Annotated in this window: 165 protein-coding genes and 1 pseudogene; 77 read left to right on the top strand and 89 right to left on the bottom strand. The window is 70.9% G+C overall.

Features of this window, described 5'->3' with window-relative positions:
• From Ahu01nite_RS08310 to mptB, 5 genes are all read right to left on the bottom strand, one after another.
• Positions 1-556, bottom strand: a 556-nt coding sequence (locus Ahu01nite_RS08310) for a hypothetical protein (protein WP_203835847.1), incomplete at its 3' end; no start/stop codon positions are given.
• Positions 557-1,199: 643 nt separating this feature from the next.
• Entirely contained in the window at positions 1,200-3,065 is a 1,866-nt protein-coding gene (gene recQ / locus Ahu01nite_RS08315; protein ID WP_203835848.1) for a DNA helicase RecQ, read from the bottom strand.
• A gap of 50 nt (positions 3,066-3,115) precedes the next feature.
• Positions 3,116-4,708, bottom strand: coding sequence for a CehA/McbA family metallohydrolase domain-containing protein (locus Ahu01nite_RS08320; protein ID WP_203835849.1), 1,593 nt, complete (start codon positions 4,706-4,708; stop codon positions 3,116-3,118).
• Positions 4,683-5,804 (bottom strand): glycosyltransferase 87 family protein, encoded by a 1,122-nt coding sequence (locus tag Ahu01nite_RS08325; RefSeq protein ID WP_203835850.1) that lies wholly within the window; start codon positions 5,802-5,804, stop codon positions 4,683-4,685. The genes Ahu01nite_RS08320 and Ahu01nite_RS08325 overlap by 26 nt, the downstream gene beginning before the upstream one ends.
• On the bottom strand, positions 5,801-7,261 hold the full coding sequence (gene mptB / locus Ahu01nite_RS08330; protein ID WP_203835851.1) for a polyprenol phosphomannose-dependent alpha 1,6 mannosyltransferase MptB: 1,461 nt from the start codon (positions 7,259-7,261) through the stop codon (positions 5,801-5,803). Before mptB ends, Ahu01nite_RS08325 begins: the two co-directional genes overlap by 4 nt.
• 268 nt (positions 7,262-7,529) lie before the next feature.
• Between mptB and Ahu01nite_RS08335 the strand changes: the two genes are divergently transcribed.
• Positions 7,530-7,895: a nuclear transport factor 2 family protein gene (locus Ahu01nite_RS08335; protein ID WP_203835852.1), complete on the top strand. Its 366-nt coding sequence runs from the start codon at positions 7,530-7,532 to the stop codon at positions 7,893-7,895.
• A 94-nt stretch (positions 7,896-7,989) separates the two neighbouring features.
• Here Ahu01nite_RS08335 and Ahu01nite_RS51320 read toward each other — a convergent pair whose 3' ends face one another.
• The 7 genes from Ahu01nite_RS51320 to Ahu01nite_RS08370 all read right to left on the bottom strand — a co-directional run bounded on the left by Ahu01nite_RS51320 (position 7,990) and on the right by Ahu01nite_RS08370 (position 22,438).
• Positions 7,990-10,146 carry an SWIM zinc finger family protein gene (locus Ahu01nite_RS51320; protein WP_203835853.1) on the bottom strand — a complete coding sequence of 719 codons (2,157 nt, stop codon included), beginning with the start codon at positions 10,144-10,146 and terminating at the stop codon, positions 7,990-7,992.
• On the bottom strand, positions 10,143-13,541 hold the full coding sequence (locus tag Ahu01nite_RS08345; RefSeq protein WP_203836013.1) for a DUF5682 family protein: 3,399 nt from the start codon (positions 13,539-13,541) through the stop codon (positions 10,143-10,145). The genes Ahu01nite_RS51320 and Ahu01nite_RS08345 overlap by 4 nt, the downstream gene beginning before the upstream one ends.
• Positions 13,534-14,655, bottom strand: coding sequence for an ATP-binding protein (locus Ahu01nite_RS08350; RefSeq protein WP_203835854.1), 1,122 nt, complete (start codon positions 14,653-14,655; stop codon positions 13,534-13,536). Before Ahu01nite_RS08350 ends, Ahu01nite_RS08345 begins: the two co-directional genes overlap by 8 nt.
• Complete coding sequence (locus Ahu01nite_RS08355; protein ID WP_203835855.1) at positions 14,652-19,358, bottom strand: hypothetical protein; 4,707 nt, start codon at positions 19,356-19,358, stop codon at positions 14,652-14,654. The genes Ahu01nite_RS08350 and Ahu01nite_RS08355 overlap by 4 nt, the downstream gene beginning before the upstream one ends.
• Complete coding sequence (locus Ahu01nite_RS08360; protein WP_239158718.1) at positions 19,355-20,233, bottom strand: DUF4132 domain-containing protein; 879 nt, start codon at positions 20,231-20,233, stop codon at positions 19,355-19,357. The genes Ahu01nite_RS08355 and Ahu01nite_RS08360 overlap by 4 nt, the downstream gene beginning before the upstream one ends.
• 474 nt (positions 20,234-20,707) lie before the next feature.
• Positions 20,708-21,979: a hypothetical protein gene (locus tag Ahu01nite_RS08365; RefSeq protein WP_203835856.1), complete on the bottom strand. Its 1,272-nt coding sequence runs from the start codon at positions 21,977-21,979 to the stop codon at positions 20,708-20,710.
• Positions 21,980-22,024: 45 nt separating this feature from the next.
• Positions 22,025-22,438 (bottom strand): MarR family winged helix-turn-helix transcriptional regulator, encoded by a 414-nt coding sequence (locus tag Ahu01nite_RS08370; protein WP_203835857.1) that lies wholly within the window; start codon positions 22,436-22,438, stop codon positions 22,025-22,027.
• Positions 22,439-22,461: 23 nt separating this feature from the next.
• Between Ahu01nite_RS08370 and Ahu01nite_RS08375 the strand changes: the two genes are divergently transcribed.
• Positions 22,462-23,040, top strand: coding sequence for a TIGR03086 family metal-binding protein (locus Ahu01nite_RS08375; RefSeq protein WP_203835858.1), 579 nt, complete (start codon positions 22,462-22,464; stop codon positions 23,038-23,040).
• Here the strand turns inward: Ahu01nite_RS08375 and Ahu01nite_RS08380 are convergent.
• Together Ahu01nite_RS08380 and Ahu01nite_RS08385 are read right to left on the bottom strand one after the other, a co-directional pair.
• Positions 22,996-24,366, bottom strand: coding sequence for a B12-binding domain-containing radical SAM protein (locus Ahu01nite_RS08380; protein WP_203835859.1), 1,371 nt, complete (start codon positions 24,364-24,366; stop codon positions 22,996-22,998). The genes Ahu01nite_RS08375 and Ahu01nite_RS08380 overlap by 45 nt on opposite strands.
• 89 nt (positions 24,367-24,455) lie before the next feature.
• Positions 24,456-25,058, bottom strand: a complete 603-nt coding sequence (locus Ahu01nite_RS08385; protein WP_203835860.1) for a mycothiol-dependent nitroreductase Rv2466c family protein — start codon at positions 25,056-25,058, stop codon at positions 24,456-24,458.
• Positions 25,059-25,142: 84 nt separating this feature from the next.
• Here Ahu01nite_RS08385 and Ahu01nite_RS08390 point away from each other — a divergent pair, with 84 nt between their 5' ends.
• Positions 25,143-26,453, top strand: coding sequence for an alpha/beta hydrolase (locus Ahu01nite_RS08390; protein WP_203835861.1), 1,311 nt, complete (start codon positions 25,143-25,145; stop codon positions 26,451-26,453).
• Here the strand turns inward: Ahu01nite_RS08390 and Ahu01nite_RS08395 are convergent.
• The 7 genes from Ahu01nite_RS08395 to Ahu01nite_RS08425 form a co-directional block, all read right to left on the bottom strand.
• Positions 26,450-27,091, bottom strand: coding sequence for a GTP cyclohydrolase II (locus Ahu01nite_RS08395; protein ID WP_203835862.1), 642 nt, complete (start codon positions 27,089-27,091; stop codon positions 26,450-26,452). The two genes, Ahu01nite_RS08390 and Ahu01nite_RS08395, sit on opposite strands and share 4 nt — an antisense overlap.
• Positions 27,092-27,144: 53 nt before the next feature.
• Complete coding sequence (locus tag Ahu01nite_RS08400; protein ID WP_203835863.1) at positions 27,145-27,834, bottom strand: RibD family protein; 690 nt, start codon at positions 27,832-27,834, stop codon at positions 27,145-27,147.
• Between the two features lie 37 nt (positions 27,835-27,871).
• Entirely contained in the window at positions 27,872-28,882 is a 1,011-nt protein-coding gene (locus Ahu01nite_RS08405; RefSeq protein WP_203835864.1) for a lysylphosphatidylglycerol synthase transmembrane domain-containing protein, read from the bottom strand.
• A 61-nt stretch (positions 28,883-28,943) separates the two neighbouring features.
• Entirely contained in the window at positions 28,944-29,759 is an 816-nt protein-coding gene (locus Ahu01nite_RS08410) for a class I SAM-dependent methyltransferase (RefSeq protein WP_203835865.1), read from the bottom strand.
• On the bottom strand, positions 29,756-30,787 hold the full coding sequence (locus Ahu01nite_RS08415; RefSeq protein ID WP_203835866.1) for a glycosyltransferase family 4 protein: 1,032 nt from the start codon (positions 30,785-30,787) through the stop codon (positions 29,756-29,758). The genes Ahu01nite_RS08410 and Ahu01nite_RS08415 overlap by 4 nt, the downstream gene beginning before the upstream one ends.
• Positions 30,784-31,182, bottom strand: a complete 399-nt coding sequence (locus Ahu01nite_RS08420; protein WP_203835867.1) for a 6-pyruvoyl trahydropterin synthase family protein — start codon at positions 31,180-31,182, stop codon at positions 30,784-30,786. Before Ahu01nite_RS08420 ends, Ahu01nite_RS08415 begins: the two co-directional genes overlap by 4 nt.
• On the bottom strand, positions 31,183-32,160 hold the full coding sequence (locus Ahu01nite_RS08425; protein WP_203835868.1) for a zinc-dependent alcohol dehydrogenase: 978 nt from the start codon (positions 32,158-32,160) through the stop codon (positions 31,183-31,185).
• Positions 32,161-32,273: 113 nt separating this feature from the next.
• Here Ahu01nite_RS08425 and Ahu01nite_RS08430 point away from each other — a divergent pair, with 113 nt between their 5' ends.
• On the top strand, positions 32,274-33,080 hold the full coding sequence (locus Ahu01nite_RS08430) for a CDP-alcohol phosphatidyltransferase family protein (protein ID WP_203836002.1): 807 nt from the start codon (positions 32,274-32,276) through the stop codon (positions 33,078-33,080).
• A gap of 212 nt (positions 33,081-33,292) precedes the next feature.
• Positions 33,293-33,865: a hypothetical protein gene (locus tag Ahu01nite_RS08435; protein ID WP_203835869.1), complete on the top strand. Its 573-nt coding sequence runs from the start codon at positions 33,293-33,295 to the stop codon at positions 33,863-33,865.
• Positions 33,866-34,127: 262 nt separating this feature from the next.
• Here Ahu01nite_RS08435 and Ahu01nite_RS08440 read toward each other — a convergent pair whose 3' ends face one another.
• Positions 34,128-35,009 (bottom strand): ABC transporter substrate-binding protein, encoded by an 882-nt coding sequence (locus tag Ahu01nite_RS08440; RefSeq protein ID WP_203835870.1) that lies wholly within the window; start codon positions 35,007-35,009, stop codon positions 34,128-34,130.
• An 86-nt stretch (positions 35,010-35,095) separates the two neighbouring features.
• Between Ahu01nite_RS08440 and Ahu01nite_RS08445 the strand changes: the two genes are divergently transcribed.
• On the top strand, positions 35,096-35,971 hold the full coding sequence (locus tag Ahu01nite_RS08445; protein WP_203835871.1) for an MBL fold metallo-hydrolase: 876 nt from the start codon (positions 35,096-35,098) through the stop codon (positions 35,969-35,971).
• 119 nt (positions 35,972-36,090) lie between these two features.
• Entirely contained in the window at positions 36,091-36,393 is a 303-nt protein-coding gene (locus Ahu01nite_RS08450) for a hypothetical protein (RefSeq protein WP_203835872.1), read from the top strand.
• A gap of 110 nt (positions 36,394-36,503) precedes the next feature.
• Here the strand turns inward: Ahu01nite_RS08450 and Ahu01nite_RS08455 are convergent, their stop codons facing one another.
• Both Ahu01nite_RS08455 and Ahu01nite_RS08460 read right to left on the bottom strand, forming a co-directional pair.
• Positions 36,504-37,298, bottom strand: coding sequence for an alpha/beta hydrolase (locus Ahu01nite_RS08455; protein WP_203835873.1), 795 nt, complete (start codon positions 37,296-37,298; stop codon positions 36,504-36,506).
• Between the two features lie 37 nt (positions 37,299-37,335).
• The gene (locus Ahu01nite_RS08460; protein ID WP_203835874.1) at positions 37,336-38,229 is read right to left on the bottom strand and encodes a LysR family transcriptional regulator; all 894 of its coding nucleotides are present in this window, start codon (positions 38,227-38,229) and stop codon (positions 37,336-37,338) included.
• Positions 38,230-38,335: 106 nt separating this feature from the next.
• Between Ahu01nite_RS08460 and Ahu01nite_RS08465 the strand changes: the two genes are divergently transcribed.
• Positions 38,336-39,235 (top strand): FAD-dependent oxidoreductase, encoded by a 900-nt coding sequence (locus Ahu01nite_RS08465; protein WP_203835875.1) that lies wholly within the window; start codon positions 38,336-38,338, stop codon positions 39,233-39,235.
• Here Ahu01nite_RS08465 and hxsC read toward each other — a convergent pair.
• From hxsC to Ahu01nite_RS08480, 3 genes are read right to left on the bottom strand one after another with little or no spacing between them, the layout of a single operon-like run.
• Positions 39,160-40,347, bottom strand: a complete 1,188-nt coding sequence (gene hxsC / locus Ahu01nite_RS08470; RefSeq protein ID WP_203835876.1) for a His-Xaa-Ser system radical SAM maturase HxsC — start codon at positions 40,345-40,347, stop codon at positions 39,160-39,162. The two genes, Ahu01nite_RS08465 and hxsC, sit on opposite strands and share 76 nt — an antisense overlap.
• A complete protein-coding gene (hxsB, locus tag Ahu01nite_RS08475) occupies positions 40,344-41,789 on the bottom strand; it encodes a His-Xaa-Ser system radical SAM maturase HxsB (protein ID WP_203835877.1) in 1,446 nt (481 codons plus the stop codon). Before hxsB ends, hxsC begins: the two co-directional genes overlap by 4 nt.
• Positions 41,786-42,103 carry an HxsD-related protein gene (locus tag Ahu01nite_RS08480; protein WP_203835878.1) on the bottom strand — a complete coding sequence of 106 codons (318 nt, stop codon included), beginning with the start codon at positions 42,101-42,103 and terminating at the stop codon, positions 41,786-41,788. Before Ahu01nite_RS08480 ends, hxsB begins: the two co-directional genes overlap by 4 nt.
• Between Ahu01nite_RS08480 and Ahu01nite_RS08485 the strand changes: the two genes are divergently transcribed.
• Both Ahu01nite_RS08485 and Ahu01nite_RS08490 read left to right on the top strand, forming a co-directional pair.
• Positions 42,090-42,230 carry a hypothetical protein gene (locus tag Ahu01nite_RS08485; protein ID WP_203835879.1) on the top strand — a complete coding sequence of 47 codons (141 nt, stop codon included), beginning with the start codon at positions 42,090-42,092 and terminating at the stop codon, positions 42,228-42,230. The two genes, Ahu01nite_RS08480 and Ahu01nite_RS08485, sit on opposite strands and share 14 nt — an antisense overlap.
• Positions 42,231-42,252: 22 nt before the next feature.
• Positions 42,253-42,534 (top strand): hypothetical protein, encoded by a 282-nt coding sequence (locus tag Ahu01nite_RS08490; RefSeq protein WP_203835880.1) that lies wholly within the window; start codon positions 42,253-42,255, stop codon positions 42,532-42,534.
• Between the two features lie 332 nt (positions 42,535-42,866).
• On the opposite strand, the gene Ahu01nite_RS08495 is transcribed toward Ahu01nite_RS08490, so the two are convergent.
• Positions 42,867-43,520, bottom strand: a complete 654-nt coding sequence (locus Ahu01nite_RS08495) for a GNAT family N-acetyltransferase (RefSeq protein WP_203835881.1) — start codon at positions 43,518-43,520, stop codon at positions 42,867-42,869.
• Complete coding sequence (locus Ahu01nite_RS08500) at positions 43,520-44,524, bottom strand: NADP-dependent oxidoreductase (protein WP_203835882.1); 1,005 nt, start codon at positions 44,522-44,524, stop codon at positions 43,520-43,522. The genes Ahu01nite_RS08495 and Ahu01nite_RS08500 overlap by 1 nt, the downstream gene beginning before the upstream one ends.
• 69 nt (positions 44,525-44,593) lie before the next feature.
• Here Ahu01nite_RS08500 and Ahu01nite_RS08505 point away from each other — a divergent pair, with 69 nt between their 5' ends.
• Positions 44,594-45,121 (top strand): EVE domain-containing protein, encoded by a 528-nt coding sequence (locus Ahu01nite_RS08505; protein WP_203835883.1) that lies wholly within the window; start codon positions 44,594-44,596, stop codon positions 45,119-45,121.
• Positions 45,122-45,154: 33 nt separating this feature from the next.
• On the opposite strand, the gene htpG is transcribed toward Ahu01nite_RS08505, so the two are convergent.
• From htpG to Ahu01nite_RS08520, 3 genes are all read right to left on the bottom strand, one after another.
• Complete coding sequence (htpG, locus tag Ahu01nite_RS08510) at positions 45,155-47,074, bottom strand: molecular chaperone HtpG (RefSeq protein WP_203835884.1); 1,920 nt, start codon at positions 47,072-47,074, stop codon at positions 45,155-45,157.
• A 138-nt stretch (positions 47,075-47,212) separates the two neighbouring features.
• Positions 47,213-48,022, bottom strand: a complete 810-nt coding sequence (locus Ahu01nite_RS08515) for a hypothetical protein (RefSeq protein WP_203835885.1) — start codon at positions 48,020-48,022, stop codon at positions 47,213-47,215.
• A 40-nt stretch (positions 48,023-48,062) separates the two neighbouring features.
• Complete coding sequence (locus Ahu01nite_RS08520; RefSeq protein WP_203835886.1) at positions 48,063-49,250, bottom strand: sugar efflux transporter; 1,188 nt, start codon at positions 49,248-49,250, stop codon at positions 48,063-48,065.
• 245 nt (positions 49,251-49,495) lie between these two features.
• On the opposite strand from Ahu01nite_RS08520, the gene Ahu01nite_RS08525 reads away from it, so the two are divergent.
• Positions 49,496-49,699 (top strand): hypothetical protein, encoded by a 204-nt coding sequence (locus tag Ahu01nite_RS08525; RefSeq protein ID WP_239158719.1) that lies wholly within the window; start codon positions 49,496-49,498, stop codon positions 49,697-49,699.
• Between the two features lie 52 nt (positions 49,700-49,751).
• The gene (locus tag Ahu01nite_RS08530; protein ID WP_203835887.1) at positions 49,752-51,110 is read left to right on the top strand and encodes a nucleobase:cation symporter-2 family protein; all 1,359 of its coding nucleotides are present in this window, start codon (positions 49,752-49,754) and stop codon (positions 51,108-51,110) included.
• Position 51,111: 1 nt separating this feature from the next.
• Here the strand turns inward: Ahu01nite_RS08530 and Ahu01nite_RS08535 are convergent, their stop codons facing one another.
• The 4 genes from Ahu01nite_RS08535 to Ahu01nite_RS08550 form a co-directional block, all read right to left on the bottom strand.
• On the bottom strand, positions 51,112-51,375 hold the full coding sequence (locus Ahu01nite_RS08535; protein ID WP_203835888.1) for a hypothetical protein: 264 nt from the start codon (positions 51,373-51,375) through the stop codon (positions 51,112-51,114).
• 238 nt (positions 51,376-51,613) lie between these two features.
• Positions 51,614-52,045: a hypothetical protein gene (locus Ahu01nite_RS08540; protein WP_203835889.1), complete on the bottom strand. Its 432-nt coding sequence runs from the start codon at positions 52,043-52,045 to the stop codon at positions 51,614-51,616.
• Positions 52,042-52,569 carry an RNA polymerase sigma factor gene (locus Ahu01nite_RS08545; RefSeq protein WP_203835890.1) on the bottom strand — a complete coding sequence of 176 codons (528 nt, stop codon included), beginning with the start codon at positions 52,567-52,569 and terminating at the stop codon, positions 52,042-52,044. Before Ahu01nite_RS08545 ends, Ahu01nite_RS08540 begins: the two co-directional genes overlap by 4 nt.
• A 32-nt stretch (positions 52,570-52,601) precedes the next feature.
• Complete coding sequence (locus Ahu01nite_RS08550) at positions 52,602-53,333, bottom strand: SDR family NAD(P)-dependent oxidoreductase (protein WP_203835891.1); 732 nt, start codon at positions 53,331-53,333, stop codon at positions 52,602-52,604.
• A 72-nt stretch (positions 53,334-53,405) separates the two neighbouring features.
• Here Ahu01nite_RS08550 and Ahu01nite_RS08555 point away from each other — a divergent pair, with 72 nt between their 5' ends.
• Entirely contained in the window at positions 53,406-53,804 is a 399-nt protein-coding gene (locus Ahu01nite_RS08555; RefSeq protein WP_203835892.1) for an HIT family protein, read from the top strand.
• 49 nt (positions 53,805-53,853) lie between these two features.
• On the opposite strand, the gene Ahu01nite_RS08560 is transcribed toward Ahu01nite_RS08555, so the two are convergent.
• The 4 genes from Ahu01nite_RS08560 to Ahu01nite_RS08575 form a co-directional block, all read right to left on the bottom strand.
• Positions 53,854-54,648 (bottom strand): alpha/beta hydrolase, encoded by a 795-nt coding sequence (locus Ahu01nite_RS08560; protein WP_203835893.1) that lies wholly within the window; start codon positions 54,646-54,648, stop codon positions 53,854-53,856.
• A 71-nt stretch (positions 54,649-54,719) separates the two neighbouring features.
• The gene (locus Ahu01nite_RS08565; protein WP_203835894.1) at positions 54,720-57,362 is read right to left on the bottom strand and encodes an ATP-binding protein; all 2,643 of its coding nucleotides are present in this window, start codon (positions 57,360-57,362) and stop codon (positions 54,720-54,722) included.
• A 136-nt stretch (positions 57,363-57,498) separates the two neighbouring features.
• Entirely contained in the window at positions 57,499-57,654 is a 156-nt protein-coding gene (locus Ahu01nite_RS08570) for a cytochrome c family protein (protein WP_203835895.1), read from the bottom strand.
• A 72-nt stretch (positions 57,655-57,726) separates the two neighbouring features.
• Positions 57,727-58,299, bottom strand: a complete 573-nt coding sequence (locus Ahu01nite_RS08575; RefSeq protein ID WP_203835896.1) for a TetR/AcrR family transcriptional regulator — start codon at positions 58,297-58,299, stop codon at positions 57,727-57,729.
• 69 nt (positions 58,300-58,368) lie between these two features.
• On the opposite strand from Ahu01nite_RS08575, the gene Ahu01nite_RS08580 reads away from it, so the two are divergent.
• Entirely contained in the window at positions 58,369-59,052 is a 684-nt protein-coding gene (locus Ahu01nite_RS08580; RefSeq protein WP_203835897.1) for an SDR family oxidoreductase, read from the top strand.
• A 3-nt stretch (positions 59,053-59,055) separates the two neighbouring features.
• Here Ahu01nite_RS08580 and Ahu01nite_RS08585 read toward each other — a convergent pair whose 3' ends face one another.
• On the bottom strand, positions 59,056-59,583 hold the full coding sequence (locus Ahu01nite_RS08585) for an FUSC family protein (protein WP_203835898.1): 528 nt from the start codon (positions 59,581-59,583) through the stop codon (positions 59,056-59,058).
• Entirely contained in the window at positions 59,549-59,881 is a 333-nt protein-coding gene (locus Ahu01nite_RS08590) for a hypothetical protein (RefSeq protein WP_203835899.1), read from the bottom strand. The genes Ahu01nite_RS08585 and Ahu01nite_RS08590 overlap by 35 nt, the downstream gene beginning before the upstream one ends.
• Before the next feature lie 62 nt (positions 59,882-59,943).
• Between Ahu01nite_RS08590 and Ahu01nite_RS08595 the strand changes: the two genes are divergently transcribed.
• The 9 genes from Ahu01nite_RS08595 (at position 59,944) to Ahu01nite_RS08635 (ending at position 72,319) form a co-directional block, all read left to right on the top strand.
• The gene (locus Ahu01nite_RS08595) at positions 59,944-61,350 is read left to right on the top strand and encodes a GntP family permease (RefSeq protein WP_203835900.1); all 1,407 of its coding nucleotides are present in this window, start codon (positions 59,944-59,946) and stop codon (positions 61,348-61,350) included.
• A gap of 79 nt (positions 61,351-61,429) precedes the next feature.
• Positions 61,430-62,422, top strand: a complete 993-nt coding sequence (locus tag Ahu01nite_RS08600; protein ID WP_203835901.1) for an alpha/beta hydrolase family protein — start codon at positions 61,430-61,432, stop codon at positions 62,420-62,422.
• Between the two features lie 232 nt (positions 62,423-62,654).
• Positions 62,655-64,790 (top strand): transglycosylase domain-containing protein, encoded by a 2,136-nt coding sequence (locus tag Ahu01nite_RS08605; protein ID WP_203835902.1) that lies wholly within the window; start codon positions 62,655-62,657, stop codon positions 64,788-64,790.
• 148 nt (positions 64,791-64,938) lie between these two features.
• Positions 64,939-67,287 (top strand): beta-xylosidase/alpha-l-arabinosidase, encoded by a 2,349-nt coding sequence (locus Ahu01nite_RS08610; protein ID WP_203835903.1) that lies wholly within the window; start codon positions 64,939-64,941, stop codon positions 67,285-67,287.
• Between the two features lie 202 nt (positions 67,288-67,489).
• Positions 67,490-68,245 carry a GNAT family N-acetyltransferase gene (locus Ahu01nite_RS08615; protein ID WP_203835904.1) on the top strand — a complete coding sequence of 252 codons (756 nt, stop codon included), beginning with the start codon at positions 67,490-67,492 and terminating at the stop codon, positions 68,243-68,245.
• Positions 68,246-68,503: 258 nt separating this feature from the next.
• The gene (locus Ahu01nite_RS08620; RefSeq protein ID WP_239158720.1) at positions 68,504-69,622 is read left to right on the top strand and encodes an ABC transporter substrate-binding protein; all 1,119 of its coding nucleotides are present in this window, start codon (positions 68,504-68,506) and stop codon (positions 69,620-69,622) included.
• Positions 69,623-69,624: 2 nt separating this feature from the next.
• A complete protein-coding gene (locus Ahu01nite_RS08625; protein WP_203835906.1) occupies positions 69,625-70,512 on the top strand; it encodes an ABC transporter permease in 888 nt (295 codons plus the stop codon).
• Entirely contained in the window at positions 70,500-71,294 is a 795-nt protein-coding gene (locus tag Ahu01nite_RS08630; RefSeq protein WP_203835907.1) for an ABC transporter permease, read from the top strand. Before Ahu01nite_RS08625 ends, Ahu01nite_RS08630 begins: the two co-directional genes overlap by 13 nt.
• Positions 71,291-72,319 (top strand): ABC transporter ATP-binding protein, encoded by a 1,029-nt coding sequence (locus Ahu01nite_RS08635; protein ID WP_203835908.1) that lies wholly within the window; start codon positions 71,291-71,293, stop codon positions 72,317-72,319. The genes Ahu01nite_RS08630 and Ahu01nite_RS08635 overlap by 4 nt, the downstream gene beginning before the upstream one ends.
• A 504-nt stretch (positions 72,320-72,823) precedes the next feature.
• Here Ahu01nite_RS08635 and Ahu01nite_RS08640 read toward each other — a convergent pair.
• Positions 72,824-75,625 carry a helix-turn-helix transcriptional regulator gene (locus tag Ahu01nite_RS08640; protein ID WP_203835909.1) on the bottom strand — a complete coding sequence of 934 codons (2,802 nt, stop codon included), beginning with the start codon at positions 75,623-75,625 and terminating at the stop codon, positions 72,824-72,826.
• A 117-nt stretch (positions 75,626-75,742) separates the two neighbouring features.
• Here Ahu01nite_RS08640 and Ahu01nite_RS08645 point away from each other — a divergent pair, with 117 nt between their 5' ends.
• Both Ahu01nite_RS08645 and Ahu01nite_RS08650 read left to right on the top strand, forming a co-directional pair.
• Positions 75,743-76,186, top strand: coding sequence for a nitroreductase family deazaflavin-dependent oxidoreductase (locus Ahu01nite_RS08645; protein ID WP_203835910.1), 444 nt, complete (start codon positions 75,743-75,745; stop codon positions 76,184-76,186).
• Complete coding sequence (locus Ahu01nite_RS08650) at positions 76,183-76,908, top strand: SDR family NAD(P)-dependent oxidoreductase (protein WP_203835911.1); 726 nt, start codon at positions 76,183-76,185, stop codon at positions 76,906-76,908. Before Ahu01nite_RS08645 ends, Ahu01nite_RS08650 begins: the two co-directional genes overlap by 4 nt.
• Before the next feature lie 99 nt (positions 76,909-77,007).
• Here the strand turns inward: Ahu01nite_RS08650 and Ahu01nite_RS08655 are convergent, their stop codons facing one another.
• Positions 77,008-77,667: a TetR/AcrR family transcriptional regulator C-terminal domain-containing protein gene (locus tag Ahu01nite_RS08655; RefSeq protein ID WP_203835912.1), complete on the bottom strand. Its 660-nt coding sequence runs from the start codon at positions 77,665-77,667 to the stop codon at positions 77,008-77,010.
• Between the two features lie 97 nt (positions 77,668-77,764).
• Here Ahu01nite_RS08655 and Ahu01nite_RS08660 point away from each other — a divergent pair, with 97 nt between their 5' ends.
• The 3 genes from Ahu01nite_RS08660 (at position 77,765) to Ahu01nite_RS08670 (ending at position 80,366) form a co-directional block, all read left to right on the top strand.
• Positions 77,765-78,733 (top strand): NAD(P)-dependent alcohol dehydrogenase, encoded by a 969-nt coding sequence (locus Ahu01nite_RS08660; protein ID WP_203835913.1) that lies wholly within the window; start codon positions 77,765-77,767, stop codon positions 78,731-78,733.
• Positions 78,730-79,500 (top strand): helix-turn-helix domain-containing protein, encoded by a 771-nt coding sequence (locus Ahu01nite_RS08665; protein ID WP_203835914.1) that lies wholly within the window; start codon positions 78,730-78,732, stop codon positions 79,498-79,500. Before Ahu01nite_RS08660 ends, Ahu01nite_RS08665 begins: the two co-directional genes overlap by 4 nt.
• Before the next feature lie 95 nt (positions 79,501-79,595).
• Positions 79,596-80,366, top strand: a complete 771-nt coding sequence (locus tag Ahu01nite_RS08670) for an NPP1 family protein (RefSeq protein WP_203835915.1) — start codon at positions 79,596-79,598, stop codon at positions 80,364-80,366.
• Here Ahu01nite_RS08670 and Ahu01nite_RS08675 read toward each other — a convergent pair.
• Positions 80,363-81,070: a siderophore-interacting protein gene (locus Ahu01nite_RS08675; protein ID WP_203835916.1), complete on the bottom strand. Its 708-nt coding sequence runs from the start codon at positions 81,068-81,070 to the stop codon at positions 80,363-80,365. The genes Ahu01nite_RS08670 and Ahu01nite_RS08675 overlap by 4 nt on opposite strands.
• 84 nt (positions 81,071-81,154) lie before the next feature.
• Positions 81,155-81,727 carry a TetR/AcrR family transcriptional regulator gene (locus Ahu01nite_RS08680; protein ID WP_203835917.1) on the bottom strand — a complete coding sequence of 191 codons (573 nt, stop codon included), beginning with the start codon at positions 81,725-81,727 and terminating at the stop codon, positions 81,155-81,157.
• Between the two features lie 127 nt (positions 81,728-81,854).
• Here Ahu01nite_RS08680 and Ahu01nite_RS08685 point away from each other — a divergent pair, with 127 nt between their 5' ends.
• Positions 81,855-82,214 carry a darcynin family protein gene (locus tag Ahu01nite_RS08685; protein WP_203835918.1) on the top strand — a complete coding sequence of 120 codons (360 nt, stop codon included), beginning with the start codon at positions 81,855-81,857 and terminating at the stop codon, positions 82,212-82,214.
• A gap of 5 nt (positions 82,215-82,219) precedes the next feature.
• On the opposite strand, the gene Ahu01nite_RS08690 is transcribed toward Ahu01nite_RS08685, so the two are convergent.
• A complete protein-coding gene (locus Ahu01nite_RS08690) occupies positions 82,220-82,897 on the bottom strand; it encodes a response regulator (RefSeq protein ID WP_203835919.1) in 678 nt (225 codons plus the stop codon).
• Positions 82,894-84,477 carry a sensor histidine kinase gene (locus tag Ahu01nite_RS08695; RefSeq protein ID WP_203835920.1) on the bottom strand — a complete coding sequence of 528 codons (1,584 nt, stop codon included), beginning with the start codon at positions 84,475-84,477 and terminating at the stop codon, positions 82,894-82,896. The genes Ahu01nite_RS08690 and Ahu01nite_RS08695 overlap by 4 nt, the downstream gene beginning before the upstream one ends.
• A gap of 184 nt (positions 84,478-84,661) precedes the next feature.
• Here Ahu01nite_RS08695 and Ahu01nite_RS08700 point away from each other — a divergent pair, with 184 nt between their 5' ends.
• From Ahu01nite_RS08700 to Ahu01nite_RS08725, 6 genes are all read left to right on the top strand, one after another.
• The gene (locus Ahu01nite_RS08700) at positions 84,662-87,427 is read left to right on the top strand and encodes a M14 family zinc carboxypeptidase (protein ID WP_203835921.1); all 2,766 of its coding nucleotides are present in this window, start codon (positions 84,662-84,664) and stop codon (positions 87,425-87,427) included.
• A gap of 92 nt (positions 87,428-87,519) precedes the next feature.
• Positions 87,520-88,896 (top strand): cation:dicarboxylate symporter family transporter, encoded by a 1,377-nt coding sequence (locus tag Ahu01nite_RS08705; protein ID WP_203835922.1) that lies wholly within the window; start codon positions 87,520-87,522, stop codon positions 88,894-88,896.
• 253 nt (positions 88,897-89,149) lie between these two features.
• The gene (locus Ahu01nite_RS08710; protein WP_203835923.1) at positions 89,150-89,785 is read left to right on the top strand and encodes a TetR/AcrR family transcriptional regulator; all 636 of its coding nucleotides are present in this window, start codon (positions 89,150-89,152) and stop codon (positions 89,783-89,785) included.
• Positions 89,786-89,895: 110 nt separating this feature from the next.
• Positions 89,896-91,086, top strand: a complete 1,191-nt coding sequence (locus tag Ahu01nite_RS08715) for a cytochrome P450 (protein ID WP_203835924.1) — start codon at positions 89,896-89,898, stop codon at positions 91,084-91,086.
• Positions 91,083-91,283, top strand: coding sequence for a ferredoxin (locus tag Ahu01nite_RS08720; protein WP_203835925.1), 201 nt, complete (start codon positions 91,083-91,085; stop codon positions 91,281-91,283). The genes Ahu01nite_RS08715 and Ahu01nite_RS08720 overlap by 4 nt, the downstream gene beginning before the upstream one ends.
• A 123-nt stretch (positions 91,284-91,406) precedes the next feature.
• Positions 91,407-92,150 carry an SDR family NAD(P)-dependent oxidoreductase gene (locus Ahu01nite_RS08725; protein WP_203835926.1) on the top strand — a complete coding sequence of 248 codons (744 nt, stop codon included), beginning with the start codon at positions 91,407-91,409 and terminating at the stop codon, positions 92,148-92,150.
• Between the two features lie 198 nt (positions 92,151-92,348).
• Here Ahu01nite_RS08725 and ligA read toward each other — a convergent pair whose 3' ends face one another.
• Positions 92,349-94,508 carry an NAD-dependent DNA ligase LigA gene (ligA, locus tag Ahu01nite_RS08730; RefSeq protein WP_203835927.1) on the bottom strand — a complete coding sequence of 720 codons (2,160 nt, stop codon included), beginning with the start codon at positions 94,506-94,508 and terminating at the stop codon, positions 92,349-92,351.
• A 64-nt stretch (positions 94,509-94,572) separates the two neighbouring features.
• On the bottom strand, positions 94,573-95,124 hold the full coding sequence (locus tag Ahu01nite_RS08735) for a hypothetical protein (protein WP_203835928.1): 552 nt from the start codon (positions 95,122-95,124) through the stop codon (positions 94,573-94,575).
• Between the two features lie 149 nt (positions 95,125-95,273).
• Here Ahu01nite_RS08735 and Ahu01nite_RS08740 point away from each other — a divergent pair, with 149 nt between their 5' ends.
• The 3 genes from Ahu01nite_RS08740 (at position 95,274) to Ahu01nite_RS08750 (ending at position 97,070) form a co-directional block, all read left to right on the top strand.
• Positions 95,274-95,822, top strand: a complete 549-nt coding sequence (locus tag Ahu01nite_RS08740; RefSeq protein ID WP_203835929.1) for a pyridoxamine 5'-phosphate oxidase family protein — start codon at positions 95,274-95,276, stop codon at positions 95,820-95,822.
• A 100-nt stretch (positions 95,823-95,922) separates the two neighbouring features.
• Complete coding sequence (locus Ahu01nite_RS08745; protein ID WP_203835930.1) at positions 95,923-96,417, top strand: SigE family RNA polymerase sigma factor; 495 nt, start codon at positions 95,923-95,925, stop codon at positions 96,415-96,417.
• Positions 96,414-97,070: a hypothetical protein gene (locus tag Ahu01nite_RS08750; protein WP_203835931.1), complete on the top strand. Its 657-nt coding sequence runs from the start codon at positions 96,414-96,416 to the stop codon at positions 97,068-97,070. Before Ahu01nite_RS08745 ends, Ahu01nite_RS08750 begins: the two co-directional genes overlap by 4 nt.
• Here Ahu01nite_RS08750 and Ahu01nite_RS08755 read toward each other — a convergent pair.
• The 5 genes from Ahu01nite_RS08755 to Ahu01nite_RS08775 form a co-directional block, all read right to left on the bottom strand.
• Positions 97,016-97,819, bottom strand: a complete 804-nt coding sequence (locus Ahu01nite_RS08755) for a M15 family metallopeptidase (RefSeq protein ID WP_203835932.1) — start codon at positions 97,817-97,819, stop codon at positions 97,016-97,018. The two genes, Ahu01nite_RS08750 and Ahu01nite_RS08755, sit on opposite strands and share 55 nt — an antisense overlap.
• Positions 97,820-97,859: 40 nt before the next feature.
• Positions 97,860-98,735, bottom strand: a complete 876-nt coding sequence (locus tag Ahu01nite_RS08760; RefSeq protein ID WP_203835933.1) for a carbohydrate ABC transporter permease — start codon at positions 98,733-98,735, stop codon at positions 97,860-97,862.
• Between the two features lie 11 nt (positions 98,736-98,746).
• A complete protein-coding gene (locus Ahu01nite_RS08765; RefSeq protein ID WP_203835934.1) occupies positions 98,747-99,673 on the bottom strand; it encodes a carbohydrate ABC transporter permease in 927 nt (308 codons plus the stop codon).
• Positions 99,670-101,007: an extracellular solute-binding protein gene (locus Ahu01nite_RS08770; RefSeq protein WP_203835935.1), complete on the bottom strand. Its 1,338-nt coding sequence runs from the start codon at positions 101,005-101,007 to the stop codon at positions 99,670-99,672. The genes Ahu01nite_RS08765 and Ahu01nite_RS08770 overlap by 4 nt, the downstream gene beginning before the upstream one ends.
• Before the next feature lie 247 nt (positions 101,008-101,254).
• Positions 101,255-102,265: a LacI family DNA-binding transcriptional regulator gene (locus Ahu01nite_RS08775; RefSeq protein WP_239158721.1), complete on the bottom strand. Its 1,011-nt coding sequence runs from the start codon at positions 102,263-102,265 to the stop codon at positions 101,255-101,257.
• A gap of 220 nt (positions 102,266-102,485) precedes the next feature.
• Here Ahu01nite_RS08775 and Ahu01nite_RS08780 point away from each other — a divergent pair, with 220 nt between their 5' ends.
• A complete protein-coding gene (locus Ahu01nite_RS08780; RefSeq protein WP_203835936.1) occupies positions 102,486-103,538 on the top strand; it encodes a hypothetical protein in 1,053 nt (350 codons plus the stop codon).
• Here Ahu01nite_RS08780 and Ahu01nite_RS08785 read toward each other — a convergent pair.
• The 4 genes from Ahu01nite_RS08785 to Ahu01nite_RS08800 form a co-directional block, all read right to left on the bottom strand.
• Positions 103,535-104,533 carry a LacI family DNA-binding transcriptional regulator gene (locus tag Ahu01nite_RS08785; RefSeq protein ID WP_203835937.1) on the bottom strand — a complete coding sequence of 333 codons (999 nt, stop codon included), beginning with the start codon at positions 104,531-104,533 and terminating at the stop codon, positions 103,535-103,537. The genes Ahu01nite_RS08780 and Ahu01nite_RS08785 overlap by 4 nt on opposite strands.
• A 107-nt stretch (positions 104,534-104,640) precedes the next feature.
• Positions 104,641-105,306: a hypothetical protein gene (locus tag Ahu01nite_RS08790; protein WP_203835938.1), complete on the bottom strand. Its 666-nt coding sequence runs from the start codon at positions 105,304-105,306 to the stop codon at positions 104,641-104,643.
• A complete protein-coding gene (locus Ahu01nite_RS08795; protein WP_203835939.1) occupies positions 105,296-107,416 on the bottom strand; it encodes a caspase family protein in 2,121 nt (706 codons plus the stop codon). The genes Ahu01nite_RS08790 and Ahu01nite_RS08795 overlap by 11 nt, the downstream gene beginning before the upstream one ends.
• A complete protein-coding gene (locus Ahu01nite_RS08800) occupies positions 107,413-107,748 on the bottom strand; it encodes an effector-associated constant component EACC1 (RefSeq protein ID WP_203835940.1) in 336 nt (111 codons plus the stop codon). Before Ahu01nite_RS08800 ends, Ahu01nite_RS08795 begins: the two co-directional genes overlap by 4 nt.
• A gap of 223 nt (positions 107,749-107,971) precedes the next feature.
• On the opposite strand from Ahu01nite_RS08800, the gene Ahu01nite_RS08805 reads away from it, so the two are divergent.
• Both Ahu01nite_RS08805 and Ahu01nite_RS08810 read left to right on the top strand, forming a co-directional pair.
• Positions 107,972-108,793, top strand: a complete 822-nt coding sequence (locus tag Ahu01nite_RS08805) for an intradiol ring-cleavage dioxygenase (protein ID WP_203835941.1) — start codon at positions 107,972-107,974, stop codon at positions 108,791-108,793.
• A 64-nt stretch (positions 108,794-108,857) separates the two neighbouring features.
• Complete coding sequence (locus tag Ahu01nite_RS08810) at positions 108,858-109,370, top strand: GNAT family N-acetyltransferase (RefSeq protein WP_203835942.1); 513 nt, start codon at positions 108,858-108,860, stop codon at positions 109,368-109,370.
• A 3-nt stretch (positions 109,371-109,373) separates the two neighbouring features.
• Here the strand turns inward: Ahu01nite_RS08810 and Ahu01nite_RS08815 are convergent, their stop codons facing one another.
• Positions 109,374-110,525, bottom strand: coding sequence for a HEAT repeat domain-containing protein (locus Ahu01nite_RS08815; RefSeq protein WP_203835943.1), 1,152 nt, complete (start codon positions 110,523-110,525; stop codon positions 109,374-109,376).
• A 713-nt stretch (positions 110,526-111,238) separates the two neighbouring features.
• Positions 111,239-112,759 (bottom strand): DHA2 family efflux MFS transporter permease subunit, encoded by a 1,521-nt coding sequence (locus tag Ahu01nite_RS08820; RefSeq protein ID WP_203835944.1) that lies wholly within the window; start codon positions 112,757-112,759, stop codon positions 111,239-111,241.
• Positions 112,760-112,855: 96 nt separating this feature from the next.
• On the opposite strand from Ahu01nite_RS08820, the gene Ahu01nite_RS08825 reads away from it, so the two are divergent.
• Positions 112,856-113,404 carry a TetR/AcrR family transcriptional regulator gene (locus tag Ahu01nite_RS08825; RefSeq protein WP_203835945.1) on the top strand — a complete coding sequence of 183 codons (549 nt, stop codon included), beginning with the start codon at positions 112,856-112,858 and terminating at the stop codon, positions 113,402-113,404.
• Positions 113,405-113,745: 341 nt separating this feature from the next.
• Here Ahu01nite_RS08825 and folP read toward each other — a convergent pair whose 3' ends face one another.
• Complete coding sequence (folP, locus tag Ahu01nite_RS08830; RefSeq protein ID WP_239158722.1) at positions 113,746-114,627, bottom strand: dihydropteroate synthase; 882 nt, start codon at positions 114,625-114,627, stop codon at positions 113,746-113,748.
• 120 nt (positions 114,628-114,747) lie between these two features.
• Between folP and Ahu01nite_RS08835 the strand changes: the two genes are divergently transcribed.
• Together Ahu01nite_RS08835 and Ahu01nite_RS08840 are read left to right on the top strand one after the other, a co-directional pair.
• On the top strand, positions 114,748-116,403 hold the full coding sequence (locus Ahu01nite_RS08835) for an ABC transporter transmembrane domain-containing protein (RefSeq protein ID WP_239158728.1): 1,656 nt from the start codon (positions 114,748-114,750) through the stop codon (positions 116,401-116,403).
• The gene (locus tag Ahu01nite_RS08840) at positions 116,400-118,130 is read left to right on the top strand and encodes an ABC transporter ATP-binding protein (protein ID WP_203835946.1); all 1,731 of its coding nucleotides are present in this window, start codon (positions 116,400-116,402) and stop codon (positions 118,128-118,130) included. The genes Ahu01nite_RS08835 and Ahu01nite_RS08840 overlap by 4 nt, the downstream gene beginning before the upstream one ends.
• Positions 118,131-118,132: 2 nt before the next feature.
• Here Ahu01nite_RS08840 and Ahu01nite_RS08845 read toward each other — a convergent pair whose 3' ends face one another.
• The gene (locus Ahu01nite_RS08845; RefSeq protein WP_203835947.1) at positions 118,133-118,588 is read right to left on the bottom strand and encodes a hypothetical protein; all 456 of its coding nucleotides are present in this window, start codon (positions 118,586-118,588) and stop codon (positions 118,133-118,135) included.
• Between the two features lie 199 nt (positions 118,589-118,787).
• On the opposite strand from Ahu01nite_RS08845, the gene Ahu01nite_RS08850 reads away from it, so the two are divergent.
• The 3 genes from Ahu01nite_RS08850 to Ahu01nite_RS08860 all read left to right on the top strand — a co-directional run bounded on the left by Ahu01nite_RS08850 (position 118,788) and on the right by Ahu01nite_RS08860 (position 122,721).
• Positions 118,788-121,451 (top strand): AfsR/SARP family transcriptional regulator, encoded by a 2,664-nt coding sequence (locus tag Ahu01nite_RS08850; RefSeq protein WP_203835948.1) that lies wholly within the window; start codon positions 118,788-118,790, stop codon positions 121,449-121,451.
• 33 nt (positions 121,452-121,484) lie between these two features.
• Positions 121,485-122,060: a hypothetical protein gene (locus tag Ahu01nite_RS08855; protein WP_203835949.1), complete on the top strand. Its 576-nt coding sequence runs from the start codon at positions 121,485-121,487 to the stop codon at positions 122,058-122,060.
• 166 nt (positions 122,061-122,226) lie between these two features.
• Positions 122,227-122,721: a hypothetical protein gene (locus tag Ahu01nite_RS08860; RefSeq protein ID WP_203835950.1), complete on the top strand. Its 495-nt coding sequence runs from the start codon at positions 122,227-122,229 to the stop codon at positions 122,719-122,721.
• A 405-nt stretch (positions 122,722-123,126) separates the two neighbouring features.
• Here Ahu01nite_RS08860 and Ahu01nite_RS08865 read toward each other — a convergent pair whose 3' ends face one another.
• Together Ahu01nite_RS08865 and Ahu01nite_RS08870 are read right to left on the bottom strand one after the other, a co-directional pair.
• Positions 123,127-124,644 carry an MFS transporter gene (locus tag Ahu01nite_RS08865; RefSeq protein WP_203835951.1) on the bottom strand — a complete coding sequence of 506 codons (1,518 nt, stop codon included), beginning with the start codon at positions 124,642-124,644 and terminating at the stop codon, positions 123,127-123,129.
• Between the two features lie 77 nt (positions 124,645-124,721).
• A complete protein-coding gene (locus Ahu01nite_RS08870) occupies positions 124,722-126,392 on the bottom strand; it encodes a flippase-like domain-containing protein (protein ID WP_203835952.1) in 1,671 nt (556 codons plus the stop codon).
• Between the two features lie 147 nt (positions 126,393-126,539).
• On the opposite strand from Ahu01nite_RS08870, the gene Ahu01nite_RS08875 reads away from it, so the two are divergent.
• The gene (locus tag Ahu01nite_RS08875) at positions 126,540-127,148 is read left to right on the top strand and encodes a TetR/AcrR family transcriptional regulator (RefSeq protein WP_203835953.1); all 609 of its coding nucleotides are present in this window, start codon (positions 126,540-126,542) and stop codon (positions 127,146-127,148) included.
• Between the two features lie 46 nt (positions 127,149-127,194).
• Here Ahu01nite_RS08875 and Ahu01nite_RS08880 read toward each other — a convergent pair whose 3' ends face one another.
• A complete protein-coding gene (locus Ahu01nite_RS08880) occupies positions 127,195-128,751 on the bottom strand; it encodes a methyl-accepting chemotaxis protein (protein WP_203835954.1) in 1,557 nt (518 codons plus the stop codon).
• A gap of 153 nt (positions 128,752-128,904) precedes the next feature.
• Between Ahu01nite_RS08880 and Ahu01nite_RS08885 the strand changes: the two genes are divergently transcribed.
• The 3 genes from Ahu01nite_RS08885 to Ahu01nite_RS08895 all read left to right on the top strand — a co-directional run bounded on the left by Ahu01nite_RS08885 (position 128,905) and on the right by Ahu01nite_RS08895 (position 131,971).
• Complete coding sequence (locus Ahu01nite_RS08885) at positions 128,905-129,501, top strand: hypothetical protein (RefSeq protein ID WP_203835955.1); 597 nt, start codon at positions 128,905-128,907, stop codon at positions 129,499-129,501.
• 399 nt (positions 129,502-129,900) lie between these two features.
• A complete protein-coding gene (locus tag Ahu01nite_RS08890; protein ID WP_203835956.1) occupies positions 129,901-131,187 on the top strand; it encodes a VWA domain-containing protein in 1,287 nt (428 codons plus the stop codon).
• Position 131,188: 1 nt separating this feature from the next.
• On the top strand, positions 131,189-131,971 hold the full coding sequence (locus tag Ahu01nite_RS08895) for a peptidase (protein ID WP_203835957.1): 783 nt from the start codon (positions 131,189-131,191) through the stop codon (positions 131,969-131,971).
• On the opposite strand, the gene Ahu01nite_RS08900 is transcribed toward Ahu01nite_RS08895, so the two are convergent.
• From Ahu01nite_RS08900 to Ahu01nite_RS08910, 3 genes are all read right to left on the bottom strand, one after another.
• The gene (locus Ahu01nite_RS08900) at positions 131,958-132,689 is read right to left on the bottom strand and encodes a DUF899 domain-containing protein (protein ID WP_203835958.1); all 732 of its coding nucleotides are present in this window, start codon (positions 132,687-132,689) and stop codon (positions 131,958-131,960) included. The genes Ahu01nite_RS08895 and Ahu01nite_RS08900 overlap by 14 nt on opposite strands.
• Positions 132,690-132,723: 34 nt before the next feature.
• Positions 132,724-133,281, bottom strand: coding sequence for an NADPH-dependent F420 reductase (locus tag Ahu01nite_RS08905; RefSeq protein WP_203835959.1), 558 nt, complete (start codon positions 133,279-133,281; stop codon positions 132,724-132,726).
• A 190-nt stretch (positions 133,282-133,471) separates the two neighbouring features.
• Positions 133,472-135,025, bottom strand: a complete 1,554-nt coding sequence (locus Ahu01nite_RS08910) for a tetratricopeptide repeat-containing diguanylate cyclase (protein ID WP_203835960.1) — start codon at positions 135,023-135,025, stop codon at positions 133,472-133,474.
• 78 nt (positions 135,026-135,103) lie between these two features.
• On the opposite strand from Ahu01nite_RS08910, the gene Ahu01nite_RS08915 reads away from it, so the two are divergent.
• Entirely contained in the window at positions 135,104-135,724 is a 621-nt protein-coding gene (locus Ahu01nite_RS08915; RefSeq protein ID WP_203835961.1) for a TetR/AcrR family transcriptional regulator, read from the top strand.
• Here the strand turns inward: Ahu01nite_RS08915 and Ahu01nite_RS08920 are convergent.
• The 3 genes from Ahu01nite_RS08920 to Ahu01nite_RS08930 form a co-directional block, all read right to left on the bottom strand.
• Positions 135,711-136,739: an LLM class flavin-dependent oxidoreductase gene (locus Ahu01nite_RS08920; protein ID WP_239158723.1), complete on the bottom strand. Its 1,029-nt coding sequence runs from the start codon at positions 136,737-136,739 to the stop codon at positions 135,711-135,713. The two genes, Ahu01nite_RS08915 and Ahu01nite_RS08920, sit on opposite strands and share 14 nt — an antisense overlap.
• A 34-nt stretch (positions 136,740-136,773) precedes the next feature.
• The gene (locus tag Ahu01nite_RS08925; RefSeq protein WP_203835962.1) at positions 136,774-137,802 is read right to left on the bottom strand and encodes an LLM class flavin-dependent oxidoreductase; all 1,029 of its coding nucleotides are present in this window, start codon (positions 137,800-137,802) and stop codon (positions 136,774-136,776) included.
• Between the two features lie 69 nt (positions 137,803-137,871).
• Complete coding sequence (locus Ahu01nite_RS08930) at positions 137,872-138,507, bottom strand: winged helix-turn-helix domain-containing protein (RefSeq protein ID WP_203835963.1); 636 nt, start codon at positions 138,505-138,507, stop codon at positions 137,872-137,874.
• A 163-nt stretch (positions 138,508-138,670) separates the two neighbouring features.
• Between Ahu01nite_RS08930 and Ahu01nite_RS08935 the strand changes: the two genes are divergently transcribed.
• Together Ahu01nite_RS08935 and Ahu01nite_RS08940 are read left to right on the top strand one after the other, a co-directional pair.
• The gene (locus Ahu01nite_RS08935; RefSeq protein WP_203835964.1) at positions 138,671-138,859 is read left to right on the top strand and encodes a hypothetical protein; all 189 of its coding nucleotides are present in this window, start codon (positions 138,671-138,673) and stop codon (positions 138,857-138,859) included.
• Positions 138,846-140,189, top strand: coding sequence for a radical SAM/SPASM domain-containing protein (locus Ahu01nite_RS08940; RefSeq protein ID WP_239158724.1), 1,344 nt, complete (start codon positions 138,846-138,848; stop codon positions 140,187-140,189). The genes Ahu01nite_RS08935 and Ahu01nite_RS08940 overlap by 14 nt, the downstream gene beginning before the upstream one ends.
• Positions 140,190-140,197: 8 nt before the next feature.
• On the opposite strand, the gene Ahu01nite_RS08945 is transcribed toward Ahu01nite_RS08940, so the two are convergent.
• The 7 genes from Ahu01nite_RS08945 to Ahu01nite_RS08975 form a co-directional block, all read right to left on the bottom strand.
• Positions 140,198-141,466 (bottom strand): helix-turn-helix domain-containing protein, encoded by a 1,269-nt coding sequence (locus Ahu01nite_RS08945; RefSeq protein ID WP_203835965.1) that lies wholly within the window; start codon positions 141,464-141,466, stop codon positions 140,198-140,200.
• Between the two features lie 313 nt (positions 141,467-141,779).
• On the bottom strand, positions 141,780-142,424 hold the full coding sequence (locus Ahu01nite_RS08950; RefSeq protein ID WP_239158725.1) for a GAF domain-containing protein: 645 nt from the start codon (positions 142,422-142,424) through the stop codon (positions 141,780-141,782).
• Positions 142,396-143,289 (bottom strand): S8 family serine peptidase, encoded by an 894-nt coding sequence (locus Ahu01nite_RS08955; RefSeq protein ID WP_239158726.1) that lies wholly within the window; start codon positions 143,287-143,289, stop codon positions 142,396-142,398. Before Ahu01nite_RS08955 ends, Ahu01nite_RS08950 begins: the two co-directional genes overlap by 29 nt.
• On the bottom strand, positions 143,280-146,084 hold the full coding sequence (locus Ahu01nite_RS08960; protein ID WP_203835967.1) for an adenylate/guanylate cyclase domain-containing protein: 2,805 nt from the start codon (positions 146,082-146,084) through the stop codon (positions 143,280-143,282). Before Ahu01nite_RS08960 ends, Ahu01nite_RS08955 begins: the two co-directional genes overlap by 10 nt.
• Positions 146,085-146,087: 3 nt before the next feature.
• On the bottom strand, positions 146,088-146,267 hold the full coding sequence (locus tag Ahu01nite_RS08965; protein WP_203835968.1) for an aroma-sacti cluster domain-containing protein: 180 nt from the start codon (positions 146,265-146,267) through the stop codon (positions 146,088-146,090).
• 1 nt (position 146,268) lies between these two features.
• Entirely contained in the window at positions 146,269-146,532 is a 264-nt protein-coding gene (locus Ahu01nite_RS08970; RefSeq protein ID WP_203835969.1) for a response regulator transcription factor, read from the bottom strand.
• Positions 146,519-147,442, bottom strand: coding sequence for an MvdC/MvdD family ATP grasp protein (locus Ahu01nite_RS08975; RefSeq protein ID WP_203835970.1), 924 nt, complete (start codon positions 147,440-147,442; stop codon positions 146,519-146,521). The genes Ahu01nite_RS08970 and Ahu01nite_RS08975 overlap by 14 nt, the downstream gene beginning before the upstream one ends.
• 132 nt (positions 147,443-147,574) lie before the next feature.
• Here Ahu01nite_RS08975 and Ahu01nite_RS08980 point away from each other — a divergent pair, with 132 nt between their 5' ends.
• The 14 genes from Ahu01nite_RS08980 to Ahu01nite_RS09045 all read left to right on the top strand — a co-directional run bounded on the left by Ahu01nite_RS08980 (position 147,575) and on the right by Ahu01nite_RS09045 (position 162,319).
• Complete coding sequence (locus Ahu01nite_RS08980; RefSeq protein ID WP_203835971.1) at positions 147,575-148,519, top strand: ABC transporter ATP-binding protein; 945 nt, start codon at positions 147,575-147,577, stop codon at positions 148,517-148,519.
• A complete protein-coding gene (locus Ahu01nite_RS08985) occupies positions 148,516-149,325 on the top strand; it encodes an ABC transporter permease (protein ID WP_203835972.1) in 810 nt (269 codons plus the stop codon). Before Ahu01nite_RS08980 ends, Ahu01nite_RS08985 begins: the two co-directional genes overlap by 4 nt.
• A 16-nt stretch (positions 149,326-149,341) precedes the next feature.
• The gene (locus Ahu01nite_RS08990; protein WP_203835973.1) at positions 149,342-150,484 is read left to right on the top strand and encodes a YcaO-like family protein; all 1,143 of its coding nucleotides are present in this window, start codon (positions 149,342-149,344) and stop codon (positions 150,482-150,484) included.
• Complete coding sequence (locus tag Ahu01nite_RS08995; RefSeq protein ID WP_203835974.1) at positions 150,484-151,761, top strand: TfuA domain-containing protein; 1,278 nt, start codon at positions 150,484-150,486, stop codon at positions 151,759-151,761. The genes Ahu01nite_RS08990 and Ahu01nite_RS08995 overlap by 1 nt, the downstream gene beginning before the upstream one ends.
• Entirely contained in the window at positions 151,758-152,945 is a 1,188-nt protein-coding gene (locus tag Ahu01nite_RS09000) for a cytochrome P450 family protein (RefSeq protein WP_203835975.1), read from the top strand. The genes Ahu01nite_RS08995 and Ahu01nite_RS09000 overlap by 4 nt, the downstream gene beginning before the upstream one ends.
• A 13-nt stretch (positions 152,946-152,958) precedes the next feature.
• Positions 152,959-153,963, top strand: coding sequence for a methyltransferase (locus tag Ahu01nite_RS09005; protein WP_203835976.1), 1,005 nt, complete (start codon positions 152,959-152,961; stop codon positions 153,961-153,963).
• Positions 153,964-154,058: 95 nt separating this feature from the next.
• The gene (locus tag Ahu01nite_RS09010; protein WP_203835977.1) at positions 154,059-154,322 is read left to right on the top strand and encodes a StsA-related sactipeptide RiPP; all 264 of its coding nucleotides are present in this window, start codon (positions 154,059-154,061) and stop codon (positions 154,320-154,322) included.
• A gap of 64 nt (positions 154,323-154,386) precedes the next feature.
• A complete protein-coding gene (gene stsB / locus Ahu01nite_RS09015) occupies positions 154,387-155,862 on the top strand; it encodes a StsB family radical SAM/SPASM domain sactipeptide maturase (RefSeq protein WP_203835978.1) in 1,476 nt (491 codons plus the stop codon).
• Positions 155,843-156,121 carry a PqqD family protein gene (locus Ahu01nite_RS09020; protein ID WP_203835979.1) on the top strand — a complete coding sequence of 93 codons (279 nt, stop codon included), beginning with the start codon at positions 155,843-155,845 and terminating at the stop codon, positions 156,119-156,121. The genes stsB and Ahu01nite_RS09020 overlap by 20 nt, the downstream gene beginning before the upstream one ends.
• Positions 156,118-157,440, top strand: a complete 1,323-nt coding sequence (locus Ahu01nite_RS09025) for an NAD(P)/FAD-dependent oxidoreductase (protein WP_203835980.1) — start codon at positions 156,118-156,120, stop codon at positions 157,438-157,440. Before Ahu01nite_RS09020 ends, Ahu01nite_RS09025 begins: the two co-directional genes overlap by 4 nt.
• Positions 157,437-159,308 (top strand): S9 family peptidase, encoded by a 1,872-nt coding sequence (locus tag Ahu01nite_RS09030; RefSeq protein WP_203835981.1) that lies wholly within the window; start codon positions 157,437-157,439, stop codon positions 159,306-159,308. The genes Ahu01nite_RS09025 and Ahu01nite_RS09030 overlap by 4 nt, the downstream gene beginning before the upstream one ends.
• A 292-nt stretch (positions 159,309-159,600) precedes the next feature.
• Positions 159,601-159,948, top strand: a complete 348-nt coding sequence (locus Ahu01nite_RS50270) for an HAD family hydrolase (RefSeq protein WP_344571945.1) — start codon at positions 159,601-159,603, stop codon at positions 159,946-159,948.
• Between the two features lie 310 nt (positions 159,949-160,258).
• Positions 160,259-161,074, top strand: a complete 816-nt coding sequence (locus Ahu01nite_RS09040; RefSeq protein WP_203835982.1) for a response regulator transcription factor — start codon at positions 160,259-160,261, stop codon at positions 161,072-161,074.
• Positions 161,075-161,257: 183 nt separating this feature from the next.
• Complete coding sequence (locus tag Ahu01nite_RS09045; protein WP_203835983.1) at positions 161,258-162,319, top strand: hypothetical protein; 1,062 nt, start codon at positions 161,258-161,260, stop codon at positions 162,317-162,319.
• Between the two features lies 1 nt (position 162,320).
• Here Ahu01nite_RS09045 and Ahu01nite_RS09050 read toward each other — a convergent pair whose 3' ends face one another.
• The 3 genes from Ahu01nite_RS09050 to Ahu01nite_RS09060 are packed head-to-tail and all read right to left on the bottom strand — an operon-like array spanning position 162,321 to position 164,509.
• Positions 162,321-163,349 (bottom strand): 5'-3' exonuclease, encoded by a 1,029-nt coding sequence (locus Ahu01nite_RS09050; protein ID WP_203835984.1) that lies wholly within the window; start codon positions 163,347-163,349, stop codon positions 162,321-162,323.
• A gap of 9 nt (positions 163,350-163,358) precedes the next feature.
• Entirely contained in the window at positions 163,359-164,297 is a 939-nt protein-coding gene (locus tag Ahu01nite_RS09055) for an LLM class F420-dependent oxidoreductase (protein ID WP_203835985.1), read from the bottom strand.
• Positions 164,294-164,509, bottom strand: coding sequence for a hypothetical protein (locus Ahu01nite_RS09060; RefSeq protein WP_203835986.1), 216 nt, complete (start codon positions 164,507-164,509; stop codon positions 164,294-164,296). The genes Ahu01nite_RS09055 and Ahu01nite_RS09060 overlap by 4 nt, the downstream gene beginning before the upstream one ends.
• Positions 164,510-164,628: 119 nt before the next feature.
• Between Ahu01nite_RS09060 and Ahu01nite_RS09065 the strand changes: the two genes are divergently transcribed.
• Both Ahu01nite_RS09065 and gabT read left to right on the top strand, forming a co-directional pair.
• Entirely contained in the window at positions 164,629-166,065 is a 1,437-nt protein-coding gene (locus tag Ahu01nite_RS09065) for a gamma-aminobutyraldehyde dehydrogenase (RefSeq protein WP_203835987.1), read from the top strand.
• Positions 166,066-166,067: 2 nt separating this feature from the next.
• Positions 166,068-167,336 (top strand): 4-aminobutyrate--2-oxoglutarate transaminase, encoded by a 1,269-nt coding sequence (gabT, locus tag Ahu01nite_RS09070; protein ID WP_203835988.1) that lies wholly within the window; start codon positions 166,068-166,070, stop codon positions 167,334-167,336.
• Here the strand turns inward: gabT and Ahu01nite_RS09075 are convergent.
• Positions 167,322-168,503: a saccharopine dehydrogenase family protein gene (locus Ahu01nite_RS09075; protein WP_203835989.1), complete on the bottom strand. Its 1,182-nt coding sequence runs from the start codon at positions 168,501-168,503 to the stop codon at positions 167,322-167,324. The genes gabT and Ahu01nite_RS09075 overlap by 15 nt on opposite strands.
• A 154-nt stretch (positions 168,504-168,657) precedes the next feature.
• Here Ahu01nite_RS09075 and Ahu01nite_RS09080 point away from each other — a divergent pair, with 154 nt between their 5' ends.
• The 3 genes from Ahu01nite_RS09080 to Ahu01nite_RS09090 are packed head-to-tail and all read left to right on the top strand — an operon-like array spanning position 168,658 to position 171,733.
• Positions 168,658-169,113: an Lrp/AsnC family transcriptional regulator gene (locus Ahu01nite_RS09080; protein ID WP_203835990.1), complete on the top strand. Its 456-nt coding sequence runs from the start codon at positions 168,658-168,660 to the stop codon at positions 169,111-169,113.
• Entirely contained in the window at positions 169,110-170,480 is a 1,371-nt protein-coding gene (locus tag Ahu01nite_RS09085) for an aspartate aminotransferase family protein (protein ID WP_203835991.1), read from the top strand. Before Ahu01nite_RS09080 ends, Ahu01nite_RS09085 begins: the two co-directional genes overlap by 4 nt.
• The gene (locus Ahu01nite_RS09090) at positions 170,465-171,733 is read left to right on the top strand and encodes an NAD(P)/FAD-dependent oxidoreductase (protein WP_203835992.1); all 1,269 of its coding nucleotides are present in this window, start codon (positions 170,465-170,467) and stop codon (positions 171,731-171,733) included. Before Ahu01nite_RS09085 ends, Ahu01nite_RS09090 begins: the two co-directional genes overlap by 16 nt.
• Positions 171,734-171,910: 177 nt before the next feature.
• Here Ahu01nite_RS09090 and Ahu01nite_RS09095 read toward each other — a convergent pair whose 3' ends face one another.
• From Ahu01nite_RS09095 to Ahu01nite_RS50285, 4 genes and pseudogenes are all read right to left on the bottom strand, one after another.
• Entirely contained in the window at positions 171,911-172,543 is a 633-nt protein-coding gene (locus Ahu01nite_RS09095; RefSeq protein WP_203835993.1) for a nucleotidyl transferase AbiEii/AbiGii toxin family protein, read from the bottom strand.
• 9 nt (positions 172,544-172,552) lie between these two features.
• The gene (locus Ahu01nite_RS09100) at positions 172,553-172,882 is read right to left on the bottom strand and encodes a hypothetical protein (protein WP_203835994.1); all 330 of its coding nucleotides are present in this window, start codon (positions 172,880-172,882) and stop codon (positions 172,553-172,555) included.
• A gap of 177 nt (positions 172,883-173,059) precedes the next feature.
• A complete protein-coding gene (locus tag Ahu01nite_RS51785) occupies positions 173,060-173,269 on the bottom strand; it encodes a hypothetical protein (protein ID WP_239158730.1) in 210 nt (69 codons plus the stop codon).
• Between the two features lie 192 nt (positions 173,270-173,461).
• Positions 173,462-173,763 (bottom strand): annotated as a pseudogene (locus tag Ahu01nite_RS50285) (aldo/keto reductase).
• A 66-nt stretch (positions 173,764-173,829) separates the two neighbouring features.
• Between Ahu01nite_RS50285 and Ahu01nite_RS09120 the strand changes: the two are divergent.
• Both Ahu01nite_RS09120 and Ahu01nite_RS09125 read left to right on the top strand, forming a co-directional pair.
• Positions 173,830-174,570 (top strand): hypothetical protein, encoded by a 741-nt coding sequence (locus Ahu01nite_RS09120; protein ID WP_203835997.1) that lies wholly within the window; start codon positions 173,830-173,832, stop codon positions 174,568-174,570.
• Between the two features lie 58 nt (positions 174,571-174,628).
• Positions 174,629-175,609, top strand: coding sequence for an LLM class flavin-dependent oxidoreductase (locus Ahu01nite_RS09125; protein WP_203835998.1), 981 nt, complete (start codon positions 174,629-174,631; stop codon positions 175,607-175,609).
• A gap of 11 nt (positions 175,610-175,620) precedes the next feature.
• Here Ahu01nite_RS09125 and Ahu01nite_RS09130 read toward each other — a convergent pair whose 3' ends face one another.
• Complete coding sequence (locus tag Ahu01nite_RS09130; RefSeq protein ID WP_203835999.1) at positions 175,621-175,779, bottom strand: GntR family transcriptional regulator; 159 nt, start codon at positions 175,777-175,779, stop codon at positions 175,621-175,623.
• 28 nt (positions 175,780-175,807) lie between these two features.
• A complete protein-coding gene (locus Ahu01nite_RS09135) occupies positions 175,808-176,134 on the bottom strand; it encodes a DUF5994 family protein (protein WP_203836000.1) in 327 nt (108 codons plus the stop codon).
• A 261-nt stretch (positions 176,135-176,395) separates the two neighbouring features.
• On the opposite strand from Ahu01nite_RS09135, the gene Ahu01nite_RS09140 reads away from it, so the two are divergent.
• Positions 176,396-177,241 (top strand): slipin family protein, encoded by an 846-nt coding sequence (locus Ahu01nite_RS09140; protein WP_239158727.1) that lies wholly within the window; start codon positions 176,396-176,398, stop codon positions 177,239-177,241.
• Positions 177,242-177,273: the final 32 nt, after the last annotated feature.

Here is a 177,273-nt window from a genome sequence, read left to right on the forward strand (position 1 = left end):
GGCCGTGGGTGGTTCGGCCGTGGGTGGTTCGGCCGTGGGTGGTTCGGCCGTGGGTGGCTCGGCCGTGGGTGGCTCGGCCGTGGGTGGCTCGGCTGCTGCTGGCCCGGCTGCCGGTGGTCGGGTTGTGGGTGGTCCGGTTATGGGTGGCCCGGCTGTGGTTGGCCCCATCGTGGTTGGCCAGGCGGTGGACGGCCGGGCCGGGGGTGGCCTGGCTGGCAGTGGCCCGGCCGAGGGTGGCCTGGTTGTGGGTGGCCTGGCTGGCAGCGGCCCGGCTGTAGGTGGACCGGCTGTAGGTGGTCCGGCTCTGGATGGTTCGGGCGTCGGTGGTGGGGCCGTGGGTGGTCCGGCTCTGGATGGTTCGGGCGTCGGTGGTGGGGCTGTGGGTGGTCCGGGCGTGGGTGGTGCGGCTGTTGGCGTGCGCGCGGGGGATGGGCGGGGTGTGGGTGGGTTGGGGCTGGGGGCGTTGGTTGCGCTTACTACCAGGGAGAATGTGGCGTCGCGGCGGGTCATGGAGAAGATCGGCATGAGCTATGACCCGGCGGATGACTTCATCCACCCGACTGTGCCGCAGGACTGGCCTCAGCGCGACTGCGTCCTCTACCGCCTGATCAACAAGTAACCCAGCAGCCGTCCAGCAGCGCGCTACCAGCGTGGGGCGGTGACAAGGCCGCCGAGCCCGTGGCCGCCCGCGCTGACGGGTCCGTCCGGCAGCGGTGCGTTGACTGCCCGCGCGGCAGGCAGGAGTCTGCCCTCGCTTCGCGCGGCAGGCAGGAGCCCCGTTCCCGCTTCGCAGGGGAGGCAGGCGTCCGTCCCCGCTTCGCGCGGCAGGTAGGAGCCCGTCGTGGCAGGCGGGAGCCCTGTTCCCGCTTCGCGCGGGAGGCAGGAGCGCGACGCTGCTTCGCGCGGCAGGTAGGAGCCCGTCGTGGCAGGCGGGAGTCCTGTTCCCGCTTCGCGCGGGAGGCAGGTCCATCCCCGCTTCGCGCGGCAGGCGGGACCGCGACGCTGCTTCGCGCGGCAGGCAGGAACCCGTCATGGCAGGCAGGAGCCCTGTTCCCGCTTCGCGCAGGAGGCAGGAGTCCGTCCCCGCTTCGCGCGGCACGGGACCCCGACCGCACCACCTTGTGCGTGGGTGGTGCTTGTGCGTGGGTGGCGACCCTGGCAAGGGCCGTGGGCGGCGGAAATGCCGGTCTGGTGAGGTTCTAGTCGGTGGTGAGGGCCTCCAATACCTGTTGGCCGTATTTGGCGAGTTTGTTTTCGCCGACGCCGCTGATGGTGGAGAGCTCGGCGAGGGAGCCGGGCTTGGTGGAGGCGATCTGGCGGAGGGTGGCGTCGTGGAAGATGACGTAGGCGGGGACGCCGGTTTCCTTGGCGGCGGCGGCTCGCCAGGCTCGGAGGCGTTCGAAGAGGGCGGTGGCGGCGGGGTCGAGGTCGGGGGCCGGGGCTGCGGTGGAGCTGTTTGAGGCGCGGCGGGCTCGGGGGGCCTTGGTGCGTTCGGGTTCGCGGCGCATCATGACCTGGCGTTCTCGGCGCAGGACGGTGGAGCTGGCGTCGGTGAGGGCGAGGGTGCCGTATTCGCCTTCGACGGCGAGGAGGCCCTGGGCGAGGAGTTGGCGGACGACGCCGCGCCAGTCCTGCTCGCGGAGGTCGCTGCCGATGCCGAAGACGGAGAGCTCGTGGTGGCGGAACTGGGTGATCTTCTCGGTGGTTTTGCCGAGGAGGATGTCGATGGACTGGCCGGCGCCGAATTTCTGGCCCCGTTCGCGTTGCAGGCGCAGGACCGTGGAGAGCAGTTTCTGCGCGGCGACCGTGCCGTCCCATGACTCCGGGGGAGTGATGCAGGTGTCGCAATTCCCACAGCCGGTTTCCCCTGGGACGAAGGCGGTGGAGGAATCCTGGCCGAAGTAGGCGAGGAGCTGGGCGCGGCGGCACTGGACCGTTTCGCAGAGGGCCAGCATGGCTTCGAGGTGGGCGGCGAGGTTGCGGCGGTGGGCGAAGTCGCCGTCGGAGGTCTCGATCATTTTGCGTTGCTGGACGACGTCCTGCAGGCCGTAGGCGAGCCAGGCGGTGGAGGGCTGGCCGTCGCGGCCGGCGCGGCCGGTCTCCTGGTAGTAGCCCTCGACGGACTTGGGCAGGTCGAGGTGGGCGACGAAGCGGACGTCGGGTTTGTCGATGCCCATGCCGAACGCGATCGTGGCGACCATGACCAGGCCGTCCTCGCGCAGGAAGCGGCTCTGGTTGCGGGCGCGGGTGCCCGAGTCGAGGCCGGCGTGGTAGGGCAGGGCCGCGATGCCGTTCTGCACCAGGAACTCGGCGGTCTTCTCCACCGAGGCGCGGGACAGGCAGTAGACGATGCCGGCGTCGCCGGGGTGCTCGGTGCGTAGCAGGTCGAGGAGCTGGCGTTTGGGCTCCTGCTTGCCGACGATGCGGTACTGGATGTTGGGGCGGTCGAAGCTGGCCGTGTAGTGCCGGGCGCCGACCAGGTCGAGGCGGGTCGCGATCTCCTCGCGGGTGGCGCTGGTGGCCGTGGCGGTGAGCGCGATGCGGGGCACGTCGGGCCAGCGCTCGTGCAGCATCGAGAGGTTGAGGTAGTCGGGGCGGAAGTCGTGGCCCCACTGGGACACGCAGTGCGCCTCGTCGATGGCGAAGAGCGCGATCTTGCCCTGGTCGAGCAGCCGCTGGGTGGAGGGGACGCCGAGCCCCTCGGGCGCGACGTAGAGCATGTCGAGCTCGCCGGCGACGAACTGCTGCTCGGTGCGGCGGCGCTCGCTGACGTCCTGGGTCGAGTTGAGGAAGCCGGCCTTGACGCCGAGCTGGCGCAGCGCGTCGACCTGGTCCTGCATGAGCGCGATCAGCGGCGAGATCACGATGCCGGTGCCCTCGCGGACCAGGGACGGGATCTGGTAGCAGAGCGATTTGCCGCCACCGGTCGGCATGAGCACGAGCGCGTCGCCGCCGTCGATGAGGTGCTCGATGATCTCCTGCTGCTCCCCGCGGAACGCGGAGTAGCCGAAGACGCGGTTGAGCACCTCGGAAGCGGGGCCGCTGAGCGGGGGAGCGGAAGTCACCCCGCGAGTTTAGTGAACCCGCCGGAACGACTTCCGCACCCTGTGGATAACTACTTCACGTCGATGAATATCGGGTTGGTGTAGAGCCACGTGTCGAGCCAGGGATCGCCGTCGCCCGGCGTGTGCGGGATCGGGCCGTGCGGATCGACGGACCGCCCGAGCAGCCCCGGACCGTGGCGCCGCCCGTCCGAGCCGCGAAGCCGCAGGTAGGAGGACGAAGAAGCCACGAGCGGGAACTTCAGCGTGTACGTCCCGGAGCGCCGCGACGTGTCGAAGCTCTCCACCACGCGGGTGTCCGGCGCCACGAACGAGTCCGGCGAAGAAGGACCGCGGACGGCACCGCGGATGACGTCCAGGTGGGCCAGGCGCGGGAGGACGCCGTGGAAGTTGGGGCGGGAGGCGCTGGTCACAGTCACCGTCAGGGTCAGCCGTTCGCCGCGCCGGGCGGAGATGCGGCCACCCAGCGTCGCCGATCGGCCGTGTGCCGAGGTCAGGCGTACGTCGACGCCGTCCACGAGCTGGCCGTGGTCGACCCAGACGCGGCCGGCGCGCAGGCCCGCCATGACTTCGGCGTACCCGTACCGGGTGACACCTACGTGCGTACGCGAGAATTGTCCTGGCCAGAAGTCGCTGCCGGCCTGCGCCGTGTGGGTTTCGATCGGGTCCGGGATCCTGCCCGTGGAGTCGAACGTGGACCCGGCCGGGAAGTCACCGTTGCGCAGCGTGTCGAAGACGGTCCGATGGTTGTCGGAATTGCTGGTGATCGAGAACAGTTTCCCCTCGGCCAGCAGCGAATCCCACATGCCGCCGACCGTCGCGGTCATCCAGTCGAAACCACCGTGCGTGACGTACGCGTCCGCGGGGTACCCGGCGTACGACTGGGCCGACGGTTTGTTCTCGTATTCGCCGCGGATGCTGGCCGCGCCCCGCAGGCCGGGGATGGCAGCGCCCTGCGCACCCGGCGCGCCCTCCATGCCGATCATGATCCCGGGCGCCGCGTCCCGCCACGCGCGCAGCTCGTGCGGCGAGTCGATGCCCAGCCGCGACGGATGGTTGGCCAGGACCAGGGCGTCCTTGCCGGAGGCGGCGAGCCATTTCAGCGCGGCTACCGCGAGACCCTCGTCGGAGGACGGCAGCAGCTTGCCGTCGTAGAGCTTCTCGAACTGGCGCAGCACCTCGGCCTCGGCCTCACCCGGCGCGGTGAACACCGTGGCGTGCTCGGCGCCGGGGATGTACCACTCGAGACCCTGGAAGATCAGCGTGCGCGGGTTCTCGGCGCGCGCCTTGAGGATGTCGGCGCGTTCGAGGGTGGCGCCGAAGTCCTCGTGCCCGACGTTGCTGTGCTCGGTGCAGACCATCCAGTCCAGACCGAACTGCGCCCCACGCCCGGCGGCCTGCGACACCGTGTACTTCGCGTCGTGGCTGTACTGCGTGTGCACGTGGTGATCGCCGACGAGGTAGACGTACTGATCAAGCTGTTTGTCAGAAGCTGCTGCGGGTGCGGCGGGACCCGCCACCGAGGCGGCTGCGAAGCCCGCTCCGAACAGGCCCGCGCGGCGCAGCAGGGAGCGCCGGTTCAGGCCCTGCGGGTCGAGTTCCCCTTCCGGTACGCCCGGATCAGCCCACTGCGGAATCGATGTCATGGCCCGTGACGCTAGGCCGCGCCGACGACCGCCAGCCGTCCACCGGATGATCATCAGGCGAACGCCGGACCGGCAGGAACAGCAGCAGACCCAGGGCGATCCACACGTACGCGTTGGCGCCGGCGAACGCGACCGGTCCGGACGGGTCCGCCCACCACAACCACACCACGCTGCTGCTGAGGAGGATCCAGAGCGGCCACGGGCGGCGTACCAGGAAAAGTGCCGGCAGCAACCAGACCAGATGGTGCACCCACGTGACGGGGCTGACCAGGCACGCGAGGGCCCCGGTCAGCGCGAACCCGGTCACGGCGTCGGCGCGGCGCACCCGCACGAACCAGCAGATCAGCACGGCCAGGACCAGGACCGCCCACCAGGCCGCGGGCAGCTCCAGCCGGGCGATGACCCCGCGCAGCGACTGATTCGACACGTACGCCAGCCGCCCGACCCGGCTCGTGTCCCACACCGCGTCCGTCCAGAACGCGACGGAGGCATCCGGGGCGAGCACGGCGGCCAGCAGCGTCGCCCCCGCCGCCGTGCCCGAGGCGACGGCCGCCGCCCGCCAGCGTCGCGTGACCAGCAGGTACAGCACGAACACGGCCGGGGTCAGCTTGATCGCGACGGCCAGCCCGATGCCGGCGCCCGCCCATCTGCTCCCGCGGGTCAGCGCTCGCAGGTCGGCGCAGACAAGTAGTAGTAGGACGAGGTTGACCTGACCGAAACTGAACGTGTCGCGGGCAGGTTCGAACATCAGCATCGCGAGGAAGAGCAGGGCGGTGATCCACCACGCGCGGCGGCCGAGCCACCAGCGCAGCAGGGTGAGCGTGGCCGCGGTGTTCACGACCACGGACGTCACGATCGCCACGGGCCAGGACGTCAGGGCGAGCGGGCTCATGACCAGCGCGGCGAACGGTGGGTACGTGAAGCCGTACTCGGAGTCCTGGTATCGGTATTCGTAGAGCGGCTCACCGTCGAGCAGCCAGAACCGCACCGCGCCACGATAAACGCCGAGGTCGAAGAAGTGCCGGAACGTCGGCACGGTCACCAGGAACACTCCGACGGCAATCGCCGCACCGGCTACCAGAGCAGGCCTTTTCATCTCAATACCCGGGTTGCGGGGGTCGCGGTGGTGGCCAGGGCGAACGCGGCCACGCCGAGCAGGGCGCCGAGGACGGCCAGGAGCACCTCACCGCGATCCGCCGCGTACCCGTCCGGCAGCACCACGGGCGTCAGCACCGCGCTGAGCAGGGCCAGCCCGCGATGCGCGGCCGGGACGACGGCGAGCGGCACGAGTGCCCAGATCACATACCAGGGCCGCAGCGCGGGACCGAAAATGACCACTGCGAGCAACACCAGGCCAAGACCGGGCAAGGCCCCAATCCGCTCACGGTACGCCCAGACGAGCCCCGCCGACACCACAGTCGCCAGCACCCCCGCCCACCGCCACACCTCGATCGCGAACGGCGACCCCACCCCCTCCGCGGTCAACCGCCCGAGCACCCCGGTCAACGACCAGTTCCCCGCCGACACCGGCGTCCCGAGCGCGCCGACCCACCCGTACCCGCTCCCCGCCACAGCCGTCACCACCACCGTCGTCACCCCTGCCACCGCAGCCGTGACAGCCCACGCCCGCACCCCCGCCCACCGCCCGGCTGGACTGAGGTCGCCGGGGCTTTCGGCAGCAGCCGGCGCTACGGCTTGACTGAGGTCGCCGGGGCTTCCGGTAGCGGGCGGCGCTCCGGAGCCGCCTGATCGAGCAGTTTCTCCTCGGCCGGGATCCAGACCCGGCTGCCGAGCGCGCAGCGAGTCCGCCCCGATGATTGCTACTGCCACCAGCCCGAGCGCAGCCGGCGCCTTGACCAGGGCGGCCATCGTGACCAGGGCCGCGCCGACAACCGGGTGCCGGTGCAGGGCGGCGGCCAGCCCGGCGGCGAGCAGGCCGACCATCAGGGCATCGTTGTGGGCACCGCCGACGAGGTGGATCAGAACGAGCGGATTGAGGATCACCAACCACCACGCGCGCCCGTCGCGGGTCAGCACGCGCCCGTCCCGGGTCAGCCGCGGCAGCGCGACGGCCAGCAGCGCAAGACCCGCAACCGCGACCAGCCGCATCCCGAGCACCCCGGCACCCACATGCTCGCCGGTCACGGCGGTCACCACCCGCGACGCGAGCAGGGCCACCGGACCGTAGGGCGCCGGCGTGTGCTGCCAGATCTCCGGAACCAGCGCGGCGACCTGTCCACCCAGGACGGCGGGACCGTCACGGTAGACGTCATGACCCGAACCGGCCAGAAGCCCCTGCGCGAGATAGCTGTACACGTCCCGGCTGAACAACGGCGGCGCCACCAGCAGCGGCCCCACCCAGATCCCGAGGGTCACCCACCCGTGCCGCGGAGCCGCCGTCCCCGTGCGCCCGTACCACCACCAGCCGAGCAGCATCAGGGTCAGCCCCGCATAGGCACAGGCCAGCCCGCCGCGGCCCAGGGTCCCCCCGGCGGCGACCAGCAGAGAACCGGCCCCACCGGTCGCGGTGGCCAGAGCGTGATCGCTGCGCACGGCAGCACCGTGACAGCCCAAGATGTCCACCCGCGGTACGCCGGGTGACGCCCCCCGGTCGCGCGATTGTCACTCCGCGCCGCCCCCGCCGCCCGCGCCGCCCCGCCGCCGCCCCGCCGTGGCCCCGCCACCCCGCCGCCCCGCCGTGGCCCCGCTGCCCCGCCGTGGCCCCGCCGCGGCCGGCCGCGCTCCGCTCGGCACGGGATTCGTAGACTTTTCCCGGAACACCGACACTACGGTGTCGCCGCCGCCCTGAATTCTGAGTGACATGAACGCACACGAACTCGCCCAGGCCTGGATCGACTTCTGGAACGGCGCCACCGAGACGGCCCCGGACCTGCTCACCGACGACTTCCGCATCCACTTCGGCGGCGCCCGCCCCGTGGACCTCGCTGGCGACCCGGTCCACGGCCCCCAGGACATGGCCACCTACATCGAAACGTTCCGCACCGACGCCCCCGGAGCCACCTTCTCCCTCCGCCGGCCGATCATCGCCGACACAACAGGCTTCGCGATGCGCTGGGACGCCACCCGCTCCGACCGGGCAATCAGCGGCATCGACGTCCTGCACACCCGCAACGGCCGCCTCGCCGAGGTCTGGACCCTGAGCGGCGCCCGCACCTTCCCAGCCTGACCCACGGCGGCTCCACACTCACGACACACGGTCGCCCTGACTGCGCTACTTCGCGCTCACGACACACGGTCGCCCTGACTGCGCTACTTCGCGCTCACAGCGAACCGCTGTCCCAGGCAGCCCTGATCATCGCCCACCCGGCAGCCCGCTCATAAACGGCCGCGGTCAGCCAGGCCACAGCCAGCCGTTCCGCATCATGCGGATCCAACCTCCCGAACACATCCCGGGTACGCCGCACACCCGCCGCCCCGAGCCCCTCAACAACCGCCACCGCCGTCCCAAGCTGAGCAGCCGCAAGCCGCCGCGAATCACCCGCCACCCCCGACACCAGCGCCGAACGCCCGCCCGCCACCACCCGCTCAAGCCGATACCGCACCAGATGAAGCGGCGGCCCCTCCACCTCCTCCTCCACGCCATCAGTGATCCCGCTTGCAGTGCCGCCCCTCATGAGCGGTCCCGCTTCCACTTCCGGTCCATGAGCCGCTTCCGGAATTCCATGAGCCTGTCCCGGTCCCGATCCGTGAACCTGTCCCGCTTCCGGTCCATGAGCCGGTCCGGCTTGCGGACCCGTTCCCGGACCCGTTCCCGTTCCCGTTCCCGTTCCCGTTCCCGTTCCCGGACCCGTTCCCGGACCCGGACCCGGACCAGAACCCGGTCCCGGACCCGGACCAGGACCCGGAGCCGTTCCCGGACCAGGAGCCCGTCCCGGACCAGGAGCCCGTCCCGGACCAGGAGGCCGTCCCGGACCCGGACCCGCTTCCGTTCCTGGGACTGGTGCCGGTGACGGGCCTGGAGCCGGTGTGGGGATGGGCTGGGCCGGAGGAGTGGTGGTGGGGAGGTCGGTGCGGGTGAGGGATGTGGTGCCCAGATCGAGGTGGCCGCCGTGACGGGTGGGGAGCCAGGCGGCCGTGAAGGCGAGGGCGGCGACCCGGCGTGGGCCGGTGAAGCGGGCGATGAGGCGGATGCGGGATCCGGTGGCGTGGGTGGCGAGTGTTCGCAGGTTGGCGACGTAGGGGAGGGACGGGTCGTCGTAGGGGGCGGTCACCACGACCGTGCGTGGACGTTCGTTGGCGGCATGCCGGTCGGTGGAGGGGAGCGCGTCGCGGTGGTCGGTGGCGAGGAGCAGGCCGCGGTGGTCGGAGCCGAGGATGGTGCCGTCGAGGAAGGCCAGGTCGTGGCTGGCGGGGCGGGCATGGTCGGGCAGGGTAGCGGCGTGGAGCCAGCGGTCGGCTTGCGTTCGATGGTCGTCGGCCCAGAGGGTGGCCAGTGGGGGGTCGAACCAGTTGCTGCCGGGGGCCTTCACCGCTTGACGGTCGTGGCCGTGGCTGAGGCGGCCGGTGGGGGAGGCGTGGGCGTTGACCGCCAGGAGGCCCGCGCGGGACAGGTCGTGGTGGCTGAGCCGCACCTCACCCAGGTCCACCGAAGCCCCCGTCGGGGAGACCTGGGCCGCGGTATCCGGGGTGGCGGGTTTGATGTCGGAGATCACCCACAGGCGGCCGTCGGCGTCGGCGAGGTAGGTGACGGCGCCGGCGTGGCCTGTTGCCGCGCGTACGGGTTCGCAGAACAGGCCGTGGAGGCGGAGGTCGCCGACGGGTTCGTAGTCGCGGCGGGCGACTCCGATTGCCGAGGCGTCGCCTGTGGACACGCGGTGGCAGGCGGTGAGGAGGTCGCGCAGGTCGTCGGTGAGGGTGGAGAGGCGGAATGCGGGGTCGTCGTGGCGGGCTGAGCGTAGGTGTTCGACGACGCGGATTGCGTACGCTGCGGGGGTGTGGAGGCCTGTTGCTCTGGCCTGGTGGACGGCTCGGAGGAGGTCGGCCTGGGCGACCGCGCCTGCTCCGGGGATTCCCGTGGAGAGCACCGCGGCCGCGGCCGACCACAGCCCGCGGGCCGCGTCTCGTTGAGCGTCAGTGACCTGCGCCGGGGGAAGCGGCGCGGCAACCTGGGGGGTGACGGGCGGCTCGGCGACCGCGATGGGGGCTGCGCTGAGGACGGCGGCCCGGTGCAGGCAGCGGGGGGACAGCAGGCAGCTGCAGGTGGCGTCGGCGGCGGTGGTGACCGGGGTGGTGAGGGTGACGGTTGTCCGGTCGTCGGGGTGGACCGTGATCTGGGCGCCGGTCTGCTGGACGGGCCAGGTGGCGGCCTGGGTGACGCTCTGGTCGAGGTGGCCCCGGAGGCGTGCGGGGAGGACGGCCACCGCATCGGCGGTGACCGCGGCCGGGACCGGTGGCAGGGCCATCGACGGTGGGGTCATCGGACCTGGTCTCCGATCCAGCGGGCTAGTTCGGTGGGGCTGAGGGCTGCCACGGGCATGCCGGCTGCGGCCAGCTGGGCGGCTGTGCCGGTGCTGTAGCGGGGGGCGCCGCGGTCGTCGAGGCTGGTGCAGCCGAGCAGGGTGATGCCGTCGTCCGTCAGGGCGCGGGTCGCGGTGAGGAGGCCGCCGAGCGGGAAGCCCTCCTCGAAGTCGCTGATCGTGATGACCAGGGTGCGGCTGGGCACGAGGGCGATCTGCCGGGCGTAGCGCAGTGCGGCCGCGATGTGGGTGCCGCCTCCGACGCGGATCTCCAGCAGGAGGGAGAGCGGGTCGGTGACGCGGTCGGTCAGGTCGATGACCTCGGTCGAGAACGTCACGAAATGGGTACGCAGAGCGGGCACCCCCGCCACGATCGACGCCGTCAGGGCCGCCCAGATCGTCGACTGCTCCATGGAACCGGAGACGTCGACCAGGAGGATCACCTGCCAGTCGACGCTGCGCCGGCCGGGGGTGCGAAAGACCGGCCGCTCCGGGACGAGCTGCGGTCGTCCGGCCGCATCCGCTCGTACGGTGTGCAGGTTGCGCCGCACCGTAGCTGCCAGATCGAGGCGTCCCGTGGGGCGCAGGGTCGGCCGTGACGTCCCCAGGCCCGTGAGCGCCGGACGGATCCTTCGAGCCAGTTGCGCCGTCAGCTCCGCGGTGAGCCGGGCGACGAGTGGCCGCAGCCGCGCCAGCCGTGCCTCGGGCAGACCGCCGGCCAGGGACAGCACGGCGTGCAGCAGGTCGATCGAGGGCCGGACCCGCTCCGGGTCGGCGGCCAGCACCGCGTCGAGCCTGCCGTGCTCGGCCGCCCGGGCCAGCACCTCGTCGCGCACGTCGGCGCCGAAGAGCGCTTCCAGCTCGTCGAGCCAATCACGAACCTGCGGGTACGCGGCATCCTGCCCGCCGCCACCACCCGCCGTCCACGCACCCTCGCCGTGACCGGCGCCGTAGAGCTCGTCGAGCGCTGTCGCGAGCCGTCGCTGCCGGGCCGGGAGCTGGTCACTCTCGCGGCCCAGCAACAGCCGCCAGCGCTGCTCAGCAGTGATCGTCGAGGGAAGGGCCGTGGGAGACGGCCCGGTGAGAGATGGCGCGGAGGGAGATGGCGCGGCGGGGGTCGGGTGGGGATGGTCGGTGGTGGGCGGGAGGGCGAGGGCGGTCAGGGCTGCCAGGCCGGCGCGGTCGGCGGCGAGCCAGGTGGCGAGGGTGGCGGCGTCGGTGGGGAGGTGCTCGTCGAGGGGGCCGTGCCGGTCGGTGACGGTGGCCAGGAGGCGGTCGCGGTCGGCGGGGGTGAGGGCGTCGAAGCCACCGCGAAGGGCGGGCAGACGGCGTACGAAATCGTCGTCCGGGAGGTTGTCGATCGTGGTGAGCAGCGGGGTGAGGATCTCGTCGCCGGATTGCAGGAGGGCACCGGCGACGCTGAGCGCGCCGCGCAGCCGGTCGGTCGCGGCCGTGTCGGGCAGGGTGACCCAGGAGGCGAGGCGTTCGCCGAAGGCACCGGGTTGTTCGTGGCCGGTCAGGACGCCGACCGCGGCCGCCGCTCCACGGATCAAGGGGGAGCCGTCGCGGGTCAGGGCCCGGATCGCGTGGCCCAGCCGCAGCAGCAGGCCGGCCTCGTCGGCGGCGCGGACCAGGTCGTAGAGGGCACGGGCGTCCTCGACGCGGGTCGAGCCCGCCGTCCCGGCAACGGCCGCAACCGCTGCCGCGTGCAGGTCGGCGCGGGCCTCCGCCACGGCTGTGCCGAAAGCGGCCGGGGCGAGGTGGGGGAAGTGGCCTTTGTCGAGACGGGTGAGGAGGTGGAGGGCGGTGACGAGCTGGGTGATGGTGCCGGTCCGGCAGACGGAGCGGCGCAGGTCGGTGAGGCGGGTGTGGGTGAGGGCGGTGGCGGCGCAGGACGCCGCGGCTTCGAGGCCGGTGAGGGACTGGTCCGGGGTGGGCCCGCCGGCCCGGGTCTCGCGGTGGCGGCGGGTGGTCAGCATGCCCTCGGCGGCTCGGGCGAGGGTGACGCCGTGCAGGCCGGCGAGGGCGAGTGCCGCGTCCGTGCCGGGGGTCCATTCCAGTCGCCAGGTGCTGGTCAGTGACTCGCCACCCACGGCGGGACCGGCGGTGCCGGGGGTGGCGTAGGGGATGCCGCAGGCGGTGAGCCGGCGGATCGCCAGGTCGCGGGCGCGGTCGGTCGGGGAGCGCAGCGGGTCGAGGCGTAGTCGCTGGGCGGGCCGGCCGGGGCCGGGGAGTTTCAGCCGGGTGAGTTCCCGCTCGACGGCGGGGCGCAGGCCGGTGACGGGGGCTCCTGCGGGAAGCCGGCCGCGTTGCCGTCCGATCAGGACGGTTTCCATGGCCCGGGCGACGCCGCGGCCTGCACCGGCCGGCGAGCCCTGGGCCAGGACGGTCTGCAGGGCTTCGACGAGTTCGCCGCGTCCCGGTGCCGGGAGCGTGCGCATTCCCGCCAGGTCCGCGGCGAGCCGGGTGACCTCGGCGGCCTCGCCCGGGCCGGCGGGGTGACCCTGGGCGCGTAGTTCGCGGGTGACCTCCACGGCGAACGCCCCCGCCGCCGCACGGATCCGGGCGGGGTCGGCGTCGCAGTCGTGGACGGCCTGCTGCCAGCGTGGGTCGCGGATGCCCGCCGGATAGCCGGATCGGGCGTCGAGCAGGTCGAACGTGTACGGCACCAGCGAGATCACCGGCTCGGGCCGGGTGGCGGCGGCGTCATCCGGCACCGGCCCGCTGAGCAGCGCCGGGGCGTGGAAGGCGCCGACGACGACCGCGACCCGTCCGGGCGTACGCGTGATGTGGCCCCGCATCCACCCCTCCCGCCGCAGATCCAGCGGGTCCACGACGGTGTTGTGCCGCAGCGCCCACCCGGCGGCCAGCGCGGCCCGCCGTACGGCTTCCGGGGTGGAACCGGGCGCACCCGCCTCGATCAGCCGGTCCCACAGGTCGTCGTCGTCCCGCCCGGTCAGCGCCGTCCGCACCACCGCGCCCAGCGACGGCCCAGACGCACCCTCCCGGCCGGACTCCCAGGCGGGGTCGGTCAACGGCAGATCACAGCAGATCACGGGTACGCCGTTGCGCTGAGCCCAGCGCAGAGCGGCCAGCTCCGGGCTGAAGTCGGCGAACGGGTAGAACACGAGCGCGTCCGCCGCGAGCGCCACCGGGGCGGTGGTGCCCGGGTCGGCGAGCCAGCGCACCCACGGCTGCATCTCCGCGGGGAGCTCCACCAGCACCGTCTCCGGGGCGAACGCCTCGAGCAGGGCCGGCACGGCGGCGGCCAGGACCGGAGAATGATGACGTACGCCGACCAGCAGCACCCGGTCGTCCCCGGCCAGCTCCCCGACGAGTGCCCGGGGATCAGTCACGCAGCACGTCCCGGTGCTCCCACAGCTGACGCCACGATCGCGAACCGGCCTCGGCCCGCCGCCGCAGAGCCCCGTCCCAGTAGGCGAGGAGCCGCGCCGCGTCGGCGGGATCATCCTTGCGGGCCACGCCGAGCAGGTGCCCGGGCAGCAGCGACAGCGGGTCGGGGCCGGGCAGATACGCGGCGGCGAGCCCGATCGATGCGGCGACCGCGACCGCTTCGGCGGTGCTCATGACCGACGACGGGCGTTCGACCTCCCAGCCTTCGGCGCTCTGGCCCGTACGCAGATCGCGGAACGCCGTCACCAGGATCGCGAGCACGTCCTCATCGACGGCGAACGTCGCACCACCGCGCTCGACCGCCGCCGTCGCCTGCCGGGTGACCAGGGCGACCTCGGCGTCGAAGTCGGCGATGGGCGGCACGACCTCGAAGTTGAACCGGCGTTTGAGCGCCGCGGACATCTCCGACACCCCGCGGTCGCGCAGGTTCGCGGTCGCGATCAGGCAGAAACCCGGCACGGCGTAGCCGACCGCGCCGTCCTGCCCGGCGAGCTCCGGCACGGTGATGCGGCGCTCGGACATGATCGAGACGAGGGCGTCCTGGACCTCCGGGAGGCACCGGGTGATCTCCTCGACCCGGGCCACCGCCCCGGTCGTCATCGCGGTCAGGATCGGCGACGGCACGAGCGACTCCGCCGACGGTCCCTTCGCGAGCAGCAGCGCGTAGTTCCAGCCGTACCTCAGCTGGTCCTCGCTGGTGCCCGCCGTGCCCTGCACGGCCAGGGCGCTCGTGCCGCAGATCGCCGCGGCGAGCAGCTCCGACAGCATCGATTTCGCGGTGCCGGGCTCGCCGACCAGCAGCAGCCCGCGCTCGCCGGCGAGGGTGACGACGCAGCGCTCGACCAGCGCCCGCTCGCCGACGAACTTCGCGTCGATGACCCGGCTGCCGCCGGGCCCCGGGACCGGGGCGCCGCCCGAACCGCAGACGAAGGTCACCACCGCCCGAGGGGTCAGGCGCCAGCCCGGCGGACGCCGGCCGTCGTCGGCCGCGGCGAGGAACGTCAGCTCCTCGGCGTGCAGGTGCTCGGGCGGATCGATCTGGCGGACGGCGGTCACGGCTGTTCCTTCAGGTCGTGGTAGCGGGGGATGTCGCCGGCGGTGACCCTGCTCCACGCCGCGGCGAACAGCTCGGGCAGGGCCAGGGGCACGAGCCGCCGGTTGCCGGCCTCGACGTACAGCGACTGTTTCCAGGTCTCCACCGGCAGCCGCGGCGCCCTGGCAGGGAGCCAGCCGCCCGGCAGGAACACCGGCCGCCCGGCTCGTTCCCGTTTCGCCGCCACCACCAGACCGGCGGTGGTGAGCGCTTCCTGCGCCTTGCGCAAAGCGGCGGGTTTCCAGCCGTTCCACGCCTGGACCGCCTTGTCGGTCGGGTCGGGCAGGGCGAGCAGCTGCAGATAGTACGCCGCCACCGCGCTGTCGCAGCCGAACTTCTCCGCCACCTCGGCGACCAGATGCGGGACGCTGACCCGCGGATCGTGCGGCTCCCCGATGGCATCCTCGGGAGTGGACACGGCGCCGTCGATCCAGCCGGACAGCAGGATCCGCAGCGCCACCGCGGTGCCGTCGTCGACGAAGCCCAGGGCCGGATCGTCGTCACCGGTCAGCTTCGCCGGGGCGAGATGATGGGTCACGAACGCGTTCGTCGCGTGCCCGTCGACCAGCGCCGGTCCGGCATCCGGGCGCTCGTTCACCGGGTGGAGCCCGCTCCCGACCAGCAGGTGGGGGTTGCGCAGCCGGGCCCGGGCCCGCTCCAGCGCACCGGGCAGTGCGGCCCGCAGCGGGTCGTCCCACGACAGCCTGTACGCCAGCCACGGCAGCGCCGTCGCCACGGCGTTCAGCCAGATCCCGTCGAACGGCTCGCCGTCGTCCGCCCCGGTCCGCACGTCGTAGTACGACTCGACCCGCGACCGGCCGTCGGTGCTGAGCCAGTCACCGTCCTGTGGCCCCGCGATCGCCTGCAGCATCGCCGCGGCCCGCGCGTCGTCGATGACCCGGGCCAGCTCCGCGACCAGGTCCTCCGGCACGGCGATCCGGTGTCCCCGCAGCCGGATCCACTCCCGGGCGATCGCATCCACGTCGGGTCCCCGCTCCCACAGGGCGGCCGGGTCAGCGGGCATCGCCGCGTCCAGCAGCGCGATCCGCTGCCGGAACCGCAGCGGGGCCAGGGCCGCGCGGGCGACCTTCGCCTGCGCCGCGGAGAGGCCGAGCGTCGCGCGCTGCCCGGCGGTGAGGAAGTTGGACTCCCACACCTGCATGCCGGGCAACCCCGCGAGCAGCAGCGTCGCCTCGGCCCGGGTCATGCCGGTCGCCGCGGCCAGTTCCTCGGCCGCCTCCGGGCGCCACGGGGCCGGCCCGCGCTCGGCCAGCAGGGTGCAGAACGCCGTCAGCCCCGCGCCACCCAGCCGGCCGCCGGGCCGCACCTCCTCGCGTACGGTCAGATCGGGGGGAAGGGTGAACACCCCGCCGGGGGAGACCTGGATGGCGTCCCGGCTCCACGAATATCCGCCGGCGGTGTAGTGCTGCTCGGGTGGGAACAGCACGGTGACCTGCGGCCCGTCGCGGTGCACGACAACCTTCGACTCGGTCATCCGTGGCTGGGTCAGCTCCAGCACGCGCAGCGGCGTCCCGTCACCGGCGAGGGGCGTGCCGGCGATCGTGGTGAGCAGGGCCGTCAGAGCCGTACGGTCGGCGTCGCTGGTCACCGCGGCCGCCGCGCGCAGAGCGACCGCGCCGAGACCGGTCAGCAGCGCCGTCCAGCCCGCGGTGGCCACGGGGATGTCCCCGGGCTGGTCCGACCCACCCAGCAGCGCGCCCACAGCGGCCACCTGCTCGAGGATGTCGTGCCGAGATCCGGCCGGACCGGAGTAGTAGGTGTGGCGGGAGCCGGACAGGCCGTCCCACGCCAGCCGCAGGGCCTCGTCGGTGACGGCGGGCACCGGACGCTCGGGTGTCGCCTGCGCCCCCAGGTGCCGGGGGATCTCGGCGATCCGGCGGCGCATCCGTACGGCGAGGGCGACCACCTCGACGACCCGGTCCCGCAGGACGGTGTCGGTGACCGCCGGCAGGTGCGCCGCGACGTTGGCCGCGACCGCTTCCTTGACCCGGATCGTCCCGGTCACCGTGTCGTCGACGGCGAGCAGCGCCGCCGCGGTGGTCTCGTCGAGGACCCGCAGCGCGGCCGAACCCGCCTCGTCGCGGGCCCGCAGCGCGTGCCACCACTCGAACGGCGGCAGCGTCGTGGTCAGTTCGCCGAGCTCGGCGAGCACGTGCCCGCCGTCGGCCGTCCACACCCGCATCCGACCGCCCGGATATCCGGGACGCCGGGTCACCGGCAGCGGCACCGCCGAGCCGGGCAGCGTGACAGCACCCACCAGCGGCTCGTTGCGCCCGTCGACCCCGGAGAGCGTGACCCGGCGGCCGTCGACGCCCTCACCCGTCTGGGTCCCGGAGGAGGTGGAGGTGACCCGCCAGCCGGTCAGGCCGTCGTGCCACCCCAGCGGCGACGCCGCGAACTCCTTCGGCGCCGGATGCAGCCGGCTCGCCTCGGTGACCAGCTCCCCGGCGGCACCGGCGAGGAACGCGGGAACGCTGACCCGGCCGCCGTCGCCGGTCAGCGGGTCGAACTCCCGCCACCGCCAGGCGTGGTCGCCGGAGTCGCCGCGCTCCCACTCGCAGCGCCAGAACGCCTGCCCGTCGCTCACCAGCGGATAGGCGTGGCCGGGACCGCGGGCGTCCCCGGCGTGCACGGGCTGGGCACCGGTGGTGACGCCGCCGCCGGGCAGGGGCAGCGGTGTCGCCGGCACACCCCACCCGGGCCGCTGCAGCTGCCAGTCGGCGCCGGTCAGCTCCGCGGGCCGCGACGCCCAGTAGGCGGCCGGGCCGTGCTCACTCAGCCAGGACACGATCAGGTCACCGTCGGCAGAAAGACAGGACACCTGGGTGTACGCGCTGGGCGCCATCCGCTGCCCCGCCGCCGGGTAACGGAACGTGTGCTCGGTGGTCGCGCCGTCCGGCTCGATCACGTGCGCCGAATGCTGGTCGTGGACGACCAGCTGCGGCCACCCGGCGCCGATCTGGATGCCCTTCTTCTCCTTGGCGACGGCTTCGTAGGCGGGCCAGCAGAGCTCGGTCAGCAACCCGGCGCGCAGCGTCCGCGCCACCACGGCCGCGGCGTCGAGCTCGTGCAGCCGCCGGAACCCGCCGGGCGCGAGCGCCATGCCCGCGGGTGACCAGAGCGGCGCCAGGCCGCTCAGGTCGGCGTCGAGCGCGGTGATCGTGCCGTCGCCGGCCCGCCCGGTGCGTTCCAGGATCAGGCCGATGAGCACGTCGCGGACACCGGCGGCGCTGAACGCGAGCTCCAGGGTCGGCACCGGCAGAGCGGGGCTGTTGAGGCTCGTGCCGGTGCGGAGCCGGGAGAGCGCGTCGCTGACCCCGAGTGCCAGCGCCGGGCGCAGCTCCGGATCGGCGGCGATCGCCGCCAGGTCGCGGCGCCCGGCACCCTCGTCCTGCGACCACGCCGCGACGTCGAAGCCCGTGCCCCGGTGGCCCCGCCCGATGCCTGCCCGGACACCGCCGGCGACACACAGGTCGAGCACGTCCAGCTCGGCGGTCCACGACGAGGAAGCCAGCTGCACGCCGTCCTCGGCGACCAGCCGGGGAATCATCCGTTCCACCAGCGCCAGCAGCCGCTCGTTGCGGACCTTCCGCCCGGAGAGCCGCCGGGCCAGCAGGCGTTCCAGCCAGCGGCTCGCGAGCCCCGGCGTGAACCCGGCCGCCACCGTTGTCAGGGCCACGTCGGCGCCCGAGGCCGACAGCAGCTCCAGCCACTGGTCGGTCATATCGGTGTTGTAGCCGGGCGGCTCGGGGACTATCTCCAGCAGCCGGGCACGGATCACGGCGTCGCACTTGCCGAGGCGCACCAGGCTCTTGCGGTAGGCCTTCCACACCGAGGGGTGGGCGCGCCCCATCGCGGGGAAGCTCAGCAGCCGGGTGACGACCTCGTCGGCCTCCGCCTCGGGATCGCGACCCGCCGCCCTCGCCAGCCGGGCGAGGTCGGCCGCCATCGAGACGTGCGGCGACAACCCGCCCGCGACCCGTTGCAGGGCAAGGCTTTTCACCAGCTCGTACGCCTCGGCAGCAGGCCGCCGGTCGACCACGCCCCGGGTGTACTCCGCGAGCATGGCCGCCGTGAGCGCCCCGGCGAACGCGAACTCCAGGTGCACGTCGCGCACCCGGTCCTCGTCCACAACCAGCCCGTGGACCTGCTCGGCACGGCGCGCCGCCGTGAAACAGGTCCCCGCCATCCGCGCATTGCCGGCGGCGATGAACGCCCGCCCCGCCTGCTCCCAGAACGTCGGCAGGAACTGCGGCGCGGCGGCGTCGAGCCGCCGGGCGAGCGCGTCGTAGCCGTCCTTCGCGTTGCCCGGCTTGCCGCCGGCGACCCGGGCGAGCTTCTCCATCTCCTTGACCAGCGCCAGCGCGTGCCGCCCGTTCGCCGGGTCGTGCACGAGCGCCCACGCCGGGAAACCCAGCGCCTGGCGCCGCGCGTGCCCGACCGCGACCGGCTCCCCGGCGGGGGCGAAACCGAGGAACTCCATGCTCAGATCCTCGGCGGGACCGACGGCCGCCCCGACCAGCCGCACCACTGTGCGTCCCTCCAGGACCGGATGCCGGTAGGAGCGGGCAGCAACGGCATCGAGGGCACCGTCCCCGGGCGGGCCGGGCAGAACGGCGCCGGCCTCCAGCAGCACGTCACTCATCGGGTGCCCTCCTCATCGGTGACGCGACCGGCGTGCAGGGTCGCGGCCATCCGCAGCCCTTCCGACCACGCGACAGGCGGCACGTCCATCAGGGGGATCGCCTTCCCGGCCGCGTCGGTGAACTCCAGCTCCGACGTCTCCGCCTCCCACGACGGGTCACCGTCACCGATCCAGACCGCCGCCACCACCGTCACGCCCTCCTCCCACACCTTGCAGACGGCTGTGCCACCCTGCACGCGGTAGCCCGCCGAGGTGGCCCGGGTCTGGGCGTGCCGCAGCTCCTTGAACCGGGCATCGGCGTATCGGGCGATCTCCCTGCGGTGCCCCGCCTCGTCGGCCGGCTTGTGCCAGACCTCCCGGAACAGCTGCAACAGCCCCTGCTGCACGCCGAGGTCGGCGGCGAACTCCCGCAGATCCCCGAGGTCGGGCAGCCGAACCGGATGCGGGATCGCCACGGTGGCCGTAGCGATCTGAGTGGACTCCCCATCAAGGTCGACGATGCCGAGCACCCCGTCAGCACCGGCCTCCCGCAGCAGCCCCGCCCCGGCGACATCCCACTCACCCCCTGCGGTGACGGGAACGACAACAAGATCCCGCAGCACGGCCCGCCACACCTCGTCGGCCCACACCTGCCCGATCAGCACAGCCGGCACCGGCAGCGAACGGATCATCCACCGCTCCACCTCCGCCCGGCACGACGCCTCATGCCGCCGCAGCCACTCCACAAGCTGCCGCAGCCCCACGACGGCCTCGTGCTCCCTGACCGCCTTCGGCACACTCCTCAAGGTCTTGCCCTGCGCGGTCCGCGCCACGACTTTCCCCTGGTCAAGACTGACCTCATAGCCGGCCCCCGCAGCCACCCACCCCATGGACATCCCCTCATCGAAGCGTGCCGCGGATTGTGCCACCGACCCCCGACATTTTCCCCGCCCCCGAGGCCGCACGTGCGCAGCCTGCGTTGTTCATGACGTCAACCGTCACCGATCCGCGGTTCGCCGGGCAGAGGCGTGCATGCCGAGCTGCCCGGGAACGTCACGGTCCGGCGGGTCTCGGCGACCGGCCTCGCGGCCTACCCGGTGGGTGCCACCTCACGGCCCGATCAGTGTCCTGAGTCTCTGATTCATGTGCGGTGGGTGGCGAGCGCGGCGGGATCCGGCCACGGGCACGAAATTGCGTTGAAACCCGCAACGCCGCAATCTTCTGCGGGGTTAGGTGTCAAGCGCAGGCCCATCACGACTGGCCAGGAAACACATGTTCTGCTGTCAGACACGATTACCCGGACTTGACAAGAGACCCCGCATAATTTGTCGCATCCGGAACCACCGGCTCAGAACACTGGAAATGCCGGATCAGCGCCGGCGGATCGTGTAGTGCAGGGTCATGAACGGCAGGCCGTAGAGGGTGAAGGCGTGTTCGGCGCGGAGTTCGCCGTTGTCGGTGAAGACGTCGAGGCGTTCGGCGAAGCCGGGGGCGGCGAGGGTGGTCAGGTCGCGGGTTTCCGGGTCGATGTAGGTCAGGTAGTGGCCGGGATGGGCGAGGTCGCTGTGGCTGGTCAGGACCAGGCCGCCGCCGGGGCGGGGGAGTGGGAGCAGGGTGGCGGTGAAGCTGCCGTGCGGGACCGGGAAGCCGACGCTGACGTAGCCGTGGTCGTCGTGCCGGTAGGTTGTGTAGATGCCGACGTAGATCGGTTCGTCGGTGTCGGCGAAGGAGCGGATCCAGCCGCGTACGCCGATCGCGCCGCCGCCGTCGGGAGTGATGGTGTCGATCCTGCTGCGGACGCCGCGGAGGGTTTCGCGCTGGTTCATGGGTACGTTGGCCTGGCCGACCGGGCGGGCCACCAAGCTGCGGTAGAGCAGGTAGCCGGGGCGTACCCAGAGCCGCCATTCGGGGACGATGTCGAGTGTGAAGCGGGTGGTCCGCTCGTAGAATTCGCGCACCAGCGGGTCCACCCCGGCCGGGTCGAACTGCGGGCCGGCCAGGTCGTCGAGTGAGCCGACGATCCCGACGTCCGCGGCGTTCGCCTCGTAGGTGCCGCCGATGAACTCGGCGAGCGCGCGCACGTAGTCCACGCCGACGTAGCGGGTGCGCGACTCGAGCGGCACCACGAACGGCAGGTCCGCGGCTCGCACCCGTTCGGCGAGCAGATCCACCTGCGGGTCGCGGAACAGCACCGCCGACAGCACCCGGAATCCGACCACCGCGCTCGCCGCCACAGCAGCGGGTGGCGCCGACGTGCCCACGGCCAGCCTCCAGGCCACGCCGACGGCAGCCCCGGCAACCGGCCCGAGCACCACCTTCTGCGGCCGCAACCCGAGTGCCCCGGCCACCGCCCCGGCGGTGAGTCCCACCGTCACCGGCCCGGCGTTTGCGCCGAGCCGGCCGAGCGGCGCCGCGATCGCCCCGCTCATCACCACCCGCGACCACCAGGGCGGAATCTCCCCGGGCCGCTGCCGGGCCCGCGCCACGGCCTCGGAAGCCACCAGCGCGGCCGCCCCCACCAGCCCACCGGTCACCGCTGCCCGCGAACCGCGCCGCCCGGCCATGGCCGCGCCGGCCAGCGCTCCGAGAACCCCGGCGAGCACCAGCCCACCCGCCCGCTGCCGCGCCGCCTTCTCCGTCATGGCCGCACGCTAACAGCCCAGCAACGTGGGAAGGGGCCGCACCGGTCAGGTGTGCAGGGCGCGGAGGGCGGCGAGGAAGCCGTGGCGGTCCGATTCGGGCAGTGCGGCGAGGAGGTCGTTCTCGGCGATGCGGATGGCGGCCTGGATTTGTTGGTGCAGGGCGGTTCCGGCCGGGGTGAGGGCGAGCAGACGGGCGCGGCGATCGGCCGGGTCGGGTTCGCGGTGGATCAGCCCGCGGTGTTGCAGGTCGTCGAGGATCGGGATGAGGCGGGTCTTGTCGGCGCCGATGGCCGTGGCGAGCGCGGACTGCGTGCGCACCGTCCGGCGGCTCAGGGCGGTCAGCACGACGTAGCCCCACATCGACAGCTCGTGCCCGGCCAGGATCGGCTGTTCCATCGCGATCAGGCGGCGGCCGAGCCCCATGACCATCTCCCCGAGATCGGGCCTGCCGGAATCCATGTGCACCAGCTTATAGTAAGCGAATGCATATCATTGAGGCGGACGCCCTGGCGACCCGTGGAAGTGCCGGCGTGGTCGCCCGGGCCACGACCGCCGATCTCACCCTGGCCACGCCGTGCGCGGGGTGGGACCTGCGGGCCCTGCTCGCTCACATGACCGCCCAGCACCGGGGCTTCGCCGCCGCCGCGCGGGGACACGGCGACGACCTCGCGATCTGGCGATCTGGCGACACCGACGAGCCGCTCACGGCGTACGCACAAGCGGTTGACCTGGTCCTGGAAGCCTTCGCCGTGACGGGCGTCCTGGCGCGACCCTTCGCCCTGCCCGAGCTCGGCCGGGTCCTGCCCGGGCGGATCGCCGTCGGATTCCACCTGGTCGACTACGTGGTGCACGGGTGGGACGTCGCCCGCACGATCGGCGTCGGCTTCACGCTCGCCCCGGAGGTGCTCGACGCGGCGCTGGTGGTTGCGGAGGCCGTGCCGAAGGAGAACAGGGTGTCCTTCGCGCCCGCCCTGCCGCTGCCGGAGGACGCGGGCACCCTCGACCGGATCCTGCTGCTACTGGGCCGCGACCCGCATGCGGTCGAGAGTCGTCTCCAGTAGGGGGAGGGCGCGCAGGACCTGCCGGGAGCGGATCAGGGCGTCCCAGAGCGGTTCGAACTTCTTCCACCCCCCGGCGTACGCGAGATGCCGCATCCGGTCCGGCAGCGGCTTCGCGGCAGCCCCGCGCCAGATGTTGCCCCACCGGTAGAAGTCACGGTATGCCTGCCAGTAGCCGGCTTCGAGCTGCTCAGGGGTCATCCCGCGCGGGCGGTGGACGACGTGCCGGGTGTCGTAGAGGTCCCAGTCGTGGTGGACGATCCGGTCGTCGGCCTGCATCCGCTTGTAGAGGGCGGTGCCCGGGTAGGGCGTCATGATGTGGAACGTGGCCGTCTCCAGGCCCGCGCCGACCGCCCAGTCGACGGTGCGGCCGAAGACGTCGGGGCCGTCGCCGTCCATGCCGAAGACGAAGCTGGCGTTGACCATGACGCCCGCGTCGTGCAGGCGGCGGGCGACCGCGTCGTAGTCACGGCCGACGTTCTGGCGTTTGCGCTGCTCGGTCAGGTTGGCCTCGTTGACCGTCTCGAAGCCGACGAACATGCTGCGCAGGCCGGCGGCGTACGCCTTCTCGACCAGACCGGGGGCGAGCACCGCGTCGACCGTGCTCGCCGCCTGCCAGACCCGGCCCATGCCCTTCATGCCCTCGAACAGGGCCTCGGCGAAGCGGCGGTTGCCGAACAGGTGGTCGTCGAGAAAATACAGGTGTTTGCCCGGCAGCCGGTCGATCTCGGCGAGCGCGTCGTCGACCGCCTGCGTGTAGTACGACTTCCCGCCCTCGAAGAACGCATCCTTGTAGCAGAAGTCGCAATGGTGCGGGCAGCCCCGGGACACGACGATCGAGTTCGGCACGAGGTACCGCTCGCGCTTGATCAGGTCGCGCCGGATCGGGGGCAGGCCCTGCAGTGTCCGCGTGGTGGACTCGTAGCGCGAGGCTGCCTCGCCGCGCCGGTAATCGGCCAGGAACTGCGGCCACGTGTCCTCGCCGGGCCCGAGGAAGATCGCGTCGGCGTGCGCGGCGGCCTCGTCCGGCAGCGACGTGACGTGCAGGCCGCCGAGGGCGACGAAGACGCCGCGGGCCCTGTACCGGTCGGCCAGCTCGTACGAGCGCCGCGCCGACGTGATGTACACCTGGATCACCACGACGTCCGGCCGGTCGTCGGCGAGATCGGCCCGCTCGACGTGCTCGTCGACGATGCGCACCTCGTCGTCCGGGCCGAGGTAGCCGGCGAGCGTGGCCAGGCCCAGCGGCGGGAACAGCGAATACTTGATCGGCCGGAACAGCGGGCTGGTCGCCTCGGTCAGCGCGGGAAGGATCATCGTGACTCGCATGCCGTCACGGTAGAAAGCGTTTGCGGAGAAACTGTGCGCCCGCGGAGGAGGTTGCGTGCGGCCTTGCGGAGAAGACCGCACGCACCACTTCACTCGAAGTTGAGGCCGCCGGTGCGGGTGCGCTTGAGCTCGAAGAAGTCGGGGTAGCTCGCCAGGGCCACCGCGCCGTCGAAGATCTTCACGGCCTGCTCGCCCTTGGGGATGCTGCTCAGCACCGGGCCGAAGAACGCCACGCCGTCGATGTGGATCGTCGGGGTGCCGACGTCCGGGCCGACCGGGTCCATGCCCTCGTGGTGGCTCTTGCGCAGCGCGGCGTCGTACTCGTCGCTCTGCGCGGCCTCCGCGAGGGACGCGGGCAGGCCGGCCTCCTCGAGGGACTCCGCGATGACCGCGGCGATGTCGGTCTTGCGGCCCTGGTTGTGGATGCGGGTGCCCAGCGCGGTGTAGAGCGGGGCGAGCACCTGGTCGCCGTGCTGCTGCCAGGCCGCGGTGACCACGCGGACCGTGCCGAGCGAGGCGTTGACCGAGGTGCGGTAGGACTCGGGGAGATCCCGGCCCTCGTTGAGGACGTAGAGGCTCATCACGTGCCAGCGCACGTCGACCTCGCGCTGCTTCTCGACCTCGAGGATCCAGCGGGAGGTGATCCAGGCGAACGGGCACGCCGGATCGAAGTAGAAGTCGACAGTCGTCATGACCCGACGATATGCCGTCCCTTACGGGGAAGCTCCGGGACGCACCCGATTACCGCGCGGATCACTTTCCTCAAGCATCGAGTCATGACTATCGCATCCGTGCTGGCGCTGGTGATGACGGCGGGCGCCGTTGCCGCGCCGGCACCCGTACCCATCTCCTGGACCTCCTGCGGCAATTCCGCAGAGTGCGCAACACTGCAGTTACCGGTCGATTGGAGCGATCCGGGCGGGGAGAAATTCGGCTTCCGGGTGGCGCGGCACCAGGCGAAACCGGAGCTCCGCGTCGGGACCCTGGTCTTCGGCCCCGGCGGCCCCGGTGACTCCGGCGTCGGCGTCATCACCGACCCGAAGCGGTTCGACCGGTTCAGCCAGGATCTCATCGACCGGTTCGACATCGTCAGCTATGACCCGCGCGGGGTGGGCCAGAGCAGTCCGATGCCGTGCCCCGCCCCGGCGTCACCCGTGATCACGAGCGCCGCGGACTTCGACCTGCGGATCCAGCAGAACCAGGCCGCCTGGGCGACGTGCCGCGAGGACTACGGCCCGCTCTGGGAGCATGCCGACAGCCTGAGCACCGTACGCGACATCGACGCGCTCCGGTCGGCACTGGGCGAACGTCAGCTGACGTTCCACGGCAGCTCCTACGGCACCCTCGTGGGGGAGCTGTACGCCGAGACGTACCCGTCACGGACCCGGGCGGTCGTCCTGGAGAGCTCCGTCGACCACAGTCAGCGGACCGCCGGTTTCCTGCGGACCCAGGCCTGGGCATTGCAGGACTCGTTCGACGCGTTCGCCGCGTGGTGCGACGCGACGGAGAGCTGTGCCCTGCACGGCAAGGATGTGCACGCCGAGTGGGCCGCCCTGCTCGACGCCGCCGGCCCGGACGAGCTGTGGGACCTGACGGCTACCGCACATCGCAGCATGTACGCGCCGGACTATGCGGGCTTCGCGGCCGCCATCGCCACCGGTGACATCGAGAAGCAGTCCGCGCCGCAGCCCACGACGGCGGTGTTCTGCAACGACTGGGCGCTGCCGGTCCGCGACTACGCGTCCTACCAGCGGCTCATCACGAGTAACGCGACCCGTGACTTGCGATACTCCGCCGGCGTCCTCGCGATCGGGACCTGCCTCGGCTGGCCGCAACCGGTGACGAACCCGCAGCACCGCCTCGACGTGCACACCCGCACGCCGCTCCTGCTGATCAACGCGCGGCACGACCCGGCCAGCGGCTACAACTGGGCGCGATCCGTGGCGGCCCAGCTCGGCCGGCACGGCGTGCTGCTCACGTACGACGGCGCGGGGCACGGTTCGTACAACAGATCCACCTGCGTGAAGGCGGCCGTGGACGCGTACCTGCTGAATCTGACCGTGCCACGCCGCGGAACGGTCTGCTAGAGGCCGGGCAGGTCGAGGGTGTGCGAGGTGTGGGTCGCCTTCGTGGCCAGGTAGCGCCGGTTCGCAGGGGACAGGTGCACGCCGGTCGGGATGCGTTCCTTCACCTCCACGCCGTATGCCTGGAGCTGGGTGGCCTTGTCCGGGTTGTTGCTCAGCAGGCGGATCTTCTCCGTGCCGAGCGCCAGCAGCATCTGCGCCGCGGCGGTGTAGTCGCGCTCGTCCTCGCCCCGGCCGAGCGCGACGTTCGCCTCGTAGGTGTCCAGGCCCGAGTCCTGCAGCGCGTACGCGTCGAGTTTCGCGTACAGGCCGATGCCCCGGCCTTCCTGGCGCAGGTAGAGCAGGTAGCCGCCGGTCTGGGTGATGCGTTCGACGGCCTCGCGCAGCTGCGGCCCGCAGTCGCAGCGCTCGGAGCCGAACACGTCGCCGGTCATGCATTCGGAGTGGGGCCGCACCAGGGGGACGCTGTCCGGGTCCGGGGAGCCGAGCTCGAGGGCCAGGTGCTCCTTGCCGTCGGCGAGGCCGTTGAACGTGTGCACCTGGGCGGTGGTGGAGTAACCGTCCGCGAAGCGCAGCGGAACCGTGACGCGGGTGCGGATCGTCGCCCGCTGTAACACCCGGCATTCCAGTGAGTCGGACATCGGCCCCCCAGTGTTGTTGATCTGTCGCATATTCGTACCCCTCAGTGCCCGGGTCAGTCCCGGAACCTGTCGGACAGTGCGTAACGCAACAGCACGACATCGCCTATCTGGCGCACTTCGGTCAGATCCGCCCGGCGCTGCGGTCCCCACGGGAAAGCCCCGTCGCTGACGAAACGGGGCGCCTTGGAATCGCCGACGAAGAACGGCGCGACCACGAGCTGCAGCTCGTCGGCGAGCCCGGCGGTGAGGAACTGGGTGTGCATGCTGCCACCGCCCTCGACCATGAGCCGGCCGACGCCGCGGTCGGCCAGGTCGGCGGTGACCCGGTTGAGGTCCAGGGGATCGCCGCCGTCGATGACGGTGGCGACACCGCCCAGCTTGCGCCGCGCCGACGGGAGCGCAGGTGACGCGCAATAGACGAGCTTGTCGGCCTCCCCGAGAGCGAAGAACCGGGCCGACGGGTCGAGGTCACAGCTGCTCGTGACGGTGACTTTGACCGGATCGGGGCAGACGCCGCGGGTGATCCGGGCGCGGCGCCGGGCCTCGTCGCGGATCAGCAGCCGCGGGTTGTCGGTGCGGACCGTGCCCGCGCCGACCAGGATCGCGTCGCAGGTCGCGCGCACCTCGTCCACCCGGTCGAAGTCCGCGTCGTTGGAGAGCAGGAGCCGTTCGTCGCCCGGGCTGTCCACGTATCCGTCGATGGACATGCCACAGCTCAGCAGCACGTACGGGCGATCTTTCACTGACCCAACATAGACCGAACCAACTGTGTCGGCACCCTCACGCACCGCTACCAACCAGCTGCCGCACCTGGGGCATCGGAAGGGAGACGGCGGGGGAGACGGGCGCCACCGCGCGGACCCGCATCTTGGTGATCGCCCGGTGGGCGATGACGAGCAGCCCGGGCAGTGCGGCCACGAAGGCGAACAGGCCGTAGACGACCGCGATGGTCAGGCCCTGGCCGGCGCTGAGACCGGCCGCGCCGAACGCCCACGCGGTGACCGCCTCGCGGGGCCCCCAGCCGCCGATGTTCACCGGCAGCGTCATGGCGAGCAGGGCCAGCAGCATCAGCGGCGCGAGCCGCAGCACGGAGGTCCCCGAGCCGGCCGCGCGGGCCGCGACCACGAACGTCGCGAGGTGCCCGGCGAGCACGATCGTCGAGGCGAGCACGATGCCCGGCCAGTTGCGGCGCGACAGCAGCCCGGCGCGGATCTCGGTGACCCCGGTGCGGGCCGCGCGGGCCCAGCGGGACGCCCCGGTGCGCAGCCGGCCGACCGCCAGCACCGCCAGCAGGGCGGCGGCGATGACGGCCGCGACGGCGAGGCCGATGACCGGGGCGTGGTCGTGCAGGTGGGACAGGACCGGCGACGGCACCGTGAACAGCACCACCAGGCCGACCGTGACGAGTACGACCTGACCGGCGGTGCGTTCGAGGACCACCGCGCGGACGCTCTTGCCGACGTCGCCGCCCTCACGGCCGTGCTGCACCGCGCGGTCCACGTCGCCGAGGATCCCGCCGGGCAGCGCCGCGTTGATGAACAGCGCCTTGTAGTAGTCGGCGATCGCCGTACGCAGCGAGAGCCGCATGCCCAGGCCGCGCGCGACCAGGCACCAGCGCCAGGCACTGAAGACCGTGGTGGTCACGCCGATCGCGAACGCGGTGCCGAGCGTCGTGGCGTCGATCACCCGCAGCCCGTCGAGGAAGGCACCGGTGCCCAGGCGCCAGAGCAGCACCGCGAGGATCGCCACCCCGCCGAGCACTCGGACCCACGCCCAGATCGATCGGTTCATTGCGACGCCACCTCCGGTTAGCCGTTCCTGCGACTAATACGTCCCGGTGGGGCCGTGCGGTTCAGTCTTTCTGGGCGTAAAGATCTTGATGGCCCACGGACACCCGCAACCCACCCGCCCCGGCAGCCGCCACCCGGTCCGCGAGGTAGTCGTCCAGCGCCAGCTCAGGGCGCTGTTCGGCGGCCGCGGCCACCCAGCCCTTCAGCCATTCCACGGTCAGTTCGCGCTGATCGGGACCGAGCTCCCAGGGGGTGGCCCGGGTGGTCACACTCGCCCCGGCCCGCGCGAAGGACTCCGCGGCCGCGCCGACGGCCTCCGGTCCGAGCAGCCAGCGGTCCCCGGTGTGACGGCGCTGGTGGTCGTTGAACGCGGCCACCACCTCCTCGTCGAGGGGGTGCGGCGGGTCCAGGGTCACCTCGCCGGCCACGGTCAGGGTGAACAGCGCCGGGGTGCCCGACGCCACGCAGATGTCGGCCAGGGCGGCCACCTCGTCGGAGGTGAACAGGTCGAGCAGCGCCGAGCACGTGACGAGCGACACCCCGGCCAGGTGCTCCGCGGTCAGGCCGGCCACGTCCAGCTCCGAGGTCTCCCCGGTCACCGGGCTGCCGTCGGCGGCGGCTTCAGGCAGATGAGACTTGGCGTACGCGAGGAGCGCCGGATCCCTGTCCTGCAGAATCCACCGCTGCGGGCCCGGCAACAGGGGAGCCAGCCACCGCCCCAGCGAACCGGCACCGCAGCCGAGGTCGCGGATCACGATCTCGCCACCGTTGCCGAACTCGGGCCGGGCCTTGATCGCGTCGATCAGGTCGGTCGCGCGGGCCGCCGCGTCGGCGGGCTCCCGCAGCAGCAGCCAGTCGGTGCTGAACTCTCCGGTCATGGTTCGAGTACCTCGCTCAGTTGTCGTGTCGTCTCGTCCCAGCCGCGCAGCGTGCCACGGCGGGCGCGGGCGGCGGCCCGCCAATCGGTGCGCAGACCGGGGTCGGTCAGCCAGCGCCGCAATGCGCCGGCCAGGGCTGGGGCGTCCCCCGGCGGCACGAGGCCACCCGGCACGGTCCCGTCCGGTGCGGTCCCGATCGCCTCGGGCACACCCTGGACCTCGGTGGCCAGCACGGGGATGCCCCGGGCCAGGGCCTCGGTGACCACCATGCCGTACGTCTCGGCGCGCGACGGCAGCACCAGAAGATCCGCCGCCGCATACGTCTCGTCGAGCGCCTTACCGGTCCTGGTCCCTACAAACCGCACCTTTTCGTACGCAAGAAGCGGCTGAACAAACGCAGGATCCCGGTCCAATGCGCCGGCGCAGACGCACTCCCAGTCCAGATCGTCCACTGTGCGCAGTGCCTCGACCAGCACGTCCTGCGCCTTGCGCGGCGTGACGGCGGCGACGCACAGCAACCGGTTGCCCGTCGCGCTCGGGTCGGTTTCCGGTGCCGGGTCGACGCCGGGCAGCGCTACCTGCACGCTGCCGTCCCGCAGACCGTGCAGGCCCTCGACGCGCCGCGCCGCACCGGCACTGGTCGCCACGACCGCTGACGCCGCACGGACCGTACGCCCTTCGAGCTCACTGAGCGTCGCGTCCGCCCCGGTCTCGTCACCGAGCGGCAGATGCACCAGCACCACGAGGCGTAACCGGTCGGCCTGTGCCTCGATGGCGTCCGGCGCCGCACACGCCACCAGGCCGTCGAGCAGCACCGTCGCGCCGTCCGGGATGTCCGCGAGAACCCGCCGCAGCCGTGCCCGGGACGCGTCCGAGGGGTGCGGCCACTCGCCGGTGAGGGCGAGCTCGTGCACGTCCCGGGTCCTCGCGAGGCCGGTCAGCACCCGCCGGTCGTACGTGTTGCCGCCGCTCGGTGCCGCCGGGTCGTCGATCCCGCCCGGCAGCACCGCCCAGAGCGGATCGGTCACAGATCTCTCTCATACGAGGCCCACGCGATGTGGGACTCGTGCAGCGTCACCGCGATCCCGGTGAGCCCGCCCGCGCCGGCCCCGAGCCCGCCGTCGGCCGCCTTGGCCGCGAGCCGGTCGGCGATGACCTTCGCCAGGAACTCCGTCGACGTGTTGATCCCGGTGAAGTCGGTGTCGTCGTCCAGGTTCTTGTAGCTCAGGCCCTTGCAGATGGCGCCGAGCTCCTGCAGCGCGAGGCCGATGTCCACCACGATGTTGTCGTCGTCCAGCTCGGGACGCTTGAACGTGGCGTCCACGACGAACGTGGCGCCGTGCAGCTTCTGGGCCGGGCCGAACACCTCCCCGCGGAAGCTGTGGGCAACCATGATGTGATCACGGACGGTGACGCTGAACATTCACGCTCCAGACGTGTAGGTGATGAGGTGGCAGAGCGCCGGTAGCTCTCCGCTGGTCAGCCTGGGCATGACCCCGGGCAGCTCGGCGAAGTCGGACTCCCCGGTGAGCAGGGCGTCGAAGACCGGGTCGGCGAGCAGGTCGAGGGCCGTGGCCAGGCGGTCAGCGTACGTGCGGCGCCCGCGCCGGGCCGGGGCGATCCCGCCGACCTGGCTGCTCTTGACCACCAGCCGCCGGGAGTGGAAGAACTCCCCGAGCGGCACGCTGACCTGTTTGTCCCCGTACCAGCTGAGCTCGACGACGGTTCCCTCGACGGCGAGCAGCTCGAGCGAGCGGGCCAGCCCGGCCGAGGTGGCGCTGGCATGCACGACCAGGTCGCAGTCGCCGGCCGCGTCCGCGGGCAGGGCGAAGTCCACGCCCATCGCGGCCGCCAGCTCGGCGCGTTGCGGGTTCGCGTCCACCAGCTGCAGTCTCACGCCGGGGAAGCGGGACAGGATCGCGGCCACGCTCGCGCCGACCATGCCGGCGCCGACCACGGCGATCCGGTCACCGATCAGCGGCGCGGCGTCCCAGAGCCCGTTCAGCGCGGTCTCGACCGTGCCCGCGAGGACGGCCCGGGCGGCGGGGACGTTCTCCGGCACCACAGTGACGGATTCCACGGGTACGACGAAGCGCGTCTGGTGCGGGAAGAGGCTGAACACCGTACGCCCAAGAAGCTCCGCCGGGCCTTCTTCCACCACGCCGACGTTGAGGTAGCCGTACTTGACGGGGGCCGGGAAATCGCCCTCCTGGAACGGCGCACGCATCGTGGCGTGCTGATTCTCCGGAACACCACCGCGGAACACGAGCGTCTCGGTGCCCCGGCTGACCCCCGAGTGCAGGGTCCGCACGAGCACCTCACCGGGACCCGGTGCGGGCACCTCCACGGGCCGGATCTCGCCCTCGCCGGGCGCCGTGATCCAGAACGCGAAATCCGTCACCGGCGATCTCCTTCCGCAATCGATGAACCGAAGCCGCCGCACCAACGTGATGCAGGAGGACAGCGGCAACCATACGCGGGACCCGATCTTGCGCCCCCGGAGGCACGGTGACCATGAGTATCGGCACGATGACGGCCAGGCCCGCCCGAGGACCCCTCGCGGGCCTCGTGGCCCACCTCGTCCTCAGCACCGCCCTCGCGGCGACGACGGGGCTGACCGGCAACGGCTGGGTGGCCGGCATCGCGTACGCCATCGCGCTGTATGTGCTGCTCCGGACGGGTCTGGAACGGGCCGGCATGCGCGCCCTCGGCGCTGCCAACGCGGTCACCCTGGGCCGCGCGGTCCTGGTCGGCGGCGTGACCGCCCTGGTCGTCACGTCGTTCTCGCAGTCGATCTCACTGCCCGTGCTGGTGACCCTGGTGGGCGTCGCCCTCGCCCTCGACGGCGTGGACGGCCAGGTCGCCCGTCGCACCGGCACCACGTCCCCGCTCGGCGCCCGCTTCGACATGGAGATCGACGCGTTCCTCATCCTGGTCCTCAGCGTGTACGTCGGCAGCACCTACGGCTGGTGGACGATCGCGATCGGCGCGTTCCGCTACGTCTTCGTCGCCGCGATGTGGGCCGCCCCCTGGCTGAACGGCGCCCTGCCCCCGAAGTTCTCCCGCAAGGTCGTCGCCGCCCTGCAGGGCGTGGTCCTGGTGGTGGTGACGGCCAACCTGCTGCCGCACGGGTTGTCCTTCGCCGCCCTGGCCGTCGCGCTGATCACCCTCACCTGGTCCTTCGGCCGCGACATCGCCTGGCTGCGCCGCACGGAGCTTGCCCGCCGCACGACCGCCGCCCGCACCCCGCTCACCCGCCGCATCCCGGCCGCCCGCATCCCGTCCCAGCGCCGCCGCCGCACCGCCTCGGCCAACGCCTGACCACTCACCCCGGCCCGGTTGATGGACTGGCCCCGGTCAGCCGGCTTTGCCCTGGTCTGTTTGGTTCGGTCCCCGTGCTCTGGCCCGGCCCGGCCCGGTCGGGCGGCCCGGCCCGGCCGGTTGGGCCGGGCCGCCTGCTGGCTCGCTTCTACCCGTGGCTTGCCTTCGTGATGTGTCCCGGTGGCTTGACCCGGGGCGGCAGGATGGGGCGCATGAAATTGATCGCGGTGATCATCTCGGCGGTGGCTGTTGTTGTTCTGGTCACGGGTGGGGCCGTGTGGGCGGCGAAGCGTGGCGGGGACGGGCCGGCGATCCCGGATCGGGTCATGCTGCAGGCCGAGGATCTCAACGGTGTCGAGCCCGCGCCCGCGGCGGACGAGGAAGGTCTCCCGCAGCCCTGCGCCGACTCCCCGGTGCCAGCGCCTGTCGCCAGCCGTGCCATCGCCGCTGACTACCTGCCGCGGGCCCGGGTGCACGAGTTCGTCGCGGAGTTCCCGGAGACCGTGGCCGGTTCGTACATCGCGGCGTTGAAGGAGCAGCTCGGCCGGTGCAAAGTGGGCGGCGGCGAGGACGGGTTCCGGCTGATCGCCGAGGACCCGATCGGACCCGGCACGGTGCTGTTCAGCAAGCAGTATGACGAGGGTGACCGCTGGGTGGCGTACACCGCTGGTGTCACCGGCCGCTACGTCGTCATCATCTCGGTGACCGACCCGGTCGTGGGCGGCGCCGACTTCACGACCGCGAACGACCTGCTCGCTGAAGGACTGCGCCGAGCCGCCCAGTAATGGTCCGGTATGCCGCCCACTGAGAGGTCCAGGCAGCGAGGTCGAGCATCCAACCCGCGTTCGCCCCGCCGACTTCGCCGCCCATTTCTCCCCAGTCGGCAATCCGCAGACCGCGCGGGGTCACGATCAGGTTGGCCGGCCCGAGATCGGTGTGCACAAGCGTGGTGCCGTCCATCGCGGGATGCTCGAACCCGAGCCGCCCCGCCGGACTGAACAGCGACACGTCGGGCGCTGGGCAGCAGGATTTCGCCGCGGGTCCGGGTCACATACGGTGGATGGTTCCCTCCGGGGCGGGCGGGACCACGTCCGGGTGCAGGATGGCGGCGATTGCTTCGATGCCGTTGATCAGGCGGGGGCCGGGGCGGACCACCAGGGCGTCGCCGTCGATGGCCCAGACCTCGGCGTCGGGGAAGTGGGGCGCTACCAGGGCGGCCTGTGAGACCGCGCCGGCCAGGTGGAAGCCGCAGGGGGTGACCAGGACGATGTCGGGGCGGGCGGCGATCAGCGTAGGCCAGGTTGTTTCGATCGAGCGTTGGCCGGGGCGGGCCGATACCGGGTTGCCGCCCGCGGCGGTGATCAGGTTGGGGACCCAGTGGCCACCCGAGAACGGCGGGTCCACCCATTCGACGATGGCCACGCGGGGGCGCCGGCGGCCCTCGACGGCGGTGGCGATCGCGGCCAGTCGTGCCCGTAGGTCCGCGACCAGGCTTGCCGCCCGTGCGGGGACCCCGGCTCGCCGGCCGACCTCGGTGATCGTGGCGAGCACGTCGTCCAGGGTGTGCGGGTCGAGGGACAGCACATCCGAGTGGCAGCCGAGATGGTCGAGGGCGTCCTCGACGTGGTCCGAGGGGAGGGCGCACACGCGGCACAGGTCCTGCGTCAGGATCAGCTCGGGGTTCAGCTCCGCCAGGGCTCCGGCGTGCAGGGTGTAGAGGTCCTCGCCCGCCGCCATGCGGCCCTTCACATACGCGTCGATCTCTCCGGGGGTCATGCCGCGCGTGTCTCTCCCGCCGACGACCACTGCCTTGTCGGTACGCGCTGACGGCGGCTCGTCGCACTCGAACGTGACGCCTACGAGGTCGTTGCCGAGGCCGAGGGCGTACACGATCTCGGTGGCGGAGGGGAGCAGCGAGACCAGGCGCACACCGGCGAGCCTATCCCCGGCAAGGTGTGGCTGGGCTGCGGGGACCGCGCTGTACTCGTACTCATCCGCGATGCCTGGGAGGGCCTGTGAACGACATCAAGCTGGGCGACGTGACCGTGATGCGGGTCGAGGAGAGCGACGGGCCGATCATGCCGGCCGGGGCGTTCTTCCCGGATCTGCCGGCGGCGGCGTGGGAGGAGCAGCGGGCGGTGCTCGTGCCCGAGCATCTGGACGGGGAGATGGTGCGGGCGGCTATGCAGACGTGGGTGCTGCGTAGTGAGGGGCGGACCGTGCTGATCGATACCGCCGTGGGTAATGACAAGGTGCGGCCGGCTGTTGCGGCGTGGGACCACCTGGATGTCGACTTTCTGGGACGGCTCGCCGCTGTGGGCGTACACCCGGATGATGTTGACCTGGTGGTGAACACGCATCTGCATGTCGATCATGTCGGGTGGAACACGCGGCTCGTCGGCGGGGAATGGGTGCCGACGTTTCCGAATGCGACCTACCTGATGCCCGAGGTGGACTTCGCGTACTGGAACCCGGCGAACAACCCGGCGATCGCGGGCGGGGTCAACGAGAACGCGTACGCGGACAGCATCGCCCCCGTGCACGCGGCGGGGCAGGTGCGGTTGTGGCGGGACGCGTACCGGATCGACGGGAATCTGCGGCTGGAGGCCGCGCCCGGGCACACACCGGGGCATGGTGTGATCGTGCTGGAGTCAGGTGGTGACAAGGCGCTGTTCGCGGCGGACATCATGCACACGCCGTTGCAACTGCCGCACCCGGAACACGCCAGCTGCTTCTGCGACGATCCGGCGCAGGCGCTGACCACCCGGCGCAGGCTGCTCGACTGGGCCGCCGACAACCGCGCCCTGGTGCTTCCCGCCCACTTCAGCGGTGCGCACGCCCTGGAGATCGAGCGGGCAGGTGGCGCGTACGCGGTCAAGAACTGGGCGTAACCGCGTCGTTCACCTGAAATTCACACCGGACATGCCAGGGTCGGCGGGTGCCACTTCCCGATCTTGCGTCCTACAGCCCTCATCGGACGGTTCTGAACGCCGCATTCGAGGGGGTCAGCGTGCCCGGTCTGCGCGCGGAGTTCTTCCATCGCAGCGAGGGGGAGCGGACCGCCTCGGTGGGACGGTACTCACTGGGCGGGCAGTACCTGCTGATGGCGTGGGGCTGGACCGATGAGGAGCATTGTTCCTGGTCGTCGGTCCGGGACCCGGCCGGGTTCTGGCATCCCGAGCGCGCGGGCCACCCGGTGGTGCGGATCCTGCGGGCGGGCCCGGGGCCGGACGCGCCCGTGACCGGGATGGCCGTGCGGGCGCCGTCCGGCGAATGGGTCACGGCCGACCGGGGGCCGGTGCCGGTGCGGTGAGCATGAAAGTTGGCGCGCCGGCTTTCCCCCGTGGAAGCCGGCGCGGCCCTTGATCATCGTCGCGGGCGGAGGCAGGCGCTGGGCATCGGCCCGCAGGTCCCTCTAACGGGCTACAGCACCGGCGCCGACCGGGACAGGTTGCGCGCGATGAGGTCGAACGCCGCCGGGAGGCAGGTGCTCCAGTAGCCGTAGTTGTGCCGGCCGTCGGCGTACGTCGCGGTGACCAGCGGCAGGACCTCCTGCAGCGCCTTCACGTGGTCCAGGAAACCGTCGTCCTCGCCGCACCAGAGCCCGACGGGCACTTCTCGCAGCGTGCCTGCCTGCACGAACACGTCGTCACCCGCGCTGACGGCGGGGGAGAGGGCGGCGACGGCGGTGACGAAGCCGGGGAACCGCTCCGCGAGCAGCAGCGACCCGTACCCGCCCATCGACCAGCCCAGCGCCCCGAACGACTCCGTGGCGAACCCGAGATCCTCGCACCAGCGCGGGATCTCCTCGTGCACCATCTTCTGCGGGTCGTCGTCGCCGTTCGGGCGCCACGCGAGCCGGTCACCGGTCGCGCCGGCGAGCACGAACGGCGGATTGCCGCGGCGCACGGAATCGGTCACGAATCTGCCCAGGCCCATGGCGGGGAAGTCCGCCGCGACCTTCGACCCGCCGTGCAGCACAAGGCACACCGGGAGGCCCTTCCCGTCACCGTGCCCCTCGGGAACGGCCGTGTAGAAGTCGACGGTTCGCCCCCGGGCCCGCGACTTGTGCTTGACCAGGCGCTCGTCGCCGACCGGTGCGTCCGGGATCACCGGCTCGGCGGCGGTCATCCTCGACCGCGCGTACCCACCCGCGGCCACCACGGCCCCGGCCGCGGCGACCGCGCCGGCGCCGGTCAGCAAAGTTCGTCTTCTCATCGTCGTGAACAACGCCGCGACCGCACCGGCGTGACGATCACAGCAGAAGCTCGGCCAGCCGGTGCACCGCCGGGTTCGTCGAATCCTTCGGGTACGCGAGGGCGATGTCGACCGTCGGCGTCGGCGCGGCGAACCGGCGCAGGCACAACCCGGGCATCGTCAGCGCCCGCGCCCGTCCCTCCGGCACCGCGGCGATCACGGCGCCCCCGGCGACGGCCCGCAGCAGCTGCTCGTCGTCGGGCTCGTGATGGGCCAGCCGGAAACCGCCGTCCGGCCACACCTGCGCGATGATCCTGTCGTACATCCCGGGCCCGTTCTCCCGGGGCCACATCACCGCGGGCTCCCCGGCGATGTCGGCCCGCTGGATCCGCCGGCACTGCGCCAGCGGGTGCCGCCGCGGCACGGCCAGCAGCAACTCCTCCCGGTCGACATGCCGGCACGCCAGCGCGGGCTCATCGATCGGCGGCCGCACGAACGCCGCGTCGAACCGCCCGGCCAGCAGCCCCGCGACGTTCGGCGCCGTCCACGCGGTCTCCGCGACGACCTCGATCTGCGGATGCAACTCCCGGAACCGCCCGATCAGGGCATCAACCCGCCCACCCCGTGCCGACCTCGTGTACGCCAGCCGCAGCCGCCCCTCCCGCCCGCCAACCGCCGCCCGTATCCGCGCCAGCCCCGCATCCACATCGGCCAGCAATCGCCGCGCCTCGGCGGCGACCAGCCGGCCCACCTCGCTCAGCGAACACCCCCGGGCATCGCGCCGGACCAGCTCGGCACCGAGTTGCCGTTCGAGGGCCCGGATCTGCTGACTCAATGCCGGCTGGGTCAGGTGCAACAGTGCGGCGGCCCGGGTGAAATGCAGCTCCTCGGCGAGCACCACGAACGACCTCAGACGGTCCAGGTCCACTCCGGGCGTACGCGCATCTTCCATGCCGTGAGCCTAGATGCGCAGGTGGATCGTGGTGATAGCCGTTTCTTATGACCACTGCGGCGACAACTATTGGCCAACCCGCCCACCCCGCCCGAACGATATGTCCATGACAGAAGTGACAGTCCTCGGCGCCGGCATCATCGGCCTGACCGCCGCCGTCCGCCTCCAGCAACGCGGCGCCCAGGTCACCGTCGTCCACGACACCGCCACCCTGGACACGGTCTCCGCGGTGGCGGCCGCCGTCTGGTATCCCACCCACACCGACCCGCAGCCCCGCGTCCGCGACTGGACGCACCGCACCTACACCGAGTTCCTGCGCCAGGCCGACGCGGGCGTGCCGGGGGTGCTGCTCCGGCGTACCCGGATGCTGGTGCGCGCCGACCTGCCCTGGTGGGCCCCGCCGGACGCGACCCTCACCGCCCACGAGCTGCGTTTCACCGCACCACTGGCCGAGATGGACATCTACCTGCCCTGGCTGCGCGACCGGATCGTCGACGCGGGCGGCCGCTTCGTCCGCCGCCACGTCGACGACCCGGCCCTTCTCCTGAGCGAAACCCCGGTGGTGGTCAATGCGACGGGCCTGGCCGCGGCCGACAAGGACCTTTATCCGGTACGCGGCCAGATCGTCCTCGTCACCAACCCCGGCCTGCACGAATCCGTCCGCGACGAACACAACCCAGCCGGCATCACGTACGTCCACCCCCGCCGCCACGACGTCGTCCTGGGCGGCACGTTCGAGGAGAACCGCGCGGACACCGACCCGGACCCCCAGGAATCGGCGGCCATCGTCGCCCGCTGCACAGCCCTGGTCCCCGCCCTGCGCGAAACCCGCACCCTCACCACCCGCATCGGCCTGCGCCCCGCCCGCCACGGCGGCCCCCGCGTCGAAGCGGTCACCACGGCCCGCGGCCGCATCATCCACGCGTACGGTCACGGCGGCGCCGGCATGACCATGTCCTGGGGCTGCGCCGACGAGATCGCCTCCCTCGCCCTCGGGGTGGGGTGAGGGATGGCCGCGATGTGGTCACTGTGGCGGTGTTTCGCCGACGAGGCGAACAACCCGCCGCAAGCCTCCTGAACCGAGCACGACATGCACGCCGAGAGGTATTCGTTTTTCCAATCGCTGATCGACCGGACCGCGAGCGGCCATACCCGGCGTGGGAGGACACAGAGCTGATGGTTGTAAATATCGGTGCGGATGCCCGCATGGCGGAGTAGCAGCGCGGCTTCCGCGAGTTCATTGCGGTACTCGTACGGATCGGTCCAGACCTCAGCGAGGTTTGCCCGGGCGAGGCCCGTCATCTCCAGTCCCATGAGCGCGACCTTCTCGACGAAGGGCAGGTTGCGCGCGATGAAGCCGGCTATCTCCACGATCGCGGGTGCGGTGTTCTTCTGGAGAACCACGCGGATCTCGATGCGTTGACGGTGCTGTGCCAGTGCGAGAATTCCCGACACTGTCTCGTCGAACGCTCCACGGGCTTGGACGACGTAGTCATGCAAGGAGGGCTCGGCGCCGAACAGGGGAATGCCCACCATGAGCCGTGGATTCCTGACGCTTGCGTACTCGGCGGTGAAACCCGGATCCGCGAAGCGCCTGCCGTTCGAGAGAAGGTGGAACTCGGTATCGGGCAGGCACTGCGTCGCGGTACGCAGCAGGGAGACGAGCCCACTGCCGTAGAGAGTCGGCTCGCCGCCGGTAAATCCCAGTTCATGGGCGGTCGGCGGGAGCATGCGGACCAGTGCGGAGGCGCGGCGCAACAACCGTGAGTCGTCGCGCTCCTTGGGCGGCTGGGAACACATGAGGCAATAGTTGTCGCAGCGCTCGGTCAGCAGGAGGCTGTTGTGCCGGGACCGGGCCCGCCACAGCACCTCGATCCGCCTGCCGTCCGGCGAGACAGCGATGATGTCGCCGCCGTCCAGATGATCGAGGTGAGGAGGCAGTACGACGGTGTTCGGGCCCGCATCGCCGCCCGACCGCACCACGTTCAGGGTTCCACCACCGGAGCCGATGACGGCCTCGTCCGGGCCGGGTATCTTGTCGCTCACCAGGCGCCAGAGTTCCCGGGTGAGCGGCCGGTCAAGGGTGGCCGAGAGCGCCCGGCCGCGCAGCGAGATCATCTGGCCGCCCAGGCGTGGAACAGCTCCCGCGCGTGCGGGTCCGCTGTGTAGCGGTCGAGCAGGTATCGGAAGACCGCCATGTTGCGGTTGCAGAATGCCGACTCAGGCTTACGCCCGACAGGGTCACCCGTAGTCGCGTGATGGAACACCGGGTCGGCACCACACCAGCGTTCGAACGCGCAGTCCGAGCATTGCGGCGCGCTGCCCGTGTAGGACTCCTCCAACGGGTCCAGCAGTGCTGCGCCGGTCATCAGGGTGTCGTACGAGTCCTCTGCGAGATCGCCGAGGCGGAACGTCATGTCGCCGTTCTCCGCGAGCATGCGTCCTTCGTCGGAGGCGTACACCGCTCCGTCGTAGTTGTAGAGCAACGCGGCGATGCCGATTCCCGCGGGCGAGGTGAGGTCGACATAGCCGGGGTTCGCATTCGTCAGCATCTTCTTGAGCACCAGCGCCGAGTACGTCTCCACGACCGGTGTTCCTCGCGCGTTCAGCTCCAGGATGTAGTCCATGCCCTCCCGGTAGAAGTCGATCCAGGCCGCCATGTCGTAGGCGCGGCGCTGCCGGGGACGCAGGGCGAATCCGTATGGCGACACGGGGCGCAGGAAAATATCGTGGAAGCCCTGCTCCAGGTAGCAGTCGATGATGTCGCGAACTTTGCCGAGGCTCGCCGCCGTGGTCGTCATCAGTGCGCTCACCCGGTGATGCCCGAGCCGCTTCCTGATCCGGGTGACCCCGGCGATCGTCCGCTCCCAGCTGTCTCTCCCGGGGCGTGGCCGGTTTCCGTTGTGCAGATCCTGCGGCCCGTCGAGCGACGTCGAGAAGTACACGTCGTGCTCGTCCGCGAAATCGAGCACCTCGTCGTCCAGGAGCGCCAGATTTGACGCGATGACGAACGCCAGCTGTCGTCCTTCATCACGGTTGCGGCGCTGCGCCTCCTGCGTCACCAGCCGGACGATTTCCATGTTGAGCAGCGGTTCGCCGCCCTGGAACTCGAACTTCAGATGCGGGGACGGCGACCGGAACGCGGTTTCGACCGCGGCCACGGCGGTCTCGGCGGACATGTCGAACTCTGTCCGGGCCACCGTCCTGCGTGACACCTGGCAGTACCCGCAACTGTGCTCGCACCGCAGAGTCACGACGAACATGTGCAGCCCCGTGAAGTCGGCGAGGCGATGGTGCTGGGTCCGGTACTTGAGCGCGAGCAGCTCCACCGGCAACGTCTCGCCCCGCTGCCGGACCACGTGCTTCGCCCGCAGCGTCCGGAGCAGTGCGGGATCAGCGATCCGCAGATCCGCGAGTGCGGAGAACTCCGCTTCGGAGAGGAAGACGTGCTCGCCGACCATGTTGGTCACCAGGACCCGGCCGTCCGTCCAGCGTTCGAACCGGAAAGGAAGATGCTCGAGTGGTCCCGGCGCCGTTTCGAGGGTGAGCCGCTGCCTCATGCCGCGGGGCCCGCCAGACCTGTCCGGGAGAAGGCAACCGACAGCACCAGGTTGCGCAGATCCTGCGTCTCGTCCCGGATCCGTGCGCGTAACACCTGATCGACGATCTCGGCGCGGAGATCGTGGATCGCGGATCCGAGGCGTTGCGGGTCGCGGGCGTAGACCCTGCAGACGAGCGTGTCACCGTTGCGGTCGAGCTCAACAGTGAGAACGTCGCTGAATCGGTAGGCCGCGCGCTGGACTATGTCCGCGGGATGGGCCGCTGCATCGAGGGTGAGCACCGCATCCGGGCGGCCCGGCATGGAATCGGACATCTACTGGCTCCTGACCGGAACGTCATCGGCCGCCGCGTCTGCGGCGACGGTGGGCGAAGCCGACAACCGCCGCCGCAGCGACCACGACGAGGCAGCAGTAGCCGCCGAGAGCGCCGAGTGGCGATGAGTCCGACGCCGGTTCCTCGTGGATGACCGGCTCCGGAGTGGTCGGTTCCTCGGTGGTGATCGCAGGCTCCGGCGATTCCGTCGTCTCCGTCGGCGTCGGCGTCGGCGAGGGCGATGCGGACGAGGGCGACGGTGACGGCGAAGGGGATCTTGTCGTCGCTTTGGGGCTGGGCGAGTGCTTCTTCGTCTTGGTGGGCGCCGGTGTCTCGGTCTCGTACGGGTCTTCGTACGGGTCGTCCAGGTCGTCGTCCTCGCCGGCATCCGGCGGGTTCGCGCCGGAGAAGTGCGAAAGATGCGATGAGTGACCCGAATAGTGCGAAGAGTGCGATGAGTGCGAGCTGTGTGAACTGTGCGACCCATGAAAGGCTTGTTCGGCCTCCCCGCCCAGCTGCGTGGAGGAGACCGGCAGAGCCAGGAGCGGCTGGTTCTCATCGGCGCGGCGTACCTCGACCACGCGTGCCGGAGGCGGAGGTGCCTGAGCTGCCTGGGCCGGTCCCACGGGAACAAGTGCGGTCAAGGCCGTCGATACCGGAATGAGAAAAGCGCGACGCACCCCGGGACGCTAACAACCTCGCCCGTTTAAGCCCCAATTCTCATGTTTTTATCACCCGTACGACGGTGCCATCCTCACCTCCGTTCAGGACGGGTAGGTCGTTCCGGGTACGCCGGTGATGAGGACCTCGGCGACCGTCTTCCAGCCCAGGGACTCGTAGAGATGACGGCCTTCGTCGCTGGCGATGAGCAGGCCCCGCTCTGCGCCTCGGGCGATTGCTGCCTGGGCGAGGGTGCCCATGACCGCGCGGCCGAGGCCCCGGCGGCGGTGGGAGGGCCAGGTGAGGACCTTGTCGGGGACGGCGTCCGGGCCGGAGAGGCCCAGGGTGCCGCGGGCTGCCTGGTCGCCCGCGGCGTGCCACACCTCGGCGCGTACCACGGCGTCGCCTTCCGCGAGCTCTTTGAGCTGGTAGGGCGCGGTGACCGTACCCCGGGGATGGTCTTGTAGATCTGTGGTCATCAGCCATTCGCGGCGGTTGAGCAGGACCTTGCCGGCCGATTCCAGGGTGGCCAGGGCTGCTTCCGGGGCGGTGGTGGGGATGTGCAGCCAGGTGGTCGCGTCCTCGTCGGACACGAGCTTGGCCAGGTTGCGCAGGGAATCGGTGTCGAGGGCGTAGTAGTCGACCTCGCGGCTGGTCTGGCGGGAGTGGACGCGCAGGCCGCCGCCGACGTTCGTGGCGGGTGGGAGTTCGCGGGCGGCGCCCCAGCCGCGCTGCCAGCTGGTGATGAGGTCGCGCATCAGATGCTGACCAGGACCTTGCCGGTGTCCTCGCCGCTGAGCATGGACAGGAACGCCGCGGGGGCGTTCTCGATGCCGGCGTGGATGGTCTCCTGGTATTTGAGGGTGCCGTCGGCGACCAGCGGGGCGACCTCGGCGATGAACTGGTCGCGCAGGTCGCGGTGGTCGCGGACCAGCATGCCGCGCATGGTGATGCGCTTGCCGATGAGGGCCGCGAGGTTGCGGGGAGCGGCGGGTGGCTCGGTGGCGTTGTAGGCGCTGATCATGCCGCAGACGCAGATGCGCCCGTGTACGTTCATGCGCGCGATGGCCGCCTCGAGGTGGTCGCCGCCGACGTTGTCGAAGTACACGTCGATGCCGTTCGGTGCAGCGGCTGCGAGCTGATCGCGTACCGGAGCATCCTTGTAATTGAATGCTTTGTCGAAGCCCAGCTCGTCCTGCAGATGGGTGACCTTGGCCGCCGAGCCCGCGCTGCCGATCACCAGGCTCGCGCCCCGCAGGCGGGCGAGCTGCCCGACGACCTGGCCCACCGCCCCGGCCGCGCTGGAGACGAAGACGGCGTCGCCCGGCTTGAATTCCGCGGTGCGCAGCAGTCCCGCATAGGCGGTGGTCCCGGTCATCCCGAGCACCCCCAGGTACGCGCCGAGCGGCGCCGCGGCCGGGTCGACCCGCGTGGCGGCCTTCGCGTCCACGACGGCGTACGAGCGCCAGCCGAGCCCGTGCAGCACATAATCGCCGACCTTGAAGCCCTCGGCGGCGGAGGCGACGACCTCGCCGACAGCCCCGCCCTCCAGGGGCTTCCCCAGCTCAAAGGGCGGCACGTACGACTTCCGGTCGTCCATCCGGCCCCGCATGTACGGGTCGACGCTCATCAACGCGTTCCGCACGACGAGGTGGCCGGGAGCGGGATCACCTACCTCCACCTGGGCCACCTCGAAGTCGTCGCGGGTGGGGGTGCCGTGCGGGCGGGCAGCGAGCCGGATCTCGGTGGAGGTGAAGGTCATGGCTCCACCCTAGGAGGGCGTTCGCCGAACCGCGCCCGCGCACCCGGGCTGTCGAGAACAATCATGGTCATGGCGCATTGGCTGCTGCAGGCTAACCGGAAGCACTGGCGGATCGCGGACTTCTTCACCGACGGTCACCACGAGACGGCCTGGCCGATCCGCCGTCACCGCACCGCCGTCACCGAGGGCGATCAGGTCGCCCTCTGGATCTCCGGCAAGGACGGCGGCGTGGCCGCACTGGGCGTCATCACGGCCGAGCCCACCCTGGGCCGGGTCCCGGACCCGCAATACTGGACCCCGCAACCCCCGGACAAGGACGGCTGGCTGCTTCCGGTGCGCTTCGATCAGATCTTTGCGGGTACGCCCATAGCGCGCGCGACGCTCGCCGCCGACCCCCGCTTCGCCACGAGCCTCATCATGCGCATGTCCGGCGGCGGCAACCCTTTCCCGGTCAAGCCCCTCGAATGGGAAGCCATCGAGGAACACATCCCACCCCACGGCCCGGTCGCCGCCACCGTCCGCGGCGCCGCTGCCGTGGTCGTGGCGGGAGCAACAGCGGTCCGTGAAGCGTTCCGGAGCGCCTTGACGCGCCCCTGAGCCGGTCCTCCAGCCCAGGGACGCGCCTCTTTCCTAGACCGTGCGGGCGAGGCGGTCGGCGAGGAGCTTGGCGAAGCGGGCCGGGTCGGCGAGGTCGCCGCCCTCGGCCAGCAGGGCCGTGCCGTAGAGCAGCTCCGCGGTCTCGGGCAGGGCCGGGTCCTCGGCGCGGCCGGCGTACGCGTCGCGCAGGCCGGTGACCAGGGGGTGGTCCGGGTTCAGCTCGAGGATGCGCTTGACCGGGGGGACGTCCTGGCCCATCGCCTTGTACATCTTCTCCAGCGTGGGCGTGATGTCGTTCGCGTCGCTGACCAGGCAGGCCGGGGAGGTGGTCAGCCGGGAGGTGAGGCGGACCTCCTTGACCTCGTCGAGGGTCTCGCCGAGCCAGGTGAGCAGCGGGGCGAATTCGCCGGTCTTCTCCTGCGACGGCTTGTCCTCGTCCGCCGAGAGGTCGACGTTGCCGCGGGCGATCGACTGCAGCTTCTTGCCCTCGTACTCCGGGACCGCCTCGACCCAGATCTCGTCGACCGGGTCGGTGAGCAGGAGAACCTCGTACCCCTTGGCCTGGAACGCCTCCATGTGCGGGGAATTCTCGACCTGGGCGCGGCTCTCGCCGGTCATGAAGTAGATCTCGTCCTGACCGTCCTTCATCCGGCTGACGTAGCCGGCGAGGGTGGTCGGGTCGGCGGAGGCGGTCGAGGCGAAGGACGACACGTCCAGGATCGCCTTCTGGTCGTCCTGCTCGCTGAGCAGGCCCTCCTTGACCGCGCGGCCGAACTCGCGCCAGAACGTGGCGTACTTCTCCGCGTCCTTCGTCATGAGGTCCTTGACGGTGCTGAGGACCTTCTTGGCGAGCCGGCGCCGGATCATCTGGATGTGCCGGTCCTGCTGCAGGATCTCGCGGGAGATGTTCAGCGACAGGTCGGCGGCGTCGACGACACCCTTGACGAAGCGCAGGTAGTCAGGCATCAGCTCCCGGCTGTCGTCCATGATGAAGACGCGCTTGACGTAGAGCTGGATGCCGCGGGCGCCGTCACGCTGGAACAGGTCGTGCGGGGCGCGGGACGGGATGAACAGCAGCGCCTCGTACTCGAAGGTGCCCTCGGCCCGCATCTGGATGATCTCCAGCGGGTCGGTCCAGTCGTGGCTGATGTGCCGGTAGAACTCGGCGTACTCCTCGTCCTTGACGTCGGAGCGCGGGCGCGCCCAGAGCGCCTTCATGGAGTTCAGGGTCTCCGGCGCGGCCGACGCCTCGTCGTCCGACGCCTCGTCGTCCGACCCCTCGGCGTCCGGCTCGGCCTTCGGCGCGGGCGCGGCCTTGACCAGCAGGATCGGGAAGGAGATGAAGTCGGAGTACCGCTTGACGATCTCCTTGATCTTCCACTCGTCGGTGTAGTCGTAGAGCGCGTCCTCCTCGTCCTTCGGCCGCAGGTGCACGGTCACCGAGGTGCCGGTCGCGACGTCCGCGGCCTCCTCGATGGTGTACGTGCCCTCGCCGGCGGACTCCCAGCGCGTACCCGTCTCCTCGCCTGCCTTGCGCGTGACCAGGGTGACCCGGTCGGCGACCATGAAGGTGGAGTAGAACCCGACGCCGAACTGGCCGATCAGCTCGGCCGAGTCCTTGTCCTTGTTCTCCTTCATGCGGCGCAGCAGGTCCGCCGTGCCCGACTTCGCGATCGTCCCGATCAGCGTCACGACCTCGTCCCGCGCCATGCCGATGCCGTTGTCCCGCACGGTCAGGGTGCGGGCCTCCGCGTCCGCGACGACCTCGATGTGCAGGTCCTCCGCGGTGAGCTCGTCGTCGGTCAGGGCCGCAAGGCGCAACTTGTCCAGGGCGTCGGAGGCGTTGGAGATCAGCTCCCGCAGGAAGATGTCCTTGTTGGAGTAGATCGAGTGGACCATCAGCTGCAGCAGCTGGCGCGCTTCGGCCTGGAACTCCAGCGTCTCGGTGCTCATGCCTTCCCTCCGTGCATACGGTCTCTGGTGCATACGGTGCTTTCGCACGTGATCGTATGACCCCACGGTGATCTCCCCGACACGCGCACCCGGTCAGCGCAGCCGCGCAGCTCACCAGGCCCATCATCCCGCGGAGTCTCATTCTCCCCGGGCGGCCACCTGCGCTGCCGCGGCCACCGGGGCCGGGCTCGGCGACGCGGTGCTTCCCGCCGCGGCCACATCCGGCTCCAGATCGTCGTCGGTGACGGGCGCGCCCGGCGTGGTGACGGGCGCGTCTGGCGTGGTGACGGGCGCGTCTGGCGTGGTGACGGGCGGGGCCGGCGCGGTGACGGGCGGGGCCGGGCTCGGCGGCGGCGGTGTTCCTCCGGCTGGTTCGAGGTCCGCTGTCGTGGTGGGCGAGACCGTGATCTCCGGGGTGGTGACGGTCGGTTGCGCGGTGGGCGGCGGCGTGATGGTCGGTTCCGGGGTGACGAAAGGCGGCGTCGCGGGCGGTGCCGTGGTCGGCGGCTGTGTGGCGGCCGGGGTGGTCGGCGCGGGCGTCGGCGGCGGCGGCGCCGGCGTCGTCGTCGTCGTGGCGGGCAACTGGTCGCCGGGCAACTGGCCGCCGGGCAACTGACCGCCGGGCAGATGAGTTGTGGGCAATTTAATTGTGGGCAACTTAGTTGTGTCCAACTCAGTTGTGGGCAACGGAGTTTGCACGGGTGCGCCGAGCGGAGTGCCCGGGAACGGGATCACCGTTACGGGCAGCGGCTCCTGGCCGGCGGGTGGTGGGGTGGCGGGGCCGAGGCCCGCGTTCGCGGCGGCGTCGGCGATCGCGGGTGGCTGTGCCAGAACCGGGTTCGGGCCGATTTTCTCCTCGCGCAGGGCGAGGGCGCCCGAACCCGCGACCAGCAGCACGGCGACGCTGCTTCCGATGATCTGTTTGTCCCGTTTGGTCAAGTCACCCATGAAGACGTCATACCGGCATGAACAGGACTTCCGGGGATCTTTACCGAACATTCCCCCCGGTGGTGAGGCGGGTTCCGGCCGCGAGGAGGGCCAGGGCCGCGGCGAACATGACGGCACCGGCGGCGTACGGCATGCGGTAGCCGACCGCCGTGGCCGCGCCGACGATCGGACCGGCGACCACCGAGCCGGCCGGGAACGTGTTGCTGAACAGCGTCGATGCCCGTCCGGGGTGCCCCGGCAGCATGTCCTGCACATAGGTGACGCCGAGCCCGGTCAGCGCGGCGATCGAGGCCGCGTTGAAAATCTGACCCGCGATCAGCTGCCAGGTGCTGGTCGCGACGGCCACGATCAGCATGTACGCGAGCCCGCACCCCGCCCCCGCGATCAGTAACCGCCGCACGGGCACCCGCGCGGACAGCAGCCCGAAGCCCAGCATCAACGGGATCTCCAGCCCCGCGCAGAGTCCCAGCAGCAACCCGGCGAGGCTCACGTCACCGCCGACATCCCGGGTGATCAGCAGCGGGAGCGCCTGCACCGACATCGCCCCGGCGCACCGGGTGAGCACGAAGACGGTGATCGTCAGCCAGATCAGCGCGCGGGGAGCGTCGGCACCGGCCGGTTTCCGCGCCTGCGGGCCGGCCGGGACGGGGTGCTCCGAGCCGAGGGCGACGAGGGCGACGGTCGCCGCGACGGCGTACATGAGTGAGGCGAAGCCGTAGACGAACACGAAGCCGCCGGCCTGTAGCAGCGCTGCGGCGAGTGGGGGCCCGGCGACCCAGGCGATCGAGAACAGGGTGCGCAGCGCGCTCATCGTCATCGCGACGCGGTCGGAGCCTTCGAGTGCTTCCCGCGCGTACGCGAAAGCCTGCGGCATCATCGCCCCCGCGAAAGCGGTCAACGTCACGGTGACCAGCAGCAGTGCCCAGTAATCCCGCACGAAAGCGGTGACCAGCGTCCCCGCGCACCCCGCCAGCGCCGTCCCGAGCAGCACGACACGCCGGGACGGGACGCGGTCGGAGAGCTTGCCGACCAGCGTCGACACGACCACGGCCGAGATGGGGGCGACGCCGAGGAAGAGCGCCACATGGACGGGGTCGGCGTGGATCTCATCGGTGAGGAAGAGCGCGAGGAACGGCGAGGCCATCGCGGTCGAGAGCCCGACCGCGAGGAAGACCAGGGAGATCGGCAGCCATCGTTTCGCGGCCGCGCGCAGGGGCTGGACGCTCATGGATCTTGACGCTAGGCCGTCGCGGGCCGCACCGACGGACCAGAGGTGCGGCCCGTCTAGGGTGAGAAAAACTACTCCTGGTTAGTCTCCCTGGCTGCATCGAGTTATAGCTACTTAAAGTGATGTCGCGTAGGGTGGCCGGGTTGGCGCGTGCTGACTGATCTGGGCTGGAGTTTTCCGTGAACTTGACCGAAGCTGCGATGGCCGCAGCAGTCACCTTGAGTATTGGCGGCGTTTCTTACGCTGTGTTGAACAGCGATGCGCTGACCGCCCGTACGCAGCAGGTGGCGAACGCTGTCAGCTGCCGGACCGTCGATGAGGCGATCGTCGCGTACGTGGCGCAGAACGACCGCACCCCGACCCGGGTGTCGCAGCTGCGGGCGTACGTGAAGGGCGACATCTCGGCGTACCGGATCGTGAACGGAGTCGCCGCCGGACCGGGTTGCTGAAGTCCCCAGGGTTGTAACCGGCGCACAACAATCACGGCGAACAATGCCTCGCATGTCGTCACCGATTGTTGCCGAAGGGAAACACCCCGTAGACCAGATGCTGCCGTTCGGGCGGCTCGCGGTGCTCGGACTGCAACACGTGCTCGTCATGTACGCGGGTTGCGTCGCCGTGCCGCTCATCGTCGGCGGGGCCCTCGGCCTCAGCTCCGACGTCATCGCGATCCTTGTCAACGCCGACCTCTTCGTGGCCGGTGTGATCACTGTCGTGCAGAGTCTCGGCGTCGGGAAGATTCTCGGCGTACGCCTCCCGATCGTCGCGGGTGCCACATTCACCGCGCTGAGCCCGATGATTCTGATCGGTGGCAAATACGGCATGCCCGCCGTCTACGGCTCGATGCTCGCCGCGGGCGCGTTCGGCCTGCTCATCGCGAAGCCGTTCTCGAAGATCATCCACCTCTTTCCGCCGCTGGTCACGGGCACGGTGATCACCGTGATCGGGCTGTCGCTGATCGACGCGGGCGCCGGCCTCATCGCCGGCAACGACGAATCCGACCCCGGGTACGGCACCCTGAGCCACCTCGCCCTGGCCGCCGCGATCATCCTGCTGATCGTGCTGATCAACCGGTTCGCCCGCGGCTTCCTGGTGTCCCTGGCGGTGCTGATCGGCCTCGTCTTCGGCGTGATCGTCGCGTCCTTCATGGGCCTGGTCGACTTCTCCGCGGTCGGCGACGCCGGCTGGTTCGGCCTCGCCCGCCCGTTCTACTTCGGCGCCCCGCAGTTCCCGGTCGCCGCGGTCATCTCCATGTGCGTGGTCATGCTCGTCATCTACGTCGAGTCGACGGCCGACATGCTCGCGGTCGCCGCCCTGACGGACAAGCAACTGACCGAGAACGACATCGCCCGCGGCCTCGCGGCGGACGGCGTCAGCGGCCTCCTCGCCGGCACCTTCAACTCGTTCCTCGACACGGCGTTCGCCCAGAACGTCGGCCTGGTCCAGGTCACCCGCGTCCGCAGCCGCTTCGTGGTCACCGCCGCCGGCGTGATCCTCATCCTGCTCGGCCTCATCCCCAAACTCGGCGAGATCATCGCCGCAATCCCCGGCCCGGTCATCGGCGGCGCCGCCCTCGTCATGTTCGCCACGGTCACCGCCGTAGGCATCAAAAGCCTCCGCCGCGTCGACTTCGACGGCACCCACAACCTGCTCATCGTCGCGGTAGCCATCGGCGCGGGCATGATCCCGGTCGTCGCCCCTGCCTTCTACGGCAAATTCCCCGACGAACTCCAGATCATCTTCGGCAGCTCCATCACCACGACGGTCGTGGTGGTCTTCCTTCTCAACCTCCTCTTCAACCACCTCACGTGGCGACGCGAGGAACCGGCCCCCGAGGAGGAGGCAAGCACGGTCAGGTGATCTACAGCCGCTCACCGCAGTCCGCCGAGGCGATGGACCGCTTCTCGTTGCCGAGCCACCACACGGCGACAACGAGCCGATACCGCCCGGCGGGCATGTCGGAAGGCAACCTCAGCGATCGCCGATAGACCGTCGTCCCGGTCCGCAGCCACAACTTGCGGTCACTCCTGGGGTCGAAGTATTCGTGCCCGGTCCTGCCGAACAGGCTCGCCCCGAGCTGGACCGGGACAGGAGCACCGTCGTTGCGGACGACGTAGTCCAGCACCACGGAGTCCCCGGCGGCCGCGGCCTCCGGGACCAGGTCGAGACCCAGGATGCCGGCGTCTCCGGGCTCGGCGCCCGCCGTCAGGTCGCGAAGGGACTTCGAACCCGGCGCGAAGGCGAGGGCGGACGGCTTCGACGCCCGCTTCGGTCACTGGGGCATCACCATCGCCGACCTTGTCGCCGGCCGTCCCTCAGCACCCAACCCGCCACCGGCCGTCCGGTCACCGGCCGTCGAGTCGTCAGTCTCGCAAGTGGCGCAGGAGCGTTCGGCGGTAGGTGTAGGCCCGGCGCAGGATGATCAGGGCGGCCCCGGTGAGGACGACGCCGACGGCCGCGGCGGTCAGCGTCCCGGTGACGGCGGTGGAGGCCACCGCGGTGAGGGTGCTGAAGGCCGTTGCCAGCCAGCCTGCGATGACCCGGTCCAGGGCGAACAGCGGCCGCCTCAGCAGCGCCCAGGCAGCGAACCCTGCCCAGGCCAGACCGATCAGGACCATCACGGCAAAGGCGATCCGGGTACGCCATGGCAGCGCGACCGGCTCCGTGGCCCACAGCAGACCGAGGAAGACAGCCGCGCACAGACCCGCCAGCCCCACCGCCACCAGGGCGACGCGGCGGCGCAGGGAGACCGTACCGAGGAGCTGTCGGGGGGTGAATCCTGGTGTTTCCGTCATGCCGCGTATCCCTTCTCGATCAGGTGGGCGCGTAGCAGGAGCCGGGCCCGGTGCAGGCGGGACTTGACCGTGCCGGGTGGGATGCCGAGGATCTGGGCGCAGTCGTCGAGGGACAGGTCGTGCAGGTAGAACAGGATCAGCGCCTCGCGTTCGCGCAGGGGGACGCCGGTCAGCCCGGCCATGACTTCCGCGCGGTCGAGGACGCCGGTGCTGAAGTCGTCCTCGACGAGGTTGCCGGGCACGGGTGCCGGGGCGGCGTACTTGTCCCGCAGGTGGTTCATCAGGGTTCGCCGCGTGATGGTGAGGAGCCAGGGCGCGAACCGGTCGGGCTGTTTCAGCCGTGGCAGGGCGCGCAGGGCGGCTGACCAGGCTTCCTGGCTGACGTCGTCGGCGAGCGCGGGCGTGGCGAGCATCCGCCGGACGTACTGCCAGATCGGCAGGTGCCAGCGTTCCACCAGGGCGGTCAGGGCGCGGCGGTCGCCGAGCTGGGCGCGGATCACCAGTTCCGCGTCGTCTGTGTGCATGCCTGTTCAGTCGCGGGGGAGGCCGCGCGGGTTCACAGCAGGGACGCGCAATAGTCGAGGAGCTCGTCCTGGAGCTTCACGTCGTGGGCCGCCTCGAAGGGCGGATACTGCCGCTGGTGGTGGAAGTAACGGCCGGTGACCTTGGCGCGGGGGTCGTCGCTGACCGCGAGCCAGGCCTGGGTGACCGCGCCCTGGGTGAGGTCGTCGGGGGCGCCGGGGCCGCCCATCCGGGTCGCGACCCAGCCGGGGTCGACGGCGTTGGACAGCACCTGCGGGTGGCGGCGGGCGAAACCGAGGGCCAGGAGCACATCCAGGAACTTGCTGTCGCTGTACGCCTGGGAGCCGTTCCACCGCCGCCCGGTCCACTGCGGATCGGTGAGCCCGGGCGTGCCGCCGTGGTGCATGCCGGAGCTGAGATAGACCAGGCGCTGCGGCAAGGGCATCAGGACCGTCAGCGCGTACGGCGCGAGCACGTTCACGGCGAACACGTGCTCGAGCCCGTCCGGGGTCTCGCTGCGAGGCTCGCGATAACCGACCGCCACGTTGTGGATCACCGCGTCGAACGGCCCGAGTGCCGTCGCCTGCTCCGCCACCTCACGCATGCCGGCGACGGTGGTGACGTCACCGATCACCGCCGGGGCGAAATCGGGCGCGCGGCCTGCGGCGCGGGCGTGCAGGACAACCTCGTGCCCGTCGGCGTGCAGGGACTCGGCGGCCATCCGGCCGAGGCCGTCGGCGGATCCGGTGATGAAGACGCGTGCCATTGTTCAGACCCTAGCCCCGGTCGTGATGTCATGTCGGGTGACGGCGACCACCGACGAGAGCGAGCCCTTCCCGTGCCGACGATCTTCTCCCGCATCATCTCCGGCGAGCTCCCCGGCCGCATCGTCTGGTCCGACGACCGGGTGGCGGCCTTTCTCACGATCGCCCCGCTGACCCCGGGCCACACCCTCGTGGTCCCGCGCGCCGAGGTCGACGAGTGGACCGACCTGGACCCGGAACTGGCCGCACACGTCTTCGCCGTCGCCCACACCATCGGCCGGGCGTTGAAAACAGCGTTCGACGCACCCCGGGTCGGCCTGATCGTGGCGGGCTTCGAGGTGCCCCACGCCCACGTGCACGTCTTCCCGGCCCAGGAGATGGCCGACTTCGACTTCACCCGCGCCGACCCGGACGCGAGCGCCGAGGACCTGGACACCCACCACCAGCGCATCCTCGACGCCCTGAAGGGTTAGACCACGACCTGCGCGGGCTCCCGGGTTGTCGCGGTGATCGTCGAGGTGCTCACTTCGCGTGCTGCACCGCCCAGTCGAGGGCCTTGTCGGCTACCTGTTCCCAGCCGGGTTCCGCGCACGTCCAGTGGGAGCGGCCGGGGAATTCGTAGAACTCGGTCACCGTACCCTCGGCCTTGTAGTGCTCGAAGTTGGACTTGTTCACCGACGGCGGCATGATGTGGTCCGCGCCGCCCGCGATGAGCAGCAGCGGCGCGCGGTCCTCGTTGCGGAAGTCGACCCAGGTCTCCTGCTTGCCCGGGGTGAAGTTCGCCAGCAGGCCGTACGCCCAGACCCAGCTGCCCGGCGCCGGGATCGCGTACCTGTCATAGGCGGCCTGGGATTCCTCGGCCGGGAGCGTGTTGGTGAACGCGTAGTGGAACTGCTCCGGGGTGAAGCCGGCCGCCTGGTGCCGCTTGGCCGGGTTGTTGAGGATCGGGAAGAGCGACTTGATCTGCGACGGCGGGTTGACCCGGATGCCCTCCGGCGGGGCCGAGTCGATCACCACGCCCGCGGCGCCGTGCCCGCGGTCGAGCAGGAGCTGGGTGAGGGTGCCGCCGAACGAGTGGCCGATGATGATCGGCTTCTCGTCGAGCCCGGCGATGATCTTCTCGAGGTGCGCGACGGTCTCCGGCACGGTCACCGTCGCGATCGGGGTGGGGTCGGCCCGCAGCGCCTCGACCTCCACCTCGAACCCGGGGTACGCCGGCGCGACGACCTTGTGACCCTTGCTCTCGTAGTAGCTGATCCAGTGTTCCCAGCTGCGCGGGGTCATCCAGAGTCCGTGGACCAGAACGATCGTGCTCACGCGAGTGCTCCTTCCGGGCGTTGGCTTTCGCCCACCGTAGGAGCGCGCGGCACCGGGTCGCGTACGTAGGGCTACGTAATCGTGGTCAGGACTCTGGCGAGCTCGCCGCGGGATTTGACGCCGAGCTTGGGGAAGATGCGGTACAGGTGTGTGGTGACCGTACGCGGGGAGAGGTAGAGCCGTTCCGCGATCTCCCGGTTGCTCAGGCCGTCGGCGGCGAGCCGGGCGATCTGCTGCTCCTGCGGGGTCAGCAGGTCGGCGGGATCGGCGTTGCGGCGTACCGTCTCGCCGGAAGCTCGCAGCTCCTCGCGGGCACGCTCCGCCCACGGCGTCGCACCGAGAGCGTCGAAAGTGGACGCCGCGGCCCGCAGGGGCTCCCGGGAGTCTGCCGCGCGTCGCTGCCTGCGCAGATGCGCACCGTACGCGTGGAGCAGCCGCGCCCGTTCGAACGGTGACCCGCCGAGCTCGGCGGCGAGGGCGTCCTCGAACGCGCCGGCGTCATCGGCGAGTACGGCGTTCGCGTAGCCCAGTCCGACCACGAGCGCGGGGGAGCGGCTCAACTCGGCGAGCGGTGTCATCGTCGCCACGATCTCCCGCAGCCCGTCTACCGCACCGCTCCGCGTCGCGGCCTCGGCGAGATGCCCGAGCACGAGGAACTGGATCGACGAGTGGTGCGCGTCGTCGGCGGGGTCGAAGATCCGGTGCAGATGCTGGTACGCGTCGGCGGCGCGGCCACCGGCGAGTGCGGCCACCCCGCGGATCTGCTGGACCAGGGACAGCATCGGGAGCCGCCCGGCCGGCAGCAGCACCGACTCGCCGAGATCCGCCGCCAGCCGGGCGGCCTCCTCGTTGCCCCGCAGCGCCTCGGCGTGCCCCGCGACCAGGCGCGCGGTGAGCTGCCATCCACCCTGGCCGGTCTCGCCGGCGAGTGCCCCGCCCTCCGCGGCCAGTGGCACGGCGTTACGCGTGTCGCCCAGCGCGGCAGCACTGTAACCCTGGTTGCACAGGGCCTGGGCGAGGAGCCCGAGCCGGCCCTGTGCCCGCAGGCCGCCGACGCTGCCGCTGTAGAGCCGGTGGGCCAGGGCGGTCGCGCCGAGCGCCCCCGCGCCGAGGCCGAGCTGGAGCTGGACGTGCGGGGTCAGGTCACCCCTCCCGGCCTGCACCGTGATCCGGTCCAGGGTTGCCGCCCCGCGGTCGATCGGCGCGATCAGCGCGGTCGTGGTGAGCATCCGCGGGTCGTCGGCGGGCATCGCGAGGCGGTCGGACGTGGCCAGGAAGAGCTCGCGGGTGGCGGCGTCCGGATGCGACCAGAACAGCCGCACGGCGATGCTGGTCAGCGATTCGAGGGCGAGGACGCTGTCGCCCTCGGCACGCATGAGGTCCACCAGCCCGGCGAAACCCGCCATCCGGGTTGCGGCCGACCAGCTGGACTCCAGGAACGTCTCCCGCCCCCAGCTCAGCCGCGCCCGGTCGACCGGGCGCAGCTGGGTCTCGTCGACGCGTGCCAGCAGCCGCCGGGCCGCCTCCGCGTCGCCCAGCTCCCCGGCGGTCTCGACCGCGTAGAGCAACCGGCTGCCGCGCTCGGCAGGGCTCTCGCTGAGCTGCGCGGCGCGTTCGAGGGCGAGCAGCGCGACACCGGCGGCCTGCTGCCGGTCCGCCCGGGTCGCGGTCTCGGTGAGCTCGCGGGCCAGGATTTCGTCCGGCCCGGTCGCGGCGCCGGCGCGGTGCCACACCCGGCGGTCCTCGCCGGCGACGACCTCGGCGAGCGCGGCGTGCACCCGGCGGCGTACGTCGACGGTCGCGCTCTGATGCAGCGCCGAGCGCAGCAGCGGGTGCCGGAACCGCACCCGGTAGGCGTCGTCCACCTGCATCAGCCGGGTCGTCACCGCGGGTTCGATGTCGATCGCGCCGATCGGCCCGTGGACCAGCCCGGCCGCCGCGACGACCTCGCCGAGGTCGTCGCCGTCGTTGAGCGCGGCCACGACCAGCAGGGTGCGGGTGGCCTGCGGGAGCTCGGCGACCAGGCCGGCGAACGTACGCTCCACCCGGGTGCTCAACGGCAGCCACGGCGGGAGCAGCGCGGAGACCCCGGAGCGCGCGGCGACGGCCCCCAGCTCGGTGATGCCCAGCGGATTACCGGCGGCCTCGGTCAGCACCCGTTCCCGCAGCGCCCCCGTCAGCCCCGGCGCCGCCGCGTCGAGCAGGTCCCCGGCCGCCGCCGGAGCGAGCGCGTCGAGCCGCAGCTCGGGCAGGTTCGCGCCGCCGAGCCGCCGGTCCACATCGGTGCCGTCCCGGGCCGTCATGACCACCGCCACGGCGTCGTCACCGAGCCGGCGGGCCAGGAACGACAACGTCTCCCAGGACGCCGGGTCGAGCCACTGCAGATCCTCGACCGCGATCAGTACGGGGGTGTCGTCGAACGATTCGAGCAGCGTGACCGCCACCCGGTAGGGCTGGGCATCCGGGTCACCGAGCACGTCCGCCCCGGCGACGCGGTGCAGCCCGGCGTACGGCACATGCACCTCGGCCTGCACCCCCGACGCGCTGACCACCCGCATCCCGCGCGCCCGCGCCACCACGGCGGCCGCGTCGAGCAGCGCCGTCTTCCCGATCCCGGCCTCGCCCCGCACGACCAGCGCCGCGCCGTGCCCCTGCGACGCCCGCTCCAGCAGACCGGTGAGGTGCGCGAGCTCGCTGTCGCGTCCGAAGAGCATCCGGTCATCCTAGGGACCCGTGGGAGCGCGCCCAAACGTCCTGTTTCCCGTCGGCCGGGCCGGAGAACTCGAGGCGGCCGACCGGAGTAGTTCAGCCGGCCGACCGGAGAACTTCAGCCGGCCGGGCAGGAGAACTTCAGTTGGCGAGGTCGGAGAAGAAGACGCCGATGTTGCGGAAGATGTCGCCGATGCCGTCACCGATGCCCTGGGCCGTGTCCGCGGCCGGGACCGGGTTCGTGCCGATGTAGAAGATGACGAGGCCGAGCAGGACCCACCCGAGAACTTTCTTCACGATCCACCTCCGCCTGACGCCGTGACCGAAGTGATCGTGACACATGCGAGCACGCCTCACCTGCTAACACGCTCAGTCCCCGCCCCCATGTGGGGCGAGCGCCGCGCGGGCGGCTGTCAGGATCCGGTCGGAGAGGCCGGTGCCGCTGGTGGCGCGGGCCAGCAGGAGGGCGCCGACCATGGTGGAGAGCTCGACGAGGTTCTCGTCGTCGGTGCCGCCCAGCCAGTCGGCGAACCCCTGGACCCCGGCGGCGAACGGTTCGCGGGCAGGGCTGCCGGGTGCCTCGCGGGCCACGTCCGGGCCGAACCCCGTGGTCGGGCAGCCGTGGCCCGGGTCGTCGCGGTGCCCGGGGGAGAGGTAGTAGTCGAGCAGGTCGCCGACGGCCTGCCCGTGGTCGCCGGGGTGCTCGGTGTCGTAGTCGGTCAGACGTCCGGCCAGGCCTTCGTACGCCGTGCCGACGGTCTCCGCGACGAGGGCCTCCTTCGACGCGAACTGCTTGTAGAAGCCGCCGTGGGTCAGCCCGGCCTCCGCCATGAGGTCGGCGACGCTGACCCCCTGGACGCCGCGCTCACGAAAGAGCCGGGAGGCCGTCTCGACCACCCGCTGCCGGTTCTCCTGTGCCTGTGCCTGCGATACCCGCGCCATGCCCACCATTATATGACACACATCATCTAAGCCTTGCGCGTCTTAGATGTTGCTCGTAATCTAATTTCCATGGACATCACGAACGCAGTAGCAGTCGTCACCGGCGCCAACCGCGGCCTCGGCCGTCGTTTCGCCGAGCAGCTCGTCGCCCGCGGCGCGAAGGTCTACGCCGGGGCCCGCGACCCCCAGAGCGTCGACCTGCCCGGCGTCATCCCGCTGCGCCTCGACATCACCGACCCCGAGTCGGTCGCCCAGGCCGCGAAGATCGCGTCGGACGCCACCCTGGTGGTCAACAACGCCGGTTCCGCGACCGGGGCGGACCTCCTCACCGGCGACCTCGACAAGATCCGCCTGGAGATGGAGACCCACTACTACGGCACCCTGTCGGTCAGCCGCGCCTTCGCCCCCGTCATCGAGGCCAACGGTGGCGGCGCCTTCCTGAACGTGCTGTCCGTGCTCTCGTGGTACCACCCGGGCGCCCTGGGCGGTTACGTCGCGGCCAAGGCGGCCGAGTGGGCCCTGAGCGACGCACTGCGCGACCAGCTCGCCCCCAAGGGCATCACGGTCTCCGCACTGCACGTCGGCTACATGGACACCGACATGGCCGCCGGCATCCCGGCCGACCAGAAGCTCGACCCCGCCATCGTCGCCGCCCTCGGCCTCGACGGCGTCGCGGAAGGCAGGCCCGAGATCCTCGCGGACGACCTGAGCCGCCAGGTCAAGGCGGGGCTGGCCACGGCTCTGCAGGGCTGAGCTTCAGGTCGCGGTGGCCAGGGCTGAGCGCGCCCGGCGTTCTGTGGCCAGGACGAGTTCTGTGGTTCCGGGCGGGAGGGCGGGCTCGCCGGATGCGATCTCGTAGGCCTCGCGGAGGACCATGAGGTTCACGGCCAGGCGGCGCGCGAGCTCTCGCGTGGGAGCGGCGGTCAGTTCGTCTGTGGTCCGGGTGCAGGCGGTCAGGGCCACCAGGGGCCACGTGCCGCCGGGTACGGCCAGGACGGCGACCGCGACCAGGAGACCGGCCACGGTTCCCGCGGCTCGCTGGACGCCGCGGTGAACCGTCACCAGGAGGTTGGTGCTCTGCAGGACCGCGACTGCGGAGACCGCCGCCCAGTAGGCGTGGCCGAGGCCGGTGATGTGGGCCAGCGCGCCCGCGACCGATCCGGCAGCGAGGGCGCCGACGGCGACCCGGAGCGCGGCCAGGAGAAGAGGTCCGCCGAGCGGCGTCGATCGGACGGAGTGGCGCAGCAGGTCACGTCCCGGCCTCGGCGGCTGCCGCTGCGGCACGCAGGGCGCGGGCAACGGCCAGGCGGCGCGGGGCGTCGCGGTCTACGGCAGCCCCGGCCATCGCGATCAGCCAGCCGATCAGAGCGGCCGCGCCGACCAGGGACACCGCGACCACCGCCGGGATCGCGGGTGCCGGGGTCAGCGCGGCCAGGGTGCCGATCGTGCCCGCGGCGACCAGGCCGAGGCCCGCGGCGGCCACGACCCGGCCCCGGGAGCGGTAGTGGGTGTCGCGTGCGTAGAGGGCGGCGAACGAGCCGAACGTGGCGATTCCCGCCCAGGCGGTGTGCCCGGCGAGCATGAGGACGACCGGGATGATCCACGGGAGGTTGACGTTCGCCCGAACGGGGTACGGCTCGCAGCATGACCGCTTCCGTGCTGGCCGCCGAGACCATCACCCACGCATCGTCCTGGCATCTGGTGCTCGCGGCGGTGCTCGGCATCGCCGTCGTCGTCGTGCTCATCGCGTGGGCGAAGTGGCATCCGTTCCTCGCGCTCATCGTCGGGGCCGCGGTGCTGGGCCTGGTCGCGGGGGCCGCCCCGGTGGACACCGTCGACTCGTTCACCGCCGGGGTCGGCAGCACGGTCGGCAGCGTCGGGTTGCTGATCGCGCTCGGGTCGATGATCGGGGCGCTGCTCGCCGAGAGCGGGGGCGCGGACGGGATCGTCAACACCATCGTCCGCAAGTTCACCGGGAGCGCGCTGCCGTGGGCGATGGCCGGGGTGGCCGCGCTGATCGGGTTGCCGCTGTTCTTCGAGGTCGGCGTGGTGCTGCTGGTGCCGATCGTGCTGCTGGTGGCGCAGCGTACGGGCGTGTCGCTGTTGAAGGTCGGTATTCCTGCCCTCGCCGGGCTGTCGGTGCTGCACGGGCTGGTCCCGCCGCACCCGGGCCCGCTGGTGGCGGTGTCGAGCCTCAACGCCGACCTGGGCCTGACCCTGGCGTTCGGCCTGATCTGCGCGATCCCGACGGTGATCATCGCGGGCCCGGTCTTTGGCAACTTCATCGCCAAGCGGGTGCCCGTCGCCATCCCCGAACGGGCGACCGTCAGCAATGTCGACGACACGGCGGCCGACAGCGAGACCGGTGACGTGCCCGCGAAGCGCAACCCGGGCTTCTGGGCGGCGGTGCTCACCGTGCTGCTGCCGATCGTGCTGATGCTGCTGCGGGCGATCGCCGAGCTGACCCTGGACGAGGGCAACGGCGTGCGCGGCGTCTTCGAGGTGTTCGGCACGCCGGTCGTGGCGCTGCTGTTCGGTGTGCTGCTGGCCATGTGGACGCTGGGCAAGCGGGCCGGGTTCGACCGGGCGCGGACCTCGTCGGTGCTGGGCGGGGCGCTGCCCCCGATCGCGGGCATCCTGCTCATCGTCGCCGCGGGTGGTGGCTTCAAGCAGGTGCTCGTCGATGCGGGCGTCGGCGGCGTGGTCGCGAAGGCGGCCGAGGACGCGAACATGTCGGCGCTGCTGCTGGGCTTCCTGGTCGCCGTCGGCATCCGGGTCGCCACCGGCTCGGCGACGGTCGCCACGATCACCGCCGCCGGGATCGTCGCACCGCTCGCCGCGACGCTGGACAAGCCCGAGGTGTCCCTGCTCGCGCTCGCGATCGGCTGCGGGTCGCTGTTCTTCTCGCACGTCAATGACGCCGGTTTCTGGCTCGTCAAGGAGTACTTCGGGATGACCGTCGGGCAGACGATCAAGACCTGGTCGGTCATGGAGACGATCATCTCGGTGGTCGGTTTCGGCTGCGTCATGCTCCTTGACGTATTTGTCTGACCAGGGGCTACTACCAACTGTGATGTTGCGCTCGCTCAATTCTCACGGTCATCACAGGTACGCGGAAAAGAATGTGATCATGCGTAGACGGACTCTGTTGCTCGCACTCGCGGGCGTCGCGGGGGGCGGGAGCCTCGCCGCGTGCACGGCGGAGACCGACATCGGCATGTCGGGGAACACCACGGCGTCCGCCTCGGCCGCGCCCATCCTCGCCTCGACCGCTTCGTCCTCACTGGCACCCCAGAACATCACCTCGGTCTACACACCGGCGTCAGGGAGCGCGCCCACGAAGGCGTACGCCCTGGGTAAGCAGATTCTGCCCTTCAGCCGCGGCGACCGGTCCCTGCCCACGACGATCTGGTACCCGATCGCCGGCACCGCGCCCGCGAGCCCTGCCCCCACGGACAACGCGCCGCCGGAGCAGGGCCGCTTCCCGCTGGTGCTGTTCAGCCACGGCCTCACCTCGCAGCCCGGTGACTACTCGGCGATGCTGATGCGCTGGGCCCAGGCCGGGTTCGTCGTGGCCGGGCCGACCTACCCCAACACGTGGTACGGCGCCACGGACCTCGACGCGAACGACATCGTCAACCAGCCGCTGGACGCCTCGCACGTCATCGACCTGCTGCTGTCGTCGGCGGGGACGCTCACCACGACGATCGACCCCGACCGGATCGCCGCGGCGGGGCACTCGGCGGGCGGCATCACGACCACCGGCCTGTTCAGCGCGCACCGCGACGAGCGGCTCAAGGCCGGGATCGTCTTCGCCGGCACCGACTTCCAGGGCGCGTCGTTCACCGGCCCGGCCGCGGCGATGATGTTCGTCCACGGCCGCAAGGACACCACCGTCACCTACCGCGCGGGGCACGCGGTCTACGCGGCGGTGCCCTGGTCCCGGGCGATGCTGTCGATCACCGATGGCGGTCACGTCACCGAGAGCGACGACTTCGAGACGACGACGCGGACCACCACGGAATTTCTCAGGTACGCCCTATACGGTGACTCCACTGCGAAATCCCGTATCCCCGCGGCCGCCGCGGTCGGTGATGTGGCTACGCTCGAAAATCAGCTTTGAGCTACGGGCTGTGATGTACCCCGCTGTGATGTACCCCGCTGTGATGTACGCCGCATCCTGTCGCCGCCCCGGTCGTCCACGGGGGAGTAGGGAGCGGCCCGGATGGGCATAACGGACCGGCTCGCGCCGGAAAAGCCGTGCCAGGGCGGCGGTTACGGCCACGCCCGCAATGTGAGCAATTGGGGTGACCCTCGAAAGGTGGTGCTGGATCTCCGTGGCTAACGTTGACCGGGTGACCTTCTGGACCCGAAAACGCGAACGCTCCCTCTTTGCCAACTCAGGATCGTTGGTGATCTGCGGTCTGCTGGCCGGCGTGGTGGTCGCGGCCGCCTCGTTCCCGGCCGTCGCGATGTCGGGGCTCGCGGCGAAGGCGGGTTCGGAGTCGTTCGCGGATCTGCCGAGCGAGCTGGCCAAGCCGGCCGCCCCGCAGGTGACCCGGATCTTCGCCTCGGACGGCAAGACCCAGATCGCTGTCATGTACGACGAGTTCCGCAGCGACGTGCCGCTCGACGAGATCAACGTCAACATGCAGAACGCGATCGTCGCCGCAGAGGACCACCAGTTCTACGAGCACAACGGTGTCGACCTCAAGGGTGTCGCCCGGGCGTTCGTGAACAACAAGCAGGGCGGCTCCCAGCAGGGCGCCTCGACGCTGACGATGCAGTACGTCCGGATGACGCTCGCCTACACGGCGAAGACCCCGACCGAGGCGATCGAGGCCACGAAGGACACCCCGGAGCGCAAGCTCACGGAGATGAAGTACGCCATGCAGGTCGAGAAGGAGCTGAGCAAGCAGCAGATCCTCGAGCGCTACCTGAACATGGCCCCGTTCGGCAACAGCGCCTACGGCGTCTACGCCGGCAGCCAGGTCTACTTCAAGAAGAAGCCGAAGGACCTGACCATCGCCCAGGCCGCGCTGCTGGCCGGCATGGTGAAGGCGCCGACCGCGTTCGACCCGACCACGGCCAGCGGTTACCCGCAGGCGCTCGACCGGCGCAACTACATCATCGACAACATGCTCAGCCTGAAGATGATCACGGCGGAGCAGGCGGCGACGGCGAAGAAGGAAAAGCTCGGCAAGACCACGAACCACCCGGGCAACGGCTGCACCCAGGTCGCCAAGAACAACTGGGGCTTCTTCTGCGACTACTTCTACCGCTGGTGGATGACCCAGAGCGAGTTCGGCGCCAACACCTACGACCGGGAGCGTCAGCTCAAGTCCGGTGGCTACCGCATCGTCACCTCGCTGGACCTCAAGGCGCAGGCGTCGGCGCGTAAAGAGATCAGCGACGTGACCACCGACGGCAACCGCAACGCGCTGCTGATCGCGGCGGTCCAGCCGGGCACGGGCCGGGTCCAGGCGCTCGCCGCCAACCGCAAGTACAAGCTGGACGACGGGGAGAACAAGCCGAGCTCGAACCCCGAGCTGGCGGCGAACGGCGTGAAGGGCACCTACCCGAACACCACCAACCCGATCATCACCGGCGGCGGCGACATCACCGGTTACCAGGCCGGCTCGGTGTTCAAGATGTTCACCATGGTCGCGGCGCTGGAGAACGGCTACGGGCTCGACCACTCGATCACGTCCGGGGCGACCTACAAGTCCGGCTACGTGATCGACCCGAGCTCCGACGCGGCCTGCCCGGGCACGCACTTCTACTGCCCGCGCAACGCCTCGGCCAGCGAGCAGGGCACGTTCAACATGTGGACCGGGTTCGGCAAGTCCGTGAACACCTACTTCGTGCCGCTCGAGGAGCAGGTCGGCGCGGACAAGGTCGTCGACGTGGCGAAGCGGTTCGGCATCCAGTTCCGGGCCGGCTCCGACGCCGCCCTGGTCAAGGATGACGCCACCGCCCGGACGTTCGGCGCGTTCACGCTCGGCGTCACCTCGTCCACGCCGCTGGACATCGCCAACGCGTACGCCACGCTCGCCGGTGACGGTATGTACTGCAAGCCGACCCCGATCCAGAAGATCACCTCGGCCGACGGCACGAAGGTCAACGCCGGCCAGCCGCAGTGCACCCGGGTGACCTCGAAGGACGTCGCCCGCGAGGCCCTCGACGCGGCCCGCTGCCCGGTCGGTGACCAGGCGCAGCTCGGCAGCTGTGCCGGCTCGACCGCGCCGCAGGTGCACTCGGCGGTGGGTCACCCGGTCTTCGGCAAGACCGGAACCACCGACGCCGACAAGACGGCCGCGCTGGTGGTCGGCACCCGGGACACCGTGGTCGCCGGATACCTGGTCAACCCGGACTGGTCCAACCACTCCGACCACATGGATCACAACATCGTGAACCCGGCGGTCTGGAAGACGGTCGCGGACTTCATGAAGGGCAAGCCCGTGGAGGAGTTCAAGAAACCCGGGGAGTGATCCTCCGGAACTTCCGGACAAGTCACCAGCGGCCCCGACGGCTTACCTGCCGTCGGGGCCGTTTTTTGTGGCTTGCGGTCCCCTCATGACCCGGGAGAGACTGCGACAGTCATCCGGAAGTCGACCGAAAGTTTCAGGAGGCTATGTCATGACCGTGGTGCACCCGGTCGGCCGGTCCCCGTGGACCGACCGCGCCCTCGATCCCGGCGCCCGGGCCGATGCGCTGCTCGCGGCCATGACGCTCGAGGAGAAGATCGCCCAGCTCGGCAGCGTCTGGCACGGCTTCGGTGTGGAGAGCACCGGCGACGTCGCCCCCATGCAGGAGGTCTTCGCCGCCGGGCAACGCTCGCTCGAGACCGCCGTCGCCCACGGGATCGGCCACCTGACCCGCGTCTTCGGCACCCGCCCGGTCACCGCCGAGCAGGGCCGCGACCGCGTCGTGGAGATGCAGCGCGCGGTCGTCGAGGCGTCCCGGCTCGCCATCCCGGCGATCGTGCACGAGGAGTGCCTCACCGGCTTCACCACGCTCGGCGCGACCGTCTACCCGTCGGCGCTCGCGTGGGCCGCCACCTTCGACCCGGAGCTGGTCGAGCGGATGAGCACGGCGATCGCTGCCGACATGCGCGCGGTCGGGGTGCACCAGGGCCTGTCACCCGTGCTCGACGTGGTCCGCGACTACCGCTGGGGACGGGTCGAGGAGACGCTGGGCGAGGACCCCTACGTCGTGGCGACGCTCGGGGCGGCGTACGTGAAGGGCCTGGAGAAGCAGGGGATCGTCGCCACGCTCAAGCATTTCGCCGGGTATTCCGCGTCGCGGGCCGCGCGCAACCACGGCCCGGTCGCGATGGGCCCCCGGGAGCTGCGCGAGGTCATCCTGCCGTCGTTCGAGACCGCCCTGCGTCTCGGTGGCGCGCGATCGGTGATGAATTCCTACTCGGAGATCGACGGTGTCCCGGTCGCCGCCGACCCGGCCCTGCTCACCGGCATCCTGCGCGACGAGTGGGGCTTCGAGGGCGTGGTGGTCTCCGACTACTGGTCCATCCCGTTCCTGCAGACTATGCACCGCGTCGCCGCGGACAACGCCGAGGCGGGGGCGCTGGCCCTCGAGGCGGGTATCGACGTGGAACTGCCCGATGCCATCGCGTACGGCGAGGGGCTGACGGAACTCGTGCGCGCTGGTCGCGTACCCGAAGAACTGGTGGACCGGGCAGCCCGCCGCGTGCTGCGGCAGAAGGCCGAGCTCGGGCTGCTCGACCCCGATTGGACCCCCGAAGCGTCAGTGGCCGCGGGGCAGGGCATCGACTTCGACGCCCCCGCCAACCGGGAGATCGCTCGTGACCTGGCGGAACGCTCGATCATCCTGCTCGCCAACGACACCGGCACGCTGCCGCTGACCCTCGGCGCGCCGCCGCGGCGCATCGCCGTGATCGGCCCCTGCGCCGACGACCCGCAGGCGTTCATGGGCTGCTACTCCTACCCCAACCACGTCCTGCCCGACTACCCGCAGTTCGGGATCGGGCTGCCCGCGGACTCGCTCTGGACCGCGCTGCGCGCCGAGCTGCCGGACGACTCCCTCACGCTCGAGACGGGCTGCCCGATCCGCGACGAGGACCGCTCGGGCTTCGCGGCGGCGATCGACGCGGCCGCTGCCGCGGACATCTGCATCGCGGTGGTCGGCGACCGGGCCGGCCTGTTCGGCCGGGGCACGTCGGGCGAGGGCTGCGACGTCCCCGACCTGAGCCTGCCCGGCGTGCAGGGCGAACTGCTCGATCAACTGCTGGACACGGGTACGCCCGTAGTGGTCGTCGTCGTCTCCGGCCGCCCCTACGCCCTCGGCGCCTACTCGTCGGCGGCCGCCCTGGTGCAGGCGTTCATGCCGGGCGAAGAGGGCGGCGCGGCGATCGCGGGCGTGCTCACCGGCCGGATCAACCCGAGCGGCAAGCTCCCCGTCCAGGTCCCCCGCGAGCCGGGCGGCCAGCCGGGAACCTACCTGCAGCCGCCGCTCGGGGCGTTCAGCGAGGGCGTCAGCAATCTTGACCCCACGCCGATGTTCGGGTTCGGGCACGGGCTCTCCTACACGTCGTACGTGTACGACGAGTTCGAGGTGAGCTCGCCGGCGCTGCCCACCGACGGCGCCGTGGAGGTGTCCGTGCGGGTCCGGAACACGGGGACCCGGGACGGCGCGGAGATCGTCCAGCTGTACGCGCACGACGTCCAGGCCGAGGTGACGCGGCCGGTGCACCAGCTGGCCGGGTTCGCCCGGGTGCCGCTCGCGGCGGGTGCCGCGGCCCGGGTGACGTTCACCCTGCACGCGGACCGCACCTCCTACGTGGGTCGTGACCTGCGCCGGGTGGTCGACCCGGGTGCGCTGGAGCTCTTCGCCGGCCCGTCCGTGACCGAGCTGCCCTGCACCGCGACCGTGGACCTCACCGGCCCGCGGCGCTACGTCGGCCCGGAGCGCGTCCTGCACACGCCGGTGGTCGTCTCGCCGGCCTGACCGTTATTCGTTTGACTTCGACGGGACCGCCCTGGAAAGCTTCCGGGCGGTCCCACTGTTCGACGCATCTCGACGCTCCTGAAGGAATGAAGCCTGTGATCTCGACGCGCCTGAGGGCCGCCTGAGATTTTCCGCGGCGGCCCACCGAATTTCTGCCGCCCGCACACGCTCTTTCTTCATGTCTTGAGGTCCTACGTTGAACATGGATGCCCGCATCCAGCAGTCCGTCGTCGCCAACCTGCTCACCCGGCCCGCCGCGGTGCAGGCGGGGCCGTTCGTCCTGGGTATCGACCCGGCGACGACCAGCCCCGGCATCAACTACGCGACACCACGCCCCGGCTCGGAGATCACCCCGGCCGCCGTCACCGAGATGGTCGCCGCCTTCCGGGCGGCCGACCGGCTCCCGCGCCTGGAGTACGTCACCTCCAGCGCCCTGGAGCTGGAGAAACACCTGCTCGCCGCGGGATTCACCGTGGAAGCCCGGCACGACTACCTCGTCTGCACGCCGGAGACACTCGTCGTGCCGCCGGCGCCGGCCGGCTTCGACCTGCGTGAACCGGCCACCGACGAGCAGCGCATCGCCTTGGTCAACGCGCAGATCATCGGGTTCGGCGGTGACCCCGGTGCGACCGCCGAGGACGCCGAGCGGATGGGCCGCCTGCAGTCCCGGGGCGGCGTCTCCGTGATGGCCGTCGCCGCCGACGGCACCTGCGCCGGGGGCGGTCAGGCGGTCCCGCCGAACGACGGGGTGAGCGAGGTGGCCGGCATCGCCGTCCCGCCCGCCCACCGCCGCCGCGGTCTCGCCGCCGCGATCACCGCCCGGGTCGCCGCCGCCCTCTTCGCCGGGGACGGCACCGTCGCCTGGCTCGAGGCATCGGGACCGGACGCGGGGCGGATCTACGAACGGGTCGGCTTCCGCCCCACGGGTAAGCGCCTCTACATGGTGCTGGAAAACTGACGGAACGGTCCTGACAGGACACGAAAGTCCTGTCAGGACCGTTTGTTACCGCGCATCCATTGACGTGGCTGGGTGCCACCTGATGATCTACAGCCCTACCCCTGGAAGCCAACCCTCACCGAGCAGCTGTGGCGGCTTTCGTTCAGCGTGCGGACGTCTGATCGTCTTCTGCCGCCCACCCTGCGGTTATCCGGCACTCCCATGATCCACGCAGCGGCGGGGCCCCTCAGGCGGCCGCCGATGAGATGGAGGAACCAAGTGCGGACCCTGGCACGTACCGCGGCCACCCTGCTGGCGGTCACGACTTTCGCCGGCCTGACGGCCTGCTCCCCGCCCGAGAAGGAGAGCGCCTCGGCCGGCACCGGCGCGGCGACGGCCACCAGCGCCGCCGACCTCGGGGGCATCGACGCCCTCGCCGCCGCCGCCAAGAAGGAGGGGGCGCTGAACGTCATCGCGCTGCCGCCGGACTGGGCCAACTACGGCGAGATCATCAAGGCGTTCGGCACCAAGTACGGCATCACGGTCAACTCGGCGCAGCCCGACGCGTCGAGCCAGGACGAGATCAACGCCGCCGACCAGCTCAAGGGTCAGGACAAGGCGCCGGACGTGTTCGACCTCGGCTCGGCCGTGGCCACCGCCAACGTCGCGAAGTTCGCCCCGTACAAGCCCGCCACCTGGGCGGACATCCCGGACGCGCTCAAGGAGGCGAGCGGCACCTGGACCAACGACTACGGCGGCTACATGTCGATCGGCTACGACAGCAGCAAGGTGCCCGCTCCCACGAGCATCGCCGACCTGCTCAAGCCCGAGTACAAGGGCAAGATCGCGCTGAACGGTGACCCGACCCAGGCCGGTGCCGCGTTCAACGGCGTCGTCGCGGCCGCGCTGGGCAGCGGTGGCTCCGCCGACGACATCACCGCCGGTGTCGACTTCTTCGGCAAGCTGAAGAAGGCCGGCAACTTCCTGCCCGTCGACCCGACCCCCGCGACGATCGAGTCCGGTCAGACCCCGGTCGTGTTCGACTGGGACTACCTGAACGTCGCGCAGGCCGCCAAGACCCCCACCTGGAAGACCGTCGTGCCCGCCGGTGCGGTTGTCGGCTCGTACTACGTCCAGGCCATCAGCAAGGACGCCCCGCACCCCGCCGCCGCGCGGCTCTGGCAGGAATTCCTCTACTCCGACGAGGGCCAGAACCTGTGGCTCAAGGGCGGCGCCCGCCCGGTCCGCGCCGACGCGATGGTGAAGGCCGCCACGATCGACGCCACGGCGTTCGCCGCGCTGCCGAAGGTCGAGGGCACTCCGGTGTTCCAGACCGAGGCGCAGACCACGAAGGCGAAGGAATACCTGACCGCCAACTGGGCCAAGGCCATCGGTTAAGAATGACCAGCATCCCGACGAGGGTGCCACGTGGCAGGCTGCGGATCACTCACTTCCGCAGCCTGCTCGGCACGGTCCCCTTCTTCGCGTACGTCGCGATCTTCCTGGTCATCCCCACCCTCGTGGTGGCGATCGGTGCCTTCACCGGCGACGGCGGTTTCACGTTCTCGAACGTCACCGCCCTCGGCGACGCCTACGTCCTCGACGCGTTCGGGCGCAGCATCCTGCTCTCCGCGGTCAGCGCCCTCATCGGCGCGGTCCTCGGGGCGGTGCTCGCCTACGTGCTGGTCACCGCGAAGCCCGACGGCCTGCTCCGGCGGGTCGTCACCGCCGCGTCCGGGGTCCTGGCCCAGTTCGGCGGCGTCACCCTCGCGTTCGCGTTCCTCGCCACCATCGGCCTGTCCGGCTTCGTCACGGTGTTCCTGCGTGACCACCTCGGCACGGACATCTACGCGAACGGCGTGTGGCTGTTCGAACTGCCCGGCCTGATGCTCGTCTACACGTACTTCCAGATCCCGCTGATGGTCATCGTGTTCCTGCCCGCGCTCGACGGCATCAAGCCGCAGTGGCGGGAGGCGACCGAGAGCCTCGGCGGCTCCACCTGGCACTACTGGACCCGGGTCGCCGGGCCGCTGCTCGCCCCCGCGTTCCTCGGATCCGCGCTGCTGCTGTTCGCCAACGCCTTCTCCGCGTATGCCACCGCGGCCGCCCTCGTCAGCCAGGGCAGCCCGATCGTGCCGTTGCAGATCCGCGGCGCCCTGACCAGCGAGGTCGTCCTCGGCCAGCAAAATCTCGGCAAGGCGATGGCGCTCGGCATGGTCGTCGTGGTCGCCGTCGTCATGACCCTCTACGCCCTGCTGCAGAGACGGACCGCGAAATGGCTGGGGTGAGGCAGAGCCGGGTACGCCGGCAACGCGTGTTCCGCTGGGTCGTCCTCGTCGTCCTCGGCCTCTTCTTCCTGCTGCCGCTCGCCGCGATGGTGGAGTTCACCACGCGCGGCGACGGGAACACCTGGTCGCTGCTGGTCGACTGGCCGCAGCTCAGCGCGACCTACCCGGACCTCGCCGAAGGGATCGCCGCGTCCCTCGAACAGGCGCTGCTGACCGCGCTGCTCATGCTCGTGCTGCTCGTGCCGACGGCTGTCTGGGTACGGCTGCGACTGCCCGGGCTGCGGCCGCTGGTGGAGTTCATCTGCCTGCTGCCGCTGACGATCCCCGCGATCGTGCTGGTGGTCGGGCTCGCGCCGGTCTACGCGTGGGTCAACTATTTCCTCGGCGGGTCGTCGCTGACGCTCGTCTTCGCGTACACCATCCTGGTCCTGCCCTATGCGTACCGTGCGATCGATGCCGGGCTCTCGGCGATCGACGTCAAGACGCTCGCCGAGGCCGCCCGCGGCCTGGGCGCCGGCTGGTTCACCGTGATGGTGCGGGTGGTCCTGCCGAACATCCGCTCGGCGGTGCTCTCCGCGGCGTTCCTCACCGTGGCGCTGGTGCTGGGCGAGTTCACCATCGCGTCGCTGCTCAACCGCACCAACCTGCAGGTCGCGATCAACCTGCTCGGCAAGAGCAGCGCCACGATGTCGGTGGCGGTCTCGCTGGCGGCGCTCGTGCTCGCGTTCGTCCTGCTGCTGATCCTGTCCCTGTTCGGAGATCGACGAAAGGCCTCCCGATGAGTGGCGTTGCGGTCCACCTGAACGAGCTGCGCCGCAGCTTCGGCGGCGTGCCCGCCCTCGACGGGCTCGACCTGCACATCGAGCCGGGCGAGCTGATCGCCCTGCTCGGCCCGTCCGGCTGCGGCAAGACCACCGCGCTGCGCATCCTCGCCGGGCTGGAGGACGCGGACACCGGCCGGGTGCTGGTCGGCGGCAAGGACATCACCGCGCTGCCCGCGAGCAAACGGGACATGGGGATGGTGTTCCAGGCGTACAGCCTCTTCCCGCACCTGACCGCCCTGGAGAACGTCCAGTTCGGCCTGAAACTGCGCCGCCGCAAGGACACCAGCCGCGCCGCCGAGATGCTCGACCTCGTCGGCATCGGCACGCACGGAGCCCGCTACCCGCACCAGCTCTCCGGCGGACAGCAGCAACGGGTCGCCCTGGCCCGGGCCCTCGCCATCGAACCGCAGGTCCTGCTGCTCGACGAGCCGCTGTCCGCCCTGGACGCCAAGGTCCGCGTGCAGCTGCGCGACGAGATCCGCCGCATCCAGACCGAGGTCGGCACGACCACCCTGTTCGTCACCCACGACCAGGAGGAGGCCCTCGCCATCGCGGACCGGGTCGGCGTCATGCGCGCCGGCCGCCTCGAGCAGCTCGCCGCCCCGCCGGAGGTCTACCTGCGCCCGGCCAGCGCGTTCGTCGCCGACTTCGTGGGTCTCAGCAACCGCCTGCCGGGCCGCCTCGACGGCGATGCCGTCGAAGTCCTGGGCACGCGCCTGCCGTTGGTCCAGCAGGCGACCGGCGGCCCCGAGGTCATCGCTCTGGTACGCCCGGAGTCCGTCATCGTCGTCCCCGACCCCGCCGGCGACGCCACGGTCCTCTCCACCGCGTTCCTCGGCCCGACCAGCCGCGTCACCGTCAGCCGCGGCGAGGACGTGATCGTCGCCCAGATCAGCGGCGAACTCCTGGCCGGCCTCCCCGCCGGCGCCCCCGTCCGGGTGGAACTCCGCCCGGTCGCGGTCGCCCTGCAGGACGCCGCTTAGCCCTGCACCCAGATCGGCTCTCTCACCCAGATCGGCTTTCTCACCCGGATCGGTGAGGTGCCGGCCCGGCGGACAATGACCGTCGCGGCCGGCCTCACCGATCCGGGTGGTCCGCCGGGCGCCGAAACCCGTCCTGGCCCGACTACGCCGGCTACCGCGCGTCCCTGAGCCGCGAACTCCCGATGTTCCTCCTTGAACCGCTGACCCCGTAGATTCCTGCCCGGCCGCCAGCGTTCCCGACGGCGACGTGGTTCGCCCTGCGCGCGACGTGGTTCGCCCTGTGCGCGACGTGGTTCGCCCTGCGCGGCGAGACCTGAGCGTGAGAGCTGGGATGCGCAGGGTGAGGCCGCGAAAATAATGTCTTACAGCGCCAGACGTGATGGTGCGCCCGGATCAGCTTTCGATCAACTTTGTTGGGCTCTGGGCTCCAAATGCACAATGTTTCTGCGCCCACGCCAAGTTGAGTTTGGGCGTACTCACGCTCTGTATGGCACGTCGCTCTTATCAGCGGCGGGTGTCGAGCGCCGCGTGGACCGCGTTGGCGACCTGGACGCGGGAGGTGACGTCCAGCTTGCGGAAGATCGAGCGGATGTGGGTGGCGATCGTGTTGGAGGAGACGACGAGGTGGGCGGCGGCGGAGCGGTTGGTGTGGCCGTCGGCGATCAGGAGGGCGACTCGTTGCTCGGCGGGGGTCAGGGAGTGCCAGCCGGCTGCGGGGCGGGGTGGGGTGGTGGGCCAGCGGCGGCGGCGTACGCCCGCGTCCTGCTGGAGCCGTTGGGTGGCCTTCGCGCGGCCGTGGGCGCCCATGGCGGTGAAGGTTTCCCAGGCCTCGTCGAGAACGGCGACTCCGTGGTCGCTGTCGCCGGCGGCCAGCAGCGCGCGGCCCAGTTCCAGGTAGGCCGTGGCGCGGATCGAGGGACGGGGGGAGTCCCGCAGCAACGCCACGCCGTGCTGCATCCGGGGGAGGTCGCCATCGGTCAGGCCCTGGACCAGCGCGGCGACGCCTAGGTTCGTGCGGACCCGCGGGTTGCGGCCGGCCAGTTCCTGGGCCTGGGTGGTGAGCTCGGCGGCCAGCTCGGTGTCGCCGCCCGCGACGGCGATCGGGGTGATCTCGAGGAACCAGGTCGGCTGCCAGCGCCAGCGGTGCCGCAGGAAACGGCCGGGCTCGAGCATGGCGTGCACGGTCCGCAGGGCTGTTGGCGCGTCGTTCTCGGACGCTGCGAGCAGGGCCTGGGCGTGTCGTTGCAGGAACGGCGTACCCCGATCGGTGTGGCCTGCCGGGGGGATGACCCGGCGCAGCTGGTCGCGGGCGGTGTCGTACTCGCCGCGGAGCTGGGCGATCCGGCCGAGCAGGACCCGGGCCTCGTTGTGGAACGTCAGCTGCTTGAGGTCGTCGCCGAGGCGGAGCAGGGTGTGGGCGGCGGTCTCGGCGTCGTCGAGGTGCCCGACGCAGAAGTCCTGCCACATCTGCGCGAAGTGGTACGTGTAGACGCGCGCCGACGAGCTCGGCAGCTCCAGTTCGGCCCGGATCTCGTTGAGCAGCCCGGCACTCTCGTCGTAGCGGTCGAGCAGTTGCAGCGACAGCACCTCGTCGGCGAAGTAGCGCGCGGCGGTGAGCGTACGCAACTCCCGGAAGTGTTCCAGCGCGTCGTCGTTGCGGCCGTCGTTGCGGGCGATCTCGCCGAGAGCACGCCGCGCGGTGATCCGGGCGCGGTCGTCGCCGGTCTCCTCGGCTGCCGCCAGCGCTGCCCGGCCTGCGGCCCAGGCGGTGCCGGACTCCTCCGTGGACAGCGCCAGCGCCCGCTGTGCCGACAACCTGACCCGTAGAGCGGACGGTACGCCGTCCCGCGCGAGCGCCGCCTCGACCCGCCGCCGGATCCGGGGCAGCTGACCGGTGCTCCACAGCGGATCCGCTGCCCGATCCTCGACCTCCGCCGCCTGATCGGCCGGCAGACCGCCCCCGAGCAGCGTGTCGGCGAGGGTCAGCGCCTCCTCGGTGTGCCCGGCGGCGGCCAGGATCTCGATCGCCTCGATCCCGAGCCGGGGGCGTCCCGGGTCGCGGACCGGCAGCAGCGCGAACGCCTGCCTGATCAGCGCGGCCGCCTCAGCGGGGAGCACCGCCGGTGGCCCGATGGCGGCGTCGCGCAGCACCATGGCGGCCCGTACGTCGCCCGGCTCGGCGTCGGCCAGCACGTGCGGGACGGCGTCGAGGGGGCGGCCTCCGGCGGCGAGCAGGTGATCGGCGGCGGCGCGGTGCATCGCGCGGCGTACGGAAGCGGGGATGTCCGCGTAGACGGCCTGGCGCAGCAGGTCGTGCCGGAACGTGATCCGGCGGCCGTCGTCGGCGATGATCCCGTCGCGCAGCGCCGGTGCCAGCCACGGCAGCACGGTCTCCGCCGCGGGCGCGTCGAGCAGGGCAGCCGCGTCGTCCACACCGAACGTACGCCCCAGCACCGCACCTGCCCGCAGCATCCGCAACGTCTCCGGCGGCAGCGTCCGCAGCCGGTGCCTGACCCGGCGAACCAGATTTCCGGGCAGTTCCGCGCCGGGTGAAGAGCCGGGTGAAGTGCCGGATGAAGTGCTGGGGGAGGAGCCGGGTGACGTGCTCGGGGAGGCGCCGCCGGTCAGCAGCTCGATCGCCAGGAACGGGCTACCGGCCGCGTCCCGCAGCAGGGCGGCGAGCCGCTCGTCCGGCCCGGTGCCGAGATGGTCGACGGCGAGCTGCGTCACCGCGGCAGCGGTCAGCGGCCCGAGCTCCACGCGCAGAACCGGGAGGTCCCGGGCCGCCGCCGCGGCGATGTCCTCGCCGTGCCCGTCGGAGTCGGGGCGGGTGGTGAACACCCAGACGATCGGCGAACCGGCCAGCCTGCCGGGCAGCATCCGCAGCGCGAACAGGGTCACGGCGTCGGCCCACTGCAGGTCGTCGACGCCGATCAGCAGCGGCGACGCGGCCGCCCGTTTCTCGAGGGCGTCGGCGATCCGGTCCACCAGCCAGAGCTGCCGGGTCTCGAACTCGGCGAGCCCGTGGAAGACGTCGTCGTCCAGCAGCGGCGCCGGCCCGGAGCGCAGCGCCGTCAGCAGCGGCACCAGCGCCGCGATCCGGTCGGACTCCTCCGCCTTGCCGAGCCCGTAGCCGAACCCACGCGCGGACGCCTCCGCGGCGATCGTCTCGGCGAGCGCCGTCTTGCCGATGCCGGGCTCACCGGCGACCAGGATCATCGACCCGACCCCGCGCGTGGCCCGGTCGAGCGCCTGCTGAGCCGCCCGCAGCTCGTCGGAGCGCCCCCGCAGAACCCGGCCGATCATGCTGCGCCCCTCACCATCTCTGACGAGGAACCCGCTCGCCGCCGCGGCCCGTACCGGCGGCCGATCTCATCATTGCAGGTGGTTCATCGCGCACCGGCCGATGGTTGTCTTGCCGGGATGAACGACTACGAACCGAGCCCCACCACCAGCGTGCGCGACCAGGTCGCGCTCTACGAGGCAACCGGGGGCCGTGAGGGCAACACCCTCGAGGGCCGCCCGGTGGTCATCCTCACCACCACCGGCGCCCGCTCCGGCAGGATCCGCAAGACCCCCGTCATGCGGATCGTGCGGGACGGCATCTACGTGGCGGTCGCCTCGGCGGGCGGCGCACCGGAGCACCCGGCCTGGTACCACAACCTCGTCGCGGAGCCGCTCGCCGAGCTGCAGGACGGGACCGGCCACCACGCCGTCCGGGCCCGCGAGATCCACGGCGCCGAGAAGGACCGCTGGTGGGTCGTGGCCGAGTCGTTCTGGCCGCATTTCCCCGAGTACCGGGCGCGAGCGGGCCGGGAGATCCCGATGTTCCTGCTCGAGCCGCTTACCGAACGGACGAACCCATGACTGAACTCACCGGCCGGACCGCACTGGTCACCGGCGCCACCTCCGGCATCGGCAAGGCCACCGCGACGGCGCTCGCGGCCCTCGGCGCCACGGTGATCGTGCACGGCCGCGACCCGCAGCGCGGTGCCCAGACCGTCAAGGAGATCGAGGCGACCGGCGGCCGGGCCCGCTTCGTGACGGCCGACCTGCGGGACCCCGCCGCGATCACCCGGCTGGCCCGGGACGCGGGCGAGGTCGACATCCTCGTCAACAACGCCGGCTCGTCCTGGTTCGGCCCGACCGCCGACCTCGACGTCGACACCTACGACCGGCTCTTCGAGGGCAACGTCCGCTCGGCCTACCTGCTGACCGCGGCGCTCGCCCCGGCGATGGCCGCGCGAGGTGCGGGCAGCATCGTCAACCTCGACAGCATGGCCGGCACGGTCGGCCTGTCGGGCGGTGCCGCCTACAGCGCCACCAAGGCGTCGATGGCCGCGCTCACCCGCGCGTGGGCGGCAGAGTTCAGCCCCTCCGGCGTACGCGTCAACGCTGTCGCTCCCGGACCTGTCTACTCCGGCGGCGCCGACACGGCCGTCATCGACAGCCTGGCCACGACGACCCTGCTAGGCCGGGGTGCCCAGCCCGAGGAGATCGCCGACGTCATCGCCTTCCTCTGCACCCCGCGAGCCGCCTACATCACCGGCGCCACCATCCCCGTCGACGGCGGCCGCACCGCGGTCTGACGGGCCCGTGGACCTGATCGAAGGCTGAGCCGGCACCACCCGGCAGGCTGTGCGTCGTCGCCTGGTGCCGCGGGGCTGGACGGGAACCGGCCACGCCGGCTAGGGCTGCTGGCGGCGTTCGAAGGCGTCGAGGATGAGGTCGAGGGCGAATTCGAACTCGTACTGGTCGTCGCAGCCCTGTCCGACGACGGAGTGCCCGTCGTGGGAGGCGGTGGTGGCCAGTTCGGCGACGTGGGGGAAGTGGGCGGCCAGTTCGGTGGCTGCTGCGGCGAGGGCCTGGGGGTCCGGGGTGGCCGTGGCGTTGAAGAGCTCCTGGCTGAAGCCGTAGATGCGGCTGCCGAGGGTGTGCATCAGGTGGTGGGTCAGGCCGGCGGACAGGCCGCCGTCGCGGAAGATGCCGATCATGGCGTTGAGGTACGCGAGGACGGCCGGGGTCGGCGCGGGACGGGATTCGATGATGCGGGATGCCCAGGGGTGGCGGAGCAGGGCGCGGCGGGCCGAGAGGATCCGGGTGCGGGCTGCGGTCTTCCAGGTCGCGCCGGGGGCCGGGGGCTCGATCTCGGCGAGGATGACGTCGACCATGCCGTCGAGCAGGTCCTCCTTGCCGGCGACGTGTTTGTAGAGGGCCATCGGGACGACATCGAAATCCTGCGCGAGTTTTCGCATGCTGAGCGAATCGATCCCCGCGGTGTCGGCGAGGGCGACCGCTCCGAGGAGTACGCGTTCCCTGCTCAGCGGGGTTCTCGCCGAGTTTGTCATCTGGTCGATCACCCTGTTCCGTGCCGTTGACCGGTGTACGGCGTACACCCTACCCTCGGGGCTTAGGTGTACGCCGTACACCGCGAGGGGAGGCGCCATGAGAGCGATCGTCCAGGACAGGTACGGGCCGCCTGGCGTGCTGCGGCTCGGTGAGGAGCGCGAGCCGGTGCCGGGTGCGGGTGACGTGCTGGTGAAGGTGTACGCCGCGTCGCTGAACGCGCGGGACTGGCACACGATGCGCGGGGACCCGTACCTGGCGAGGCTTGCTTTCGGGCTGCGGCGGCCGCGGATCCGGATCCGGGGTACGGACTTCGCCGGGCGGGTCGAGCGGGTGGGTGCGGCGGTCACCCGGTTCCAACCCGGCGACGAGGTGTACGGGGAGGGCGCCGGCGCGTTCGCGGAGCTCGTGTGCGTACCCGAGGATCTGATCGAGCGGAAACCGGGGAAGTTGACCTTTGTGGAGGCGGCTGCGCTCCCGCTGGCGGCGAACACCGCGCTGACCGGTCTGCGGGGGCTCGGGTCCGGGCAGAAGGTGCTGGTCAACGGGGCTTCCGGTGGCGTGGGCACGTTCGCCGTCCAGCTCGCCCGCGGCGCCGGTGCCGCGGTGACCGCCGTCTGCAGTGCCCGCAACGCGGATCTGGTCCGGTCTCTCGGTGCCGGCGAGGTCATCGACTACGCGCAGGAGGACTTCGCCGCCGGGGGCCGGCGTTACGACATGGTGCTCGACCTGGTCGGCAACCGGTCCCTGGCCGACCTGCGTGGCGTTCTCGCCCCCGGCGGTCTGCTCGTTCTCTCCGGCGGGGGTGTCTACGAGGGCGGGAGCCTGCTGGGCCCGATGAAGCTCATCATCCGCGCCCGCCTGACAGCTCGCTCCCGCGTCGTCGTCCTCGAGGCGAAGCCGAGCCGGGCGAACCTCGCCGCCCTGCGAGAGCTGGCCGAGTCGGGCACGCTGACCCCGGTCATCGACCGCACGTACGCGCTGGAGGACGCCGCCGCCGCGATGGACCACCTCGAACGCGAGCACGCCCGCGCGAAGATCGTCCTCACGATCGTTGACGGTATGTGAGTACAGAGATCACGAGCGTCCTGGGGTTCGGCGCGGAGCTGGAGCGGCTCAGGGCGCGGCACGCGGAGCTCAACAAGCAGCCGCCGTTGACGCCCGGGGAGATCACCGAGCGGGCGCGGCTCAGCTCGGCGGAGACGGTCGCCGCGTATCTCGCCGGGACCGCGCTGCCGGGGCCGGCGATCCTGGACCGGCTGACCGTCCTGTTCGGTGCCAGCCCGGGCGAACGCCGGCGGCTGAACGAGATCCGCGACCGGCTCGCCGCGGAGGCCGATCCCGGGGGCGAACCGGTGCGCGGCAACCGGCTGACCACGAAAACCGTTCTGGGGTTGTCGGCCGTGGCCGTGGTGATCGCCATCGCCACGACGGCGCTGTTCAACCTGCCGGCCGCGGAGCCTCAGGGTGGCAAGCTCGGTGCCGCACACGATGGTCCGGCTGCTGACTGCGTACCCCTCACGGTCTGGACCCATCGGTTTGATCCGGGTTTCGAGGGTGACGTCTATGTCCTGGTGGCGGATTTCGGCAGCGTCACCCGCACAGCGTCGGTCGACCTGGTCCGCGCGGGGAAGCACTGGCGGCGGACCGTCGACGTGCACCCGGGAGTGCCGGCGCAGGGGACCGGCGGGACGATGCTGGCGTTCGCGAACGATCCGGGCGCCCCGGACGTGACCCTGCGCAGCGATCCGGCCCTGTGCGCGGCGTTCGGCACGTCGTCGACCGAACCCGCCGCGGTGCCGGCGCTCTACCTGCGGGTCGACGGCTGGACATGAAACCTTCCGTACTGAGCCCTATCGAAGTGACGATCATTGATGTCAGACTTCGGCGCGACGCGGCGCTCGGCCGGTCTGCGACGAGAAGGTGATCGATGGGAAAACACGCACGCAGGCGGTTCGGCGTGGTCGCCGCAGTCGCCGCCCTGGGGATCCTGGTCCCGGCCACGGCGGCGTTCGCGGCCCCGCCCGGCAATCTGCCGCAGAACGCCGGGGGCTATGAGCAGACGTTCTCGCCGGCCTACGACTACGACACCGACGGCTGCTACGCGACACCGGCGATCGGGTCCGACGGCACGCTGAACGCGGGCCTGAACACCACCGGTGCGATCAACGGGAACTGCCGGGACCAGTCCGACCTGGACAACTCCCAGACGTACGCCCGGTCGAAGTGCAACAACGGCTGGTGCGCGATCGTGTACGCCAGCTACTTCGAGAAGGACCAGACGCTCAACGGCTGCTGCGGGCACCGCCACGACTTCGAGCACGTGATCTCGTGGGTGAACCAGAGCACCAACCAGGTCGAGTACGTGACGAACACCGTCCACAGCGGCGTGCAGACGTTCACCCGCTCACAGATCCGCTTCGACGGCACCCACCCGAAGGTCGTCTATCACAAGGACGGCTGCTGCAACACGCACTTCTTCCGGCTCGCCGGCACCGGCGACGAGCCCCCGGAGAACCACTACCACGACTGGCGTTACCCGCCGATCGTCGACTGGAACGGCTGGCCCAGCACCACGCTGCGCGACAAACTGATGAACGCCGACTTCGGCTCGGCCACCATCAAGATCACGGACGGCCGCTTCGTCGACCTGCTCACGAACAGCAAGCCGAGCGCCATTCCGTTCAACCCCGCGGGCTAGTCCATGCCGGTCTTGCCGGGTGCCCAGAACGGTTTGGTGAGCACGTCGCGGCGGTTCCAGCCCCGGTCGCGGACCAGGTGGGAGCGGATCATCTGAACGGTGCCGGCCTCGCCGGCGAGGTAGGCGGTGCCCGGGCGGTCGGGCAGGTCGAGCGCGGCGACGGCCGCGACCAGCTCGCCCGACCGCTCCGCGGGCCGGCCCCGGCGGTGCAGCCAGACGGTGCCGCCGGGCAGCGGCAGCTGCTCGTGCTCGGTGTCCACTTCGACGACCGTGTGCACGGGGGCGTCGCCGGCCAGGCCGCGGATCATCGCACCGAACGCGACCGAGGCCGTCTCGTCCCCGGCGAACAGGTGGTACCCGCTGGGCCGGCAGACAAAATCGCCCTGCGGCTTCATCAGGTGCACGACGTCACCGGCCCTGGCCTCGCGGGCCCACCGCGCACCGGGGCCGTCGCCGTGGTCGAAGACGCGCAACTGCAGGCTCTCCCCGTCGTACTCCCAGATCGAGTACGTCCGCAGCATCCCGCCGAGGCGGTCGACGACCCGGTTGGGGGCGGGCACCTGGATCCGTACCTGTTGACCGGGCCTGACGCTCAGCCCCGCGAGAGCGGGACCGCCCAGGGTGACCGCCCGCATCCGGCCCCCGAGCCGGCCGGCCCGCGTGACGACGGCCTCGGTCAGGAACGTGTCGCTGAGCCTGCGCATGGCACTCCTCATCAATTACGTGGCACGATGTATCGAAACCCGGCCGTCAGGCTACACCTGTGGAGGAGGTGGGTGGGCTCGCCTTCAGGATTCCGTGGATCCGAGGTCGTGGACGAAGCGTCGGGCCAGCTCGTGTGTGTCGAGCTGCGCCGGGTCGCGCCCGCTCATGATCCAGAAGAAGGCCGGTCCGATGAGGCGGTCGATTGCCAGATCGCCGCCGGGCCGGGCCGGGTCGATGCGGTCGAGGACGGCACTCGCGCTGGCGCTGAGGATGTCCTTGGACGCGATCAACTGTTTCACCGCCGGATCGTGCTGCGCGGCGGCGAGCAGGGCGCGGTAGCCGGCTCCGGCCGCTGAGTAGGCGAGGAAGCCCACCAGTGCGTCGAGGTAGGACGTGATCTCGGCGAGCGGGGTGCGCGACGGCGCGACGGCGAGCTCCTCCTCGGCATCGTCCACGCATGCCTCGAAGATGATCTCCGCCTTCGTCGACCACCAGCGGTAGACCGTCTGCCGTCCGACGCCCGCCCGCTCGGCGATGCCCTTCATGGTCAGGGCCGCGTAGCCGACCTCGAGCAGCAGGTTGTCGACGGCGTGCAGGACGGCGTCGCGTGCCTGCTCGCTGCGGGGCCGGCCGCCGCGGCCCTTCGCCTCGATCATGCCGTCATGGTAGCGAGACAGTCTGACCAGTTATTGCTCCGCCGGATAGCTAGACACCGTGTATCGAAATCTTCTAGAGTTTCGAGACACAGTGAACCGAAACCAGCATCTTGCGAGGAGATCGTCCATGTCCGATTTCGAGCCCGCCGTAACAGCGTTCATCCTGCTCAAGACCAATCGCGCCTGGTTGGAGCTGTCGGTGCCGGAGCGCGTCGCCGCCTTCCAGGAAAGCGTTCTGCCCGCCATCAAGGACAAGGCCGAGGACGTACGGTGGCGCTACTACGACACCGAGTTCTACACGGCCCGCGTGACCGACATCTGGGTCTGGGAGGCGCGCGATCACGACGCTTTCCAGCTGGTCGTCGAAGCCTTGCGCGAGACGCCGTTCTGGGACCACTACTTCGAGATCGTCGAAATCCTCGTGGGCGTCGAAAACGGGTACGCCAAGAACTACGGCGCCGACGTTGCGGCGACCATCAACGCCTGAGCATCCTAAGCGGGCCGGTATTCCACTTCGGGGCGTCCCGGGCTGCCGTAACGCGGATTTCTGATCACCCGGCCGGCGTCGGCCAGGTGCTCGAGGTAGCGCCGCGCGGTGACCCGGGACGCGCCGATCCGGGCGGCGACCTCGGCGGCGGAGAGCCCGGCCGGAGCGGCGAGATCCCGCAGGACGCCGAGCACCAGATCGAGGGTGTGCTCGTCGAGACCTTTCGGGAGGCTGTCGTGCGGGGAGCCGCGCAGGGTCGCGAATGCCCGGTCGATCTCGTGCTGCGCGGCGACCTCGCCCGTGCCGGGGAGCTGGCTGCGGTAGCGCGCGTAGCGGTCGAGCTTGTCGCGGAACGCGGCGAACGTGAACGGCTTCAACAGGTAGTGGGTGACGCCGAGGGCGACCGCCTGCCGGACCGTCGCGACGTCCCGGGCCGAGGTCACCGCGAGCACGTCGGTGCCGCTGCCCGCCGCCCTTAACGCGCGGGCGACCTCCAGGCCGTGCTTGTCCGGCAGGTTCAGGTCCAGGAGCACGAGGTCGACCGGCCCGGCCCGGAGTGCGGCCATCGCGTCCCGTGCCGTGTGGGCCACCCCGACGACCTCAAAGCCAGGCACCTTCTCCGTGTACGCCCGGTGCGCCTCGGCGATCAGCGGTTCGTCATCGACCACCAGCACTCGGATCATGAGGCGCGCACCGGGAGGCGTACGGTCAGAATCGCGCCGTGGTCATCGGTGCCGGACGTGATCGCGTAGCTGCCGCCGTACCTTTCCGCGACCTGCCGGACCAGTGACAGACCGACGCCGCGTCCCGCACCCGGTTTGGTCGACCAGCCGCGCCGGAAGGCGGCAGCCGCCTGGTCGGGCGTGAGCCCGGGGCCCGTGTCACTCACCCGCACCAGCACCTCGTCCTGCTCCTGGCGCACCAGCACCCGCACCTTGCGCGGCGGGTCGGCCAGCGCGACCGCTTCGAGGGCGTTGTCGACGAGGTTCCCGACGACCGTGAGCAGGTCGCGGCTGGGCAGCATGTGCTCGCCCGCGAGCCGGGAGTCGTCGGAGACGGTCAGCTCCACGCCGCGCTCGCTGGCCTGCGCGGACTTGCCGAGCAGCAGCGCCGCGAGCGCCGGTTCGTCGAGGGCGCCGACGACCTGGTCGGTGAGCTGCTGTGCCAGGGCCAGCTCGGCGGTGGCCAGCTCGATCGCCTCGTCGGCGCGCCCGAGCTCCACCATGGTCAGGACGGTGTGCAGCCGGTTCGCCGCCTCGTGGGCCTGCGCCTGCAGGGCGGCCGTGAGCCCGCGTACCGAGTCGAGCTCGCCGGTCAGTTCCCGCAGCTCGGTGTGGTCGCGCAGGGTGAGGACCGTGCCCAGGGTCCGCCCCTCGAACCGGGTCTCGCTCTGGCTGGCCACCAGGACGCGGTCGCCGGCCAGGACCGGCTCGTCCACGGTGGGGCGGCGCGAGGCGATCAACTCCGCGGCCTCGGCGGGCAGGTCCAGCTCCGCGACGGGCCGGTCGACACGAGAATCGTCGGGTACGCCGAGAAGTCGTCTTCCCTCGTCATTGATGAGCGCCACGCGTCCGTCGCGATCGACGACCACGAGGCCCTCGCGGACGGAGTGCAGCACCGCGTCGTAGTACTCGTACATGCGGGTCATCTCCGCCGGACCGAGCCCGTGGGTCTGGCGGCGCAACCGGCGGCTCAGCAGCCAGGCGCCCGCCCCGGCGAGCAGCAGCGCGACCGCCGTGCTCCCGGCCACCGCCGGCACCTGGTGCAGCAGCCCCCGGTTGATCGCCTCGGTCGTGATGCCGACCGACACCAGCCCGATGATCGCGCCGTCCGGCTCGCGCACCGGCACCACCGTGCGCACGGAGTCGCCGAGGCTTCCCCTGTACTGCTGGATCACGGTGCCGCCGCGCAGCGCGGCGTCGACGTCCCCGGCGAACTTCTGCCCGATCAGCGACACGGTCGGGTGCGTGTAGCGGGTGCGGTCCGGGGCCATCACCACGATGAAGTCGGTGCCGGTCGCGAGCCGGGTCGATTCGGCGTACGGCTGCAGCTCGGCGGTGGGGTTCTCCGTGCGCAGCGCCTCGGCGACACCGGGGGAGAGGGCGATCGCCTCGGCCACCGCCGTCACCTCCCCGACCGCCGCGTTGTGCGCGTCGCTGCGGGCGAGCAGAAACGCGCCCGCCGTGCCGATCGCCACCAGCAGCGTCACCACCAGCACCTGCAGCGCGAACAACTGCCCGGCGATACTCCAGCGTGCCGACATCACTACCTTCGGTTTCCTTGTTTCCCCGGCGAGAGCACCGTGTTTCGGCCCGGTGCCGGGAGTCTCGCCTGCCCCCAGTCGCGAGTCAACCGCAGCCACCGGTCATGCATTGACCATCCTGAATTCAAGGTCCTAGGCTGCTGATCGATCACTGCCGATGGCGTGGACGGGAAACGAGGACACGATGCGAGTTCCGAAGCCCGTGACCGGCGCTCTGGCGGTCGCGCTGATCGCCGCCCTGAACCCGCTGCTCAGCGGGCCGCCCGCGAGTGCCACGTCCCGAGCCGGGTCGTGTGGCAGCGATCCGGCGGCCCATCTGGGCGGCGTACCCACTCCTGAGGCGTTTCTTGGCTTTCCGCTCGGCATCGGCCAGCAGCGCGTGGTCACGAACACGGAGATCAGCGGCTACTTGAGTGCGGTGGACAAGGCGTCCGACCGGGTGGTGAGCGGTGTCATGGGGACCAGCGTGCTGGGGCAGCCCCTGCCGTACGCCGTGGTGTCCAGCAGACAGCAGGCCGGCCGCCGCACCCTGGACGACATCGCTGAGGAGATCCGTGGCCTGCGCGATCCGCGGACGCTGAGTGCCGCCAGGGCACGCCGGATCGCCGCGGACCGTCCGGCCATCGTATGGATCGCCGGGAACGTGCACGGCGGCGAGACCAGCGGCGCCGACGCGGCCCTCAAGACCCTCTACGAGCTGGCCGCGGGCGCCTCCTGCGCGGCACGGGAGCGTACCGACAACCTGATCACGGTGATCCTGCCGACGCAGAACCCGGACGGGCGCGACGCCGCCCGGCGGCAGAACGAGTACGGCTTCGACCTCAACCGGGACTGGTTCGCGCGGACCCAGCCGGAGACCGACAGCAAGGTCGAGCTGATCCGCCGGTTTCCGCCGCAGGTGTTCATCGACGCCCACGAGATGGGCGGCCGGCAGTACTTCTTCCCGCCGAACGCCGACCCGATCCACCACGAGATCGCCGGCGAGCCGGTCGACTGGATCAACCGGATCGGGGCGGCGAACCAGGCCGCGTTCGGCTACAACGGCGCCTGCTCCGATAGCGTGACGAGCGAGTGCTACTTCAACTACGACACGTACGACCTGTTCTACATGGGATACGGCGACACGGTGCCGTCCACGGGGTTCGGGGCGGCCGGGATGACGTACGAGAAGGGCAGCGCCTCGGCCGTCGAGGACCGGGTGCAGCAGCAGTTCACCACGCAGTGGACGACCCTCGGCTGGGCCGCCGCCAACAAGCGTGAGGTGCTGACCAGCTACTACAAGATCTGGACGGACGCGCTCGCCGAGGGCCGGTCAGGCGCGCTGGAACCCAACGAGGTCGTCCAGCCCGAGAACGCCGTCCAGTTCCCGGTGCCGGACGTCACGATCAAGTCGTACTTCCTGATGCCCGGGCGCCAGCTCGCCGATGTGCGCCGGCTCGTCGAGCGGCTGCGGCGGATGGACGTCGAGGTCTATGAGGTCAAGAAGCCGCTCACCGTACGCCGTGCGCGCATCTTCGGCGGCCGGACGGGATCGAATGTCACCGTGCCCGCGGGGGCGTACTGGATCCCGATGGAGCAGCCGCAGAAGCACTGGATCCAGGCGACGCTGGGCGAGGACCCGTACGCTCCGTTCCCGTACTTCTATGACGTCTCGTCCTGGAGCAACCCGCTGCTGATGGGTGTCGACACGATCTACACCGGCGACGACGTGCACCCGCGCGCCGAGCAGGTTGAGCGGATCGAGGGCGGCAGGTCCTCGGCGGCACCCAGGAACGGCTCGTACTCGTTCCGCAGTGACTCCGCCTCCGCGGCCCAGTTGACCTTCCAACTGCTCGGTCAGGGCGTCTCCGCCGTACGCGACGGCGTCCTGGTCCGGCTTCCGGCGGCCCGCGTGACGCCGGCGGTCGACCGGCTCGCCAGGTCCCTCGGTGTCACCCTGACCCCCAGCCGCAGCCCCGCCCGGGGGACCGCGATCGTGCTGCCCGACGTCGGGCTGTTCCGGGGCACCGGCATCACCACCACGTCCGGTTCCTACGGCGAGGCCCGGTACGTGCTGGGCTCGCGGTGGGGCCTCGACCTCACCCCGGTGACGACGGCGGACATCAACGACAACACGGAGGCGTTCACCGGGCGTACGGTGCTGATGGTTCCCGACGGCAGCAGCGCGAGCGGCGGGCTCACCACGGCCGGGCAGGCCAACCTGCGGAACTGGATCGCTCAGGGCCACACCTACGTCGGGTTGCGCAACGAGGGTACGAGGGTTGCCCGAGCTGCCGGCCTGACGTCCACGACCGAGAAGGCGAAGCCCGCCGACTACCTGGTGATCGGCTCGCACCTGCGGGTGGACGTCGACGGGAGCAGCCCGGTCGCGCTGGGCCGGCCGGCCGAGGACTTCGAGTTCAACAACGGCGACGCGATCCTCACGCCGAGCACCACCGGCGTCAACGTCCTGACCTATCCGGGCGACGACACGTTCTGGTACAACGGCTACACCGTGCACGCCGACGCACTGAAGGGCACTGCGGTGGTGGTGGACGAGCCGACCGGCGCGGGGCGGGCGGTGCTGTTCGCGTTCGATCCGCTGTTCCGGGCGTACAACGAGAGCGGTCTGCAGTTGGTGGCCAACACGCTGCTCTATCCGGCGGCGGCAACCCGGGCACCGCTGGTCGCTCAGCCGGCACGGGCCGCGGCAGCCGCTCAGCCGGCCCCGGCCAACCTCGGCGGCGAATGGCGCCCGGGCCGCATCGAGGTGGCCACCGCCGATCTCGCCCGCACCCGGCTCGTGGTCGGCCGCTATACGAACACCGCAACCGTGGCGACGGCCGGCGACTCGGCGTACCTGACGATCCCCAACCCGGCCGGCCTGCCGTTCGACGAGCATTCGTTCATGCGGAACCTGATCGCCGACCTGCGCGCCGAGGGCATCCCGCTGCGCTCGGTGGTCGGCTGAACGTTGCACCCGTGCTTCGGTTGCGAGTCGGGCCGGTGAACAGAATGAACGCAATGGTGCCCTGAGGTGAGACGCAGACCACAGTCTGCGGCATGGCAATCGAGACCACCGCTCCGGCCAGGCGGGACCGCACGCACTTCCTCTATCTGGCGGTGATCGCTGCCGTCCTGCTCGGCATCGCCGTCGGATTCCTCTTCCCCGACTTCGCCAAAGAGCTCAAGCCGATCGGCACGGGCTTCGTCAACTTGATCAAAATGATGATCGCCCCGGTCATCTTCTGCACGATCGTCCTGGGCGTCGGCTCGATCCGCCAGGCCGCCCGGGTCGGCAAGGTCGGCGGGCTCGCGCTCGGCTACTTCCTGCTGATGTCCACGGTGGCGCTGGCGATCGGCCTGGTCGTCGGCAACATCATCCACCCCGGCTCGGGCCTGCACCTCACCCCCGACGCGGCGGCGGCCGGCCAGAAGGCCGTCGGCACCACGGGCGGCGAGGGCACGGCCGACTTCCTGCTCGGCATCATCCCCACCACCCTCGTGTCGTCCCTGACCGAGGGATCGGTCCTGCAGGCACTGTTGGTCGCGCTTCTCGTGGGCTTCGCCATCCAGGCCCTGGGTACGCGTGGAGAAGCCGTCCTTCACGCCGTCGGCACGTTCCAGCGTCTCGTCTTCAAGGTCCTGTCCATGATCATGTGGCTGGCCCCGATCGGCGCGTTCGGCGCGATCGCGGCGGTGGTCGGCGAGACGGGCATCGACGCCCTCAAGAGCCTCGCGCAGATCATGCTGGGCTTCTACCTCACCTGCGCGATCTTCGTCTTCGTCATCCTGGGCACGCTGCTCTGGCTGGTCGCCCGGATCAACCTGTTCGGGCTGCTGCGCTATCTCGGCCGCGAGTTCCTGCTGATCCTGTCGACCTCCTCCTCGGAATCGGCGCTGCCCCGCGTCATCGCCAAGATGGAACACTTCGGCGTCAGCAAACCGGTCGTCGGCATCACGATCCCGACCGGCTACTCCTTCAACCTGGACGGCACGGCCATCTACCTGACGATGGCCTCACTCTTCATCGCCCAGGCCATGGACAAGCCACTCTCCATCGGCGAGCAGATCTCCCTGCTCCTATTCATGATCATCGCCTCCAAGGGCGCCGCCGGCGTCACCGGAGCGGGCCTCGCCACCCTCGCCGGCGGCCTCCAGAGCCACCGCCCCGAACTCCTCGACGGCGTAGGCCTCATCGTCGGCATCGACCGCTTCATGTCCGAAGCCCGAGCCCTCACCAACTTCGCCGGCAACGCCGTCGCCACCGTCCTCATCGGCACCTGGACCGGCGAATTCGACCGCGACCGCGCCCACCGCGTCATGAGCGGCCAGGAACCCTTCGACGAATCCACCATGGTCGACGAGGACCACCCCGACCCCACCCCGGCCCCGGCCACTGCCGCCTCCACCTCCACATCCACCGACAAGCCCGTCTGAGACCACCACCCCGCCGCGCGTTCCCAACGCCCCCGCGCGGCGGGGTGGGCCCCTCAGCGGATCGACCGGCGATCCTCTGCGCGGTGCTCACCCTCACCGCAACCTGAGGGGCGTCTCCTCGTCCGTGATGCGCTGGGACATTCCAATACAGTGAGGTCATATGCGGCGTGCCGGTACGTTGTGACCCGCAGCCTCACCTGGGGTGACGGACCCGGCGGCGCCGGATAATCTTCCTGGAACCCGGGAGGAACCGATGGCCGAAACGACACGACTGCGGGCCGACGCTCAGCGCAACCGCGACCAGATCGTGGCCGTGGCGCGGGTCGTGTTCGCCGAGATCGGGCCGGGGGCGCCGATGGACGAGATCGCGCGGCGGGCCGGGGTCGGGGTCGGGACCCTTTACCGGCGGTTCCCTGACCGGGGGTCGTTGCTGCGGGCCGTGGCGCTGGAGAGTCTCTCGGCGATTCTGGCCGACGCGCACGCCGCCATCGGTGAGGAGCCGACCGCCTGGGACGCCCTGGCGCGGATCGTCCGCCGGGCCGTCGGCCTGCGGTTCAGCACGCACATGACCATGATGGACGAGCACACGCGGCGGGCCTTCAAGGAGGCGCCCGACTTCCGGCAGACCCGTGCCGCGGTGATCAGCGTGGTCGAGCAGCTGGTCGAGCGGGCCCAGGCCGAGGGTTCGATGCGGTCCGACGTCGGTGCCGGTGATGTCTTCGCGGTGGTGTCGTTCCTGCTCAAGCCGCCGCCGAGCCGGTCCGTGGAGCTCTCCGACCTGCTGATGCGGCGCTGCCTGGGACTGATCCTCGACGGCCTGCACTCCGGCGGGCGGAGCGTGCTTCCCGGCGAGCCGGTCAGCGTCGCCGATCTCCACCTGGATTCCTGAGAACCTTCATCGTCGAGTATGGACGAATGTCCGTATTGGGGGTTACTGTCGGCGGGGAAACGGAAGGTTTTATTCCGTTTGTAATCGATCTTCAGCGATGGAGGCCCTCGATGACCGCTCCCGCCCTGCAGACCACCCGCCAATGCCCGTACGCGCCCCCGGAGGAGCACACCCGCATCCGGGACACCGACTCCGGGATCTCCCAGGTCACCCTGCCCAGCGGCCAGATCGCCTGGGCCCTGAGCCGGCTCGAGCACATCCGGGCCATGCTCACGGACCCGCGGTTCAGCTCCGACCGCCGGGATCCGAACTTCCCCCGGTTCACCCGCGAACAGCCCTCCTTCGACATCATGCGCCGGTCGATCATCCAGATGGATCCGCCCGAGCACGGTCCCGCTCGCAAGGCAGTGGTCGGCGAGTTCACCGTGCGCCGCATGGCCGGCCTGCGCCCGCGCATCCAGGAGATCGTCGACGAGCACATCGACGCGATGCTGGCCGGGCCGCGCCCCGCCGACCTCGTCCAGGCGCTCTCCCTGCCGGTGCCGTCCCTGGTCATCTGCGAGCAGCTCGGCGTGCCGTACCACGACCATGATTTCTTTCAGGTCCGCAGTTCCGCCCTGCTGAGCCGTGCCACGACGGCCGAGGGCAGGAGGCAGTCGGTCACGGAGCTGCGCGACTACCTCAAGGACCTGATCGCCAAGAAGGCCGCCGAGCCGACCGACGACCTGCTGGGCCGTCAGCTCGCCCAGGGCAACGACCCCGAGGACGTCCTGTCGCTGGCCTTCCTGCTGCTGATCGCCGGGCACGAGACGACTGCCAACATGATCTCGCTCGGCGTCGTGACGCTGCTGGAGCGCCCGGAGGAACTGGCGGCACTGCGTGAGGATCCGGCGCGTACGCTGCCCGCGATCGAGGAACTGCTGAGGGTCTACACCATCGCGGAGTTCGCCAACTCCCGCGTCGCCGTCGAGGACGTGGAGATCGGCGGCGTGACCATCCGCGCCGGCGACCCCGTCCTGGCAATGAGCAACGCGGCGAACCACGACCCCTTGGCCTTCGACGATGCGGACGAGATCAAGCTCGACCGGGGCGCCCGCAACCACGTCGCCTTCGGCTTCGGCATCCACCAGTGCCTCGGGCAGAACCTGGCCCGGATGGAGCTGCAGATCGTCTTCGACACGCTCTTCCGCCGGATCCCGTCGCTGCGGCTGGCCACGCCCGCCGACAAGCTGGCGTACAAGGACGATGTCCTGATCTATGGCATCCACGAGGTGCCCGTGACGTGGGATGACCCGGCATGACCGCGATCGTGGCGGATGTCGGCCGCTGCGTCGGAGCGGGCCAGTGCGTCCTGACCGACCCCGACGCGTTCGACCAGAGCGAGGAGGACGGCACGGTCATCGTTCTCCAGGACAGCCCATCGGATAACGAGGCGCTGAAACGTGCCCAGGTCGCCGTCGACATCTGCCCGAGCCGCGCCCTGTCCCTGACGCAGTAGCCGTCCGCCCGGCCACTGTGGCTTTTGCCCGCTCTCATCGGCGGCCAGGATCAACGCGGCAGCAGAACGTCACGTCCGATCACCGCCAGACATGCGATACCCCGGCGCCGCAGGATTTGCGTCATGAGCAACGCACTTGAGGGCAAGGCAGCGCTGGTCACCGGTGGAAGCCGGGGTATCGGGGCGGCGGTGGCGGTGCGGCTGGCCCGGGACGGCGCCGACGTGATGCTGACGTACCGCGAGGACACCGCGAGCGCGGACGCGGTCGCGGAGCAGATCCGCGCCATGGGCCGCCGGGCCGTGGTGACGCAGGCCGACAGCGGTGATCCGGGGGCCGTGGTCGCCGCCGTGAACCGGGCCGCCGGCGAGTTCGGCCGGCTCGACATCGTGGTGAACAACGCGGGGGCGTTCCTGCTCGGCGCGCTGGAAGAACTGAGTCTGGAACAGTTCGAGCGGACCGTCGCGGTGAACGTCCGGGCGCCGTTCGTGGCGTCGCAGGCGGCGGTCCGCTATCTGCCCGCCGGTGGGCGGATCATCACCATCGGCAGCAACGTGGCCGAGCGAACGGTCTTCCCGGGCTTCAGTTTGTACGCGACGAGCAAGGCCGCCCTCGCCGGAATGACCAAGGCCCTCGGCCGTGAGCTCGGCCCCCGCGCCATCACCGTCAACCTGGTCAACCCCGGCCCCACCGACACGGACGCCAACCCCGCCCACGGCCCGGACGCCGCGGCCATCAGCGGTCTCACCGCCCTCGGCCACTACGCCGACCCGGCTGACATCGCGGCAACCGTGGCATTCCTCGCCGGCCCGGAAGCCCGCTACATCACCGGCGCCACCGTCAACGTCGACGGCGGCTTCACCATCTGATGCCCTCGCCCCGTCCCCGGCGGCCCGATCACCCAACCCACCCAGGGGGACGGCAGTCCGCCCCAATCAGCCGCCGCCCGCCCGGGAAAGCGCTCGCCCGGGAAAGCGGCCGCCGGCTCAAATCAGTGCAGACCCGCCCGGAAGCGCCGCGGTCCGCCGGCCCGGGGATAGCGGAGGCCGGGCGGGCCCCCACAGTCGTTACGGCAGGAAGTCGGAGAGGGTGGGCTGGTCGCCGTTGGTGTGGGCGGTCAGGAGGGCGGCGAAGCGGTCGGCGGGCATGATGGTCAGGCCGAGCTCTTCGGCCTTGGCCGCCTTGGTGCCGGCGCCGTCGCCGACCACGACGAGGGCGGTGCGTTTGGAGACCGAGCCGGAGGATTTGCCGCCGAGGTGTTCGACGGCCTCGTTGCCCTCGTTGCGCGTCAGGCCCGGGACCGAGCCGGTGACCACGACGGTCATCGGGGTGCCGTCCTCGTTCTGCAACGGCAGGCGGGGCCCGGCTGCCGCAGCGCGGGCTCCGTCCTCGGAAGCAGCGGCGGCTGCTGCGGCGGCGACTCGCTCTGCGTAGGGGGTGACGCCGGGCTCGGTCGTGGTGACACCACGGGCGATCAGCTTGTCGATCACCGGGCCGAGGTCGACGAGCTCGGCGTGGATCGTCGCGGCCCGTTCGGGGCCGACCGCTTCGACCTCCTGGAGCTGCTCGACGGTTGCGGCGCGCAGGGCCTGCATCGAGGCGAAGTGGCGGGCGAGGCGGCGGGACATGGAGCGGCCGGTCATCCGGACGCCGAGGCCGGTCAGGACGCGGGACAGGGGCTGGGTGCGGCTGGCGTCGATGGCCGTGACCAGTTTTGTCGCGGAGGTGCGGCCCAGGCGGTCGAGCTGCTCCAGGGTTTCGACGTCCAGGTCGTAGAGGTCCGCGGGGTCGGTGACGTGGCCGGCGGCGACCAGGCCACGGATCACCTTGTCGCCGAGGCCCTCGATGTCCATGGAGTCGCGGGCGGTGAAGTAGGCGAGGGACTCGACGGCGCCGCAGGCCCGGCCCTGCACGCAGCGCCAGCGTTTCTGCGACCGGTCGATGTCACCGCCGCAGCGGGGGCAGACCTCGGGCGGGGTGAACGGCTCGGCGCCGTCGGGCCGCTCGTCGAGCTTGGCGCCGGTGATCTCTGGGATGACCTCGCCGGCGCGGCGCACGAAGACGGTGTCGCCGACGCGGACGTCGCGACGCACGAGATCGTCGAAGTTGTGCAGGGTGGCCGAGGTGACCACGACGCCGCCCACCTGGACCGGCTCGAGGACCGCGACCGGGGTGATCACGCCGGTCCGCCCGACCTGGACCTCGATGCCCAGCAGCTTGCCGGTGCGGGTGTCGGCGGGGAACTTGTGCGCGATCGCCCAGCGCGGCGCCCGGCTGGACGAGCCCGCGGCGTCCCGGTCGGCCGGGTCGTCGGCCTTGATCACGGCGCCGTCGATGTCGAAGCCGAGCGTGCCCCGGGCGGCGCCGAGCGCGGCGATGGCGGCCAGCAGCTCGTCAACCGTCGAGCACAGGGGCATGCCGGTGGGCGAACCCGCGGTCGTTGCCACACCGAGCTCCGCGACGGCCGCCATCGCCGCCGAGTGGAAGAGACCCTCGCCACCCGGCAGGTCGTGCACGCCGTACGCGAGGAAAGACAGCGGCGCCACATACGCCCGGTCCTGCGCCCGCAACGTCCCCGCGGCGGCGTTGCGCGGGTTGGCGAACGGCTGCCCGCCGTGCGCGGTGCGCAGCTCGTTGGCCTCGGCGAAGTCGGCGTCGGTCATGAAGACCTCGCCGCGTACCTCGACGGTCACCGCCCGGGCCAGCTCCCCGGGCAGCCCGGCCACCGCCGCGGCCTGACCCGTCACGTCCTCCCCGGCCCGCCCGTCACCGCGCGTGGCGACCTGCACCAGCCGCCCGTCGACGTACCGGGCCGCGATCGCCATGCCGTCGATCTTCGGCTCGACCGTGTAACCCCGCGCGGGCCGGCCCAGCACCCGCTCGAGCCGCGCGGCCCAGGCGTGTAGCTCGTCGGCGTCGAACACGTTGGCCAGGCTCAGCATCGGCGTGCTGTGCTCGACGTCCCCGCCGGCCACCGCCCCGGCGGCGACCACCTCGGTAGGGGAGCCGGCGACGGTCCACCCGGGCTCGGCCACCTCGGTCGCGGCCACCCGCGCCAGCAGCGCGTCATAGGTCGCGTCATCCATCGCGAGATCCTCGCCCGCGTAGTACGACGCGGCCGCCGCCCGGATCTCAGCGATCGCGGCGTGATACTCCTCGGCGCCCGTGAACGGCGCGGCATGCGCGGCATCGACGACGGGAGAGACCGCCGGGGTGGTCGTGGACATGCGCACTCGTTTCCTCGATCTTGCGGGACCTGTCCTTCATACGCCACGGGTACGACAAAAGTGCTCAGCGCCGCCAGATCCGGGCCCACCGCGCGTCCGCGTCCGGGCCGGCGTGGCAGGTGCGGGGCCCGCCCGGCTGCACGCCGCACACGGCACACGCCCAGCCCGGCCGGCTGTTCACCGTCCCGCACGCCACGCAGCGCCCGTCCGAGCCCGCCCCCGCGCCGAGGATCCTTCGCACCACCGTCGCGAGCGATGCCGTGGGATGACGCTCGGGATCAGGGCAGTAAGCGATCGCGTACCCGTCCGGCGGATTCCAGGACCGGGGGACGCGCCGGCCGGAGGCTTTCTCCAGGCGTCGTTCCTGCTCGTACGCCAACCGCACGGCAAGCATCACGTCCCGCCCCTCGCTCAACTCGTCGACCGCGCGCTCCAGGGAGACGGGATCGTCCTCGAGGCGCCGCGGGATCCGGGCCGACACGACGAGGTGATGCCACGTGGCGCGGAATCCGTACGGTGCGAAATGCAACGCGCACTCCCGCAACGCGTGCAGCCTCCGAACGGGCGGCAGCTCGCGGTCGCGTACCCGTCGGGCCTGTGAGGGAAAGCTGGTCACTGCGCAACGGTGCCCCGGATCCTCCCCCGTCGCCAGCGGATTCCGCTCGACGCCGACGTCATGGCCAGGAGTGTGGTCCGCGTCCTGCCGGGACCGGCCCCACCCGTGGGACCATCCGATGGTTGCGGGCCATCGCCCGCTAGGGGGGGATGGGTGCTGTGAAGCTGCATGACGCGATCACCGGGCGGCTGCGAGAGTTCATCGACGCGCAGCCGATGTTCTTCGTCGCGACCGCGCCGGCCGGGGCGGAGGGGCACGTCAACGTCTCTCCCAAGGGGATGACCGGGACGTTCGTGGTGCTGGACGAGCACCGGGTGGCGTACCTCGATTATCACGGTAGTGGGGCCGAGACGATCGCGCACCTGCGGGAGAACGGCCGGATAACGATCATGTTCTGTGCCTTCCAGGGCGCGCCGAACATCGTCCGGCTGTACGGCACCGGCCGCGTGGAAGAGGCCACCGCCGAGAAGCTGGCCCTGTTCCCGGAGTCGCCGGACACGCATGCCGTGCGGGCGGTCATCGAGATCGACGTGCACCGGATCAGCGACTCGTGCGGCTATTCCGTGCCGCTCATGTCCTACGAGGGTGACCGGGACACGCTCCTGCGCTGGAGCGAGCGCAAGAGCGACGACGACCTCGCCGAATACCGCCGCAAGAAGAACAGCACCAGCATCGACGGCCTCCCGGCGATGCGATGAGGCTTCAGACCTGATACGAACAAGTTCTGTGCCTAGCGTTGCATCTTCTGCGGCTGCCCGTTGCGTCTATGGAGTGGGGAGTCTGTGACGGGGGTCAGGTGTGACGTTCGAGGAGTTCGTGGCCGGGTATGGCCGCTCTCTGGTGCGCTTGGCGTACGTGCTGAGCGGTGATCATCAGCTTGCCGAGGACCTGACCCAGACCGTGCTGGCCGACGCGTACCGGCATTGGCGCAAGGTGCGGGTGGCTCGCAGTCCTGAGGCGTACGTCCGCCGGATGCTGGTCAATGCTCATCTGAGCTGGCAGCGCCGGCGGTCGGCGACCGAGCGTCCCACCGATCTGCGTGCGGCCACCGGAGCAGCGGTGGACGATCCGGGCGAGGTGATCGCCGCCCGGGATCAGATGCGGGTCCTGCTGGCAGGGCTGGCTCCCCGGGCGCGGACGGTCCTTGTCCTGCGGTTCTATGCCGATCTTGACGATGCGGCGATCGCCGAGGCGATGGGTGTCAACGAGAGTTCGGTACGGGCGACCGCGTCCCGTGCCCTGGCGAGCCTGCGGGGGCCCGCCACCGTCGATGCACGGGAGGAAAGCCGATGACCGGTTCCACCGAGCAGCGTCTGCGTGACCTGTTCGCCGCCGATGCCGCCGCGGCCCCCGAGGGACGGGATCTGGTGGCGGGTGCTCGCGGCCGGGTGCGGCGCCGGCGCCGGATACAGGCGGCGTGGGCGACGGCCGCGGTGATCACCACGATGGTGGTGGTCGGCCTTGAGCGGCCGCCGCCGCCGGAAGCCCAGATCCCTACGGCAGCCCCCACCTCAGCAAGGCCCAGCGAAGCAAAGCCCAGCGAAGCAAAGCCAGGAGGCAGCGAATTGGCCTCATGCGTCAAGGGGTATTCGCCGGCGACTCTTGCGAAGCAGGATTTCGCCTTCGACGGCACGGTGGTCGGTGTCGGGCCGGGAATCACCAACCGGCGGGACGGCACCGGCATTCTGGCGACGGTGGGCGTCTCGTTTCACGTCAACGTCTGGTTCAAGGGTGGCACCCGGGACACCGTCGTCGTCGACATGATGCCCGCCCCGGCGGGAAGAGCCGACTGGACGGCGATCGGGACCAGGTTGCTGGTGAGCGGCATGCCACGGTGGGGTGGGGCGCCGCTTGACGATCCGATCGCGTGGGAGTGTGGTTTCACCCGGTATTACAGCCCCGGCATGGCCGCCGAGTGGGCTGAGGCGACGGGGAAGTCGAAGTAGGTGTCGGGGTAGGGCTCGCCGGCGAGGGTGTAGTGCCACCATTCGAGGTCGAAGTTGGTGAAGCCGGCGTTGGTCATGGCCTGCTTGAGCTTCAGGCGGTTGGCGAGCGGGGCGCCGGTGATGCGGGGGTCGAGGGTGTTGGCGAGGGTGTCGAAGCAGTCGTAGCCCGTACCCATGGTGATGGAGTTGTCGGGGAAGCGGGCGCCCACAGGGTTGGTGCAGGGCTGCAGCGGCTCGCCGGGGATGTAGGGGCGTTGCGGCTTGGGTGGGAGTTTGACCAGGGTGAGGTCGAGGGTGCTGCCGCGGCTGTGGCCGGAGCGTTCGGCGATGTAGCCCAGGTCGAACAGGACCGACTTGTCGAGCGTGGGGTAGAACTCCGCCTTCGTGAGGGTGTCGTCGAGATCCTCGGCCCAGGCGATGAAGTCGTTGACGGCGCGTTGCGGGCGGTAGCAGTCGTAGACCTTGAGCGTGTAGCCCTGACGGCGTACCTCTCGCTGTGCCTTGCTCAGAGCTGTTGCGGCCGCGCGGGTGAGGATGCAGAGGGGTTCCTGGTATCCGGCGACGGGGCGGCCGAGGAAGTTGTGGGCCGTGGCGTAACGGATGTCGTGCAGGATCGACGGATCGCGCTGCGAGACCACCACAAAACCGGGTGGGAGCGACGACGGGAGGGGAGCCGCGCTGGCCGTGCTCACCGGGGCGAGCACGGCCAGGGCCAGGAGAACGGCGGCGGCGACGCGTTGAAGCCTCATGCGGACAGTTATACCGGAGATCGTCCGCTGTGGATGGTGGCTACTTGCTGAAGCCCGCTGTCAGGCCGCTGAGGAGCTGGCGGCGGCCGATGGCGTACAGGATGAGGATGGGCAGGGTGGTGAGGACGACCGAGGCGGCCACGGCGGGGACATTGACGCCGTACTGACCCTGGAAGTCCCAGAGGGCGAGGGGCATCGTGCGCTGGTCGGCCGACTGGGTGAGGATCAGCGGCAGCAGGAAGCCGTTCCAGATGCCGAGGCCGTTGTAGATCGTGACGGTGACCAGGGCGGGGCGGGTCAGCGGGAACGCCAGGTGCCACAGCGTGCCCCATTCGGTCGCGCCGTCCATGCGCATGCTCTCGAACAGCTCCCGGGGCACGTCGCGGATGAAGTTCGACAGCACCAGGACCGACAGCGGGATGGAGAACGCGATCGAGGGCAGGATGATCGCGAGCAGGGTGTCGTACATCTGCAGCCGGATGATGATCAGGTAGACCGGGATGATCACCGCCTGCAGCGGGATCGCCAGACCCATCAGGAACAGCGAGTTGGTCAGCCTGAGGAAGCGGCTGCGGCGCCCGGCGCGGATGATCGCGTACGCCGCCATGAAGCTGATCAGCACCGCCGGCAGCACCGCGCCGATCGTGACGATCACGCTGTTGACGAAGTACCGGGCGAAGTCGGACTCGATGACCAGCCGGTAGTTGGACAGGGTCGCCTCGGACGGCGGCGCCAGCGGGTTCTGCACGTAGTAGTTGCTCTGTTGCTTGAAGCTGGTGATGACGATCCAGTAGACCGGCAGCATCACGACGAACAACCAGAGCCAGGACAGCGAGCCGCCGAGCCAGTTGAGGTTGCGCGAGCGGCGGCGCTGGGGCGCAGCGGTCTTGTGCTGCGTGGGAACGACCGTGGTCATGGTGGCCAACGTCAGGCTCCTTCGAGCTGGCTGTCGTCGCCGCTGCCCCCGCCGAGGCGGCGTAGCAGGAGGGCGAGGACGAGACCGGTCAGGACGAGGATTACCGCGATCACGCTGGCGGGTCCCATCAGGCTGGCCTGGAAGCCGCGCTGGTACATGTCGAGCGCCAGCACCGAGGTGGCGTCGGCGGGCCCGCCGGAGGTCAGGATGAAGATGAGGTCGAAGAAGGTCAGCGAGCCGACCACCATCAGCGTGGACGAGGTGATGATCGTGTATTTGAGCTGCGGCAGGGTGATGCTGAGGAACTGGCGGAACCGGCCGGCGCCGTCGATCTGCGCCGCCTCGTAGAGCGAGGCCGGGATCTGCCGCACGCCACCCTGGTAGATCAGCGAGTGGAACGGGATGAACTGCCACGAGACCACGAAGACGACGACACCGACCGCGAGCTTGCTGTCACCGAGCCAGTCCTGGGCCAGGATCGGCAGCCCGAGCCCGGCGCCGATCCCGAAGTTGGGGTCGAGCAGCGCCTTGAAGGTGATGGCGATGGCGGCGGAGCTGAGCAGCAGCGGGATGAAGTAGAGGACGGCGAGGAACTCCCGGTAGCGCTGGTGCCCGGCCAGGAACACCCCGATCAGCAGGCTGAGCGGGGTCTGGAAGACCCAGGACAACCCCATGATCAGGAAGGTGACGCCGATGGTGTGGAACAGGCCGGGGTCGGCCAGCACGGCGCGCCAGCTGGTCAGCCCGCTCGGGTGCACGGCGCCGAGGCCGTCCCACGTGGTGAAACTGAGGGCGAGCACGCCGAGCAGCGGCACCACGGCGAAGGCGAGGAACATCAGCAGGGCGGGGACGGCCATCCAGGTGACGCGGCCGCTGCGCCCCCCGGTGTCGGTGGAGGGCGCAACCACCCGCACAGGGGGCGCAGCGAGCGTGGTCATTTCCCGATGACCCCGTTCATGGTGGTGATGAACTGGTCGGGGCCGATGTTGAGCTGGAAGAACTTGGCGATGGTGTCCAGCAGCGTCTCGGCGGCGGTCGGGCTCAGCGCCTGGTCCCAGGACTGCGCGAAGACCTTCGCGTTGACCGAGGTGTCGTAGACGAACTTGAGGAACTCGGGGTCCTTCGACGCGGCGATCTGCGTCTCGGTGCCCTTGACGATCGGCACGGAGCCGGTGTCGAGGAACGACTTGATCTCGGTGTCGTCGAGCACGGCGGTCTGGAAGAACTTCTTGGCGATGTCCTTCTGCTCCGCGGTGGCCTTGGAGGAGATGGCGAGATACTGCCCGGGGTTGCCCACGGTGTCGCTGGGGTCGCCCTTGCCACCCTCGACCGGCGGGAAGTTCATGTAGCCGAGCTTGCCGCTCTTGACGAAGTCGCCGCCGTCGGAGGCCATGCTGCCGTAGGTCCAGGTGCCGTGCACCATCATCGCGGCCTTGCCGGTGTAGAGCAGCGCCTGGTCGGCGTTGGCGTCAGCGGCGATCGAGGAGAAGCCCTTGATGAAGCCGTCGGCCTTGATGAGCTCCTGCATCTTGGTGAGCGCGAGCTTGGCGGACGGGTTCGACCAGGCGTCCTTCTCACCCTCGAAGACGGCCTGGAAGACCTCGCTGCCGCCGATGCGGTCGAAGAGGAACTCCAGCCACATCATGTTGGTCCAGCGGGACTGCCCGGCCAGCGAGAACGGCGCGATCTTCTTGGCCTTGAAGACCTCGACGAGGTTCATGATGTCGGCCCACGACTGGGGCGGCTGCGCCCCGGCCTTCTCGAAGACCTCCTTGTTGTAGAACAGCACGATCGGCGCGACCGTCTCGGCGGGCATCGCGTAGATCTTCTTGTCGATGGTCGCGGCACCGAACGAGGTCGGGAACAGCTTGTCCTTGACCGCGGCGTTCTCGGTGAACCACGAGGTGAGGTCCTCGACCTGGCCGGCCTCGACCCAGCTCTTCAGGCCGCCGCCGCCCCAGCCCCAGATCAGGGTCGGTGCCTGGCCGGCGCCGAGGGCCGTCTTGATCTTCTGCTTGTACGCGTCGTTGGCGAAGGCGTTCGCAGCGATCTTGGTGTCGGGGTTGGCCTTGTTGAACCGCTCGACGGTCGCGGTGCGGATGCCCTCGTTGGGCTGACCGGTGAGGTACCAGTAGCTCGCCGCGCCCTTGCTGTCGCCGCCACCGCCACCGGTGCTCGGCCCGGAGCTGCCGCAGGCCGCCAGGGTGGCGGCCGCGCTGGTGCCTGCTACGAGGGTGAGGAAGTTGCGCCGGGAATATGCATTGCCTGCCACGTTGATCTCCATGCTCTCCAGCCGCGGTAGTGCGGCGAAACTGGCACCGGAAGTTTCGAAATGAGGCCGTAAGTTATCGAGAGATTTCGTTAACGTAGGGTTTCGCCGCGAGTGTGTCAAGGGTCTCAACGGCCTTCGTGCCGACACACGAAAAGCCGACTTCGGGACCGGTGGGACCGCTCCCACGAACGGACCGTAGTTGATCACGCAGATGTTTCCGGATCACCGAGAATGCATCCCGGAAGTTTCAGATTCGCGCGGTCGTGCCGCGCCTGATCAGCGAGGTCGGAAGCTCCATGCCGTGTACGGGCACCACGCCGTCGTCCCCGGCCAGGCGCAGCACCGTCCGCGCGGCCAGCCCGCCCATCTCGAGCAGCGGCTGGCGCACCGTGGTCAGCGGGGGCGAGGACCATCGCGCCTCGGGCACGTCGTCGAAGCCGATCACGCTCACGTCGGCGGGCACCCGCAGGCCCCGCCGCCGCACGGCCTCGCAGGCACCGAGCGCCATCTGGTCGCTGGCGGCGAAGAGCGCCGTCGGCTGGCCCGCTTGTGCCAGCAGTTCGGTGGCCGCTGCGAATCCGGACTCATGGTAGAAATCGCCTTCCCGGATCAGGGCGGGATCGGCTTCGAGCCCCGCGGCTTCGAGCCCGGCGCGGTACCCGTCGAACCGCGCCCGGCTGCACAGCACGTGTGCCGGGCCGCCGATGAAACCGATCCGCCGATGTCCCAGTTCGATCAGGTGTTCCGTGGCGCCCAGCGCGCCGGCCCAGTTCGTCGCGCCGATCGCCGGCACACCCGCGCCGGCCGGGGTCACCGGATCGACCAGCACGAGCGGGACGCGCAGCCGCGACAGCTCGGCCAGGACCTCGACGCTGAGCACGGCGTTGGCGGCGATCACCCCGGCCGCCGATCGGGTCCGCAGGTTGCCCAGCCAGCGCTGCCACGCGAGGGGGGCGCGATGCACCGCGGAGACCACCGTGCCGATCCCGGCGGCCCGCGTCACGTCCTCGATGCCCCGGATGACCTCGACCGCCCACGGGCAATAAAGATCATCAAAGACCACATCCACCAGGAGGGTACGCCCGGAGCGGCGCGCCGCCCGCCGCCGGTAGCCGTTCTCCCGCAACGCGGCCTCGACCCGGATCCGGGTCAGCGCCGACACGTCCGGATGGCCGTTGAGCACGCGCGACACGGTGGGAACCGACACCCCGGCAGCCCGGGCGACAGCCGACATGGTGACGCGCCGGCCATCGTCCACTGTGCTCCTCCGGTTTCCGGAAGTTGCGGCTCGCAAGGTTTCCTTCCGGAAGGTATTGAACGAATCGACCACAGTCAACCTGTTCATGGGACACCGGAACTTCCGGCCTGACCGCCCGGCCAGCCGCCATCCATGGATTCTTCTCCCGCCGGACACACCGCGGACCCGCTCGATCTCTTAGATTGCCATCGATCTATCTCTTCGATCCGTGGGAGAACGCATGTCCGTCAAGGGCAGGATCGCCGCAGCCCTGGCCACCGCCGTGACCGTCGCGCTCGGGGGCGCGGGTGTGCTCGCGCCGGCCCCGGCACACGCCGCGGTCAGCCGCGCCGCGCTCGCACTGCGCTGGGCACCCATCCACTACCAGGACGTGGACGCCACCGGCAGCCACGCACTCGGCGGAAAGTCCGACTACCTGACCAAGGTCGACTACGACGGCGACCTGAACGGGCGCAACAACTGGGACCGCGCCGCGGACTCGGACGTGTCCTTCGCCGCGAACGTCTACTACTCCGTCGTGGAGACGAGCAGCCACTGGTTCGTCACGTACTTCCTCTTCCATCCGCGGGACTGGGTCGACCACCCGTTCTTCGAGACGGAGCACGAGAACGACGGCGAGGGCCTGATGCTCTCGATCGAGAAGGACGGCACCGACTACGGCGTGCTGCGCTCGATGGTCACCGTCGCGCACAGCGACTTCTACTCGTACACCCCGTCCGGAAGCTCGTGGACCAACGGCCGGGAGACGATCGACGGCACCGTGCAGCTGCAGTCCTCGCCGCACGACGCGTTCCAGCACCCGGTGACCGCCCAGGAGGTGCAGGGGCACGGCCTCAAGGCGTGGCCGCAGTACGACATCAACGGCGACGGCATCGTCTACTACCCGTCCGGCACGGCGGAGACCCCGGGCAGCACCAACGACCGCGACGTCCAGTACGCGCTCATCGACATCTTCGCCGACGGCGGCCTCTGGGCGCAGCGCGCCAACAGCAGCCTCTTCGCGTCGCTCGGCACGTTCGCCGGTGACACCTCGGGCGACTGCGGCGTGGGAACCTTCTCCTGCGGCACCAACTCCGCGAACGCCCCGTGGGGCTGGGACGACGGCAACGACCTGCCCGGCCGCGGCGAGATCGCCACCGACCCGGCGAAACTGTCGGCGGAGTACTACACGATCCCGGGCACGCTGTCGCGGGCGTACACGTACAACCCGTACAGCAGCGCGGCAGCGGCCCTGAAGAAGGCCGCCGAAACGCTGCCCCGCACGATCGACTAAGCGGTTTTCGGTGGGGCTGTGCTGTCGCGGACGACGAGTTCGGTGGCCAGCTCCACCCGCGGGGTCTCGATGTCACCGCCCTGCGCGAGCCGCAGGGCGGTGCGCGCCGCGAGCCCGCCCATCTCGGCCAGGGGCTGGCGCACGGTGGTCAGCGGGGGAGAGGCCCAGCGCGCCTCCGGCAGGTCGTCGAAGCCGATGACACTCAGATCGTCCGGCACGCGCAGACCCCGGTGCCGCGCCGCCTCGTACACCCCGAGCGCCATGGTGTCGCTGGACGCGAACACGGCGGTGGGCGGCTCCGGCATCTCCAGTAGCGACATGCCGCTGGTGAAGCCCGACTCGTAGAGGAAGTCGCCCTGCCGGATCAGGCTGTCGTCGGAGTGCTCGAGCCCCGCCCGGTACCCGTCGAGGCGCGCCCGGCTGCACAACAGCTCCTTTGGGCCGGCGATGAACCCGATCCGGCGATGCCCGAGCGCGGTCAGATGCCGCGTCGCGGACAGCCCGCCGGCCCAGTTCGTCGCCCCGATCGTCGGGATGTCGAGCGGCGCGCCACCGGCCGGGTCGACCACCACCACCGGGATGTTGAGCCGCTGCAGCTCGGCGTACACGGGCGTGGTCAGATCCGAGGTCACGAAAATGACGCCGTCGGACTGCCGCGCGTACAGATTCTGCAACCATTGCCGCGTCGCCGCCGACTTGCGGTGCACCGCCGACACGACCGTCCCCACCCCGGACGCGTGCATGACATCCTCGACCCCGCGGATCAGCTCCACCGCCCACGGACTGTCCAGATCGTTGAACACCAGGTCGACCAGCGCGGCCCGCCCCGGCTGCTGACGAGAAGCCCGCCGCCGGTACCCGTGCTGTTTCAGCAGCTTCTCCACGAGCTCCCGCGTCTGCGGGGCAACATCCGCCCGCCCGTTCAGCACCCGGGACACGGTCGGCACAGAGACGCCGGCCTCACTTGCGATCGCGGCGATGGTCACGCGGGCCACGGGCCCCTCCTCGTAACTTTCGGAACCGAGGACCGGAAGTATTCCACAGGTTGCGCCCAACGTCCGATCCCAGTTTCGGCGGCGGCGCTCGCCGCAGGCCGCCAGGGCTAGCCGAGTCCGGCAGCGACGTCGCGGATGGCCCGGCTGCGCCGCTCGTCGACCTGCTCGACCGCGTCGGCGAGCTCGTGCAGCACCCGGCCCACGGATTCACGGTCGGCGGGACCAGGGCCGCTGATCCGGAACTGTTCGTAGGCCCTGGCGGCCTCGTCGGTGGCGTCGGTGAGCAGGCAGAGCAGGCCGTAGTCCGCCCACGCCCACCACTGCTCGCCCCGCGGGCCCGCCACCTGCAGGCCGACCGTCGCCCGTGCCGCCCGCAACTCCTCGTTGAAGCTCTCCACATCGCCCGGTTCGAGCAGGATCCGCAGCACCAGGGCGTTGGTGAGGTTGTAGGAGTCGACGATGCCGAATTGTGGGTCCTGCTCGATCGCCCGGCCTCGTTCATAAGCCGCCGCGGCCTCGGTCAGGTCGCCTGCGCGCCACTCCACCCCGCCCAGCATGCCGTGCGCGTCGGCCAGCGCCTTGGCCAGTTCGGCCTGCTGGGATTCGTCATCGATAGCTCCCATGGCTGTGCCGAGCAGCGAGACGACCTCGCGGAGCAGCTTCCGGGCCGGGCCGGGCCGGCCGTTGCGCGCCTGAACGCGCGCCCGCTGCCGGAGCTGGTCCGCCAGGTCGAGCACGTCCTCCCGGTTCATCGCGACGTGGTCATGCTCCATCTGCTGCCCCTTCCAGCTGGTCCAGGTGGTCGAGCGTCTCACCGGCGAGGCGTTGATCGGCTTCATCGGCGGAGTCGCCGAGCAGCTCGGTGAGCTGATAGCCAACGGTCTTCAGCAGAGCGACCTGCTCCTGGCCGGGGGAAGCGGGCCAGCGGTGACGCATGTAGAACCAGGCGGCCACCAGCGCCTCTATGGCGCTGGTACGTGCCGTGCCGACGAGTGCGTGCCCGGGTGGGAAGATCAGTGGGGACTCGCCGCTCGTCCTGTCCGCGACCAGGTCGGCCGCGAGGTGCTGCAGCAGCCGGACCACGTCGTTGGCCGCGGTCTCACCGACGGGGTCGGCGTGCTGCCATGCCTTCCAGTACACGCCCTCCTGGGTGAGGCGGCGCTCGTCCGCGACGCGGACCAGTTCCCGATGCCGGTCGACCATCTCCTGGAAGGTGGCGAAGTTCGCCAGGTCGTACTCACGCGCGCCGAGCGTCCGGACCAGGTCCGAGCGTTGTCCCACGACATCGAATATCCCCTCCGCGCCGGAATCCGGGATCTCCAGCACACAGACCGGCTCGATCGGGTTGGCGGCGATCCGCATGCCCAGTTCGAACAGCACGTTCGGCCGCCACCCGGTGAGGTCGCACAGGCAGAAGTCGGTGAAGCGAATCGCCTCGAACAGATTTGCCGAGACGAGACGGGCCGAGACCATCTCCAGAGTGCGCTCGATGCGAGTATTCACCGATCGGGTGGAACGCCCGGCCACGGCGGCCTTCAACGAGGGGGACAGTTGCTGCTCCCAGTTCTGGTCGCGACCGGGGTCGAACGAGCACAGGACCAGCACCCGCTCGTCGAACGGGATCCGGCTTCGTTCCAGCCGTCCGGTCCTGGGCTGCCGGACGGCGTCGAATCCGGGCAGGTCCGCGTAGCGGTGCGGGGCGCGGATGAAGTCCAGAATTCCGGCGACCGCCCGCCGGCGGAACCATTCCTGAGCCACGGTCCCTGCGCCGTGCCGGACGACGTTGATGTCGCGCAGCAGGAACGGAGGTGTCGGCGAGAGCAGGCCGGTGGAGTCCTCGGCGGTCGAACAGATGGTGACACCGCGCCGGATAACCGCGCGGATGCCCAGGAGCACCAGAACCGCGGGCTCCATGTCGGTGAGGTCGAAGAACGCAAGGTCGGCCTCGCAGACCGCGGTCACGGCGCGCTCGAAGCTCGCGGTGTCGATGAACACGTCAGCGGCGCGGACCTCGGTGGGAAGCTCGCGCAGCGACCAGCCGGTCTTCTCATCGATCTCGCGCCGGGAAAGGCTGCTGAACCGCTCGACGGACCCCGCGAAGGTTCTGCCGGCATCGGAGCTCGCCACCACCGAGCACCACGGTCGGTTGCCGTCCTCCGGTGCCGGCTCATAGTCGTAGGCGGCGTTGGGGAACAGCTCCAGGTCGGCGGCATCACCCTCGCGTTGCTGCGGTGAATGCAGCTCGGGGCGGACCTCGGAGTGCCCGATCTCCCGAACGATGAGATCACGAAGGTTTCGCAGGCTCAGCCGGCGCTTGTAGCCGCGGTCCCCGCGCTCCAGCACGTCCATCAGCGCCGCGGTGAACACCGTCGCGCCGTCGCCGGCCGAGGACGAGGAGTCATCGCTGCTGGCCGAGGCGAGAATGGCGACGCCGGCGCTGCCCATGGGGGCGGTGAAGTTCTGCGTGGCGGCTCCGGAGAAACAGGCATCCAGCAGGAAATGAATGCGGCGGGTCCGCCCGGCCTCGCGTGTCGCCTCCACCAGATAATCGGCGGAGAACGCTGTCGACTTCATCGCGTTCTGCCTCGCCACGGCGGTGAACAGCGCGAACGGGCCGTCGATCGAAGTCCGGGCGCCGTGTCCGACGAAGTAGACCAGCACGTCGGAGCCGGTGTTCTCGGCGAGGAATTCCTGGATCTGAGTCACCAGATCACCCGGGGAGTCCGGCGAGTCGAAAAGATCCAGGACCCGGGCGCCGAGCCGTACCGTTGCGTACCCGCGGAATCGGATGCAGGATTTGCGGAACATGTCGTTGGTGAGGTCCGGCCGGCTCGGATATCTCGACGCGCCGAGCAGTACCACGACGAGCGCCGGACCGTTCATCCGCAGATTTCGCTCAGCTCGCGGGCGAGCTCGTCGGCACGTTTCCCGGAGATGTTGGTGACGCGGACCTCCTTGCCCTTACCGCATTTGACGATCACGCTGGACGTATTGCGTTTCGCAACCCACTTCTGCAGTCCCTTGGCCACCGCGATCGCGGCTGCCCCCGCCGCGATGATCAGGGTGGCGCCGAGATCCTGTTTGCCGGGGTCGGAGCGAACGATGTCGATCTGTGCAACGCCGCCCTCGGCGAGCAGGAACTCCCGAAGCTCGGTTGCGTATCCACCGCGCCGGCCAGGTGGGACATCGGCGATGTCTATCTCCAGTTGATCCATTGCTTCTCCTTGGTCGGTAACGGCCCGCTACTGCTGATAGTGGCACCTCCCGGGCGCGGATCGAGTCGACCATTCGGTGGCAACACGGGCCGGGACAGGCGGAGATCCATGTTGCGCAGTCTGCGGGAAGTCGCTCGCACGCCACGATTCATAGTTCATTCATAGATTTCGATGTTTCACTGCCTGCTTCGTTCCGGAACCACGGCGAACAGGAGAAACCACGATGATCGAGGAACCCACCGAAGCCACGATCGACAACGACGCGTACGTCCGGGAAGTGCACGACAAGGGGCTGCAGTTCGATCTGCGGACGATGTCGCGGCGCAGGATGCTCACCGCGCTCGGGGGCGCCGGGGTGCTGACGGCGGTCGGCGGCAGGCTGCTGCTCGACCAGTCTCCTGCCGAGGCGGCGTGCGCGGCCGAGGTCGAGTCGGAGACCGCCGGGCCGTACCCCGCCGACGGCAGCAACGGCCCGCAGATCCGGACCGTCTCCGGTGTCGTGCGCAGCGACATCCGCTCGTCGTTCGGCACCGCCAGCGGCGTGGCCGGGGGCATCCCGCTCACGTTCTCGCTCACCGTGCTCAAGCTCAGCTGCGCGCCACTGGTGGGGGCCGCCGTCTACGCCTGGCACTGCGACCGCGAGGGCCGCTACTCGATGTACTCCAGCGGCGTCACCAACCAGAACTACCTGCGCGGCATCCAGGCCACCGACGCGACCGGCAAGGTCAGCTTCACCAGCATCTACCCCGGCTGCTACTCGGGGCGGTGGCCGCACATCCACTTCGAGGTCTACTCGTCCCTGACGGCGGCCACCAGCGGCAGCGGCCCGATCGTCAAGACCTCGCAGATCGCCCTGCCCCGCGACGTGTCGGCGGCGGTCTACCAGACCACCGGATACAGCGCGAGCGTGACGAACCTCAGCCGGATCACCCTCGCGTCCGACATGGTCTTCGGCGACGACCTCGCGGCCCGCGAGATGGCCACGGTCAGCGGCTCCACCACCGCCGGATACACGGCGGCGCTGACCATCACGGTCAACGGTTGAAACCTGGAACACCCACGGCGCGGCCCGTCCCGTGACGGGCCGCGCGTCCCCATACCCTTTGCCGATGCTTCCCCTGAGCTCGAAGCGCCTGCGACTGCGCGAATGGCACGACGACGACGCCCCTTTTGTCCTCGACATGTGCTCGCGGTGGGAGGTCCAGCGCTACATCGGCCCCGAGCCGCGGGTGCTCGGCGACCTAGAGGCGGCGCGGGCGCAGATCGGGCGCTGGCAGAGGCGCGCTGACGGCGTACGCGGCGTCTGGGCTGTGGAAGGTCTTGAGGGTGGGCAGTTGCTCGGCGCCCTGCTGCTGGTCGAGCTCGACGGCACCGGTGACACCGAGATCGGCTGGTTCTTCCACCCCGACGCGTGGGGCAACGGCTACGCGGGTGAAGCGGCGCAGACGGTGCTGCGCTACGCGTTCGAGGCGGGCCTCGAGGAGATCTTCGCCGTCACCCACCCCGGCAACGAGGCCTCGCAGGCGGTCTGCCGGCGTCTCGGGATGACCGGGCAGGGCCGGACGGACCGCTACTACTCGATGACCTGCGAACTGTTCAGCCTGGCCCGCACCTCTTCGTGACAATCAGGAGTGAGTGGTGGACAGCTCCGACCAGACCGCCAGGGCGACCTCCTCGTGGGGCAGGTTGATGCCGGCGAAGGCGCTCGGCATCGGGTCCTCGGCGAGCAGGTGGTGCCGCACCGCCAGCTCGACCAGCTCCTGCTGCTCCGGGGTCAGGGCGGCGAACCGGGCGTCGTCGCTCAGCGGGCCGTCCGCGAAGAGCGTGCCGATCAGCAGCTCGACGACGTTGTAGTAGAAACCCTCCGCGCGGTGGTGGCGGAGCTGGTCGAGCAGGATGCCGGGCAGGGCGGGATTGTCGGCCGGGGCGAGTGTCTCCAGGGACCAGCAGGCGCCCGCGGAGGGCCGGTCGTGGAAGGGCCAGTCCTCGATCGGGTCGTCGGGCTCGATCAGGCAGATCGCCAGCTCGGTGAGCAGGGCGTCGTCGGGGGCGTCGGTGAGCTGGGCGATCGCCATCAGGGCCGCGAGGTGGGCCAGGCGGTGCGGGGCGTCGCGCCAGAGGGTCAGGGCGCTGAGCAGAGCCGGGTCGCCGGTCTCGCCGCACTGGCCGGCCGCGACGCACAGCGAGGCCGCGACCATGGGGCTGGTCTCGGTGGTCAGCCGCGCGATCAGGGCGGGCACGGCCCCCGGCGCCGGGTGGGCGGCGATCAGGTGGGCGGCGCCGATCCGCAGGCGCGGGTCAGGATCATCAAGAATCTCCACGTACGCCGTGAGCCCCGCACCGACCGCCTCGTAGGCCCGCAGTTGCCACCGCCGTTCGTCGGTCTCCGGGGCGACGATCTCGCCGAACTGCCACGGATAACGCTCGGCCGGGTCGGCGGGGCGCCGGGACAGCCGCCACTCGAAGCGCCGCCGGGTCAGCTCGACCAGAGACGGCCCGGCGGCACGCGTGCGGTGCCGGGGCAACTCGTCGTTGTCGGAGATGAGGGCGAGCAGCTCATAAGCCTCGTGCCGTCCAGCGCCGGTCCCGCTCAGGATCTCGATCAGGAACGGGACCGCGGCGGCGCTGGCATCGTATTTCGAGCCCTGATGGGCAAGCATGTGCCCGAGCTCGGAGCGGGCGAACCCGCGCCGGGCCACGTCGGCGGAGCCCAGCGCCGTCAGCAGCTCGGGAACCTCGGTAGCAGGACCGTACGCGCACATGAGCGAATCGAACACCGCGTGAACCTAACAGCCGGGTACGACAGAAACCCGGCTCAGCGGACGGCCACGGCCGACCACGAAGCGAGCAGCCCGAGCGCCTCGGCGCTCGGCGAGCCGGGCTCAGCCGTATAGATGGTCAGCATGAGCTGTGCCCGGGCTTCAGCACTTCTGTGACCGTTTCGTCCTGCCTTGCGGTGTCCGGGCTTCAGCTCTGCTGTGACCGTTTCGTCGTGCCCTGCTGTGACCGGGCTTCGGTACTTCTGTGACCTGCGCTTTGCTTTGGTGCGCCCGGAGCGTTCTGCCCTGCCGTGAGCAGTTGACCCGCACCGCTGCGGCAGGTCATCCCTGCTTGCCGTGGCTGGTCATCCCGCCCTGATGGAACCTGCGATTCCACCCTGCCATGACAAATGCCCCGGCGGTCCAATCTCATCTGGACCGCCGGGGTTGCTCATGTTGATTGAGGTTGACTTGATGGGTTGATTAGGTCGACCACCTTGACCGCATTGCTTGGAGCGATCACGCCGCCCGGAGTCTGTCGTGCGGCCTGGGGCCAGCCGTGCGGCCCAGGGGTGATCGTGCTGACCGGGTTGATCACGCTGGTCGGAGGTAGCCGTGCCGACCGGAATCGGTTGAGCCGTCCTGGAAGTCAGCCGTGCTGCCGACCGTGCTGACCGTGCTGACCGTGCCGACCGTGCTGACCGTGCTCGACTCAGTCGGCTGTGCTCGACTCAGTCGGCTGTGCCGACTGGGGTGACCGCAGCGACCGTGGGGACGGTTGCGACCTCGGCGTCCGTGCCGGTCGGAGTGACCGTTGCGACCGGGGAGGCTGTGACGGTCAGAGCGGTGTTGCGGCCGGGGAGGAAGAGGGCGACCACTGCGCCCACGGCGATGACTGCGCCGCCGACCAGGACGGCGGGGACGAGGCCGTCCACGAAGGACTGGGGGCTGGAGTAGCTGCCGGCGGAGCTGAAGACCGAGGCGAGGACCGCGACGCCGATGGCGACGCCGGCCTGGCGGATGGTGTTGTTGGTGCCGGAGGCGACGCCTCGCTGGTCGGCGGGGGCGCTGGCCAGGGCGAGGGTGCTGATCGGGGCGAAGCTGAGGCCCATGCCGATGCCGGCGAGGATGAAGCCGGTGACCATGTGGGGGTAGGTGACCGTGGTGGTGGTGACGACGGCGAGCCAGATGACGCCCGCGGCGAGGAAGACCTGGCCGGCGACGATCATGTTGCGGACGCCGAGGCGGTCGGAGTAGATGCCGGCGAGGGGTGCGACGAGCATCGGGGCGGCGGTCCAGGCCAGGGTGCGTACGCCGGCTTCCAGGGGGGTGAGGCCCTGGACGACCTGGAAGAACTGGGCCAGGAGGAAGACGGCGCCGAACGCTCCGGCGGAGAATGTCAGGCTGACGACGCTGACCAGGCTGAACGCGCGGTTGCGGAACAGGATCAGCGGCAGCATCGGGGTGCTGTTGCGGCGCTGCCAGACCACGAACGCGGTGAGCAGGGCCACGCCGCCGGCGAGCATGCCGAGCACCCGGGCCGAGGTCCAGCCGTGGTCGGGGCCGTCGGCGACCCCCCAGACGAGCAGGAGCATGCCGGCCGCTGACAGGACGAGGCCGAGGGGGTCGAGGCGGCGGGCGCCGCCTCGGGATTCGTCGAGGACGGTGGCCGCGAGGATGACCGCGATGACGCCGACCGGGACGTTGAGCCAGAAGATGAACGACCAGTCGAGGCCTTCGATGACCGCGCCGCCGACCACCGGGCCGATCGCGACGCCGAGGCCGCTGATGCCGCCCCAGATGCCGACGGAGGCGTTGCGCAGCCGGTCGGGGCCCGCCTGGGCGAGCAGGGTCAGCGACAGCGGCGTCACCGCCGCGCCGCCGATGCCCTGGATCGCGCGGGCGGCGGTGAGCTGCCAGGGCTCGGTGGCGAGGGCAGCTGCCGCGGAGGCGAGCGTGAAGAGCACGATGCCGCCGAGATACAGCCGGCGCCGGCCGAGACGGTCGCCGAGGGCCGCGGCGGTGAGCAGGAAAGCGGCGAAGGGCAGCGTGTAGGCGTTGACGAACCACTGCAGGTCGGTGATCGAGGCGCCGATGTCGGCCTTGATCACGGGCAGCGCCGTGGTCACCACGAGGTTGTCGAGCGTGACCATGAACGTCGGGATGCCGACGGCGGCGATCACGGCCGCGAGGGGCCGGTTGCGGCGTGGTGCCGCGGCTGCGGCGGGTGCCGGTGAGGCGAGGGCGGTCATCGTGACTCCCAGTTGTTATCGGCTGATAACTAGGAAGGTAGTTATCAGCTGATAACTTGTCAATGTCGAGTGGGAATCAGCTGATAACATGAGTGGATGACCAGGTCACGACTCACTGCCGAGGAACGCCAGGACCAATTGGTCCGGGCCGCAGTCACCGCTTTCGCCACCGGTGGGTACGCCGGGACGACCACCGATCAGGTCGCGGGTCTCGCCGGGGTGTCCCAGCCGTACGTGATCCGGCTCTTCGGCAGCAAGCAGCAGCTCTTCATCGCGGCGGTCACCCACGCGGCCGCCCGGATCGAGGACCGCTTCCGCGAGGCGGCGAAGGCCGACCCGACCCTGGCCTCCCTCGGCTCGGCCTACGAGGAGCTGCTCGCCGAGCGGGAGCTGATCACCTGTCTGCTGCACGGCTACACCGCGAGCGCCGACCCGGCGATCGGCCCCGTCGTCCGCGACTGCTTCGGCACGATCTACCGGACGATCCGCGAACTCACCGGTGCCGGCGTCAAGGAAACGCGCCAGTTCCTCGCCATGGGAATGCTGATGACGATCCTCGGCGCCATGCGTGTCCTCGGACCCGACGCCGTCCCGCGCGACCCGTGGATGACCGAACTCATCGACTTCGACGACGAGGAAAGCTGATGCCGCCGGGATCTGGCCACGGGCACGAAGGTGCGCCGAAACCGGCTGGGCCGCAATCTTCTGCGGCGTCAGGTGTCAAGCGTGGGCCAATCATGTCTGGCCAGGAAACATATGTTCGTCTGTCAGACGCGATTGGCCAGTTTTGACGAACTGCACCGCAGGAAGTTGTCGCATTCCGGTCTGCAGCGCAACATCCAGCCTCGCGGCAATCCGGTCGCCGCGACCGTCTGCCGCAGCGGGCAGTGGGCGCCGGAACGCCACCGGCAGCGGCTACGGCCCGGGTGATCCACCCGGGCCGAACTGACGGACAACTACCGGCTCAGGTCACCAGACCCGACCGGTCACATGTTGTGGCGGAGGTAGACCGGGTCGCGGAGGCCGAGGAGGGCTTCGGTCATGTGGACGGCGTCGACGGCTGCCTTGACGTCGTGGACGCGGACGATGCGGGCGCCGTGGAGGATGGTGAAGACGAGGGTGGCGAGGGTGCCGGCGAGGCGTTCGTGCTGGGGGGCGTCGAGGGTTTCGCCGATGAAGTCCTTGTTGCTGACCGCGGCGAGAAGGGGATAGCCGATGTCGGCGATCTCGCGCAGGCGGCGGGTGAGTTCGAGGGTGTGCAGGGTGTTCTTGTTCAGGTCGTGACCGGGGTCGATGACGATCTGCTCCGGGCGTACCCCATGGGCCAGAGCGGTCTCCACCCGGGAGCGCAGGAAATCGGCGATCTCCTTCGCGACGTCCTGGTACTGCGGGCTGGGGTGCAGGGTGCGGGGTGCGGCGAGGCTGTGGGTGATCACCAGGGTGGCGTCGGAATCCGCGACGACCTCGGCCATCCGGACGTCGCGCAGGCCTGACGTGTCGTTGATGACGCCCGCGCCGGCTTTGATCACGGCCTCGGCGACCTCGGGGCGGAACGTGTCCACCGAGACCACTGCGAGGCCCTGGGCGGCCTCGACCACCGGGAGTACCCGGTCCAGCTCCTCGGCGGCGGAGACCTCCGGGCCGGGAGCGAACGGTACGCCGCCGATGTCGATCCAGTCGGCACCCGCGCCCGCCGCTTTCTGTACCGCCTCGGTCGCCTTCTCGAGGGCGAACGTGCGGCCGCGGTCGTGGAAGGAGTCCGGCGTGCGGTTGACGATGGCCATCACCACGACGCGCCGGGAGAAGTCGTACGACCGCCCGCCGATGAGCCGTTGCGCGCTGATCAGCGGGGGTGCGTAAACACTCACGTCGCGAGACTACCTGTGCCCTGAGGTGCGGTATTGGGGGGTTCCGAAGGATGATCGGCGCGCAATAGGGTGCAAGGCGTGACGGAGACGGGACTCGCAGTTGCCGACTTACGAGGCCCGATGTGGTATCTGTGGTGGCTCGTGCGGCATCAGAAGTGGCGCATCGCCGTCGGCGGGCTGGTCGGGTCGGCGTGGATGGCGGGGCTGACGCTGCCGCCGTACCTGTTGTCCCAGGCTGTTGACCGGGGGTTGCAGCGGCGGGATCTGCCGGTGCTGGCCGTGTGGGTGGCCGCGCTGCTGGTGGCGGGAGTGGCCAATGCCGCGCTGGCGATTCTGCGGCATCGGACGATGACGAAGATCAGGCTCGATGCGGGGTTCCGGACCGTGCGGGTGGTGCTCACCCATGCGGCGAGTCTCGGATCGGCGCTGCCCCGGCGGGTGGGGGCGGGGGAGGTCGTCACCATCGGCGTGGCCGATGTGTGGGTGCTCGCTCAGGCGCTGACCGTGACCGGGCCGGGGTTCGGGGCCGCCGTGGCGTACGCGATAGTCGCCGTCCTGTTGCTGCACATCTCCCCGCTGCTGGCGGTGGTGGTGCTGGCGGGCGTACCCGTGCTGGCCCTTGTTGTCGGGCCGATGCTGCGCAGCCTGCAGCGGGCCGGGCTCAGTTACCGCGAGCGGCAGGGTGCGCTCGCCGACCGGCTCGCCGATGTGGTCGGTGGGTTGCAGGTGCTGAACGGGCTCGGTGGCAAGGACGGGTTCGCGCGGCGCTATCACCGCGAGTCGCAGGCGGTGGCGAGGGAGGGTTACCGGGTCGGTGCCGTGACCAGCTGGATCCAGGCGCTCGGGGTGGGCCTGCCCGCGTTGTTCCTGGCCGTGGTGATCTGGCTCGCCGCCCGGATGGCCGCCGCGGGTGCCATCACCGCGGGCGAGCTGGTCGCGGTCTGGGGGTACGCGGCGATGCTCGTCGTCCCGGTCGCGTTCCTGATCGAGGGCGGGTTCGACATCGGGCATGCGCTGGTCGCGGGGCGGCGGGTGCTGGGGTTCCTGCGGCTTCCCGTCCCGCCGGCGCAGCTGATGTGGTTCCCGTGCGCCCCGGCCGAGCTGAGCGATCCGCAGTCCGGGGTGGTGGTCGTGCCCGGCCGGTTCGCGGTGCTCGCGACCGCCCGCTCCGCCGATGCCACGGCCGTGGTGGACCGGCTCGGCGGGTACGGTCCCACCGAGGCGACCTGGGGCGGCGTACGCGTCGACACGCTCGCCGTCCGGGAGCGGATCCTGGTCGCCGACAACGAGTCGTACCTGTTCACCGGGACCCTCGCCGAGGCCGTCGCCGGGCGCGCCACCCGGGGGCACGGCGAGATCGCCTATGCCCTGGCGGCCGCGGCGGCGACGGACCTGTCCGGCCGGCAACCCGTCGAGGACCGGGGGCGCAACCTCTCCGGCGGGCAGCGCCAGCGGGTACGCCTGGCCCGCGCGCTGCTGCACGACCCCGAGATCCTGCTCGCCGTCGAGCCGACCTCCGCGGTCGACGCGCACACCGAGGCCACCGTCGCCGAACGGCTCAAGGCGGTCCGGGCCGGGCAGACCACGCTGATCACGACCACGTCACCGGCGCTGCTGGAGCGTGCCGACTGCGTCATCTACCTGGTCGACGGCCGGGTCGCCGCCACCGGGACGCACCGCGAGCTGCTCGGCACCCAGCCCGGGTACCGCGCCCTGGTGACCCGGACAGCGGGGGAGACCGCGGGAGAGGACGCGGCCACCGGGGCGGTCCGGTGATCCGGCTGCCGGTCGCGGACCGGGCCGGTGTCCGCCGCGCGGCGTTCGACCTGATCCGGGCCGACAAACGGGCCGTGGTGGCGATGGTCGCGCTGAACGCCGTCGCCGCCGTCGCCGGGCTGACCGGGCCGTGGCTGCTCGGGCACATCGTCGACGCGGTCGCCGAGAACAGGGCGTCGGTGCACCTGGTCGACCGGCTCGCGCTCGGCATCCTGCTCTGCACGCTCACACAGATCCTGCTGGGCCGTTCGGCGATGGCGATCGGGTACCGGTTCGGGGAGCGTACGGCGGCCCGGATCCGGGAGAGCTATCTGGACCGGGTGCTCGCCCTGCCGCCCGCGCTCGCCGAGCGGGTGCCGGCCGGGGATCTCACCGCCCGTGGGACGGCCGACGTCAACGCGGTCGCCACCACCCTGCGTGACGCGGTGCCGGAGGTGCTGATCGCCGCCGCTCAGGCCGTGTTCGTGCTGGTCGCGGTGTTCTTCCTGGACCCGCTGCTCGGTGGGGTCGCGGTGCTGGGGCTGTCCGGGATCGCGGTGGTGACCCGCTGGTACCTGCGGCGGGCGCGGACGGCGTACCTGGACGAGGGGGCGGCCGGGTCGGCGCTGGCGGACGAGCTGACGGCGGCCGTCGCCGGGGCGCGTACCGTCGAGGCACTGGGTCTGCTGGAACGCCGCGCCGCGCATGCCCGGCAGGTGCTCGCCGAGGCCCGGCGCACCCGCCTGCGGACCCTGTTCCTGCGCACGGTGTTCTACCCGTCGGTGGACGTGTCCTATGTGATCCCGGTCGTGTCGGTGCTGCTCATCGGCGGCGCGCTCTACACCCACGGGCTGCTCACCCTCGGCGAGGTCGCGGCGGCCGCGCTGTATCTGCGGCAGCTGGCGGTGCCGCTCGACGCGATCCTGATCTGGCTGGAGCAACTGCAGAGCAGCGGCGCGTCGTTCGCGCGCCTCGAGGGCCTGGCGGCCCTGCCGACCGCCTTCCCGGGCGGAAAACTCCCGGTCGGGGATCGGATCGAGGTCCATGACGTGCGATACGCGTACGCCGGAGCCGCCGACGTTCTCCGGGGAGTCGACCTGACCGTACGCCCGGGGGAGCGCCTCGCCCTGGTCGGCCCGTCAGGCGCGGGCAAGTCGACGCTGGGCCGCCTGCTCGCCGGCGTGGACCGGCCGCGCACGGGCACGGTCACCACCGGCGGGGTGCCCGTCGCCGAGCTGCCCCCGGATCTGCTGCGCCGCCAGGTCGTGCTGGTCACCCAGGAGCACCACGTGTTCCGGGAGACACTGCGCGCCAACCTGACCCTGGCCGCGCCGGACGCGACGGACGAGGACCTGCACGCCGCGCTCACCGTCGTCGGCGCGGACTGGGCCCGGGAACTCCCCGACGGCCTCGCCACGGTGCTGGGCGGCGCCGGGTACGCCCTCGACGGCGCCGCCGCCCAGCAGGTCGCGCTCGCCCGGGTGGTGCTCGCGGACCCGCACACCGTGATCCTCGACGAGGCGACCGCGCTGCTCGACCCGGCGACGGCCCGCGCGGCGGAACGGGCGCTGGCCGCCGTGCTGCACTCGCGGACGGTCATCGCGATCGCCCACCGGCTGCAGACGGCCCACGACGCCGACCGGGTCGCGGTCATGGAGGCGGGCCGCCTGGTCGAGCTGGGCACCCACGACGACCTGGTCGCCGCCGGGGGGACCTACGCCGCGCTCTGGCGTACCTGGCACGGCTGAGGTCAGTCCGCGCAGGTCCAGGTGACGCTGCCGGAGACCTCGGGGCCGCCGCCCTCGGTGCCGTCGGGGTTCTTGACCGACAGGCCGGTGAAGACCCACGACCCGCCACCCTTGCCGTCGGTGGTCACCGTGCTGGCCGAGCCCTCCTGGGTGTAGTAGAGGTCGCCGCCGAAGCTCACCCCGGGTGGGCTGCCGGTGTCGGTCAAGGTCTTCTTCTCGTACGTTCCCGCTCCGTGGTAGTCCTTGACCATCGCGCCGATGTAGACGGTTTTGCCCTCGATCGGGTCGACGGGCATCTGCGGCACGAGGAACCACTTGCGGCCCTTGTCGTCCTGCTCACCGCCGCCGTACTGATCACAGGACCTGTAGTCGACGCCGTTGTTCGTCGGCATCGGCGCGTTACTGCTGCCCTTCACCGTGACGTCCCCGGTGATGTCCACGGTGACCTCGGTGTGCACGCTGCCCGTTGTTCCTCCTTCAGAAGAGCCGCCTCCTTCAAAAGAGCCGCCGCAACCCGTCGTCAATGCCAGCAAACCGCCCGCGAGCAGTGCCGCAACCCCCCGAGTGACCATGCTTTTGCCGCCCCTTCGCCCGCAGAGAATGATGCATCGCGCCGTTAGCGTGGGAGGACGCGCTGAAGAAACGGTTAAGACATCTATGCGGTACGAGGTACTCGGCCCGGTCCGGGCGGTCACCGGCGACGGCACCGCCACTCCGCTGCCACCCCGGATGCGCGCCCTGCTCGCGGCGCTGCTCGCCGCCGGTGGCCGCCCCGTCTCCCCGGAACGGCTGATCGCCGAGCTGTGGCCGGCCGACGTGCCGCCCACCGCCGCGGGGGCGCTGCAGGTGCACGTCTCCGGCCTGCGCAAGATCGTGGGGGCCGCACTGTCCACGACACCCGGCGGGTACGTCCTCGCCGCCACATCCGACGCGGACGAGTTCACCGAGCTCGCGGGCGCCGAGGCGTGGGACGAGGCGCTCGCGTTGTGGCACGGGCCCGCGTACGAGGGTGGTGGCACCGGGCCGATGGTCGCCGCGGCCGCCGCCCGGCTGGAGGAGTCGCTGCTCGCCGCCCGCCAGCGCTGGGTGGATCGGGAGATGGCTCTCGGCCACCCCGTTCTCGCCGAGCTGAGCGCGTGGGTCGCCGCCGAGCCGGTCACCGAACCCCTGGTCGAGCGGCTGATGCTGGCCCTGCACCGCGACGGGCGCACGGCCGAAGCCCTGGACCTTTTCGACCGTACGACGATGGCGCTCGCGGAGTACGAGACGCAGCCGCGCGCCGCGATGGCCGCGCTCGCCGAGGCCGTCCGCCGCCGCGACCCCGCCCTGGACCGGCCGCCGGCGGGACTGCCCGGCAGCCGCAGCCGGTTCATCGGCCGGCGCGCCGAGCTCGACAAGGTGATCGGGCTGCTCGGGCGCAGCCGGCTGCTCACCATCGCCGGGCCGGGCGGCTGCGGCAAGACCCGGCTGTCACTGGAGCTCGCCCGCGAGGTCGCCGCCGACCACGACGCCGTGATCGTCGCCGAGCTCGCCGGGCACACGACAGGGCTGCTCGTCGAGCGGGTCGCGGCCGCCGCCGGGGTACGCGAGGAGCCCGGCGTCCCCGTGCTCGACCTGCTCGCCCAGCACCTCGACGGGCGGGCGCTGCTCGTGCTGGACAACTGCGAGCACCTCCGCGCCGACGTGGCCGAGCTGGTGCACGAGCTCCTGGGTGCCGCGCCGGGTGTACGGGTGGTCGCCACGAGCCGCGAAGCTCTGGGCGTACCCGGAGAAGTCGTCTTTGTCCTCACCGGCCTGACCACCCCCGCACCCGGCGGCGACCCCGCCCGCTCGGACGCCGTCAGGCTGCTCGCCGACCGCGTCGCCGCGGCCCGGGGCGGCACCGCCCTGCGCGCCGACGAACTGCCGGTCGCCGCCGAACTGTGCCGCCGCCTCGACGGCCTGCCGCTCGCCCTGGAGCTCGCCGCTGCCCGGCTCGGGGCCCTGGCCCTGACCGAGATCATGTCCCGCCTCGACCGCCGCCTCGACCTGCTCGTCGGTACGTCCCCGGTCGCCCGGCACCAGACCATGCGCGCGGCCATCGACTGGGGGTACGACCTGCTCGACGTCCCCCAGCGGGAGCTGCTGCCCCGCCTCGGCGTGTTCGCCACCGGCTTCGACCTGGCCGCGGCCTCGGCGGTCGCCGGCACCGACGCGCTGAACCCGCTCACCCAGCTCGCCGCCCGATCCATGGTGGAACACGCCGACGGCCGTTACCGGCTGATCGAGACCATCCGCGAGTACGCCGCTGAGCGTCTGCCCGCCGACGACCCCGCGCACCGGCGTCACGCGCAGATGTGGGCCGGGCGGCTCGCCGAACCCCCGCCCGCCGACGGGCCCGAGCACAGCCGCTGGCTGGCCACCATGGGACAGGACTACGACAACATCCAGGCCGCGCTGACCTGGTCCCTGACCGCCGACCCCGGGCTCGGCCTCGACATCGCCGCCGGGATGTGGTGGTACTGGTGGATCACCGGCCGGATGGCCGAGGGCCTGTCCTGGCTGGGCCGCACGCTCGACGCGGCACCGGCCACCGCGACCCCGCTGCGCGGCCGGGCCCTGCGCGCCGCCGCGGCCCTGGCCCGCAACTCCGGCGACCTGAGCGCCGCCCGCGACCTCGGTGAACAGGCCCTGACGACGTTCCGCGACCTCGCCGACCGGCCCGGGATGATCGCCTCGCTCAACAACCTGTCGATCACCGCGCAGGGCCAGCAGGACTACGAGGCCTCCCTGGCGTACGGCTACGAGAGCCTCGACCTCGCCCGGTTGCAGGGCAACGCCCGGGCTATCGCGGCGGCGCTCAACAACACCGCCGGCACGTTGCGCTGCATGGACCGCCTCGACGAGGCCGAACCGCTGTTCGACCAGGCGCTGACCGGTTTCCGGGAGGCGGGGGAGCAGCGCGGCGAGGCGGCCGCCCTGACCAACCTCGGCATCGTGACCCGCCGCCGGGGCCGGCTCGCGGAGTCCGGCGAGCACATGCGCCGCTCGCTGCGCATCTACACCGACCTGGCGATCCCCGAGGGGCAGCTCGACACGATCGAGGGCCTGGCCCAGGTGGCGATCCTCGGCGACGACCCGGCCCGCGGCCTCACGCTGCTGGTGATCGCCGAACGGGAACGCACCGCCATCGGCGCGCCGCTGTTCACCCCCGACGAGGTGGCCGACCGCGACACCGCTGAGGCCCTCGCCCGTTCGTCGCTCGCGGCTGATGAGGTGGGCAAGGCGTACCGCACGGCCTCCGAGACGACCCTCGACGCGGCCGTCGCGTCGCTTCTTTAGCGTTTCTTAATTCCGGCCGCTCACTCTGCCGTCATGACCTCACGCATTCCGCTGCTGCTGCTGGGAACCCTCACCCTTTCCGCATGTACGCCCATAGTGCAGGCCGCCCCCGGTAGCTCGACCTCCCCCTCCTCGTCTCCGCGCGCTCATGCTTCTTCCCCGTCCCCGTCCCCGTCCCCGTCCCCGTCGCCGTCGCGCACCCATTCGAAGAAGGCGTCCCACAAGCCGTCGCACTCGCCGTCGCCGTCGCACTCCACGGTCTCCGGGCCCCGGATCGTGTCCTTCAAGGTGATCCAGAAGCCGAAGTGTGCCGAGGGAACCGCCGTCTTCCGCGCCCCCGCCGTCGACCTGATCATCGCCTGGAAGATCACCGGCGCGGACAGCGGCGCCCTCTCGGTCGACGACCCCACCCACACCCCGGGCACCTACAGCATGGTCGGCACCGAGGGCACGGAGTCGTTCGGCTTCTCCTGCGCCGGCGGCGTGGGCTCGGTCGAGACCCACAAGTACGACATCTACTCGGTCGGCGGCGGCACCCAGAAATCCAAGTCCCTCACCGTCTCCGCCAAGGTCCTCGACGACGGCCGCGAGACCGTCGCCCCGAAGTGACCGGCGCCCTCACCCGGCAGGGCTGACCCGACAGGGCTGACCCGACAGGGCTGACCCGGCAGGGCTGACCCGGCAGGGCTGACCCGACAGGGCTAACCTGATCGTTTCCGGTCTCTGCCGGAAAAGCCGATCGTCCATTGTCAATGGAGGCGGCACGCTGTCCCGCGTGACCGCGCCAAACCAGCCCGCCCGCTCCACCTCTCTGAAGGTCGCCCTCGCCACCGGGGTGGCGTTCCTGCTGCTCTGCTGCGGCGGCATCACCGCGATCAAGGCCTTCACCGGCGGCGGCAACCCATCCTCCACCCCGCAGTTCATCGCGCCGTCGCTCGCGTCCCCGCCCCCGATGGAGTCCACGTCGTCCCCGTCGCCGTCACGCTCCCGGCCGTCCTCACCGTCCCCCTCGTCCTCGTCCTCCCGCACCAAGATCCCACCGATCAAGAAGCCGGTCCCCGCCCGGACCGCCCCCGCGCCGTCCCCCTCGAAGACCACGAAGAAGCCGAGCCCGAAGCCCACCACCACTGCGCCCCCGCCCGCCCCGGCCGTGGTCAGGCCGGGCGCGTTCTGCTCACCCGAGGGCGCCACCGGCATCACGAGGAAAGGCACCCCGATGATCTGCACCCGCAAGCCCGGCGAGGAGCGCGCCCGTTGGCGCAAGGCCTGATCCGCGGGCGAACGGCCTTTCATCGGACCCACCCGCTCGCGCGAGGCCTGACCCGCGCGCAAGTCCTGACCCGGGCGCAAGGCCTGTCTGACCCGCTGGCGCAAGGTCTCGCGCGTGGGCGCAGGGTCTGACCCGCGAGCGCTGCGCCTGAAAGCGCAGGTAGGCAAGCATAAAAACGGCCCCGCCACATCTCTTCGATGTGGCGGGGCCTTTCCCGTTCGTGCATTAGGTTGTGCACAATTAAATTGTGCACAACCTAATTCGCCGTGCAAAGCCGTGCCGTGCGGCGGTCAGCCGGTGCGACAGCCAGGTCTTGTGGCGGTCAGGTCTTGTGGCGGTCAGGCCTTGCGACCGGTCAGGCCTTGCGACCGGTCAGGCCTTGCGACCGGCCAGGCCTTGCGACAGTCAGGCCTTGTGGGAGGCGTGCGGGAGGTGCAGCTCCTCCGGCTCCGGCGGGACGTCCGAGACGCCGGTGGCGACGGCCTGTTCGTGGCGGCGGTGGGCGGAGGGCAGGGCGAGGGCGGCGCCGATGCCCAGGACCGCGACGGCGGCGCAGACCCAGAAGCCGATGGTGAACGCGTCGTCGCTGGGCAGGCCGCGGGCGTCGGCGTGGGAGGTGATGACCGCGGCGATGACGGCCGTGCCGATGCTGCTGCCGATGGTGCGGGCGATCGTGTTGACGCTGGTGGCCTCGCCGGTCTGGCTGGCGGGGACCGCTTCGATGATGGCGTTGCTCATGGCGGCGAACGCGAAGCCGATGCCGGCGCCGGTGAGGACGCCCGAGGCGAGGACCTGCCAGATCGCGCCGTGGCCGAGAGCGGGCAGGATGAACGCGGCGGTGACCAGGGCGGTGCCGAGGAACATCGGGAGCTTGGGGCCGTACTTGCGGTTGAGGATGCCGGCGATCGGGCCGAAGACGACCATCATGACGACGGTCGGCAGCAGGAACAGCCCGGCCTGCGACACCGACTTGCCGAAGCCGTAACCGGTCGCGGCGGGCAGCTGGAGCAGCGTCGGGACCAGGACGAACGTGCCGAACATCGCGAAGCCCAGGATCAGGGCGACCAGGTCGGTGGCCCAGACGCCGCGCAGCTTCATCAGGTGCATGTCGATGAGCGGCTCGGCGACCTTGAACTCGACCGGGATGAAGACGGCCAGCGCGACGACGCCGACGGCGAGCAGGCCGATGGTCTTCGGGTCGCCCCAGCCCCACGACTGGCCCTTGCTGATGGCGAGCAGCAGCGTCACGAGCGCCACCGACAGGATGCCCGCGCCGAGGTAGTCGAGGCGCCCCGGGGTGCGTACCGGGGACTCCTTCATGCCGAAGATCGCACCGATCAGGGCGATGACGACCAGGACGAGCGGCAGCCAGAACAGCCAGTGCCAGGAGAGGTGCTCGACGATCGGGCCGGCCGCGACGATGCCGATGCCGGCGCCGATGCCGAAGATCGCGGAGATGAGGCCGACGGTGACGCTGACCTTCTCGCGGGGCAGCTCGTCGCGGATCATGCCGATCGACAGCGGCAGGATGGCACCGGCGGCGCCCTGCAGCGCGCGGGCGACGATCAGCACCGCGAGGTTGGGGGCGAGGGCGGCGAGCAGGGTGCCCGCGGCGAGGGCGATCAGGACCCCGATGAGGACCTTGCGCTTGCCGGCCATGTCACCGAGGCGGCCCAGGATCGGCGTGAGCACCGAGGCGGAGAGCAGGTACGCCGTGATCACCCAGCTGGCGTCGCTGGTCGACGCCCCGAGGTCGCGGCCGATGGTGCCCAGGGCGGGGGCGACCAGCGACTGGAGCACGGCGAACGCGAGGCCACCGAGCGACAGGTAGAGCACCAGCATGGTGCCGCCGGAGCCGCGTCCCCCGTCCGTGCCGGTGCCGGTGGAGCCGGGAGCGCCGGGCTCCTCGATGGTCTGGGTCATGACGTCCCCGAAGATAGAAGTAAACGTGTGCTTACTTATTATCGGGCCGCGGCGGCTTAAGTCAACATCCGTTTACGTCACACCGCGACTACCGCCGGGTCGGCCCTGCGGTTCAGGCGCAGGTACGCCAGCAGCCCCGCGGGCAGCACGAGCCAGAACGAGATGAGGCGGTAACCGAGCACGACGGCGGTGGCGCTCGCATACGGCGCACCCGCCGCGACCAGGCCGGCGAGCAGGCTGGCCTCGATCAGCCCGATGCCGCCGGGCGTCACGGGGATCTGCCGCACGACCTGCACGGCCAGGTACGCGGTGGCCAGCTGGAACGCGCTCAGCGGCAGGCCACAGGCGTGCGCGACGGCGATCAGGCAGCAGAGATCGGCAAGCCAGTTGAGTACGGCGTACGCGATCGTCACCGCCCAGTGCCGGGCCCGCACCGACCGCGCCTCGGCGACGATGCCGCGCAGCTGGTCGAGCGCCCGGCCGGCCCAGCGCCACGTGGGCTGCCACGCGAAGGACCGGCCCCGCAGCAGCACGAACACGCCGGTCAGGGCGGCCGCCGCGAGGGCCAGCACCAGGATGGTGTGCAGCCCGGCGGTCCCCGCGTAGAGCACCGCCAGCCCGATGATCGAGGCGAGCCCGGAGAGCACCATCACGGTCGCCGCCACGGAGACGCTCGCGCCGCGCCGTCGATATTGTCGCAGTGCGAACGCCGCGGACATCGCCGCGCCGGCCGGCAGCACCATGCTGATCGCCGAGCGGGTGTAGGTGATGGCCAGCGCGGCGCCCCGCGTGATGACGACGTCGAGGGCCGTCAGCAGGGCGCGCTGCTGCCGGGCGAACGCCACCTGCGACAGGAACTGCACGAGCACCGCCACGGCCAGCCAGCGCACATCGGCGTCGGCCAGGACGGCGATGACGTCGCCCGGATCCGGGACGCGCCCGCGCATCGCCACCACCACGGCGACCCCGGCGACGGCTACGGCGAGGGCGCGCAGCGCGTACCTGCGTGTCTGGGGTCGGGTGGCAGCGACCGCTTGCCGCAGGGTGCCGAGGCCCAGGACGGGGACGGCGACCAGGGCCAGCAGGGTGACCGCCACGATCGCGTCCAGCCAGTAATGATTGCCCGTGCCCACCACCACGAGCAGCGTGATCAGCGGGTGCGCGAGCCAGACCCACCGCCACCGGTTGCGGGTCGCCGCGAACAGCGCACCGGCGACGACCACCGCCCATCCGACGTGCAGCGAGGGCATGGCGGCGTACTGGTTGCTGAGCGCGTCGGTGTCCGGCGGGCCGTAGACGGCCGGGCCGTACAGCGTGCCGGTGTCGAGCAGGCCGGTGCCCGGGGTGAGCCGCGGCGGGGCGAGCGGGAACCACATCTGCACGGCGAAGGCCACCGCGGTGAGAAGAGCGAGAATCCGGCGGGTACGCAGATAGAGCCCGGGCCGCCGCATGTACAACCAGATCAGCGTCACGGCGGTCGCCGGGAAGTGCACGTACGCGTAGTAGTGGTTCGCCGCGAGCAGCAACCAGTGCCAGTCCACCAGCGTGTTCTGCACCGAGAGCTCGTTCGGCAGCCGCAGCAGCCGCTCCAGGTGCCACACCTTCGCCGCGTTCGCCGTCGCCACGTCGGCGTGACCGGCCGTGAGGATGCGGCCCGCCTTGTAGGCCAGGAAGAGTGCCGCGACCAGACCGAGCTCACCGAGCCAGGCCGGCCACCGCCGCCCGGTGACCTCCCTGAGTGCTGACACTCCGCGCCCCCGACTACTAGTAAACACCCGCTGACTTATGCGACGCTCATCATGCGCCGCCCCGGCGAACGGTTACCAGCAGGTGAGCGGACGATCACATCGCCATGACGGGAGGGCAGCCACATGGGCACAACCCCAGGACCGGTCATGCCCATCACCCCAGGTCGTGCCCCGCTCCCCGCGGCCCGCCGCCCCCGCGACGCGGAACGCACCCGAGCCCAGCTGCTCGCGGTGGCGACGGCCCGTTTCGCCCGCAACGGGTACGCGACCACCACGGTCCGCGACATCGCCGACGAGGCAGGTGTCAACGTAGCCCTGATCAGCCGCTACTTCACGTCCAAGGAAGGCCTGTTCGAGGCCTGCCTGGCCGCCGCGGTCACCGAGATCCGCCGCGACTCCGACGACACCCCGCTCGACCGGCTCGCCGCCGCCCTGACCCGCCGGATCGCCTGCCCGGACCGCGACGGACGCCTCCCCGAACGCTTCCTGCTGCTCCTGCGCACCTCGGGTGACCAGCACACCGAGGACATGCGCCTCGGAGTACTCCGCTCGATCAGCGAACGCATGGCCGCCGCCGGCCCCGGCGACAACTCCGCACTGTTGCGCGCCCAGATCGTACTGTCAGCGGCCCTGGGCATCATCCTGATGCGCGGCTCCCTGGGCCTGCAGCCCCTCGCCGGCGCCACCGAGCAGGACCTCGCCGCCCCGGTCTCCGACCTGGTGAACGCCCTGTGCGCCAAGGGTCGCACCTCGTAGAGTTCCGCCCGCCGACCTGGTCCTCGCCACCCTCGAGAAGGAGCCGTCAGAGCTGGAAGCGGTCCACGATGCGGCGCAGGTCGCCCGACATCTCGGCGAGCCGGCCCGCCGCGCGGTCCGCCTCGCCGACGCCGACCGTGGTGAGCTGGACCGACTCGGCGACCTCCGTGATGGTCCCGGCGACCTGACCGCCGGCCGTCGCGGCCTCGGCCACGTTGCGGCTCATCTCGTTGGTGGTGACCGTCTGCTCCTCGACCGCCGAGGCGATCGTGGTCTGGAAGTCGCTGATCCGGCCGATGATCTCGGTGATCTCCTCGATCGCGGTGACCGCCCCGGCGGTGTCGGCCTGGATGGCCGCGACCCGGTGTCCGATGTCCTCGGTGGCCTTGGCGGTTTCCTGCGCGAGATCCTTGACCTCGGAGGCGACCACGGCGAAGCCCTTGCCCATCTCCCCGGCGCGGGCCGCCTCGATCGTGGCGTTCAGGGCGAGCAGGTTGGTCTGTTCGGCGATCGCGGTGATCACCTTGATCACATTGCCGATCTCCGCCGACGACTCCCCGAGCTTGGCCATGACGCCGCTGGTCGTGGCGGTGACCTCGACCGCCCGGGCGGCGACGCCCGCGGCCTTGGTGGCGCTCTCGCTGATCTCGCGGATCGACGCGCCCATCTCCTCGGCGCCCGCCGCGACCGTCTGGATCGTCGCGGACATGGTCGCGGCCGAGTCGGCCACCGAGGCGGCCTGGCGGGCACCCGCGCTCGAGCTGGCCGTGCTCTCCTTGCTGGTGCCGGCGAGCGAGCCCGCGGCGTCACCCAGCGCGTCGGAGTGGTTCGACAGGTCCGTCACCGTCTGACGCAACGACGTCGTGGCCTTGCGCAGACTGCCGGCCATCCGGCCCAGCTCGTCCCGCTGGTCGACGGTCACGTCGCGGGACAGGTCACCGCCGGCCACGGCCTCGAGCACACCGGACACCTCCCGCAACGGCCGGAGGATCATCCGGGCGACCCAGAGCGCCAGCAGCACCGCGATCACCACGGAAAGGACCAGGACCGAGTTCACCACGGTACGCGTGGAGCGTACGGTGGCATCGAAACCCTGACCCGCGACCAGCGCGTCGTCCGCCCGGCCGATCTCCGCCGACAGCAGCGTCTCGTAAGTTTTGCGCAGGTCACGGTTGGCGCCCATGGCGGCGGTGACGGCAGCCTGCCGGTCCGTGGGATACGTTGTGAACTCCGCGCCCAGCGCGCTGAACCAGGCATCCGTGGCTGACTTGATCGTGTCGATCGAGGATTGCTCGGCGGTCCCGCCCAGGGCACGCGCCCCGGCCAGGCTCTCGTTGACCTTCGCCTGCCGCCCCAGCGACTCGTCCCGGAACGACGTGTCCCCGGCGATCAGATAACCCCGCTCGTCGTTCGCGGCGGCCTTGGCAGCCAGCGCGGCATCATTGAGCTTGGTGATGTACGGGACCGCGCGCTGCAGCTCGGCCGCGCGGGTGGTCTGCAGATCGCCGATCCCGATCAGGCTGATGACCCCGGTGGCAACCGTCCCGGCAACAGCCACCCCGGCCACCGTCAGGATCTTCGTCGCGATCCCACGGTCCCGCATCCAGCGCCCTGCACCCACGTCGTGTCCCCACCCCGGTCCGATGTTTCCCCCGTCAAGGTCCGGATCGGCGCATCGGCACCCGAACGTACGCAGTTCACCTTCTGTTCACCCTCGGATGGCGCAGGTCACACCCGCCGCGCCATCATGTGCGACGTGACAATCCCCGCGCAGACTCTTGCCGCCGCCGCAACCGACCCCGCCGCCGCGGCCTGGACCCGGATCGGCCACGAAGCGGGTGCGGACCTGCTGCCCTGGCTGGCCCGGACCTGCGCCTCCTTCGCCATCCACGACCGGGAGACCGCCCTGGCCCTGGCCGGTTTCACCGCCGTGGATGCAAGCGACGAGGACCGCGCCACGTACGCCGGGGCGATCGCGGCCCTGCGCGAGCTGGCGGTGCAGGGCCTGCCCGTAGCGTCCACCGACGCCATTTTCGTCTACCTCCAGCAGGCCATCCTCGGCTTCGACGGCGACGACCTCTGGGGCCACGAACCCGACCACGTCAACGACGGCGAAGTCGACGTGGAATGCCCCGCCTGCGACGAGGGACACCTCCTCGACCTGACCTCCGACCACTCGGACATCGAGCCCGGCCTCACGTCTGACCTCGCGGTTCGCCTGCACACCGAGGCCGTCCAGGCGGGCCGGCACGAGGTGGCCGCCACCTTCACCCGCCTCTTCGGCCGCTTCACCTGCCCCGAATGCGGCGTGAAGAGCGAGGTCACCGCCAGCCTGGCGGGGGTCTCCGCCTGAGCGGGCCGTGACCTCAGCCTTCCTCCATCCATCTCAGTGCCCGCTCCGGCGTCACCTCGGCCCGGTAAACACGGAAGCCGCTCTGGGTGATGACGTTGCGCTGGGCGAAGCCACTGAGAGCCGGTACGCCCGTCGACCAGGGCGTTGCGGGTATCGGTCTCCACCTGCGCGATCAGGGAGCCCGCGGCGGGCGGGTGGATCAGGGCCGCGTCCGCGGGGGCGTTCCGGCGTAACCAGTCGACGGTCTCGTGCCGGAGAGCGGCCACGGTGTCATTCACGCTCTGATCATGCCGCCGGGGCGGAGCTTCTGAGGGGGAATCGGGCGGTTGTGACCGTCGGATGACCGGACCCCGGGCCGGGTCGGTGGGGTGGGGTTCGGTACCCTTATGATCTTGCCGCGTGATCCACAAAAGACTGTCCATAGTGGGTATCGCCGGATTGATCGCGATATCCAGTCTTCTCGGTGCCGGGCCGGCGCAGGCGCGGGAGCCCGGTGAGCAGGCCGAACCACCCCGGGTAGAGCTGGTGCTCGATGTCAGCGGGTCGATGCGGGCGGCTGACATCGATGGGGAGACCCGGATCGCCGTGGCGAAGCGGGCCTTCAACGAGGTGGTCGACGCGTTGCCGGAGACCACGTATCTCGGGATCCGGGTGCTGGGGGCGACCTATCCCGGGGACAACAAGAAGACGGGTTGCAAGGACACGCAGCAGATCGTCGAGGTCGGGCCGGTGGATCGGAACGCTGCCAAGGATGCGATCGCGGGGCTGAAGCCGACCGGTTTCACTCCGGTCGGGCTGGCGTTGCGGGAGGCCGCCAAGGATCTGGGGGACTCCGGGTCCGTGCGGCGGATCGTTCTGATCACGGACGGCGAGGATACGTGTACGCCGCCAGATCCTTGCGCCGTGGCCAGGGAGCTCGCCGCGCAGGGGACGAAGCTGGTTGTTGACACGCTGGGGCTGGCGCCCGACGAGAAGACGCGCAAGCAGCTGGTCTGTATCTCCACCGCGACCGGGGGGACGTTCACCGCGGCGCAGAGTCAGGAGGAGCTGACCGACCGGGTCAAGCAGCTCGTGGACCGGGCCGCTGTGCCGCCGCCCGTGGCTCCGGCTGCGGTGACCGGGGCTGAGGATTGCCAGAGTGCGCCGTTGCTCGCGCCGGGGGTCTACACCGATCGGGAGAAGATCGGGGAGCACCGGTATTACCGCGTACCCGTGCAGTCGGGTCAGGAATTGCGGGCCTCGGTGAGTGTCGCGCTGGACCGGCAGGTTTCGCGTGATTACGGCGTACTGATGAAAGCGGCGACGGCGGACGGCCGGGAGCTGGTCCGGGGGTCCGACGCGGGCAGCGGGCGGGCTGATGTTCTCTCCGCGGGGCTGCGCTGGTCCGGGGACGAGGAGCCCTCGCCACAGGCGAGCGACGGTGCGGACGACGACGATCAGCCGGCCGTGACCACCGATGTGTGTCTCATTGTCAGCAACTCGTTCGCGTCGAACACCGCCGCGAGTGCGCCCGGTATGCCCCTCGAGCTGAGCATCGACGTCGTGGACGCCTCGCACGCGCCGGACGCTCCGGGGCTCGGGCGGGGCTGGTTGTTGCTGCTCGTGCTCGGGCTGGCGGGGCTCGTGGCCGGGGTGCTGGCCGGTTGGCTGACCCGCTGGTGGGTTGCTACATGGAGGGAGAACTGAGATGCGTACCCGACATGTTCTGATCGCGGCGGCGCTCGGTGCCGTCTTTCTCGGTGCGACCGGGCAGAGCGCGGCCGCCGTGCCGTCGCCCGCTCCGGGAGTCAGCAGCGCCGGGACCTCGTTCCTGACCGCCGTCGCGGTGACGCCGGGTCAGCAGGTGCACGTCGACGCGGTCACCGGTGACTATCTGTACTGGTCATTCGGCGCGGAGGCGGGACAGCGGCCCGACCTGACCGCGACCGTCGCCCTGCCCCCGGCCGGGGACCGCACCGGCGGACAGGCCTGGACCATCGAGGTCTTCGACGGGCTGCGCCGCCGGCAGGCCTGCGTGGCCGGGGAGCAGAGCCCCCTGGCCGACGCGAGCGCGACGCAGATCGCCCTGCGCTGTCAGTTGCGGCAGGTCCGGTCGTGGGCGGAGCCGTGGGACGGTGACCCGCTGCCGGGCACGTACTACGTGCGGTTGTCGAGCACCGAGCTGCCGGAGAAGGATCTGGGCCTGCCGCTGAAGGTGGACCTGCTGCTCGCCGCGCCGAAGGGTGACACCGGCGCCGACCAGGGTGTGCTCGCCGCGCCGCTGGTGCCGAACAACCGCCCGGGCAGCGTGCTGACCGGGGGCGCGGCTCCGTCGGCGGCCCCGGTGGACGACGAGGACGGCGGCACCTTCGACTGGGTGCCGGACTTCTCGTCCCGCTGGGTCTGGACCGTGGGCGGCGGCGTCCTGGCCGCGGTCACCGGCCTGATCGGCTTTTCGTGGACGCGCCGCCGGAAGGTCAGGACGGCGTAAGGAAGTTGGGGACGGAGGGCCGTGCGGAGGACGCGCGGCCTTTCGGTTCCTCCCACTCCTCCTGGCGGCCGAGAGCGGTCAGATCCAGGAAACCGTACGCCCCGCCGAGGTGATCCACCCCGCGCCCAAACGTCGAATACGTGTGGAACACCGCGTCGTCCACCTTCAGGAAGCAGCTCATGCCCGGCTGTTCCTGGGTGGTGCCGGGCTCGACGGCCCATGGCAGCGGCTTGTAGTTGTAGATCGGCGGGTCCTCGTCGGACGGGTCCATGGTCACGCCGTAGTCGAGGTTGAAGTTCGTGCCGTGCGACGAGTACCACGGGATCGTCCAGCCCTTGCGCGCCTGGTAATCGGCGAGCTTCGGCTGCGGCGCGCGGGAGATCAGCGCGAACGACGTGTCGCGGGCGTTGAGGTGCTCGATCAGGCCGGGGGAGAGCTCGTCGACGCCGGCGGTGCAGCTGGGGCACGCGTCGTCCCAGGACGGGTCGAACATGACGTGCTGCACGATGAGTTGCCGGCGCCCGTCGAACAGGTCCGCCAGCCGGGCCGGGCCGTGCGCGCCGTGGAATTCGTAGGGCTCGTTCACGCGTACCATCGGGAGCCGCCTGCGGTCCGCGTTGAGCGCGTCGATGCGCCGGGTCATCTCTTTCTCCCGGACGAGCAGCTCCACCCGGGCGGCCAGCCATACCTCACGGTCGACGATCTGCGGAAGCGTCATACCGGATTTTAACCCCGCAAAGGGACGATCGCCGTCAGCGCGTCCCGTCGAGCGCGGCGGCCAGGTACGCGGTCGCGTCCCTGATGTCGACCTCGCGCATGTGCAGCGGCCCGGTCTCGGTGATCCACGCCCGGTCGGCGCCGCCCGCGAACATCGGTGCGAGCCCGAGATCTCGCACGAGCTGCGACGCTGTCGCCCGTGCGTCGGCGAAGTCGGTGCACAGGAACTCGGCGAGCATCGGGTCACGGCCGCGCCGGGCGTCGAGCACCGAGACGGGCAGCGTGTTCAGCGCCTTCACCCAGTGCGCGTCCGGCGACCACAGGGCCAGCTGCTCGAGGCCGCTCTCGCTCGGCGGCGGCTCGGTCGCGTCCAGCACGGGCTTGCCCGCGAGCGCACCCCCGGCCAGATCCAGCGCGTCGTGCGCCGCACCCCACTCCGGCGCGAACAGCACCGCGTCCCCGAACACCGCCGCCTCCTGCACGGTGGCACCCGTATCCCCGATGCTGGCGACCACCTCGTGCCCGGCCTGCGTCCACCATTGCGCGAGAGCACCACCGATCTCGCCCTGCCCCGCGATGACCCCGATCCGCATAATCCACAGGATGCCCGGTGATCCTCGGTCGCCGTGGGCGAATCAGGTGATCTCGTTGCCCGTGTGGAAGAAGCGGGTGACGTAGTCCTGCGAACCCAGCGGGCTGCTGCGGGCCAGGGCGAACAGCTCGGTGCCCTCGGCGAGCGGCCCGTCGCCTATCAGGAAGGCCTGGGCGACACGTACCAGGCCATCAGGCCGCGGCGGCGAGGCGGTTGCGGCCGCCGCGTTTGGCCGCGTAAAGGTTGGCGTCGGCGCGGGTGTAGAGGTCGTCACCGGTCTCGCCGGGGCGGCAGGTGGCCAGGCCCATGCTCAGGGTGACGCGCAGGCCGGGGGCGATCGTGGACCAGTCGCGGGACAGGATGACCTGCCGAATCCGCTCGGCGACCTGGCGTGATTCCAGCTCGCCGGTGGACAGGAACAGCGCGAACTCGTCACCGCCGAAGCGGATCGCCACCTCGTCGTGGCGGCAGTGCGCTCGCAGGACGGCGGCGATCTCGCCGAGGACGCGGTCGCCGACGCCGTGGGAGAACTCGTCGTTGATCGCCTTGAACCGGTCCACGTCGATGAGCAGCAGCGCGCCCGCACCCGACATCGACGACATGCGGCTGTCGAACATCCGGCGGTTGCCGAGACCGGTGAGCGCGTCGGAGGTGGCCTGCCGGTCGGCGCTCTTGCGGGCCGCCTCCAGCTCCACCCGCTTGTACGACTGGTGCAGCATCGTGCGCCGGTCCAGCCGCAGCTGCCACAGCATCCGGATGTGCGCGTGCAGCGCCCCCAGCATCGTGCTGCTCGCCTCGCCGGGGGACTGCATGGCGGCGGTGACGGCCAGTTCGAACTGGAAGTTGAGCCGCTGGGCGGGCAGGACGCACAGCTCGTCGCCGGCGAGGAACTCCCGCCGGGCGGCCCGGAGGTCCCCGGCCGAGCGCAGCACCAGGCCGTGCGCCATGTGCAGGGCACGGGTCTCGTGGTTGTGGCCGCCGGCGCGCATGGGCATCAGGTGCTTGTCGACGAGTTCCTGGGCGGCGGTGAGCCGGCCCTGCTTGGCGTAACCGAGCGCGAGCAGGGCCTCGCCGATGGGGGCGTCGGTGCCACGGTCCGACCAGTAGGTCAGGATGGTCACGCTCTTGCCGAGGATGACCGCGGCCTCCTCCTCACGCTGCACCTGCTCGAGGCGCAACGCCCATTCGAGCAGGAACTCCGCGTACTGCAGCTCGGCGCCGGAGCGGTAGATGTCGTTCGGCTCCTCGAACGCGTTGATGGCCTGCAGCATGGCCACCTCGGCCAGCTCGAACAGCTCGGCCTCGCGGGCGGCGTCGGCCAGCGACGCCATCGCGGAGAAGTAGCGCAGGCTCTTGCGGGGCACGACGTCGAGCATCGCCATCGCCCGGGCCACGTAGTGCAGGCCCTCGTCCATCCGCCCGACCTGGATCAGCATCCGGGCGGTGTCGGCGAGGATCTTGGCGTCGGTGGTACGCGGGCCGGTGAACGGGCCCGTGTCGGCGACCAGCTCCTCGCCGATGCGCAGGGCCTCGTCGGGGCGGCCGAGGGCGCTGAGGGCGTACATGCGGCCGAGCCGGCTGACGCGGTAGGTCCGGCCGTCGCCGAGGATGCGCAGCGCACCCTCGGCCGCGTCGGCGGCGATCAGCGTCTCGCCGTGGTGCCCGCGGATGGTCAGGTCGTGGACGTGCAGGCCGAGGCCGGCGTACGCGCCATAGGGCGAGACGACAGCCGGCAGATTGTCCACGGTTCTAACGTCGGTCGGCTGGCCGGGAAGGTGAGCCTTCCGCTACGATTTGAGCGTACGCTCAACGGGAAGAGGGCTGTGTCCGCTACTCAGCAGAAGTTGATCGAGGGCGCCCTGGCCGCGGTGCGCGAGCACGGCATCGCAGGCGTCTCGGCGCGAACCATCGCCGCCGCCGCGGGGGTCAACCAGGCGCTCGTCTTCTACCACTTCGGCACCGTCGACGAGCTGCTGTCGGTGGCGTGCAGGAGCGAGACCGAGACGCGCGTGGCGGTCTACCGGGAGCGTTTCGCCGCCGTGCGCAACCTGCGTGAGCTGCTCGACGTCGGCCGCGCGCTGCACGAGCGGGAGAAGACGGACGGCAACGTCGCGGTCCTCGGTCAGCTGCTCGCCGGGGCGCAGACCGACGAGCGCCTCGCCGCCTCGACCGGCGCGGCCCTGGCGCTCTGGACCGCGGAGATCGAGACGGTGCTGCGCCGGTTGCTGGACGGCTCGCCGCTGGGCATGCTGGCCGACCCGGCGGGCCTGGCGCAGGCGGTGTCGGCGGCGTTCGTCGGCCTGGAGCTCTTCGAGGGTGTCGACCCGGACGGCGCCGCCCAGGCTTTCACGGCCCTGGAGCAGCTCGCCGTCCTCGCCGAGGTCGTCGACGATCTCGGGCCGGTGGCCCGCCGGGCCCTGAAGATGCGTCTCAGGAAGCTGTGACGGGCTTCCAGCCGAGTGCGGGCCCGAGTCTGGTGGCCATGTCGGTCAGGATCTGCACGTAATCGGCGTGCTCGAAGCTGAACGGCAGTGCGAACGCCACCTCGTGGATCTCCTGGAACGCGGCGTGCGCGTAGAGCTGCTCGGCGATCTGCTCCGACGAGCCGATCAGGTCGGGAGCGAACATCATCCGGCGCGGTCCGTGCGTGGTCGCGGTGCGCGGAAGACGCTTTTCCACGTACGCCGTATAGCGCGCTTTCTGCTCGTCAGTGGCACTGTCGGTGGGGATCACGACGAGCCCCTGCGACACCCGGGCGTCCTCGCCGCCGGGGTGCGCCGCGCGGAACGCCCGCACCTGGGCGAGCTGGTTCAGCGCGAAGTCCTCCGAGTCCTCCGCCTGGATGACGCTGCTGGTCAGGAAGTTCATCCGGTGCTCGCCGGCCCACGTCGCCGAGCGCAGGCTGGCCCCGCCGTACCACATGCGCTCGCGCAGCCCGGCCGCGTGCGGCTCGACCCGGTCGGAGAAGACCTCGACCACGCCCTGCGCGCCGCTGAGATCACTGGCCTTCTCCCCGGCCACGAAGCTGAGCAGCCGCTCGACCCGCCCGTAGGTGAAGTCCTCCGCGTCGGCGGTGTCCGGGTAGAGCGCGTCGCGGACGTGCTCCCAGTTCATCGGGGGACCGACGCTGATGCCCGGGTTGAGCCGCCCGCCGGTCAGGATGTCGACCGTCGCGAGGTCCTCGGCGAGCCGCAGCGGATTCTCCCAGCCCAGCGGCATGACCGCCGTGCCGAGCTCGATGCGGCTCGTGCGCTGCGATGCTGCGGCGAGCACGGCGATCGGTGACGAGATCCCGAACTGCAGGTGACGGTGGCGCAGCCAGGCACTGTTGAACCCGAGCTGCTCACCGAGCTGGATGATCTCCAGCGTCGACTCGTGACCCGGCCCCGGATCGGACCCGTCGAACAGCCCGATCGTCAGGAAGCCCATTTTCCGCAGCGGTGATGAAGGCGTCGGCACACCCCGATTCTGCCCGCTTCCGAAGATCGCGTGGTCAGCGGGCGGGGGACCAGCCGATCGCGGGCGCGATGTGCTTGGTCAGCGTCTCGAGGATCCGGGCGTTGTACTCGACGCCGAGCTGGTTGGGGACGGTGAACAGGATCGTGTCGGCGGCCTGGACTGCCTCGTCGGCGGCGAGCTCTGCCGCGATGCGGTCGGGCTCCCCGGCGTACGTGCGGCCGAAGCGGGAGCGGACGCCCTCGAGCAGCCCGACCTGGTCCTCGTCCTGCTCCTGGTTGCCGAAGTAGATGCGGTCGATCTCCTCGGTGATCGGCAGCACGCTGCGCGAGATCGACACGCGGGCCTCGCGGGTGTGGCCGGCTTCCTTCCAGGCCTGGCGGAACAGCTCGATCTGCTCGGCCTGCAGGCGGTCGAACGGTACGCCGGTGTCCTCGCTCAGCAGCGTGGAGCTCTGCAGGTTCACGCCGATCCCGGCGGCCCACTGCGCGGTGGCGCGGGTGCCGGCACCCCACCAGATCCGGTCGCGCAGGCCGGGGGACTGCGGCGTGACGGCGAGCCCGCCGCTGACGCCGCCGGTGCGGGCCGGGTCGGTGCGGGCGACCGCGGCGCCGTCGATCGCGGCGAGGAAGATCTCGGTCTTGTTGCGGGCGTCGTCACCAGCGGTCGAACCCTCGGCCGGGACGTAGCCGAACGACTCGGCGCCGCGCAGTGCGGTCTCGGGGGATCCCCGGCTCACGCCGAGCTGCAGTCGCCCGCCGCTGATCAGGTCGGCGGCCGCGGCTTCCTCAGCCATATAGAGAGGATTCTCGTAGCGCATATCGATCACGCCGGTGCCGATCTCGATCCGGCTGGTCCGCGCGCCGATCGCGGCGAGCAGCGGGAACGGCGAGGCCAGCTGGCGCTCAAAGTGGTGCACGCGCACGAACGCACCGTCGACGCCGAGCTCCTCGGCGGCCACGGCCAGGTCGATGGTCTGCAGCAGCGCGTCGCCGCCGCTGCGGGTCTGTGACCCGTTGACATCGCGCCAGTGGCCGAACGACAGGAACCCGATCTTCTTCTTCACGCAGGCCCCAACTCGCGTCAGGACCCCGGCATTCCCAACCTATCCTCCTAGGACGCCCAGGAACGTGCCCTACGGTTCGGTCCGAGGGGCGATCGACTCCGTCCGAGGGGCGATCGACTCCGTCCGAGGGGCGATCGACTCCGTCCGTGGGGCGATCGCGATGAGCAGGTCGAACGAGGGTTGCCCGGGAGTGGTGGCGGCGCTGAACTGCTCGACGACCTCGAGCAGCGTCTCGCGGAACCGGCCGGCCTGCTCCGGTGCCATGCCGGCGGAGGTGTAGCTGACGACGATGCGCTCGGCGTCGGGGGCGTCACGATCGAGGGCGGCCCGGCCCGAGCGCAGGCCGGTCATGATCGTGCCCTTCACCTCGTCGAGGAGCGTGCTGACCAGCTCGCCCATCTCCTCGACGGGCTCGGTGGCGCTGCCGCGCTGGAAGACGATGCTGGCCTGAGCGGTGCCGTAGTGCTTCTCGATGATGCCGTTGACCACCTGGGTGCTGCGGATCTCGAGGAGGCCGCGCTGTTCGAGCAGGCCGAGGTGGTAGTAGAGCTTCTTCGGCGGCATCACGATGGCGGTGGCTAGCTCCTTGGCCGTCCAGGAGCGTGCCCGGTCGGCCATCATCAGCTCCACGATCGCCAGGCGCGCCGGATCGGCGAGGGCCTTGAGCGTCTCCACGTCGCGCACGACGCGGGGTTCGGCGGTCATCGATGTATTTCCCTTCAAACGGTGACGTCTCGGAGCATAGTCGCGATGTCCAAATCCCATCGAATGAACCGCCGAAATACGACGCTTGACTTAGCTAGATCATCTAGCAAAACTTGGACGTTCCACGATGATCTGTTTCTCCAGCGGACTCAGGGGTGCACCCATGCTGATCGATTCCTGGCTTCTGCAGCACGCGGCTGAACTGGCCGAACAGGCGGGCACCCAGCTCAGCGCCGCCGCCGGCGTGCTCCACCACGAGGCGCACGTCTTCATGGAGGAGATCACCCAGGCCACCACGACCCTGCACTCCGCGTTCACCGAGACCGTCAACGCCGGCTGTGCCGAGCACTGACCACCTGCGACCCAGCAGGTATGCGGTGGTCGGCCGTAACGCCTTCCGTCACCCGTCGGGCCGGGTCGTGCGCCCGGTCCTGAACACCGCGACGGCGAAGGTCTACCTGGTCGACCTGGCCACCGCGCAGCGCCTGGAAGGGGGCGTCGCCGAGGGGGACGACGCCCGGCTTTTCGGCGCGGGGCTACTGGTCAGGACAGGCCACGACGAGGCGGCCGAGGTCATCGAGGCCTCGCGGGTGGCGGCCCGCGACCGCCGGACCCGCGACTTCGTGGTGATGCCGAGCGCGTACTGCAACATGGGCTGCGGCTACTGCGGGCAGACCCACGAGCGGGTCACCGTCTCGCGGGACCACCGCGCCGCGCTGGCGGAGCGCGTCGCCCGGGCAGCCCGCGGCGGGCGGTACGACGCGCTCAACGTCCGCTGGTTCGGCGGTGAGCCGCTGATGGGCTACGCCGTGCTGCTCGACCTGTCCCGCCGCTTCACCGCCGCCGCCGACGAGGCCGGCGTCGGGTATGCGGCGAAGATCGTCACCAACGGGGCGCTGCTGGACGCGCGCAAGCTCCGGGCACTGCACCGGGAGGCGCGGATCAGCTCCGTCGAGGTCACCCTCGACGGCCCGGCCGAGGTGCACGACGCGTCGCGGCCGTTGAAGAGCGGCGCCGGCTCGTTCCAGAAGATCGTCGGGGTCATCGGCGCGGCTTTGCAGGACCCCGAGTTGGCGGGGCTGCTCTTCACCGTGCGTACCAACATCGGGGTGCACAACGCGGCCCTGGCCGAGCCGTTCGCCGCCGGGCTGGCAGCCGCGGGGCTCGCCCACGACCGGGTCGCCTGCTACCCGGCGCCGGTGCACTCGTGGGGCAACGACGTCAGCGACGTGGCCGTGCCGCGCGCGGAGCTGGCGGCGGCCGAGATGGCGTGGTTCCTCGCCTACCAGCGCCACGGCCTGCGGTTCCGGTTGCTGCCGGCGGCCCCGCGCCGGGTGGTCTGCGCGGCGACGACGCGGCACAGCGAGGTCGTCGGCGCGGACGGGCGCGTCTACAGCTGCACCGAGCAGTCGCTCGTGCCCGGGCATCACGATCAGGACCTCGGGCACGTCGTGAGCCTGGATGCTGACGCGCTGCGGCCGCCGGGGGCCTTCGACGACTGGTACGACACCCTCGACGCCGGCGCGACCGCGTGCCGCGGGTGCGCGATCCTGCCGGTGTGCGGCGGCGCGTGCCCCAAGCTCTGGCGAGAGGGCAAGCCGCCCTGCCCGTCGCTGCGGGACAACGTCCGCGACCGTCTCGACCTCTACGCGCTGACCGCCGGCTACACCCCCGTCGCCTGAGGTTCGCGTCATCGCAGGACCAGGGTCCGGACCAGGTTGGGCACCCGCAGCTCGGTGCTCACCTCGCTGTGCGAGGCGCGGACCAGCCCACAGCCGATGAGTACGTCGAGCCCGGCGGCGACCTCGTCGAGCCCGTGGCCCAGGGCGCGCACGACGTCGGTCACCGTGCCCGGCCTCGCGGTGCCGGCCAGTTCGCACAGGATCGTGTGGTGCCACTTGCCGAGCCGCGCGAGACTGGCGCCGACCAGGGCGCCGATCGTCAGGGCCTGGCGGTCGGGGCGGGCCGGGACGGCGAGGTCGAGCAGATCGGCGGGGGTCACCTCGGCGAGCTGCTGCGGGCTGAGCACCCGCCCCCGCTCCGCGACGACCTCCAGGGCGAGCGGCAGCCCGTCGAGCCGCCGGCAGATCTCGGCCGCGGCCAGGGCGTTCGCCGTGCTCAGCGCAAAGCCCGGCCGGGCCTGCGCCAGGCGTTCCACGAACAACCGCACGGAGGGTACGCCCGCCAGCTCAGCCGGCGTCTCTGCCTTTATCGGCGGCGTGGGCAGCGGCGCGACGACCGCCGGATGCGCGCCCGCGACGTGCCACGGCCGCCGCGACGTGGTGATCACCCGCAGCCCGGGACACTGGGCGAGCAGCTCCCGGACGAGCAGCGGCATCGTGGCCTCGGCGAGCCCGTCGAGGACGAGCAGGGCCTCGTGCCGGCCGATCAGCTGGCGTACCTGCCCGACCGGGTCCTCCTCCGCGCTGTCGGCGTCGGCCAGGGACTTCAGCGACCGCAGCAGCGGGCCGTACGCGGTGCCGTGCCGGTGCAGCGTCCCCATGTCGGTGCCGATCCAGAGCACCGGCCAGTCGTGCCGTGCCCCGGCGCGAGTTGCGACCTCGGCGGCCAGCCGGGTCTTCCCGACCCCGGGCAACCCGGAGAGTGCGATCATCCGCCGCCCCGACTCCAGGACCTCGAGCAGGCCGAGGACCTCGGTCTCCCGCCCGATCAGCGCGTCGGGGGCCGTCGGCGCGGCGGTGCAGCAGCCGTTGTCGAACGGGCCGGTGGGGCGCCGGGTCAGGCTGGCCGTCACGAACAGCTCACGCATCGCGCCCTGCAGGTGCAGGCCGTCGGCGAGCAGGTGGATGGTCTGGGTGCGGGCGTTGGCCCGGCCGGCCTCGAGGTCGCGGATCGCCCGGGGGCTCACCGTGGAGAGGTCGGCGAGGGCCCGCTGGGTGAGCCCGGCCCGCACCCGATGGTGGCGCAGGAGCTCCGGGAAAGGGATGGGAGTCGTCACGCTGCCCCCGCTCGATCTAATCTTCAGGAACATCCAAATTATCTTGGACGTCTGAACGGAGTGTCAACCCGGCCGTTCGGTCCCGTTAGGTTGTGCACAATTAAGTTGTGTGCAACTTAATTGTGCACAACTTAATTGCCCGCAACCTAACGGTGCGCAACCGGCGGTCCGCAACCTAACGGTGCGCGATCGGCGGCCCTCACCGACGGTGCGTAGCGAGCGGCCTGCACCGAACGGTGCGCAATCGGCGGCCCTCACCGACGGTGCGTAGCCAGCGACCTGCACCGAACGGTGCGCAATCGGCGGCCTGCACCTAACGGTGCGCGACCGACCTGGTGCGCCGGTCCAGCAGGTCCAGTGAGACGCCGAGCAGGGCCACCGCCAGCGGGTCGGAGGCGTCCATCGCGGCGTGTTCGGAGAGCCGGGCCAGCAGGTTGCCCAGCGGGGGCGGCGGCGCGGTCCGGTCGGTGCGCCGCAGCAGGGCGAGGCTCAGGGCGGCCTGGGCGGCGATCAGGTCGAGCAGTTCCATGTCGTCCAGTTCGCGAGCGGCGGCGTCGGCGTCGTCGGGGCCGCTGGCCCGGCGGTCCAGGACCTCCAGCACGCCGATGCACTCGCCGTCGGCGACCAGTGGGGCCGCCATGATGCTCGCCGGCAGGTAGCCGGTGGACGCCGCCGCGTCGCGGGCGAACCGGTCCGTGCCGCTGACGTCGGTGATCAGCGTCTGGCAGCTCGCCGCCACCCAGCCCGCGATGCCGGTGCCGGGTGCGAACCGGCGGCCGACCAGGCTCTGCTGGCCCGCGCCGGCGACCGCGGCGAAGACCAGTTCGCCGGTGTCGGGGCTGACCATGAAGACCGACGTGGCGGCCGCCGAGTAGACGTGGCGTGCCACCGCGACGATGGACTGCAGCAACCGCTGTTCGGTGACTCCGCTATGTGGCTCTGCTGACGAGAACTCCACCGTCATCCCCCTCGATCGATACGTTGTCGGCGCAGTGGTAGAGCACGCTCTTGAGCTGGAACGGCGTCAGCCACGGGTGTTTGCTCAGGACCCGGGCGGCGATCCCCGCGATGTGCGGCGCCGCGAAGCTGTTGCCGGTGTTGCGGGTGACACCGCCACCGGGCTGCGCGACGGGCACGCGTACGCCCCGTGCGCAGAATTCCACCGGCGGCGCGGCGTTGTAGTAGTAGGTGAGCGGGCCGGGCTCCGCGTGGCTCGCCACGGAGATCACCGACGAGAACGCCCACGGGAAGCTCTCGATCGGCAGGTTGTGCGCGGCCACGACGAGGGTCGTGCGGCGGAAGTAGGCGCGGTCGCAGAGCTCGGCCAGGCGGCCCCGGAATTCCAGCCGGGCGGTGGACAGGCTCATGTTGATGACGTCGAAGTCCTGCTCGATGGCGTACGCGAGCCCCGCGATCAACGCCGCCGCACTGCCGGACTTCCCGTCCTCGAGGACCCGCAGCGAGCTGAGTTCCACGCCGGGGGCGAGTTCGCGGATGATCCCCGCGCACGCCGTGCCGTGCCCTGCGGTGTCGGACGGCTCGCAGGCGCGGACCCGGGGCACCCGGCCCTCCTCGGTGACGACCTCCCAGGCCCGGTCGACGGGGCCGGTGAGGGGGTGGGTCGCGTCGATGCCGCTGTCGAGGACGCAGACGCGTACGCCGCTGCCGTCCGCGCCGTCGAGGGCCCATTCCCGGTCGACACCGCCGAACAGGCTCGCGGGTACGGGCTCCTCGCGGTACCCCGTGGCCGGCATGCCCCACGCCGGTACGCCCGCGAAGTACCTGGCCCGTTCACGCCGCCACGGCGCGGGGGTCAGCTCCATGCGCGTACCGATCGCAGGGGAACCTCGGCCCCGATCCCGGCGTAACTCGCGATCGCCGCCTGGACCGCCCGGTCCGCCGCGGCATCGTCCCCGGCCGTGCGGTGGGCACGGGCGAGGTCGAAGTACACGTCACCTCGCAGGCACGGGTCGTCGGTGGTGGCGAGCAGCGAGGTGAGAGCGTCCGGCGCGGCGACACCGAGCCGGGCGGCGGTGGACAGCGCGAGCAGCCGGCCGCGTACCTCCATGTCCTGATGCCGTTCCAGGAGCCCGCCGATCTCGGCGGTCGCGCGCGGCAGATCCTCGGTGATCAGCTCCCGGGCCGCCTGCACGCGCAACGTGAGTGCGGTCGGCGCGTGCCCGGCCTTTTCCAGGGCTGACGCGGCGTCCTGGAAATGCCCGCGCGCGCCGCGGTGATCGCCGTCCAGGGCGGTCACGAGCCCGGCGGCCTGGGAGATCAGGACCTCGCCCATGGTCAGCCGCAGCTGCGTGACGATCGCCCCGGCCTCGGCGAGTGCGGCGTGGGCGCCCGGGCTGTCACCGGTCAGCGCGAGACTCCGGGCCCGCGCGACCAGCACCGGCATGAGCAGGAACGGGTCGGCGGCGAAACGGCCGGCGAGCTCGGCGCAGTGGGCCAGCCGCTCGGCGAGGGGCACCGGCGACCACTGCCGGATCTCACAGAGCGCGACGAGCAGCCGCTCCTGTTCGTAGTCGTCGCCGAGTTCCTTCGCGTGCCCGAGCGCGGCGCGTGCCGCCCGCTCGGCGGCCCCGAACCTGCCGCACGCCAGGTGGGTGAGCATGCGCAACTGCTCGAAGCGGCAGCCTGCGAGCCGGTCAGAAGTGTCGCCCTCCAGATCGCGCGGAACCTCCGTGTGGATGCCGCGCCGTGCGTCCAGCAGGTACCGCTGGGCGAGGCATGCCCGCGAACCGAAGGAAGCGGCGATCACCGAAACCGCGCGGGTCAGGTCACCGGACAGCAACAGCGCGTCGCTGAGCCGGATCGCCGCAACCGCCGACCCCGGGAGCAGCTCCACGGCCCGTCCCAGCAGCTCGATCGCGGCGGGGACGTCGCGTTGCCGCAGCGCCGCCGTGCCCTCGTGGAGCAGAGCATCGGCCGCTTCCCTTGTCAGGGCGGGCAGCCCGGCGTCGTGCGGGCGCAGCTCCGCGAGAAGGCGTACGGCCGCCGCGAGATGGAACGCCGCCGCGACCCCGCCCGCGGCCAGGGCCCGGTGCCAGGTCAGCCGCTGGTTCTTGTCGAGCCGCCCGTACGCGACCTCGTGCACCGGCTGCTGGACGAAGCTGTACCCGCCGGCCCGCTCGGCGGGCCGGATCAGCCCCCGCCGCACCAGCGTCTCCAGATCGGCGGCCGCCACGGGCGTACCCAGCGGATCGAGCTCGCGCACCGTGAACGAGGACCCGGCCACCGCCGCGGCGCCGAGCAGCTCCCGGGCCGGCGCGGGCAGCCGATCGAGGGCGGCCCCGACCAACGCGGTGATCGTCGGCGGCACGCCCCCCGATGACTCCACCATCAGCCGGATGAACAGGGGATTGCCCGCGCTGTGCGCCGTGACGCGGTCGATCATCCCGGCCTCGTGCGCCTGCACCTCGGCCCCGGCGGCGCTGAGCAGCGCGACGAGCGACGCGCTGTCCTGCGGCCCCAGCGGTCCCAGGCAGATCACCTCGTCACCGGGCCCGCGCACCCACGGCGCACCGCGTTCCATCAGCTCAGGGCGGCCCGCGCAGATCATCAACAGCGGCAGATCCCACAACGTACGCGTGAGCTCGCCGATCAACCGCAACAGTGACAACCCCGCCGCGTCGAGCCCGTCCCAGACCACGACGAGCGGCTGTGCCCCGGCAGCCGCGGTGAGCAACTCCCGGGCCGCCCAGGACACCTCCTCCACACCCGGCGCCCGGGCGTCGGCCCCCTGCCGCAGCCCGTCCAGGACCGCCGTCAGCCGGGGGCTGTGCCCTCGATGGGCCAGCGCGTCGAGGACCTGCAACAGCGTGACGTGATTGCCGTTCGGACCGTACGACGGGCACGTCCCGGTCACCGCGGTGAACACGGCACCGGCGGCGGCCAGCTCCGCCAGCACCTCGCGGACCAGCCGGGACTTGCCGACCCCGGGCGGGCCGAGCACGGTCACCGTCCGGGTGCGCCGCTGCCCGGCGGCGGCGTCGTACGCGGCCCGGATCCGGGCCCGCTCGGCGTCGCGGTCCACCATCGGGGCACCGTCGTCGGGGCGGCCGGCGGCGCCGTACGCGTCCCCGGCCCGCAGCGCCGCCACCGGCAGCTCCTTGCCCTTCACGGTCAGCGGGGGCACCGGGACCATCGCGAAGTGCTGCCGGGCCAGATCCGCGACGACGTCGTTGACGATGATCTCCCCGGCGACGGCGGCCGACTGCAGCCGCGCCGCGAGGTTGACGACGTCGCCGACGATCCGCAGCCCGGCCCGCGGCGAGTGGGTCACCAGCGCCTCGCCCGCCGCGATCCCGCAGTGCACGTCGACCGGCCTGCCCAGGGGACTGACCAGCGTCGCCGTCCCGGCCCGGATGTCGCACGCGGCGCGCAGGGCCCGCAGCGCGTCGTCCTCCCCGGAGCGGTCCGTGCCGAAGACCGCCATGACTGCGTCCCCGATGAACTTCTCCACGACCCCGCCGTGGTCCTCGATCGCCGCCGAGCAGATGCCGTAGTACTGCTCCAGCAGCACCTGCAGCGGCTCGGGGTCGACGCGTTCCGCCAGCGCGGTCCAGCCGACCAGATCGAGGAAGAGCACGACCACCAGCCTGCGGCTCACGCGTCAGAGCAGCTTCAGGTCGTGGGCGGTGACCTCGCCCTCGGCGTCGCGCAGCCGGTCGTGCACGTCGACGAGCAGGGTCGTCTCCTGTTCCGACAGCGCGGCCAGCACCGCCTGCTGCGGTCCGCTCAGCTGGTCGACCGGATATCCGGCGTCGCGCAGCACACCCAGGGCGTCATGCATTTCACTCACCCACCAAAGAGAGTTCGGACATCGGGGCGTACGGCGGGGGCCAGACGCCGACCGGCAGCAGCCGGTGCACATAGCAGTACGCGACCAGCTCGGCCCGGTTGCGGCACTTGAACCGCCCGAGCAGGACGCTGATCTCCTCGCCGACCGTGTGCCGGCTCAGCCGCAGCTCGCGGGCGGCCCGGTCGGTGGTGTGCCCGCGCGCGAGCATCGCCAGCAACTGCAGGTCGCGGGCGGAGACCGGGTCAGCGGGCGGCATCGAACAGCTCCCGGAGCATCACGGCGGCCAGGAACGTCACGCCGTGCCAGCGGGCGCGGCGCTCGTACCAGAGCCAGTCGCCGTCCGGGTTGGCCTCCAGGAAGACGACCTCGCCGGTGCCGGTGACGAGCAGGTCGAACGCCGCGTAGCGCAGACCCCACGCGGCGGCCAGGGCCCGGACCACCACCGCGGCGGCGCCCGGGCAGTCCGTGCGGGTCACGCTGACCGACGCCGGATCGGTCCAGGTCGCCGCGGGGTTCCGCTTGCCGACGTCGAACGCGCACACCGTGCCGTGGAGGTAGTACACGCGCAGCTCGCGGACGTGCGCGACGTATTCCTGCACCACGACCGGATGCCCGCCGCTGTCCTTCACCGCCGGGGCGTCGAGCACCACAGGCAGGTGGGTGGCCCAGCTACGCGGGTCCGGCTCGGCGAGGCGGAAGTCCGGGGTCTTGACCATCACCCGGTCCGTGCCCAGCTGCCGGGCCGCGGCGGCGACATCGGTGCTGAGCACCGTACGCGGTACGCGTACCCCGAGCCGCCCCGCCGACCGCACCTGCGCCGTCCCGGCCGGAGCGGTCCCCGGCAGCGTGGTGGCCGCCGCGGCGCACACCTCACTGAGGAAGTCCCCCCACGCCGAAGCCGCGAGCGCCGACATCGACCCCGCCGGACGGGCGTGGGCCACGAGCGTGCCGGGTGCCCGGTGCCGCGTCCACACCACCGCCGGGCGCACCCGCCGCCCGCCGTCCGTCAGCGTTCCCGAATCGACGTCGAGAGAAAGGGGACCGTCGCCCGCGCCGATCGTTATCGCCGGTGTCGAGAATGCTCCGGTCACCATGTCGCGTACCCCGGTCAATTCCGCACCGCCCGCGCCGTCGAACAGCACTACAGCCGGTTCTGCCATAACCATGGATGAATGCTAAGGACGCACCGGCCCCGCGAATGGCAGATAGGCGGCAGCTTCGCGGCAGTTTGCTGCCGGGAGGTTTTCCGAGCCGTACGGTCCCCTCAATGTCTTCGATGGATTCAGAGGGGAGGGATCGTGGCGACCGATGTGGTGAGTGCGGTGGAGCTGACGAAGCGCTACCGCGGCAAGGAAACGCCGGCGGTGGACGGCATCTCGTTCGACATCGCCCGGGGCGAGACCGTCGGGCTGCTCGGGCCCAACGGCGCGGGGAAGACCACCCTGATGAAGCTGATCTGCGGGGTCACCCCGCCGACCAGCGGCGTGATCCGGGTCTTCGGGCTGGACCCCGCGCAGGACCCGGTGCGCGCCAAGTCCGGGATCGGTGCGATGCACCAGTCCGGCCCGTACGACGAGATGCTGTCCGGCCTGGACAACCTGCGGATCGCCGCGAAGTTCCGGGGCCTGTCGTGGCGCGCCGTCGAGCCCTGGGCGGGCGAGGTGGCCGGCTATCTCGGGCTGACCGAGGCGCTCCCACGGCTCGTGTTCCAGCTCTCCGGCGGGCAACGGCAGCGGCTGCAGCTCGTCCGGGCGCTGCTCACAATCCCGCAGCTGCTGATCCTCGACGAGCCGTCGGCGGGCCTGGACGTCGCCGGCCGGCACCAGGTCGAGCAGTTCGTGCGATGGCTGCGCGCCGAGCACGGCGTGACGGTGCTCTGGACCAGCCACCACATCGAGGAGATCGAGCGCAACTGCCAGCGCGTCCTGGTCGTCAGCGCGGGCCGGGTGCTGCGCTTCGCCCAGCCACGCGAGCTGGTCCGCGAGTACGGCGGCAGCCGCCTGGTCGTGACCGTCGACGACCCGATCGCCGCGAAGGTCGTCGCCGAATGGGCCGACGGCGAGGGGCTCACGGCGACTGTCGACGACACCGAGGTGCAGATCGACGGCGCCGCCGGGCGTGACGTGCTGCCCGGCCTGACCCGGCACTGCCAGGACGCGGGTGTGGCGATCACCGGGTTCACGACCGCCGCCGACTCCCTGGAGCAGGTGTTCCTCCGGATGACAGAAAAGGCTTCCCAGTGAGCGAATTGGCGTTCGAGCACACCCCGCCGGTCGCGCCCGCGCGTGCCGCCGACTTCTCCGCGGTGTTCTACCGGGAGTACGCCCTGCTGGCCCGCAACCGGGTCAACCTCATCTTCGGCCTGACCCCGACCCTGGTGTACCTGCTGCTGGTCAACACCGCGCTCGGCAACGTCGTCGGCGACATCTCCTACAAGGGCACGAACTTGCCGTTCGCGGTCTTCCTGCTGCCGATGGTGCTGGCGATGTCCGTGGTCAGCGCCGCGGGCACCACCGGCATGGCGCTGTTCCAGGAGGAGATGAGCGGCGTCTCCACACAGCTGTGGTCGTGGCCGCTGCGCCGGTCGCGTTTCCTGCTCGGCAAGCTGCTCGCCGGGGTCACGCTGGTCCTGGCGCAGAGCCTGCTGGCGCTGGTCGTGGCGATGGCGTTGTTCCGCTACCCGTTCCCGCTCGCCAACTGGCTGACGATGCTGGTCGCGCTCGTGCTCGCCGCGGTGGCGTTCAACGGCATCTACCTGGCCGGCGCGATCCTCATCCGCGACTACCGGACGTTCTCCGTGCTCAGCAGCATCTCGGTGCTCGTGCTGGTGTTCACCGCCCCGGCGCTGTCCCCGGTGGACCAGTTGCCGGTCGTGCTGCGCTGGATCTCGGTGGTGAACCCGGTGACGTACGCGATCAACGGCATGCGCGACGGCGCCGTGCTCGGGTTCGGCTCCGCGTGGCCCAGCCTGGTCGTGCTCGCGGTCATCGCCGTCGTGGCCAACGCCGTCGCTGCGCGTGCGCTGCTACGGCGTACCGCCAATCTCTGACCGGGGGAGCGAGCACATGCGAACCGAGACCGACCAGCGGAAAGTACGGCTGCCCGGCACCGATCGGGCCCGGCCGCCCGCGGAGACCTTCGTCATGGCGGAGCGGGCCGCCGCGATCGTCGGTGTCACGCGGGTCGCCGACATCACCCGGCTCGACACCATCGGGATCCCCACGTTCCAGGCGGTCCGGCCGCTGTCCGCGACCCTGGCCGTGTCGCAGGGCAAGGGCGTGACCCCGGAGCTGGCCAGGCTCTCCGCGGTGATGGAGTCCGTGGAGATCTGGCACGCCGAGCAGCCGCTGACCGCGGAGCTGACGGCGAGCCCGCGCGAGGTCGCCCACCGGCTCACCTACGACGTGTACGCCCTGACCCCCAGCGTCCCCAGCGTTCTGCACGACGGGCTGCCCCTCGACTGGGTGCCGGCGCGCTCGCTCGACGGTGGCGCGCTGACCCTCGTACCCGTCGATGTCGTCGGCCTCTCCCTGCAGCGCCGCGACGGCTGGCACCCGCCCGCATTCCTGTCCTCCACCAACGGTCTGGCCAGCGGCAACACCGTCGTCGAGGCCACCCTGCACGGCCTCTACGAGGTGATCGAACGCGACGCGGTCACGGCGGCCCTCGCCGGTAGCGGCGTCCCCGGCGTCCGTGTCGCGCCGGAGAGCCTGGGCTCGGCGGTGGCCGACGGGCTGAGCGAGCTGATCGACCGGGCCGGCGTCACCCTCGAGGTCCGCCTGCTCGCGTCCCCCACCGGCCTGCCGTGTTTCCTCGCGTGGCTGGCCTGCGACGACTACCCGGCGGCCATGTTCGGCTTCGGCTGCCACCTGGACCCCGAGATCGCGCTGACCCGGGCGGTCACCGAGGCGGCGCAGACCCGGCTCAGCTACATCGCCGGTGCCCGCGACGACCTGCACGACGACATCGACGACGCGGGGTCGAAGCGCCGCCGGGAACCCGCCGGCACCGCCGCCGGCCTGCGTGATCTGCTCGCGCCCCCGGTCCGGCACGAGAGCCTGCTGGAAGACCTCGTCCATGTCACCGCCGTGGCCACCGCCGCGTTCGGTCACCCGCCGCTGGTCGCCGAGCTGACCCGCGCCGAGATCGGCGTGCCGGTCGTCAAGGTCATAGCTCCGGGCAGCCGCGTCACCACGGAGGTGCTGTAGTGACTCCCGCAACCGTGGTCGTCTACGCCGGGCCGACCATCTCCGCCACCGACATCCACCGCGTCCTCCCGGCAGCCGAGATCCGGCCCCCGGCGGCCCGCGGCGACCTGCTCGCCCGCGACTGGCGGCCCGGTGACGTGGCCGTGCTGATCGACGGCTACTTCCGGGAACGGCGCTCGGTCGGGCACAAGGAGATCCTGCGCCTGATCGACGCCGGGGTCCGCGTGCTCGGCGCGGCCAGCATGGGTGCGCTGCGGGCCGCGGAGCTCGCACCCTGCGGCATGCACGGCGTCGGCGATGTCTACGAGATGTACCGCTCGGGGCGCATCGACGGCGACGACGAGGTCGGCATGCTGCACGGACCGGCCGAGCTCGGGTATCCCGCGCGGACGGTCGCCCTGGTCAACCTGCGGTACGGCTGCGACGAGGGCGGGTTCGGCCCGCGGATCGTCGCGGCGGCCAAGGCCATGCCGTTCATGGACCGTACGTGGGCCGAGCTCGCCGCCGCCGTCGAGGAGCCGGACCGGGTCGCGCTGCTCGCCCTGGAGCACCGGATCGGCTCGGGGGAGTGGGACCTGAAACGCCGCGACGCCCTCGCGGCACTGCGGGTGGCCGCCGCTCCGGGTGTCACTCCGGCGGTACACCAGGCGGTCCCGTTCGCGGTGATCGCCGAGCATCAGGCCCTCGACCGGCGTACGCGCCGCGAGTACGCCCCCGGCCGCTGGATGTCCGACCTGGACGTCCTCACCGCCGCGCGGCTCTTCGACGACGGCTACCCGGAGGTCCACGAGCGGGTGCTGACCGGGTTGCTCGACGGGTTCGCGGCTGCCGGGGGGACGAGTACGGCGGAATACGCGTACGCGAAGCTGGGTGTTGACGATCCCCTGCCCGACGCCCTCGCCGGCTGGCTGACCGACGCCGAGATGGTCCGGTTGCCCCCGGCCGAGCGGATCACGCAGGTCCTCGTGCGGGTGTGGCCGGTGTGGCACAGCTCCGACTGGCGGCCCGCCGTCCTCGAGGCCCTGCGGGGCTCGGAACGCTGGGATCAATGGTGCGACCTGGTGGTCCGGGCCGATGAGGCCGCCGAGCAGGCCCGGTTCCGGGTGGCTGTCCCGCCGCCCGCGGTGTGCGCGCAGTTGTTCCTGCGGCACTGGCGTGGACCCGGCACGGCACCGCGGGTCGAGATGGCCCGGCGGGGATTCAGCTCTCCCGAGGAGCTGGGTGGCGCGGTGCGGCGCTATTTCGCGTACGACATGAGCCGCCGGGGCACCCGATGACGGCGACCCTGTTCGACCCGGGCCTCCGTGCTGATCCGCACCCGATGTTGCGGCGCATGCGCGAGGAGGCGCCCGTCCACCGCCACGTGACACCGGTCAGCGGTCGAACGTTCTGGTACCTCACCCGGTACGCGGACGTGCAGGCCGCGCTGCACCACCCGGACCTCGGGCGTCAGCTCGACCGGTTGCCGGCCGGGCTCGCCGCCACGCACCGCCGGGCGACCGCCGACCCCCTGGCCATGCTGCGGCGCAACGTCTTCCACCTCGACCCGCCCGACCACACCCGGCTGCGGCGGCTGATCACCCCCGCGTTCGGCGCCCGCACCGTCGCCGCGATCGACGACCACATCACCCGCATCGTCGGCGAACTGATCGACGACCCCTCATGGGGAGAGGGCGGCGTCGTAGACGTCATCGAGGGGCTGGCGTTGCCGTTGCCGGTGCTGGTTGTCGCGGAGCTGCTCGGCTTCCCGGTCGAGGACCGGGCGTCGCTGCGCCGGTGGAGCGACGAGATGAGCCGCAGCGAGGACCCGGCCCGCATCCAGCGCGCGGGCCTGGAGTTCGCGAGCCACCTCGCCAAGGTCATCGCCCAGCGCCGTAAGACCCCCGGCGACGACCTGCTGTCCCAGCTCGCCCTCGCCCCGATCAGCCGCCCCGAGCAGATCGCGGCGGTCTTCCAGCTCCTGCTCGCCGGCGACGAGACCACCGTGAACCTGATCGGCAACGCGGTGCTGGAACTGCTTCGCCACCCGGACCAGCTCGCCCGGCTGCGCGCGGACCCCGGCCTGCTCGAGTCGTGTGTCGAGGAGGTCATCAGGTTCAACGGGCCGGTTGGGCACACCGGCCTGCTGTACGCGCTGGCCGACGTGGAGATCGGCGGCACGATCGTCCCGCGCGGCGACGCCGTGGTGCCGGTGCTGCTCGCGGCGAACCGGGACCCGGCGGTGTTCGCGGACCCGGACGTGTTCGACATCGGGCGTACCCCGAACCGGCACCTCGGCTTCGGCCACGGCATCCACTTCTGCCTCGGCGCGGCCCTGGCCCGGATGCAGGCCCGGACGGCGGTCGGCACGCTCGTGCGGCGGTTCCCCGCGCTGCGCCCGGCCGGTGACCTGTCCGCGTTGCGGTGGACGCCGGATCTGTTCCTGCACGGCGTACGCCACCTGCCCGTACATCTGACATGAAGGGTCCCGTGTCATGACCTACACGCCGCTGACCCGGATGGCCTTCGGCTACGCCACCTCGCAGATCCTGCACACCGCCGTGCGGCTCGGCATCCCGGAAGCCCTCGAAGCGGGACCGCTGCCGCAGGAGAAGCTCGCCGTCGAGACCTCGTGCGACCAGGCAGGACTGGGCCGGCTCCTGCGCGCGCTCACCGTCCTCGGGGTGATCGGGCAGACACCCGCCGGGTACGCCCTCACCGACCTGGGCCGGCCGCTGTGCCCCGGGCATCCCGGGTCGCTGCACGCCGCGCTGCTGATGCTCGGCGACCCGGCGATGTGGCGGGCCTGGGGGTCGCTGACCGACGCGGTCCGCTCCGGCGGCTCGGCGTTCGAGCACGCCCACGGGCATCCGCTCTTCGACCACCTCGCCGGGGATCCGGGACTGTCCACCCTGTTCAACACCGCGATGGGCGCGGGGACGGGGGAGGTGGCGGGTGACTTCGTCCGGGCGTACGACGTCCGCGCGGCCCGCACGGTGGTCGACATCGGCGGCGGCAACGGCACCCTGCTCGCCGCCGTCCTCGCCGCGGCCCCGGACGCCCACGGCGTCCTGCTCGACAGCGCGGAAGGCGCGGCCCGGGCAGCACCGACGTTACGCCGTGCCGCACCCCCGGAACGCTGGACGATCACCCCCGGCGACTTCTTCGACACCGTCCCCGAGGGCGACCTGATCCTGCTCAAGGGCATCCTGCACGACTGGGACGACCGGCGGTGCGTCACGATCCTGCGCAACTGCCGCCGCTCGATAGCCCCGGACGGCCGCCTGCTCGTGCTCGAACCCGTGGTGGCGCCCGGCGCCGGTCCAGGCGCCGCGGCCGCGGTCATGAGCGACATCGCCATGCTCGTGCTCACCGGCGGCCAGGAACGCACGGCAGCCGAATACCGCGCGCTTCTGGCCGCCTCCGGATTCGCCCTTTCCGCCATTACCGAACCGCTCGGCGCCACTCCCACGCGTATTCTCGCCGCCATTCCGTGTTGATTGTCCGACCCCACATTCGTGGGGTTGTGCGACGGTAATACGAGCCAGCATTCTTCTCCTATCCCCGCTATTTCCCACAGCGAAAGGAAAAGGCCATGTCCTACAACTCGGTAGAGGCACTGCGTGAAGCCGGCATCATCGGCGGCCAGATGTCGCCGGAGCTCGAGGAGTTCTACGGCAGCCTGACCCAGCAGGAGACCGAGGTCCTCATCTCCACCAAGAGCCGGCTCGTGGCGCTGTTCCCCGACGTCGCGGCGCACTCCCAGGAATGGTCCACCCCCGAGGCGGCAGAGCAGGGTTTCGACGCCGCGATGCTGTGCGCCTGCGCGATCTGGTCGGGGTCCGGCGCGGCCAACTAGCTCGACCCCGTGCGCCGGCGTGGCCAGCGGGCCACGCCGGCGCCGAACCGGCGAAGGAGACATCATGCGCGGGCATCTGGTTCGCAACCGCTCATTGTTCGACGTGCCGAAGGACCTGACGTACTTCGTGCACGGCGACGACCATCTTGTGATCAACCCGGCGGTCGGGGCCCGCTGCGTCCTGACGCCGGCGGAATTCCGGGTGCTCGAGGCGCTGGCCACCGGGGCACCGCTGGAGACCGCGCAGGAGACCGAGAAGGCCCTCGCCAAGTTCATCCTCAGCTGGATCGTCTACTACAACGGGCACCGGCCCACGATCACCGCCAACGAGTCGCCGCTCAACATGGCGTACTACGCGATCACCGACGGGTGCAACCTGCGCTGCCCGTACTGTTACGCGTCCTCGGAGAAGTGCCTGCCGAACGAGCTGACCACCGCCGAGTCCCTGGACCTGGTGACCCAGATCGCCGAGTTCGGCGCGAAGACCATCGTCTTCACCGGCGGCGAACCGATGCTGCGCAAGGACCTCTTCGAGATCGTCGCCCACGCCCGGGCCCAGGGACTGCTGGCCAACGTGATCACCAACGCGACGATGATCCGTACCCCGCAGATCGCCCGGCGCTTCGCCGAGCTGTTCAACTCGGTCACGGTCAGCGTGGACGGCAGCACCGCCGAGACCCACGACAAGACCCGCGGCAAGGGTACGTTCGCCAAGACCCACAAGGCGTTGCGGATGCTCAACGCCGCGGGGGTGACACCGCGCATCAACCACATCGTCACCTCCGACAGCATCGGCGAGCTGGAGAAGTTCGCGGAGTTCATCCAGGGGCTGGACGTGCACAGCGTGCGGCTGATGAACCACAACGAGATCGGCCGCGGGGCCAGTGACAACTACGACTTCGGCTGGAACGACCACCTGCGGGTGCAGCAACTCGTCTGGACCTCGCCGATAGCCGGCACCCTGCGCCCGGACGGCCCGCGCCCGGTGAGCCCCTGCTCGGTCAGCGGCAACTGCGGGATGGGCGGCAACGAGATCTACATCAACTCGCTCGGCGACATCTACCCCTGCAAGCTGGTCACCGGCAAGGCCGAGCACGCCGGCAACATCCGCACCCAACCGCTGGCGGACATCTTCGCCAGCCCGGTGCTCGCGGCGATGCGCCGGAGCACGGTCTTCGGCGGCGAGTTCCACGAGGACTGCGCGAAGTGCTACATCAAGTCGAACTGCGGCGGCGGCTGCCGGGCCACGCACATGTCGCTCTCCGGCGACCTGCGGCGCAACGACCGGCACTTCTGCCGGATCCTGCGCCACGGCGTGGTCACCCAGCTGTGGCAGGAGTCCGGGGTCAGCCGCGCCGAGATCGCCGCGGACGACGAGGCGATGACCGTCCCGCGGATGGTCGGCGGCGGTGCCGTGCACGAGGCGTACGACCAGTGGAAGACCTACGTTCCCAAGCCGCCGCCGGTGATCCGCACCGGCGCGCTGATCCCCATCATGCCGGTACCGAGGAGGTCGGGCAGTGTCCCTGCACATCAGTGAATCCGTCATCTGGAACGAGACGGCCGACGGCGTCTCGCTCTACCACACCGAGACCGGCGATTTCCGTACGCTGAACGCCACCGCGGCCCAGATCTGGGTCCTCCTCGCCGACGGCGGCGACCCGGCGTCGGTCGGCTCCCGGCTGGCGCTGCTGTTCGCCGGCGGCAACGCCGCGATCGCCGCCCGCATCCGCACCGAGGTCCAGACCTTCGTGGCCTCGATGCTCAGCCAGGGCCTGCTGGAGGACCAACCCTCATGACCTCGGCCGTCGTGCTCGGGGGCGGGTTCGCCGGGGTGCTGGCGGCCCGGGTGCTCGCCGGTCACGCCGGCACCGTGACCGTGATCGAGAGCGGCCACTACCCGCAGACCCCGGGAGCGCGGCCCGGCGTGCCGCAGGCCCACCACAACCACGTGCTGGTCACCGGGGGAGCGCGGGCGCTCGACGAGCTGATCCCCGGCACGGTCGCCGCGCTGCTGGCGGCGGGCGCGCACCGGCGCGGCCTGACCGGCGACGCCCTGATCCTCAGCGCGGACGGCTGGTTCCGCCGCCACGAGACCGGCGCGTTCGCGATCTCGTGCAGCCGCTGGCTCCTCGACCACGTCCTCCGCGCCCGGGCCCTGACCGACCCTCGCATCACCGTCCGCGAGGGCCACCGAGCCCTGCGCCTCATCACCGCCGCCGGCCGGGTCACGGGTGTGGTGGTCACCGGGCCGGACGGGCGGACCGAGGAACTCCCCGCGGACCTGGTGGTCGACGCGACCGGACGGCGTTCCCCTGCAGGGCGCCGGCTGCCCGGGGTCGAGGAGACGGTGGTGGACTCCGGGCTCGCGTACTCCACCCGGGTCTATCAGGCCCCGGCCGGTCTCAGCCGGGGCATGCCCGCGATCATGCTGCACCCCCGGACGACCGCAGGCCGCGAGGGTCACGGCGCGACCCTGTTCCCGATCGAGCGGGGCCGCTGGATCGTCACCCTGACCGGCACCCGCGGCAACACCCCACCCGTGGACGCGGCCGGCTTCACGGCATGCCTGGCCGCCCTGGGCTCACCGATCGTCGCGGACGTCCTGGCCGGCGCACGCCCGATCGGCCCCCCGCGCCCGTACCGCGCCACCGCCAACCGCCGCCGCCACTTCGAACGCCGCCGTACCGGGGGCTTCCTCGTCCTCGGCGACGCGCTGGTGGCCACGAACCCGGTCTACTCGCTCGGCATGTCGGTGGCCGCGCTCAGCGCCCTGCGACTGGACGGCGCCCTGACCGAGCACGGCCTGCACGCGGCCCCGGCCCTGCAGCAAGCCGTCGCCGCGGAGGCGGACCGGGCCTGGCAGATGGCGGTGGCGAAGGACCGCCCGGCCCCCGCCACGGTCCCGGCGCCCCTGCGTGCCCTGATCGGCCGGTCCCTGCTCGGCAGCCCGGCCCTGATCGGCGAGCTGTTCCGCGACCAGACCCTGCTCGAACCGGCGACCGGCGGCCTTCGCACCCTCGCCGGGCCCCCGCCGCCGCTGCTCAGCACCGGTGACGCGGTGGCGCAGTTCCCCCGGCTCGGCGACTGGTACTCGGCAATGGGGAGGGCGACATGACCGTGATCCCGCACGAGGTGCTGTTCGGCAACCCGGCATACCTGAAGCCTGAGGTCTCCCCGGACGGCCGCAGCCTGTTCTTCCTCGCCCCGCACGAGGGTGTGATGAACGTCTGGACCGCCCCGGTCGGCGACCCCGGCGCGGCGACCCCGGTGACTGACGACCGCGGCCGCGGCATCCGGCTCTTCGGCGTGTGCCACGACAACCGCACCCTGTTCCACCTGCGCGACCGCGACGGCGACGAGAGCTGGCGGCTCTACCTGGTCGACCTCGCGACCGGCGCGGAACGCTGCGCGACCCCGTTCGACGGCGTCCAGGCCCGCATCCTCACGCACAACCGCCGCCACCCGGGCACGATCCTGCTCGGACTCAACAGGAACCGCCCGAACCTGCACGACGTCTACCGCCTCGACCTGGCCACCGCCGAGCTCACCGAGGTGGCCACGAACCCCGGCTATCTGAGCTGGATCATCGACGCCGACCTGAACGTGCGCGGCGGCACCCGCATGCACCCGGACGGCAGCCTGACGATCCACGTCGACGACACCGTCCTCGAGGTGCCCTACGAGGACGTCATGACCACCCGCGTCCTGGGCTTCTCCGCCGACAGCAGCACGTACTACCTGCAGTCGTCGATCGACGCCAACGCCAGCCGCCTCTTCGCCGTCGACGTCGCCACGGGCACCCACACGCTGCTGGCCGAACACCCCGTCCACGACATCCGCCAGGTCGAGGTCCACCCGGAGACCGGCGTCCCCCAGGCGGTCATCTTCGCCGGCGACCGCGACGAGCGCCTCTTCCTCGACGAGACCTACGCCAAGGACCTCGACCGCATCACAACGGCCCTTCACCACCTTGATGCCGAGGTGTACGCCGACCGCGCCGCCCCCGTCTGGACGATCACCGCCGTCACCGGTGCGGGCCCGCTGCTCTACTACGTCTACGACCCGTCCCGTGAACAGCTGACGTACCTGTTCAACCACCAGCCCGCCCTCGACGCGTACGAGCTCGCTCGGATGGAACCGTTCACGTTCACCGCGCGGGACGGCGTACCCGTGCATGGGTATGTGACCTGGCCCTTGAACTGCTCCGGCCCGGTGCCCGCGGTCGTCAACGTGCACGGCGGCCCCTGGTCCCGCAACTTCTTCGGCTTCGACGAGGAAGCCCAGCTCCTGGCCAACCGCGGCTACGCCTGCATCCAGGTCAACTATCGCGGCTCCACCGGTTACGGCAAACGCTTCCGCAACCTCGGCGCCCGCCAATGGGGCGCCGCCATGCACACCGACCTGCTCGACGCGGTCACCCACCTGACCACCACCAGCGCGATCGACCCGGCCCGGGTGGCGATCATGGGCTGCTCGTACGGCGGCTACGCGGCCCTGGCCGGAGCGGCCTTCACCCCCGACGTCTTCGCCTGCGCCATCGACCTGTGCGGCCCGTCGAGCCTGCTGACGATGCTCGCCGCCGGCGCCCCCTACCGAACCCCCCTCACCGCCTTCATGTACGCCCAGGTAGGCGACCCCGAACTCGACGCGGACATGCTCTGGGCCCGTTCCCCGTTGTCCCGCATCAACGACATCACCATCCCCATCCTGATCGCCCAGGGCGCCAACGACGTCCGCGTACCCCGATCAGAAGCGGAACAGATCGTCGAAGCCCTCCGCCACAAAGGCCTGCCCCACGAATACCTCCTCTTCCCCGACGAAGGCCACGGCCTCGCCCGCCCCCACAACCGCCAGACCTACTACACCGCCGTAGAACGCTTCCTCGCCACCCACCTGTCCCCGAAAGGCCCCCCATGCGCTCCTGGAACACCCCCCGCGGTGGGGGAGACATCGTCTACGGCCTCGGCCTCATCGGCGCCCTGATCCATTACATCGCCGAAGCGAACGCCTTCTGGCCCGCCCTCCTGGGCATCCTCAAAGCCCTGATCTGGCCCGTCTTCCTGGTCCAGTCCCTCCTCTAGAATGGACCGGTGCCGGGCAAGAAGTACCTACTCCTCGACCACGACGGTGTGCTGGTGGACACCGAACTCTGGTATTACCGAGCCGGCGCGCGAGCCTTAGCGGACATCGGCGTAACCGGCAATATCTGAGAACAGAATCCATTGAAATCAACGGCGTCATCAACGCCCTCACCGAACTGTCACAACATGCCCGCATGGCCATCGTCACGACGGCAAAGCGCGCGGACTTCGAGCTCATCCACCAGAACCGCCACATCAGACAATTCATGGACTTCGTCCTGGTCCGCGAAGACTACAACCACGCCAAACCCCACCCCGAGCCCTACCTGACCGGCCTGAACCGTTTCGGCGCCACCAGAGAAGAAACCCTCGTCATAGAGGACTCCGCCCGAGGTCTGAACTCAGCAGTGGCAGCCGGCATCGACTGCGCCATCGTCCACAACGACTTCACCAGAACACATGACTTCTCGCGGGCCGACTATCGCATCAAAACCCTGCTCGACCTGAAGGACATAATCCTTGGAATAGGCCGGTCATCGTGAGACCAGATGTTGCACGATCAAGTCCTGCCCACGCATAATCTGCGGCCACCCCTGTCAAACACCGCAATTTATTGAACCGAACAAAACACATTCCCCCGCCCGCGACCACAGCAAGCACCGACGTCGTAACACGGGGCAACTCCACCTCCGCACGCCCTGATCCCAACGCTTGCCACCCGCCCAGCCGGAGCGTTTCGCCCGGGCCGTGCCACCCACCCGGCCGTGCCACCCACCTGGCTGTGCCGCCCACCTGGCCATGCCACCCACCCGGCCCGCGAACCGTGCCCACCTGGCCCCATAGGCTGATGGCATGCGCGTGCTGATCGTGGAAGACGATTCCAACCTTGCCGAAACCGTTCGTGACGGCCTGCGGCTGGAGGCGATCGACGCCGACATCGCCGGCGACGGCGCCCGCGCCCTGGAACTGCTGAGCGTCAACTCCTACGACCTCGCCGTCCTCGACCGGGACACCCGCGGCACCCGCGGCCCCTCCGGCGACGAGATCGCCCAGCGAATCGCAGCCTCCGGCACCGGCATGCCGTACCTCATGCTCACCGGCCCGTCCGAACTCGCCGCGTCCGAGCTCACCGACCCGTCCGAGCTTGCGAAACCTTCCGAGCTTGCCAATTCGTCCGAGCTTGCCAATTCGTCCGGGCCTGCCGCATCGTCCGGGCCTGCCGCGCCGTTCGAGCTCGTCAAACCGTTCGCCGTCGGGGAGCTCGTGCTGCGGCTGCGGGCGCTCGACAGCGAACGTACGCCGGTGCGGCCCCCGGTTCGCGAGACCGCCGGGCTGCGACTGGACCCGTTCCACCGTGAGGCCGTCCGTGACGGGCGCCGGATCGCGCTCACCCGCCGGCAGTTCGCCGTGCTCGAGATCCTCGTCGCCGCCGAAGGGGATGCCGTCCCCGCCGGCGAGCTGCTCGAGCGGGCCTGGGGCGACGACGCCGACCCGCTCGCCAACGCCGTCAAGGTCACCATCTCAGCCCTGCGCAAACGACTCGGTACCCCCTGGCTGATCGCCACGGCGCCCGGGGTGGGCTACCGGATCGACCCCGGCGCCGACTCCACCCGCACCGGCGAGGAGCTCGCCCCCGCCGCAGACAGCCGGCACGCCCCTCAAGAGTGAACCGGCACGCCCCTCAAGAGTGAAATCGTGGAGGCTGAGCCGGGCACGAACCGTCAGCCGGCCCAGCCTCCACGACCAGCAGCAGGCAAGCCAGCTGCAATAATTGACCCAGCCTCCTAGGACGACCAAGACCAAGTGCGCCCCGGCTCAACCGAAGAAACCTCGGGCGCGTATCAATGGGATGTGGAACGAGTGCGGGCGTACGCGGGACTGATCTCCGCTCTGGCAGCGGGAACCCTGCTCCTGGCCCTGCCGCCCGCCGCGCAGGGCAAGACCGGAGCCCCGGCACCTTTGTCCGTGGCGTGGCCGACGGCGAGCAAGGCCGCACTCCCGGCAACGCTCCCGGACAAAACCGCCTACGAGCCCACCCTGTTCCTCGACGCGAACACGTCGGTCGGCACCGCGCCCACCCCCGACGGCAAGTCACTACGCCTACTGATCCGGACGAAAACCGAGAAGGTCCTCCGCACCCTCCCCAGCACCGCAAACCCGTCATTCCAGAGCGTGAGCGTCGCAGGCGGCACCCTCGGCTGGTTCGAGCGCACGGACAAGGGCGGCCTCCAGCTCTGGATGGCCGACCTCAAGACCGGCGCGGTCCGGCAGGTCACGGCGGACACCGGCCTGGCAAGGTTCTACCGCTCCGACAACGACCTGGTCATAGCCGACGGCCGGTTCCGCTGGGTGGCGAGCGGCCCGCGGGACACCACGGAAGTACGGTCGGTTGCGCTTCAAGGCGGGCCCGTTGAGGTACGCCCGGAGCCCGGCTCATGGCGGTTCACCGGCTGGCCCTGGCTGGTGGACGGCGCAACCAGCACGACCGGCGCGACCACCCTGCGTAACCTTGTCACGGGGCAGGACGTCAAGGTCAAGACGACGCGTAAGGCGGCAACCGATTGCAGCCCGACCTGGTGTCAGGTGGTGTCGCTGGACGAGGACGGTTACAGCAGGATCGAGCTGATGCGTCCCGACGGCAGCGCCCGGGTCGACGTCGCGGGGGACACCGCGAACACGGAGATCGTCGACGTCGCGCCGCTGGGCAAGTTTGAGATCTTCGTGCGGATCGACGCGAACTCCGAGCTCACGGGCAATGCCGAGCTGCTGATGTACGAGATCGCGACCCACCGTACGGTGCAGGTCAGCCCGGACGCCGGCCAGATCGCGTACCGGAACGGCGTGTTGTCCTGGTCCACCGGCAACCTGGAGACGTTCGTGCGGCACAGCCTTGACCTGCGCACGATCCATTGAGTTAGAACAGCGACAGCTGCCCGGGCGTGGGATCCCGCCGCCCGCTCAGGCCCCGCCGGAACACCCACGGCCGCAGGTCGGGGATCGGATCTTCGTCGCGTTCCTCGCGTTGCGGGGGCAGGCTGCCGGTCAGGGCCCACAGTGACGGCCCCAGGTTGATCCCGCGGGCCCGCAGCGCTCCCCGCATCGTGGCGAGATTCAACGGCAACCGCGCCGAGCCAGGATCGGGAACGGGCAGGTCGGTGCGCATCTGCATGAGTCGCTGGTTGCGCTCCACGATGGACCGTACGCCCTCAGCCCCGAGTTGCGCCGTCGCCTTCTCGCCGACAGCGTCGCGGACGAGGTGGTCCTGGCCCGCGTCGAGCGCCGCCCACACCGTGTCGATCGAGCCGAACGCCGCGAGCAGGCGTGCCGCGGTGGCCTCGCCGAAGCCGCGTACGCCGTGCAGGTTGTCGGACGGGTCGCCGCGCAGGGCGGCGTAGTCGCGGTACTGCCAGGATTCGACGCCGCACAGCTCGGTGAGGCCGGTCTGGTCGACGAGGACGGCCTCGTCGAAGCCCCCGTTGCGTACGCGGAGCACGGATGTTGTCTCGTTGATCAGGGCGAACGCGTCGCGGTCGCTGGTCATGAGCACCGAGCGCCAGCCGGCGGCGGTGGCGGTCGCGGCGGAGCTGGCGAGGATGTCGTCGGCCTCGTAGGCGGGCGGGACGACGGTGTGGATGCCGGCGGCCCGCAGCAGGTCAGGGGCGCCGAGGATCTGTTCGGCCAGGTCGGCGGCCTTGTCGGGGCGGTGCGCCTTGTACGCGGGGTAGTCGGCCCGGCGCGCCGAGTCGTGGGGGCAGTCGAATCCCACGATCAGCGCGTCGGGCCGCAGGTAGGCGGCGGCCCGGGCGATGTAGCCGACGAGCCCGCGCAGTGCCCAGACGGGGCGTCCGGCCTGATCGACCCAGCCGTCCCCGGCCCCGGCGTGGTACGCGCGGTGCAGCAGGCTGTTGCCGTCGAGCACCAGCAGCAGGGGGAGTTCGGGCACCGCAAGAGCCTAGGCCACGAGCCGCTTCAGGGCTTCACCCGCCATGGTGACGGCGCCGGGGACGTACCCGTTGGGGATGAGGTTGAAGGTGAGGCCGTCGACGCCCTGGTCGAGCACATCGCGCTGGATCTGCTCGGTGACCTGGTCGGGGGTGCCGACGAAGGCGATGGCCTGGCGGGCCTCGGGCAGGCGCAGGAGCAGTTCCTTGGCCTCGCCCTCGGATTCGGCCATGACGACGGTGGCGTGCCAGGTGGTGGGCAGCGTCGCCGGGTCGCGGTCGATCTCCTCGCAGCGCTGCTTCAGGACGGCGATCTTGCGGGAGATGTCCTCGCGGGCGCAGATGATGTTCATGTGGTCGGCGAACCGCGCGGCCAGCCGGAACGTCTTCTGCTCGCCGCTGCCGCCGAGCATGATCGGGATGGTGGGCCGGATCCGAGGGTTGTTCATGGCGTTGCGGCTGGTGTACCACTTACCCTCGAACGTCGGCTGCTCGCCCTTGAGCATCCCGGTGATGATGGTCAGCGACTCCTCGAGCTTCTCGAACCGGTCGGTGAAGCTGCCGAACTCGATGCCGAAGTCGTCGTGCTCGAGCTCGTACCACCCGGCGCCGATGCCGAGGATCGCCCGCCCTTTGGACGCCACGTCGAGCGTGGTGACAGTCTTGGCGAGCACGGCGGGATGACGGTACGTGTTCCCGGTGACCAGCGTCCCGAGCTGCGCCTTCGTGGTGGCGGTGGCGAGCGCGCCCAGCGCGGTGTAGGCCTCGAGCATCGGGTTGTCGGGCGTGCCGATGCCGGGCAGCTGGTAGAAGTGGTCCATCAGCAGCACGGTGTCGACCCCGGCCGCCTCGGCCTCGCGGGCCTGCGCGATCACGGTGTCGAACAGGTCTTCGACGGGCACGCCGGGATAGGTGAAGTTCGGGATCTGGTATCCGAGCCTGATGGTCACAGCGGCCTCCATGGTGACGAGCGTTCACCGGCCAATCTACGTCCCGGTGACCCCGGTCGCCCGCGACCTGGCCGCGTGTGTGGAGCCCCGCCGCCGGTGCGGCCCGGAACGATCTCCTCGATCAGCTCGGCGACCCGCTCGTCGTCCCCGTCCGCGGCACGCAGCCGCCCGGTCATCGTCTCGTCGATGGCGAAATGCACCCCAAGGCTCACCCCCACATCCTGGCCCAGGCGTACGACAGTTTCCGGGCGCGACTCGCGCGGGGGTTGTCAGGTGCGGATTCGGTGGAAAGATGGGCTCGCGACCAGGGATCTGCTCATCGGGAGGCCGGATGACCACCAAAACCGTGCAGCACAACTTCGTCGGGGGGCAGGCCGTGGCGCCCGTCGAGGGGCGTTACGCCGACCTTGTGGATCCCTCGACGGGGGAGGTGTTCGCCAGTGCACCCGTCTCCGGCAAGGAAGATGTCGATCGGGCGATGACGGCCGCGGCCACCGCGTTCGAGACGTGGCGGGACACGACGCCGGCAGAGCGGCAGCTGGCCCTGCTGAGGTTCGCCGACGCGATCGAGGCGCGGGCCGGGGAGCTGGTCGCTGCGGAGTCGCAGAACACCGGTAAGCCGCTCGGGCTGACCGCGAGTGAGGAGTTGCCGCCGGCGATCGATCAGATCCGGTTCTTCGCCGGGGCGGCGCGGCTGCTCGAAGGGCGGTCGGCGGGGCAGTATCTGGCCGGCTACGAGAGCTATGTGCGCCGGGAGCCGGTCGGAGTCTGTGCGCAGGTCACGCCCTGGAACTATCCGCTGATGATGGCGGTGTGGAAGATCGCGCCGGCGCTCGCGGCCGGTAACACGGTGGTGCTGAAGCCGTCCGACACGACGCCGGTCACGTCGGTGCTGCTGGCGGAGATCGCCGCGGAGTTCTTCCCCGCGGGGGTGTTCAACGTCGTCACCGGTGACCGGGACACCGGGCGGGCGCTGGTCGAGCACCGGACGCCGCAGATGGTGTCGATCACCGGGTCGGTGCGCGCCGGGATGGAGGTCGCGGGGTCGGCCGCCGCGGATCTGAAGCGCACGCATCTCGAGCTGGGCGGTAAGGCGCCCGTGGTGGTCTTCGACGACGCCGACGTGGCGGCCGCGGCGGCCGGGATCGCCGAGGCGGGGTATTTCAACGCGGGCCAGGACTGCACCGCGGCGACGCGGGTGCTCGCCGGGCCCGGTGTCTACGAGGACTTCGTGGCGGCGCTGGCCGAGCAGGCCAAGGGCACCCGCACCGGCGCGCCCGGTGACGAGGACGTGCTCTATGGGCCGCTGAACAACGCGCGGCAGCTGGAGCGGGTCAGCGGGTTCCTCGACCGGCTGCCGGGGCACGCCACGGTGGAGGCCGGGGGTGCGCGGCAGGGGGAGCGGGGCTACTTCTACACGCCGACCGTGGTGGCCGGGCTGCGCCAGGGTGACGAGCTCGTGCAGGACGAGGTGTTCGGGCCGGTCATCACGGTGCAGCGGTTCACCGACGAGGACGAGGCCGTGGCCTGGGCCAACGGCGTGGAATACGGGCTGGCGTCCAGCGTGTGGACAAAGGATCACGGGCGGGCGATGCGGATGACGCGGCGCCTCGACTTCGGGTGCGTGTGGGTCAACTGCCACATCCCGCTGGTCGCGGAGATGCCGCACGGCGGGTTCAAGCACTCCGGGCACGGCAAGGACCTCTCCGTGTACGGGCTGGAGGACTACACCCGCATCAAGCACGTCATGCACTACACGGGAGAGTGAGCATGCCGTCGTCCGAGGAAGTTCACAAGCGCCGGTCAGCAGCCGTGGCGCGCGGTGTCAGCTCGGTGATCAGCAGTTATGTGAGCGACGCCGGGGGTGGCACGCTCACCGACGTCGACGGGCGGGAGTGGATCGACTTCGCGTCCGGGATCGCCGTCACCAACGTCGGCAACAGCGCGCCGCGGGTGGTCGAGGCCGTCCGGGCGCAGGTGGAGCGGTTCACCCACACCTGCTTCATGGTCGCGCCGTACGAGTCGTACGTCGCGGTGTGTGAGCAGCTGATCGAGCTGACACCGGGCTCGTTCGAGAAGCGGGCCGCGCTGTTCAACTCCGGGGCCGAGGCGGTGGAGAACGCCGTCAAGATCGCGCGGCATGCGACCGGGCGGCCGGCGGTGATCGTGTTCGACCACGCGTACCACGGGCGGACGAACCTCACGATGGCGCTGACGGCGAAGTCGATGCCGTACAAGCACCGGTTCGGGCCGTTCGCGCCGGAGATCTACCGGGTGCCGATGTCGTACCCGCTGCGTGACGGCGGGCTGAGCGGCCCGGAGGCGGCGCTCCGGGCGATCGACACGATCGAGAAGCAGGTCGGCGGTGCCAACGTCGCGGCGGTGGTGATCGAGCCGATCCAGGGCGAGGGCGGTTTTGTCGTCCCCGCGCCCGGATTCCTCCCGGCGATCGCGGCGTGGGCGAAAGGCGCCGGCGCGGTGTTCGTCGCGGACGAGATCCAGACCGGTTTCTGCCGTACGGGCTCCTGGTTCGCCTCCGAGCACGAGAACGTCGAGCCCGACCTGGTGACCATGGCCAAGGGCATGGGCGGGGGCCTGCCGATCGCGGGCGTGGTCGGGCGCGCCGACCTGATGGACGCCGTGCACGCCGGTGGCCTCGGCGGCACGTATGGAGGCAACCCGATCGCGTGCGCGGCGGCCCTCGCCGCCATCGAGACCATGCGCGAGCTGGACCTGAACGCGGCGGCGCGCAGCATCGAGGCGAGGATGCTGCCGGCGCTGAAGCGGATCGCCCCGGAAGGTGCCGAGGTCCGGGGACGCGGGGCGATGCTCGCCATCGAGCTCGTCAAACCGGGCACGATCGAGCCGGACTCCGTGCGTACCGTGAGCATTGCCAAGGCCTGTCACGACGCGGGCCTGCTCGTGCTCACCTGCGGGACCTATGGCAATGTCCTGCGGTTTCTCCCGCCCCTGGTCATCGGGGAGCGGGAGCTGGACCGCGGCCTGGAGATCCTCGGAGGTGCCCTACTGGGTGCGTAGCGCCCAGGGCGAACCGTAGGCGGTGAGCAGGTCGAGGAAGGGCACGGCGTCGAAGGCCTCCGGGCCGAGGACGCCGCTGCCCGACCACGTCCCGGCGGCGAGCAGCTCCAGCGCGACCACCGGGTTCACCGCGGTCTGCCACACCACGGCCTGCGACCCGTACTCGCTCATCGACCACTGGTTGTCGACCACGTGGTAGAGGTAGACGGTGCTCGGCCGGCCCTCCTTGTCGAGCCCGGACACCAGCGTGCCCGCACACGTCGCACCGGTCATCCGCGCCCCCAGCGTCGCCGGGTCGGGCAGCACCGCGGCCACCACGTCGCGCGGCGACACCGGCACCCCGCCGACCAGCACCGGGCTGGTCCGGTCGAGGCCGAGCTTGTGCAGCGTCCGCAGCACGTCGATGAATTCCTTGCCCAGCCCGTACTTGAACGTGACCCGCCGTGCCCCCACCCAGCGGGGGATGAGCAGGACCTCCTCATGCTCGACGTGCACGCACTCGACCGGCCCGATCCCGCCGGGGAAGTCGAACATCTCCGGCTCGCTCAGCGCCTCGACCGTGAACCAGCCCCGGTCACGCTCGTAGACGACCGGCGGGTTGAGGCACTCCTCGATCGTCGTCCAGATGGAGAACGACGGCGCGAAGTCGTATCCCTCGACGACCAGGTTGCCGCCGTCGCGGATGCCGATCTCGTCGATCTCTGAGAACAGGTGGTCGGCGGCGTAGCGGGCGAAGACGTCGGACAGGCCCGGCTCGACCCCCATCCCGACCAGCGCGAGCCGCCCCGCCCCCTCCCACTGCCCGGCGGCGGCGAACTGCGTGTCACCGAGGCGCACCCCGGTCGCTGCGTCCGACAACGACATCGCCATGTCCAGATAGTCGGCGCCCGCGTGCAGGGCCCCCTCGAAGACCGGCATGACGAATCGCGGGTCGACGGCGTTCAGCACGTGCGTGATCGCGTGCTCGCGGCACAGCGCGGCGACCGCCCCGGCATCGGACGCGTCGACCTGCGCGGCGGCGAACCGCTCATCGAGCCCAGCGACCGCCCGCTCGGCGCGCGCGAGGTCGTAGTCGGCCACGACATAGCGGTCGAAGAAGCCGCGCCGGGCCGCGATGAGCGCCGCGGCACTGCCGACACCGCCGGCACCGATGGAGAGGATCCGCATGCGCCATCCTAGATCGAAGAACCGAAACATTGTTCTGCGAGCGTTGTGGCGACGGAAACACTTGTCAAGAGGCCGGAAAGCTGCGATAAACGTAGATGCCCGCGGTTGACGACTTGTCCGCGGGACGCGCCGGGACAGGTGGAACAATCCTGGCGTGACCGACCAGACGCTGGACTCCACCAACAAGCAGATCATCGAGCACCTGCAGCGCGACGGACGGATGTCCTACGCGACGCTCGCCAAGACCATCGGGCTGTCCGAGGCCGCCGTGCGCCAGCGCGTGCAGCGACTCCTCGACGGCGGCCTGATGCAGATCGTCGCGGTCACCGACCCGCTGACGCTCGGCTTCGCCCGCCAGGCGATGGTCGGGGTCAAGGTACTCGGCGACATGCGCCGCGTCGCCGACGAGATCGCCGCCATCCCGGAGGTCGACTACGTGGTGATCTGCGCCGGCGGCTACGACATGCTCGTCGAGCTCGTCTGCACCGATGACGAGCACCTGCTCGAGCTGCTCAACGACAAGATCAGGGCGGTCGAGGGCGTCGCCGCCACCGAGACGTTCATGTATCTCAAGCTCGCGAAACAGACCTATGCGTGGGGAACCAGATGACTCAGGACCTGTCAGCCGCGGCACGCGACCACCTCTGGATGCACTTCACCCGGCTCTCCAGCTACACCGGGCCGGATGCCGGGGAGGTGCCGGTCATCGTGCGCGGCTCCGGTCCGTACATCTACGACCAGCACGGCAAGCGCTACCTCGACGGCCTGTCCGGGCTGTTCGTGGTGCAGACCGGCCACGGCCGCACCGAGCTGGCCGAGGCCGCCGCCAAGCAGGCCGCTGAGCTGGCGTATTTCCCGGTCTGGTCGTACGCGCACCCGACCGCGGTCGAGCTCGCCGAACGCCTCGCGTCGCTGACCCCCGGCGACCTGAACAGGGTCTTCTTCACCACCGGCGGCTCCGAGGCCGTGGAGAGCGCCTGGAAACTGGCCCGCAGCTACTTCAAGCTGACCGGCAAGCCCATGAAGACCAAGGCCATCTCCCGTGCGGTCGCCTATCACGGCACCACCATGGGTGCCCTGTCGATCACCGGCCTGCCCGCGCTCAAGCAGGAGTTCGAGCCGCTCGTGCCCAGCACCATGCGCGTCCCGAACACCAACTACTACCGGCGCCCCGACGAGAGCATGAGCGAGGAGCAGTTCGGCATCTGGGCCGCCGACCGCATCGCCGAGGCCATCGAGTTCGAGGGCCCCGACACGGTCGCCTGCGTCTACCTCGAGCCCGTGCAGAACGCCGGCGGCTGCTTCCCGCCCCCGCCCGGCTACTTCCAGCGCGTCCGCGAGATCTGCGACCGCTACGACGTGCTGCTCGTCTCCGACGAGGTGATCTGCGCGTTCGGCCGGCTCGGGGAGTACTTCGGCTCCCAGCGCTACGGCTACACCCCCGACATCATCACCTGCGCCAAGGGCCTCACCTCCGGGTACGTCCCGATGGGCGCGATGATCGCCTCGGAACGCCTGGTGGAGCCGTTCCTGCACGGCACCGCGACGTTCGCGCACGGCATCACGTTCGGCGGGCACCCCGTCGCCTCCGCCGTCGCCCTGACCAACCTCGACATCTTTGAGCGCGAAGACCTCAACGGCCACGTCCGCGCGCAGACCGACGTGTTCCGCTCCTACCTCGACCGGCTGCGTGACCTGCCGATCGTCGGCGACGTCCGCGGCGACGGCTACTTCTTCGGCATCGAGCTCGTCAAGGACAAGGCCACCAAGGAAACGTTCGACATGGCCGAGTCCGACCGGCTGCTGCGCGGCTTCCTCTCGCAGGCGCTGTTCGAGGCCGGGCTCTACTGCCGCGCCGACGACCGCGGCGACCCGGTCATCCAGCTCGCCCCGCCGCTCATCTGCGAGGAGAAACACTTCCAGGAGATCGAGCAGATCCTGCGTACGGTGCTGAGCGAGGCATGGACCAAGATCTGACGCCGAGCTTCTGGCTCTCCGGCCTCGCCGTCGAAAAACGCCCCCCGCTGCCCGGCGACACCACCGCCGACGTGGCGATCGTCGGCGGCGGCTACACGGGCCTGTGGACGGCCTACTACCTGGCCGCCGCCGCCCCGCACCTGCGCATCGTCGTCCTGGAGTCTTCTTTTTGCGGATTTGGGGCGTCCGGGCGCAACGGCGGCTGGTGCTCCGGCCTGTTCCCCGTCTCCTTCTCCCGCCTTGAACGGCGCTACGGCGAGACACAGGCGCAGGCCATGACCAAGGCCCTCGCGGACACCGTCGACGAGGTCGGCCGGGTGGCGGCCGCCGAGGGCATCGACTGCGACTACGCCAAGGGCGGCACCATCACGCTGGCCCGCACCCAGGCTCAGCTCAAGCGCGCATCCCAGTCCCCGGACTTCATCGACGCCGCGGCCGCCTCCACGATCTGCGGCGCCACCGACGTCCTCGGCGCCACCTACAGCCCCGACTGCGCCGCCCTGCACCCCGCCAAACTCGTCCGCGGCCTCGCCGACGCCGTCGAACGCCGCGGCGTCACCATCCACGAGGGAACCCGCGTCCACCGCATCACCCGAGGCACGGTCGAGACCAGCCACGGCACCGTCCGCGCCGCCACGATCGTCCGCGCCCTCGAGGGCTACACCCCCACCCTTCCCGGCCACAAACGAGCGATCGCCCCGGTCTACTCCCTCATGATCGCCACCGAACCCCTCGACCCCGCGACCTGGGACCGCATCGGCCTGGCGAGGCGAGAGACCTTCACCGACGAAAGACACCTCGTGGTGTACGGGCAACGCACAGCAGACGACAGACTGGCGTTCGGCGGCCGCGGCGCCCCGTACCACTACGGCTCCACGGTGAAACCCCACTACGACACCGTCCCCTCGGTCTTCGCCGCCCTGCGCCGCACGATCACCGACCTGTTCGGCATCACCCCACCGATCGCCGCGTCCTGGGGCGGCCCCCTCGGCATCCCCCGCGACTGGATGCCCTCGGTCGGCATCAAGGACGGCATAGCCTGGTCCGGCGGCTACGTCGGCGACGGCGTGGCAGCGGCGAACCTCGGCGGCCGCACCCTCGCCGACCTGATCTCCGGCAACCTCACCGACCGCACGACCCTCCCGTGGGTGGGCCACCGCTCCCGCCCCTGGGAACCCGAACCCCTCCGCTGGCTCGGCATCAACGCAGCCCTGCGCGCCACCTCCCTGCGCGACCTGTGGGAACGCCGCTGAGCCGCCGCATCTAATCAGCGTTGAGCGTGACCTGCTCCGCAACCATGTTCTGCCACCATGTCCGGTCACGCGACAGTTCCCGACGGTCGGACCGCGGCTGAGAGCGTAGACGTGCGGCCCTATGAGTCGAGATAGGCGACCCAGTCGAGTTCGGCCGTGCCCGGCCGTTGGTCAGGTTCACTGGCCAGCCTGGCCCGCAGCTCGCGCTCCCAGGCAAGGGCCCATGCGCGGAGGCTCGCGATGGTGTCGTCGGTGAGCCCGTAGGCAGTGAATCCTCGATCGGAAGTTCGGCGACCGCACCGAGACGGTCTGCCAACTCCGCGGCGTGGAACTCAGGCGTATGCTGGCTGCCGAGCCGTCCAGGTCCAACGTCGAATATCCGGCCGCTCCGGCGGCCCGGACGTCGATGATGTCGCGAGGCATGGTCCGGCTGTACAGCGCCCGCATCTTGAGGCCGACGGCATCGTCGATCGCCAGTACCGGACCGACGGTGAGCCGGGTCGGCGGCCCGATCGCTTCTTTCAGCAGATCGACCTCGCACGCCCGGGTGCCGTCGGTGACATCCATCCGTGCCATGCGGGACGTCGCTTCAACGATGGTCACGGTGTATCCAGCGTCCTGGTATGCCTGAGCGAGACGGTCAGCAACCTCGGGGAGCGGCAGCGGTGACACGGTCGCGAAGTCCACGTCGCGTGACGGCCTGCTGGTCAACCCGTGCTGGGAGATCGCATACCCGCCGGCCAGGACGAGGCCGAGGTCGTCGCCGGCGTCGAACCCGATCTGTGCGATCGTGCGGTGAAAGTCGTCCATGTGAGCGGGTCAGGCGGAGGGGGCCAGGCCGGGCAGCCGTTGCTCCCACCGTCGGGTGATCTGTGAGGTGAACCCCCGCCGCAACCGTGGCCACTCTTGGCGCAGCAGATCCGGGTTGACCCAGCGCTTGACGTCGTCTCGCTGCCCGCAATCGAGCATGATCCCGTACAGCAGGAACCGGTCCCCCGCATCGGCGAGGTTGAAATCAGTGACACCGGACCAGGCAAGCCGGTTGGGTAGGTGTACCACACCCGCAGCAGGCCCGCACAAATCTTCCCAGCCCCGCGGAATACGCGCTTCAACGCCTTCGTAGCGGTCCGGAAGATCGGCGCCATACATGCTGAAATTATGCCTCAGCATCGCCGGCGAGTGCACGTCAGGCTTCGCTGGCCCCTCGGGATCGGGCCGGTAGATCGTCGTAACAGTGAGATGCGTAGATAGCCGGAGGCGTGCCTGCAAAGGGAGAGATCCGGCCGACGGAACCGAAACTGCCGAAGTGAGTCCGGCCGGGACGGATCAGGCGCTGAGTTTGTCGCGCCAGGCGAGGAACTCGCAGAGTTCGGTGAGGTCGGGGGTGGGTCCCCCGGTGTGGATGGTGAAGAGGCGGGCACCGAGTTCGTGCATCTTGTCGCGGTCTTCGGTCTTGCCCATGACGGAGATTTCGATCTCGGACGGGTCGCGGCCGCCGCCGATGAGAACGGGGATGTGGTCGACCGTGCGGGCCATGTCAGCGAGGAGTTCGGGATTCCGGTAGCTGTTGCAGGCAACGAGAGCACCGATCTCGACGCGGGACGTGGACTCAGCCCATGCCGCAAGCAACGTCCAGCACTCGAAGTACAGTCCGTCCGGTTCTCCACTTAAAGGGAAGAAGTGGTCCCAGTTGAACAGCTGTACGGTTCTGCACCGCGTCGATCGTGGTCACCCCCGGGCCTCGGCGAGCTGCCCGGTGCTCACCTCGGACAGTCCGATCAGGCCGATCAGCCCCTCGTCGCGCAGGTCACGCAGCGTCCCCACCTGCTCGGCGAGCGGCACCTCCGGATCCACCCGGTGCAGCTGCAGCAACTCCAGCCGGTCCACCCGCAGCCGCCGCAGACCTACTCGTTCGCTCCCCACCCGTACATATGGGCGGTGTCGATCAGAGTGACCCCGAGCTCGACCGCACGCCGCGCCACGGAGATCGCATCCTCCCGGGCCGCGGCCCGGGTGGCCGTCAGATGCATGGCGCCGAATCCTGTTCTCAACGTTGTGTCCCTTCGCCATTCACCGGACTCGGCTATCCTCCCGCGGTGCGCAAGCGTCGTCTTCTGATAGCCGCCCTGGTCGCCGGGATCCTCGGTGCGGGGGTGGGCACCACGGTCCTCGCCGCACCCGCCGTCGCGGTCACCGTCTGCCCCGCCTGCTACGGCCTGCACAACCTCGGCGGCAACGTCTGGGCCGAGACGGACGACCCGCGCTACCGCACGATGATCGACGGTGCCCGCGCCCGCCTCGACTATTTCTACGGCGAACGGACCGCGAACCCGCGCATCCTGATCTGCGCCACCGACACCTGCTACCGGCACATCGGCGGGGGAGGGGAGAAGGGCAGGGCCCTCGGGGAATTCTCGCTCATGCTCTCCCCGGCGGGTGCGACGGAGACCATCGCCACCCACGAGCTCAGCCACGCCGAACTGCACCACCTGCTCGGCGCGTCCGCGAACTCCGTCCCCGACTGGTTCGACGAGGGCCTCGCGGTCCTGGTCTCGCAGGACCCCCGCTACCTCGCCCCGGTCGGCACCCCGGAACGCTGCCTGATGCCGTACGAGCTGGCCCTCCCGGTCGTCGACGCCGACTGGTTCTCCAGCACCCGGCACGGCAACGATCTCCCGTACCGGCAGGCGGCCTGCGTGGTCAGCCGCTGGGCCCGCGGCCACGGCAACGGCACGGGCGTCGCCGACCTGGCGTCCCGGCTCGCGCAGGGTAGCAAGTTCGGTGAGGTGGTCAACCCGCAGCCGACGGTCTCCCCGTCGCCCACCCCCTCACGGTGAGCGCCGTCACCGCGTGAGAGCTTTCGGGGGGCGGATCCGGGAGTAGGTTCAAGTGGATATGTCTACGCCACTTTCCGTCCTCGACCTCGCGCCCATCGCCCCCGGGCAGAGCGCGCGCGACAGCTTCGAGGCCAGCGTCACCCTCGCCCGCGCCGCCGAACGCAGCGGTTACCGCCGCGTCTGGTATGCCGAACACCACAACATGGCCTCGATCGCCTCGTCGGCCACGAGCGTGCTGATCGGCTACGTCGCCGCCCACACCGAGTCGATCCGCCTCGGCGCCGGCGGCATCATGCTGCCCAACCACTCACCCCTGGTGATCGCGGAACAGTTCGGCACCCTCGCGACGCTCTTCCCGGACCGCATCGACCTGGGCCTGGGCCGCGCCCCCGGCAGCGACCAGACCACGATGCGAGCCCTGCGCCGCGACAACTCCTCCGCCGAGACGTTCCCCCAGGACGTCCAGGAGCTCCAGGCCTACCTCACCGGCCACACCCTGATCCCCGGCGTCCAGGCCGTCCCCACCCCCGACGGCCCGGTCCCGCTCTACATCCTCGGCTCGTCGCTGTTCGGCGCCCAGCTCGCCGCCCACCTCGGCCTGCCCTACGCCTTCGCCTCCCACTTCGCCCCGGACGCCCTGATCCAGGCCATCGCCGTCTACCGCGAGACGTTCAAGCCCTCAGCCCAACTGGCCGAGCCCTACGCCATCGCCGGCGTCAACGTCATCGCCGCCGACACCCACGACGAAGCGGTCGCCCAGAAGAACGCGTCCTACCGATCCCGCACCCGGGCCTTCATCTCCCGAGGCCCGATCGCCCGCAACTACACCGACGCCGAAATCGACACCTTCCTCGCCTCCCCGGGCGGCCGGCAACTCTCCGCCATGACCCGCTACACCGCGGTCGGCACCGCCGCCGAGGTCCACGACTACCTCGAATCCTTCGCCAAGGAATGCGGCGCCGACGAGCTCATCACCGCCCACCACGCTTTGAACATCGAAGACCGGGTCCACTCGGTGGAGCTCACCGCCCAGCCCTGACAGGGCAGCCCTCACCCGACCGCCACATACGTCCCCTTCCCGCGCACCGTCACGACAAGCCCAGCCTCGCGAAGCAACCGCAACGCATGCCGGACGGTGTCGCGCGAAAGGCCGTACTCCTGCTGCAGCGAGGTCGCCCGCTGCTCCTGGGAAGTCGCGCTCGCGGGCATCAAGTGACCGGTGACCAGGCCGCCTGCGCTACCGGCCGGCCGGGGTGACGAGAAGGGTGAGGCGGTTGCCGTCGGTGCAGATGACGGTGGCCAGGGATGGTGGCTGGTCGGAGAAGTAGGCCAGGTCGACGGTGCGGTCGGCGGCGGGGATGTGGTGCGGGCGTCTGCTCCAGCCGGCGGCGCTCAGCAGCAGCCGGGCGACCGGGCCGTGCGCGGCGCCCACCGCGGCGACCAGGGCGGCCAGCTCGGCCGAGGGGTCGGTCGAGCGGGGCCACCAGCGGCCGTCGAGCATCATGTGGTGATAGGGGACCGGCTCGAGGCGTATTCGGTCGGGGGAACCGGTCGGCGTTGCCATGGGACTTCCTGTCGTCGTGGACCTGAGCTGGGCGCGGGGTCCATGACTTGGCGATGACAAGGCTGGGACGGCGGTCCACCGAGGCCGGTGAGGGTTTCCTGAGCACCGGAGAACCCGCCAGCGCGTACGCGGACAAGTGGACTGGATGACCCCCACTGTACGCCCGCGCAACGGGTACAGTCGAAGTGTCGCTCCAGACCCCGGCGGCTCATGAATGTCGTGCGCGGACATCCGGCCCCGGGCCGGGGTCAGGACCGGATCATGTCAGCTGTCTGGATTGTCGTCGTCGTCGCCCTCGTGGTGCTGGTGCTGTTCACCCTCGCGATCAAGGTCGTCAAGCAGTACGAGCAGGGCGTCCTCTTCCGCCTCGGCCGGGTCATCGGCACCCGCGAGGCCGGCCTGACCGTGATCATCCCGTTCATCGACGTCCTGACCAGGGTGAGCCTGCGCATCGTCACCATGCCCATCCAGTCGCAGGGCATCATCACCCGCGACAACGTGAGCGTGGACGTGTCCGCGGTGGCCTACTTCCGGGTCGTCGACGCGGTGAAATCGGTGGTCGCCATCGAGAACGTCGCGACGGCGATCAACCAGATAGCGCAGACCACCCTGCGCAAGGTCGTCGGTCAGCACACCCTCGACGAGACCCTCTCGGAAACCGACCGGATCAACGTCAGCATCCGCGAGATCCTCGACGTCACCACCGCCGACTGGGGCGTGGTCGTCACGCTGGTCGAGCTGAAGGACATCCAGCTCCCGGAGAGCATGAAACGCGCGATGGCCCGCCAGGCGGAAGCCGAGCGCGAGAAACGCGCGAAGATCATCGCCGCCGAGGGTGAGGCCCTGGCCGCGGACGCCCTCGGCGCGGCCGCGGACACGATGATGGCGCACCCGCTCGCCCTGCAACTGCGTAACCTGCAGAGCCTGGTCGAGCTCGGCGTCGACAAGAACACCACGGTGGTCTTCCCGGCCCCGCTGATGAGCACCATCGGCGAGCTCGGCGCGTTCATCGCCCGCGAGAACGCCGCAGCCACACCCCCGCCGGCACCCCCGGTGACCCCGATCAACCCACCCACGAACGGTGCGACGCTACCCACCGCCGGTTAGCAGTGCGCCCGTTCCGGCGGGCGCGGGCCGGG

The sequence above is a fragment of the Winogradskya humida genome, from assembly GCF_016862215.1.
Lineage (GTDB): Bacteria > Actinomycetota > Actinomycetes > Mycobacteriales > Micromonosporaceae > Actinoplanes > Actinoplanes humidus.

Bases quoted from the DNA above. Each gene is read 5' to 3' on its own strand.
- Ahu01nite_RS08320 (WP_203835849.1), bottom strand. From the start codon at position 4,708: ATGACATCGATTCCGCAGTGGGCTGATCCGGGCGTACCGGAAGGGGAA.
- Ahu01nite_RS08325 (WP_203835850.1), bottom strand. From the start codon at position 5,804: ATGAAAAGGCCTGCTCTGGTAGCCGGTGCGGCGATTGCCGTCGGAGTG.
- Ahu01nite_RS08335 (WP_203835852.1), top strand. From the start codon at position 7,530: ATGAACGCACACGAACTCGCCCAGGCCTGGATCGACTTCTGGAACGGC.
- Ahu01nite_RS51320 (WP_203835853.1), bottom strand. From the start codon at position 10,146: ATGACCCCACCGTCGATGGCCCTGCCACCGGTCCCGGCCGCGGTCACC.
- Ahu01nite_RS08355 (WP_203835855.1), bottom strand. From the start codon at position 19,358: ATGAGTGACGTGCTGCTGGAGGCCGGCGCCGTTCTGCCCGGCCCGCCC.
- Ahu01nite_RS08360 (WP_239158718.1), bottom strand. From the start codon at position 20,233: ATGTCCATGGGGTGGGTGGCTGCGGGGGCCGGCTATGAGGTCAGTCTT.
- Ahu01nite_RS08365 (WP_203835856.1), bottom strand. From the start codon at position 21,979: ATGACGGAGAAGGCGGCGCGGCAGCGGGCGGGTGGGCTGGTGCTCGCC.
- Ahu01nite_RS08370 (WP_203835857.1), bottom strand. From the start codon at position 22,438: ATGGATTCCGGCAGGCCCGATCTCGGGGAGATGGTCATGGGGCTCGGC.
- Ahu01nite_RS08375 (WP_203835858.1), top strand. From the start codon at position 22,462: ATGCATATCATTGAGGCGGACGCCCTGGCGACCCGTGGAAGTGCCGGC.
- Ahu01nite_RS08380 (WP_203835859.1), bottom strand. From the start codon at position 24,366: ATGCGAGTCACGATGATCCTTCCCGCGCTGACCGAGGCGACCAGCCCG.
- Ahu01nite_RS08385 (WP_203835860.1), bottom strand. From the start codon at position 25,058: ATGACGACTGTCGACTTCTACTTCGATCCGGCGTGCCCGTTCGCCTGG.
- Ahu01nite_RS08390 (WP_203835861.1), top strand. From the start codon at position 25,143: ATGACTATCGCATCCGTGCTGGCGCTGGTGATGACGGCGGGCGCCGTT.
- Ahu01nite_RS08395 (WP_203835862.1), bottom strand. From the start codon at position 27,091: ATGTCCGACTCACTGGAATGCCGGGTGTTACAGCGGGCGACGATCCGC.
- Ahu01nite_RS08405 (WP_203835864.1), bottom strand. From the start codon at position 28,882: ATGAACCGATCGATCTGGGCGTGGGTCCGAGTGCTCGGCGGGGTGGCG.
- Ahu01nite_RS08410 (WP_203835865.1), bottom strand. From the start codon at position 29,759: ATGACCGGAGAGTTCAGCACCGACTGGCTGCTGCTGCGGGAGCCCGCC.
- Ahu01nite_RS08420 (WP_203835867.1), bottom strand. From the start codon at position 31,182: ATGTTCAGCGTCACCGTCCGTGATCACATCATGGTTGCCCACAGCTTC.
- Ahu01nite_RS08430 (WP_203836002.1), top strand. From the start codon at position 32,274: ATGAGTATCGGCACGATGACGGCCAGGCCCGCCCGAGGACCCCTCGCG.
- Ahu01nite_RS08435 (WP_203835869.1), top strand. From the start codon at position 33,293: ATGAAATTGATCGCGGTGATCATCTCGGCGGTGGCTGTTGTTGTTCTG.
- Ahu01nite_RS08455 (WP_203835873.1), bottom strand. From the start codon at position 37,298: ATGAGAAGACGAACTTTGCTGACCGGCGCCGGCGCGGTCGCCGCGGCC.
- Ahu01nite_RS08460 (WP_203835874.1), bottom strand. From the start codon at position 38,229: ATGGAAGATGCGCGTACGCCCGGAGTGGACCTGGACCGTCTGAGGTCG.
- Ahu01nite_RS08465 (WP_203835875.1), top strand. From the start codon at position 38,336: ATGACAGAAGTGACAGTCCTCGGCGCCGGCATCATCGGCCTGACCGCC.
- hxsC (WP_203835876.1), bottom strand. From the start codon at position 40,347: ATGATCTCGCTGCGCGGCCGGGCGCTCTCGGCCACCCTTGACCGGCCG.
- hxsB (WP_203835877.1), bottom strand. From the start codon at position 41,789: ATGAGGCAGCGGCTCACCCTCGAAACGGCGCCGGGACCACTCGAGCAT.
- Ahu01nite_RS08485 (WP_203835879.1), top strand. From the start codon at position 42,090: ATGGAATCGGACATCTACTGGCTCCTGACCGGAACGTCATCGGCCGCC.
- Ahu01nite_RS08480 (WP_203835878.1), bottom strand. From the start codon at position 42,103: ATGTCCGATTCCATGCCGGGCCGCCCGGATGCGGTGCTCACCCTCGAT.
- Ahu01nite_RS08490 (WP_203835880.1), top strand. From the start codon at position 42,253: ATGACCGGCTCCGGAGTGGTCGGTTCCTCGGTGGTGATCGCAGGCTCC.
- Ahu01nite_RS08495 (WP_203835881.1), bottom strand. From the start codon at position 43,520: ATGCGCGACCTCATCACCAGCTGGCAGCGCGGCTGGGGCGCCGCCCGC.
- Ahu01nite_RS08500 (WP_203835882.1), bottom strand. From the start codon at position 44,524: ATGACCTTCACCTCCACCGAGATCCGGCTCGCTGCCCGCCCGCACGGC.
- Ahu01nite_RS08505 (WP_203835883.1), top strand. From the start codon at position 44,594: ATGGCGCATTGGCTGCTGCAGGCTAACCGGAAGCACTGGCGGATCGCG.
- htpG (WP_203835884.1), bottom strand. From the start codon at position 47,074: ATGAGCACCGAGACGCTGGAGTTCCAGGCCGAAGCGCGCCAGCTGCTG.
- Ahu01nite_RS08515 (WP_203835885.1), bottom strand. From the start codon at position 48,022: ATGGGTGACTTGACCAAACGGGACAAACAGATCATCGGAAGCAGCGTC.
- Ahu01nite_RS08520 (WP_203835886.1), bottom strand. From the start codon at position 49,250: ATGAGCGTCCAGCCCCTGCGCGCGGCCGCGAAACGATGGCTGCCGATC.
- Ahu01nite_RS08530 (WP_203835887.1), top strand. From the start codon at position 49,752: ATGTCGTCACCGATTGTTGCCGAAGGGAAACACCCCGTAGACCAGATG.
- Ahu01nite_RS08540 (WP_203835889.1), bottom strand. From the start codon at position 52,045: ATGACGGAAACACCAGGATTCACCCCCCGACAGCTCCTCGGTACGGTC.
- Ahu01nite_RS08545 (WP_203835890.1), bottom strand. From the start codon at position 52,569: ATGCACACAGACGACGCGGAACTGGTGATCCGCGCCCAGCTCGGCGAC.
- Ahu01nite_RS08550 (WP_203835891.1), bottom strand. From the start codon at position 53,333: ATGGCACGCGTCTTCATCACCGGATCCGCCGACGGCCTCGGCCGGATG.
- Ahu01nite_RS08565 (WP_203835894.1), bottom strand. From the start codon at position 57,362: ATGCTCTTCGGACGCGACAGCGAGCTCGCGCACCTCACCGGTCTGCTG.
- Ahu01nite_RS08575 (WP_203835896.1), bottom strand. From the start codon at position 58,299: ATGGCGCGGGTATCGCAGGCACAGGCACAGGAGAACCGGCAGCGGGTG.
- Ahu01nite_RS08580 (WP_203835897.1), top strand. From the start codon at position 58,369: ATGGACATCACGAACGCAGTAGCAGTCGTCACCGGCGCCAACCGCGGC.
- Ahu01nite_RS08590 (WP_203835899.1), bottom strand. From the start codon at position 59,881: ATGCTCGCCGGGCACACCGCCTGGGCGGGAATCGCCACGTTCGGCTCG.
- Ahu01nite_RS08595 (WP_203835900.1), top strand. From the start codon at position 59,944: ATGACCGCTTCCGTGCTGGCCGCCGAGACCATCACCCACGCATCGTCC.
- Ahu01nite_RS08600 (WP_203835901.1), top strand. From the start codon at position 61,430: ATGCGTAGACGGACTCTGTTGCTCGCACTCGCGGGCGTCGCGGGGGGC.
- Ahu01nite_RS08610 (WP_203835903.1), top strand. From the start codon at position 64,939: ATGACCGTGGTGCACCCGGTCGGCCGGTCCCCGTGGACCGACCGCGCC.
- Ahu01nite_RS08615 (WP_203835904.1), top strand. From the start codon at position 67,490: ATGGATGCCCGCATCCAGCAGTCCGTCGTCGCCAACCTGCTCACCCGG.
- Ahu01nite_RS08625 (WP_203835906.1), top strand. From the start codon at position 69,625: ATGACCAGCATCCCGACGAGGGTGCCACGTGGCAGGCTGCGGATCACT.
- Ahu01nite_RS08630 (WP_203835907.1), top strand. From the start codon at position 70,500: ATGGCTGGGGTGAGGCAGAGCCGGGTACGCCGGCAACGCGTGTTCCGC.
- Ahu01nite_RS08635 (WP_203835908.1), top strand. From the start codon at position 71,291: ATGAGTGGCGTTGCGGTCCACCTGAACGAGCTGCGCCGCAGCTTCGGC.
- Ahu01nite_RS08640 (WP_203835909.1), bottom strand. From the start codon at position 75,625: ATGATCGGCCGGGTTCTGCGGGGGCGCTCCGACGAGCTGCGGGCGGCT.
- Ahu01nite_RS08645 (WP_203835910.1), top strand. From the start codon at position 75,743: ATGAACGACTACGAACCGAGCCCCACCACCAGCGTGCGCGACCAGGTC.
- Ahu01nite_RS08650 (WP_203835911.1), top strand. From the start codon at position 76,183: ATGACTGAACTCACCGGCCGGACCGCACTGGTCACCGGCGCCACCTCC.
- Ahu01nite_RS08655 (WP_203835912.1), bottom strand. From the start codon at position 77,667: ATGACAAACTCGGCGAGAACCCCGCTGAGCAGGGAACGCGTACTCCTC.
- Ahu01nite_RS08660 (WP_203835913.1), top strand. From the start codon at position 77,765: ATGAGAGCGATCGTCCAGGACAGGTACGGGCCGCCTGGCGTGCTGCGG.
- Ahu01nite_RS08670 (WP_203835915.1), top strand. From the start codon at position 79,596: ATGGGAAAACACGCACGCAGGCGGTTCGGCGTGGTCGCCGCAGTCGCC.
- Ahu01nite_RS08675 (WP_203835916.1), bottom strand. From the start codon at position 81,070: ATGCGCAGGCTCAGCGACACGTTCCTGACCGAGGCCGTCGTCACGCGG.
- Ahu01nite_RS08680 (WP_203835917.1), bottom strand. From the start codon at position 81,727: ATGATCGAGGCGAAGGGCCGCGGCGGCCGGCCCCGCAGCGAGCAGGCA.
- Ahu01nite_RS08685 (WP_203835918.1), top strand. From the start codon at position 81,855: ATGTCCGATTTCGAGCCCGCCGTAACAGCGTTCATCCTGCTCAAGACC.
- Ahu01nite_RS08690 (WP_203835919.1), bottom strand. From the start codon at position 82,897: ATGATCCGAGTGCTGGTGGTCGATGACGAACCGCTGATCGCCGAGGCG.
- Ahu01nite_RS08695 (WP_203835920.1), bottom strand. From the start codon at position 84,477: ATGTCGGCACGCTGGAGTATCGCCGGGCAGTTGTTCGCGCTGCAGGTG.
- Ahu01nite_RS08700 (WP_203835921.1), top strand. From the start codon at position 84,662: ATGCGAGTTCCGAAGCCCGTGACCGGCGCTCTGGCGGTCGCGCTGATC.
- Ahu01nite_RS08705 (WP_203835922.1), top strand. From the start codon at position 87,520: ATGGCAATCGAGACCACCGCTCCGGCCAGGCGGGACCGCACGCACTTC.
- Ahu01nite_RS08710 (WP_203835923.1), top strand. From the start codon at position 89,150: ATGGCCGAAACGACACGACTGCGGGCCGACGCTCAGCGCAACCGCGAC.
- Ahu01nite_RS08715 (WP_203835924.1), top strand. From the start codon at position 89,896: ATGACCGCTCCCGCCCTGCAGACCACCCGCCAATGCCCGTACGCGCCC.
- Ahu01nite_RS08720 (WP_203835925.1), top strand. From the start codon at position 91,083: ATGACCGCGATCGTGGCGGATGTCGGCCGCTGCGTCGGAGCGGGCCAG.
- Ahu01nite_RS08725 (WP_203835926.1), top strand. From the start codon at position 91,407: ATGAGCAACGCACTTGAGGGCAAGGCAGCGCTGGTCACCGGTGGAAGC.
- ligA (WP_203835927.1), bottom strand. From the start codon at position 94,508: ATGTCCACGACCACCCCGGCGGTCTCTCCCGTCGTCGATGCCGCGCAT.
- Ahu01nite_RS08740 (WP_203835929.1), top strand. From the start codon at position 95,274: ATGGGTGCTGTGAAGCTGCATGACGCGATCACCGGGCGGCTGCGAGAG.
- Ahu01nite_RS08750 (WP_203835931.1), top strand. From the start codon at position 96,414: ATGACCGGTTCCACCGAGCAGCGTCTGCGTGACCTGTTCGCCGCCGAT.
- Ahu01nite_RS08755 (WP_203835932.1), bottom strand. From the start codon at position 97,819: ATGAGGCTTCAACGCGTCGCCGCCGCCGTTCTCCTGGCCCTGGCCGTG.
- Ahu01nite_RS08760 (WP_203835933.1), bottom strand. From the start codon at position 98,735: ATGACCACGGTCGTTCCCACGCAGCACAAGACCGCTGCGCCCCAGCGC.
- Ahu01nite_RS08765 (WP_203835934.1), bottom strand. From the start codon at position 99,673: ATGACCACGCTCGCTGCGCCCCCTGTGCGGGTGGTTGCGCCCTCCACC.
- Ahu01nite_RS08780 (WP_203835936.1), top strand. From the start codon at position 102,486: ATGTCCGTCAAGGGCAGGATCGCCGCAGCCCTGGCCACCGCCGTGACC.
- Ahu01nite_RS08790 (WP_203835938.1), bottom strand. From the start codon at position 105,306: ATGGAGCATGACCACGTCGCGATGAACCGGGAGGACGTGCTCGACCTG.
- Ahu01nite_RS08795 (WP_203835939.1), bottom strand. From the start codon at position 107,416: ATGAACGGTCCGGCGCTCGTCGTGGTACTGCTCGGCGCGTCGAGATAT.
- Ahu01nite_RS08800 (WP_203835940.1), bottom strand. From the start codon at position 107,748: ATGGATCAACTGGAGATAGACATCGCCGATGTCCCACCTGGCCGGCGC.
- Ahu01nite_RS08805 (WP_203835941.1), top strand. From the start codon at position 107,972: ATGATCGAGGAACCCACCGAAGCCACGATCGACAACGACGCGTACGTC.
- Ahu01nite_RS08810 (WP_203835942.1), top strand. From the start codon at position 108,858: ATGCTTCCCCTGAGCTCGAAGCGCCTGCGACTGCGCGAATGGCACGAC.
- Ahu01nite_RS08820 (WP_203835944.1), bottom strand. From the start codon at position 112,759: ATGACCGCCCTCGCCTCACCGGCACCCGCCGCAGCCGCGGCACCACGC.
- Ahu01nite_RS08825 (WP_203835945.1), top strand. From the start codon at position 112,856: ATGACCAGGTCACGACTCACTGCCGAGGAACGCCAGGACCAATTGGTC.
- Ahu01nite_RS08835 (WP_239158728.1), top strand. From the start codon at position 114,748: ATGTGGTATCTGTGGTGGCTCGTGCGGCATCAGAAGTGGCGCATCGCC.
- Ahu01nite_RS08850 (WP_203835948.1), top strand. From the start codon at position 118,788: ATGCGGTACGAGGTACTCGGCCCGGTCCGGGCGGTCACCGGCGACGGC.
- Ahu01nite_RS08855 (WP_203835949.1), top strand. From the start codon at position 121,485: ATGACCTCACGCATTCCGCTGCTGCTGCTGGGAACCCTCACCCTTTCC.
- Ahu01nite_RS08865 (WP_203835951.1), bottom strand. From the start codon at position 124,644: ATGACCCAGACCATCGAGGAGCCCGGCGCTCCCGGCTCCACCGGCACC.
- Ahu01nite_RS08875 (WP_203835953.1), top strand. From the start codon at position 126,540: ATGCCCATCACCCCAGGTCGTGCCCCGCTCCCCGCGGCCCGCCGCCCC.
- Ahu01nite_RS08880 (WP_203835954.1), bottom strand. From the start codon at position 128,751: ATGCGGGACCGTGGGATCGCGACGAAGATCCTGACGGTGGCCGGGGTG.
- Ahu01nite_RS08895 (WP_203835957.1), top strand. From the start codon at position 131,189: ATGCGTACCCGACATGTTCTGATCGCGGCGGCGCTCGGTGCCGTCTTT.
- Ahu01nite_RS08900 (WP_203835958.1), bottom strand. From the start codon at position 132,689: ATGACGCTTCCGCAGATCGTCGACCGTGAGGTATGGCTGGCCGCCCGG.
- Ahu01nite_RS08905 (WP_203835959.1), bottom strand. From the start codon at position 133,281: ATGCGGATCGGGGTCATCGCGGGGCAGGGCGAGATCGGTGGTGCTCTC.
- Ahu01nite_RS08930 (WP_203835963.1), bottom strand. From the start codon at position 138,507: ATGACCGCCGAACCCCGCGTCGTGCGCGACGTGGAGACGCTCAAGGCC.
- Ahu01nite_RS08935 (WP_203835964.1), top strand. From the start codon at position 138,671: ATGCTGATCGATTCCTGGCTTCTGCAGCACGCGGCTGAACTGGCCGAA.
- Ahu01nite_RS08955 (WP_239158726.1), bottom strand. From the start codon at position 143,289: ATGGAGCTGACCCCCGCGCCGTGGCGGCGTGAACGGGCCAGGTACTTC.
- Ahu01nite_RS08965 (WP_203835968.1), bottom strand. From the start codon at position 146,267: ATGCATGACGCCCTGGGTGTGCTGCGCGACGCCGGATATCCGGTCGAC.
- Ahu01nite_RS08970 (WP_203835969.1), bottom strand. From the start codon at position 146,532: ATGCCGCCCGCTGACCCGGTCTCCGCCCGCGACCTGCAGTTGCTGGCG.
- Ahu01nite_RS08975 (WP_203835970.1), bottom strand. From the start codon at position 147,442: ATGGTTATGGCAGAACCGGCTGTAGTGCTGTTCGACGGCGCGGGCGGT.
- Ahu01nite_RS08990 (WP_203835973.1), top strand. From the start codon at position 149,342: ATGCGAACCGAGACCGACCAGCGGAAAGTACGGCTGCCCGGCACCGAT.
- Ahu01nite_RS09000 (WP_203835975.1), top strand. From the start codon at position 151,758: ATGACGGCGACCCTGTTCGACCCGGGCCTCCGTGCTGATCCGCACCCG.
- Ahu01nite_RS09005 (WP_203835976.1), top strand. From the start codon at position 152,959: ATGACCTACACGCCGCTGACCCGGATGGCCTTCGGCTACGCCACCTCG.
- Ahu01nite_RS09010 (WP_203835977.1), top strand. From the start codon at position 154,059: ATGTCCTACAACTCGGTAGAGGCACTGCGTGAAGCCGGCATCATCGGC.
- stsB (WP_203835978.1), top strand. From the start codon at position 154,387: ATGCGCGGGCATCTGGTTCGCAACCGCTCATTGTTCGACGTGCCGAAG.
- Ahu01nite_RS09025 (WP_203835980.1), top strand. From the start codon at position 156,118: ATGACCTCGGCCGTCGTGCTCGGGGGCGGGTTCGCCGGGGTGCTGGCG.
- Ahu01nite_RS09030 (WP_203835981.1), top strand. From the start codon at position 157,437: ATGACCGTGATCCCGCACGAGGTGCTGTTCGGCAACCCGGCATACCTG.
- Ahu01nite_RS50270 (WP_344571945.1), top strand. From the start codon at position 159,601: ATGGCCATCGTCACGACGGCAAAGCGCGCGGACTTCGAGCTCATCCAC.
- Ahu01nite_RS09040 (WP_203835982.1), top strand. From the start codon at position 160,259: ATGCGCGTGCTGATCGTGGAAGACGATTCCAACCTTGCCGAAACCGTT.
- Ahu01nite_RS09065 (WP_203835987.1), top strand. From the start codon at position 164,629: ATGACCACCAAAACCGTGCAGCACAACTTCGTCGGGGGGCAGGCCGTG.
- gabT (WP_203835988.1), top strand. From the start codon at position 166,068: ATGCCGTCGTCCGAGGAAGTTCACAAGCGCCGGTCAGCAGCCGTGGCG.
- Ahu01nite_RS09075 (WP_203835989.1), bottom strand. From the start codon at position 168,503: ATGCGGATCCTCTCCATCGGTGCCGGCGGTGTCGGCAGTGCCGCGGCG.
- Ahu01nite_RS09085 (WP_203835991.1), top strand. From the start codon at position 169,110: ATGACTCAGGACCTGTCAGCCGCGGCACGCGACCACCTCTGGATGCAC.
- Ahu01nite_RS09090 (WP_203835992.1), top strand. From the start codon at position 170,465: ATGGACCAAGATCTGACGCCGAGCTTCTGGCTCTCCGGCCTCGCCGTC.
- Ahu01nite_RS09095 (WP_203835993.1), bottom strand. From the start codon at position 172,543: ATGGACGACTTTCACCGCACGATCGCACAGATCGGGTTCGACGCCGGC.
- Ahu01nite_RS09100 (WP_203835994.1), bottom strand. From the start codon at position 172,882: ATGTATGGCGCCGATCTTCCGGACCGCTACGAAGGCGTTGAAGCGCGT.
- Ahu01nite_RS51785 (WP_239158730.1), bottom strand. From the start codon at position 173,269: ATGGCCCGCACGGTCGACCACATCCCCGTTCTCATCGGCGGCGGCCGC.
- Ahu01nite_RS09125 (WP_203835998.1), top strand. From the start codon at position 174,629: ATGTCTACGCCACTTTCCGTCCTCGACCTCGCGCCCATCGCCCCCGGG.
- Ahu01nite_RS09130 (WP_203835999.1), bottom strand. From the start codon at position 175,779: ATGCCCGCGAGCGCGACTTCCCAGGAGCAGCGGGCGACCTCGCTGCAG.
- Ahu01nite_RS09135 (WP_203836000.1), bottom strand. From the start codon at position 176,134: ATGGCAACGCCGACCGGTTCCCCCGACCGAATACGCCTCGAGCCGGTC.
- Ahu01nite_RS09140 (WP_239158727.1), top strand. From the start codon at position 176,396: ATGTCAGCTGTCTGGATTGTCGTCGTCGTCGCCCTCGTGGTGCTGGTG.